We start from the raw sequence: 205851 nt of genomic DNA on the forward strand, positions 1-205851 counted from the left end.
ACACCCGGTTACATTCCGAACCCGGAAGTTAAGCTTCTCAGCGCCGATGGTACTGCACTCGGGAGGGTGTGGGAGAGTAGGTCACCGCCGCACAATATTTCATGGAGAAGGGGTCCGACCACTGGTCGGACCCCTTTTTCGCGTTCCCCAGACTTCGCGTCGACCAGGCAGTCGCGGTCGTCTTGGCGTTGACCGGCCCGTTGGTCGGCCTCCCCGGCTGTTTTGTCATCGAGGGCTGTTCCACCCCGGCTGGTTTGTTATTGAGGGCTCTTCCACGTTGTTGGGATGGCCCTTTCTTGCGTTAAGGAGTTGCTGCTGTGTTGAGGAGGGGCTCTATGCGGAACGGGATCTGGGTGGAGAGGGCGATGGTGGAGTCGGTGCGCTGAACGGCGGGGGAGGCCAGGACTGTGGCGATGATCTCCTGAAGGTGCTCAGTGCTTTTCGCCACCACGCGGCACAACAGGTCGTGCTGGCCGCTGGTGCCGTGGACCTCCAGGATCTCCGGGATCGTGTGTAGGGCCTCCACGGACTCGGTCAGCCGGCCCTGGGCTATCTGGAGCCAGACGAACGCCAGGATCGGGTAGCCGACCCTGGCGGGTTCGACCGTGGGGCCGAAGTCCGTGATCACGCCGCGGGTCGTCAGTTTTTCCACGCGGGCCTGGACGGTTCCTCTGGCGACCCCCAGGAGGCGGGCCAGTTCGGTCAGGCCTATGCGGGGGTGTGCCCGCATGGTCGTCAGCAGGCGGGCGTCCAGTTCGTCCATGCGTCTACCCCTGTGCGATTCGACCAGGGATCGAGGCTGTCCCTGTATGAAGCGGAGCCTATCGGGGATTGGGCTATGCGGTTCGCCTACTGACGGCCCATCCTCATCGCTGTGCGGATTGACTAGCTTTTGGGGGTATCGGCGGGCGATGTGGGGCGGATCGTGCAGTCCAACTGCTCGCTCTTGCCAGCGAATCAGGAAATTGCTGTCATGTGCACATGTTCGAGGAAGCACAGTACTTCGCCCCGGTCGAGACGCAGGGGGATGGCTCGGTCGTGGTCGAGCTTTCGCAGTCGCATCCGGGGTTCGCCGATCCGGTCTACCGGACGCGGCGTAACGCTATCGCGGGGTTGGCCGTGAACTACCAGCGTGGGATGCCGATTCCGGCCGCTGAGTACACCGAGGAAGAGCACGGGATCTGGGCGCTGGTGGCGGGGGAGCTGGCTGTTAAGCACAAGCGCTACGCCACTGAGGAGTATCTGGAGGGAGCTGCTCGGCTCGGCCTGCCGTACGAGCGGATTCCGCAGTTGGAGGAAGTGAGTGAGCTGCTGGAGCCGCTCACCGGGTTTCGGTATCTTCCGGCCGCGGGGCTGGTGCCCTTGCGGGAGTTCTATGGGGTGCTGGCCGATGGGCTGTTCCACTCCACTCAGTACATTCGCCATCATTCCGTGCCGTTCTACACGCCTGAGCCTGATGTCATCCATGAGGTGATCGGGCATGCCAACGCGCTGGCGCACGATCGGTTCGCGGCGCTCTACCGGCTGGCGGGGGATGCCGCGCGGCGGGTCGAGGGGGCTGAGGCGCTGGAGTTCGTGTCGAAGGTCTTCTGGTTCACGATGGAGTTCGGCGTGATGGCGGAGCGGGACGAACTGCGCGCCTACGGGGCGGGGATTCTGTCGTCCTATGGGGAGATCGAGGAGTTCCGCGGGATGCAGATCCGGCCGCTCGATCTGCGGGACATGGGACAGACGGAGTACGACATCACGAAGTACCAGGATGTCCTGTTCCGGGCGGAGTCCATGCGGCATCTGGAGGACGTGGTCGGGGAGTTCTGGGCCACCTGCGACGACGACTCGATCGCGAAACTTACCCACGTCTAGCAGTCCCCGTGATTTATCACGATAATGCGTGACAAATCACGGGGGAGGGCAGGGCACGTGTGGTGGAGGGTGTTCGCGGCCTCCACACTCGTCCTGCCCACCAGCCTGTACGGCCTGCCGCCCGTCCACCAAGAGTCACCCGCTCCACACCCACACCCGGCCCAAGCAGCCCCACTGATCGGCCCCACCCGCCCAACCACCCAAGACGACCCCGGCACACCTCCACCAGGCGGAACCCACCGGGCCCAGGCCATGCCTCCCCCTGACGGAAGCCGAGCGGCCCAGGCCGTGCCTCCACCAGACGGAACGCACCCGGCCCAGAGCACGCCTCCGCCGGCCCAGGCCATGCCGCTGCCGAGTGGAAGCCGAGCGGCCCCAGCCTCGCCGTCACCTGGCGGAAGCCGAGCGGCCCAGACGACGCCGCCGGGCGGAACCCGCCAGGCCCAGGCCATGCCGCTGTCGGGTGGAACGCGCCCGGCTCAAGCGCCGTCTTCGCCGGGCGGAACCCGGGCAATACAGGCCACGCCGCCGCCCAAGGAAGGCACGGACGCGCAGGAGCCCAAGCCGCCCGCGTTCAACCCCAAGGCGATCACCAAGCGGCTGAACCGCTACCTGGCCGGCCGTCCGGGCCCGGTCACCGCCACCGTCAAGGACCTGGCCACCGGCCGCGTCTACCGCTACCACAAGGGCGAGCGCCTCATCACCGCCAGCACCGCCAAGGCGCTCATCCTGATGGCCCTGCTCCGCAAGACCCCGTGGCGCAAGCTGGACAAAGCCACCCGCCACGACGCCGAGATCATGATCCGCCACAGCGACAACCACGCGGCCGACCGGCTCTGGACACGTATCGGCGGCGCCGCGGGCTTCACCAAGGCGGCGAGGAAGTTCGGGCTGCGGCACACGAGCGGCGTCGCCGGCGACTGCCTCGACCTGTATTGCTGGGGCATCACCAGGACCTCGGCCGACGACCAGGTCAAGCTCATGAACGCGCTGGTGTCGAAGAAGAGCCCACTCCCGGAGAAGGAGCGCGAGCGAGTGCTCAAGCTGATGGGCTCGGTGGCCGACGGCCAGAACTGGGGCGTGAGCGCGGGCGCGTGCAAGGGCCGGCGGACAGCGCTGAAGAACGGCTGGCTCAAGCGGGTCTCCACCGAGCGCTGGGCCGTGGTCAGCGTTGGCCTGATCGACAGAAGGTACGCGGTGGCGGTCCTGACCGAGGGCAGCCCGCAGGTGGGCGACGGCATCGCCATGGTCGAAGGCGTCGTCACCCGGATCCTGCGATCCTTCCGCACGTGCTAAGAAGCACAGGAAGCACAGGAAGGATGTGCGCTAAGGCGTCACCAGGCGATAGCCCACACCCCTGACCGTCTGGATGAGCTGGTCGTCCTCGTCGCCGAGCCGCGCGCGCAGCCGTTTGACGTGGACGGCGATGGTGTTGGTGGACGTGGCGTCGGTGGCGTTCCACACGTGCCGCATGATCTGCTCGCGGGTGACCGTGCGGTCGGCGTTGCGCATCAGGTAGTGCAGCAGCTCGAACTCACGCAGCGGCAGGTGTACGGCTCGCCCGCCCACCCGCACCTGGTAGGCGCGTACGTCGAGCTCCACTTCACCCACGCGCAGCAGCGTGCGTGACTCCGGAGAGGCGGCCTGCACGAACGGGAGCAACTCCAGCACCCGGTACGGCCGGGCCACACAGGCCGCCGCTCCCGCCGCCAGAGCTTGCACCGCTTGCTCGGCATGCCCGTCGCCGACGCCGAGCAGTACGGGAACGGCTCGCGTCAGCCGTACTGCTCGCACGAACTCCACGGCGCTGATGACCGGCAGGGTCGCCGAGACCAGCACAACATCGGGCCTGAGAGCTCCGGCTTGGAGCAACGCCTGCGCTCCGTCGCTGACTCCGGCGACGGTCACGCCCTCGCGTTCGAGCGCGGTGGCCAGCTCCTGGACGATGCTCTCGTCGGGATCGGCCACCAGCAGCACGGGCGCCGTACGAGTGTCCCCGTGCACCTCGGATGCCGTCTGCTGGTGGGCCATCAGCCGAATCGTCCGGTGATGTAGTCCTCGGTGCGCTTGTCGGAGGGGTTGGTGAAGATTCGACTGGTCTCGTCAAATTCCACCAGGCGGCCGTGCCGTACGCTCTGCTCGTCCACTTCGGCGGTGAAGAACGCCGTGCGGTCGGACACGCGTGCGGCCTGCTGCATGTTGTGCGTCACGATCACGATCGTGTAGTCGCGCGACAGCTCCTGCATCAAGTCCTCGATCTTGGTGGTGGCGATCGGGTCGAGGGCGGAGCAGGGCTCGTCCATGAGGATGACCTCGGGCCTGACCGCGATCGCGCGGGCGATGCACAGTCGCTGCTGCTGGCCACCGGACAGGGACAGGGCGTTCTGCTTGAGCTTGTCCTTGACCTCGTCCCAGAGGGCGGCCTGGGTGAGCGCCTGCTCGACCAGGTCGTCCATCTTGCCCTTCATGCCGTTGACGCGGGGGCCGTAGGCGATGTTGTCGTAGATCGACTTGGGGAAGGGGTTCGGCTTCTGGAAGACCATGCCGATCCGGCGGCGTACCTCGATGGGGTCGACGTGGTCGCCGTAGAGGTCCTCGCCGTGGTACATGATCGAACCGGCGGCGCGGGCGCCCGGGATGAGGTCGTTCATCCGGTTGAAGCAGCGCAGCACCGTGGACTTGCCGCAGCCGGACGGGCCGATCATGGCGGTGATCTCGCGGTTGCCGATGGTCAGGTCGACGCCGCGGACGGCCTCGTAGTCGCCGTAGAAGACGCTGAGATTCGAAACGGTGAACACCGGGTCCAGGGCCTCGATGTTCCGGGGGGCCTCCGGCCCGCGAACAGTGATGTTCGGCATGATCTCGGTCATTTCTTCCTTACCACCGCTTCTGGTAGCGGTTACGGAGCCAGATGGCCACTGAGTTCATCAGCAGCAGGATCGCGAGCAGGACCACGATGGCCGCCGCTCCGACGACCTGGACCTCGGGACGAGAGTTGGTGATCAGGTTGTAGATCTGCACCGGCAGGACGGAGAAGCTGCTGTCCAGCCCATCGGGGTTGAAGCGAACCAGAGTCGCCGCCCCGAGCAGCAGGAACGGCGCCGCCTCGCCGATCGCGCGAGACAGCGCCAGGATGGAACCGGTCGCGATGCCGGGCACCGAAGCCGGCAGCACCTGCCGCCAGATCGTCTGCCACTGCGTGGCGCCGAGGGCCAGCGAGCCCTCGCGGATGGACGGCGGCACCGACTTGATCGCCTCGCGGGCGGCGATGATCACAATGGGGAGCACCAGGAGCGACAGCGTGATCGCACCGGTGATCACACTCGGGCCGAGGCCGAAGCCGCGGGAGATGACGCCGAGACCGAGGATGCCGTAGACGATCGAGGGGACCGCCGCCAGGTTGGCGATGTTCAGCTCGATCAGCCGGTTGTACCACTTGGTCTTGTCGGCGTACTCCTCCAGGTAGACCGCGGCGAGCACACCCGTGGGCAGAGCCATGAGCGCGGTCAGCGCGACCACCCAGAGCGTGCCCATGATGCCCGAGAGCACACCGGCCGTCGCGGCGTTGACCGCGCGCAGCGACGGGAAGTTCTGGATGAGGTTCAGGTCGAGGCGGCTCCAGCCCTGTGTCACCACGTAGACGAGCAGGACCACCAGGAAGATCATGGCGATGGCCAGGCTGGCGAGCAGCGCGATCCGGAACAGGTGTTCCTTGAGCGGCCTGCCCTGGCTGGCCAGCCGTACGGTCGAGGCAGGTGTGGACAGGATTGCCATCAGTCGTACACCTCGCGGTACTTCTGCACCATCCGGGCGCTGAACCAGTTCATCACGAAGGTGATGATGAACAGCAGCGAACCCACGGCGAAGATCGTCTTGTAGGGGATCGAGCCGGTGGAGAGGTCGCCGGCGCCGGCCTGGGCGATGAAGGCGGCCATGGTGGCCATCTCGTTCGTCGGGTCGAAGGTGAAGATCGACTTGAACCCGCCCGCGACCGCCACGATCATCGTCTCGCCCGCTGCCCGGGAGACCGCGAGGATGATCGCGGCCACGATGCCGGAGAACGCGGCGGGCACCACGACGCGGATCGAGGTCAGCATCTTCGAGGCGCCCAGCGCGAAGGAGCCTTCACGCAGGCCGTTCGGCACCGCCGCCATAGAGTCCTCGGAGAGGGAGGCGACGATCGGGATGATCATGATGCCGACGAGGAGGCCGGCGGAGAGCGCGTTCTTCGCTTCCAGGTTCAGGAAGGGGAAGATGTCCTTCAGCAGCGGAGTGAGGAAGGACAGCGCGAAGTAGCCGAAGACGACGGTCGGCACGCCGGCCAGGATCTCGAGCACCGGCTTGAAGAACTTGCGCACGCCGGGCTTGGCGTACTCCGACAGGTAGATCGCCGCGGCCAGGCCCAGCGGCACCGCCACGATGATGGCGATGAGCGTGATCTCCAGCGTCGCCACGACGATCGGCCAGACGCCGAACGTGGCGGGCTTGATCAGCGGACCCCAGTTGGTCGAGCCGAAGAACTGGCCGATGCTGACCGCCTGGAAGAACTCGATCGTGGGCTCGACCAGCGAGTAGATGATGCCGACCGTGGTCGCGATGGAGACCAGCGCCGCCGCCAGAAGCAGCGCCTTGATGATCGCCTCTCCGTAACGCGGGCGCGACCGCGCCAGGGACCTTCCGGTCCCCGGTGCGGTCGCCGGGTGCTGAGCAGCCATCAGCCCGCCTTCAGCGCCGTGATGTCGCTCTTGAGCTTGGCCTCCTGCTCGGCGTTGAGCGGGATGAACTTCGCCTCCTTGGCCAGCGAGCCGATGTTGGCGCTCAGGTAGTCGAGGAAGGCGGCGACCTCAGGCCGCTTCACGGCCGTGGTCGACGGGTAGACGAACAGGGAGCGAGCCAGCGGGGTGTACTTGCCACCCTGGGCCGCCTCCACGCTCGGGGCGACGCAGCCGCTGCCGGAGTCGACCTCGACGGCGGTCAGCTTGTCCATGTTCTCTTCGTAGTAGGTGAACCCGAAGTAGCCCAGGCCACCCTTGGCGCCGGCGACGCCGTTGACGATGTCGTTGTCGTTCTCGGAGGGGCTGTAGTCCTTGCGGCTCGCGCCCTCCTCACCGTTGATCTCGTCGGTGAAGTAGTCGAACGTGCCGGAGTCGGCGCCGGGGCCGTAGAGCTTCAGCGGCTCAGCGGGGAACTTGGCGTCGACGTCCTTCCAGGTCTTGACCTTGCCCTCGGCGGCGGGCTCCCACATCTTCTTGAGCTGCGCCGTGGTCAGGCACTTGGCCCAGGTGTTCTCCTTGGGCACCACGACGGTCAGGGCGTCGGTGGCCACCGTCAGTTCGGTGAACTTGATGCCCTTGCCCTCGCAGAGGGTCTTCTCCTCGTCCTTGATCGGGCGGGAGGCGTTGGAGATGTCGGTCTCGCCGGCGCAGAACTTCTCGAAGCCACCACCGGTGCCCGAGGTGCCGACCGGAACCTTGACCTGCGGCTGCTCCTCGCCGAACGCCTCGCTCGCAACCGAGATGAGCGGGGCGACGGTGCTGGAACCGTCGATCTTGATCTCGCCGCTCAGACCCGCGGCGGGCTCGGAGGCGCCGGCCGAAGAGGGGGCGGAGGCCTCGGGGCTGGTGGCCGCACTGTTACCGCCGCCGCCACAGGCCGCCGCGAGGGAAACGACGAAGGCGGCCGTCGCCACCGCGCTGAGGCGGCGCTGTCCACTGGTCACGGTTTGTGTCCTTCTCGTATGGAGATCCTTGCTTGCTACGTGACTGATAAAACTGGGGGAAAGTGAACGGAAATGAAACGAGTCGTGACCGGCGACGGAAGTCGTGCCTCGCCTCGTGTGAATAGCTCTTCAAGCGGCATGCTTGACCCCATGACCTATCGCGTATGCCTGGTGTGCATGGGAAACATCTGTCGCTCGCCTATGGCCGAGGTGGTCCTGCGGGCCACGCTGGCCGAGCACGGACTGGACGAGGTGCAGGTGGACAGCGCCGGCACCGGCGACTGGCACGTCGGCGGGCCCATGGACCAGCGGGCCGCGCAGACGCTGGCCGAGCACGGCTACGACGGCTCTGCCCATCGGGCCAGGCAGTTCACCGGGGATTGGTTCGCCCGTTATGACCTGGTGCTGGCCATGGACACGGCCAACCTGCGGACGCTCAGGCGGCTCGCGCCGGCCGGGCAGGAGGTCAGGTTGTTCCGCTCGTTCGACCCGTCCGCGCCGGCGGAGGCGGAGGTGCCCGACCCCTACTACGGCGGTCAGGATGGCTTCGACGAGGTGTTGCGGCAGGTCAAGGCGGCTTCGGAGGGTCTTGCCAAGCACTTGGCCGACGAGCTCCGGTGAAGGTGGTCGAGCGGCTCGGCTCCTCGCACGGATGGCGGCTGGAGCGGGGTTTTCTGGCTGACGGGCGCGAGGTCTTCGCCAAGTCCGGAGTTGTTTCCCCTTTGTTCACTTCCGAGGCGGCCGGACTGCGGTGGCTGGGCGAGGTGATGGACGTGCCCGAGGTCGTCGAGGCGGGCGCGGACCGGCTGGTGCTGTCGTGGGTGCCGACCGAGCCGCCCACTCCGGTCGCGGCCGAGCGTTTCGGGCGGAAGCTGGCGCGGATGCACCGCGCCGGGGCCGACGCTTTCGGCGCGCCGTGGCCGGGGTTCATCGCCGAGCTCCCGATGGACAACTCGCCCGCGCCCGACTGGCCCGCCTTCTACGCCTCGCGGCGCGTTCTTCCCTTTGTACGGCAGGCCGCCGCGTTGACCGCCGGGGATCGGGACCGGGTGGAGCAGGCCGCGGCTATTTTTCCGGAAATTTCCGGGCCTGAGGAGCCGCCGGCGCGGATCCACGGCGACCTGTGGAGCGGGAACGTGCTGTGGTCCGGCGGGACCGGGGTGCTCATCGACCCGGCGGCGCATGGTGGGCATCGGGAGAGCGATCTGGCCATGCTGGGGTTGTTCGGCGTGCCGTACCTGGACCGGATTCTTGGGGCTTATCAGGAGGAGCACCCGCTCGCGGACGGATGGCGCGAACGGGTACCCCTGCACCAGTTGCATCCGCTGCTGGTGCATGTCGTGCTTTTTGGCGAGAGCTACCGGGGGCAGCTCATGCGCGCGGTGGACCGGGTTCTGGGCCTCAGGCGTTGAGGTGGTTCAGGACCGTGTCGTGGAGCGCGCCATTCGTGCACACGAGGCTGCCGCCTTCGAGGCTGGGCGCGCCGGCGACGTCGCTCCACCGCCCGCCGGCCTCCTCGACGATCACCGTGAGCGCCGCCATGTCCCACGGCGACAGCTCCGGCTCGGCCGACAGGTCGACGGCGCCCTCGGCGACCATCATGTGTGACCAGAAGTCGCCATACGCCCTGGTGCGCCAGCAGGCGCGGTTCAGGTCCAGGAAGTTGTTGAGCTTGCCCTGCTTCTCCCAGCCGCCGAAGCTGGAGTAGGAGAACGAGGCGTCGCCCAGATCGGTCACCGCCGACACCCGCATGCGGCTGGCCTTGGTGAGGCTCTTGCCGGTCCAGGCGCCGCCGTCCTTGGCCGCCCACCAGCGCCGGCCGAGCGCGGGCGCCGAGACGAGCCCGACGACCACCTCGCCGTGGTCCATGAGCGCGATGAGCGTGGCCCAGACGGGCACGCCGCGCACGTAGTTCTTGGTCCCGTCGATCGGGTCGATGATCCACGACCGGGCGCCCCAGCCGGTCCGCCCGAACTCCTCGCCCACCACGGCGTCGCGCGGACGCGCCCGCCGCAGCGTGCCGCGGATCGCCTCCTCGACCGCCCGGTCGGCGTCGCTGACCGGCGTGAGGTCCGGCTTGGTGTCGACCTTGAGATCGACCGCCTTGAACCGCCGCAGGGTCATGTCATCGGCGGCGTCCGCCATGACGTGCGCGAGGCGTAGATCGTCGTTGTAACCCGTCACGATGAGCCACGCTACCGTGCCGGGCACACGCCGCATCAGAGGCCGATTCCCCCTTTCTTACTGACATTCCCCACCATTTGCCGCAACTCTGGACGTGGCTTTGGGTGTTACTGGTGAGTAGCATTGCGGCATGTCTTTTGATGTGGGCGCTTTCATGCTCCAGACCGTGCCGTTCGCGAACACCCTCGGGGTCGTCTTCGACAAGGTGAGCGACGGGTACGCCCTGTGTCGCCTGCCGGACCGCGCCGACCTGCACAACCATGTGGCGGGACCGCATGCCGGAGCCCTGTTCACGCTGGCCGAGTCGGCGTCCGGGGCGGCCATGCTGTCGGCGCTGGGTGACCAGTTGTCGCGTGCGGTGCCGTTGGCCACCGGGGCGACCGTTCGCTATCGGAAGCTGGCCATGGGCGAGGTGACTGCCGAGGCGCGTCTTCAGGTCGAACGGGCCGAGGTGGTGGGGCGGTTGGACGCGGGGGAGCGGCCGGAGTTCGAGGTGGCGGTGGAGCTCAAGAACGCTGAGGGCGTCCTGGTCAGCGAGATGACCGTCTCCTGGACCCTCCGCCCCAACCGCTGACCCCTTGTGAGCCCCACTCGCCAGCCACGGCTGTGAGGCACAGCCCCGACACTCCTTGAGCCCCCACCCGCGACATTCCTTCGGCCCCACACGCTTCTAGGCCCATCCGGCACCCCCACTCCGTCGGCACCATTGACCCCTACTCGCCGACACGCGTTCAGATGGCACAACTGTCCTCGCCCCTTGAGCCCACGGACCCCGCTGCATGCAGCTGGTCGCTGGGCCCCGAGGCGCCAGCCAGGCGAGCTGACACCCGGGGCACTATCCAGGCGACGGCGAACTGCGGGTGCTTGGACAGGCGTGGTTGGTCGGGGCGTTTACGGGAGGGTGAGGATGGCCTTGCCGCGGACTTCGCGCGACAGCAGGGCGTTCGCCGCGACGGTGGCCTGGTCCCAGGGGCCGCGCCAGCCGATCTCGACCTCCAGCTCGCCCCGCTCCAGGAGCGTGAGGAGGTGGGCGAGGTCGGGGCCGAAGGGCGTGCTCACGTTGAAGTTCTCGATCCGGCCGCGTGCCGAGGCCGAGCCCGCGCGCTCGAAGTCGATCAGCGTCTGCTGTTTCGCGGCCCGGCCGATGGCCTGGACGACGCCGTCGTCCTCCAGCCGGTAGAACGCCTCGGCCAACTGCTGTCCGCCTACGGTGTCCAGCACGCCGTACACGCGGTCGGTCAGGTCTGTTGGGCCGCTGACGATCTCGGCGGCGCCCAGCGCGCGCAGGCCCTCCGCACGGGCCGGGCTGCTCGCCGACGCGATCACCCGCGCACCCTCACGAGCGGCAAGTTGTACGGCGAAGCGCCCCACCCCACCCGAAGCCCCGGTAACCAGCACCCGCCGCCCAGCGATCGGCCCAAACCGCCGCACGGCCTGCAACGCCGTCACCCCCGCCACCGGCAACGCCGCAGCCACCCCCAAATCCACAGATTCGGGAACCACCGCGAGCTCAGCGGTGTCCACGGCCCGCAACTCCGCCCAGGCCCCCGACCACCCAAAGCTCACTACCCGAGTGCCGACCGACGGCCCCGACCCATCAGCGGCCGCCTGCACAACCACACCCGCGGCATCCCACCCCGGCACCCGCCTCGACTGAGGATCGTGATAGGCCACCTCCCCGAAGTTGAGCGACACCGCCGAAACCCGAACAAGCACCTGAGAAGCGGTGGGAACAGGCTCGGAGACGGTGGCGATGGACAGTTCCGGATCGAAAATCAGTGCTTTCATCATGCCGAGAACCCTGCCACCCACCCCTCACGACCCACGCACACCCCACGCACGACCCGCCCAACCACCCACCCAGCCAACGACCCACCCACGTGCGACCCACCCACGCGCGCGACCCGTCCACCTACCCCGCCTGCACGACCCGCCCAACCGACCAACCAACCACCCACGTGCGACCCACCCACCCGCACGACCCGCCGCCCCGTCCAACCATCCACCCCACGCGCGATCGCCCTAGCTCTAGCCCACAGGTGACCGCCCGAGCCCTGGCCCACACCTTGGGCGGCCCGTGCACCATGGGCCGACCGTGTCCACATCGTCGGCCGACTGACGCCCCCACGCCCTCGGCCGCCGCCCCATTGCCGCTCCGCCCTCGGTCCGGGATGGGGGAGTTACTCGGTGGACGGTTCGGGGTCGCGGGTGGCGAGGAGGCGGCGGAGGCTGTCGAGGCGGGCCGGGTCGGCGTGGCCGTCGGCGACCCAGGCGTCGAGCGCGCAGTCGGGGCCGCGGTGGGTGCAGCCCTTGGGGCAGTTGACGGTGCCCTCGATCAGGTCAGGGAACCCGGCCAGTACGGTCTCCACCGAAATGTGGGCCAGGCCGAAGCTGCGTACGCCGGGCGTGTCGATGATCCAGCCGCCCTCGGGCAGTTCCAGTGCCACGGCGGAGGTGGAGGTGTGGCGGCCGCGGCCGGTCACCGCGTTCACATGGGAGACGGCCCGGTTGGCGTCCGGTACCAGAGCGTTGACCAGGGTGGACTTGCCCACACCTGAATGGCCCACCAGCACGCTGATCCGGCCGGTCAGGTGATCGCGGAGTCCCTCCAGCGAGCCGCCCTTGTGGACGACGACGTGGGGGACGCCCAGCGGTTCGTACAGGGAGAGCAACTCGTCCGGCGGCGCCAGGTCGGACTTGGTCAGGCACAGCAGCGTCTCGATGTCGGCGTCGAAGGCCGCCACCAGCATGCGATCGATCATGCGCGGCCGTGGTGGCGGCTCGGCCAGGGCGGTCACGATGACCAGCTGGTCGGCGTTGGCCACGACCGGGCGCTCGATGCCGTCGGTGTCATCGGTGTCGTCGGCGGAACGGCGCAGCATCGAGGTACGGGGTTCGACGCGGACGATACGGGCAAGGGTGTCGGGTTCGCCGGAGACATCACCGACGATCGCCACCCGGTCGCCCACGACGATGCCCTTGCGCCCGAGCTCGCGCGCCTTCATCGCCACCACCAGGCGGCGAACGGGCTTGGCCTTCTTACGGCTTCGACCCCCGGACGGGGTGGCTACCGCCTCTACCAGCGTCGTGTAGCGGCCCCGGTCGACGGCGACCACGAAGCCCTCGACCGCGTCCTCATGGGCAGGACGAATCCGGGTCCTCGGCCGCGAACCCTTGCCCGGCCTGACCCTGACGTCGTCCTCGTCGTATTCCCGCCGCTTCAGCGGTCTTCTCCCCCTAGCATCTCCCCCCACATGCGGGTGAACTCCGGAAGGGTCTTACCCGTTGTCGCGATGTTCTCCACTTCGACGCCGGGCACCGCCAGCCCGATGACCGCTCCGGCGGTGGCCATGCGGTGGTCGGCGTAGCTGTGGAAGACACCGCCGTGGAGGGCACGCGGGCGTACGATCAGGCCGTCGTCGGTCTCCTCCGCGTCGCCGCCCAGGCGGTTGATCTCGGTGACGAGCGCCTCGATGCGGTCGGTCTCGTGGCCCCGGATGTGGGCGATACCGCGCAGCCTGCTCGGCGTGGTGGCCAGGGCGGCCAGCGCGGCGATGGTGGGCGTCAGCTCGGACACGTCCCGCAGATCAGCGTCAATGCCCACGATCTCCCCGCCACCAGCCCCCGCGCTGGTCCCGGTGCCAGGCCCGATCCCCGCGCTGGTGTCTGTGCCGCCCCGGATGCTTGCGCCGGTGCCGATGTCTGCGCCAGTCCCGGTGCCGAGGTCAGTGTCTGTACCAGTGGGGGTGCCTGCCGCAGCGCCTGTGCGGGGGCTGGTGAGGGTGAGGTTGGCCGTGCCGTCGCCGGTTGGCGTCAGTTCGATGGTGGCGCCCATCCGGGTGAGCAGGTCGCGCAGGACGTCGCCCGGCTGGGTGGTGTTCAGGGGCCATTCGGGGATGGTGACCGAGCCGCCCGCGACCATGGCGGCGGCCAGGAACGGTGCCGCGTTGGACAGGTCGGGCTCGACCGTCGTCTCCCGTGCGGCGATCGGGCCTGGGGCGACTCGCCACACGTCCGGTTCTGTGTCGTCGACGCTCACTCCCGCTGCCCTGAGCATCTGGACCGTCATGAGGATGTGGGGCTGTGAGGGGACCGGCGGGCCCGCGTGCCTGATCGTGACGCCCTTTTCGAAGCGGGCGGCCGCCAGCAGCAGTCCTGAGACGAACTGGGATGAACCCGACGCGTCTATCGTCACCTCGCCGCCGCTCAGCGGGCCTCGGATGGTGAACGGCAGCGCGTCGTTGTCGATCGTCGCCCCCAGGGCGCGCAGCGCGTCCAGGATCGGGCCCATCGGGCGCTTGCGGGCGTGGGCGTCGCCGTCGAAGCGCACCTCGCCGTCTGCCAGCGCAGCCATCGGGGGCACGAACCGCATCACCGTGCCGGCCAGGCCGACGTCGATGCTCGCGCCGCCGGTGATGGGGCCGGGGGTTACGCGCCAGTCGATGCCCGCGGGGGTTTCGGCTATCGCCTCGAAGCCCGCTCCCAGCGCGCGCAGGGCCGCCACCATGAGGTCTGCGTCGCGGCTGCGCAGTGCCTGGCGGACCACGCCTGGACCATCGGCCAGCGCGGCCAGCAGGAGCGCGCGGTTGGTCACCGACTTGGAACCGGGCAGGGCGACGATGGCCGTGACGGGAGCGGTCGCGACCGGGGCTGGCCAGTGCTGAGCGGGCATGGTCAAAGACTACTGGCAGCCGGTACGGCAGGCCGCAGCCTGTGGATGGAGGCACGGACGCCGGGAGGGTCTGTGGACAACCCCGCCAGACAGCTTTGGTGCCCCCCGCCAGACAGCGCTGGTGCCCGGAGCCCCCCGGACCCAGGACACACGAACCTGAACACGCGTGCAGGGACACGGGACCCTCTGGGACACGTGGAGGTGGGGGCAGGGGCGGGTTGGTGTGGGGGTGCGGGGGAGGTGGGACAGCCAGGGCGCAGAGGCCGGGAGGAAGGCGAGACGGGAGGAAGGCGTCGCGGGAGGCGGGACTGCGGCAGGGGAGGAGGGATGGCGGAGGTGGGGAGGCAGGGCTGAGGAGGCAGGCAGGGGAGGTGGGGCATCCGCAGGCAGGGGGTGAGGCCGTGGGGGTGCGGTGGTGGGGATGCGGCGGTGGGGGTGGGGGGTCGGGAGACAAGGGGTGAGGAGGCAGGCAGCGGAGATAGGGAGGCGGGGCACCAGGAGGCGGAGATGAGGGGGCAGGGGGTGGGGAGGCGGGACAGCGACAGGGGAACCCCTAGGACGCGCGGAGGTGGCGGAGACAGGGGGCGGGTTGGTGTGGGAGCGGGGAGGTGGGACAGCAAGGGTGCGGAGATGGGGAGGCGGGCGAGGCCGGAGGAAGGCGTGGGGAATGGCGGGACAGCGGTAGGGGAGGAGGGATCGCGGAGGTGAGGAGGCAGGCAGGGGAGGCGGGGGTGGGGGTTCTGGAAAAAGTGGGATGAGGGCGGCAGGTAGGTAAGGCTGGACGTGGCAGGGTGGGGTTATGTGCGGTAGATATGCCTCGGCGCGGAAGAAGCACGAGCTGCTGGAGGAGTTCCAGGTCGAGCTCGACGCCGAGCCCGACAAGGAGCTGAGCCCCGACTACAACGTGGCCCCCACCAAGCAGGTCTACGCGGTCCTGAGCCGCGTGCCCGAGGAGGCCGAGCGCGCCGTCAGGCAGTTGCGGGTGGTCAAGTGGGGTCTGGTGCCCGTGTGGGCGAAGGACCCGTCCGTGGGTTCCCGGATGATCAACGCGCGGGCCGAGACGCTGGCGGAGAAGCTGGCCTACAAGCAGGCGTTCGCCAAGCGGCGCTGCCTGATCCCGGCTGACGGGTACTTCGAGTGGATGCCGGTAGAGGGCGACAAAAAGAAGAAGCAGCCCTACTTCATCCATCCCGAGGACGGCGGGGTGCTGGCGATGGCCGGGCTGTACGAGTTCTGGAAGGACAAGACCCGCGCGGACGACGACCCGCTGAAGTGGCTGGTCACCTGCACGGTCATCACGACGGACGCCGAGGACGACCTCGGTCATATCCATGACCGGATGCCGATGATGATCGAGCGGGAGCGGTGGGCGGAGTGGCTCGACCCCAAGCTCACCGACACCTCGACAGCCCAGGGGTTGTTGATCCCGGCGCAGTCGGGCCGGCTGGTTGCGTACCCGGTGTCCACAGATGTGAACAATGTCCGGAACAACGGGCCCGACCTCATCAAACCCCTGCCTGACCCGGAAGAAAGCGGACTTTTCTAGAAGGTGTAAGAACCGCGCCAAGTGGGCATCCGGTGGAAAAGCGATGCGACCGTTCACTCGGTGTCACCGCCGATTTCACCCCCTATTTGCGCAGGGCGGGACCACCGGGGAGTCTCGCCAGGCTCCCCTCACCTGCCCGGAGGTGCGGATTCGTGGACCACACGACCGCTCGTGAACGCCTGGACAGCATGCTCGCCGAGCTCGACCGCTCCATCAGGGTTCTGACCGGCGAGCCCGTCGCCGTGCGTGAGCGTTCGGCGGCCGACGCCGGGTCCGACCTCACCGAGGCCGATCGCGCCCAGGCCATGCTCGACGTGGCCGTCGCGCAGCGCCGCGCCGTCGTGAACGCGCTCAGGCGCATCGACGACGGCGTCTACGGCGAATGCGTCGACTGCGGCAAACCGGTCCCGGAGGGCCGCCTGGAGGCCCGCCCAGAGGCCGCCCGCTGCGTGCAGTGCCAGTCGAAGCAGGAGCGGCGCCGCTAGGACTTGCGGGCGCTGGCGACCAGGTGGATGCCGACGGTGTCGTCGTCGTCGGGGTGCGCTTCCAGTTCGGTACGCACCAGCCAGGCCAGCGACCGGGAGTCGGAGCCGAGCACGTGGTCGACGGTCGAGGGGGAAAGGACGGTGCGCGGCCGTACCCACTCGACCTCCAGGCCCGCGCCCATCAGCAGCTCGCGCAGCTGACCGCTGCTGAAGCAGCGGGTGATGCCGCCGTCGGGCCAGGGCACGAGCATGACCCCCTCGCCCGTCTGGCGCAGGTGCTGCCACTGGCCCTGCTCGGCCAGGATGGCCATGCCCAGCACCAGCGAGTCGACGCACAGCAGCGCGCGCCCGCCGGGACGCAGCACGCGGGCCACGTCCGACATCGCCGACTCGGCCATGAGCTCCACCGACATGGCGCGCTCCTCGGCGAGCACCGCGTCCACGCTCTCGTCGGGCAGGAACGACAGGTCGTCCGAGCGCACCTGGCGGACTCTGATGTCGCGCAGCCTGGCCTGGTCGGCGGTTCTGCGGAAGTCGACGACCTCGATGACCTTGTGGCCGGCCCGCGCGGCCTGGCCGGACCAGCGTCCGCGCCCGCCGGACAGGTCGAGGATCACCGAGGGCTGGGCGGGAAGCCACCTGCTCAGCTGTTCTGCTACGACCGCTCGATAGAACGTCCAGTACGGCCCGAGGGTCCCCGAGCCGTTCAGTTCCTCGGCCGGAATGGGCAGCACACGCGACTCCTGGGTTCCGGGACAATGGCTACCAACCGGTACGTATTCATTTTCCCCGCACCGGGTTGTTCGTCACCTTCTATCTTGCGGGAACAGACGCGGGCGCGGGCGTGTTGCGACGAGCATGCTCGCAGTTGCCGATGGGATCGACCGCTCCGCCGGTCGACTTCAGATACCGCCTCCAGCCCCCGGTGACCGGCGGCTTGGTGGCAAGCAGGTATTCTCCCCTGAGTACGGTGTACCGCCACAGCCGGCCACCGGTGATCTTAGGGGGGTGGGTCCGGTGCCCGCGACAGGCGCGGAGACTCTGGAGCAGCGCAGTGAGCGGTTCGAGCGCGACGTCATGCCGTATCTCGAGCAGCTCTACTCCGCCGCGCTCCGGATGACCCGGAACCCGGCGGATGCGGAGGACCTGCTTCAGGAGACCTTCGCCAAGGCGTTCGCCTCGTTCCATCAGTTCCAGGAGGGCACGAACCTCAAGGCGTGGCTCTACCGGATCCTGACCAACACCTTCATCAACAGCTACCGCAAGAAGCAGCGGGAGCCGAAGCAGTCGGGCACCGAGGAGATCGAGGACTGGCAGCTCGCGCGCGCCGAGTCCCACACCTCGTCCGGCCTGAAGTCCGCCGAGGTGGAGGCGCTTGAGCACCTTCCCGACGGCGACATCAAGCAGGCGCTCGCGGCCCTGCCCGAGGAGTTCAGGATCGCGGTCTACCTCGCCGACGTCGAGGGGTTCCCCTACAAGGAGATCGCCGACATCATGGGCACCCCGATCGGCACCGTGATGTCCCGGCTGCACCGCGGCCGCAGGCAGTTGCGGAACCTGCTCGAGGACTATGCTCGCGAGCGTGGCCTTGTCCCTGCGGAGGGGTCGAAATGAGCTGTGGCAACCCGCATGACACCGACTGTCGTGAAGTACTGGACAAGGTCTACGCCTACATCGACGGAGAGCTCGGAGAGGGCGACTGTGTCGACATCCGGGTGCACCTCGACGAGTGCGACCCGTGCCTCAAGGAATACGACCTCGACAAGGTCGTGAAGCAGCTCGTGGCCAAGCACTGCGGTTGCGATCCGGTGCCCGCCGATCTCAGGTCCAAGGTGCTCGGCCGTATCGAGCAGGTCCGGGCGGAGCTGTCCGACTAAGATCTTCCCCATGCGCGTGGTGGTCACCGGAGGAGCCGGTTTCATCGGGTCGAATCTCGTCGACCGCCTGCTGGGCGACGGCCATGACGTGGTCGCCGTGGACGACTTCTCCTCCGGCAGCCGTGCCAACCTGGCCGGCGCCCTGGCTCATGAGCGTTTCCGGCTGGTCGAGCTGGACATCCGCGACCCCGCGATGATCGCGCTGGGCGCGGAGTGGAAGCCCGAGGTGATCTGTCACCTGGCCGCGCAGATCAGCGTCCGCAGGAGCGTGGCCGATCCGGTGCACGACGCGCGGGTCAACGTCGAGGGCACCGCGTCGGTGCTGGCCGCCGCGCGCGAGGGTGGCAGCCGCAAGGTGGTGTTCGCCTCCTCCGTCGCGGTGTACGGCAGGCCGCCCGCGATCCCGGTTCCCGCCGACGCCCCGGCCGACCCCCGCTCGCCGTACGCGGCATCGAAGCTCAGCGCCGAGACGTATCTGTCGACCTTCCATGCTCTTTACGGCCTGGAATACACCACGCTCGTCCTCTCCAACGTCTACGGCCCGCGCCAGTCCCCCGACGGCGAGGCCGGCGTGGTCGCGATCTTCACCGACGCCCTGCTCAACGGCGTGCCCACGGTCCTCTACGGCGACGGCACGCAGACCCGCGACTACGTCTTCGTGGACGACGTGGTCGACGGCTTCGTGCGCGCGTGCGGCGCCGACGGCAACGCGTGCCGCTTCAACCTGGGCACCGGCATCCAGACCACCGACCGCCGCCTGCACTCGCTCATCGCCGACGCGGTGGGCGCCCAGGACAAGCCGGGTTTCGCGCAGCCCAGGCCGGGTGACCTGCCCGCGATGGCCGTGGACCCGGTGCCCGCCTACGACGGGCTGTCCTGGCAGCCGGCGAGTGACCTGGCCAGTGGCCTGCGCGCCACAGTCGAGTGGAGGCGGAGTTGCCGCAGGTAGTGGCTTGATTACGCTTTGCTTGCGATTCTCGACTCCACCCGTTTCAGCACGTCAACTTCTGTAGCGTGAATCACAGAATTCGACGTGGAGGAAGTGGATGTTGAAGGTTTCGACCGCCCGGCTGATCACGGCGCTCGTGCTGATCACACCGGTCGTTCTCCTTTTGGCGACCGGCGGGGGCGGTGGCGCCCTCCCGCCCGGAGTCTCCTGGACCTGAGCTCCAAAGGGGAGCCGCAATGCGTGATCTGTCGTGGCCTGCGAAGGTCTATCTGTTCGCCGTGATCGGCGCGGCCACCGCGTTGTTCGCCCACAGCCTGATCACCAAGGGGCAGCTGGTCGCCTCGGAGAGTCTGGGCATCCTGCTCGTGCTCGCGCTGCTGTTCCTGGTGTGCGAGTCGATGCCGACGCTGCTCAACGTGGAGCAGTTCGCCGTCTCGGTGAGCTTCTCGGCCGCGCTGGCCGCGGTGGTGCTCATCGGAATGGAGGGCGCCGCGCTGGTCGGCCTCACGGCGGTCCTGAGCGTACGGCCCGGCCTGCCGCTGATCAAGCGGCTGTTCAACGGCGCCCAGTTCGCCCTGTGTGGCTATGCGGCCGGCTGGGTCTACCAGCAGTTAGGCGGAGTCTCCGGGGTCCCGCAGGTCAACGCCTTCGACGACCTGATCGGCCCCTACGCGGCGGCCACGGCCGTCTTCGTGCCGCTCAACATCGTGCTGACGCTCACCATGATCTCGCTGGCCACGCAGGTGAGCGCGGGCGAGGTGCCGATGCGGGGCATGGTGCAGTTCCTGCTGACCTATCTCGGCTACGGCACGTTCGGCCTGCTGGTGGCGGGGTTGTGGGCCACGATCCAGTCGATCTCCGCGGTGCTGGTGCTGCTGCCGCTGTTCGTGGCCAGGTGGGCCTTCGGCCAATATCACGCGCAGCAGCGTTCCTACGACGCCACGATGGCCGCGCTGTGCCAGGCCGTGGAGACGAAGGACTACTACACCCGCGGCCACTGCACCCGCGTCTCGCTCGCCTCCACCATGATCGCGCAGGAGATCGGCATGGGCATGGACCGGCTGCGGGCCATCCGCTACGCCGGCATGCTCCACGACGTCGGCAAGCTGGGCGTGCCCACGAAGGTGCTGCAGAAGGAGGGCCCGCTGACCGAGGAGGAGTTCGCCGCGATCCAGCTGCACCCGATGCGGGGCCTGGAGATCGTGCGCGGCATCGACTTCCTCGACGAGGCCTTCGCCGGGATCATGCACCACCACGAGCGCCACGACGGCAAGGGCTACCCGATGGGGCTGGCCGGGCCCGAGATCCCGGAGTTCGCCCGGGTCATCGCGGTTGCCGACGCGTTCGACTCGATGACCTCCGACCGCTCCTACCGCGGCGCCCGCCCGGTCGAGGTGGCGGTGGACGAGCTGGAGCGGGGCGCGGGCACCCAGTTCGATCCGGTCATGGTGGCGGCGTTCATCAAGGCGCTGGAACGCAACCCGTGGCAGCCGCAGCGCCGGGTGGAGCCGCCGCCCGAGGACGCCGCCACGATCAAGGACCACGACGACCCGACCATGCCGATCCAAGTAGTGACGGGCCAATGAACCGCGAGCGAACCCGACGCAGTGAGCGGAGTGGAGGGCCGACGAAGGAGGCACTCCGCGAAGCGAATGAGGAGTGGTGAGCGACCCCATGAAACGCGCTTTTCAGGGCCTGGATTCCGGGCAACTGCTGCTGATCTGCGCGGCCGGTTTGGTGGCCGTGGCGGGGGTGGCGCACACCGCGGCGGTCGGGCTCGACCGTCCTGAGGTGGCCATCGGCTTCGGCGCGCTGATCGCGGTCGGCGAACTGGCCCGGCTGACCATGCCGGGCAACAGGGAGGTGGCCCCGATCGGCGCGGCCGCCGCGCTCGGCTACACGCTCCTGCTCGACCTGGCCACCAACCCGCTGCGCCACTCGGCGCTGCAGGTGGTGGCGGTGATCGCGGTCGGCATGATGGCCGGCGCGCTGCCGCATCTGGCGGTGGGCCGCCCGCCGCGCCTGGACGCGATGGCCAGGCGGCTGCTGACCGGCGCGTTGCTGGCCTTCGCCTTCCGCCCGCTGGCCGGCACCCTGCACGAGCTGACGCTGGGCGATCGCGGCACCTGGTGGCCGGCGCTGACGGTGATGGTGACGCTGATCGCGCTCACGCTGGGCATCGACGTGCTGATCGCCGCGATGCTCCGCGCCGAGCAGGTGCGCACCGCGTTCAAGGTGGCGGTCAGCGACGAGGTCCGCACCGCCTTTCCGCTGGGCGCGGCGGTCGCCGCCTCGGGCGTGCTGCTGGCGCTGGCCTCCCACAGCATGGACCTGGTGGCGCTGGTCGTCTTCGCCGCGCCGCTGCTGGTCACGCAGGTCGCCTTCCGCAAGTACGCCGGCATCCGCGCCACCTACCTGCAGACGGTACGCGCGCTGTCGCGGGTGACCGAGGTGGGCGGCTACGTCGAGCCCGGCCACTCCCGCAGGGTGAGCCGCCTGTCGGTGGCGATCGGCCGCGAACTGGGCATGTCCGAGCCGGAACTCCTGGAGCTGGAGTACGCGGCGCTGATGCACGACATCGGCCAGCTGTCGCTGCGCGACCCGATCCCGGGCGGCGCGACCGTGCTGACCGACCCCGAGCAGGCCAGGCGGATCGCCGAGCTGGGCGCCGAGGTCATCAGGCAGACCGGCGTGCTGGACCGGGTGGCCGACGTGGTGCGCCGCCAGTGCGACCCGATCGACGAGGATCCGCCGCTGTCGAGCCGCATCATCAAGGTGGCCAACGCTTACGACGACCTGGTCGGCGGCTCCACGGACCGTGACCGCGCCGGTGCCGCACTCGAACGGCTGCGCCTGGCGGGCGGCTCTGAGTACGACGCGGCCTGCATCGGCGGGCTGGCCCGCGTGGTCGACCGGGCGCCTGCCCACCGGATTTAGGGGTGTCGGGGCGGAGATCAGGAGGGTTTCCGGCCTCGTACAAAGAGGTGGGCCGTTCGGGGGGAGATAGCGGGCCTCTTGCCCCTCGACTTTGTGTGGTTCCTACAGAACACCCTGCCGGGATCGGTGGTTTTGCGGGGAAGGGGTGGCTGAGGGCGCGGCCGTAGGGTGGGCGCGTGCTTACAGCGACCCTGGGGACCCTGGGACCCGTTCTGATCGCCAACAGAGGCGAGATCGCGCGGCGGATCATCCGCACGGTCCGGCGGCTGGGGCTGCGCGCCGTCGCGGTCTACTCCGAGGCCGACGCCGATCTGCCGTTCGTCACCGAGGCCGACGAGGCGGTGCCGCTCGGGCTGGCCAATCCCGCGCAGTCCTATCTCGACGTGGACAAGGTGCTCGCGGCGGCCCGGCAGACGGGGGCGCGTGCCGTACATCCGGGATATGGCTTTCTCGCGGAGAACGCGGCGTTCGCCCGTGCGGTGACCGAGGCCGGGCTGGTGTGGATCGGACCGTCGCCCGAGGCGATCGAGCGGATGGGCGACAAGATCAACGCGCGCAACCTGATGGAGGCCGCGGGCGTGCCGGTGGCGGCGGGCACGCGTGAGCCGGCCACCGATCTTCAGCGGGCCGTGGCCGCGGCTGCCGAGATCGGCTATCCGGTCATGGTGAAGACGGCCGGCGGCGGTGGCGGCATCGGGATGAGCGTCGCGCACGACGAGAAGGGGCTGGAAAAGGCGTTCGAGCAGGCGTCCAGGGCGGCGGCGCGGTTCGCCGGGGCGGCCACGGCCGGTGGCGAGGGCGACGTGCTGGCCGGTCCGGCGATCCTGCTGGAGCGCTACATCGAGCGGGCCCGCCACGTCGAGGTGCAGATCCTCGGCCTGCCCGACGGCCGCGTCGTGGCGCTGGGCGAGCGCGACTGCTCGGTGCAGCGCCGCCACCAGAAGGTCGTGGAGGAGTCCCCGTCGCCAGGGGTCACGCCCGAGCTGCGCGAGCGCATGTTGGCCGCCGCCGTGCGGGCCGGCGAGGCAGTGGGATATCTGGGCGCGGGCACCGTGGAGTGCCTGGTCGACGCCGACAAGCAGGACTTCGTCTTCCTGGAGATGAACACCAGGCTCCAGGTGGAGCACCCGGTCACCGAGCTCGTCACCGGCCTCGACCTGGTGGAGCTCCAGCTGCGGGTGGCCGCGGGCGAGAACCCCGAGGTGTGCCACGAGCCGCGCGGCCACGCGATCGAGTTCCGCGTCTATGCCGAGGATCCCAAGCGCTTTTTCCCCGGACCTGGAAAGATCACGGTCTGGCGGGAGCCGGCCGACGCCCGGGTCGACTCCGGCTATGTGGAAGGCAACACGGTCACCCCGTTCTACGATCCCCTCATGGCCAAGCTCTGCGTGTACGGCGACAGCCGCGCGCAGGCCATCGAGCGGGCCAGGGACGCGGTCGCCGGGTTCGCCGTCGAGGGTCCCAAGAACAACCTGCCGTTCTGCGCGGAGCTGCTGGACAACGCGGAGTTCGTCAGCGGGGACTACGACACGGGTCTGGTCGGGCGTATGCGCGCATAGCGCACGTGACATGGTTGGATCGTCAGGAAGAGGGGAGCACCCGTGGCCGAGGTACACGCGGAGATGGTGGCGAACGTCTGGAAGGTCGTCGTCAAGGAGGGCGACACCGTCGAGGACGGCGACACGCTGGTCATTCTCGAGTCGATGAAGATGGAGATCCCCGTCCTCGCCGAGGACTCCGGCGTGGTGGCGCAGCTCAAGGTCGCCGAGGGTGACGTGATCCAGGAAGGCGACCTGATCGCCGTCATCGAGTAGCGCGCTCCATAAACCGTTCGCGGTCGACGACGATCCGCTCGATGGTGCCCTGTCCGACCACCGTGGTGCGGTCGCGGGCGACGAAGCTGAAGACCAGTCGCCGGCCGTCGACCTCGGTGAGCTCGGTGCTGATCTCGACGTGGGCGCCGACCGGGCTGGCCGCCAGGTGTTCGAGCTGGACGCGGGTCCCGACTGACGTCTCGCCCGCGCCCAGATGCGGGCGTACGGCCTGCACCGTGGCCATCTCGGCCAGCGCGAGCAGTCGCGGCGTGGCCAGCACCGGCACGTCCCCGCTGCCGATCTTGGTGGCGGTGTCCTCGCGCTCGACCATGACGAGCAGCTGGGACCGGAGACCGGGAACGAGCGTCATGGCCCCAGCCTACTGGTGGTGCGGATGACACCTGTGGGGCCCTGATCTCCGGGAAACGCGGACAAGGTCCATCACAAGGCCGCAGGATAGGGTTTGTACGGCTTGTGGCATATGAGTGGCGTGTGGGACGCCAGGGTCATACACTCTCGAAGTTCCGTGACCTCTGTGTTACCCCGCTGCGACACAAGTTCGCTTTGTTGGTGTCCGGGGTTGGAGAGGCAGGGGGTACCGGGGGAGACATGGTCGCGCAAGGGACGACGCTGGCGGGGAGGTATCGCCTCGACACCCGCATCGGCGCCGGTGGCATGGGCGAGGTCTGGCGTGGGGAGGACATCGTCCTCGCGCGGACCGTCGCCGTCAAAGTGCTGCTCCCAGGTCGGATGGACGACCCCGGCTTCGTGGCCCGCTTCCAGGGCGAGGCACGAGCCATGGCCACGATCAACCACCCGGGCGTCGTCGACGTCTACGACTACGGAGTCAGCGGCGACACCGTCTACCTGGTGATGAAGTTCGTCGACGGCGAACCGCTCGACCGCCTGCTGATCCGCCTCGGCCGCATCGCGCCCGAACCGGCGATGGAGCTCATCGCGCAGGCGGCCTCCGCGCTGCAGGCCGTACACGACCAGGGGATCGTGCACCGGGACGTGAAGCCGGGCAACCTGATGGTCCAGCGCGACGGCACGCTCGTGCTCACCGACTTCGGCATCGCCCGCGCCGACCTGGCCAACCGGCTCACCGACGCCGGCATGGTGCTCGGCACCGCCGCCTACTGCGCGCCCGAGCAGGCCGAAGGCGCCCCCGTGACCCCCGCGGTCGACATCTACGCACTCGGCGTCGTCGCCTACGAATGTCTCGTCGGCCAGCGTCCCTTCGACGGCGACAGCGCGGTCACGATCGCGCTCAAGCACATCAGGGAGGCTCCGCCACCGCTGCCCGCCGAGATCCCGCCGGCCGTGCGCGCGCTGGTGGAGAAGGCGCTGTCCAAGGACCCGGCCAGGCGTTTCGCCAGCGCCGCCGAGATGAGCCGCGCCTCCCGCCAGGTCGCCGCCGGCGAGGTGCCCGACGTGGTCACCGGCGCCACGATGGCGCCGCCGGTCGAGGCGTACCAGACGGGAGCGGTCCAGGGGCCGCCCGTGGCGCCCTCCGACGACAACACCACCGTCGCCCAGCCGCGCCGCGGCAACCGGCGCGCGTCCAAGGCCCGCCGCAGGGGCGGCCTGGTCGCCGCGATCGCCGTCGCCCTGGTGCTCGGCGTGGGCGCGGGCGCGATCGCGATCACCGGCATGACCACGGACGGCGACCCGGAGACGCCCGCCACCCAGGTCGGCTCCGAGGTGACCACCACCAAGCCCGCGCCGCCCAAGAACACCAGGACCCGGCATCGGCCGACGCCCACGGACGACGAGCCGACGCGCCAGCCGACCAGGCAGCAGCCCACCGAGGAGCCGGAGCCCACCAAGACCCCGGAGCCGACGAAGACGCCCACGGCCACCCCGTCGACCACGAAGGGCACCAAGACGCCGTCGGCCACTCCGGCGATCAAGAAGCCGGTGCCGGGAGTCGTCAACATGAAGTACCCGGACGCCCGCAGGATCATCACGGCCGCCGGGTTCACCGTCCGCGTGGACGACCAGGAACGCGGCCAGTTCCCCGAGCGCTGCCTCACCGTCGTCGAGCAGAATCCGGGCGCCGGCGCCAAGCTGGAGCTCAAGAAGCCCGTCCTGCTCACGCTGGTCAACACCGAACTCTGCTCCCCGACGCCGACGCCATCCACGACGCCGACGCCGAGCCTCAAGCAGTAGCCGCGCTCAGACCCCCGTGGTGTTGCGGGGGTAGGCGATCTGCGGGTCCGTCGCGATGTTCACCATGTACGGCACGCCGGAGTCGAAGGCCCGCCGCAGCGCCGGACCGATCTCCGACGGCCTGGTCACCAGCTCGCCGCCGCCGCCCAGCGCCGCCACCACCTGGTCGTAGCGGGTCTGCGGCCGCAGCTCGGCGGCCACGTCGTAGCCGTAGAGCATCTGCATCGGGTGCTTCTCCAGGCCCCAGATGCCGTTGTTGCCGCAGATTATGACGACGGGCAGGCCGTGCCGTACCAGGGAGTCGACGTCCATGAGGGAGAAGCCCGCGGCGCCGTCGCCGAGCAGCAGCACGACCTGCGAGGACGGGCGGGCCAGGCGGGCGGCGATCGAGTAGCCGAGGCCGGTGCCCAGGCAGCCGTAGGGGCCGGGGTCGAGCCAGTTGCCGGGCTGCTTCGGCTCCACGTACTTGCCCGCGTAGGAGACGAAGTCGCCGCCGTCGCCGATCACCACGGCGTCGTCGGCCAGCACCTTGGCCAGTTCGCCGTAGACGCGCATGGGGTGGATCGGGTCGGAGTCGGCGGCCAGGAGGTCGGCGTCGGCGGCGACGGCCGCGGCGGCGGTGTCGGCCAGCCTGGCGGTCCAGGGGGCGTAGCGGGCCGGCTTGATGTCGGCTTCGCCGCATGCCGTACCCAGGCTCCAGAAGACCACCGACAGGTCGCCCGCGGCCGACGCGGCCGGTTGCATGTGGGTGGCGAGCTGCGACGGCGCGTCCACGATGTGCACCACGCGCGCCAGCGAGGCGCCGTTCTTGCCGCCGAACCAGCCGTAGCCCAGGCGGAAGTCCAGTGGGGTGCCGACCACGATGACCAGGTCCGCCTCGCCGAACGCCTGTCCGCGGGCGCGCGTGACCAGCAGTTCGTGGCCGGAGGGCAGGATGCCGCGGCCCTGGCCGTTGAGGACCACCGGCAGCTTCCACGCCTCGGCGAAGTCGCGGGCCGCCTCCTCGGCGCGGTCCATCCACACGTCGGAGCCGAGTACCAGCACCGGCCGCTCCGCCTCGCCGATCAGCCGGGCGATCGCCGCGACGTCGTCCGGGTCCGGCTCCAGCGGCGACGGGGTCTGGGTGTCGGCGGCGTGCGCGGGGGAGGGGGAGAACAGGTGGTCCATGGCGAAGTCGATGAACACCGGGCCGCGGTGCGGCGCGATCGCCGTGCGGAAGGCCATCTCGACGTCCTGGCCGATCGAGTCGGGGCCGGTGGCGGTAAAGGCCAGCTTGGTGATCGGTTCGAGCAGGGGAGGATGGTCGAGCTCCTGGAGCGCGCCGCTGCCCCAGCGTGACTGCGGCGCCCGGCCGCCCATCACGACCAGGGGCGAGCCGTTGAAATGCGCCGTGGCGACGCCGCTGACACCGTTGGTGATGCCGGGGCCGGCCGTCAGCACCGCCAGGCCGGGCTTGCGGGTGAGCCTCGCCGTGGCCTCGGCGGCGAAGACGGCGCTCTGCTCGTGGCGTACGTCGAGGATCCGCATGTCCTCGTGCACCGCGCCGTCGTACAACGGGAAGACGTGGCCTCCCGAGAGGGTGAACATGGTCTCGATGCCATAGGCCTTGGACACGGCGACGGCTGCGTCACCGGCATGCTTCGCGGACTCCATGCCGGGAACCTACCAACGAGTCACTGCCTCAAACAGAGGGTTGTTCTCCTCTCCTGGTCATCCGCAGCAGATGTCGACCCGTCCGTACTGGGCGCGGGCGTCGATCTTGCGGACCGAGGAAGGGTCGTGGACCACGTCGACGTCCGGGGTCTCCGCCTGGACGGTGACGTCGTAGGCGCCGTCCTCCACGATGATCGAGATGTCGCCCTGCGTGCGGACCAGCGCCTTCACGTTCATGGGCCGCTCACGGAAGCTGAGCTCGACCTGTCCCTCGCCGGTCTCGGTGTCGGCCTCCTCGCCGCGCACGTCGAAGGCGCGGATGTTGCCGGAGCCGCTGCGGGCCCACAGCTTGCCCACGGTCTGGGTGACGCCGATGTCCCCGGAGACCGTGGTCATGCGGACGTCGCCGTACAGGCTGTTGACCGAGAGGTTGCCGGCCTCCACCGTCGCGTCCAGGTTGGTCTCGGAGGGCACGAAGACCGTGTAGTCGGTGTCGCACGTGAGGCCGCGGTCCTCGTTGATGTTGGGGCAGTGCGCGGCCAGCCGCAGGGTGGTGCCGTTCCAGTCCTCGGAGACGTTCGGCCGCGTGTCCGACCAGCGCAGCCGCTGGTCGAGCTGGATCTCGCCGGCGGCGCCCGGCACGATCGACACGTTCACGTCGCCGCGCGCCTCGATCTGAAGCTTCTTGCCGATGAAGGGGATGGTGCGCGTGCTCTGGTGCGTCGGCGGGCGGGCGCGGGCGAAGCCCGACCACATCCCCCCGGTGGCGAAGAGCAGCGCGAACACCGTCAGCACGGCGCCGAACGTCAGCCAGACGCCTCTCACAACACGCTCCTGATCTTGAGGAAGTGGAGGACGGCCAGGACCCTGCGGTGGTCGCCTTCGGCGGGCGAGAGGTCGAGCTTGGTGAAGATGTTGCCGATGTGCTTGCCGACCGCCCCTTCACTGAGCACCAGCTCCTGCCCGATGCCGGCGTTCGAGCGGCCCTCGGCCATCAGCTTCAGCACCTCCTGCTCGCGCGGGGTGAGCCGGTCGAGCGGATCGCTGTGCCCGCGCAGGAGAAGCTGGGAGACCACCTCGGGGTCCAGGACCGTGCCGCCCGCCGCCACCCGGCGCAGCGCGTCGATGAACTCGGTCACGTCGGCCACCCGGTCCTTCAACAGGTAGCCGACGCTGCCGGTCGCCGAGGAGAGCAACTGGGCGGCATAGCGTTCCTCGACATATTGCGAGAGCACCAGCACGGCCAGCTCCGGCTGCTGGCGGCGCAGCACCAGCGCGGCGCGCAGGCCCTCGTCGGTGTGCGTGGGCGGCATCCGGACGTCGGTCACCACGAGGTCGGGCCGGTGCTCGTCGGCGGCCCGTAGCAGCCCCTCGGCGTCGCCCGACGTCGCCACCACCCGCATCCCGGAGGCTTCGAGCAGCCGGATGAGCCCCTCCCTGAGCAGGACGGAGTCCTCGGCCAGCACTACTCGCACGGTAGCTCCACTTCGATCATCGTCGGCCCGCCGAGCGGGCTTGCCAGGTGCAGCGATCCATCCACCGAGCGGACACGCTGCGCCAGCCCGCGCAGCCCGGTGCCGCCCTCCATGCTGGCCCCGCCCCGCCCGTCGTCCACGATCGTCAGCGTCAGCCACTGGTCGCGGCGGCGCACCGAGATCTCGGCGGCCCGCGCCTGGGCGTGTTTGGCGATGTTGGCCAGCGCCTCGGAGACGACGAAGAACGCGACCGCCTCGATGGTGGGCGAGACCCGCTGGGCGATGTCGACGCGCAGCCGTACCGGCACCGGGGAGCGGGCGGCGACGCCGGACAGGGCCGCGTCCAGGCCCTGGTCGTTGAGCACGGCGGGGTGCAGGCCGCGCACGAAGTCGCGTAGCTCGCGCAGGGCCTGCTTGGCCTCCTCGTGCGCCTGCTCGATGGCCTCCTTGGCGGGCGCGGGCAGGTCGGTGAGGGTGGCGCGGGCCAGGCCCAGGTTCATGGCCAGCGACACCAGCCGCTGCTGGGCGCCGTCGTGCAGGTCCCGCTCGATGCGGCGGCGCTCGGCGTCGGCGGCGTCGATCACACCCGCCCGGCTCTCCTGAAGGTTCTCGATGCGCTCGCCGAGCTCCGCGTGGCTCGGGCCCAGCAGCGCCCGCGCGATCGAGATCTCCAGTACGGCCATCGCCCGCGCCGCGATCGGCGCCAGCATCAGCATGGCCAGCCCCACAGCCGTGTACAACGACGCCACGAGCGGATTGCGCAGATCGAACCTGAACACCCCGGGTGGCGGCTGCAGCACCGGCTGCAGGAACGCGGTCAGCCCCACCACCCCGCCGCCCCACAACCCGCAGACCAGCACCACCGCGAACGCGCTGAGCACCGGCGCCATCAGATGAAAGCCGATCTGCCGCCACAGCCGCCGGTCGCGCCAGGCCGTGCTGCGCGGCACCGGCGGCAGCACGAACCCCAGGAAGGCGGCCAGCCGCGAACGCTGCACCGCGGTCAGCCCGCGCACGCTGCGCCGCAGCACCGGCGGCAGAACGGCCAGCACGACCGTCAGCGCGGCGAGCACCACGGCGATCGGCAGACCGGTCACGACATGCGCCGTGTCCAGCCAGGTACGCGCCGACCAGGGGCGGGGGACTTTCATGCTCTCCAACCTATGGACCGGCGGCCGATCCTCGACAGGGGCCTGCTGGGCGAAGTGAGGGTGGTGCTAGCCCCACCCTGCCTTACGTCCGAACCAGTGGGCCACGATCCGCATCTCACGAAGGGGGATCGGGACAGGGGAGGAACGATGATGAAGACAGGGATCGCGCTCGCGGCGGCGACCGCGACGCTGGCGTGGGGCGTGCCCGCGCAGGCCGCCTCTTCGGCGCTGCCGAAGGGCTTCCTGCTGACGGAGGCCGCCGCGCGCGGGCCGCACAAGGACGTCGAGCGATGGAAGATCAGCGACGCGCGTACGGCGGGCCTGCTGCTCGACCCGTGCGAGCACCGCTACTGGTCCGGCAAGAAGGCGACCGACCGGGGCCGGATCGCCTCCAGGACGATCGTCAAGACGGTCGAGGTCGAGTCGTGGGGCGAGCAGGTGGCCCTCTACCGCGACGTCAAGGCGGCCAGGACGGTCATGAAGGGTGTGCGCGCCGACCTGAAGCGCTGCGCCGTCGGCGGCGACGACTTCCTGAAGTCCACCTACACCAGCCGTCCGCTCAAGGTCGGCGACGAGGGCATCAGGGCGGTCCACCGGGACTTCGAGGGGTCCATCCGCTTCGTCGCGGTCCGAAGGGGCGCTGCCGTGCTCATTTACATGGAGGTCGGCGACTCGGGGCGCGGGCTGCCGGTCAAGGACTTCAGGACGCAGGTGAAGCAGGCCGGGACGATGGCGACCCGGGTATGCGGCCTGCCGGAGGCCCGCTGCGAGAAGGCTTGATGTTGGTCACCGCGCGGGTCTGAACGTCTGGCGGAACCTCGCGGGGTCGAACGTGCCGCCCAGCGCGGGACCGAGGGCGGCGTGGGCCAGGGCGGTGAAGTCGGGGTGGTCGGCGGCGTTCACGGGAAGCGCCCCGGCCAGCGGACGGGCGGACAGCATCTCCAGGTCGGCCACGTTCAGGCGGTCGGCCAGGTCCGGCTCGTCCGGCCACGCCCCGATCACCAGCCCGGCCAGGTCGAGGCCCCGGTGCGCGAGCGCCTCCAGCGTCAGCGCGGTGTGGTTGAGCGTGCCGAGCCCAGGGCCGGCCACGACCAGCACCTGCGCGGTCAGCAGCCGGGCCAGGTCGGCCAGCGTGGTGCCGTCCTCGTCGAAGCGCACCAGCAGGCCGCCCACGCCCTCGACCAGGACAAGCTGGTTGGACTCCGCCAGCTCCCGCACCCGCACCGCCACCTCGGGCAGCGACACCGGCGGCAGCCCGCTCGCCCTGGCCGCGGCGGCGGGCGAGAGCGGGTCCGGGTAGCGGGCGAACTCGAACGTGGTGGTGACCCCGGAGAGCCTGATCACCTCGTCCAGATCGGCGGGTTCGCCGGGCTTCACGCCGGTCTGGGCGGGTTTGACCACCGCCACGTCCGCGCCCCGCCGCCTGGCAAGGGCGGCGACCGCGGCGGTGACGACCGTCATGCCCACTCCGGTGTCGGTCCCCGTGACTACCACGACACTCATGTGGCCCACGATAGCGACCACCCGGCCGGCCCAGGGCGCGGCCGTCACGGCGAGGTGACGGGCGCGCCCGAGGAGCGTGGAAGTGACGGGGGCGCGCGGGCGGCGGCGGGGGGTGGGGGGTGCGGCTTGCCGTAACGTGGGATGGGCGTGTCAGGAGCTACGGCCGCGAGCGCGGAGGATCACGGCCGTGAAAGCGGGACTATGGGCGGCGTAGCCGGGTGACGAATTTGTAGCGGTCGCCTCGGTAGAGGGATTGCGCCCATTCGACCGGGTTGCCGTCGGCGTCGAAGGCGTGGCGGGTCAGGAGGAGCATCGGGAGGCCGACGTCCACGCCGAGGGCCTTCGCGTCGTACGGCGTGGCCAGGACCGTCTCGATGATCTCCTCGGCGTCCGTGAGGCGCACGTTGTAGGCGTTGTGCAGCGTCTCATAGAGCGAGGAGTGCACTTCCAGCTCGCGGCGCAGCCTCGGGAAGCGGCGGGCCGACAGGTGGGTGGTGTCGATGGAGACGGGTTCGCCGTTGGCCAGGCGCAGGCGGTGGATGCGCAGCACGCGTCCGCCCGGGTTGATGGCCAGGCGGCGGGCGAGCGGCTCGTCGGCGGTGATGTAGCCGATCTCGAGGATCTTGGTGTCCGGTTCGAGCCCGGCGGTGCGCAGGTCGCCGATGTAGGAGGTCAGCTGCAGCACCTGCGCCACCTTGGGCTGGGCGACGAACGTGCCCTTGCCCTGGATGCGCAGCAGCCTGCCCTCCACCACGAGCTCGGTGAGCGCCTGACGCACCGTCGTGCGCGACGTCTCGAAGCGAACGGCCAGCGTCCGCTCCGGCGGCAGTGCGGTGCCCGGCGGCAGGCTCTTGGTCAGTTCGAGCAGGCTGCGTTTGACGTCGTAGTACTTAGGTACGCGAGGGGGGTCCTCAGTCACGCTCTCACCTTCACTTCTGCCACGGCGGTGAGGGCGTGTCTGATCACCGCGAGATCATCGGAACTCAGATTGGCCCGAGCGGTCAACCACAGGCAAGAGTGTCGTGTGGGCACTGGCGTCGGTCGGAGGCATCCGACGCGTACGCCGTGCTCCGCACAGGTGGCGACGGCCGCCGGTGCGGTCTCCGGCGCCCCTCGGACGACCGGCACGACAGCTCCTGCCGGGACGCCGGTCTCCAGGCCGGACTCGCGGGCCACGGCGGCCAGCTCGCCCGCCTGGACACGCGCGCGTACTGGCAGCTCAGGCTGACTGAGAAGGATATCCACCACGGGGTGTGCGGCGCTCACGCGGGCCTGGGCTGGGGCCGTGTCCAAGGTGAACTCCCTCGCTGAGCCGATCAACGTGCTGGTCACCTCCGGGGGCGCTTGCACAGTTCCGGCTGGGGAACTGAGCGATTGGGACAGTGTGACGGTTCTCACAATGTGAGATTCCCGAAAAAACCCATTTGAGTGCACAATCCCCCACCCTTCCCACCCCCAGTCGCCCCCCACCCCACCGCCCTCCCCACCGGCCCGCCCCTCCGCCCGCCACCTCCGCCCTCCCAGGCCGGCCCACGCCTCCGGCCATCCACCACACCTCCGCCCTCTCCGGCCGCCTCACACCTCGGCCTCCCGCCCCGCACCTCCGGCCTCCCGCCCCGCACCTCCGGCCTCCCGCCCCGCACCTCCGGCCTCCCGCCGTGCGCCTCTCTGGCCTTCCGCCCACGACGCCTCGTCCCTTCGCCTGCCCACCGCACCTCCGGCCTTCCGCCCACGGCACCTCTGGCTCCCCGTGGACCGCGACTCCGCCCGCCACCTCGCGCCTCCGCCGCCCATCGGGTCTCCGGCCCCGCGCCTCGTGTCTCCGGGTGCCGGTGCCCACGTGCTGGCGTCGCCCGTGTCCTTGGTCTCTCCTGTGTCCGGGTTTCCGGCGTCTCGCATCCCGCCCCGCCCCTCGTGTCCCGGCCCCATGTCTCCCCACCATGCCCGTCCTGCCCCGCCCCGCTTGGGCTTTCCCACCCCCATGGGCAACCGGGTAGTTGTGCCCGGGGGTCGGCTAGTACGACGCGAGCCGGTCCAGGCAGAGGGGCGCGCGGTGGGTGGTCGGTTTGGTTGTTGCGGTGTTAAGCACGCATGATGCACTCGTGCCGACTCTCAGCGACCTCGTCGTCCGCCACACCGCCCTTGACGAGGCTGATCTCGACTGGCTGCACTCGCTGGTCTCCGACTGGCAGCTGCTGGCCGACCTCTCGTTCGCCGACCTCATCCTGTGGACGCCCCTGCTGGAGGAGCGTGGATGGATCGCGATCGCGCAGATGCGCCCCACCACCGGCCCCACCGTCTACCACGACGACATCGTCGGCAGCGTCGTAGGCCGCGGCGAGCGGCACCTGATCGACACCGCCTGGAACGAGCGCCGCATCTGCCGCGAGGGCGACCCCGACTGGTCGACGGGTGTTCCGGTCCGCGAGGAGACGATTCCGGTACGCCGCACGCTGCCCGACGGCTCCGGCCGCTTCATAGGCGTCATCCAGCGTTCCACGAACCTGTCGTCGGCCCGCACCCCCTCCCGCCTCGAACTCACCTACCTCCAGAGCGCCTCCGACCTGGCCCAGATGGTGGCGGAGGGAAGGTTCCCGTTCTCGGGGGAGGAGCCGATCCTGGTGCGTTCGCCGAGGGTGGGCGACGGACTGCTCAGGCTGGACCGTGCCGGACGCGTCACCTACGCCTCCCCGAACGCCCTGTCCGCCTACCGCCGTCTTGGCCTGCACGCCGACCTCGTGGGCGCCGAGCTGGGCCGCGTCACCGCGCAGCTCTGCTACTCCGACGAGCCCATCAACGAGGACCTGATGATCGTGGCCAGCGGGCGCGCGGCCAAGGAGACGGAGGTGGAGTCGGGCGGCACGATCGTTCAGCTCCGGGCGATCCCGTTGATCGTGGGCGGCGGCCGTATCGGAGCGCTGGTCCTCATCCGCGACGTCACCGAGCTGCGCCGCCGCGAACGCGAGCTGATGACCAAGGACGCCACCATCCGGGAGATCCACCACCGCGTCAAGAACAACCTCCAGACCGTGGCCGCCCTCCTCCGCCTCCAGGCCAGACGCCTACGCGTCCCGGAAGGCAGGGAGGCGCTGGAGGAGGCCGTGCGCCGCGTGGGTTCGATCGCGATCGTGCACGAGACGCTCTCGCACGCCCCCGAGGAGTTCGTGGACTTCGACGACATCGCCGACCGCGTGATAGCCATGGCCGGGGAGGTATCGGCCCCCGAAGCCGCAGTGACTCCCCGCCGAGTGGGCGCGTTCGGCATCCTCCCGTCCCTGATCGCCACCCCCCTGGCGATGGCCCTGACCGAACTCCTCCAGAACGCCCTCCAGCACGGCCGCCCCAAGCGCCTCCAGGTAGTGGTGAAGGCCGAGCCCGAGCGCCTGAACATCCTCGTCTGGGACGACGGCCTGGGCCTGCCCGAGGACTTCGACCTGGAAAACTCCACCAGCCTCGGCCTGCAGATCGTCCGCACCCTGGTGGTCGGCGAGCTATCAGGCAAACTAGCCCTGGCCCCCCGCGAAGGCGGCGGCACCGAGGCCTCCCTCAGCATCCCCCTCCCCACCGCCCCACCCGACACACCCCCAAGGCGCACACCCTAGAAGACCCTTTTGCGGGTACGGCTGGCGCCATCTTCCGGGGTACGGCGGGCGCAATCCTGGGGATGCGCGGGGTGTGAGCCCGGGGGCCGGAGGCAGACCTGACGGCACGAACCCGGTTGGCTGCATGAGCACGGTTAGGTGCGCGAGCACGGTTGGGTGTGTGAGCACGGCTGGGTGTGTGAGCCCGGTCAGGTGCGCAAGCCCGGTTGGCTGCATGAGCACGGTTAGGTGCGCGAGCACGGTTGGGTGTGTGAGCACGGTTGGGTGTGTGAGCACGGCTGGGTGTGTGAGCCCGGTTGGGTGCGTGAGCCCGGTTGGATGTGCGAGCTTCTGGGATGACGCGGCGTTAGCTAGCGGCCGCGAGACATGCGGCGACGGCCCGGCTTTCAGCGCTGGGACACGCGGCGTTGGTCTGTGGTTCTGGCGTTCAGGCGCGAGGTGTGGGGCCGTGTTCCCGATGCCGAGACGGTGGGATGTCGCGGAGGTGGCATGGGAAAGCCGCCACGGCGCGCTCTTGGTCGTCCAAGGGGTCGGACCACTTGGGCGGCCAAGGATGCGCCGTGACGGCGGGTACCACGTCCGACGTGAGAAGCGATCCCCACGATCGGCGCCCGCCAAGGTCGGCGGGTGGTGTCAGGTCGGCTGTGCCGTACCTTATAATGATCTTCAAAGACCTTATGGTGGTCAGAGGGCGGCGGCGCGAGTGCGGGCGCGGCGGCGCTTGAGGGCGCGGCGCTCGTCTTCGCTCAGGCCACCCCACACGCCGGCGTCCTGACCGGACTCCAGCGCCCACTTCAGGCACTTCTCGACGGCCGAGCAGGAACGACAGACCTGCTTGGCCTCCTCGATCTGCATGAGTGCGGGGCCGGTGTTGCCGATCGGGAAGAACAGCTCGGGGTCCACGTCACGGCAGGCAGCTCGGTGGCGCCAGTCCATGCGTCACTCCTTAGTGGATGGAGCCGGTGGTTGACTCCGTGCGGCTAGTACTTTGTGAAGAGATTCACTAACTCGCGCGAACCTTTCCCGAATCCTGTGGACCCGGGGATGCCCGCTGAACATCGGCGGACCTCTAAGGGGCTGATTAAAGGTCCTACGTTCCGATGTCATTCACGAGCTTTTCAGCCACGCTGAGTGCACGCAAGAGGGTTGGTGGGAAGTTTTGGCGGAGATGGATGTCGGATGCGTCACACAATGACCGAATGTAACCATCTAGACCAGAACTTGTAACGCGTTCGGTGTAGCCCGGAATGTGATGGATTCGCGCTCGCCGAGGTAGTCGCCGTCGAGCTGGAAGGCGACGGGGCGTTCGGCGGTCAGCGTGAACTCGGCCTCGTCGTGCAGCTGAACCAGGTGGCGTCCGGACGGAAGGCGATCACTCTCCGTGAGGATCTTCCGGATCAGCGGCAACATGGTCGGGAGCCCCAGACGTTGGAGCCCCAGCAGGTCCAGCCCGGTGTCGAAACTCGCCCACGGCGTCGGGGTGACCGGATGCGTGCCCACGTAGGTCCAGGGCGAGGTGTTCGAGATGATCGCCATGAAGATCCCGTGCGCGGTCGGAATGCCGGGGCCGGTCAGCGTCATGGCCGGGTGGCGCTTGTCGGTGGCGACGTAGTGGCGTAGCGCGGTGTTCACATAGCGCGCCGGAGTGGCCTTTCTGCCGCTCCCGCGCAGCCCCTCGACGGCCCTGATCACCTCGGCGTCATAGCCCATGCCCGAACAGAAGGTGAAGTACCTGCCCTCATCGTCCCACTGGGCATGTCCCAAACTCACGACCCGCCGCCGGTCCTCCCGTAGCGCCTCCAGCACCGCCCCCGTGGCCTCGACCGGGTCGTTGGGCAGGCCGAGCGCACGGGCGAAGACGTTCGCGCTGCCGCCGGGGATGACGATGAGCGCCGGCCGCTCGGTCGCATTGGTGGCGGGCGTGTTGAGCAGCCCGTTCACCGTCTCGTTGACGGTCCCGTCCCCACCGAGTACGGCTACCGCGTCGAACCCCTTCGCCGTCGCCTTCCCCGCCAGAGCCGCCGCGTGCCCGCGGTAGCCGGTCTCCTCGACGGTCAGATCAACGGCGGCGCCCAGGGCGCGGATGAGGACGTCACGGGTCCGCGAGTTCGTGGTGGTCGCCTTGGGGTTGACCAGCAACATCGCACGCATGCCTCCACCGTAACCGCTACCCGATCGCCCCACTCCTCCCACACCCACCCAAATCCCCACCCCCACCAAACCCCCATACCAGCACAACCCAGACACCCCAGCTCCGGCGTTTCCCAAGGCGTTTCCCGGGGCGTTTCCTAGGGCGCCGAGCGGGGGCCGGGCCCGGGACTACAGCGGGGTGCGCGTGCCCCAGAGCTGGCGGCGCGAGGAAGGGGGCAAGTTCGGGTGGCGGTGTGGACCTAGGGCGGAGCTTGGGTGGTGGCGCGGACCAGGGGCAGAGGCTTGGTGGCGGCGCGAGGAAGAGGGCAAGCTCGGGCGGCAGTGTGGACCAGGGGCGAAGCTTGGGTGGTGGCGCAGATCAGGGGCGGAGGCTTGGGTGGTGGTGTGGACCAGGGGCGGAGGCTTGGGTGGTGGCGCGAGCTTGGAGCGCGGCATGAGTCGGGGGCGAGGTCCGAGGGGGCGAGGTCCGAGGGGGCGAGGTCGGGGTTGGCGCGGCGTTAACCGGCGCTTTTCCGGGCGCCGAGACGGCGGGAGGTTGGGCGGTGAGGCTCGGCGCTTTTGGCAGGTGGCCGGCCTGGCGCATGGTGGCTGGTCAACGTGGGCCGTGACGGCGGGAACCACGTCCGACGTGAGAAGCGACCCCCACGATCGGCGGAAACCCACGACGGTGGGTGGGGGCAGGCTGGCTCGCCGTAACGGATCATGAAGCTTCAGACAGAAAGCAAGACGAGCAAAGCCCATTAGGGTAGGGGGGTGAGGCGTCCTGGGACTTTGTTGGTGGCGGCGGTGTTGGTGGCTCTTGAGGGGCTGGTGGCGCTGGGCCTGGGGGTTTACGTCGCCGTCGAGGCCATCGTGGGCAGGCCGGAGAGCATGACCAGTGCCGTCGCGGAGGCCGGGTTCGGGCTGCTGGTCGGCGCCGGGCTGTTGTGGGTCGCCTGGGGCGGGTTGTTCAAGGTGGAGCGGTGGGGGAGGGCGCCGAGCGTGCTCACCCAGATCTTCATGATCCCGGTGGCTGTCACGCTGATCCAGGCGGACCGGCCGGTCCTGGGGTTCCCGCTGATGGCGGTCGCCCTGGTCGGCCTCGGCGTGCTGCTGGCGCCCCCCACCACGAAGGCGCTCTACGGGGAGGACGGCTAGTCCTCGGCGGTCAGTCCCTCGCGTAGCTGCGCGAGCGTGCGGGCCAGCAGGCGCGATACGTGCATCTGCGAGATCCCGAGCTCGGTGGCGATCTGCGACTGCGTCATGTTCCCGAAGAACCGCAGCAGCAGGATGCGCTTCTCGCGCGGCGGCAGCCGTTCGAGCAGCGGTTTGAGCGATTCGCGGTACTCGACGCCTTCGAGCGACTCGTCCACGATGCCGAGCGAGTCGGACACGGCGGGTGCGTCGTCGTCGCCGGAGTCGGGCGCGTCGAGCGAGACGGTCGAGTAGGCGTTGGCCGACTCCAGGCCCTCCAGGACCTCTTCCTCGGTCATCTTGAGGAAGGTGGCCAGTTCGGCCACGGTCGGCGCGCGGCCCTCGCGCTGCGACAGTTCGCTTATCGCCTTCGTCAGCGACAGCTTCAGCTCCTGCAGGCGGCGTGGTACGCGGACCGCCCAGCCCTTGTCGCGGAAGTGACGCTTGATCTCGCCGACGATCGTCGGCGTGGCGTAGGTGGAGAACTCCACGCCGCGGGCGAGGTCGAAGCGGTCGATGGACTTGATCAGGCCGATGGTGGCGACCTGGGTGAGGTCGTCCAGCCATTCGCCGCGGTTGCGGAAGCGGCGGGCCAGGTATTCGACAAGGGGAAGGTGAAGCTCGACCAGCTCGTCCCGGATGCGCTGACGGCGCGGCTCGTCGGGACCTAGCTCGGCCAGCTCGGCGAAGAGCATGCGGGCACGCACCCTGTCGGGGACGGCGTGTTCGCTGGTGGCCATGGCTCCAGTCCTTTCCGTCACGCCGGCCTCGCCGCGCCTCGGCGCTTACGCAGGACGATCGCCATGCGGTCGGGGGAGTCGGTCACGGCGTCCACGTCGTCCGCCAGGGCGGTCAGCACCATCCACGCGAAGTCATCGCGTTTGGGCGCGGAATTGCCGACGGTCGCGACCTCCACACTGACCTGCATCTCCTGCCCGGTCAGCTCGAACTCGGCCGTCAGGTCGGTGCCCGGCACCGCCTCGGTCAGCAGCATGGCGCACGCCTCGTCGACGGCGATCCGCAGATCTTCGATCTCGTCCAGCGTGAAGTCAAGCCGCGCGGCCAGCCCGGCGGTTGCCGTACGCAGCACGGACAGGTAGGCGCTCGCTGCGGGGAGCCTGATGCTCACCACGTCGCGGATGCCCGCCACGCCCTCAGCGCGCGTCTCGGTTTCCTCGGTCACGTTCCTCCCTCGGGTCAGCGACCCCGTACGGTTTCGACGCTGACTGCAACTTACCGCCCCGGAGAGGTGCTTGGCGGATTCAGACTCGCCAACGAACGAAAAGGCTCTGCGTGGCTGGTACCACACAGAGCCTTTTCTCCCGATTTATGCGGCCTTAGTCGCCCAGAAGATCTTGGAGATTTCGTCGATCTTGCCGAGAAGGTCGTCGGCCTTGGCCACGTCTACCGTGCCCTTGCCGCCCGCCGCGCCGGCCAGCTTCGTGGCCTCCCAGAAGAGCTGGTGGAGCTGCGGGTACTGCTCCAGGTGCGGAGGCTTGAAGTAGTCGGTCCACAGCACCCACAGGTGGTGCTTGACGAGCTCGCTGCGCTCCTCCTTGATGGTGAGGGCGCGCGAGCGGAAGACCGGGTCCTCGTTGCCGGCGTACTTCTCCATGATCGCCTTGACCGACTCCGCCTCGATCCGGGCCTGAGCGGGGTCGTAGACGCCGCAGGGCAGGTCGCAGTGAGCGGAAGCGACATGCTTGGGTCGTAGCAGTCGTGCGAGCATCAGAAAGTCCTTCCTTGATGCTGAGTCAGCTTGGTCCAGTTACCGACCTTACTCGGCTGCAAACGCCCACGGATGAGGGGGTCGCAGCACATGAGAGTGCGTGTCGAAGGGGACTCCATGCGGCCCGCGCTGCGTCCGGGCGACTGGCTGCTGGTACGGCGGGGCGCCACGGTCCACCCCGGCGACCTCGTCGTCGCCCGCCTGCCAGGCGAACCCGCGCGCCTCATCGTCAAGCGCGCCCAGTGGCGCGGCGAGGAAGGATGGTGGCTGGAGAGCGACAACCAGCGCGCCCCGGGCAGACGCGACAGCTGGGACTTCGGCCCGGTCGACGACATCGTGGGGCGTGTCGTGCTGCGCTACTGGCCGTTGCTCAGGTTGCCCAGCCATCTGTCGCGCAACCGCTCGTAGGTTCCGTCTTTCCTGGCACGTTCCAGGACCGTGTTCACCGTGCGGAGCAGCTCGGTGTTTCCCTTGCGTACGGCGATGCCGTACTCCTCACCGGTCTCCAGGCTCTCCAGCAGCTTCAGCTCCTTGCCGAGCTTGAGCTTGGTGAGCCAGAGCGCGATCACCGGCCGGTCCTGGATCAGCGCGTCCACGTGCCCGGCCTGCAGCCCGATCAGCTGCTGCAGCGAGTCGTCGTACTCGACGACGGTCAGGCCTTTCTCCCGCGCGTAGTCGGCGCCGGTGGTGCCGGTCTGGACGCCGACCTTGATCTTGGCGCCGGTCAGCTTCTTCAGCTTGCTGTCCCGGCGCACCAGGACGGCCTGGGAGGCCTCGAAGTAGGGCGTGGAGAAGTCGAGGTTCTTCTCGCGTTCCGCGGTGATCGTGATGCCGGCGGCGGCCAGTTCGCAGGTGCCGTCGTCGAGCGCGCTGCCGTTCTGGATGGCGTCGAAGTCGACGCTGACGACGTTGAGCGGCCGGCGCAGCTCCTGGGCCACCAGGGTGACCAGGTCCACGTCGAAGCCGACGATGACGCCCTCCTGCTCGAACTCGAACGGCTCGTAGGGCGTGTTGGTGCACATGGTGAGGGCGCCCGAGGGGTCGCCGTGCCGTACACGCTCGGTTCCGCAGGCGGCGAGGGCGAGCAGCGCGAGCCCGGCCGAGATCAGCGCGCGACGTCTCACGCGGGCGGGGGAGCCCGCGTGAGACGTCGTGTCGCGTGCGGTGCTCATCAGCCCTCGGGGTGCAGGACGCGCCGCAGGAACGCCCTGGTCCGCTCGTGCTGCGGGTCGCCGATGACCTGGGCGGGGGTGCCCTCCTCGACGATCACGCCGCCGTCCATGAACACGACCCGGTCGGCCACCTCGCGGGCGAAGCCCATCTCGTGGGTGACCACCATCATCGTCATGCCCTCCTCGGCCAGCTTGCGCATGACCATGAGCACGTCGCCGACGAGTTCGGGGTCGAGGGCGCTGGTGGGCTCGTCGAACAGCATCAGGTCGGGGTTCATCGCCAGCGCCCTGGCGATGGCCACGCGCTGCTGCTGGCCGCCGGAGAGCTCGGCCGGGCGGGCGGCGCACTTGGCGCCCACGCCGACCTTGTCCAGGTTCTCCCTGGCGATGATCTCCGCTTCCTTCTTGCTGCGCTTGAGCACCCGCTGCTGGGAGATCATGACGTTCTGCAGGGCCGTCATGTGCGGGAACAGGTTGAACTGCTGGAAGACCATGCCGATGCGGCGGCGTACGGCGTCGATGTCCACGTCGGGGTCGGTCAGCTCGACGCCCTCGACGAACACCTTGCCCTCGGTCGGCCGCTCCAGCATGTTCACGCAGCGGAGCAGCGTGGACTTGCCCGAGCCCGACGGCCCGATGACGCAGACGACCTGACCGGGATCGATGGTGAAGTCGATGCCCTTGAGCACGTGGTTGTCGCCGAAGCTCTTGTGCAGGTTCCTGACGTCGATGGCGTGTGGCGTCGTCATCGCTTCTCCAGCCTGCGCGCTAGGTAGCCGAGCGGGATCGTGACCAGGAGGTACGTGATGCCCGCCGCCATGATCGGGGTGGCGTTGGAGTGCTCGGAGGCCAGGTCGTTGCCGAACTTGGCCAGCTCCACGTACTGGCTCGACACCCCGAGGAACAACACCAGCGAGGAGTCCTTGAGCAGCATCACGAACTGGTTGGTCGTCGGCGGGATGACGATCCTGACGGCCTGCGGGACGACCACCGTGAACAACGCCCTGCTCGCCGACATGCCGAGCGACCGGGCGGCCTCCGTCTGGCCCTTGGGCACGGCCTGGAGTCCGGCGCGGAAGACCTCGGCCTGGTAGGCCGCGCCGATCACGCCGAGGCCGAGGAAGACCGAGCCGTAGATGCCGAAGGGCAACACGAAGCCGGGCAGGGCCACCGGAAGGAAGGTGATCATGATGAAGATCAGGACCGCGGGCAGGCCGCGGAAGATCTCGATGTAGATCGTCGCGATCCACCGGTAGACGGCCACCTGGGACATGCGCATGAGCGCGAAGAGCAGCCCGAAGAAGAAGGCGAGGATGAACCCGCCCAGCGTGTAGACGACCGTGTTCTTCAACGCGATCGTAAACAGCTCGGGCAGCGTTTCCCGGGCGACCTCGACTTTGGCGAAGTTCTGGGCCAGGTTGGGCCAGTCCACGTAGAAGACCAGCCCGATGGCGGCGATCGCCAGCACGACGTACTGGACGATCCGCGTGACCCGCTGCTTCTGGCGAGGGCTGAGCCGGGCCCGGCCCGGCTCAGCCACCGTAGACGGCTTCATCAGCCCAGCTCACCAGGCTTCTTGTCGAACCACTTCACGAAGATCTGCTCGTAGGTGCCGTCCTTCTTGGCGGTCTCGATCGATTCGTTGATCGTCTTGAGCAGGACCGGGTCGGCGTTCTTCTTGAGGCCGATGCCGTACTGCTCACCGGTGTCGAGGCTGGCGATCACCTCGAACTTGGCGGCGACGTCCGGCTTCTTCAGCCAGGTGAGGACGACGGGCAGGTCCTGGACGATGACGTCGGCCTGGCCGGCCTGCAGGGCGAGCAGTTCCTTGGCCGAGTCGGCGTACTCGACCGGGTCGAAGCCCTTGCCCTTCACGAACTCCAGGCCGGTGGTGCTGGCCTGGGCGCCGAGCTTGAGGCCCTTGGCCTTCACGTCGTCCAGGGACGTGGCGCCGGTGCCCTTCTTGGCCAGCAGGGCCTGCGTGGCGTCGAAGTACGGCACGGAGAAGTCGATGTTCTTCTGGCGCTCCGGAGTGATCGTCATGCCCGCGGCGGCGACGTCGCACTTGCCGGAGGCCATGGCCGCGCCGCTCTTGATCTGGGCGAAGTCGATGTCGACGATCTCCTGGGTCACGCCGAGCTTCTTGGCGGCCAGGTCGACGATGTCGACGTCGAACCCCACCACCTTGTCACCCTCCTTGAACTGGAAAGGTTCATAAGGGATGTTCGTGCATGTCGTGAGCTTGCCGGGGTTCACCAGCTTGGCGCCACCCGCCCCGGCGTCGGCGGACGGCTTGGCGGTGTCGGTGCCCGCCGACTGGCCGCCACAGGCGGACAGCGCAAGGGCGGCGGTGATAGCGAGCGTGCCTACGGCGTAGCCGCGGCGTCGCGAGGACCAGAGGGCCATGTTCGGCCTCCCTCATGAGGTATGCCACGAAAGTAAGGTTTTGTGAAGTTTAGATGGCGGTTAGTAGCAGTCCGTGCGTTCTGATTTAACGATGCGTCAACAGAACGGCGTCAGCTCCGACACCTGATCTATCTCACCATGTGGCACAATCATGAAACGGGTGACCCCCGTACCCCTCACGAGACGACCCATCGACGAGGGGAACCTGGCAGCTACCGAAGCCAGGCCTCCTTGTGGCGTCTGTCCTTCCGTCCGATGAACCTACAGGGGTCTCTGTGGCTGTCACGCCCGCTTCCACCTCGCTCGATTCCTTCGACCTGGATCCCGCTTTCGCGCTGCACCGCGGCGGCAAGCTGGAGGTCCGCTCGACCATCCCCGTCCGTAACAAGGACGACCTCTCCCTCGCCTACACCCCCGGAGTGGCCCGCGTCTGCTCGGCCATCGCCGACTCCCCGGAGCTGGTCAACGATTACACCTGGGTCTCGAATGTGGTCGCCGTCGTCTCCGACGGCACCGCTGTGCTAGGGCTCGGCGACATCGGCCCGGCCGCCGCGATGCCCGTCATGGAGGGCAAGGCTCTCCTGTTCAAGGAGTTCGGGGGCGTCGACGCGGTCCCCATCTGCCTCGCCTGCACCGACGTCGACGCGCTCGTCGAGACGGTGGTACGGCTCGCGCCCTCCTTCGGCGGCATCAACCTGGAGGACATCAGCGCCCCCCGGTGCTTCGAGGTCGAGGACCGGCTGCGCGACCTGCTCGACATCCCCGTCTTCCACGACGACCAGCACGGCACCGCCATCGTGGCCCTGGCCGCGCTCAAGAACGCCGCACGGGTCACCGGACGCTCCCTGTCCGACCTGCGCGCCGTGGTGGCCGGAGCGGGCGCCTCCGGCGTCGCGGTGAGCCGCATCCTGCTGGAGGCGGGCATCGGCGACATCGCCGTGGCCGACTCCAAGGGCCTGCTCCACCTGGGACGCACCGACCTCAACCCGGTCAAGGCCGCGCTGGCCCGCGACACCAACAAGGGCGGCCACACCGGCTCGACCGAGTCGGCGCTGGCCGGAGCCGACGTCTTCATCGGGCTGTCGGGCTCGACCGTCGCCGAGGAGGCCATCGCCTCCATGGCGCCCGACGCGATCGTGTTCGCCCTGTCGAACCCGACCCCCGAGATCGACCCGGCCGTCGCCCGCCGCCACGCGAGCGTCGTGGCCACGGGCCGCTCCGACTACCCCAACCAGATCAACAACGTGCTGGCCTTCCCCGGCGTCTTCCGCGGCGCCCTCGACGTGCGGGCCCGCACGATCACCGAGAACATGAAGGTGGCCGCCGCCGACGCCCTGGCCGACGTGGTCGCCGACGACCTGACCCCCGACTACATCATCCCGAGCCCGTTCGACGCCCGGGTGGCGCCCGCGGTGACGGCGGCCGTCGCCGCCCAGGCCCAGATCGACGGGGTCAGCCGCTGCTAGACCGCACGATCGCAGCGCCCGGCCGGAGCGATCCGGCCGGGCGTTTTTTCTGCAAGCCGTTCTTAAGCGACGTTTGAGAGGCTCACGGAAACGTCGATCTTGGAGGACAGATGAAAGCGGTTCTGGTCAGCGCGGCGGCCGCCGCGACGCTGCTCGTCGCGACCACCCCGGCCTCCGCCACGGGTCTCAAGACCGTGTACGGCTGGGCGAAGATCTCCGGCGATTCCCACCTGATCCTGACCCCGCACAAGGCGTCGCTGGGCGAGATCGGGGAGAGCGGCCTGCTCGGCTGGTCCCTGGACAAGAAGACCGGCAAGCCGATCCGGATCGCGTACACGGAGGGGCTGGACTACCGACAGGTCAACAAGAAGTGCGGCAACCGGGCCGCCGGATACCCCCACGACAGCGCCACCAAGAAGGCCTACGGCAAGACCAAGTGCGACCCGATCCACCTCTGGCAGCGGCTCAAGAAGGGCCGCATGGCGGTGCGCGTGGTCTTCGACGACACCAAGCGGCCGATGGCCGTACGCGTCTGGGAGCTGAACCTGCCCTAGCCCGTCCCGTCTTTAGGAACGGCAGAAAACCTCTTTACTCTTCGTGCTATAAAGGGAGCGCTCTGTAAGGATGGCGGGCGCCGGCTCCTGGGCGAGGAGAGCTATGGAACGCGAGCCCAACCGACTGCTCCAGCGAGTCATCGCGGAGGCGGGCTTCTCACACAAGGGCCTTGCCCGGCGGCTGAACGATCTGGGAGCAGCGCGCGGCACCCCCGGCCTCAAGTACGACCACAGCTCCGTTCTGCGCTGGATCGGTGGTCAGCGGCCGAGGGAACCGGTTCCGTGCCTTCTCGCGGAGATCTTCGCGCTCCGGCTCGGCAGGCTCGTGACCGCGGAAGAGCTCGGCATGCCGGCCATGACCACACCCCTCGATCTCGGGCAGGAGTTCACGCACACCTGGCAGGAGGGGGTCGCTACCGTGACAGCACTGTGGCGCGCGGATGTGGAGAGGCGGAGGTTTCTGCTCGACTCGACGTTCGCGATCGGGGCGGGCTCGGTGGGGGCCCTGCGCTGGCTGGCGGCGCCCGCGGAGGGGCGGCCGACCGGCGGCGGAGGGCGCAGGGTCGGCAACGCGGACATCGCCGCGATCCACGAGGTGACCCGTTCGTTCGGGGAACTGGACAACCGTTTCGGCAGCGGCCGCGTGCGCTCCTCGGTCGTGAAATATCTGGACACCGCCGTCTCACCGCTCCTCAAGGACGGCTCGTACGGCGAAGCCACCGGCCGCCAGCTCGCCTCGGCCGCCGCCGAACTCACCCGCCTGGCCGGCTGGATGGCCTACGACCTCGAACAGCACGGCCTCGCCCAGCGTTACCTGATCCAGGCGCTGCGTCTGGCCCGCGGCGCCGCCGACCACGCCCTGGGCGGCGAGATCCTGGCCGGAATGGCCCACCAGGCCATCTACATGGGCCAGCACAGCCACGCACTCGACCTGGCCCGTGCCGCGCAGCTGTCGGCCGGGCGGGCGGGCGTACGCACGCTCCTGGCCTCCGCCCACGTCCTGGAGGCCCACGCCCACGCCGGACTCGGCGACGCCCGTGCCTGCGGCGTCTCACTCAACGAATCCGAGCAGGCCTTCGTCTCACGCCGGGCCGAGGACGAGCCGGCGTGGCTCGGGTACTTCGACGAGGCTTATCTGTCGGCCAAGTTCGCCCACTGCTTCCGCGACCTCGGCGACGGCGAGCGCGCCGTCCGCCACGCCCGCCGCTCCCTGCAGATGGACGGCCGCTTCGTGCGCGGCCGCATGTTCAACCTCTCCCTGCTGTCAGCCGGGCTCCTGCAGCACGGCGAACTCGAGGAAGCCTGCGCCGCCGCGACCGACGCGCTGGTCCTGGGCTCCGAACTCCAGTCGGCCCGCTCCCGCTCCTACGCCGCCGACCTACGCCGCCGCCTCGAACCTCACAAGCAGGAGCGGGCCGTACAGGAACTCTCCGAACGCACCCGCGACCTGGCCTCCGTCTGACGTCGGGCGCCCCCTGAACGCGAGAAAGCCCGCGGCGGGACCGCGGGCTTTCGTCGTGCCGGTTCCTTAGTGCAGGATCTCGCCGTTCGGGCCCACGACGGACTTCGTCTCCGCGTAGGTCGCCTTGTTGTAGACGTCGGCGGTCTCGCTGTCGAAGTAGGCGGAGCTGATGAAGTCGATCCGCTGGTTGCCGTCCTGGTCGTGGAAGATGCTGGTCACGCCGTTCAGGTAGCCGGTGCGCTTGGCGTTGTTGTACCTGATCAGCCAGGGCCCGCCGTCTGCGCCGCCGGTCAGCGAGCACTTGAGCACCTGGTGCTCCTCCACCTTGAAGGTGTTGACCTGGTAGGTCTTGGTGCCCGTCTTGCCGTAGCAGAACTTGGGGGTGACGCCGGAGTACGGCTTGTCGCCGTCGGGGTGCGGGTCACCGGGGTAGCCGAAGGCGTAGACCGGCTGGCCCTTGGGCTGGTTCCACGCGAACCCCTGCCCACCGACGACATCCCCGAGCTTCCCGGTGTCCTTGGCGAGCCCGATGACGTAGTGGTCGCGGAAGTACTTGATCTGCTTGCCGGTCTTGACCCACTGCTTGAGGTAGAAGCGGGTCTCGTACCAAGCGATCTCGTTGCCGTTCTTGTCCTTGTCTGTGGTCAGCAGCGCGAGGACCTTGCCGTCGGCCTTCTCCGCGAGCAGCTTCTTGTACGCCTCCTGGCTGATGGGGGCGGGGCCATCCTGAACGTACTGCTCGCCGTTCTGGTTCGCCGCGGTGGCCTTCGGGGCGGCCTTGTAGGTCGCCTCGGTGACCTCCACCCTGGTCAGGGTCTTCTCGCCCTTGTAGTCGCTGCCGACCTTCTCGGGTGTGAGGTCGAAGTCCTTGGACCAGTACGGCCCGCCGGCACCGTACGTGGAGAAGCCGGCGTCGTACTCCTCCTTCTTGATCTCCTCAGACTTGATCCACTTGTCGCCCTTCCAGGCGTCGTACGCGCTCTTGGTGACTTCCTTCTCCTCAGTGAGGGTGAAGCCGTTGTGCACGGCCACGAAGGCGTAGTCGCCGTCGTAGTCGTCGTACACGTCGAGGTCATACGTGGTGAAGGCGTACGCGCCCGCGTAGACGCCCCAGGGGGCCTTGCCCTGGTAGTAGCCGGGTACGAAGACCCACTTGCGGTAGACGTCCTTGCCGTCCTCGTACACGCAGTGGCCGGCGGTCGCGACCAGGTTGCGGTGGCGCGACTGGATCGAGGTGGCCGAGCACCAGCGGTAGTTGCCCTTGCGGTCGAGGAAGAACACCTTGCCGAGGCTGCGGGGCAGGTTGACGTTCTTGACCTTGGCGCCGGGCTTGGCCGAGGTGATCGGGGCCGTCATGCCGGGCTTGCCGTCGAACGTCTTGGCCTGGGTGGTCACCAGTTTCGGGACATCCTTGGCGTCCCAGTGGTACTGGGTGGCCTTCTTCAGGGCGGCGGCGTTGCCGTCCAGCCAGAAGAACGCGTTGCTATAGGCATCGGCCGGCTTCGGAGCGAGCGGGTCCTGGACCCAGCTGGGCTCGGCGGCGGCGGGAAAGGCGAGGGCGGCAGCGCTCAGACTGGCGGCGGTCAGGGGGACGAGCAGGCGCTTCACGGAGGGCTCCACAGGAGTAACAAGAGGGATGTCAGGACCCTATCGACCCATGCGTCCCTCTGATAAGGGATCTTCTAAGGAAATTTCCTGAAGAAAGACCGAAGGGCCTGGCTTGCGCCAGGCCCTTCGGGTGATGCCGGGGTGAGCCGAGGTTTGGACGCTCAGCTCAGCCGATCACCGAACTACTTGGGGAGGCCCCAGGTGATCGCGCCGGACCACACGTTCGCAGCGGCCGAGTACACGGCGTGCGTCTCCTCGTCGAAGTACGGCGAGGACATGTAGTCCCAACGGTCGTTGCCGTCCGTGTCGTACAGAACGCTGGTCACGCCGTTGACGTAGCCCATGCGCTTGGCGTTGCTGTACTTGAGCAGCCACGGGGCGCCGTTGTAGCCGCCGGTGACGGCGCACTTCAGCGACACGTGCTCCTCGATCTTCAGGCTCGCGACCTTCGTGGCCTTCGGGCCGGTCTTGCCGTAGCACCACTTCGGCGTAACGCCGGAGTAGGGCTTCGAGCCGTCGGGGTGCTTCGCGTAGGGGTAGCCGAAGGTACGAACGACCTTGCCGGTGCCCTGGTTCCAGGAGAAGCCCTGGCCGCCGACGTTGTCGCCCAGACGACCGGTGTCCTTCACCGCGTGACCCACGATGTAGAACTCGCCCACCCAGTAAACTTCCTTGGTGGTGGACTTGACCCACTTCTTGATGAAGTACTGCTTCTTGCCCCAGTTGACCTGCTTGGCCGGGTCCGAGGTCTCCTTGCCTTCCTTGTCAAGGCCGAAGACCTTGCCCAGGAACTTGCCGTCAGCCTTCTCGGCCAGGAGCTTCTTGTACTCCTCCTGGCTGATGTACTGAGCGCTGGCCTCGGTCGGGCCGATGAACTTGGAGTTGTTGTCGAACCCGCCAGGAGCGTTGTTGTACTGCAGCTCCGTCACCTCGACGGAGGTCAGCTTGACGCCGTCCTTGCCGGTCGCGGTGAGGTAAGGCTTGGCCGAGTTGTAGTCGACAACGCTGGCCGGCTTGCCAACAGTCTCCGGCGAGGAGGTCACGGACTCCTTCTGGAAGGGGCCGTTCTCGCCGTACTTGGAGACACCCGCGTCGTACTCAGCCGCGGTGATCTCGGTCTTCTTGACGAACTTCTCGCCCTTGTACGCGTCGTACTCGGACTTCGAAACCTGCTTGCCACCGTTGAAGACGCCGCCAACACCGTTGTAAACGGTGACGAAGGCGTAGTCACGGTCGAAGTCCTCGTAGACCGAGAGGTCGTAGTGGGTGAAGGCCTGCTTACCCACGTAGATGCCCCAGGGAGCCTTGCCCTGGTAGTAACCGGGGACGAAGACCCACTTGGAGACGACCTCGTCGTTGGCCTTGATGTCGTAGACGCAGTGACCGGCCGTGGCGACCAGGTTGCGGTACTTCGACTGGATCGACGTGCCGGAGCACCAGTAGAGGTTGCCGTCGCGACCCTCGAAGAAGACCTTACCGATGGACTTCGGCAGGTTCACGTTGTGGGACTTGACGGTGACCTTCTTCTCGGCACCGATCGGGGGGAGCTCGCCCGGCTTGGTGTTGCCGACGTAGCCGCCCTTTTCGACGATCTTCTTGACGTCCTTGTTGTCCCAGTAGTAGGCCGTGGCCTGCTTCAGGGCAGCGTAGTTGGACTTGGACCAGAAGTCGATGATCTCAGACGCCTTGGCGTCCGAGGTGAGCTGCTCAGCGTCGTAGGTCGGCTCAGCCTGCGCGGCACCGGCGAGGCCGGCAGCAAGCAGACCAGTGGCCAGGATGGCGCCACCGGCCGGGAGGAGGATGCGCTTCAAGGTAACTCCTTGCGCTGTCGTGGAACGCCTCTTGCGTCCCATGCGTCAGTAAAGGGATAGCCAGGAACATACAGCGCCGATCTTGAAAACAGGAACCCGCTTCGGGTGGAAAAGATGGGACAAGTCGGCCGTGATCGCTTCGTGATGTTTATGCAGCCGATGTGGCTGACCGGGCGAGAGGCCAGACCTGTGATGTTTTCGCAGATCAACAGATGCGTGTTACTGGTGTGACGTGTGGGGTTGGGGTGTTGCCCTGATGGGTGCTCCGATCCCGATGTGACGCAGATCACATCGGATTGATGGCACCGTCTGCGGACCCCATGCGTCCAAACGGCTTCAACTTTCGGCGGAACAGCCGTAGGGCCCGGCGGTTGCCGGGCCCTACGGGGTTATTCACGATCTACGAACAGCTAGTGCCGATCGCTTTGCGTCACTTAGAACGCTTTGCCAGACCACACCTTGGCGGCAGCCTGGTAGACCGACGCGGTCTCACCGTCGAAGTACGGCGAGGTGATGGTGTCGACGCGGTCGTTGCCGTTCTGGTCGGCGAACGTGCTCGTCACACCGTTCACGTAACCGATGCGCTTGGCGTTGCTGTACTTGAGGAGCCAGGGGCCGCCGTCGGCGCCCTCGGTCATCGCGCACTTGAGCGCGACGTGCTCCTCGATCTTCTTGGCGGCCGAGACGGCCAGCTTCGAAGAGGTCTTGCCGTAGCACCACTTCGGCGTGATGCCGGTGTAGTTCTTGTTGCCGTCGGGGTGCGGCGCGGCCGGGTAGCCGAACACGCGGACGTTCTTGCCCGTGGGCTGGTTCCAGGCGAAGCCCTGGCCACCGACGTTGTCACCGAGGCGACCGGCGTCCTTGATGGAACCGGAGACCACGTAGTAGGTCTCGTGCCAGTAGACCTCCTTGACGGAGCTCTTGACCCACTTCTTGATGAAGAACTGCTGCTTGTACCAGGCGGTCTCGTTGCCGTTCTTGTCCTTGTCGGCCCAGAGCTTGCCCAGGAACTTGCCGTCGGCCTTCTCGGCCTGCAGCTTCTTGTAGGCCTCCTGCGTGATGGCGGCCTTGCTCGAGTTGGTCGGGCCAACGAACTTCGCGTTGTTGTCCAGACCAGCCGGAGCCTTGGTGTAGTCGTGCTCGGTGACCTCGACGCCGGTCAGCTTGATGCCGTCCTTGCCCGTCGCGGTGAGGTACGGCTTCACGTCCGCGGCCGTCTTCACGTCGGCGGGCTTGCCCACAGTTTCGGGAGTCGAGGTGACCGACTCCTTCTTGTAGGGGCCGTTCTCGCCGTACTTGGAGACGCCTGCGTCGTACTCGGCAGCCGTGATCTCCTTCTTGGTCGCGAACTTCTCGCCCGTGTAGGCGTCGAACTCGCTCTTGGAGACCTCCTTCTTGCTGCCGCCGCCGAGCTGGACGCCGTTGTAGACCGTGACGAACGCGTAGTCGCGGTCGTAGTCCTCGTACGTGGAGAAGTCGTAGTGGGTGAAGGCCTGCTTACCCACGTAGATGCCCCACGGGGACTTGCCCTGGTAGTAGCCCGGGACGAAGACCCACTTGGACATGACGTCCTGGTTGTTCTTGACGTCGTACACACAGTGGCCGGCCGTGGCGACCAGGTTGCGGTACTGCGACTGGATCGAGGTGGCCGAGCACCACTTCTTCTCGCCCTTGCCGTTCACGAAGAACACCTTGCCGATGGTCTTCGGCAGGTTCACGTTCTGAACCTTGGCGGTGGTCTTCTTCTCGGCGCCGATCGGGGGCGTGGTGCCGGGCCGGCTGTCCGCGGAGTAGCCGCCCTTCTGCTTCAGCTTCTCGACGTCTTTGCCGTCCCAGACGTTGGACTCCTTGGCGGCCTTGAGGGCGGCGCCGTTGTTGTCCGCCCAGAAGGCGGCGATGGCCTTAGCGGTGGCCGCGCTCTTCGCCATCGGGTCGGTGTCGACGTCGTTGGCGGCCGAGGCGGTGCCGGCGAGGCCGGCAGCCAGCAGGCCGGTTGCCAGAACGGCTCCACCGGCGGGGATGAGGATGCGCTTCAAGGGAACTGCTCCTTGGTCTGTCGTGGGTCGCAACATGCGTCCCATGCGTCAGTAAAGGGATAGCAAGGAACATACCCGTGTGATCTTTGCAGGTGGAAGCCGTTTCGCCCGGTCTGGTAGTCACCCTTACCGTCGTGACCGTGCTGTTATCTGTCAGATACTTTTGCCAGTGGTGATCGTTTTTGGATGTTTTCACTGGCCAGTCGGGGGCACGTGGCGAATGGTGCAAATGAGCGGTAAGTGCCCCGGCACTCCCTGTGAACCGGTGAATGTGATGTAGATCACAGGAACCAGATTGGGCCCTCGTCCCGTCTAAGTCGCTCCGATCATGAGCGGGCACGGGTGCGCGGCGGTCCGGTTGGGGCAGCAGACGACCGCCAGGGACGTGAATCGGCCGCCGGATAGCCAGAAGCCCCAGTGGACGTCGACTCCGCCCGTGAGGGATTCGGTCGCGTTGGCCAGCCGTACGGCACGCCCGATGCGCTCTTCGTCGGCGGGCAGGAGCAGCTTGCGGCACGCGAGCGTGTACTCCCGGCCCAGCCAGGCCACCGCGTCAGCGGTGGACTCGAAGGTGGCGGCGACCTGGCGGCGGGGGCGGGCGAGCCAGTCGGCGGTGCGTATCGGAGGCAGCGGCGAGCTGGGGAACTCGGGGGTGCCGGTCCGGCGCTCCTCTTCCAGGCGTAGTTCCTCGCCGATCCCGGTCCACAGGTAGGCGTGAAGGTGGCCGGCCATGTGTGGAGATATGCCCAGAAATGCGGAAGGGGCCCGGCATGGCGCCGGGCCCCTTCACACGGTGGTCTTACTTGTAGAGCTCGCCGTTCGGGCCGACGACCTTGCCGGACCACACGTTCTTCGCGGCGTTGTAGACGTCAGCCGTCTCGCCGTCGAAGTACGGGGAGGTGATCCAGTCGATGCGGTCGTTGCCGTCCTGGTCGGCGAAGGTGCTGGTGACACCGTTCACGTAACCGAGGCGCTTGGCGTTGCTGTAGTTCTTCAGCCAGGGGCCGCCGTCGTAACCGGGGGTCACGGCGCACTTGAGGCCCACGTGCTCCTCGATCTTCAGCCAGGAGGCGCCGACCTTCTTGCCGGTGGTCGGGCCGTAGCAGGTCTTCGGGGTGACGCCCGAGTAGACCTTGTTGCCGTCCGGGTGCGGCGCGTACGGGTATCCGAAGGCGCGCACCGGCTTGCCGCTCGGCTGGTTCCAGGAGATGCCCTGGCCGCCGACGTTGTCACCGAGGCGGCCGGCGTCCACGAACTTCCTGCGGTCGTGGCCGATGCCGTTGTAGACGGTGACGAACGCGTAGTCGCGGTCGTAGTCCTCGTAGGTGGTGAAGTCGTAGTGGGTGAACGCCTGCTTGCCCACGTAGATGCCGAACGGCGCCTTGCCCTGGTAGTAGCCGGGGACGAAGACCCAGCGGTCCATGACGTCGCGGTTGCCGTCGGTGTCGTAGACGCAGTGCGCGGCGGTGGCGACCAGGTTGCGGTAGTTCGACTGGATCGAGGTGGCCGAGCACCAGCGGTACTTGCCGGACGCGTCCACGAAGAAGACCTTGCCGATGGTCTTCGGCAGGTTCACGTTCTGGGACTTGCCGGAGCCGGCGGACTGCGGCGCGGTCTGGCCAGGACGGCCGTCGGGGCTGTAGCCGCCCTTCTGGACGACCTTCTTCACGTCGGCGGCGTCCCAGGTGTAGGCCGTCGCGTTGCGCAGGGCTGCGTAGTTGGACCGCATCCAGAACGCGGCGACGGAGTAGGCCGCCTTGGTGTTGGTGGCCATCGGGTCCTTGGCGATGTCGTCGGCGGCCTGGGCGGTGCCAGACAGGCCGGCAGCCACGAGACCGGTCGCCAGCAGAGCGCCACCGGCCGGGAGAAGGATTCGCTTCAAGGTAACTCCAGGTTGCGCTGGTATGGGCGCTCCGTGCGCGCCGAACTCAGCAAAAATGGACAGCCCGGAACTTACAGCGCTGACTCGTGTCATGTGAATTTTCGGTAGATCATGTCAACCGCTCCAACACGCGGTGTGATCGTTCCGAGACAGAAGGAGTGCTGATCACAGAGTTGGCCTATGGGGCCAATGTGACTTGCCTCACTTTTCGCTGCTGCCCTGCGCGTCGGCCTGCCGGTAGACGTCGGCGGTGGTGGCGATGAAGGGCGGCGCGGACACCGCGTCGTACGCCCCGCGGGCGTCGCGGTTCCAGGTCAGGCTGTTGACCCCGTTGAGGTAGCCGAGCTTGGTCGAGCTCTGGAACTTCCACAGCCAGGGGCCGCCGCTCGCGCCCGCGGTGAGGTTGCAGGGCTGGAGCAGCACGCCGTACTGCAGTTCCCGGCTCGGCGCGGTGGTCTTGCTGGTGCCGCCGGCGCAGGTCTCGAGCGTCTTGCCGTTGAAGGGGCGGGTGCCGTCGGGCTGGGCGCCCGCCGGGTAACCGAAGGCGTTGACGCGGTTGCCGTACCCCTTGGAGATCGCCAGGCCCTGGCCGCCGACGTTGTCCTGCAGCTTGCCGACGTCCTTCATGGTGTAGGTGCCGTCCTTCTGCTTCTCCCAGACGAAGCCGCGGTGGACGGTGACGAAGGCGTAGTCGAAGTCGTAGTCGCCCTTGACCCAGTCCTCGTGCAGGCTGAGCGAGGCGCCGACGTAGATGCCGTCAGGCGTGGTGCCGTCGGCCTGCGGGTTGGGGACGAAGATCCAGTTGTGCGCCTCGCCGGGCTGGCGCGGGTCGTAGGCGCAGTGTCCGGCGGTGGCGACGACGCTCTTGCTCTTGGACGCGACCGCGCTGGCCGAGCACCAGAACTCCTTGTTGCCGAACCGGAAGAAGACCTTGCCCATGGTCTTGGCCGCCGAGCCGCTCTTGGGCAGCGCGGGCGCGACGTCGCGGGGGCCCGTCTTCGCCTGCTTCGCGGTGGAGGAAGCGGCGTGTACGGCGGCGCCGATCGATGAGCCGGCGGCGGTCGAGGAGGGGGCCGGGGCGTTGCCCGCGGGCGTGGCCGGCGAGTAGCTGTCGGCCTTCTTGAGCCGGTCGGGCTGCCAGTACTCGGCGACCTTCTTCATGTCCGCGTCGGTCTTGGCCAGCGGGACCGTCATGACCTTGCTTGGCGCGGCGTTCGCGACCCCTGTCAGGGCAGGCACCATCAGCAGCACGCCGAGGGCGGCGGCCGCGAGGGACCTGACCGGGGGGATCATGAAATGCCTTTCTTGGGGTCGTAAGGGAGGATTTTTCCAGATCGACTCACTCTATGGCAGCTCGGATGGAGATTCGTTATCTGATCAAGGTTGACGTGTGTCCCATAAAGCCCATGTGAGGCATGCGTCCCGCGCGTCGGTCGTTGGTCGCCGATGATCTGCGAGCGAGGCTGCCAGTATGCGACTCATGTGTCTCGCCGTCCTTTCATGTACGGCTATCGCCGCTGGTCCAGCCGCAAATCCCGCGGAACCACCGAAGAACGGATACGTGCTCACCCACGGCGCCCGCCACGTCCTTCTCGTCTGCGACGGCAACCCCAGTGTGCACCCGCGCGCAACCGAGGCCTGCGCCGCGCTGACGGCCGCCGCGGGCAACCCGGCGCGCATGCCGGTGGCGCAGGTGCTGTGCACGGAGGAGTACAGCCCGGTGAAGGTCACGGCCACCGGCGTCTGGGGGGAGCGCCTGATCAACTACACCGCGGTCTACGGCAACCGCTGCAGGATGGGCGCGGCCACGGGCCCGCTGTTCGCGTTCTGAAGGAAGCCTTCTGAAGGCCTCGGGAAAGGGGAAAGTCCCCGGGGAGGGCCCGGGGACTTTCAGCTTTCGTCAGACCGCTACAGGGGGAAGTTGCCTGTCCACCGGTTGGCGGCGGCCTTGTAGACCTTGTAGGTGTCGGCGTTGAAGTACGGCGACGAGATGTGGTCGTACCTGTCGTTGCCGTCGGTGTCCCACGCCACGCTGTTGACGCCGACCAGGTAGCCGGTGCGCGAGGCGCTCTTGTAGTTGTAGATGAACGGCCCGCCGCTGGCGCCGGCGGTGAAGGAGCACTTGAAGCCGATGTGCTCCTGCAGGTTGTACTTCGGCGCGGACGGCATCGGCTTGGTCTTGCCGTAGCACCACTTCATGGTGCGGCCGGTGAACGGCTTGTCGCCGTCGGGGTGCTCGCCGGCCGGGTAGCCGAAGGAGAAGACGTTCACCTTCGTGCTGCGGTTCCAGGCGAAGCCCTGGCCACCGACGTTGTCACCGAGACGGCCGACGTTCTTGACCGTCCACTGCCACTTGTTGTTGACCTTCTCCCACTTGACCTTGATGCCGTTGTAGACGTTGACGAACGCGTAGTCGAAGTCGTAGTCCTCCTTCACCACGAAGTCGTCGTGCGCGTTGAACGTCCTGGCGGCGTAGATCCCGTAGGGCGCCTTGCCCTCCCACGCGTTGTTGCCGTCCCAGTACGACGGGATGAAGATCCAGTTGTCGTAGAAGACGTCCTTCTTGGTGTCGTAGACGCAGTGCGCCGAGGTCGCCACCAGGTTGCGGAACTTGCCCTGGACAGAGCTGGCCGAGCAGAAACGCCAGCTCTTCGGGTCGTTCGGGTTGGCGCCGGGCAGCGTGAAGAAGACGCGGCCGACCGTGTTGGGCAGGTTGACGTGCTTGCTCTTCGCGGTCTTCGTCTTCTCCTCGCCGATCGGCGGGACCGATCCGGGCGGACCGTCAGGGCTCTGGGTGCCGCCCTTGACACCCTTGGATGAGATGTCCAGGGAGTCCTTCATGTCCGTGGCCAACCGGATGCGGTCGGGCGTCCAGAACTGGACCGCCTGAGTCGCGGGCGTCGTCGCGTTCCTGGAGACGACGTCCTTGGGTGCTTGGGTCGCTGACGCGGTGCCGCTCATCATGCCGGCGGCCAGTCCGATGGCCACGAGGCCGGCGAGCGGAATCGCCATGCGCCTTGCTCGGGAAATCATGGAGCTCCTTCCAGTTCTCGGCGGCCCAGAGCGGGGTACGGCGCCCCGGTGGGCCAGGAAAACGCTGGGAACGCTAATGAATGGCGCAGGGCGAGTTCCAGGAAACGACGCGAAAAAGTCTGGGCCGGTTCCGTTCCGTTATAGAAATAGCAATTGGGCATGTATTCTCAACCGGTATTCACGCAGGTCTCGGCCGCGTTATGAATTCATTTTCCCCACCGATAACAGCGGTCACTTTCATCCGTGCGCCGCCTGCGCTCACTCCGGTCAGAAACGTCACACGCGAGCCAAACCGAATCTTGTTCTGGTTAGATGGGGTCATGGATCCGCGCACCCCCTGCCTCGTTGGCGCCGCCCAGCTGACCGTCCGGTCGCAGCCCGGACCGGAACCCCTCGACCTCTGGGAGCACGTGGCCAGGCAGGCCGCGCGCGACGCCGGTCTCGCGCCGTCGCGGCTCGACTCGATCGGGCTGGTCTACACCGATTCCTGGCAGTACGACGCGCCGCCGTACCGGCTGGCGGAACGGCTCGGCGCGACGCCGCGCCACAGCGTCTACTCCAACGTCAGCGGTACGGCCCCGCAGATGCTCATCGGCGCGGCGGCCGGGCGGATCGCGGCGGGGGAGCTGGACAGCGCTCTGGTGGCGGGGGCGGAGGCGCTGGCCACGCGCAGGCACGTGCGCAAGCTGGGCGAGCATGTGGCGTGGAGTCATCCGGCCGATCCGAAGCCGCCGTACGGGTGGGACCGGCCGCCGCATCCGGCGGAATTGGCGCACGAGTTGTTCCTTCCTGTCCACACTTATCCGATCCTGGAGACGGCGCACCGCTTTTCCCGAAATATGGCGATAAGTCGGGAAATGTCGGAGCGGGCGCGGTTCATGTCGCTCATGTCGGAAGTGGCGGCGGCCAATCCCCATGCCTGGCGGCGCGCGGCGTTTTCTCCGGAGGAGCTGGAGACCGGGCGGTTCGTCGGCTGGCCGTACACCAGCAACACGGTCGCGACGCTGGAGGTCGACCAGGCCGCCGCCGTCATCCTGGTCAGCACGGAGCTGGCCGACCGGCTGTCGATCCCGCTGGAGCAGCGCGTCTACCTGCGCGGCTGGGCCTACGCCGAGGACACCTGGGAGGTCGCCGCCCGCCCCTCGCTCGCGTCCTCGCCGGCGATCGCCAAGGCGGCCGAGGCCGCGTTCACGCGCGCCGGACTGGGCCTGGACGACATGGCCGCGCTCGACCTCTACAGCTGCTTCGCCATCGCCCTTCGGCAGGCCTGCGACGCGCTCAAGCTCGACCTCCTCGACCCGCGCGGCCTCACGGTCACCGGCGGCCTGCCGTACGCCGGCGGCCCCGCCAGCAACTACGTCCTGCACTCCACCGCCACCATGGCCGGGCTCCTGCGCTCCCAGCGCGGCCACGGGCTGGTCACCGGCGTGGGCATGCACCTGACCAAACACACCTACGCCGTCTGGTCCACCGACCCCGGCGGCACGCTCGGCGACGCCACCTCCGTCCACACCGCCACCCCCGTCCCCATCCAGGACCTCTACGAGGGCCCCGCGACGGTGGCCGGCTACACGGTCGTCCACGGCCGCGACGGCGCCCCCGAGCGCGCCATCCTCGTCGTCGACGTCCCGGGCGGTCCTTCCAGGGCTCACGCCGTCGTACGGCGGGCCGACCTGCTGGCCGACGCCGAATCCCGCGAACTGGTGGGCCGCCAGGTGCGCCTGCGCCCCGATGGACAGGCGAACGTAGCCGATTGGTGACACCCGATCCCCCACACGTCCGTAGCCAAACGGCTACCCTTCGTGTGTTGACATTTTTATGTCACAGGCGAACGCTGGAGTCATGCGGAGGACCACGGTGCGCATCGACGAGACGCTCCTCAACGAGGCGAAGGCGTACGCGGCACGAAACGGACGCAGTCTCACCTCGGTCATGGAGGACGCCTTGCGGCAACTACTCAACCGCTCCACAGAAGCGGCCCAACGGCCCCATGTGGAGCTCCCGGTCTCCGGTTCTCGGCTCAGGCACGGGATCGAGCTCACCCCCGAGTTCATCAAGGACCTGCTCGACCGAGAGGGCGTCGAGCGCCACCTCAAGGCGGTGAACGATGCTGCTGAGTGACGTCAACGTCCTCATCAACGCCTTCCGGCTGGAGGCGAAGGAGCACCGGTCCTGCCGTGCGGTCATCGAAGAACTGGTCAACGGCGATTCGGCGTACGCGGTCTCGGATCAGGTGATCAACGGCTTCATCCGGATCCTCGCGAATCGGCCGCTCTATGAGAACCCGGCGACGATGGATGAGATCCTCGCCTTCGCGGAGCTGGTCCGTAACCAGGCCCATGCGATCGTGGTCAGCCCGGGTGAGCGGCACTGGGAGATCTTCACCGGTTTGTGCGAGCAGATAGGCACAAACCACAAGCTCGTGCCCGACGCGTATCTGGCTGCGCTGGCGATTGAGCACGGTTGTGAATTTGTGACCTGTGACAAGGACTTTGCCCGGTTCGAGGGGTTGCGCTGGAGGTCGCCGCTCAACTGAACTGGGGCCGAGGGCGTAAGCCGCACTACTCCGCGAGGATCGCTGGTGGCGGATCAGTTCGACGTCATCGAGGCCGGTGAGAAGGGGCGCCGGCGGTGGATCGGCATCGTGGTGCTGGTCGCGGTACTCGCGGTGCCCGTCGTCGGCCTGCTGGCCAGCCGGGCGCCGGAGGCGGAGCCGCCCGCGCGGCCCACGGCCCATCCGATTCCGACGTTGACGACGCTCACCTCGGCGCCCAACGTGCTGCACGCCAAGGCGCACGCCAAGGGGGCCGACGAGGTCATTCAGGTGGTCTTTCCGCATGGGCTGCGGGCTGATGTGCGGTATCCGGCGGAGTTGGGGCTCGATGACCTTGGGTCGCGGCCGTTCGTGGGGCTGTGGATCGCGGGCGGGGAGTTCTCGCAGTACCGGCAGCTGACGGCGCCCTACGGGGGTGACATCGAGGTGACGCGGGGGGAGAAGCCGCTGCGGTCGTTCACCGGCAACGTCACGCTCTGGCCTCGGCCGCCGGGGGCTGGGCTGGTGGGGCAGGTGATGCTGTTCGCGTTCGGGCCGTGGCGGATGGCGATGTACGACCGGCCGGCCGGGATGCGCTTCGAACAGCGGATGGAGCTGGCCACGAGCCTCAAGGGCACGGTGACCAAGGACGGCTACCTGGTGCTGAAGTCGTCGGGGCAGATCCGGCTGGCCGCGCCGGGTGACGGGCGGCGTAGTGATCCGGTGGGGCCGCAACTGCTGTTCGGCGGCGGCTCCAGCGACATGCTCGCCCTCGTGCCCACACCGGGTTGCAGGCTGCCGGAGGTGCCCAACGCGATGGGCATGCGCGGGCGGCACACCGAGTCCGTCTGCATGGGCGACTTCATGGTGGCCGCCTCGGGGTCCCGGGAGTTCGTGCGGACGGCGGTCAGCAAGATCCGGATCACCGTGAAGTAACCGGCCAGGGTCCGTGGGAGTGCTCCGAGACGACAGCCGCAAGCCGCGACGGCGCCGGTCGGGGTGATCGCCGCAATGCGGCTGGCGGGGGTGGGTTAGTGGGGGGCGGTGGTTAGGTGGCGGGCTGGGTGGGTGCGGGCGGTGCGGCGGGCTTGGTAGGCGAGGGGCATGTAGCGCAACCGCTCAGGCAGTCGCGGCGTCACCAGGGCCACCAGCCGCCCGATCCGGCCTAGCCGCCGCTCGTCGCGGGCCGTCCATGTCAGGCCGAGGGTCGCGCGTACGGCAGGCGGCAACGTCCCCACGGTCACGAACGCGTTGAACCCCCCGGAGGCCACCCCCACCGGCATCCACAGCCGCCGCACCGCCGCGGGCAGCCGGGGCGGGGCGGGTGTGCCGCGCATCACCGCGAGCACGTCGAGCGCCGTGGGGTGCGCCTCCAGCCGGTTGGCGACCATGTCATCGAAATAGGCCCAGAAAGCCGGCATGTCCGGCGGCATCTCCCGTTCGGGCACCCGCAGGATCCGGGCGAGCTGCCGTGATTCGGCCAGCATGCGTTCCTCGTCCGCCGCCGAGTAAGGAGTGCCGAACACCCGGTTCAACGTCAGGAACCGCTCGAACAACGACCAGTGCACCCACGCCCACGCCTCGCCGTTGAGCGCGTGGTAGGCCCGGCCGCGCTCGTCCACGCCGCTGATCGGCTCGTGGAGCTCGCGTAGCCGCCGGCCCTCGGCCAGGCCGGACGGCCCGCCGTACACCCAGGTCTGGACGGAGGTGAGTGTGCGGTCGAGGCGTCCCCACGGGTCTTGTTTGAAGGTGGAGTGCTCGGCGACGGCGGCGCCCACGGCGGGGTGCATGGTCTGCAGGATCAGCGCGCTGCCGGCGACCAGCAGGTTGCGGTATTCGCCCGCGGTGTCCCAGTGCATCGATCCCGGGCCGAAGGGCTCAACGTCCATGACGGCGCCTCCTGGGTGATACATCTTCTCTCTCTTTGTATCACCCAGAAGTCACCCGAGTAACCCGGCACTTATCTCAGAGGGTGAAGACGATCTTCCCGAAGATCTCGCCCTCGTGCATCGCGGCGAACCCGGCCGCCGCCTCGGCCAGCGGAAGCGTCCTGTCGATGACCGGGCGCACCCCGGTCTGCTCCAGGAAGACGGCCAGGCGCTGGAGCTGGTCCCTGGTGCCCATCGTGCTGCCGACCACGGAAAGCTGCAGGAAGAAGACCCGGTTCAGGTCGGCGGGCGGGACCGCGCCGCTGGTCGCGCCGGAAACCACGATGCGGCCGCCCGGCTTGAGGGACTTCAGCGAGTGGTCCCAGGTGGCCTCGCCGACGGTCTCCATGACCGCGTCCACGCGCTCGGGCAGCCGCGCGCCGGGCTCGAAGACCCGGTCGGCGCCCAGTTCGAGGGCTCGCTCCCGCTTGGCGGCCGAGCGGCTGGTGGCCCAGACGCGGTAGCCGCCGGCCCGGCCGAGCGCGATCAGCGCCGTGGCCACGCCGCCGCCGGCGCCCTGCACCAGCACGGTCGCGCCCGGCTGCAGCCCGGCCTTGTCGAACAACATCCGGTAGGCGGTCAGCCACGCCGTGGGCAGGCAGGCCGCCTGCTCGAAGCTGAGCGCCGCCGGCTTGGGCACCAGGTTCCGCTTCGGGACGGCCACGCGTTCGGCGAAGGTGCCGTCGTAGGTCTCCGACAGCAGCGAGCGCTTGGGGTCGAGCGTCTCGTCGGCGCCCGAGCCGATCACCGAGTGGACGATGACCTCGTTGCCGTCCTCGTCCAGGCCGGCGGCGTCGCAGCCGAGCACGATCGGCAGCCGGTCCTGGCGGATGCCGACGCCCTTCAGCGTCCACAGGTCGTGGTGGTTGAGCGCGGTGGCCTTGACCGTGACGGTCGTCCACCCGTCGGGCGTCTCGGGTTCGGCGTGCTCGCCGAGCCTCAGGCCGGCGAGCGGGTTGTCGGGGTCGGTCTGTGCGGCGGTTGCGGCGAACATGGCCGCACCCTACTTCAGCCGGTCAGCCGAGCGAGTCCCGGATCTGCCGTGAAGCCGTGTCGAGCGTCTTGCGGACCTCCTCCAGGCGTTCGCGGGTGAGCTGGCTCTCCGAGGCCTCCTCGCGCACCTTCCCCACGAAGTCGGCCAGCATGCCGCCGAGCTCGTTGTCCAGTTCGACCCGGTTGGGGGAGACGCCGCCGATCGTGGTCCAGATGTCGCCCCAGATGCGCCGCCACTCGTGCTTGAGGCGCTCACTCTCGCCCTGCCACGAGCTCACGTTCTGGGTCCACTGCCGCTTCTGCTCCTCCTTGAGGCGCTGAATGTCGGCCTTCTGCCCGGTACGCACGTCCTTGGCCATCTTCGTCAGCTCCTCGCGGAGCGACTTGACGGTGTCGCGGACGTCCTCCTTGACCTCGCGGGCGATGTCGCGTACCGACGCGGAGATCTCCTGCTCCAGGTCGGCCAGCTCGTCGAGGCGCTCGTCGAGCTCCTCGCGGCCCTTGTCGGTGATGGAGAAGACCTTCTTGCCGTCGACCACCTCGTGGGTGACCAGGCCCTCCTCCTCCAGCCGGGCCAGGCGCGGGTAGATGGTGCCGGGGGAGGGCGAGTAGACGCCGAGGAAGCGGTCCTGCAGGAGGCGGATCACCTCGTAGCCGTGACGGGGGCTCTCCTCCAGCAGCTTGAGCAGGTACAGCCGCAGGCGGCCGTGGCCGAAGACGGGGCTCATTCCTTCTCTCCCTTGAGCAGCGCGACCTCGCCGGAGACCGTGGTCACCGTGAGCGAGGCCATGCCGCCGCCGAGCCGTCCCGACATCGACTGCGAGCCGGGCTTGCTTTGGTTGACGAGCCGGTCGAACGTGCTGACGACCCGGCCGGAGGTCGAGCGGACGGCGACGTCGGCCTCGACGTTCTCCGGCAGCCTGACCAGGATGCCGCCCGAGACGCTGTTGAGCGTCACGTGGCCGGTGGGCCGCAGCGCCAGGTCGGCGGTGATGCGGCCGGACACGGTGTTGGCTTTGAGCCGGCGTGGTATCCCGTCGGCGACGGTGAGGTCGCCGGAGACGCTCTTGAAGGCCAGGTCGCCGGCCATCGCGCGGCTCTCGACGTCGCCGGAGACGGTGGTGGCGCTCACGTCGCCGCTCACGCCGTCCAGCACGATCTCGCCGGAGACGCTCCTGACCTGCGTCTGCCGCTCGAACCCGGCGACCACCGCGGGCGCTGTGACGACTCCCGCGTTGACCGTGCAGGTCTTCGGCACGGTGAGCGTCAGCACCGAGCGCCGCTTGTCGCGCCGCAGCCAGCCGAGCAGGCCGTCCCAGGTGAGGTCCTTGTAGGTGACGCTGAGCTCCCCGGCCTCCTCGTCATAGGTGACGATCAGCGGCGAGGCCGACTCGACCTCGGACACCTCCAGCCCCGGCGGTCCGTCGCTGGCCAGCACGTTGAGCTTGCCCGCGACGATGCGCACGTCCAGCGCCGTCACCGGGCCGAACGTGAGCTGCTCGGGCCCGTCGATAGTCCACTGAGCCATGACCCCTCCGCGTTAGGTGTTCCTCCATACACGATATGTCGCGTCAAGCCGAAACTCAAGATGTATCGCGTTTGCCGGTCCGGCCGCGCCTACTCGTCGTCGTCATCCAGCCGGGCCAGCCACGTGGCCAGCCGCTCGACGGGCGTCTCGAACTCCGGGTTGAGATCGACGAACTCCTTCAGCCGCTCCCCGAGCCAGAGGATGCTGACCTCCTCCTCGCCGCGGCGCTCGACGAGCTCCTCGATCCCCCGATCGGTGAAGTACATGGTGCTCCGTTCTAACAGAAAGCCCCCGCCGGAGCGGGGGCTTCCAGATGGAAACGATCAGCCGAACAGCTCGTGCACGATCTCCTCGAGCTCCTTGTCGTGAGCGGCGTGGGAGCCGGTCGCGGGGGAGCTGTTGGGGGTGCGCGAGACCCGGCGCAGCGCACGGCCGCCGAGCAGTTGCGGGTCCTCCGCCAGCTTCAGCGTGAGGTACGGCCACGGCCCCATGTTGACCGGCTCGTCCTGGGCCCAGAGCAGCTCGGCCTGCGCGCCGTACCGGGAGAGCTCGGCGGTGAGCTCCTCGGCCGGGAACGGGTAGAGGCGCTCCAGACGGACGATCGCGACATCCTCCCGGCCCGCCGCGTCACGACCCGCTGCCAGGTCGTAGTACAGCTTGCCGGAGGTCAGCACGACCTTGGTGACCTTCGACGGGTCGACGGTGGTGTCGCCGATGACCGGCTGGAAGGTGCCCGAGGTGAAGTCGGCCGCCCTCGAGGTCGCCTTCTTGTGCCGCAGCAGCGACTTGGGCGTGAAGACCACCATCGGCTTGTGCCGCCCGGACTCCACCTGCCACCTGAGGAGGTGGAAGTAGTTGGCCGGGGTGGTGGGCTGCACGACCGTCATGTTGTCCAGGGCGCAGACCTGCAGGAAGCGCTCGATCCGGGCGCTGGAGTGGTCGGGACCCTGACCCTCGTAACCGTGCGGCAGCAGCAGGACGACACCCGACTTCTGGCCCCACTTCTGCTCACCGGACGAGATGAACTCGTCGATGATCGTCTGGGCGCCGTTGACGAAGTCGCCGAACTGGGCCTCCCACGCCACCAGGGCGTCGGGGCGGATCACGCTGTAGCCGTACTCGAAGCCCAGCGCCGCGAACTCGCTGAGCAGCGAGTCGTAGACGTAGAACTTCGTGGTGCCGTGGTTGAAGGCCTTCAGCGGCGTGTGGTCCTCGCCGGTCATCCTGTCGACCAGCACCGCGTGGCGCTGGGTGAAGGTGCCGCGGCGGGTGTCCTGGCCGACGAAGCGGACCGGGTGGCCGTCGATCAGCAGGGAGCCGATCGCCAGCGCCTCACCCATGGACCAGTCGATCGCGTCCTGCTCGACCATCTGGCCACGCCGCTGCAGCACCGGCGACAGGCGCGGGTGCACGGTGAAGCCCTCGGGCAGGTTGAGCTGGGTGTCGACGATGCGCTTGAGCGTCTCGTCGGTGATCGCCGTGGGCGTGTCGGTGTGCGACCACTTGATCACCTCGGTGGGCGGCACGCGCAGCTCGCCGGAGTCCTGACGCGGCTGCTTGGCCGCCTCGCGGACCTCGGTGAACGCCTGCTCCAGCTTGGCCTGGTAGTCGCGCAGCGCCGACTCGGCCTCTTCGACCGTGATGTCGCCGCGGCCGATCAGGGCCTCGGTGTAGAGCTTGCGCGTGGAGCGCTTGGCGTCGATCAGGTCGTACATCAGCGGCTGGGTGAAGGCGGGGTTGTCGCCCTCGTTGTGGCCGCGGCGGCGGTAGCAGATCAGGTCGATGACCACGTCCTTGCGGAACGCCTGACGGTACTCGTAGGCCAGCTGGCCCACGCGGACCACGGCCTCCGGGTCGTCGCCGTTGACGTGGAAGATCGGGGCCTGGATCATCCTGGCCACGTCGGTGGCGTACACGCTGCTTCGGGAGGAAGCAGGCGAGGTCGTGAAGCCGACCTGGTTGTTGACCACGATGTGGATCGAGCCGCCGGTGCGGTAGCCGCGCAGCTGCGACAGGTTGAGCGTCTCGGCCACGACGCCCTGGCCGGCGAAGGCCGCGTCGCCGTGGATGAGGACGGGCAGGACCGTGAAGCCCTCCTCGCCACGCTCCAGGAGGTCCTGCTTGGCGCGTACGACGCCTTCGAGCACCGGGTCGACCGCCTCCAGGTGGGAGGGGTTGGCCACGACCGAGGCGGTGATGGTCTTGCCGCCGGGTGCGGTGAAGGTGCCGGAGGCGCCCAGGTGGTACTTCACGTCGCCGGAGCCGTGGGCGGTCCGCGGGTCGATGTTGCCCTCGAACTCGGTGAAGATCTGCCCGTAGGACTTGCCGACGATGTTGGCGAGCACGTTGAGCCGGCCGCGGTGGGCCATGCCGATGACGACCTCGTCGAGGTCCTGGTCGGCGGCGTCGCTGATCACCGAGTCGAGCAGCGGGATCAGGGACTCGCCGCCCTCCAGCGAGAAGCGCTTCTGGCCGACGAACTTCGTCTGCAGGAACGTCTCGAACGCCTCGGCGGTGTTGAGCCGGCCGAGGATGTTGAGCTGCTCCTCGCGGTCGGGCGAGGCGTGCGCCATCTCCACCCGCGCCTGGATCCAGGACCGTTCCTCGGGGCTCTGGATGTGCATGTACTCGATGCCGACCGTGCGGCAGTAGGAGTCACGCAGCACGCCCAGGATCTCGCGCAGCTTCATCAGCGGGCGGCCGCCGAAACCGCCGGTCGCGAACTCGCGCTCCAGGTCCCACAGCGTCAGGCCGTGCGACTGGATGTCGAGGTCGGGGTGCTTGCGCTGCTTGTACTCCAGCGGGTCGGTCTCGGCCATGAGGTGGCCGCGTACCCGGTAGGCGTGGATCAGCTCGATCACCCGCGCCGACTTCGAGACGTCGTCGTCGTGGGAGGCGGAGATGTCCTGGACCCAGCGGACCGGCTCGTAGGGGATCCGCAGCGCCTCGAAGATCTCGTCGTAGAAGCCGTTCTCGCCCAGCAGCAACCGGTGGATCTGCCGCAGGAAGTCGCCCGACTGGGCGCCCTGGATGATCCGGTGGTCGTAAGTGCTGGTCAGCGTCATGACCTTGGAGACCGCCAGCCTCGACAGGGTGTCGGGGGCGGCGCCTTGGTATTCGGCCGGATACTCCATGGCGCCCACGCCGATGATCGTGCCCTGGCCGGGCATCAGGCGTGGCACGGAGTGGACGGTGCCGATGGTGCCGGGGTTGGTCAGCGAGATCGTGGTGCCGGCGAAGTCGTCGACGCCCAGCTTGTTGCCGCGGGCCTTGCGGACGATGTCCTCGTAGGCCATCCAGAACTGGCGGAAGTCCATGTCGTCGGCCGCCTTGATGGACGGCACGAGGAGCTGGCGCTCACCGTTGCTCTTCTGGACGTCGATGGCCAGACCGAAGTTCACGTGCTCCGGCTTGACCAGCGTCGGCTTGCCCTCGACCTCGGTGTAGGAGAAGTTCATCTCCGGCATGGCCTTCAGCGCCTTGACGATCGCGAATCCGATCAGGTGCGTGAAGGAGACCTTGCCGCCGCGTCCCCGCTTGAGGTGATTGTTGATCACGATGCGGTTGTCGATGAGCAACTTGGCCGGGATGGCCCGGACGCTCGTCGCTGTCGGTACCGACAGCGACAGGTCCATGTTGGCCGCCGTACGGGCCGCGGCGCCGCGCAACTTGACCTCTTCGGCGCCCTTGGGCACCGCAGTGGCAGGCTGCTTCGGCTTCTCGGCCACGGGCGCCGGGGTGGCCGGCGCCTTGGCGGGTGCTGGTGCGGGGGCGGGCGCGGTCGTAGTGCCGTTCGCCGCCTCCCTGGCCGGGGTTCGGCCCGGTCCGTAGTCAGGGTTGTAGTCAGCGAAGAAGTTCCACCAGGCCTTGTCCACAGACTCGGGATCCTGGAGGTACTTCTGGTACAGCTCGTCGACAAGCCACTCGTTTTGTCCAAAGCTTGCCAGCGGGTTTGACCGCGACGACTCAGACGACACGGCGGAAATCGCCCTCTTCCGCAGATCGGCGTTGATGTTAGAGAACCGGTCCAAGGCTACTCGCACAGACCGGCAGAGCGCGCCGGAGAGACCACCGCGCCCCGCCTGATCCTCTCAGGAGAGTCCAAAGAGGTCACGCCCCCCTAGTCAATCCAGGTGGTGCAGCCAATATTACTGTTTGGTATCAACAGGCTGGCGGGAGGTTTAGTTCCCGGCGGAGATGACTCTGCTGGTGATCCGCACGCCGGGGGAGAGCTCGGTCAGGAGCTCCGCCAGCTCCTCGCCGGCGACCTTGAGCTCCTCCATCGTCATCGGCTCCAGGCGCTCCAGCAGGAACAGGCCGTTGTCCGTCTCCTCGGTCAGCCGGGTGCGCGCCCCCTGGCGCCAGTTCCACCGGCGGCAGGTGACGCCGAGGTCGTCGCGCCAGATCACCTCGCCGGGCTCGGGCGTGCCGAGCGCCTCCTCCTCCGCCGCCTCGTCGCCGATGGCCCTGATCAGCCGGGCGGGTCCCGAGTATTGGTCGAGGTCCTCGCCGCCGATCGGCAGCGCGTGGGTGACGCTCACGGAGTTGTAGGCGTCGACGATCCGGTTGATCTCCGGCAGCGGCAGTCTGCGGGTCAGCGCGTCGACGCTCGGGCGCGTGCGCTGGGGCTTGGCGCCGAACGCGCGGTAGGCGTCCTTCCAGGCGTCGATCTTCTCGGTCTGAACGGCATGCGCCGAAGCCTCGGCCAGCCAGCCGCGCGCCCGCTCGTCGGTGGGCCCGTTCTTCATGCCGTGGGCCGTCATGACCAGGACCGCGAAGTCGGGACGGAGCTCGAAGATCGCCTCGTCCACCCGGATGTGCTCAATCATGCCTGGCAGCTTAGGCGGCCAATTCGCAAAAATCACTTTGCAAAATTGTCTTTGCGGTCTACCGTCAAAGTATGGAAGAGGGCTACCGGATCACCGATCCCGAGGTGCTCAAGGCGGTCGCGCACCCGCTGCGGGTGCGCATGCTCGGCATGCTGCGCGCCGACGGCCCCGCCACCGCCAGCCAGCTCGCCCGGCGGGTCGGCGAGAGCTCGGGCTCGACCAGCTACCACCTGCGCGAGCTGGCCAAGTACGGCTTCATCGAGGAGGACCACTCGACGGACGGCAGAGAACGCCGCTGGCGCGCCCGCCACCACTACACGAGCTGGGACAACGTCCAGATGGGCGCCACGCCCCAGGGCCGCGAAGCCCTGAAGATCATGAAGATGCGCCAGGTGGAGGCGCTCGTCCGCGCCATTGAGCGCTTCGACGAGAGCGACTGGTCCATCGCGTGGGTCGAGGCGAGCGGCATGACCGACATCCTCACCAAGCTGCCGCCCGCCGGGCTGCGCGAGTTCTTCGAACGCGCCGACGCCCTGCTCACCGAGCTGGAAGAGCGCTACGCCGACGACCCCGAGACCGTGAAGGCGCACGTGTTCCTCGCCGGATACCCCAGAAGGGACATGGACGCGTGAATCCCTTAAGCGCGCGCCGCCGCTACGCCCTCGTCAGCTTCCTCACCTGGCTGCCGCCGGGACTGATGATGGCCCCGATGGTGCTGCTGATGACCGAGCGCGGGCTCAGCCTGCCGCAGGTCGGCCTGACCGTGACCGTCTTCTCCGTGGTGACGATCGCGCTGGAGCTGCCGACCGGCGGCCTGTCGGACGTGATCGGCCGGCGCATGGTCCTGGCCGCCTCGGCCGCCGTCAGCGTGCTCGCGATGGCGACGCTGGCCTTCGCCACCACGCTGGGCGTGTTCCTGGCCGCCGCCGTGCTCAAGGGCGTGGCCAGAGCGCTCTCCAGCGGCCCGGCGGAGGCCTGGTACGTCGACACCCTCCACGCCGCCCAGGGCCCCGGCGCCGATCTGCGTCCGGGACTGGGCAGGGGCAACGCGATGGGTTCCGTGGCCCTGTGCGCGGGTATGCTGACCGGCGGCGTCCTGCCACTGGCCGTGCCGCCCGGCGCTCCCATCGTTCCGCTCGCCGCCCCGGCGCTGGCCAGCGCGCTGGCGGCCGCCGTACTCCTTGTCGTGGTCCTGCTCGCCCTGCCGGAACCGCCGCACGCGCGCCGCTCGATCGGCGGCGTGCTGCGCGAGGTGCCGCTCACCGTGGCAGCCGGGCTGCGGCTGGCCACCGGCGGGCCGCAACTGCGCCGCCTCATGCTCTACGCGGTCGCCAACGGCGTCGCCCTCACCGCCGTCGAGCTGCTGACCCCGGGACGCCTGGCCGACCTCGCGGGTACGGCGGAGCGCGGCACCACCGCCTATGCCCTGGTGGCCGCCGTCGGCTTCGCCGGCAGCGCGGCGGGCTCGTCACTCGGACCGGCGCTGGCCAGGATCGCGGGCGGCAACGCCAGGGGCGCGAGCATCGGCGTCGTGCTCGCGGCGCTGTCACTCGGCGCGCTGGCCGCCACAGCCGGCCTGAACGGACCGGCGGGCCTGGTGAGCGCCGGGATCGCCTACGTGCTGATGTTCGCGGGGCTCAGCGCCACCGGCCTGCTCGCCCAGACCATGACGCACAACGCGGTCACCGCCGCCGAACGCACCACCGTCACCTCGATCGGCTCCCTGTCGCTGCAGGCCGGCGGCGCGCTGTCCAACCTGGGGCTCGGCCTGCTCGCCGCGGGCTCGGGAGTGGCCGCCGCCTGGGGCCTGGTGGCCGTCGTGCTGCTGTCGTCGAGCCTGCTGCTCGTCCGGCTGCCTGAGCGGGTGCGTGAGGCCGTATGAACGCGACGTCTGCCGACCGCCGTTACGCGCTGGTCAGCTTCCTGACCTGGCTGCCCGCCGGGCTGATGATCGCCCCGCTGGTCCTGCTCATGCTCGGCCGGGGCCTGACGATCGTGCAGGTGGGCGTGGTCATGACCGTGTACTCGCTGGTCATCGCCGTGCTCGAGCTGCCGACCGGCGGGCTCGCCGACGTGGTGGGGCGGCGGGCGGTGCTCGCGCTCGCCGCCGCCTGCACCGCCCTGTCGCTGGGGCTGCTGGTGCTGGCCACGTCGTTCTGGGCGTTCGTGCTGGCCTGCGGGGTGCTCGGGGTGTCCAGGGCGCTGTCCAGCGGGCCCGCGGAGGCCTGGTACGTCGACACTCTGCACGCGGTCGAGGGGCCCGAGGCGGATCTGCGTCCCGGGCTGGCGCGCGGGCACGTGATGGAGGACGTCGCGCTGGGCGTCGGCGTGCTGGCCGGCGGCTTCGTGCCACTCCTGGACCTGCCGCTGGACCTGCCGCTGGGACTGCCCACCCTGCCCGCGCTGGCCGTGCCGCCGCTGGCCGGGGCGGTGGCGGCGCTGGTGTGGCTGGGCGTCGTGCTGGTGGCGCTGCCGGAGCCGCCCCATCCCCGGGTGCGGCTGGGCGAGGTGCTGCGCGGGGTGCCGCTCACGGTGGCATCGGGGGTGCGCGTGGCGGTGGGCGACGGGGTGCTGCGGCGGCTCGTGCTGCTGTCGGCGGTCGTGGGGATGGCGTTGACCTGCGTCGAACTGCTGGTGCCCGGTCATCTGGCCGCGCTCACCGGCTCGGCCGAGCTCGGGGCCACCGCCTACGCGGTCGTGGCCGCCGTGGGGTTCGCGGGCGGCGCGCTCGGCAGCGGCCTCGCTCCCGCGCTGGCGAGGAGACTGGCCGGGCGGGAGGCCCCCGGTGCCAAGGGTTCTGTGCGCGGGGCGGTCGCCGGGCTGGTGCTCTGCGGGGTCTCTCTGGCGGGGCTGGCCCTGTCCGCGCTGCTCGGAGGTGGGTCCGGGGTGGGCTCTGTGGTGCTGGCCGGGCTGCCGTACGCGGTGCTCTTCGTCGGGCTCGGCGCGTACGGCGTGCTGAGGGCCGAGCTCAGCCACCACCGGGTCACCGCCGCGGAGCGGGCCACGATGGCATCGGCCGCGTCGCTGGCCGGTTCCGGCGGCGCCGCGCTGGCCAACCTGACGCTGGCGCCGCTGGCCATGGGCCTGGGGACGGCGGCCGCCTGGTGGCTGGTCGCGGCGGTGGTGCTGCTGTCGAGCCTGCTGTTCTTCCGCCTGCCGATCAAGGAGCGGACGGCCTTGTGAGCCGGCTAGAGCCATCCGTGCCGCTTGGCCAGTTGGTAGGCCTCGGCGCGGGTGGCGGTGCCGAGCTTGGCGACGGCGGCGGCCAGGTAGTTGCGGACGGTGCCGTTGGACAGGTGCGTACGGCGGGCGATCACCGCGACCGGCGTGTCCAGCTCGGCCAGGCGCAGCACGTCCAGTTCGCGCGGGGTGAGCGGGCACTCCGGGGCGGTCAGGGCGTCGGCCGCCAGTTCGGGGTCCACGTAGCGGGCGCCGCCGTGTACGCGCCTGATGACGTCGGCGAGCGCGCCGCCGGGTGCGCCTTTGGGGAGGAAGCCGCTGGCTCCGGCGTCGAGGGCGCGCTTGAGGAGGGGCGGCCTGCCGTACCCGGTGAGGATGACCACGCGGCAGGAGGGCAGAACGGCGGCCAGTTCGGCGCTGACCTCCAGCCCGCCGACCGCGGGCATCTCCAGGTCGATCACGGCCACGTCGGGGCGGTGGGAGAGCGCGGCCTGGACCGCGGCGCGGCCGTCGGCGGCCTGCGCGACCACCTCCAGGTCGGGCTCCAGCCCCAGCAGCGCGGCCAGCGCCGTGCGGATGAGCTCCTCGTCGTCGGCGAGCAGGACCTTGATCACCTGAGGGTCGCCTCCAGGGTGAACACGCCGCCGTCGAGGCGGGTGCAGAGTGTGCCGCCGGACTCGGCCAGCCGCTCGGCCAGGCCCCGCAGACCGGACGAATGGGGGTCGGCCGGGCGTTCGGCGGCGCCGTCGTTGGCCACGATGACGCCGTCGGGGCCGACCTCGATGGTGCACCAGGTGGCCTTGCTGTGGCGCAGCACGTTCGTGCCAGCCTCGCGCACGACGGGCGCGAGGCGGGCCGCGACGTCCTGCGGGAGGTCCCGCGCGGGCAGGGTCGCGGTGCAGCGCACGCCCGAGGAGCGGAGCACCTGCTCGATCGCGGCGACCTGCGCGCGCAGATCGACCTCCCGATACCCGTGTACGGCCCGCCGCAGGTCACTCAGCGCGGCGGCGGCCAACCTGCGCAGGTCGGCGGCCTCGGCGGCGGCGCGGCCGGGATCGCGCTCGGCCAGTTCCGCCTTGAGCGCGATGACCGACAGGTCGTGCCCGAGCAGGTCGTGCACGTCGCGGGCGAAGCGCAGGCGTTCCTCGGCGGCGGCCAGCTTGACCTGGGCCTTCCTGCCCTCGTCGGCCTCGACGAGCAGCGTCCACAGCCACAGGTGCAGGCCGCCGGCCGCCACGAGGCAGAGCCCGACCGCGACGGTGATCGTGAAGTAGCCGACGTCGCCGTGCCACCAGGCCAGCAGCGCGGCGGCGGCGAGCGTCGCGGCGACGGTGGCGACGACGACGGACCTGCGGCCGAGCACCGGCGCGGTGGCCAGGATCGAGGCGCCGATCCAGGCCCACGACTCCCACCGGCCCGCTTCGGGCGTGGCGGCGAGGGGGCCGACCAGTGGGATGGAGGCGAGCGCGGTCACGCAGAAGGCCTGGGCGATCCGGTGCTGGACGTTCCTGGAGATGTCGGGCGTGACGGTGGTGTACAGCAGAGCGGCCTGCGCGGCGGCGAAGAGCAGCGTGCCCGTGGCGCCGAGCACCGCGCGGACCGGGTCGGGCTCTCTGAACACCCCGATGCCCGGCAGCGCCAGGCTGGACAGCACCGCCATGCTGAGCGTCGCCAGGGTGGCGAGCCGCGCGCGGCGCAGGCGTACGTGCACGGGCGTGATTCTAGGCGCGGTCGGCATGCTTCAACGGTCGGGCCGGGCGTGCGCAAAGGGCAGATGCGGAGCGCACGATGCCGCCATTAGAATATGATTCTGTAACAATGGGTGAATGGCTAAGTTTGTGGTGACCCCCGCCAACGAGGAACAACGTGCCGCCTGGCAGAGCAGAGTGGCGATGCCGGAGGTCGAGCGGGTCCGGCCGGGACTGTGGTCGATCCCGGTGCCGATCCCGATCAACCCCTTGCGGTACGTGCTGGTCTACGCGTTGGAGCTGCCCGGCGGGGTGGTGATCGTGGACGCGGGCTGGAACACCGACGAGGCCTACCAGGCGCTCTGCGACGGGCTTTCGGTGGCGGGTTACTCGATCACCGACGTCAAGGGCGTGCTGGTCACCCACATCCACCCCGACCACTACGGCCTGGCCGGCCGCGTGCGCGAGAGCAGCGGCGCCTGGATCGCCCTGCACCCGGCCGACGCGAACCTCCTGCACGACCGCTACGACGACGGCGCCATCGACGCGCTGGTGGAGAAGGAGCGCCGCATCCTCGTCCGCTCCGGCGTGCCCCAGCTGACGCTCGACGAGCTGGCCGGAGCCTCGATGATGATCAGGCACATGGTCTCCATGGCCAAGCCCGACCGCCTGGTCGAGGACGGCGAGGCGCTCGGCCTGCCCGGCTGGGACCTGCGGGCGATCTGGACGCCCGGACACTCGCCCGGCCACCTGTGCTTCGTCTCGCCCGAGCGGCGGATCCTGTTCTCCGGCGACCACGTGCTGGCCAAGATCACCCCGATCGTCGCCGTGCACCCGCAGTCGGGGCCGAACCCGCTGGCCGACTACCTCGACTCGCTGGCCGCCGTGCGCAAGTGGGACGTGGACGAGGTGCTGCCCGCCCACGAGTACCGCTTCCTCGAACTGGCCGAGCGCGTGGACCACGTGATGCTCCACCACGAGGAGCGGCTGGCCGAGATCGAGGCCGTGGCCGCCGAGGTGGCCTCGGGGATCTCCTGCTGGGACATCGCCACCCGGCTCACCTGGTCGCGCCCATGGGAGACGATCCCGCCGTTCATGCGCCGCTCGGCCAACAACGAGACGCTGGCGCACCTGGTGTGGCTGGAGTCGCGCGGACGGCTGCGCCGTGTCGCGGGTGACGTGGATCTCTGGGTGCCCGCCTGATATTTCATGTATATCAAGTAGGGAATGTTGACTACGTGAGATCTCCCGCGTAGCGTCGTAGACATGAGCCCGGATTTGACCCGGCGCGCGCATGTCGACTTCTGCCGCGTCGTCAGCGCCCAGTGTCAGTGATCACGATCTTTCGCTCCCTGACCCTCGATCGCCTCGGGAGGGCGCTCGATGAAGATCCAGATCAACCATGTGACCAAACACTTCGGCTCGCTCACCGTCCTGTCGGACATCACCTTTGACGTACGGCAGGGCGAGTTCCTGACCATCGCCGGCCCCGGCGGATGCGGCAAGTCCACCCTTCTCGACCTGATCAGCGGCCTGCTCAAGCCGAGCGGCGGCGAGATCCTCCTCGACGGCGCGCCGGTGAGCGGAGCCGGGTTCGCCCACGGCGTCGTGCTCCAGCAGCACGCGCTGTTCCCCTGGCGCACCGCGCTGGGCAACGTGGAGTTCGCGCTGGAGGCCACCTCCGTGCCGCGCGGCGAGCGGGCCGGCCTGGCACGTCACTACCTCGGCCTGGTCGGGCTCGGCGCACTCGACGACCGCTACCCGCACGAACTGACCGCCGGCACCCGCCAGCGCGTGGCCATCGCCAGAAGCCTCGCCTACGACCCCGGGGTGCTGCTCATGGACGAGCCGTTCGCGGCGCTCGACACCCGGACCCGTTCCTCGCTGCGCGAGGACCTGCTGTCGGTCTGGGAGAAGACCGGCAAGACCATCGTTCTCGCCACCCGGTCCCTGGACGAGGCCGCCTACCTGGGCCGGCGGGTCGCCATCCTGACCTCCTCGCCGGGCCGCGTCCTGTCCCTTCACGACACACTTCGCGACACAGTGTCCCTCCGCGAGGCGGCGGTCTCCCTTGCCTAGGCCGTCGCCGGTCGCCCCCGGCCTCGCCACCTCTTCTCTCGACGACGACGGCCCCATCGCGCCCGGCGTCCCCCCTTCCGCCGCGCTCGGGGCGGCGGAAGCGGCGAACACCGGCGCGAGCACCACGTGGAGGACCCCTTGAGCATGCATCTGAACGCCTTTCTCATGGGCGTCGGCCATCACGAGGCCGCCTGGCGGCACCCGCTGACCGACCCCGGCCGCATCACCGACATCCGCCACTACGAGGAACTGGCCAGGATCGCCGAACGCGGCAAGCTCGACTCGCTGTTCCTGGCCGACGGGCTGGCGTTGTGGGGCGACGTGCGGCACAACGCGCTCGGCGGGCTGGAGCCGCTGACCCTGCTGTCGGCGCTGGCCACGGTGACCGAGCACATCGGGCTGATCGCGACCGTGTCCACGACGTACAACGAGCCGTTCCACGTGGCGCGCAAGTTCGCCTCGCTGGACCACATCAGCGGCGGCCGGGCCGGTTGGAACATCGTGACCTCCGCTGGGGAGGCCGAGGCCAGGAACTTCGGCATCGAGCGGCCCGCGCACAGCGTGCGCTACCACCGGGCGGAGGAGTTCCTGGAGGTGGCCGACGCCCTGTGGAGCAGCTGGGCCGAGGGCGCCGTGATCAATGACCGGGTGAACGGGATTTACGCCGATAAATCAAGCATTGGGCCGATTAATCACGACGGAACGCACTTCAAGGTCCAGGGGCCGCTGAACGTCCAGCGCTCACCCCAAGGGCGGCCGCTGCTGGTGCAGGCGGGCTCGTCGGAGGACGGCAAGGAGTTCGCCGCCAGGTTCGCCGAAGCGGTCTTCACCGCCCAGCAGACCCTGGAGGACGCCCAGGAGTTCTACGCCGATCTGAAGGGGCGGCTGCCCGCCTATGGGCGCACGCCGTACCAGCTGAAGATCCTTCCCGGCATCTCGCCCATCATCGGCTCGACCGAGCGCGAGGCGCTGCAGCGGGCCGAGGAGCTCGAAGAGCTCATCACTCCCGCGTACGGCCTGCGCCAGCTCTCCAACATCTTCGGCGCCGACCTGACCGCCTACCCCCTCGACGGACCGCTGCCGGAACTGCCGCCCAACCCCGACGGCCAGCAGAGCCGCATCAAACTCGTGCGCGACCTGGCCGACCGCGAGGGACTCACCCTGCGCGGCATCATCAGCCGCCTCGCCGGAGGACGCGGTCACCGGGTGGTCGTCGGCACCCCGGAGCAGATCGCCGACCAGCTCCAGGAGTGGTACCAGAACGGCGCCGCCGACGGCTTCAACATCATGCCCCCGTACCTGCCCGCCGGGCTGGCCGACTTCGTCGACCTGGTCGTGCCGGAGCTGCAGGTGCGCGGGTTGTTCCGTACCGAATACGACGGGCGCACGCTGCGCGAGCGCTACGGCCTGTCCCTGGCGGAGGTCTCATGAGCATCGTGACGGTCGTCGGCAACCCAAGGACCGGTTCCAGGACGTACGGCGCCGCCGTGGCGGTCGCCGATGCCATCGCGGACCGGCTGGGCGGACACCTGGGCTTCACCGGCGACGGGGCCCACGCTTTGGGGCTCGGCGGCGCGGCGGTCGAGCATCAGGCCGAGGTCGTGGACCTGTCGGCGCTGGCGCCCGTGATCCTGGACCCGGGGCCGCACGCGGCGCTGGAGGTCGCACTCGAACTCGTGGCCTCCGCCTCCGTCGTCGTCTTCGCCAGCCCCACCTACAAGGCGACCTACACCGGCCTGCTCAAGGCGTTCGTCGACCGGTTCCCGCCGGACGCGCTGGCCGGCAAGACCGCGCTGCCCGTCCTCGTCATGGGCGACCCGCGGCACGCGCTGGCGGTCGAGACCCACTTCCGGCCGCTCCTGGTCGAACTGGGCGCGCACGTGCCCACCCCCGGACTCGCCCTCCTGGAGTCCGAACTGCCCGGCGAGGACGCCATCGCCCGCTGGGCCGACCGGGTGGGCCCGCAGATCGTGACCAGAGAGGAGGCGCTCAGATGACGGCCCACGCCTACGAGCCAGGCTACGGCGTGGACGCCGACGGGTTCCGCACCGCGCTGGCCCAGCACGCGGCGGGCGTCGTGATCGTCACCGCCCGTCCTGAGGGCGTCCCGGTCGGCCTGACCGCCACGTCGTTCTCCTCCGTCAGCCTCGAACCGCCGCTGGTCTCCTTCTACGTCGACCGTTCCTCCACCACCTGGCCCTGGCTACGGCTGGCCGACTACTTCGCCGTCAACGTCCTGGCCGGCAACCAGCACGACCTGGCCACCCGCTTCGCCCGCCGCGGCATCGACCGCTTCGCCGGGCCGACCCGCTGGCACCCGGGGCCCTTCGAGACGCCGCTGCTGGACGACGTGGCCGCCCATCTGATCTGTGTGCCGCACACGACCGTGGACATCGGCGACCACACGCTGGTGGTGGGGTTGGTGGTGGAGTGCGCGGCCGGGGTGAACCGGCCCCTCCTGTACCACCGCGGCCGCTACGGCCGTTTCCTCCCGCACTAATGGACTCCGCCCGAGGGCCGGGCGGGCTGAGGGGGCCGGACGAAGGCTGGCGGCCGGTCCCCTCGGCACCACACCACCCGGGGCTTCCGGACTTTGATCGGCCCTTCGGACCCGGCCGGTCAAGACCCCGGACAGCCCCGGGCCAGGGGGAGCCCCGGCTCTTCATGCCCCGAGCCTGGGGGGCCGGGGCATGGGGGCGGGCACAGCACCGGCCCAGGGCAACCCCAAGTTCCAAGGTTCCGGGACGCGGAGCAGGGATGGCACAGACCTGGGCTTTGGGGAGGCAACCGGGTCTGGGTGGGCCGCGCGGACCGGGCAACCTCGGCACCGGGTGGGGCCGGGGCCCGGGTGGGTGGGGTCAGGCGAGGCGGGCTTGGCCTCGGGCGGTGGGGAGGGGGAGGTCGAGGAGGGTGCGGATGCCGGGCTGGGCGGACACCACGGCGGGGATGGAGTTGACGGCGTGGGAGGCGGCGGCGGCCAGGCCGTGGGAGACCTCCTCCACCGACACCGTCATCTGCGGCACCCCCTCGATGTGGATCGAGAACCCGGGATCGGGCCAGCGGCGCACCTTGGCGGCGTCGGCCTTGTAGACCACTTCGATGGTCATGAAGGGCCGCCCGCGTACCAGACCGCTGAAGACCCAGCGCGAGGCGCAGACGGTGCCCTCGCTCACCAGTCCGGCCGCGATCTCGAACTCCTCCGTCGCCAGCTCGAACTCGTCGCTCTCCTCCACCTCGTCCAGCTCCACGCCGAGCGCGTCGGCCACGAGCTGGGCGCTCTCGGCGAACAGCGAGCGCTGGAAGGCCCGGTACGGCCGGACCGCGGCGATGTAGTCCTTGGCCGATCGGGTGAACCCGACCAGGTCGACGACGATGTGCCGGGACGGGTGACCACGGAAGTCGGAGGACTCGCGCACGTAGATGTGGTCGACCCTGGACGAGAGGCCGCTCAACGCGAGGGGCAGGAAGTCGCTCATGAAGCCCGGGTTGACGCCGGTGCCGTGGAGCGAGGTGCCGCCTTCGGCGCAGGCGGTCTCGATGCGCTGGACGACGCCGGGGCCGTAGGACTTGGGGTAGACGAAGCCGGTCGTGGTGATGACGTTCTTGCCCGAGGCGAGCAGGGCGCAGATCGTCTCCAGGTCGGCGGTCTGGTCGGTGCCGAAGTACGAGGCGGGCAGCGGCATGTGCAGGACGCAGTCGGCGTCGGTGGCCAGGATGCGTTCGGCGTCGTCGGTGCAGGTGACGCCGGTGCGGGGGAGCGCGACCAGGTCTCCGGCGTCCTTGCCCGTCTTGTCGGGGTCGTAGACGAGCACACCCGCCAGCTCTAACTCTGGTCTGCTGAGGACGCTTCGCAGCGCGTAGCGGCCAACAGCGCCGGTGGCCCATTGGACCACGCGGATTGCGGGCATGGAGAGCCTCCAAGCCGGTTTGGAGGGCGGGCGCAGAGCCCAGAACTCTAGCAGAAAAAGACCTGTCTGATCACTATCCGCGACGATCAACCCGTCGTGCTCGCCAAACCCTCCGCGACGCCTTCTCCGGGGGAAGGGGGCGGGTACTAGAATGTTGTTCTCTTTAACCGGGGTCGACGAGGTGGAGGTTCGATGCTTCGGTTCGATGACAGGGTCGCGATCATCACAGGGGCCGGACACGGCCTGGGCAGGTCACACGCGCTGCTGCTGGCGGAGCGGGGCGCGAAGGTGGTGGTCAACGACCTCGGCGGAGCACTGGATGGCACCGGGGCCTCGACCGGGCCCGCCGCGGACGTGGTCGAGCTCATCCAGAAGAACGGCGGGCAGGCGGTCGCCAGCACCGACAACGTGGCCACGCCGGAGGGCGCCCAGGCCATCGTGCGCACGGCCGTGGAGGCGTTCGGCGGCGTGGACGTCGTCATCAACAACGCGGGCATCCTGCGCGACAAGTCGTTCGGGAAGATGACGGTGGAGGAGTTCGACGGCGTGCTGGCCGTGCACGTACGCGGCTCCTACCTGGTCAGCCAGGCGGCGTACCCGTACATGAAGGAGGCCGGATACGGCCGGATCGTCAACACCTCATCGCCCGCCGGACTGTTCGGCAACTTCGGCCAGGCCAACTACTCCACCGCGAAGATGGGCCTGGTCGGCCTGACCAAGACGCTCGGGATCGAGGGCGCGCGCAACGGCATCAAGGCCAACGCCATCGCCCCGATCGCCTGGACGCGGATGACCGAGGCGCTGCTGCCGGCCGAGTTCGAGGCGAAGTTCACGCCGGAGCGGGTGAGCGCGCTGGTCGCCTATCTGGCGCACGACTCGTGTGAGGCGTCGGGCGAGGTGTTCAGCGTGGGCGGCGGCCGGGTGGCGCGGGTGTTCGTGGCCGAGGGGCCCGGCTGGAAGTCCGACGACCTCTCGCCCGAGTCGATCGCCGACAACTGGGCGGCGGTGATGACGGAGCAGCCGTACGTGCTGACGGCGGGCGACTCCATGAAGGCCATGCTCTGAGAAGCGAAGATCCCCAGCGGGCCTCCTAGGAGGGGGCCCGCTTTTCGTGTCCCGAGGCGGAATGATGTTCCGTTAGAACCCGGTGATTCGAGGAAGAAATAATCGCGGCAGTTACGGTCACGGTTCGCCTGCTCGCGAAGGGTACCCATGGAGCCTCCCTCCCGGCTGCGCTCGTTAGGGATCGCCGCCTTGCCGCCGCTGGTGCTGTGCGGGTTCGCGCTGGCGCCGGGGATCGTGGGGATGGTCGTCGTCGGGGTGCTCCGGGTGCTGCCGTCGGGCTCCGACCTGCTCGCGGTGTGGCTGGGCTGCCTGGTCGCCGTGGTCGGGCTGCACGCCTGGGCGGTGCTGGCGACGTTGCGCCTGCGCAGGACGCCCTGGCTGCCGCTGGCCGGGCAGGTGGCGCTGACGGTGGCGCCGCTCATGTACTGGACGGGGTGGGCGCCGGTCACCGTGCTGCTGACCGGGACGCTGCTGGTGGTGGCCGAGCGGAAACGGTCCTGGACGCTGGTGGTCGTGGCGCTGGGGTGCGGGCCGCTGATGTTGTGCGTGGTCGACCAGCCGTGGCTGCTGGCGGCGCCGGTGGTGGGGTTCTCCGAGTACGCGGTGGTCAGCCTGACCGTGCGGGCGCACTCGCTGCGGGCCGTACTCACCGACCAGGTGTGCCGCGCGGTCGAGGACGAGCGGCACCGGCTCACCCGCGACCTGCACGACCTCGTGGGGCACCGGCTGACGCTGCTGATCCTGCGGATCGAGCTGGCGCAGCGGCAGCTGGAGAAGAACAGCGAGCGCGGGCGTGAGGAGCTGGACGAGGCGCTGGACCTCGTGCGCGGGGTGACCGAGGACGTGCGCTCGGTGGCGCACCTGGGCCGCAGCTATTCGCTGGAGACCGAGCTGAGCTCGGCCCGATCGGTGCTGGAGTCGGCGGGGCTGAGCTGTCATGTCCACGTCGCCTGCGGCGGGCTGCCGCAGTCGGCCATTCAGGTGCTGACGTATGTCCTGCGCGAGGGCGTGACCAACATCCTGCGGCACACGACCGCCCGTGAGTGCTCGATCCAGGTGTTGGAGGAGGGCGGCATGGTGTTGCTGTCGATACTCAACGACGGCGCCAAGAAGCCGCGTCACGCGCCGGGTCAGGGGCTGCGGAACCTGCGGGAGCGGGTCGTCGAGTACGGCGGCTGGTTCGAGGCCAGGGCCATGCACCATGGCCGATTCAGAATGTCAGTATATATTCCTGGAAATCCCAACTAATCATCCGTGGGATCCCCATCAATCGTCTGTGAAAACATCACAAATGGCTGTGTAGTCTTCCTACTTGCTGATGATTCGTGTAACTAGACGAATAGCCCCGCCAGCTCGCATTCTTTGGAGGTGTTCCCAGCAGGGAGGCGGGCTTGATGGAGCAGTACGAGATGTATTGTCTGGCGGATCCGGTCTTTTATGACGTGCTGGACGAGCGGAAGTCGCCGGATGCTCTTTTCCCCGTCGCCCGCCGTCCGGTGCCCGACGGTTGGACCCATCACCCCACCGACACCTGGATGTACTACGCGCCGGTCAACGAGGAACCGTTGCCGGCACAGGGATGGAAGATCCACGTCTCCGCCCGGGTGGACGACGCCGAGAAGGCGCTCTCCGCCGTCTGGGACTACTGCGTGCCCCGCGGCGTGGCGTTCAAGTTCTTGCGCGGCCTGCCGGTGCTGGTGATGCTCGGCTCCAAGGCCGCATCCCGCGCCTCCAGCGGCAAGCTCGTCACCATCTACCCGCGTGACGAGGCGCAGCTCGAACTCGTGCTCAAGGAGCTCAACGAGTTGCTGCGCGGGGTGAAGGGCCCCTACATCCTGAGCGACCTGCGCTACGGAGACGGCCCGCTGTTCGTCCGGTACGGCGGCTTCGCCGAGCGGCACTGCCTGTCCGAGAGCGGCGAGCGGGTGCTGGCCGTCGAGGACGGCGACGGGAACCTGGTGCCTGATGTGCGGAACGCGGTGTTCTCCGTGCCGCCCTGGACGAGCCTGCCCGACTTCCTCCAGCCGCACCTGGACGTCAGGAACGCGGTCAAGCTGGACGGCCTGCCGTACAAGGTGGAGAGTGTCCTGCACTTCTCCAACGGCGGCGGCGTCTACCTCGCCGCGGACCTGCGGACCGGCGCGCGGGTCGTGCTCAAGGAGGCCAGGCCGCACGCCGGGCTCGACGCGGCAGGGCGGGACGCGGTGGCGCGGCTCGGGCACGAGCGCGACATGCTGGCGCGGCTGGCCGGCCTGGACGCCTGCCCGGCGCTCATCGACCACTTCGAGCTGGGCGAGCACCACTTCCTCGTGCAGGAGTTCGTGGAGGCCACCACGCTGCAGCGCAGGCTGGTCCACAAGTATCCGCTGACCTCGGCAACCTGTACGGCCGCCGACCTGGAGGAATACACCGCCTGGGCGCTGGAGACCCTCGACCAGGTGGACGTGGCGGTGCGCTCGCTGCACGAGCGCGGGGTCGTCTTCGGCGACCTGCACCCGGACAACATCCTGCTCACCGACGACGGCCGGATCGTGCTGATCGACTACGAGGTCGCCACGCTCGTCGAGAACGGCGACCGCGCCGCCCTGGCCCACCCCGCCTTCGTCGCCCCGCAGGAACGGCAGGGCGTCGACGTCGACGAATACGCGCTGGCCTGCCTGCGGATGGCGTTGTTCGCGCCCCAGTGCACGATCATGCAGCCGCTCCACCACGGCAAGGTGCGTCACCTGGGCGCGATCGTGACGGAGACGTTCGGCGCCGACCTCGGCGAAGCGGTCGACACGATCGCCGGCGACGCGACCTGGACGCCCCCGCCGCTCCCCGCCGACGACCCCTGGCCGCAGGTACGCGACGCGCTGGCCAAGGCCATCACCGCGAGCGCGACACCCGAGCGCGACGACCGGCTCTTCCCCGGCGACCCGGCGCAGTTCAAGCCGGGCGGCGGTCTCGGGCTGGCCCACGGCGCGGCCGGCGTGCTCTACGCGCTGGTCGAAGCCGGTTGCGAGCCGGTGCACGAGGACTGGCTGCGCCAGCGGGCGACCAAGCCGGCGCCGGGCTCCGGCCTCGGGTTGTACGACGGGCTGCACGGCATCGCGCACGTGCTCGACCTGCTGGGCCACCGGCAGGACGCGCTCGACGTGGCCGACATCGTGCTGCGCGAGAAGTGGGAAGGCCTGGAGGCGTCCCTCTTCTCCGGACTGTCGGGCATCGGGCTGAACCTCTTCCACCTCGGCCTGGACGAACCGGCCAACCGCGCCGTGGAGCTCTGCGCCGGCCGCCTCGACGTCGAGGTGCCCGAGATCAGCGGCGGCACGAACCCGCACGCCGGGCTCATGAACGGCTTCGCCGGCCCCGCGCTGCTCTTCGTCCACGCCTACGAACGCTCCGGCGACTCCGGCCTGCTCGACCTGGCCGAGACCGCGCTCAAGCTGGACCTGCGGCGCTGCCGTACCGCGGAGGACGGCTCGCTCCAGGTCAACCAGGGCTGGCGGCTGCTGCCGTACCTCGACGAGGGGTCGGCCGGCATCGCGATGGTCCTCGAACGTTACCTGCGCCACCGGCCGTCCTCCGAGCTCGCTCCCGAGCTGGAGAAGCTGCGGCTGGTCGCGCGATCAGGCTTCTTCGTGCAGTCGGGCCTTTTCACCGGCCGCGCCGGCGTCCTCGCCGCCTTCGGGGAGGGCCCGCGCGATCTGCGCTGGCACGCCCTCCCGTACGGCGGGGGCCTGGCCTTCCCCGGTGATCAGCTGCTGCGGCTGTCCATGGATCTGGCTACAGGAAGTGCGGGTGTGTTACTCGCTCTGGCAACGGCGGTGCCGGAGACGCGGGCTCATCTCCCCTTCCTGGAGTCACCTGCCCGACACGAGCACAGGAAGGAGGTGTAGACAACATGACTCTCCTCGACCTTCAGGGCCTGGAGGCACCGGCAAGCAGCGACGTCGCCAGCGGCGGCAGCACGCTTACTGTCCTTACGTGCCACTCCGGCAAGCCGAGCAACCTCAGCGTCGCTCTGTGCCACTAAGAAAGTGATCGGGGTCCCGGGGCGTCTGCGAAGGACGCCCCGGGATTCCGGAGTTGGACCGAAAGGAACACCGTGCGGTCTGGTGATCGGCTCGTCTTGGACGCGGTACGGCGCAGCGGCCCCTGGCCCCTCGTGCTGGCGTTCACGGGGATCGCCGGGGCCGCGGCCGAGCTGGCCCTGCCGTACCTGATCGGGCGGACCATCGACGGCCAGGACCGCACCACCTGGCTCACCGCCGCCGTCGGCGCGGTAGCCGTGATCATGATCTGTGAGTGCCTGACCGTCTGGACCCGTGGCGTGAGCGGAGCCGCCGCTGCGGCCCGGATGCGCGGGGCGCTCATGCGGCGGGTGCTGGGCGTGGGACCCGGGATGACCCGCCGTTTCGGCCAGGGCGACCTGGTCACCAGAGCTGGACTGAACGCCGAGGAGCTCGGCGGCGCGCCGGACGCGGCCGTCAGCGTGATCACGCTGCTGGTGCCGACCGTCGGCGGCCTCGTGGCCCTCACCCTCATCGACCCCCGGCTCACGCTCACCCTGGCGGCCGGTCTCGTCGCCATCATGTTCGTGCTGCGCGCCTTCATGCGGGCCAGCGGCGAGATCGCCGCCGCCTACCAGGAGACGCAGGGCGAGATCGCCACCCGCCTGGTCGACGCACTCGCCGGAGCCAGGACCATCGCCGCGGCCCGGACCGAGGAGCGCGAGGTGCGCCGGGTCCTGACGCCGCTGCCCACGCTGCGCACGCACGGTCTGGCCCTCTGGCGGGCCACGGCGGGCGCCGGGGTCAGAGCCGGGATCATGGTGCCGGTGCTGGAGGTGGCGGTGCTCGCCGTGGGCGGATACCTGCTGGCCACCCGGCAGATCACCGTCGGCGACCTCTACGCCGCCGCCCGATACGCCGTGCTGGGCGCCGCGCTGAGCGGCGCGCTCGGCTTCGTGGCCAGGCTGGCCAGGGCCCGCTCGGCGGCCGACCGGGTGGCCGAGGTTCTGGACGAGAGGGAGCCGGAGACGGGCGCGGCGACGCTGCCCGCCGGTGACGGGACCGTGGAGTTCCGCGCCGTGAGCGCGGGCGGCCTGGAGATCGGCGACCTGGTGCTGCCCGGCGGGTCGGTGACGGCCGTGGTCGGGCGTTCGGGAGCGGGCAAGTCATCGCTGGCCGCGCTGGCCGGGCGGCTGACCGACCCGGACCACGGCACGGTGTCGCTGGACGGGGTGGACCTGCGCGAGCTGTCGCCCTCGGCCCTGCGCCAGGCCGTCGCGTACGCCTTCGAACGCCCGGTGCTGCTGGGGGAGTCCGTGGAAGAGGCCATCGAGTTCGGCCGGGCCTCGGCCGGCGCCGCGGAAGGGGCGGCACGGGCCGCACGGGCCGACGGCTTCCTGTCCCGGCTGCCCCAGGGCTTCCTGACGCCGCTGGAGCGCGCGCCCATGTCCGGCGGCGAACGCCAGCGGGTCGGCCTGGCCCGCGCCTTCGCCCAGGGCGGCCGCTTCCTCGTGCTGGACGACGCCACCTCCGGCCTCGACACGCTGACGGAGCAGCAGGTGGGCGAGGCGCTGACCGGTGAGCTCGGCGGGCGTACCCGGCTGGTCGTCACCCACCGCGCCGCCACCGCGGCCCGCGCCGACCGGGTGATCTGGCTGGAAGGTGGCCGGGTACGCGGCCACGCCCCCCACGCGAGCCTGTGGAAGGACCCCGGATACCGGGCCGTCTTCGAGCACGCCGGGGTCCCGTCGTGAAGGCCGGCCGGGTGGTGTGGACGGCGTTGCGGGCCAGGCCCAAGGCGCTGGCCAGGATCGCCGCCTGGTCGGTGGTGGAGGTGGCGCCGGCCTTCCTCATCGGGCTGGCGATCGCCCGCGCCATCGACGACGGGTTCGCCGCCGGGCGGGTGGACGTCGGGCTGGCCTGGCTGGCGGCGCTCGGGACTGCGTGGTTGCTGGCGGCGTTCGCGGCCCGGCAGGTGATCCTGGCGGTGGCCGCGGTGGCCGAGCCGTTCCGCGACGACCTGCTGACGCTGGCCGTGCGCGGGGCGCTGTGCGAGGGGCCGCAGGACGCGCCGGCGAGCGCGGTCGCCCGGATCAACCTTCAGGTCGAGCTGGCCAGGGACGCCTTCGCCGCGGTGGTCACCGTCGTGCGCGGGTTCGCGTTCACGGCGGCGGGCGCGGTGCTCGGGCTGGTCGCGCTGCATCCGGCGCTGGCCGTGCTGGTGCTGCCGCCGTTCGTGCTGGGTGCGGTGCTGTTCACGATCTCCCTGCCCGTTCTGTACCACCGTCAGCGTGCTTACCTCGAAGCCGACGAGCGCACCGCCCAGACGCTCGTCTCGGTGACCGGCGGCCTGCGCGACGTCACCGCCTGCGGCGCGGAGGAACGCGTGCAGGCCATGGTCGGCCGCCGCATAGCCGCCCAGGCCCGCTCGGCCGGGCGCCTGGCCGGGATGACCGCGCTGCGCACCGCCGCCCTGGGCGTCGGCGCGTGGGCTCCGGTCGTCCTGATCCTGGTCGGCGGGCCGTGGGTGGCGGGCGGCACGCTCGGCGCGGGTGTGATCGTGGGCGCGCTCGCCTACGTCACCCAGTCGCTCGCCCCGGCGCTCGGCGGCCTGGTGGAAGGCGTCGGCGTCAGCGGCGTACGCCTGTTCGCCTCCCTCGACCGCATCCTCCACACGACCTCCCCGTCCTCCGAACACCCCGCCTCCCTCGAAGGCCCCGCCGCTCTCGAAGGCCCCGCCGGCGAGGCCCGGCCCGCTGCGGACGACTCGGTCGCGCTCGCCTTCACGGGCGTGAGTTTCTCGTACGGCGAGCACGCCGACCCCGTCGTCCAGGACCTCGACCTGGAGGTCCGGGACGGCGAGCACCTGGCGATCGTCGGCCCGAGCGGCGCGGGCAAGTCCACGCTGGCCGCCCTGGCCGCGGGCCTGCTGCGCCCCGGCGCCGGCACGGTCACCGTGGCCGGAGTACCCGCCCACCTGGCCGACCCGGCCACCAGAGTCCTCATCCCCCAGGAGGCCTACGCCTTCCGCGGCTCGCTGCACGAGAACCTGGCCTACCTGTCCGACGCCCCGCCGGAGCGCATCCTGGCCGCCGCCCGCGAGGTGGGCGCCGACGAGCTGATCGAGCGCCTGGGCGGCCTGGACGCCGACCTGGACCCGGGCGGCCTGTCAGCGGGGGAGCGGCAGCTCATCGCCCTGGTCAGAGCCCATCTGGCCGAGGCCGGCCTGGTGATACTCGACGAGGCCACCTGCCACCTCGACCCGGCCGCGGAGGCGCGGGCCGAGCAGGCGTTCGTACGGCGGGGCGGCACACTGATCGTCGTGGCCCACCGGCTCACCTCGGCCCGCAGGGCGGCGCGGGTACTCCTGCTCGACGGCTCCCGGGCGAGCATGGGCACTCACGAGGAGCTCGTCGCGGCGGCACCGCTTTATGCCGATCTGGTCGGTCACTGGGAGAGCACCCGCGAGGAGGCCCAGCTTTCATGAAATATCCGGACGCATCCCGGCTGCCGCTGGTCGATGAGCTCCACGGACACCGGATCCCCGACCCCTACCGGTGGCTCGAAGACCCGGCCGACCCCGGCACCATCGCCTGGCTCGACGCCCAGGACGCCCTCTGGCGCGAGCACGCCGCCGCCCTCCCGTGGCGCGAACGCATGCTGACCCGGCTGGGCGAGCTGAGCCGTACCGGCATCGCGACCCCGCCCGTCTGGCGCGGCGAGCACCGCTTCGTGATGCGCCGCGCGGCCGACCAGGAGCACCCCGTCCTCTACCGCGACGACGAGATCCTGCTCGACCCGATGCGCCTGGACCCCACCGGCCTAACCACCCTGGACGAATGGCAGCCGGGACCGGACGGCACCCTGCTGGCGTACCAGCTGTCGCGGCGCGGCGAGGAACGGGCCGAGCTGCACGTCATGGATGTCAGGACCGGCGCGGACGTGGACGGCCCGATCGGCGACTGCCGCTACTCGCCGGTCGCCTGGCTGCCCGACGGCGCCGCGTTCTACTACGTCCGCGCCCGCACCGGCGTCTACCTGCACCGGATCGGCTCGCGGGAGCCCGACGAAGAGGTCTTCACCGCCGACGGCGCCGGCTCCTACGGGCTGACGTTGAGCGCGGACGGCCGCTGGCTCACGCTGTCGGCGGCCCCCGGCCCGAGCACCCCGAACGAGCTGTGGCTGGCCGACCTAAAGAGCGGCGAGAAGCGGCTGATCCAGCCCGCCGGATCGGCCAGGAGCGTGGCGGCGGCCGGCGCGGACGGGCGGCTCTACATCCTGACCGACCGCGACGCGCCCCGCCGGCGGTTGTGCGTGGCCGACCCGGAGCGTCCCGACGCGTGGAAGGACCTGGTGGCCGAGGACCCGGAGTCGGTGCTGGCCGCTTTCACGATCCTGGAGGGCAACCGGCTGCTGGTCTCCCGCGTACGGCACGCGGTCGCCGAGGTCGTCGTGCACGAGCTGGACACGGGGCGGCCGGCCGTACCGGTGAAGCTGCCCGGCGCGGGGACGGTCGGCCCGCTCACCGCGCGGCCCGAGGGCGGGCACGAGGCGTGGTTCCTCTACACCGACGCCGTCACGCCCGCGGGCGTGTGGCGCTACGACGCGAAGGACGGCTCGCTCACCGCGTGGGAGGCGAGCCTGCCGGTGCCGGGCGTGGTGAGCAGGCAGGTGACGTTCACCTCGCGCGACGGCACCGAGGTGCGGATGACCGTGGTCGCCAAGCCGGGTGACGGCCGCCCGCGCCCGGCGATCCTGACCGGTTACGGCGGTTTCGGCATGTCGCTGACGCCCGGCTACGCCGCCGACTCGGTGGCCTGGATCGAGGCGGGCGGCGTGCTGGCGGTCGCCGGCATCAGGGGCGGTGGCGAGGAGGGCGAGGCCTGGCACCGCGCGGGCATGCGCGAGCACAAGCAGAACGTCTTCGACGACTTCGCCGCCGCGGCCGAGAAGCTCGTCACCGACGGCTGGACCACCCCCGCCCAGCTGGGGATCTGGGGCGAGTCGAACGGCGGGCTGCTCATCGGCGGCATGCTGACGCAGTACCCCGAGCTGTTCACCGCCGCGGTCTGCTCGGCGCCGATCCTCGACATGACGCGTTATGAGCGCTCGGGCCTCGGCGCGTCCTGGAAGCAGGAGTACGGCACCGCCGACCGCCCGGAGGAGCTGGCCTGGCTGCTGGCCTACTCCCCGTACCACCGGGTGGCCGAGGGCACGGCCTACCCGGCCACGCTGTTCACGGTCTTCGGCGAGGACACTCGCGTCGATCCCGCGCACGCGCGCAAGATGTGCGCCGCGATGCAGCGGGCGGACGCGGGGGGCCGGCCGCTGCTGCTGCGCCACGAGGGCGACGTCGGCCACGGCGCGAGGGCCGTCAGCCGCTCGGTGGCGCTGGCGGCGGACGCGCTGGCCTTCCTCGCCGAGCACACCGGTCTTCCGCTGCCGTCAGATCCAGCCTGACTCTCGGGCGATGCGGATGGCGTCGATGCTGCTGCGCGCGCTCAGCTTGGAGCGCGTGCGACTGAGGTAGTTGCGCACGGTGCCCTCCGCGAGGAAGAGCGAACCGGCGATCTCCGAGACGGACGAGCCGTCGGCGGCCGCGGTCAGCACGTCGAGCTCACGGGAGGTCAGCGGCGTGTCGGGGGTGGTCATCGCGGCGATGGCCAGCGAGGAGTCCACCACGCTCCCGCCGGCCGCCACCTTCCTGATGGCGTCGGCCAGTTGCGCGGGCGGCGCGTCCTTGGCCAGGAATCCGCGCACCCGCGCGTCTAAGGCCCGTTTCAGCATGGCGGGCGTGCCGACCGCGGTGAGGATCAGCACCCCGCAGCCGGGCAGGGCCTCGTGCAGCTCGCGCGCCGCCTCCAGCCCGTCGGCTCCCGGCATCACCAGGTCGATCACGGCCACATCGGGGTGGGTGGCCCGTGCGGCTTCGAGGATGTGGTCACCTCGGTCCACCTCGGCGACGACCTCGATGTCCTCCTCGTAGGCGAGGAGTGCCACGATCGCCCCGCGGACGAGTTCCATATCCTCAGCGAGCAAAGTACGGATCACCGGCATCCTCTCGGAACACAGCGTGATGTACGACTACATCCTGACTAATGGCTTAGGGACTGAAAAGCCAGAACGTTGCAGAGGTATAGCTTAACTATTAGGTGTTTGTTTGTTTTTTCGGCTTACTGACGCTTTAAAGGGTGCATTTGGGTGTGGTCAGAACCCGCCTGATGAACCGACGGTCCTTACGGGTGCATCGCCATTTACTATGCGTGCTCTCCGCATCTGTGAAACCAGATTCTCATTCTCTTTTGCGCCTTTGGGCCCCTGAACCGGACTTTGTTCGATGATCGACGGAAGTCCCCCAGGTTTGTTGGATCAGGGTCTTGCTTCTGACCGACGAGTGCTCCTATGGTCGGCGCATGAGCTCACCCCCCGGCTCTCCCGGCGACGTGCTGACCCTGATCAGCGCCGGGTCGGCCACGACCCGCTCCGACCTCGCGCGGGTCACCGGCCTGGCCAGATCCACCATTTCCCAGCGGGTCGACGCGCTCATCGAGCGTGGCCTGGTCGAGGAGAGCGACAGCGGCGAGTCCACCGGCGGCCGCCCGCCGCGCCAGCTGCGCCTGCACACCGACGAGCACAGCGTCGCCGGCGTCGACCTGGGCGCCACCCACTGCCGGGTCGCGCTCATGGACCTCACCGGCGCCGTGCTGGCCGAGTCCGAGGAGCCGCTGCACATCGCCGAGGGTCCCGAAGCCGTGCTGCCGCAGGTCGACCGGCTGGTCGACCAGCTGCTCGCCGAGGTGGGCCGGCCGCGCGCCGGCCTCAGGTCGCTGGGCATCGGAGTGCCGGGACCGGTCGAGTTCGCCACCGGCCGGCCGAACAACCCGCCGATCATGCCCGGCTGGAACGACTACCCCATCCCCGACTACTTCCGCGGCCCCACGGTCCTGGTCGACAACGACGTCAACGTGATGGCGCTGGGCGAGCACCGCAACGCCTTCGCCGGTACCGGCCACCTGCTTTTCGTGAAGGTCGGCACCGGCATCGGCTGCGGCATCGTGACCGAAGGCGCCCTGCACCGCGGGGCCAGCGGCTCGGCCGGCGACATCGGCCACATCAGGGTCAGCGGCCACGAGGAGGCCGGCTGCCGCTGCGGCAACAGCGCCTGCCTGGAGGCGGTCGCCGGCGGCGCCGCGCTGGCCCGCAGGCTCACCGAACTCGGCTTCCCCGCCGAGTCCGGCGCCGACGTGGTGCGGCTCGTGCAGAGCGGCAACACCCAGGCGCTGCGGCTGGTCAGAGAGGCCGGGCGGCTCATCGGCGAGGTCCTGGCCGGCCTGGTCAACTTCTTCAACCCCGAGGTCATCGTCATCGGCGGCGCCCTGTCACGGGTGCACGAGCACCTGCTGGCCGGGATCCGCGAGACCGTCTACCGCCGGTCGCTGCCGCTGGCCACCCACCATCTGACGATCGTGCCGAGCCGTACGGGGGTGAACGCGGCCGCGCTGGGCGCGGGCATCCTCGCGATCGAGCACTACCTCTCACCCGAGAACATCAACCGGATCATCAACGCCTGAGAGGGCCCATGCTGGTCATCAGGGGAGTCGTCAAGCAGTTCCCCGGCGTTCGCGCGCTCGACGGAGTCGATCTCGACGTGCGGGCGGGCGAGGTGCACTGCCTGCTCGGCCAGAACGGCGCCGGCAAGTCCACGCTGATCAAAGTGCTGGCCGGGGTGCACCAGCCCGACCAGGGCACGATCGAGTTCGGCGGCAGGCAGGTACGCCCGAGCAGCCCCATCGACGCCATCAGGCTCGGCATCGCCACCATCTACCAGGAGCTCGACCTCGTCGACGGGCTCAGCGTGGCCGAGAACATCCTGCTCGGCCACGAGAAGTCGTCCCTGGGCTTCGTCCACCGCTCCGCCACCAACAAGGCGGCCACCGCGGTGCTCGCCCGGCTCGGCCACCCGGAGATCCGCCCGTCCACCGAGGTCGGGCGCCTGTCCCCGGCGGCCAAGCAGGTCGTCTCCATGGCCAGGGCGCTCTCCCACGACGCGCGCCTGATCATCATGGACGAGCCGTCGGCCGCCCTCGCCCACGACGAGGTCGCCAACCTCTTCCGCATCATCCGCGAACTGACCGCCCAGGGCGTCGCCGTCGTCTACATCTCCCACCGCCTGGAGGAGATCCGCGAGATCGGCGACCGCGTCACCGTCCTGAAGGACGGCCGCACCGTCGCCGTCGGCCTGCCCGCCCACGAGACACCCACCTCGCAGATCGTCTCCCTGATGACCGGCCGCAACGTCGAATACGTCTTCCCGCCGCGCGGCTCCGGCCGAGGCCGCGAGGTGCTGCGCGTGGAGGACCTCAGCTCGCCGGGCGCGTTCGCCGGCGTCTCCTTCTCCGTGCACGCGGGCGAGATCGTCGGCCTGGCCGGCCTCGTCGGCTCCGGCCGCTCAGAGATCCTTGAGGCCGTGTACGGCTCCCGCCCCAGCTCAGGCCGGGTCCTGCTGGAAGGAAAGCAGATCAGGAGCGCGGTCGCGGCCGTCAGGCAGGGCATGGGCCTGGCCCCGGAAGAGCGCAAGGCCCAGGCGCTCCTGCTCGACCAGAGCGTCACCGCCAACATCACCCTCGGCACGCTGCCCGGCTTCTCCAGATTCGGCTGGCTCGACCGCGCCCGCGAACGAGCCGAGGCCAAACGCCTGGTGGACACCCTCGACATCCGTCCCCACGACCCGGAACGCCCGATCAAGACGCTGTCCGGCGGCAACCAGCAGAAGGCCGTGCTGGCCCGCTGGCTGCTCGACGAGCGCAAGCTGCTCCTGCTCGACGAGCCCACCCGCGGCGTCGACGTCGGCGCCCGCGCCGAGCTGTACGCGGTCATCCGCAAGCTGGCCGAGCAGGGCATCGGCGTGCTGCTGGTCTCCAGCGAGGTGCCCGAGGTGCTCGGCCTGGCCGACCGGGTGCTGGTGCTGCGCGAGGGCCGGGTCATCCACGAGAGCGCGGCCGAGGGGCTCGACGAGCACCGGGTACTCGACATGATCATGGAAGGGAGTGCGGCGTGAAGGTGGACACCCGTGGCGTCGCCGTACGCGAGGCCTGGTGGGGAAAGGTCGGCGAGGCCCGCCACCTCGGGCTGGTGGCGGCGCTGGTGCTGCTCGCGATCGTCGGCGTGGTCACCAAACCCGACAACTTCGCCACCGCCTCGAACCTGGTCAGCATCCTGTCGCTGGCCGCCACCATCGGCGTCATCACGGTCGGCATGACGTTCGTGATCATCGGCGGTGGCATCGACCTGTCCGTGGGCGCGATCATGGCGCTCGCCTCGGTGTGGGCGACCACGCTGGCCACGCAGTCGTACGGGCCGTTCGTCATGGTGGTCTGCGCGGTCCTGGTCGGCACCGGGGCCGGGCTGGTCAACGGGTTGCTGATCTCCTATGGGCGGCTGGTGCCGTTCATCGCCACGCTGGCCATGCTGGTGGCCGCGCGCGGCCTGGCCCAGCGCATGTCCGACCGCAAGACCCAGCTCATCCAGAGCGGCAACACCGCCATCGTGGAGCTGTCGACCACCCGGCTGCTCGGCATCCCGCTGCTGGTCTACATCTTCGCGCTGGTCGTGGTGCTCGGCTGGGTCCTGCTCAACCGCACCACTTTCGGCCGCCGCACATACGCGGTCGGCGGCAACCCCGAGGCGGCCAGGCTCGCCGGCATCAACGTACGCAGGCACACGATGCTGCTGTACGCGCTGTCCGGCCTGTGCTGCGGCATCGCGGCGATCCTGATCATGGCCCGCACCACCACCGGGTCGTCCACCCACGGCGACCTGTACGAGCTCGACGCCATCGCCGCCGTGATCATCGGCGGCACCCTGCTCACCGGCGGCCGGGGCACCATCATCGGTTCGATCCTCGGCCTGCTCATCTTCACGCTCATCACGAACCTGTTCATCCTCAACGGCCTCAACACCAGCGACCAACTGATCGCCAAGGGCCTGATCATCGTCGTCGCCGTCCTTCTCCAGCGGCGCAACCTCAAGGAGAGAGCACCATGACCGAAAACGTCGCGCGCCGGGGATTCCTCATCGGCGGCCTGGGCGGTGCCGCATTACTGGCCACGGGCTGCACCTCGAACGAGCCGGCGGCGGCGCCCTCCAGCGCGGCCCCCGCACCCGCCCCCGCCGCGAGCGGCAACGACCAGCCGGGGCAGAAGGTCGTCATCGGCTTCTCCGCGCCGGCCGCCGACCACGGCTGGATCGCGGCCATCGCCAAGAACGCCGAGGCGACCGCGAAGCAGTACACCGACATCGAGTTCAAGCCGGTCGAGCCGACCAACGACATCAACGCGCAGATCTCCGCGGTCGAGTCGCTGATCGCGGCCAAGGTCGCCGCGCTGGTGATCCTGCCCAACGACGGCCAGCAGCTCAACCAGGTCGCCCTGCAGGCCACCGCGGCGGGCATCCCGGTCATCAACCTCGACCGCGTCTTCCCGGACAAGCTCGCCTACCGCACCTGGGTCGGCGGCGACAATTACGGCATGGGCGTGGCGGCCGGCCACCACGTCGGCAAGAAGCTCAAGGACAAGGGCGTTGCCAACCCGGTGATCGTGGAGATCCAGGGCATCGCGACGCTCCCGCTCACGCAGGACCGCAGCAAGGGCTTCGCCGACGCCCTCAAGACGTACGGCTTCAGCGTCACCGCCAAGCAGGACGCCAAGTTCACCGTGGAGACCGGCAACCAGGTCGCCACCAGCCTCCTGCAGGCGCACAAGAAGATCGACGCGCTGTGGAACCACGACGACGACCAGGGCGTCGGCGTGCTCGCCGCGATCAAGGAGGCGGGCCGCAGCGAGTTCATCATGGTCGGCGGCGCCGGTTCGCTCAACGCCATGAAGGAGATCCAGTCGGGCACGTCGGTGCTGGAGGCCACGGTCACCTACAGCCCCACGATGGCCTCATCGGCCATCAAGCTCGCGCGACTGATCGCCCAGGGTAAGGGCATGAGCGATCTCGTGGAGAACCAAGTGCCCCAGTCGATCACCCTCGCGTCGGAGACCATCACCAAGGAGAACGTCGACAAGTACCTGGCATTGGGGTTCGAATCTTGATTAACGGCGTAGGCATGATCGGTTATGCCTTCATGGGACGCGTCCACTCCCAGGCATGGCGGAACGTCGCCGCCTTCTTCGAGCTGCCCGCGAAACCCGAGATGCGGGTGATCTGCGGGCGCTCGAAGGAGGCGACCGAGGCGGCGGCCGCCCGGATGGGCTGGGCGGAGGCGGTGACCGACTGGCGTGAGGTGGTGGCCCGCGACGACGTCGACATCATCGACATCTGCACGCCCGGCGACTCGCACGCCGAGATCGCCATCGCCGCGCTGGCCGCGGGCAAGCACGTCATCTGTGAGAAGCCGCTGGCCAACACGGTGGAGGAGGCCATCCGGATGGCCGAGGCCGCCGCGCGCGGGCCGGGCAAGAGCATGGTCGCCTTCAACTACCGGCGGGTGCCCGCCGTCGCCCTGGCCAGGCAACTGGTCGCCGAGGGCCGGCTGGGCGAGATCAGGCACGTACGGGCGCAGTACCTGCAGGACTGGATCGTGGATCCGGACTTCCCGCTGGTGTGGCGGCTGCGGAAGGACAAGGCGGGTTCTGGCGCGCTCGGCGACATCGGCGCGCACATCATCGACACCGCCGAGTTCGTCACCGGCCAGCGCGTCGTCGGCGTCACCGGGCTGACCGAGACCTTCGTCAAGGAACGGCCGCTCGAGGGCGGCAGCCGTACGGACAGGGGCACGGTCACCGTGGACGACGCGGCGTTGTTCGTCGGCCGGATGTCGGGCGGCGCGCTGGCCTCGTTCGAGGCCACGCGCTTCGCCACCGGACGCAAGAACGCGCTGCGCATTGAGCTGAACGGCGCGCTGGGCAGCCTGTACTTCGACTTCGAGGCGATGAACGAGCTGTGGGTCAGCGACGGCGGCGCGGGCTTCACCCGGACCCTCGTCACCGAGCCCGAGCACCCCTACGCCGGGGCGTGGTGGCCGCCGGGGCACGGGCTCGGCTACGAGCACACGTTCACCCACGAGATCAAGGACTTCCTGGAGGCGATCGCCGCCGGCGCCGACCCCTCGCCCTCGTTCGCGGACGGGCTGCGGGTGCAGCGGGTGCTGGAGGCGGTCGAGCAGAGCAACGGCGCTTACAAGGAGATCCCATGACCAGACCGGTCACGCTCTTCACCGGACAGTGGGCCGACCTGCCCTTCGAGGAGGTGTGCGGGCTGGCGGCGGAGTGGGGCTACGACGGGCTGGAGATCGCCTGCTCCGGCGACCACTTCGACGTGGCCGCCGCCCTGGAGGACTCCGGGTACGTCACCCGCAAGCTCGAACAGCTCGACAAGCACGGCCTGAAGGTGTGGACGATCTCCAACCACCTCGTCGGCCAGGCCATCTGCGACCATCCCATCGACGAGCGGCACCAGGCCATCCTGCCCGCGCGCGTCTGGGGCAACGGCGACCCGGAGTCGGTGCGCCAGGCCGCGGCCGAGGACATGAAGAACACCGCCAGGGCCGCCGCCGCGCTCGGCGTGGACACCGTGGTGGGGTTCACCGGCTCGTCGATCTGGCACACGGTGGCGATGTTCCCGCCGGTGCCGGCCTCGATGGTGGAGGCCGGATACCGGGACTTCGCCGACCGCTGGAACCCGATCCTGGACGTCTTCGACGAGGTGGGCGTCCGCTTCGCGCACGAGGTGCACCCCTCGGAGATCGCCTACGACTACGTGACGACCCAGAAGACGCTGGAGGCGATCGGCCACCGCCCCGCCTTCGGCCTGAACTGGGACCCCTCGCACATGGTCTGGCAGGACATCGACCCGGTGAACTTCATCCTCGACTTCTCCGACCGCATCTACCACGTGGACTGCAAGGACACCCGGATGCGCGTCGGCGACGGTCGCCGCGGCCGGCTGTCCTCGCACCTGCCGTGGGCCGACCTGCGGCGCGGCTGGGACTTCGTCTCGACCGGGCGCGGCGACGTGCCGTGGGAGGACTGCTTCAGGGCGCTGAACTCCATCGGCTACACGGGCCCGATCTCGATCGAGTGGGAGGACGCGGGCATGGACCGCCTCGACGGCGCCCGCGAGGCCCTGGGCTTCATCCGCACGCTCAACTCCATCACCCCGCCCGCGACCTCCTTCGACGCCGCCTTCTCCACCACGTGAACCCACCGGCCGGCCTTCCTCGCGGAGGGCCGGTCGCTCAGCTGAGCTCCTGCGCCGGGCCGAGCACGCGGGTGACGGTCTCGCGGATCGAGGCGCGGACCACGGCCGGGTCGTCGAGGTCGAAGCCCACGGCCACCCCGTCGCGCACGATCATGAGGATGTCGGCGGTCTCCTCCGGGGTGGGGTGCCGGGCGTCCTTGAGCAGGCTGAGCATCAGGTCGCGGAACCACTCCCGGAAGGCGGCCACGGCCTTGCGTACCGGGTGGGATCGGTCGGGATATTCGGCCGCCGCGTTGATGAACGGGCAGCCCCGGTAGCCGGGCAGGCTCCCGAACTCGCCCATCCGCTCGAACAGCGTCAGCAGCCGCTCACGGCCCGGCCCTTCCGGCAGTTCGTCGGCCAACGCCCGCTGCCGCTGCCCCTGGTCCTCCACGTACGCGGTGACCAGCTCGTCCTTGGCCGGGAAGTGATGGTAGAAGGTCGCCTTCGCCACGCCCGCCTCGGCGATGATCCGGTCGATGCCCACCGCGCGTACGCCTTCGGTATAGAACAACCGCGTCGCGGTATCCAGGATGCGCTGGCGGGCAGGACTCGTCATGCCTTGACATTACCAGACAGGTCTGTCTAGTGTCAGCTATATATAGACAGACCTGTCTGTCTTCAACCGTGAGGAGCACTCTGATGAGCAAGGCCCTGTACACCGCCGTCGGCACCGCCTCCGGCCGCGACGGCCGCGGCATCACCACGGACGGCAAGCTGGACGTCAAGCTGTCCCCGCCCACGGAGCTCGGCGGCGCCGGCGCGGGCACCAACCCCGAGCAGCTGTTCGCGGTCGGCTATGCCGCGTGCTTCGCCAGCGCCATGCAGCTCGTCGCCAAGAAGCAGAACCTCGACGTCACCGACGTGGCCGTGACCGCCGAGGTGGGCCTGGTGTCCAACGGCGCCGGCGGCTTCGGCCTCGAAGTCACGCTGCGCGTGGAACTGCCCGACGAGATCTCCGCCGAGGCCGGCCACGCCCTGCTGGAGGCCACCCACCAGGTCTGCCCCTACTCCAACGCCACCCGCGGCAACATCCCCGTCAACCTCGTGGTCGAATAGCCCTCACTTCGGGCCGCAGACGCCCAGCGCCTTCCCGATCAGCCCCGCGTCCTCGGCCGTGTCGAGCAGCGCCATCGCGTAATCGGCGCGCGAGAGCTGCATCGCGCCGCCCGTCGCGTTGGCCGCGAAGTCGACGTGCACCCGCCCGGCCGCCGGCTTGTCATTGAGCATGGTCCCGCGCACCACGCTCCAGTCGAGGTCGCTGGCCTGCAGCATGCCCTCCGCGCGGGCCAGGTCCACGTAGGCGGTGCGGAGGAACAACCAGGCCAGGGCCACCGGCAGCCGCGGCCTGGTCGCCGGGACCGACCGGCTGCTGGTCATGACCAGCCGGCGCGGGCCGCTCTCGCGCATCGCGGTGATCAGGGTGAGCGCGATCTCGCTCCCGCCGACCGCGGCGATCACCGCGTCCTGCCCCTGGACCGCCGTGCGGACCGCGTCCAGGTCGCGGGCGTCGCCCTGGTGCACGGCGCTCAGTCCTTGGTGCTCTTTCAGCTTCTCGGGGCTGCGGGCGAAGGCGGTGATCTCGTGGCCCCGCCGTACACCTTGGGTGAGCACATGCTTTCCGGTACGGCCGGCCGCGCCGACAACCAAGATTCTCATGATATGGCTACCTCCTATATGGCAATTTGCACTATAGGAGAGCGCACGTCAAGACACGCCGAAGGGCCGGGGTTGTCGCCCCGGCCCTTCGTTCGTCGCTCGCTAGTCCATCACCACGATCTGGCGTAGCACCTCGCCGCTCTTCAGCGCGGCCACGGCGTCGTTGAGGTCGGCCAGCTTGATCCTGGCGCTGATCATCGACTCCAGGTCGAGCTGGCCGGCCTTGTACAGGGCGGCGAAGTAGGGGAAGTCATGCCGCACGTCGGCCTCGCCGTACATGCTGGACAGCAGGTTCTTGCCCTCGAACAGCAGGCTGAACGCGGAGATCTGCACCATGTCGTCCATGGCGCCGGCGCCCACGACGATCACGTCGCCGCCCGCGCGGGTCGTCTGCCACGCGCTGGTGATGGTCGCGGACTTGCCGACGACCTCGAAGCCGTAGTCGAAACCGTTGCCGCCGGTCAGCTCGGCCACGGCGCCGGGCAGGTCGTCGGGGGTGACCGCGTGGGTGGCGCCGACCTTCTTGGCCAGTTCGTGCTTGGACTCCAGCGGGTCGACGGCCAGGATCACGCGGGCGCCGGAGACCCGCGCGCCCTGGATCACCGACAGGCCCACGCCGCCGCAGCCGATCACCGCGACCGTGGAGCCCGGACGCACCTTGGCGGTGTTGAGCGCCGCGCCGACGCCCGTGGTGATGCCGCACCCGATCAGCGCGGCCGCCTCCCACGGCACCTCCGGGTCGATCTTGATCGCGCCCTGCCACGGCACCACGCACTCCTCGGCCCAGGTGCCGCAGCCCGCCATGCCGAAGACGGTGGAGTCGCCGCCGATGCGGAAGTTGCCCTTGGAGAAGGACTCGATCACATACTTCATGCACAGGTACGGCTGGCCGCCCAGGCACAGGGCACATTCCTGGCACGACGGGCGCCAGTTGATGATCACGTGGTCGCCCGGCTGGAGCGAGGTGACGTGCTCGCCCACCTCGACCACCTCGCCGGCGCCCTCGTGGCCCGGGATGAGCGGAACCGGCTGGGGCAGCACGCCGGACATGGCCGACAGGTCGGAATGGCAGACACCGGTCGCCCGGATCCGGACGCGTACGTCCGTCGGCCCGACCGGGGCCAGCGTGACGTCATCGCGGAGGTCGAGCTTGTCGTCGCCTACAGCGTGCAGAATGGCGGCGCGCATGGGGGGTTCCTCCTGTTACTCCTCTAGGGAGAGGGCGGCTTTCGGGCAGGAACGTACGGCGTGCCGTACCCGGTCCTGCATGTCGGCTGGCGGCTCGGGGAGAAGGACGTGCAGGTTGTCCTCCTCGTCCACGTCGAACACTTCAGGGGCGAGCCCCATGCATACGGCGTTCGCCTCGCATACCAGGTAGTCGACCTTGATCTTCATGTGAGCCTCCTGTGATCCCATGAGACCACTTTGGTGCGCTCGACCACGTATGCGATGCGTTTTCTTCCGGTCAGTTCCACGTACGGGCGCAGGTCCGCGTCGGGCACGCCGGGCGTCATCCGGCGGGCGATCTCCAAGCCGATCTCCAGCACGCGTTCGTGCTCGCCGACCTGTTTGGCCACGCCGTACAGGAGGACCCCGCGCAGTTCCGCGTAGTCGTCACCGGTCTCGATCAGGCAGCTGACCCTGGGGTCGCGGGCGAGGTTGACGGCCTTCTGGGCTTTGCCGTAGGTCCAGAAGGCGATCCGGCCCTCGTCGAGGCCGTAGTACATGGTCACCAGGTGCGGGGTGCCATCGGGGTTGATGGTCGCCAGCTGGAGCTTGCGCGAGCCCTCGATGAGGGCTGTGACGTCCGCTTCCGGCATCGCGATGCGCGCGCGCTGATTCACGTTGCCCAGTAGAACAGGTTCCAGAATCGCCGACAAGAGGGCAGTGGAATGTTGTTCGGTTCCACTAGGGTGCATCTCCATGACGATGCCGCCTGACTTGCGCTACGCAGCCGAGCATGCCAAGGGATTCATGCCGTCCGGCGAAGGGCTCGCCCTCTTCCACGCCGCCCTGAAGTACGGAGGGCAGGGCCCCATCTGCGAGATCGGCACCTACTGCGGCAAGTCCGCGATCTACCTCGGCGCGGCGGCCCGCCAGACCGGCAGCGTCGTGATCACCGTCGACCATCACCGGGGGTCGGAGGAGATCCAGCCCGGCTGGGCCCACCACGACCCGACGCTGGTCGACCCGCGCTTCGGCAAGATGGACTCGCTGCCCGCCTTCCGTACCGCCATCGCCGCCGCCGGGCTGGAGGACGAGGTGATCGCCGTGGTGGGGCAGTCGGGGAGGGTGGCCGGGTTGTGGAACACGCCGCTGGCCCTGCTGTTCATCGACGGCGGGCACTCGGAGGAGCCGGTGACCGCTGACTATGAGGGGTGGGCGCCGCATGTGATGGAGGGTGGGGCGCTGGTGTTCCACGACATCTACCCCGACCCTTCCGGCGGTGGGCAGGCACCGTATCGAGTGTATCTGCGGGCGCTCTCGTCCGGGGCGTTCAAGGAGGTGGGGGGCGAGGGGTCGCTGCGCGTCCTGGAACGGGTCGGCCCCGGCATCTAGGCCACCTACGGGACATCTACGGCCGTCTGCGGCCTCTATGCGGCCATGGGGCTTAAGGCTTTTAGGCGGCCATGGGGACGCCTTGGTCGGCGGCGCTGGCGAACGCGTCGTCGATGATCACGACCTCACGGCCCGCCCTCGCCAGGAGGGACGCGGCCGCGGCGGCACGGTAGCCGCTGCCGCAGTGCACCCAGACCTCGCCCGCCGGGATCTCGGCCAGCCTTGAGGTGAGCTGGGGGAGCGGGATGTTCAGCGAACCCGCCACATGCCCATCCCGCCATTCCCCCGCCAACCGCACATCCACCACAACGAGCCTCCCGTCCGCCGCGTCGCCCCCTGCTCCTCGTGGGTCGTGCGCTGTCCCGTCCAGGCCGCCCGTGCCGCTCGCTTCGCCCACTGACGTGCCCGCTGTGCCTGGGGTGTGGGTGTTGGTGGTCAGGGCTGTGGCCAGGTCGGTGAAGGTGGCTCGGCGTATTGAGCCCACGCGGGTGGTTGAGGTGGCCAGGGTTTCCGGGGTGCCTATGGCTATGGCGGCTGGGTGGTCGATGCCGATGCGGACCAGTTCGCGCCGGGCTTCGGCGACCGCGTCGCGGGTGGCGCCGATCAAGGTGATGGGGGCGCCGCGGGCGGTCAGCCAGCCGAGCCAGGTGGCCATGCTGCCGTCCAGGCCCAGGCTGACGGTGCCGATCAGGTGCGAGGCGGCGTAGGCGGTGCGGGAGCGCAGGTCCACGACCCACTCGCCGGCGTCGATACGCCGGGCCAGGTCCTTGGGGGTGGCGGGTTCCGGCAGGCGCAGGTCCACCGGGTCGGGGCTGGCGGCGTTGATGGCGCCCATGTGGGCGTAGTAGGCGGGGTAGGCGTCCAGGCCGGACAGGACCTCGGTGACGAAGGCGTCCTCGGCGAGGCGCAGGGCCGGGTTGGCCAGTTTCTGCTGGCCGAGGGTTGAGGCGTCGCCGCCGGCCGTACCGACCGCGCAGAAGCTGCCGAACCCGTGCGTCGGCCAGATGCGCGCGCCGTCGGGCAGGGCGTCGGCGAGTCTGCGCGCGGAGGCGTGCTGGTGGCGGGCGAGGGTCTCGGCGTGCTCGTGGCCGAGCAGGTCGGGGCGGCCGGTGGTGCCGAACAGCAGCGAGCCGCCGGTGAAGACGCCCTCGGGGGTGCCGTCGTGGTCGAGGATGTACGACAGGTGGCGGAAGGTGTGGCCTGGGGTGTGCAATGCCCGCAGGCGCAGTGTGGGGGAGATGTCCAGGGTGTCGCCGTCGCTGAGCGCCCGGTGCGGGAAGTCGGCCGCGTCGGCCAGCGCGTAGACCGCGCCGGTCAGGCGGGACAGTTCCAGGCCGCCGGAGACGTAGTCGTTGTGGAGGTGGGTCTCGGCGACGGTGGTGATCTGGACGCCCAATTCGCCGGCCAGGGCCAGGATCCGGTCCACGTCCCGCTGGGGATCCACCACCGCGGCCGATTCTCCGTCGGTGACCAGGTAACTGCGGTCGCCGAGGGTGGACGTCTCGATCACGTGTACGTCGAACATCTGCTCAACCTCCTCACCTGACCCAACGACTACCCTCGGGGGGTATATTCCGTGAGGGTCAGTCGGTGCGGTGGCGGCGGGCCCACGCGCGGCGGGTCTGGGCGCGCCAGGTCAGGAAGTCGTCGTGCGTGTGCGGGTCGTGGCCGAGCGAGGCGAGGGCGGCGTCGGTCCAGGCGGCCGCCTCCTCGGCCGGGGCGCCGGTCAGGATCGGGGCGGCCTCGGCGGCGTGGCCGGGGAGGCTGCCGGCGGTGAGCCAGGCGGCGCAGGCGAAGGCGGCGCCCTGCGCCACGTGCTGGCGGAAGCCGTCGGCGCCGGCGTAGACGGCTAGGTGGTCGAGTTCGTCGGGGTCGGCGCCGCCGGTGTACACGGCGGCGAAGGCCACGCCGCTCCACAGGTCCGCCCGGCGGGATGCCGGGTACGCGTGGATGTGCGCGGTGAGGTCGTCGGGCGCGGCGCAGTCGTGGTACCAAAGGAGCCGCCCCAGGCCCTGGTCGAAGATCGCACAGTGCGCGCGTACGGCCAGCTCCGGCATGGCCCGCTCGCCCACCATGAGGTCGGCCTTGGACATGCTGCGCTGGAATCCGTAGCCGTCGATGGCCAGCCAGCGCAGCAGCGGATGGGCCCGCCGCATGCCCCACGTGGGCGGCAGGCGCAGCAACGCGTGTGCGCGGCCCGCGCCCAGGTGGGCGGCATGCGGGTGAAGCTGGGCGGGGCCGGCAAGTAGCTCGTTCAGGCGCCGGCCCCGAGTCATGGTGATCAGGTCGAGCATGGTCGCGGCCGCCGCCGCGCCCTCCCAGGCGAACGGCTGCCGCTCCAGTGGTACCCGCCCGACCTTGTGGATCTCCCGGGCGATGACCGCGTTGTAGCCGTACACATAGGTTTCCTCGGCCGCCCTGAGCACCCCCGGGGCCGCGCCCGCCCTGAGCCGGAACCGTCGCCGCCCCAAGTCAGACTCGACCGGATCTTTCTCCAGGAACCTCCACAGGCCACGCGCTGGGGCCAGTGTCTGTTCAATCGTGACCTGATCCAAGAACGATGTTGTGCCCGTGTCGCCCACGCTTCCCCCGAAGACGCCTCGTACGGCCACTCACGAAGCTAGTGAGCCCATTGCGGCATTCCCCGCTGCCGCTCCGCCTCGGGGGGCAAAGAACCGGCAAAACCGATTGCGCTCATCGCCGGTGGGGGTGGCGGCTTCGCCGTACGGGAGAAAGGTGGTCTAACCCGAGGAAAGCGTGCAGTCACAGGTGTGTGAGGCGGGGGCGTGAATGTCGCGGAAGATGCCGGCGCCGCCGCTGAGGCCGGACAGGGCGTCGGCGGCGAGGATGGTGGCGGCGGCGGTGTAGCCGCTGCGCTCGTGCGGGAAGTGCTTGCGGTTGACGAACTGCCAGCCGGTCCAGTAGGAGCCGTCGTCGTGGCGTAGGTGCTGCATGTCGGTGAAGAGGCGGACGGCGCGCTCGCGCTCGCCCAGGGCGTCGAGGGCGAGCACCAGTTCGCAGGTTTCCGCGCCCGTCACCCACGGCTGGTCGGAGACGCAGCGGATGCCGAGGCCCGGCACCACGAACGTGGACCACTCGCGGTCGATCAGCTCGAAGGCCGGGCGGCCGCGGACGGCGCCGCCGAGGACCGGGTAGTACCAGTCCATGGAGAAGCGGCTTTTGTCGGTGAACGCCTCCGGGTGGAAGGCGAGCACGTGGGCGAGGCGGTCGGCGGCCAGCTCCCAGTGGGGTTGCGGGTCGCCGAGGTGGTCGGCGAGCAGGACGCCGCAGCGCAGCCCCTGGTGGATCGAGGAGCAGCCGGTCAGCAGCGCGTAGGTGGAGGCGCGGCCCTGGGCGTCACGCTCCCAGACGATCTCGCCGCGCGCGGTCTGCAGGCCCACCACGTAGTCGAGGGCGCGCTTGACCATCGGCCAGAGAGGGCTGGGGTCCTTGCCGGTGACCAGGTAGTTGTGCCAGGCGCCGACGGCCGCGTACGCCGCGTGGTTGGACTCGCCGCCGCGCTCGACCGCCACGCCGTCCTGGATCTTCATCGCCCAGGAGCCGTCGGGTCGCTGGTGGCGCATCAGCCAGTCGTATCCGCGGTTCACGGGCTCCGACAGGCCGGCGACGGCCATCGCCATCAGGCATTCGACGTGGTTCCACGCGTCGACGTGTCCTTCTGGCCAGGGCACGCCGCCGTCGTCCTGCTGGATGGCGGCGATGCTCCGGGCGGTCTGGACGGTCTGCTCCCAGCTGATCACGCTCAGGGCTTCCGCACGTAGAGGACGACGCTCTTGCCGATCAGCGGGTTGAGCAGGGCCTCGGCGACGCGGGTGGCGGCTGGGCGCTTCATGATGTCCCAGACGAGCAGTTCGTGGTAGGCCTTCGCGAGGGGGTGGTCGTCGTTGTTGACGCCGACGGCGCACTTGATCCACCAGTACGGCGCGTGCAGCCCGTGGGCATGGTGATGGGGCCCGATCTCGAACCCGGTGGACTTCAGCTTGGCGCTCAACTCGGCCAGGGTGTAGATCCGGACATGTCCGCCGGGGGCCGTGTGGTAGTCCTCGTCCAGCGCCCAGCAGATCCGCTCGGGCAGGAAGCTCGGCACCGTGATGGCCGCCGTGCCGCCCGGCTTGAGCACCCGGAAGATCTCCGCCATCGCGCTCATGTCGTCCGGGATGTGCTCCAGCACCTCGGCCGCGATCACCCGGTCGAAGCTGCCCTCCTCGAACGGCATGTCCAGCGCGGTGCCCCGCACGGTCTCGCCGCCGGCGCCGACCGGCACCTCGCCGGCCTTGTCCATCGCCACGAACATGGCGGCCACGTTGTCCAGCTCGGCCTGGTCCATGTCGAAGGCGACCACGTCGGCGCCCCTGCGCAGCACCTCGAAGGCGTGCCGGCCGCCGCCGCAACCGAGATCGAGAACCCGCACTCCGGGGCCGACGGGCAGCTTGGCGAAGTCGACGGTCAGCAAGTCAGCGTGCTCCTCTGTTCTGGATGGCCTCTCGGTAGGCCTCGACGGTCCGCTTGGCGACGACGTGCCACGTGTAGCGCTCCATGACGCGGTCGTAACCGCGTTTGCCCACCGCCTCGCGCTCCTCGGGGGAGTCGTGCAGGCGGCGCAGCACCGAGGCCAGCTCCTCCGGGTCACCGGGCGCCACCTGGATGGCCGCGTCGCCCACGACCTCGGGCAATGCTCCGGTACGGCTGGCCACCAGCGGCGTAGCGCAGGCCATGTGCTCCACGGCGGGCAGCGAGAAGCCCTCGTACAGCGAGGGGACGACCGAGATCTCCGAGGTGGCGATCAGCTCGCCCAGCTCGTCGTCGGAGATGCCGTGCACGAACGTGACGCGGTCTTGGAGGCTGAGCTCCTGCACGAGCTGCTCGGTGGGGCCGCCGGGCGTGGGCTTGCTGACGACGGTCAGGTTGACGTCGCGTTCGGTCGCCAGCTTGGCCACGGCTCGGAGCAGGGTGGACACGCCCTTCATGGGCGAGTCGGCGCTGGCTACGGCGACGATCGAACCCTTTCTCCGGGGTTTTTCGGGCCTCGGGTGGAAATATCGGGTGTCGACGCCGAGGGGGATCAGGCGCATGTTGGCCTGCGGGACGTTGAAGTCGCGGTGGATGTCGGCCAGGCTCGACTCGCTCACCGTCAGGATCGGGCTCAGCCGCGGTGCGACCTTGGCCTGCATCTTCACGAACGCGTACCAGCGGCGCATGCTCAGCTTCTTGCCGCCCTTGGCCGCCTCCAGCTCGATGCGGCGATCCACGCTGATCGGGTGGTGGATGGTGCCGACGACCGGGAAGAGTTTCTGGATGCCGAGCAGGCCGTACCCGAGCGTCTGGTTGTCCTGGACGACGTCGAAATCGCCGACGCGCTTCTTCAGCTCGCGGTGGGCGCGCAACGTGAAGGTCAGCGGCTCGGGGAAGCCCGCGGTCCACATGGTCCCGACTTCGAGCCAGTCGATCCAGTCGCGGTACTCGTGCAGTTTGGGGGTCCGGAACGGGTCTTCGTCGCGGTAGAGGTCGAGGCTCGGGACCTTGTTGAGGATCACACCCTCGTCGAGCTCTGGGTACGGCTGGCCGGAGAAGACCTCGACATGGTGTCCGAGGGCGACGAGTTCGCGGCTCAGGTGCCGAAGGTAGACACCTTGACCGCCGCAGGTCGGCTTGCTGCGGTAGGACAACAGCGCGATCCGCAGCGTGTCATTCACGGACACCCCTTTCTCCGCCGGTAGACACCTGAGACGGGCGTGTACCGTGAAAGATGACCTTAGTTGGAAAAGGCTACCATTCGGTAGGTCATCTGGAATTGTTCCTACCCCGGCTCGCAGCCCTCGCGAACTGCGACGTTGGCGTGACCGAACGTAGTTCGGTGGAACATGTTCTAGCTGGCTTGGTGCTGTTCGAGACGCATAGCTGTACATTCCCGTCCCAACGGACGTGGTTGCGATAGTTGGAGGACCCGTTGGCCAGGCGCGCTCTGATCACTGGCATCACCGGCCAGGACGGTTCCTATTTGGCGGAGCACCTGCTCGCCCAGGGGTACGAGGTCTGGGGTCTGGCCAGAGGGCAGGCCAACCCGCGGGTGTCGCGCATGCGTAAGCTCCTCGCGGACGTTCAGGTGGTGCGGGGCGATCTGCTCGACCAGGGATCGCTGATCTCGGCGGTGGAACGCGTTCAGCCGGACGAGGTCTACAACCTGGGCGCCATCTCGTTCGTGCCCATGTCCTGGGAGCAGGCTGAGCTGACCGCCGAGGTCACCGGTATGGGCGTGCTGCGCATGCTGGAGGCCATCCGAGTGTGTTCAGGTGTTTCAAGGGGTTCCAATACCCGATCCGGGCAGATGCGCTTTTATCAGGCTTCGTCCTCCGAAATGTTCGGCCAGGTCGCCGAGACGCCCCAGACCGAGCGCACCGGCTTCCACCCCCGCTCGCCGTACGGCGTGGCCAAGGCCTACGGGCACTTCCTCACCCAGAACTACCGCGAGTCCTACGGCATGTACGCCGTCTCCGGCATCCTGTTCAACCACGAGTCCCCGCGCCGGGGCGCCGAGTTCGTCACCAGAAAGGTCACCCTGGGGGTGGCCCGCATCAAGCTGGGTTTGGCATCCGAGCTGAGGCTGGGAAACTTGGAGGCCCGCCGCGACTGGGGCTTCGCAGGAGACTACGTCCGAGCGATGCACCTGATGCTCCAGGCGGCCGCCCCAGAGGACTACGTGATCGGCACAGGCCGCATGAAGTCGGTAAGAGAACTGGTCGAAGCCGCCTTCACCGCCGCCGGCCTGGACTGGGAGCAGTACGTCATCCGCGACCAAACCCTCCACCGCCCCGCCGAGGTGGACCTGCTGTGCGCAGACCCGAAGAAGGCCCGGGTACAGCTGGGCTGGGAACCCACGGTCTCCTTCGACGACCTGGTCGCCATGATGGTCGAATCCGACATCCGCCTCCTCTCCAACGGCGGCGACCCCGACCAAGACTCCTCCTGGCCATAAGCACGGTCTTTCACACTGGCGCGCTTCGCGCGTCTGGGTTCCAGGCGATTCTCCAGTCGAGCTGAAGCTCGACCCCTGAAGGTCCTCCCTTCGGTCGGTCGTCTTGTCGTGGCCCGCCCGTTGCCCGGCTAAGTGGTTAGGCAGTTGGAGCCCGCCCTGGTTATTGGTGCTCCGCTTCGCTCCGCGCGTGCTTCCAGTCGGGCTGGCGCCCTCGGTCCTCGCTGCGCTCGGGCTGTTTCATCGTGCGCCTCCGGCGCGGTGGCTGGCGCGCTCGTAAGGGTGCTTGCCGGGTGAGTAAGCACGGTGGCGGAGAGTGCGGAATCACGGCGGGAAGGCAGGGTGGTTGGTGCCGTGGCACGCGGGAAGGCGGTTCTGGGGCTGTGGCGTCACGGTTTGCGGCGGGGGCGGGGGCCGTTGGGGTGGCGGCGGGCGGTGCGGATGTGGGACAGGATGCGGGTGGTCTCGTCTGGGTGGGGGCGCCAGCCTCGTTCGATGAGGGAGTTGGCCACCTGCTCCAGTAGGTCGCCCATGCGGACGGGGACCACGTCGCGGCGGACGGGGATGATGTGCCAGCCCAGGGACTCCAAGCTTGCTCGGCGGGTTGCGTCTCTGGTGCGGTCCTTGGGGGATGAATGGTGGTCGCGGCCGTCGTACTCGACTGCCAGGTGGTAGTCGGGCCAGCCGAGGTCCAGGTACGCGTGGCGGGAGTCGGGGAGGATCACGTGTATCTGGGTGGTGGGGCGGGGGAGGCCGGCCTCTATGAAGGCCACTCTTAGGCGGCTTTCCCTTGGGGAGGCGGCGCCGCTGTCGGCCATGCTCAGGGTTTGCAGGAGGTGGAGGAAGGGGGTCGCCTGGGTGCGGAGGCCGGCGATGTTCACGCCTCGCCTCAGGAACTGGTCGACGATGGTGATGCCGTCGATTCTGGGGAGGGTCCGGGCGCAGTCCAGTGCGGTGCGTTCGGGGGTGGTCAGGCGGATTCCCTTGATCGTGGTGGTGTCGGTTGGCGGGAGCTGTAGCTCGTACGACTGACAGCCGGGGATGTCCACGTGGATCGGGACGGCCAGTTCTACCGGCCAGTCCTCTTCACGTGTGCCGTCGGGCATGGCTTGCAGGCCCCAGACGTGCGCGGCCGTGCGGCGGCAGGCCACGGCGCTCGGGACCAGTTGGGTGAGCAGGCGGGTGCGGTTGAGGAGGGAACCCGTGGTGAGGGTGTCGGTCACGGGTTCAGGGTGGCTTGTGGGGGCTCGATGTGGTGGGGGCGAACGGGGTTCTGGGGATTGCGCATATTGGCCTGTGGACAAGGGGCTGACCTGGGGTTTTACGCCGGGATGGGCACGGCGTTGAAACGTTGGCCCGTGGATGGCCCGTGACCAGCGTTTTGGCTGGTCAGCGGCTTAGCTTCCTCCACGTTCAGCAGCACTTGGATCATGGCGTTTGCCTGATCTTCGCCAGTGTCGATCCAGTGCGCGTAGGTCGTCATCAGAGTGTAGATCGGGTGGCCGAGGCGACGCGCGACTTGTCCCACGTCTACGCCCGCCATGATGAGCGTGGAGGCGTTGAAATGGCGCAGGTCATAGGGACGCCCGGCAACCTGCGAGACCTGCTCGGCCTCGCTCAGAGCCGCCGTACGGGCACGCCGCCACACGGCCCGGTACACATGTGACTGTATGGGCCGCTCACTGGGGCCGTCGTAGACGATCCGGCCGTCACTGGCAGGGGCATGGTTGCTCAGTTGCCACCGCAGAACGGCCACGAGCATGGGCGGAATCGGGACGAGGCGGACCGCCTTCTTGCTCCGGTGCTTTAGCCCCCGCCGCTCGCGGCGTTCGCCGTCGTCGGTCCACTCGGCCCCGACAACGGGCATGGCACCGATGGGGGTCACCTTGCCCCAGCTCGCCCATGGGAGGTAGCAGCCATCTACGGTCAGGGCTTGCACTCCGAAGGGCGCAGCCCGGCATACATGATCCCCGAGAAGAACGCCCAGAGCATCGCGGTCCGGTCTCCGTGCGCGTGCTGGAACCGCAGACCCTTGATCTTTTCAATGATCCGTTGTCCCTGGACCAGGGTCGGGACGACGACCGGTGAGACAGCGTCGTCCTTGTGCTCGTGCTTGGTCCGGGTGCCCACCAGCAGGTTGATCTTGAGAGGCTTTCGTTGCACGGGCAGGTCAAGGGCGGCGCTTCGCGCCGCGCCGCCCGCGCGGCGCTCCCAGGCCGCACCCGCCGCGCACCAGCATGCGACCTGGCGGCCGGTCACCGGCGCGTGGGCGGCCAGCACCGCACGAATGTCGCATACGACCCCGCCCAGTCCATTGCCGAACAACTGCCAAGATCAACAGGCGTCCTACCACAGGGCGGCGCCTACACGAACCCGCCGTCACCCTTGCCGAACAGCCATCAAGATCTTCAGGCGCCATTCCGCGGGACGCATTTCCGCAGGTGACCAAGGCTGCGTGCGCGCCGGCCACCCTAGCTCCGCATGCGCTCCACTGCCCCTACGGGGTTGCCTACGGCAAGACTGGCAGGCCCCCACACTCCCAGCGACCATGAGCCGCATCACGCGTAGCCGTACTCCGGGGACGTTAACCGTGCTCAATCTCTGTCATGAGCATCCGCAGCGTCAGACTGTGCTTTTCGGGTGGAAGAGCATCGAGAGCCGCCCGCGCGTATCCGACCCCGCCCACACGATCACCCGATCTAGCCATCATCAGGCCCCGATGCATCTCCAGATGTGTTGCGAACCGTGGCAGTGATGGAGGCAGAGCCTTCTCCGCCTCATCCTGCGCGGCGAGCGCGATCCGTTCCTCTCCAAGACGGGCAGCGAGCAAGCTCACGAATACGTTCATCCGCCACAGGGGTACGGCGTAGTCGGATTCCTGTTCGTCTGACCCGGCGATGTCGAACACTCGCCGCGACTCTTCGAGGAGTGCACGCGCTCCACGCCCATCGCCCCTTAGAGCACCCACGTGGGCCTTGCCAACCAGAGCGTTCAACCTGCCCAGCGTTGGTTTTTCGGAGATTGCAAGTGCCTGGTTGGCGAACGACTCTGCGACCGACAGCGACGCTCCCTCGTAGCCGAGCGCGATTGCTGCTCTACCTCGAACCCAGACCCGCACCGCATCGTCGCCTGACCTATCAGCGGCCTGGCTCGCCATCATGTACCAGTTAACGGCCTTGGAACCGTCAGCACCAGGAAAGGTCTTTCCGTAGAGGGTCATGAGCTTCGCTGCCACATCCCACAACCCCGGCGTCTCCAACTGTTGCTGCAAGATCACGAGATCTCCAGCCAGGCGACGTTGAATCTCGGCAGCACCCAGTGACATGTAGTCGCTTCCGTACCCCACTAGCTTGTGCTGCCACTGCTCCACGCCCGGCCGCCTACCTAGCGCAGCAGCGAAGCCTTGCTCAATGATGTCCGAGGCCGCAATCGGTGCTATCGCAACAGCGGCGATGTCTGTGAGGAATGTCCGGCGTTTCACAGGATCAGACTCCAGTGCCGAAATGGGTACTTCGAGCACTGTAGCGAGATGTCTCAACCAAAACTTCCCTGGCTTGCGACGACCACATTCCCAACGCGAGATCAACTCACGTGTAACGGTGGCATGAGCTGCGACTTCACAAAGCTTGCTTGCAAGGTCGCTCTGTGACCAGCCATTCGCTTCACGAAGCTCTCTGATCAGCTCGCCGCAAGTCATGGCCCAAGTATGCGTCCAACAGCCTATTCATATGCGGGTTGAGCGTCCGCCACCACCCGTCTGGCTCCCCCTTGGCTCCCCCTGGCTCCTTGGCGATCCACGATTGGCTTCTTCCACGCCAACGAGTGGGCACTCCGGCTCCGCTGTCGACCGCGATTGACTGAGATCCTCACGTAGAGTCAACTCACATTCGGAGAATGACCATGACCTCCGCCATAGAGTCCTCCGACCTTCCGCCCAGCCATCATGTTCTCCCCTATTTCGCTGCTCGGCGTCTTGTCGTGGAACTGCTGGCCCGTGGTGTCAGATGTGAGCTGCTGGCCAGTAGTCGTACGTGTGCTTGGGTGGCGGTCTGGGGAGGGCTCACCACCACGTGCAACGGCAACGGGTTCACGTGGATCAACGGCAACCGGGGCAGTCAGCCCGTGTACGCGAGTGTTCCGGCTGATGATCCTGTTACCGCCGCTACCCGCATCGCTGCCCGGCATGACGTGCTGGCCGCTCAGCACCCCACACATCGCCTTGCCGAAGCCGTGTACGGAGCCGAAGCGGTGAAGCCCCAATGACCATCCAGCTGGCGCTGCCCAGCGAACCCGGTACGTCCAGCATCGGCTACGACTTCCGCGAGGCCACTGACGACTATCCGTTCTACGTGCATCGATGCCGCACCGGGCATCGGTGCGACCATCCCTCCTGCATGCGGCGTTGTGCCGAGGGCCTTTGCCTGATCTGCTACCCCCCGCGTAGCCAGCCACCTGACCCCGCCTCAACTTGCCGGAAATCGGGCCGGTCGGGGAGATAGATCCCCCAAGAGAGGCGGGCATGACGGGGGCGCGTGTCCTGGTGGTACTCAGCAAGGCACGCGCCCCTCAAACCCCCCGGTGACCCACCACCCCCGCAACGGGTGGCAGCGCGAGGGAAGCCGGGCACCGCGTACTCCCCAGCGAGGTCAACGGAGTACGCACCCACCCCGCTCCGGCGACCCCTGCCGTCACGCAGGAGCGGGGCCATTACGCGGCTAGCTCTACCCCACGGGCTGGCCGTAAGCCCTGGCCAGGTACCGCCAGGGAGCACCCCGCAGGGGGCCTCCGGACAGATCTCCCGTCCGCACCGGAGGCCCCCTGTCCCGTACCTCCATTCCTTCACGCCGCCAAGGAGACAGACAGCATGCCCATTCGCGACGTCATCCCCGCCGGCGAACTCCCCGACCCAGCCGCCAACTTCCCCGACCTCTGGCACAGCGACGCTTGGCAAGCCCTCCTGAGACACCTTCAGGACCAGCGCTGGACACGCGGTCAGATCAACGGCTGTCTACTCCTCAACAGCCTGCCGATGATCCCCTACCACGCGTTTCCGGAGCCGACCAAAGCCGTCTACTTCATGTCTCCGATGTCCCTCCGGGAGTTCTACATGGACTGGGACTCCACCGAATGGCAAGCCGTCCTCCGGAGATACCACGAACGCGGCGTCACGGCCGGCGACACGCGATGGGAACTGCACCACCACGGCATACCGATCCTCAACCCAGAGCTATGGCAGCTCGCATGGAAGCGAGCCGTCACCGACTGAGACCACACCCCAGCCGCTGCACGTGGCCGGGCACCTGCCTCACCCACGCGCCACCCCAACCCACCGGTCACTCTCGCAGGGACCCCTTCAACCAGCCGCCCTACTGGCCCGTTCCAACCCCGGCTTACCCCCTCTGACCTGTAATAATGGCCGCGGAATCTGGCCCGTGTACGGCCAGTGACCACCCAGATTCAGCGGAACTCAGTGGGACCAACCGAGACGCGGCGATCCCCGGAATCCACGTATCCGCAGGTCAGGAACGCGTCAGCCCTCCGACCACGGCCAACGCGCCCTAGATCGCCACGCTCATCGGCGCGTAGGTTCTTCTGTGGATGTGCAGCGGCTTTCCACAGCCCACAGCCCCACGCCTCAAGCCCCATGCCCCACACCCCACCGCTCTGGAGAATCGGTGTCACCGTGTCCCAGAAGTCGTGGGCGCGGTCTCTGTGACGGGTTGGGGGTGAGGCGTCTCGTGGAGGTGAAGGAGCGCTAGTTGAGTCTTACGGGTAGTTCTTTGATGCCGTTGATGAAGTTGGAGCGCAATCGCCGCACCTCCCCCGTCTGCCGCAATCGCGGAAACCGCACCGCCAGCTGCTCAAACAGCACCCGCAGCTCCAGCTTCGCCAGATGGTTCCCCAGGCAGAAGTGCGCCCCGCCGCCCCCGAATCCGATGTGCGGGTTGGGGTCACGTCCGATGTCGAAGGTGTGGGGCTGCGCGAACGCCGAAGAGTCCCGGTTGGCCGATGAGTAGAACACGACGACCTTGTCGTTCTCGCGGATCTGCTGCCCGGACAACATCAGGTCGGCGGTGGCGGTGCGGCGGAAGAGGTTCACGGGCGAGACCCAGCGGACGATCTCGTCGGCCGCGGTGCGGGACAGGGCGGGGTCGGCGACCAGGCGGGACCACTGGTCGGGGTGGTCGAAGAGGGTGAGCATGCCGCCGGACGCGGCGTTGCGGGTGGTTTCGTTCCCGGCCACCACCAGCAGCAGCACGAACAGGTCGAACTCGTTCTCGTCGAGCGTCTCGCCGTTCTCGTCGGGCTGGATGAGCTTGGTGACGATGTCGTTGCGGGGCGCGCCGCGGCGTTGGGCGGCGAGCTGGTTGGCGTAGGCGTAGACCTCCATGGCCGCGGCGCCGCCCTCGTCGGGGGAGGCGGCGTAGTCGGGGTCCTGGGCGCCGATCATCTTGTTGGACCAGGTGAACACCTTGTCCCGGTCGGCCACCGGCGCGCCGAGCAGCTCGCAGATCACGTACAGAGGCAGGGGCGCGGCGATCTCGGTGACGAAGTCCACCTCGCCTGAGCACTTGTCGAGGAGGTCGTCGCAGATGTCGCGGATGTGGGGTTCTAGGGCGTTCATGGTGCGCGGGGTGAACCCTCGGTTGACGAGTGAACGGCGCCGCGTGTGCTCGGGCGGGTCCTGGTTGAGCATCATCAGGCGCTGCATGGCCCGCTGCTCTTCCGGCATCTCGTTGAACAGCGCCAGCCGCCGCGAGGAGGAGAACAGCTCGGAGTGCCGCGAGACGTGCACGACGTCGTCGTACCGGGTGACGGCCCAGAAGCCGGGTTCGCCGGGATGCCAGTGAACGGGATCATGTTCACGCAGCCATCGAAGCTGTTCGTGTGGCGGTCCAGAATCGGCGTACCGGTCCTGGTCAACGAGGTCAACGAGCACCCGCTCCACCCCTTTGATCTAGCGCTTGGTCAGTCACCGCACTGCAACGTGTTCTATTACGCGCGGCCCGCCGAGTCAACCCACCCTCATGGAGTACGGCCCGCCGAAACGCCGGGCAAGGTAGGAGGTCTGGCTTCCACTCAAGGAATGGGCCACCTCCGATGTTTCCGGGTGTCTCAGTGGCGGTTGTGACATGAGTGACGCATCGTGCACGGGAGTGCAACCGGTTGCACCCGAACACGAGAAATCCCGAGGTCACGGATCGGATGTATCAAGGGCTCCCGACTTGACAGGTCCCCACCCTGGTATGAGCATCAGAGGTCGAGACATCCGATGTATAGCCTAGGGATGCGGTGTGAAGCTGCTGCGAGTTGGACCTGTCGGCCAGGAGCGCCCGGTGGTGATGGACGCCGCCGGTGACCTGCGCGACATAGGAGAGCCCGAGATCGACGGGGCTTTCTTCGCTTCCGGGGGAGTGGCGCGCGTCCGCGACGCGCTGGACGGCGGCCGGCTGCCGTTGTTCGAGGGGAAGGGCCTGCGGATCGGGGCGCCCGTCGCCCGGCCCGGGAAGGTCGTCTGCATCGGGCTCAACTACCGTGACCACGCCGCCGAGTCCGGGGCCGCGGAGCCGGAGGAGCCGGTCGTCTTCATGAAGGCGGCCAACACCGTGGTCGGCCCCGACGACGAGGTGCTGGTGCCGCGCGGGTCCGTCAAGACCGACTGGGAGGTCGAGCTCGCCGTCGTCATCGGCGGGACGGCGCGCTACCTGGACAGCCGCGAGGCCGCGCTCGACGTGATCGCCGGCTATGCGATCTCCAACGACGTGTCGGAGCGGGAGTTCCAGCTGGAGCGCGGCGGTCAGTGGGACAAGGGCAAGTCGTGCGAGACGTTCAACCCGCTCGGCCCCTGGCTGGTCACCGCCGACGAGGTGGGCGACCCGCAGGACCTGGCCATGCGCCTGTGGATCAACGGCGAGCGGCGTCAGGACGGCAACACCAAGAACATGATCTTCGACGTGGCGGAGGTCGTCCGGTATCTGAGCCAGTTCATGGTGCTGGAGGCGGGTGACGTGGTCAACACGGGTACTCCGGCCGGGGTGGCGCTGGGGCTGCCCGGCCAGCCGTATCTGCGCGCCGGTGACGTCATGGAGCTGGAGATCGCCGGTCTCGGCCGCCAGCGCCAGAGGGTGGGCCAGGCATGACGGCGGCGCCGTACCGGATCGTGGAGATGGAGACCCACGACATCCGCTTTCCGACCTCGCGGGAGCTGGATGGCTCTGACGCGATGAATCCGGACCCGGACTACTCCGCCGCCTATGTGGTGATCAAGACGGATGACGGGTTCGAGGGGCACGGGTTCGCGTTCACGATCGGGCGCGGCAACGACGTGCAGACGGCGGCCATCGGCGCGCTGAAGCCGTATGTGATCGGCAGGGACGCCGAAGACCTCGGGGCGTTGTACAAGGAGCTGGTCAACGACTCGCAGCTGCGGTGGCTGGGGCCCGAGAAGGGCGTCATGCACATGGCGATCTCCGCCGTCGTCAACGCGCTGTGGGACCTCAAGGCCAAGAGGTACGGCAAGCCGCTCTGGCGGCTGTTGTCCGAGATGTCCCCCGAGGAGATCGTGGACCTGGTCGACTTCCGCTACCTGAGCGACGCCCTCACCCCGGACGAGGCCCTCCAGATCCTGAAGAAGGCGGAGCCGACCCGTTCCGCGCATGTCGCCAAGTTGCGGGCCGACGGCTATCCCGCCTACACCACCTCGCCCGGCTGGCTCGGCTACGACGACGAGAAGCTCCGCCGCCTCTGCAAGGAGGCGCTCGACCAGGGCTTCAAGCAGATCAAGCTCAAGGTCGGCGCCGACCTCGAAGACGACATCCGCCGGTTCCGCACCGCGCGCGAGGTCTGCGGCCCCGACTTCCCGATCGCCATCGACGCCAACCAGCGCTGGGACGTCGACTCGGCCATCGCGTGGGTGAGCGCGCTGCGCGAGTTCACTCCCCACTGGGTCGAGGAGCCCACCAGCCCCGACGACGTGCTCGGCCACGCGGCCATCGCCCGGGGCATCAGCCCGATCCCGGTCGCCACCGGCGAGCACGTGCAGAACCGCATCGTCTTCAAGCAGCTCCTGCAGGCCGGAGCCATCTCCTACCTGCAGCTCGACTCGGCCAGGGTCGGCGGGGTGAACGAGAACATCGCGATCCTGCTGCTCGCGGCCAAGTTCGGGGTGCCGGTCTGCCCGCACGCGGGCGGCGTGGGGCTGTGTGAGCTGGTGCAGCACCTGGCGATGTTCGACTATGTCGCGGTGAGCGGCTCGCTGGAGGGAAGGGTCATCGAGTACGTGGACCACCTTCACGAGCACTTCGCCGACCCCGTCGTGATCGAGAACGGCAACTACGTGGCGCCGTCCATGCCGGGTTTCAGCGCGGAGATGCACCCCGAGTCGATCGCCGCCCACGTCTATCCGGGCGGCGAAGTATGGAGGGACCAGTGAGCCTCAAGGCCATCGTCACCGGCGGCGGCTCCGGCATCGGCCTGGCCGCGGCGACCGCGCTGGCCGCGAAGGGGATGACCGTCGCCTGCCTGGACGTCAATCCGCCCGGCGAGCCTTTTATCGGGATAAAGGCTGATGTGACGGATGACGCCCAGGTACGCGCGGCCATCGCCGAAGCGGCCGACCGGCTCGGCGGCATCGACGTCCTGATCAACAACGCCGGAATCGGGGCCCAGGGCACCATCGAGGACAATCCTGACGAGGAGTGGCGCAAGGTCTTCGACGTCAACGTCTTCGGCATGGTCAGGGTGGCCAGGGCGGCGCTGCCGTACCTCAGGAGGAGCGAGCACGCCGCGATCGTCAACACGTGCTCGATCGCGGCCACCGCGGGCCTGCCGAACCGCGCGCTCTACAGCGCCACCAAGGGCGCGGTCATGTCGCTGACGCTGGCGATGGCCGCCGACCACGTCCGTGAGGGCATCCGCGTCAACTGCGTCAACCCGGGCACCGCGGACACCCCCTGGGTGGCCAGGCTGCTCGACGCCGCCGACGACCCCGAGGCCGAGCGCCGGGCGCTCAACGCCAGGCAGCCGATGGGCCGCCTGGTCAGCGCCGAGGAGGTAGCCGCGGCCATCGCCTACCTGGCCGGGCCGGAGGCCGCCGCGACCACGGGCACGGTGCTCGCGGTCGACGGCGGCATGCACGGATTGAGGTTGCGCCCGGCGACCTAGCCAAGGAAACACCCCCCAACGAACAGGATCTCTGGCACATGAAGATCGGATCCTTGGTCGCCTCGGCGGCCCTTCTCACGATCGTCACGGCATGCGGCACGACCGGCGGCGGCGCCCCGGCCGCGGGCGCCGCCGGCAAGGTCGGCATCGACCACCCCAGGGCCGACTCCGACTTCTGGAACTCCTACATGAAGTACGTCGACCAGATGGCCACCGAGCTCAAGGTCGACAAGCTGAACCCGACCAACTCCCAGAACGACGTCTCCAAGCTGGTCAGCAACGTCCAGGCGCTGACCGGCCAGGGCGCCAAGGCGATCGTGATGGCCCCGCAGGACACCGGCGCCATCGCCACCACGCTCCAGCAACTGGAGAACAAGAAGATCCCGGTCGTCTCCGTGGACACCCGCCCGGACAAGGGCAAGGTCTTCATGGTGGTACGCGCCGACAACCGCGCGTACGGCACCAAGGCCTGCGAGTTCCTGGGCGAGAAGCTGGGCGGCAAGGGCAAGGTCGTCCAGCTCCAGGGCGCCCTCGGCTCGATCAACGGCCGCGACCGCTCCGAGGCGTTCGCGGAGTGCATGAAGAGCAAGTTCCCCGGCATCACGGTCTTCAGCGAGCCGACGGAGTGGGAGGGCAGCAAGGCCGCGTCCATGCTGCAGACCCGGCTGGAGCAGAACCCCGACATCAAGGGCATCTACCTGCACGCGGGCGGCGTCCACCTGGCGCCGACGCTGCAGGTGCTGAAGACCAAGGGCCTGCTTGTGCCGCCGGACGACCCCAAGCACGTCTTCGTCGTCTCCAACGACGGCATCCCGCAGGAGTTCGAGGCGATCCGCAAGGGCGACATCGACGCGACGGTCTCGCAGCCCGCCGACCTCTACGCCAAGTACGCGCTGTTCTACGCCAAGGCGGCGACCGAGGGCAAGACGTTCAAGGCAGGCCCGACCGACCACGACAGCACGATCATCGAGCTGCCGAACGGCCTGGAGGACCAGCTTCCGGCCCCGCTTGTCACCAAGGAGAACGTGGATGACCAGAAGCTTTGGGGTAACCAGGTCAAGTAATGAGATTTCACGTTGAAGCCCGAAATATCACGAAGCGTTTCGGACCCACGACCGCGCTGAACAACGCGGGCATCGAGATCGCCCCCGGCCAGACCCACGCGCTCGTCGGCAGGAACGGCGCGGGCAAGTCCACGCTCGTGTCGATCCTGACCGGGCTCCAGCGTCCCGACGAGGGCGAGGTGCTGTTCGCCGGTGAGGCGGCCCCCGGGCCGGCCGACCGGGACGCCTGGCGGCGGCGGGTGGCGTGCGTCTACCAGAAGTCCACGATCATCCCCGCCCTGACGGTCGCGGAGAACCTCTTCCTCAACCGCCAGGGCCGCTACGTCAAGTGGCGCGAGCTGCGCTCCAAGGCCCGCGACCTGCTGGCCACCTACGAGGTGGACGTCGACGCCGAGGCGCTGGCCGGCGACCTCGGCGTCGAGCAGCGCCAGCTCGTCGAGATCGCCCGCGCGCTGTCGTTCGGCGCCACGTTCATCATCCTCGACGAGCCCACCGCCCGCCTGGACGGCCCGGCCATCGAGCGGCTGTTCACCCGCATGCGGGCGCTGCGCGAGCAGGGCGTGACGATGATGTACATCTCCCACCACCTCGACGAGGTCTACGAGATCTGCCAGAGCGTCACCGTCTTCCGCGACGCCCGGCACGTCATGACCAGACCGGTCGCCGAGCTCCCGCACGACGAACTGGTCTCGGCCATGACCGGCGAGGCCACGGCCGTCGCCCACCAGACCAGGCGGCGCGCGCCCGGCGACCTGGTGGTCCTGGAGGCAACGGGCCTGTCCCTGCGCGGGCGTTACGAAGGCGTCGGCCTGAGCGTGCGCGCGGGCGAGGTGGTCGGCCTGGCCGGCTCGGCGAGCAGCGGCAAGATCGGCCTGGCCGAGACGCTGGCCGGGCTGCGCAAGGCCGACAGCGGCCGGATCACGGTCAACGGCAGGCGGCCCAAGCCGGGCGACGTGCCCGCGTTCCTGGCCGCCGGGCTCGGATTCGTGCCGGAGGACCGCCACCACGAAGGGTTCGTGCCCCTGCTGTCGGTGGCCGAGAACAGCACCATGCCGGTCATGCGCAGGCTGGGCAGTTTCGGCCTCGTCTCGCCGGGGCGGCGCCGTACCCGGGCGAAGCAGATGATCAGAGAGCTCGACATCAAGACCGGCGGGCCCGATCAGCCCGTCGCCGAGCTGTCGGGCGGGAACGCGCAGAAGGTCGTCTTCGCCCGCGCGCTCGTGGACGACCCCACCGCGCTGGTCGTCATGAACCCCACCGCTGGGGTCGACGTGAAGTCCAAGCAGGCGCTGCTGGGCGCGGTCGAGGACGCGGTCGAGCGGGGCGCGGGGGCGGTGCTGGTCTCCGACGAGCTCGACGACCTGCGGATCTGCGACCGGGTGCTGGTGATGTTCCACGGCAGGATCGTCAAGGACGTGCCGCGCGGCTGGACCGACCACGAGCTCGTGGCCGTCATGGAAGGCATCGAACAGTGAGCGTCAAACCGTTCTACAAGCCGGACGTGACACCGGGCGTCCACGGGCCGAAGCCGCGGCTGGCCCGTTTCCGCGACCTGACCCTCGTGCCGGTGATCGTGCTCCTGCTCGTCGTGGGCGCGTTCACCGACCCGGTCTTCCTGACCGGCGGCAACATCAGCAACATCCTGCAGCAGCAGGCGTCGATCTCGCTGCTGGTGCTGGCCGAGGCGATGATCCTGATCGCCGGGAAGTTCGACCTGTCGCTGGAGTCGACGGTCGGCACCGCGCCGGCGATCGCGGTGATGCTGGTCATCCCCGCGGCGGCGGGCGGATTCGGGCTCGGGCTGCCGGGCGCGCTGGTGATCCCGCTGGCGTTGCTCGTGGGCGCGGCCATCGGGGCGTTCAACGGGTTCCTGATCATCAGGTTCCAGCTGTCGGCGTTCATCGTCACGCTGGCCATGCTGATCATCGTGCACGGCCTGCTGCTCGGCCCGACCGAGGGCAAGACGCTCTTCCAGCTGCCCGACTCCATCCTCTACCTGGGCAGCGTCACGTGGCTGGGGCTCCCGGCGGCGATCTGGATCGCCGGGGTGCTGTTCGCCGTGGGCATCTTCGTCCTGGGCTACACCCGCGCCGGCCGTTCGCTCTACGCGATCGGCGGCAACGCCGACGCCGCCCGCGCCGCGGGCATCCGGGTGCACCGGGTCCTGTTCGGCGTCTTCGTCATCGGCGGCATGCTGGCGGCGCTGGCGGGCATCCTGGAGACGGGCCGCCTGGGCGCCATCGGCAGCAACATGGGCGTCGGCTGGATCTTCATGGTCTTCGCCGCCGCCGTCATCGGCGGCGTCAGCATGGACGGCGGCAAGGGCACGATCCTCGGCGCGCTCACCGGCGTGCTGGTGATCGGCCTGGTGCAGAACATCCTCACGCTCAAGGGCGTCTCCGGCTTCTGGCAGCCGGTCGTCTACGGCGCGATCATCCTCATCGCTCTCATGATCAGCCGCATCGCCGGCGGAAAGGCTCAGGACTGATGGAACGGCTCGCGCTGCGCTCCCGGCTCAAACCCGGCGCCGAGCAGCTTTACGACCGCGAGCACGCGGCCATCCCGGCCGAGCTGGAGGCGGCGATGCGCGAGCACGGCGTGCGGTCCTGGCGCATCTGGCGGGAGGGGCTGGACCTGTTCCACCTGGTCGAGGTCGAGGACTACGCCGCGTTCCAGGCGGCGATGAAGGACCATCCGGCCGACCGGGCCTGGCAGGAGAAGATGAACAGGCTGCTCGACGGCGACTTCGACAAGGACTCGGGCGGCCTGCGCCTGGTCTGGGAGATGACATGAAATTTCCAGACTTTGGGCTCGGCGGCGCGCCGCTCGGCAACCTGTTCACCGCCGTCACCGACGAGCAGGCCCGCGCCACGGTCGACGCCGCGTGGGAGGCGGGCGTGCGGCTGTTCGACACCGCGCCCCACTACGGCCTGGGCCTGTCCGAGCGCCGCCTCGGCGCCGCCCTGGCAGGGCGCGACGGCTACGTGCTGTCGACCAAGGTCGGCCGCCGCCTGGTGCCCGCAGAGCCGGCCAAGGACGACGGGGGCTTCGACGTCGTCGCCGCCGAGCGCCGCGTGTGGGACTTCTCGCGCGACGGCGTGCGCCGTTCCCTCGAGGAGTCCCTGGTACGCCTCGGCCTCGACCACGTGGACGTCGCCCTGATCCACGACCCCGACGCCCACGAAGGCCAGGCGCTGGCCGAGGCGTACCCGGCGCTGGAGGACCTGCGCGCCCAGGGCGTGGTCAAGGCCATCGGCCTCGGCATGAACCAGTGGCAGGCGCCCGCCAGGTTCGTCCGCGACACCGACGTCGACGTGGTCATGCTGGCCGGCCGCTACACCCTGCTCGACCGCTCCGGCCTGCCGCTGCTGGAGGCCTGCGCGGCCAAGGGCGTCAAGGTGCTGGCCGCGGGCGTCTTCAACAGCGGCATGCTGGCCACCGACGAGCCCGGCGGCACCTTCGACTACCAGCCCGCCGCCGCGCCGCTCCTGGAACGGGCCCGGCGGCTGGCCGAGGTCTGCCGGCGGCACGGCGTCACGCTGCCCCAGGCCGCGATGGCCTTCCCGGCGCGGCACCCGGCCGTCGCGACCGTCGTGCTCGGCGCCCGCTCGGCCGACGAGGTACGCCGCAACGCCGCCCTGTGGGCCGAGCCGGTGCCGGAGGAACTGTGGGCGGAGCTAGAGCTCGTATGAGGTGATCCACAGGCCCGGGATGACCTCGGCGTCACCGGTGTTCGTGAACCCGAGGCGCTCGTACAGGGTGCGCGCGGGCGTGTTGTCCCGGCCGGTGGAGACGATCACCTTACGGCCGCCTGCCCTGGCCAGCACCTCCTTGACCAGCGTGCGGCCGATGCCCTGCCGCAGCGCGCCGGGGTCCACGACGAGCCGGTTGATGTCGACCAGGTGGGCGGTCTCCTCCCAGGCGACTGCTCCGGTCAGCGTTCCCTCGTCGTCGAAGGCGCCCAGCCAGGAGAGCGGCGCATTCCGCAGAGCCGTCAGGTCCTCGTGGAGCGGGGGGATGCGGTCGTCGCCGATGATCCCGGCTTCGATGGCGTAGGCGGCGTGCTGGAGGTCGAGAAGTCGCTGGTCGGGCGTGATGCTGGTGAGGTGCACGTGCCGATTATGTCTGTCATGTGGGGATGAACGCCCACCATTTTGACGGGCCTGGTTCGTAGGGGGAGTCGAGGCGCTTGCCGACGATTCCCGGCAGGCCCTGCTCGCGGGCGGCCTGCCGTATGGGCTGGGCCTGGGCGGGCCAGGACGGGGCGGTCTGCCAGCGCGCGCCCGAGATGTCCAGCGCGTCGAGGGCCGCGCGGCGCTCGGTGAACGGCCTGGCCACCAGCGCGTGGCCGTCGTCGTAGAGCAGATCGGTGCAGACCAGGATCTCCGCGCCGCCCAGCTCGACGATCTCGCCGTCGAGCACCGCGCTCCTGCTGCCGAACGCCTCGGCCATCGGACGCAGCCACGGGAACTCGCGGGCCAGGTCGGTACGCCCGCCGTCCACGTGGACCAGCACGCGGCGGCCGCCCCAGGCGAACTCGAAGGCGTAGGCCTCCTGGTCGCGGGGGAGTTTGGCGCGTTTGACCGGCAGCATCGGCTCCAGCGGCGGCAGCGGGTCCACGGCGGGCGGGTCCATGCGGTGGATCATCCAGTTCTTGCCGTCGGTCCTGAACAGCACGTACCGGCCCTGGGCGCGCTCGCCGTGCAGCACCACCTTGACCTCGCGCTCCGACCATTTCTCGGTGTCGTAGGTGCCGGTGTCCCAGATCGTCATGCTGCCCGCGCCGTACTCGCCGGAGGGGATCTCGCCGTGGAAATCGAGGTACTCCATCGGGTGGTCCTCGGTGTGCACGGCCAGGTGGTTGACCTTCGGATCGGCCGGCAGCCCCTTCGGGACCGCCCAGGAGACGAGCACGCCGTCGCGCTCCAGGCGAAGGTCCCAGTGCAGCGACCGCGCGTGGTGCTCCTGGATCACGAACGCGCGGTCGTCCCCCTGCTCCGGGTGTTGCTGGGGGACGGGCTCGGGGGTACGGCTGGCGTCCCGCTTACTCCGATATTTCGCGAGTTTGTCGGCCACGCATCCGTACCTACCCGGGGCTCGTCCCCCCGATCCTTCAGTCGAGCGCCTTGCGCAGCCACGCCTCGACCCCGGCCACGTGGACCGTGGCCCAGGAACGTGCCACATCGGGCTGGCGGGCGGCGATGGCGTCGTAGATGGCGGTGTGCTGCTCCATCGTCTTCTCCAGCGCGCCTTCCTGGGTGAGGCCGCGCCAGATGCGCGCGCGGTGGGTCGGGCCGGCCAGGCTCTCGATGAACGAGCACAGCACGTTGTTGCCCGAACCACGCGCGATGCGCTGGTGGAAGGTCAGGTCGTTGTCGACCAGCTCCTCGATCGTGGGGTCCTTGGGCAGCGAGCGGAGGATTTCGCCCAGTTCCTCGATGTCGGCGTCGCTCATCTGGACCGCCGCCATGGCTGTGGCGGCCGGTTCCAGGATGCGGCGTACCTCGAAGAACTGGATGACGGTGTCGTCGCGGTGCAGGTCGAGCACGAACGACATGGTGTCCAGCAGGAGCCGGGGCTCCAGGCTGGTGACGTAGGTGCCGTCGCCCTGCCGTACGTCCAGGACGTTGATGAGCGCCAGCGCGCGTACGGCCTCGCGCAGCGAGTTGCGGGACAGGCCCAGCCGTTCGGCGAGATCGGCCTCTTTGGGGAGCCGGTCGCCGGGGGCTAGCTCGCCCGAGAGGATCATCTGCTTGATCTTGTCGATCGCAGCGTCGGTGACCGCCACGCTTCTCTCCCTAGACATCGGATGTCTACGAGTCTAGAGCCTGGAAGCGTACGGGATCGACCCCGGACACGCGGCGGATCTCGCCGCGTGCCTCCAGTGTGCGAAGGTGGGCGGCGGCTTCTCCGGCCGCCAGTCCTCGGAGCATAGGGGACAGATCATCCCATGCTCGGTTCCACGTCATCATCGCGGCGATCTCCCAGATGGTCAGCGGCTCGCCGCTGCTGGTCAGCAGCGTGGCGAGCGTGTGGAGTCTCTCCTCGTGATGGTGGCGGATCTGGAGGGCGCGTGCCCCCACATCCGGAAATATCCACTCATGGGCGGGCAGGGCGGTCAGGGGTCCCTGCTCGGCCACCTTCTCCAGAGATTTCAGGAAATCGCCAAGCGGGTCTACGTCGGTGCGGTCGTACGGATAAATGCCGACATGCGGGGTGATGTCCGGCAACACATGATCACCCGTGAACAGCCGATCCTCCAGCCGCAAGCACAGATGTCCAGGCGTATGCCCCGGGGTATGAATCGCCCGCAACCCCCGCCCCGGCACATCCACGATGTCCCCATCCCGCAAGGTCCGGTCCGGCTGCGCGGGCGGCACCGGCCGCTCGGCCACCGCCACACTCACGTCCAGCCCCTCGGCCCCGGCCCGCCTCAGCATCTCGGCCTGAAAATCCCGGTGCTCGTCGTCGGCCAGCCCCCGCATCAGCGTGACGATGGCCGCGTCCGCCTCGTGCATCGCGATCCACGCACCGGACACCTCCCGCACCTGCCCCGCCAGGCCCGCGTGATCAGGATGAAAATGCGTCACCACGACGCCGTAGACGTCGGCCACGTCGATCCCCAGCGCCGCGAACCCGTCGCTCAACGCCTCCCAGGCATCCGGATGATTCCACCCCGCGTCGATGAGCACCGGGCCACGCGGCGACTCGATCGCGTAGACCAGGGTGTAGCCGAGCGGATTGCCGGGAATCGGCACCGGCACACTCCACACCCCACCACCCAGATCCTGCGGCTTCTGGCTACTGTACGGCTGCCGCCGCGTCTTCCCACGCGCCTGTGCCTTCCCGCCCGCCTGCCCACCCCGTCTCGTGTTTCCGCCCCACTGGCCATCGCGTTGCGCTGTGACACCGGGCGGCTCGTCACGTTGCCCCGCTACCTGAGGCTGGCCGTCGCGCTGCGTCTGCCCGCTCGGCTGGGCGTCATGGGGTGCGGCTACCGGAGGGTGGCCGTCGCGTTGTGTCTTCTCGCTCCGCTGGTCATCGCGTTGGGTCGTGGCATCACGCTGCGTCGCTACCGGAGGTTGCTCCTCGCGTCGCGTGTTCCCGCTCGGCTGGTCGTCATGGTGTGTGGCCACCGGAGGGTGGCCGTCGCGTTGCGTCTTCCCGCTCGGCTGGTCGTCGGGATGTGTCTTCTTGTGGGGCTGGTCGTCGGGTTGGGTGGTCACGCGAGGCGCTCGAGGACGGTGGCCGTGGCCAGGGCGCCTCCGGCGCACATGCTGACCAGGGCGGTGGCCGAGTCGGAGCGTTCGAGTTCGTGCAGGGCGGTCGTGATCAGCCGGGCGCCGGTCGCCCCGACCGGGTGGCCCAGGGCGATGGCGCCGCCGTTCACGTTGACCCGGTCGAAGTCCGGCTCATGCACGCTCGCCCACGACAGGACGACCGCGGCGAACGCCTCGTTCACCTCGAACCTCTCGATGTCGTTCATCGCCATCCCGGTCCTGGTCAGTACCTTCGCCGTGGCGTCCACCGGCCCGTCCAGGTGATAGTACGGCTCCGCCCCGATCAGTGTCTGGGCCAGGATTCTGGCGCGGGGACGCATGCCGTACCTCTGAGCGGCCTTTTCGCTCATCAGCAGGACGGCGGCGGCGCCGTCGGAGATCTGGGACGACGTGCCCGCGGTGTGCAGGGCGCCGGGCACGACCGGCTTCAGCTTGGCCAGGCCGTCGGCGGTGGTCTCGCGTAAGCCCTGGTCCTTGGTGACGCCGTGCACGGGCACGATCTCCCTGTCGAACCGGCCGTCGGCCCACGCCTTGGCCGCGAGTTGCTGCGAACGGGCGCCGAACCAGTCGAGCCGTTCTCGGGTCAGGCTCCGCCGGGCGGCGATCCGCTCCGCCGCGGTGAACTGATCCGGCAGATCGATCGACCAGTCGTCAGCACGCGGCTTCGCGGGTTGGACGTTGCTGCCCAGTGGCGCCCGGCTCATCACCTCCACCCCGCACGCCACGCCCACCTCGATGACGCCCGCCTGGATCAACGCCGCCACCAGGTGAACCGCCTGCTGCGAAGACCCGCACTGCGCGTCGATCGTGGTCACGCCGGTCTGGTGCGGCAGCCCCGCGTAGAGCCAGGAGTAGCGGCCTACATGCCCGCCCTGCTCGCCCGCCTGGGTGACGCAACCGGCGAAGACCTGCTCGACGGTGATCGGGTCGATGCCCGACCGTTCGATGAGGCCGGTCAGCGCTGCGGCTAGAACCTGTTGCGGCTTCAGCTCGGCTAGCCAGCCGTTGCGCTTGCCGATGGGAGTCCTTACGGCTTCTACGATCACTGGTGTGCCCACAGCGCCTCCAGAACGATGCTCTAGAGGCGAATGTAACGCGTTCTAGTTTCTCCCCGCAACGCACCCAGCCCAGCGATCAACCCGTCGTCGCCCCTCCTCCCGGCCCCAACACCCTTCACCGACCAGCCTCCTGCCAACTGTGGCCCGTTGGTGGCCGGGTCAGGCGGGCAGGGTGGTGGAGAGGCCGAAGGTGTCGAAGAGCTTGAGGTCGAAGAACTGGCACACGTGCGTGACCCCGGCCGGAGACAGCGTGAGCACCGGGAGACCGAAGGCGTGGTAGAGCCCGTCCTCGCCCAGGAGATACATGCCGAACGCCGGCTGCCCGTTGGCGCGGCAGGGCACCAGCCTGAGGTCGCCGGGGCGCTTGGCCGGGCAGTGGGTGGCGATGAGCCGCCCGATGTTCTCCGCGCCCTGATACCACCCGGGGAACGGCGGCATCTCGAAGACCGCGTCCTCGGTGAACAGCTTGACGATCGCGTCCACGTCATAGCTCTCGAAGGCCTGCATGTAGCGGTCGAGGAGTTCGCGTTGCTCCCGCTCGTCGGGCTCGCCCATCTGGTCCTCGGCCGGTGAGACCTCGGCCAGCTGCGCCCGCGCGCGCTGCAGGCTGCTGTTGACGGCGGCGGTGGACGTGTCGAGCAGGTCGGCCACCTCGGCCGCCCGCCACTGGAGCACGTCGCGCAGGATGAGCACCGCCCGCTGCCGGGCAGGCAGGTATTGCAGAGCCGCCACCAGGGCCAGCCGGATGCTCTCCCGCGAGGTGACCACGGTCGCCGGATCCCGCCCGTCCGCCCCGACCGCCTCGTCGGGGACGGGTTCGAGCCACTCCAGCTCCATCGTCTCGCCCAGCGGCCCCTCACCCCTGGCGCTCGGCGCCCCCAGCCCGGTCGGCATCGGCCGCCTGCCCTGCTTGTCGAGCGCGGTCAGGCAGCGCGTAGTGGCGATCTTGTAGAGCCAGGTGCGTACGGAGGAGCGGCCCTCGAACTTGTCATAGGCCCGCCAGGCCCGAACATAGGTCTCCTGGACGGTGTCCTCGGCGTCGTGAACCGAGCCGAGCATGCGATAGCAGTGCGCGAGCAGCTCCCGCCGCAACGGGTCGGCCAGCTGAGCGAAGTCATCGCTGACTGTCATGTTCTCTGTCTAGCGGATGCGTGTGACAAAAACCTGTCCGCGCAGCGATGAGCGGTGAACGTGACCGGGGTCTACACCTGTGGCCGCACCGGTTTGAGAACTTTCAAGGTTTTCTGCTGGGGGCCTCTGGACGGGGCGGGCCAGGGCTCGGGCTCGCCCTTCTGGCGCGTGCAGCGGCAGGAACGAGGGGCCCTGCCCTGCACGCGCCCTCCCTGCGAGGATCAGGGGGTGAGGATGATTTTGCCGGTGGTGTGGCCGGTTTCGCCGAGTTCGTGGGCCTTGGCGGCCTCCTCCAGCGGGAACACAGCGGCGATCTTGGCGCTCAGGCGGCCCGCCGCGGCCAGGGCGGCGATGGCCTTCATGGCGGCGTGGTCTGGTTCGACCAGCATCGCGGCGGTTCGGATGCCGCGTGCCGACGCCTCTTCGGCGAGGGCGGGGTCGAGCTTGGACAGGACCAAGGAGACGATCGTGCCGCCGTCGCGCAGGGTGCGCAGGGAGCGGGAGCCGTAGTCGCCGCCCATGGTGTCGAGGACCATGTCCACGTTCCTGACCACGTTGGCGAAGTCGGTGCTCCGGTAGTCGACGAGCTCGTCGGCTCCCAGGCCGCGGAGGAGGTCGTGCTTGGCGGCGCTGGCCGTACCGATGACATAGGCGCCGCGCGCCTTGGCGATCTGCACGGCGAGGTGTCCCACCCCGCCCGCCGCGGCGTGCACGAGCACCCGCTGCCCGCCCCGGACGCCCGCGGTGTCCACCAGCGCCTGCCACGCCGTGAGCGCCGCGAGTGGCAGCGCGCCCGCCTGCACGTGGTCGATCTCAGAGGGCTTTCGGGCAAATGTACGGGCTGGCGCGGTCACATACTCGGCATAAGCGCCATGAGCCTGCGGATACCGGAGCATCCCGAACACTTCATCGCCCGGCTGATACAACGTCGTCCCCAGCCCGACCGCCTCGACCACACCCGAGACATCCCAGCCCAGTGTGAACGGCGGTGCGCCGATCAGCCCGCCGTTGGCACGATGCTTCCAGTCGGTGGGGTTAACCCCGGCCGCCCGCACCCGCACCAGCACCTCGGTCGGCCCCGGCTCCGGCCTGGCGACCTCGGCCACCCGCAGCACATCCGGACCACCGAGCACATCCTGCGTGACCGCCCGCATCATCATCCCGCCAGTCTCGCAGGTACGGAATTCCCGCTTTCGACCAGACCGTCAGCTGCCAGGCGGCGAGCGCTCTGTCGGGGGGTTAGTCGCCGTCGGCCAGGAGGAGTTGGGCGCCGCGGAGGAGTTCGGAGCGGAGTTCGTCGTCGGGGATCGGCATGGACAGGACCAGCGGGTCGGCGACGGCGGCCAGGGCCTGGGCCGCGCGGATGGTGCGGCGGCGGGTCGGGGTCGGGCCCGCCAGCAGGGCGTTGGCTCGGTCCATCCAGGTGACGACGCGGGTCGCCAGGTGCTCTTCCTCGGCGTAGACGGTGGTGTCGCGCAGGAGCAGCGTGAGCACGCGGCGGTGGCCGACCATCGTGTCCACGCAACGCTCCAGGAACGTCTCGGGGTGTTCGAGGGCGGCGTCGAGGTTGTCGAGGAAGGGATCCAGGAGCTGCTGGATGATCTCCGACTTGGAGCGGAAATAGTGGTAGAGGGTGGGCTTTGTCAGCCCAACCTGTTCGGCGACCTCGCGCATGGAGGTGGTCCGGTAGCCGCGCGCGGTGAACAGCTCCAGGGCTGCCGCCAGGATCCGTCCCTTGGTGTCACTCTGGATCACCAACCCACCCTACCGCCCGGTCGGTAGCCTCCTGCCCCCGAGTACACACCCCTTGGTTTGCTGAGCCTCGTGTTAAGGCGGGGGTGTGAACCCAGGGGTGTTAACCCCGGCCGTGTTAGCGGGGGCCGTTGCGGTGGGGACCACGTCCGACGTGAGAAGCGACCCCCACGATCTGGGCCAGCCCACGGCGGCGGGTGGCGGTGGGGCGGCTTGCCGTAACGGAAAGGCGGCCGCCAACGACCGAGCGGCGAGAACGCCATCACAACGCGGGGAGCAGTGACGCGGAGGGTGCGGCGGGAGATGGCTAGAGGTCGGAGACGAGCCGGGCGGCGGCTATTTCGATGCGGCGTTGGATTTGGTCGTAGGTGCGGCGGCCGCGGAGCATTTCGAGGAGTTCGTGGACCCACACGCTCGACAGCGACCCCGCCAGCGCCAGCTGCTCCTCGCTCGCCTCGTCGCGGGTCAGTCCGCCCGCCGACACCCTCAGCAGCAGTCCGGTCATGCGGTCGCCGAACGGCGTCTCCACCTCGGCCATGATCAGCGACCGGATCAGCGCGTCGGCCAGTTCGGGCTCGCGCATGAGGCCGCGGGTGGCGCGCATCAGGACGTCTACCGCGCGGCCCGCGGGGGTGCCGGCGCCGGGTGGGCGGCGTTCGATGCTGTTTTCCAGCAAATCGATCTCTTCGCCCACTACTGCCACTACGAGGTCCATTTTGGAGGGGAAGTAGCGGTACAGGGTGCCCAGGGCCACGCCGGCGCGTTCGGCGACCGTGCGCATCTGCATGGCTTCCACGCCGCCTCGGGAGGCCAGGGCGGCGGCGGCCTGGACGATGCGCTTGCGGCGCTGGTGCTGGCTGCGGGTGCGCACGCCGGACCCACCGGTGCTCGGCTGGCTCTCCATGGGGGCCTCGGGGTCGGGAGGTGGCGCGGCGACTGTCGCCGGCGGAGTGCGCATAAGAACACGTTATCTGATTTCTCCGTAACTCGGCTTGTTACTCGCGAGTCACAAAGAAGGGGCATAGCCGCATGTCCATCCGGTTATGAGGAAAAGTCGTGTTAGCTGGGCAGGAGCGGCTGCTGGACAGATATTAGAATCTGTTCTAGTTTTGCGGGCAGTTGGTGACCGAGCGCTTGGTGGAGGCCGGATGACCGCGGACACGTTCGCCGCCCTGCTCGCGGCCCGCGCCGACGACGACAGGCCGTCGCTCCACTACGCCGACCGGGTCTGGTCGTGGCGGGAGCAGGTCGCGCTCTGCCGTACCTACGCGGGGTGGTTGCGCGGGGTCGGTCATGTGGGCGTCTTGCTGGACAACGTGCCGGAAATGGTCTTCCTGCTGGGCGCGGCGGCGCTGGGCGGGCCGGTGGTGGTCGCGCTCAACCCGACGCGGTCGGCGGTCGAACTGGTTCGCGACGCGCGGGCCGCCGACGTCGAGCTGATCGTGTACGACGGCGTCCACGCCGAAGCGGCACGGGCGATCTCCGAGGACCTGGGCATCCGGCGGATCTCCCTGGACGAGCTCCAACCGACCCCCGATCAGGAGCCCGCGCCGCCCGGTGACCTGGTCATGCTCGTCTTCACCTCCGGCACCTCGTCGGGCCGTCCCAGAGCGGTGCGCGTCACCCAGCGCAAACTCGCCGTCCCCGGCCTCTCGCTGGCCCGCATGCTCACGCAGGACGACGTCGTCTACTGCTCGATGCCCCTCTTCCACTCCGGCGCGATCATGGCGGCGTATGCCCCGGCCGTGGCCTCGGGGGCCGCGCTGGTGCTCAGGAAACGCTTCTCGGCCTCCGGCGTCTTACCCGATGTCCGGAAATATGGCTGCACGTATCTGCACTACGTCGGCAAGGCGCTCTCCTACGTCCTGGCCACCGCGGAACGCCCCGACGACGCCGACAATCCGCTCAAACTCGCCTTCGGGAACGAGGGCAGCGCGACCGCGACCCGCCGGTTCGGGGAGCGGTTCGGGTGCTTCGTCATCGACGCGTTCGGGTCCACCGAGACCGCGGTTTCGATCACGCCGGATCCGTCGGGGCCGCCCGGGTGCCTGGGCAGACTCCCCGACGGCGTCGAGATCCGCGATCCGGCCACCGGTGAGCGCTGCCCGCCCGCGATCGTCGAGGGCGGCCGTCTCCTGAACGCCGAGGAGGCGGTCGGGGAACTGGTCAACGTCCAGGGGCTCGGGCTGTTCGACGGCTATTACAACGACCCGGAGGCCGATGCCGAGCGGATCAGGGAAGGCGCCTTCTGGTCGGGTGACCTGGCGTATGCCGACAAGGAGGGGTACGTCTTCTTCGCCGGCCGGGGCACCGAACGCCTGCGCGTGGACGGGGAGAACCTCACCGTCGCCCCCATCGAGGCGGTGGTCCGCGAGGCGCCGGGGATCGTGGAGGCGGCGGTCTACCCGGTTCCCGACGCGGCCGCCGGTGACCAGGTGATGCTGGCCCTGGTGCCGGACGAGCGGTTCGAGGTGGCGGGCTTCGCGGAGTTCCTGGGCGCGCGTGCCGACCTCGGGGCGAAGGCCGTACCGCGATATATCCGGATTTGCCGGGAACTACCGCAGACCCCATCCCACAAGGTACTCAAGCGTGTCCTCGCCCGGCAGGCCTGGCACGGCGCCACCGACCCCGTGTACCTCCGGACCGCGACCGGCTACCGGCCGCTGACCGGCGACGACGTCGTGGAGATCGAGACCGAGTTCGCCCGTCACGGGCGGCAGCACTTATTGGAGAGCTAGTGGATTTCGCATTGGACGAAACGCAGCAGGAGCTGCGGAAACTTGCCGCGGACCTGCTCGCCAAGCAGGCCGGTGAGGATCAGCTCAGGGAGGCCGGCCTGCTCGCCGTCTGCCTGCCCGAGGAGGTGGGCGGCGCGGGCCTCGGCGGCGTCGAGATGGCCGTCGTGCTGCGCGAGGTGGGCGCGCGCGAGCTGCCGGCCCTGCCCGTCCTGGTCAGCTCACTGGCCATCAGCCGGTACGGCACGCGCGAACAGCAAGCACGACTCGGCCAGGCCAGGGTGAGCACGGTCGCGCTGAAGGAGGCGGGCAGGGCACTGGCCGACCCGCCGCAGACGCGGGCCCACTACTCCGGCGGCTGGACGCTGACCGGCCAAAAGTGCGCGGTGCCGTATGGGGCGGTGGCTGACGTGGCGCTGGTCTCGGCGGCGGAGGGGCTGTTCCTGGCCCGTCCGGGCCAGGTGGTGCCGGAGTTCGCCTCGACCGGCGAGCCGCTGGCCACGATGGTCTTCGACCGGACCCCGGCGGAGAAGGTCGCCGACGACGCCGACGGCGTCCGCCTGATCTACATGGCCGCGGTCGCCGCGCAGGCCAGCGGCGTCCTGGCGGGCGCGCTGGAGCTGACCACCGAGTACATCAAGACCAGGAAGCAGTTCGGCCGCGCGCTGGCGGAGTTCCAGGCGGTGACGATGCAGATCGCCGACGTCTACGTGGCCTCGCGGGCGCTGGACGTGGCGATGTGGTCGGCCGTCTGGGGCTTGGACGCCAGGGACGTCGCGGTGGCCGCGTACCACGTGAGCGAGGCCTTCCGCGAGCTGTTCACCTGCCAGCACCTGCACGGCGGCCTCGGGCTGGACGTGACCTACCCCCTGCACAAGAGCTTCGCGCACGCCAAGCACCTGTCCCACCTGCTCGGCGGCGCCGACGCCCAGCTCGACCTGATCGGAGCGCTCGCCTGATGCTGATCGACCTCACCACCGAGCAGAAGCGGCTGCGGGAGGAGCTGCGCGAGTACTTCCGCGCCTGCCTCACCGGCGACGACCGCAAGAAGATCGCCGAGGACCCGTTCGGCGACGCGTACATGGAACACTGCCGCCGCCTCGGGCGCGACGGCAAGCTGGGGCTCGGCTGGCCCAAGGAGTACGGCGGCGCCGGCTACGGCCCACTCGAGCAGCAGATCTTCGCCAACGAGATCGCGCGGGCCGGCGTGCCGTACCCGATCATCACGGTGCAGACGGTCGGACCGACGCTGATGCAGTACGGCACGCCCGCGCAGAAGGAGTTCTTCCTGCCGCGCATCCTGGCGGGGGAGTGCCACTTCGCGATCGGCTACAGCGAGCCGGAGGCGGGCACGGACCTTGCCTCGCTGCGGACGACCGCGGTGCTCGACGGCGACCACTATGTCGTGAACGGGCAGAAGGTCTTCACCTCCGGCGCCCACTACGCGCAGTACATCTGGCTGGCGGCGCGGACGAACCCCGAGGCCAAAAAGCACAAGGGCATCACCATGATGATCGCCGGGACGGACGACCCCGGCTTCTCCTGGACGCCGATCGTCACCATGGACGGCCGCCACCACACGAACGCCACCTACTACCAGGACGTACGCGTGCCGGCGGACATGGTCGTCGGCGAAGTGGACAAAGGCTGGGACCTCATCGTCAACCAGCTCAACCACGAACGGGTCACGCTCGGCCCGGCGGGCAACCTCGCCCAGACATATGACAGGTTCCTGTCTTGGGCCCGCAGGACGGGCAACGACGCGCATCCCGACGTACGCCGCGCGCTGGGCCGCGTCTACGCCTACTTCCGCACCAACGAACTGCTGAACTGGCAGGTCGCGGCCAACATGGACCTCGGCTGGCTGGGCGCGCCCGACGCGTCGGCCACCAAGATCTACGGCTCGGAGCGCATGCAGGAGATCGGCCGGATCGTGGGCGACATCCTGGCGCGGTTCGGGGACCCGGCCGACCCGGAGACGGCCGAGCTGCTCGACCGGCTTGACCACGGCGTGAAGGGGGCCGTGGTGCTGACGTTCGGCGGCGGGGTGAACGAGGTGCAGCGCGAGCTGATCGCCATGCTGGGCCTGAGCCTGCCGAGGCCGCCCCGATGACCGATCTGCACGAGATGGCACGCAGGCAGATGGCGATGGGCGAGCTGCGCGGCCTGCCCGCAGCCGATCCGGTCAACGAACCGATGATCAGGCACTGGCTCGACGCCATGGGCGACCAGAACCCGCTTTATCTCGACAAAGGGGTGGCGCCTCCGGCCATGGCGCAGGTGTGGACGATGGGCGGGGTGCGGCGCGATGTCAGGGACCGCTCGCCGGTCGACGACATGCTGGCCGAGCTGAACGCCCAGGGGTACACGGGGGTGGTGGCGACCAACTGCGAGCAGACCTATCACCGGTACGCCCGGCTGGGCGACGTGCTGACTCCGGCCACGCGTTTCTCCGGACTTACCGGACCGAAGACGACCGCCCTCGGAGAGGGATATTTCGCCACCTGGAATGTCATCTGGTACGACCAGTTCGACGAGCCGGTGGCGGAGATGCTCTTCCGGGTCCTGAAATTTCGCCCGCGGGTTAAGGAAAGGCGCGTGCCGTACCCGCTGAAACCTGCCGTGAACCGCGACACCCAGTTCTTCTGGGACGGCGTGAAACTCGGCGAACTACGCATCCAAAGCTGCGCCGACTGCGGCGAACTACGCCATCCACCAGGCCCGATCTGCCCCGCCTGCCGCTCGGCGAACCGCGGCCACATCGTCGCGCGCGGCGAAGGAACCGTTTACAGCTACGTCGTTCATCACAACCCGCCCGTTCCCGGACGCGAGACCCCGTTTGTGGTGGCGGTGGTGGAACTTCCGGAAGGCGTGAGGATTGTGGGGAACATAGTGGACTGCCCGGTGGACGCGGTGGGTATCGGTATGACGGTGCGGGCAACGTTTCGCGCAATGGATGACGAACTGATCCTTCCGATGTGGACGCCACAGGAGTCATGATGCGGACGTTGACCGGAGAGCAGATCGAAATTGGCATGGTTCTGCCAGAACTGTCCATCAGCATCACGCCCACCCTCGTGGTCTCGACCGCGATCGCCACCATGGACTTCACCCCGGTTCACCACGACGTCGAGATCGCCCGCGCGCAGGGTTCGCAGGACATCTTCCTGAACATCCTGACCACGATGGGGCTGGTCGAGCGGTATGTCACCGACTGGGCGGGCCCCGAGGCGGTGATCCGCCGCATCAACGTGAAGCTCGGGGTGCCGGCTTATGCGGGTGACCTGCTGGCGTTCACGGGGGCGGTGATCGCGCGCGACGGCGACGAGTTCACGGTCGAGGTCCGCGGCAAGGTCTCCCTCGGCGCCCACGCGAGCGGTTCGGTGGTGCTCTCTTTCCCGTCGTGATCTGTTACGCCGTGATCCGTTGATGTCACTCCTCCTCGGGATCTCAAGATCACGGTCCTTCAGACTTCTAAAATCACGGTCCTTCGGACCTTCAAGGTCACGGGCCTTTGGAGTTACGGCACAGCCACCCCCACGCCACCCGCCGACGTGGGCGGGCCCAGGTCGGGGGGATCGCTTCTCACGTCGGACGTGGTCCCCACCGCAACGGCCCCCCTTGCCCCCCGCCATGGTCCCTTGACCGGCGACCACACCCCCTAACCAACTGACCGGCGATCGCACCCTTAACCAACTGACCGGCGATCGCACCCCCAACCAACTGACCGGCGACCACCCCCCTGACCAACCGCCTGCCTGCCGGGTCACCGGCAAGGCCCTCTGACCGCCTCCCCGCTGGGCCATCTCCTCGCATGGCCTCCTCCACGGTCCCTGACCAGATCTGTCTCTCCTCTGTTGGCTCGATGGCCGGATGTCGCTCGTGTTGGGCGGGCCGGGATGTTGTTAGTACGTGAAGGGTTTCCGATGAAAGCTGCTATTGCCGGGATTGGTGCCACCGAGTTCAGCAAGGACTCTGGGCGCTCGGAGTTGCAACTGGCCGCTGAGGCCGTTTTCGCCGCGCTGGACGACGCCGGCCTCTCGCCCGGGGACGTCGACGGGCTGGTGACCTACACCCAGGACACCAACCAGGAGATCGCCGTCGCGCGTGAGGTCGGGATCGGGGACCTGACGTTCTTCTCGCGTGTGCACTATGGCGGTGGCGCCGCCTGTGGCACGGTGATGCACGCGGCCATGGCCGTGCGGACCGGGATGGCCCGTACCGTCGTCTGCTACCGGGCCTTCAACGAGCGCTCCGGCCGCCGCTTCGGACAGCCCGACGCCCGGCTCGGCGGGGAGCCTTCCTCGCAGGGGCTGGAGATGAGCTGGCACGTGCCGTACGGGCTGATGACGCCCGCGGCCTGGGTGGCCATGTTCGCCCGGCGGTACATGCACGTCTACGGCGCGACCTCGGAGGACTTCGGCCGGGTCGCCGTCGCGATGCGGCGGCACGCGGCCACGAACCCGGCGGCCTGGTTCCACGGGCGGCCGATCACGCTGGCCGATCATCAGGCCTCGAAGTGGATCGTGGAGCCGTTGCACCTGCTCGACTGCTGCCAGGAGAGCGACGGGGCGGTGGCGCTGGTCGTCACCTCGGAGGACCGGGCCAGGGACCTGCGGCGTTCGCCCGCGGTGATCACGGCCGCCGCGCAGGGGGCTGGTGCCGGGCAGATGATGATGACCAGCTACTACCGCGACGACATGACCGGCCTTCCCGAGATGTCCGTCGTCGGCCGCAAACTCTGGGAAATTTCCGGCATGGGGCCCGCTGACATGCAGACGGCGATCCTCTACGACCACTTCACGCCGTTCGTGCTGACGCAGCTTGAGGAGCTGGGGTTCTGCGGTCGTGGCGAAGCGGCCGGGTACGTCGCGGACGGCGGCATCGAACTGGACGGCCGACTGCCGGTGAACCCGCACGGAGGGCAGCTGGGCGAGGCCTACATCCACGGCATGAACGGCATCGCCGAAGCCGTCCGCCAGGTAAGGGGCACCTCGGTCAACCAGGTCAAGGACGTGTCGAACGTCCTGGTCACCGCCGGAACCGGCGTCCCCACCAGCGGCCTCATCCTCTCCTCGCCCTGACCCCACCCCCACCCCCACCCGGGGTCATGGCCGGAGGAGCCGATCGCCGGGACTGCTCAGGGGAGCCGACTGCCGGGACTGCTCAGGGGAGCCGACTGCCGGGACTGCTCAGGGGAGCCGACTGCTGGGACTGTTCAGGGGGAGCCGATTACCGGGACCGCGAAGAACACCAGCATCGCGATCAGCACGCAGATCAGGAAACCGGCCACCTCCCACGCCCAGTCGCGGTGCTTACGCTGCTTGCGCTTCCTCGCCTGCTTCTTGGCCGCCGGGCCGGTGGTGCGCGACGGCTTGCGCGGGCCGGTGGTCTGCTTGCCGCCCATGTTCTGCCGGGACGCCGCGAGCCTGGGCCTGCCCTGTACGCGGCCGTCGCCTCCCGGCGCTTTGCGGCCGTCCAGCGGGTGGTCGCCTCGCGCGGGGCGGTCGCCTCGTCCCCAGGAGAACTCAGCTGCCGTTTCGGGGGAGGCCGTGCCTTCTTGGGCCCACGGGTGGGTCGCGGTCAGGGCTTCCCAGGCGTTCCAGGCATCCTGGTCGGTCTGGTCGGCTTGGGCGGCGTCCTGAGGGTCCTCGTCGGCCTGGTCCAGGTGAGCGGGGTCGCTGGCGGCCAGGATGTCGGAGGGCATCGGGAGCCGGTAGACGGGCTCGTTGGCCGGGCGGTTTGTCCGGGGGGATGGCCGGAATGCGGAGAACGCGTCCGCCGGACCCTGGTTGGCCTCGGGGAGGCCGGTTGGGGTGTCTGTCCGGGAGCTGTGGACCAGTACGTCTCCGGGGGAGGGCAGGTCCAGTGGCGGCATGATGTCGGTGGGCGGGTCGTCGAGTACGTCCGCCGGCACCGGAGCCGACAGCAAGAACCCGGTCCTCGGCGGCAGCCCGTCCCGGACCCTGGGCCTGGGCGGCAGGCCCGCACGCCAGCCCGGCTCGTCCGCATCGGCATTCGACGGCTCTTCGTGGGCGGGGGCGCCGGTGAAGGGGGCGAAGGGGTCCCGCGCGGAGGTGAACGCGTCGGTTGGAGGCGCCCCTGCTGACGGATCGCGGGTCGGCGCGGCGGTGAACGGGCCGCGCACGGGCGCTTCGCCCTGCGGGTCCTGCCTGGGGCTCCCGGCCAGCGGGTCGCGCGCACGGTTCCCGGCCAGCGGGTCGTCCGCGCGGTTCCCGGTCAGTGGGTCATGCGTGCGGTTCCCGGTCAGTGGGTCGCGTGTACGGTTCCCTGCCAGCGGTGTCCCCGCCAGCGGGTCGCTGACCGGGTACGCGGTGAAGGGCCGGGCGGGCGATCCGGCCTGCGGGTTCCGGGTGGGCGAGCCGCCCGGCACGTCACGAGCGGGAGACACGCCCGGCTGATCGCGGGTAGAAGATCCGCCCAGGACATCGCGAGTGGAAGATCCGCCCAGCACATCGCCGACGGAGAAAGCGACGGGGAAAGCGGTGGGGGAAGTGCTCGGCCGGTCTCGGGTGGGGTAGCCGCCCAGCAACGGTGGGGGGCCGGTGAGGGGGTCGCGGAGGCGGGGCATGGGGGCCGTTGTCGCCTCGTGGTCGGCGCGGCCCGTCGGGGGAGTGAGGAGTTCCGTGGGGAATATGCCCGTCGCCGTCCTCGGGTCTGATTCGGCGAGCGGCTGTGGCCAGCGGGGTGGCGCGGGCCACAAGGGCTTGACGAACAGGGGGGCGGCGGTCGCCGTACGGGATCCTGCTACGTGCACGCGCAGTACGGCGGGCGGGGCGGGCCACGGCAGGCGGCAGAGGATGTCGCGCAGCGGGGCGACCGACAGGGCGCCGTAGACGTCGGCGACGGAGGTGGGGACGCGGGCGCCGGTGGAGGCCAGGGCGGTGGAGAGTGTCTGGCGGAAGCGGTGCGCGGCGCTGATGGCCAGCTCTTCGGCGGTGTCGGGGGCGACGTCGAGCACCCACGCGAGTTCGGTCCTGGTCAGGCCGCAGACCTCGCACAGGAGGAGGACCTCGCGCTGGTGCTGGCGGAGTTCGCGCAGGGTGCGTTCGACGAGGGCGGAGGCGGGGTCGACGAGCGGGTCGACGGCCGGGGGCGCGTAGACGATGTCGCGCCGGTGGATCTCGCGGCGGGCGAGCGCGTAGAGGGCGGCGCGCGGCGGCGCTTGGGCGGGCACGCTGGAGAGCACGGCGACCAGCGCGTACCCGGCGGAGGCTGGGTCGCCGAGCTGGTCCGCGCAGTACGCGAACAGCCCGGTGGCGTGACGGTCGTAGAGCTCGGCGATCAGGTCGTTGCGGGAGCGCTGATCGGTGAGCGGTTGAGTCACTGGGCCGGATCCTCTGGTGGAAAACGGACGCTGGGGGGTGAGGGGTGCGGCGTCGGAGTTTGTGCTGGCAATCATGCCAACTCCTACCGGTGTTGCGCACTATGAGAACGGCATTTGATATGAATCCTCCCAGGTCGGTGAAGCGTTTAAGCACGGGCCGATGGGACAGAAGCCCCCTCATCGCCGTAGTCTGAGGTCCGCAAGAGATCATGCGGCGGACGTGGCAGGGGGGCTACGGTCCCGCCACGAACGGAAGGTCACGCGTGATCACGTTCGACTCTGTCACCAAACGCTATCCAGACGGCACCGTCGCCGTGGACAACCTCAGCCTTGAGGCTCCCACGGGCCAGATCACCGTGTTCGTCGGGCCGTCGGGGTGCGGCAAGACCACCTCACTGCGGATGATCAACCGCATGATCGACGCCTCGGACGGGCAGATCCTGCTGGACGGCACCGCCGTGCAGACGATCGACCCGCCGACGCTTCGCCGGGGGATCGGCTACGTCATCCAGCAGGCCGGGCTCTTCCCGCACCGGAAGATCGTCGACAACGTCGCCACGGTGCCGTTCCTGCTCGGCTGGGACAAGAAGAAGGCCCGCGACCGGGCCATGGAGTTGCTGGAGGTCGTCGGGCTCGACCCGGCGATGGCCCAGCGCTATCCGTTCCAGCTGTCGGGAGGTCAGCAGCAGCGTGTCGGGGTGGCCAGGGCGCTGGCCGCCGACCCGCCGGTGCTGCTCATGGACGAGCCGTTCAGCGCGGTCGACCCGATCGTGCGGACGAGCCTGCAGGACGAGCTGCTCAAGCTGCAGTCCGAGCTGAACAAGACCATCGTCTTCGTCACCCACGACATCGACGAGGCCATCAAGCTCGGCGACCGCGTGGCCGTGCTGCGCGTGGGCGGGCGGCTGGCGCAACTGGCCGATCCCAAGACGCTGCTGTCGGAGCCGGCCGACGAGTTCGTGCGCGAGTTCCTGGGGCACGACCGGGGGATCCGGCGCCTGCAGTTCATCTCGGCCGCCGGGCTACGGCTGCGCACCGACCTGACCGTCGCCGAGGACGCGTTCCCCGCGGACTCCGATGAGCCCTGGCTGCTCATCGTCACCCCGGACCGGCGGCCCGTGGCCTGGGTCACGCCCCGGCGGCCGGAGGAGCGGGAGCCGTACGGGACATTCCTGCACGGCAAGGACAACATGCGTTCGGCGCTCGACGCGGCGCTGCTGTCGCCTTCGGGCTGCGCGGTGGCCGTGGACGAGGACGGGAAGGTGGTCGGCGTGGCCACCCGTGAGGCCCTCGACGAGGCGCTCGCGGAGGCCGCCGATGTCTGACGGTCCGCCAACACTCTGGGAGTGGTTCGCCCGCAACTGGGACACCGGGCGGGTCGGCAGCATCAGCAACCTGCTCAGCGACCACCTGGTGATGTCGCTGGTGCCGATCGTGGCGGCGCTCGTGCTGTCGCTGCCGCTCGGGCTGGCCTGCGTGCGCTTCCGCTGGCTGTATCAGCCCACGTCCGGGCTGATGAACATCCTGTACGCGCTGCCGTCGCTGCCGATCTTCATGTTGCTGATCTCGGTGACCGGGTTGTCGCAGACCACGGTGATCATCCCGCTGACGTTCTACGCCATGGCCGTGCTGATCCCGTCGGTGGTCGACGGGCTGGGCGCGGTGCCCGACCACGTCCGCCAGTCGGCCGTGGCCATGGGCTTCACGCCGGTGCGTCGGCTCGTCCAGGTCGAGCTGCCGATCGCCACCCCGGTGGTGCTGGCGGGCCTGCGGGTCGTCGCGGTCTCCAGCATCTCGCTGGTGAGCGTCGGCGCGCTGATCGGCCAGGGCGGGCTCGGGATGTTGTTCACCCGGGCCTACCAGAACCCGTTCCTGCCGCCGGTCATCGTGGGCATCGTCGGCATCGTGCTGCTGGCGCTGGTCGCCGACGGGCTGCTGGTGCTGGCGCAGCGGTTGCTGACGCCGTGGGTGCGGGCGAGGAGGGCGTCGTGAACTGGCTGACGGACTTCTTCGGCAACCCCGAGAACTGGACGGGACCCGGCGGCATCCCGATGCGGCTGCTGGAGCACCTGGAGTACTCGGTGCTGGCCCTCGTGCTCGCGGTGCTGATCGCGATCCCGCTGGGCCTGCTGATCGGGCACACGGGCAAGGGCGGGGTGATCGTGGTGATCTCCGCGAACCTGGCCAGGGCGCTGCCGACGCTGGGCATGCTCGTGCTGTTCGTGCTGCTGCTGGGCACCGCCTCGATCCTGCCGGTGATCATCCCGCTGGTGCTGCTGTCGATCCCGCCGATCCTGGTCAACACGTTCGAGGGCATCCGGGGTGTGGATCCCGAGTTGCGCGACGCCGCGTACGGGATGGGTCTGCGCGGCGGGCAGGTGCTCGGACGGGTGCTGGTCCCGGTGGCGCTGCCGCTGATCCTGCTGGGCCTGCGGCTGTCGGCCATCCAGGTGGTGGCCACCACGACCGTCGCCGCGTACGTGGGCCTGGGCGGGCTCGGGCGCTTCGTCATCGACGGGTTCGCCACCAAGGAGTACGCGAGCGTGGTCGGTGGTTCTGTACTGATTGTGCTGTTCGCTCTGGTGGTGCAGCTGGCGTTCACTCTCGTCCAGCGGGTGAGCGTCTCTCCGGGGGTTAGTCAGAGAATTCGCTAGTCTCCTACTCAACCCCCCGCTAAGAAGGGAAATATTGATGAAACGCATGTTCAGCACCGCTGCGGTGCTGCTGTCGGCCGGACTCGCCCTGGCCGCTTGCGGATCCTCCGGCTCGGGAGGCAACCCGCTCGACACCACGAGCGCCCAGCCCAGCGGCGCCGCCAGCAGCGCGCCCGCCGGTGGCGGCAAGGCCATCATCGGCTCGTTCGACTTCGACGAGAGCGTCCTGCTCGGCTCCATCTACGCGCAGGCGCTTGAGGCCAAGGGCGTCCAGGTCGAGGAGAAGCCGCGCATCGGCAGCCGCGAGGTCGTCTACGACCAGGTCAAGGCCGGCGGCCTGACCATCGTGCCCGAGTACAACGGCAACCTGCTGGCCTTCATCGACCCCAAGACCACGGCCGGCACCACCGCCGACGTGGACACGGCGCTGAAGGAGAAGCTGCCCGACACGCTGGAGATCCTCACCTCCTCGCCCGCCGAGGACAAGGACAGCCTGTCGGTCTCCGAGGCGTCGGCGACGAAGGACTCGCTGAAGTCGATCGAGGACCTGGCCAAGGTGTCGAAGAACATGGTCGTCGGCGGCCCGCCGGAGTTCAAGAAGCGCTGGGAGGCCCGCTTCAAGGAGGTCTACGGCCTGGAGTTCAAGGAGTGGAAGCCCACCGGCCCCACCACCGCGGACGCCATCAAGGACGGCACGATCCAGGCCGGCAACGTCTTCACCACCGACCCCAAGATCATCGCCAACAAGCTGGTCCCGCTCGAGGACCCGAAGAACATCTTCCCCGCCCAGAACGTCACCCCGCTGGTCTTCAAGGCGGGCACGACCGACACGATCAAGACCACGCTCGACGCGGTCTCGGCCAAGCTCACCACGCAGTCGCTGGTCGAGATGATGACGAAGATCTCCGTCAACAAGGACGAGCCGGCCACCGTGGCCAAGGAGTGGCTGTCGGCCAACGGGCTCGGCTGAGCTTGAGCGAGTTCACCGAGGCGATGGCCCAACTGGCCGCCGGCGTCGCGGTCGTCACCGTTCGTGACGACCGCGACGACCTCGGGGTCACGGTGTCCGCCCTCATGTCGGTCTCCGCCGACCCGCCGCTGGTGCTGGTCTCCCTGACCAGCCGCGGCTACCTGGCCGAGGTACTGCTGCGCCAGGACCTCTGGGCCGCCTCCCTGCTGTCGTCGGGGCAGGCGGCCGTCGCCAGCCGGTTCGCCACCGCCGGGCGCCCGTCGGCGCGGCATCTGGTGGCCGGTGTGCCGCACCACCGCGGGCCGCGTACCTCCGCGCTGATCGTCGGGGGCGGGGTGGCCGCGCTGGAACTGGAGACCGTCCGGGTGATTCCGGCGGGCGACCACACGTTGTTCGTGGCGGCGGTGCTCGCCGTCGACTACGTGACCCCCACATTCGACCCTCTGGTACGGCTGCGCGGCCGCTACCGCCCGGTCTGACCCTTCTTCCCGATCCCCGGCTGGGAGGCCGCATGCCGTTCACCGAAAGGTTTTTTGTTCTTGACAACTTTGTTTGTCGGTAGAACACTGGAGGCAAGCGACCCCCAGACAGGGAGAACACCATGAGCACCGTGCGTTCCCAGGACGGCACCACCCTCGCCTACGACCGGACCGGTGAGGGGCCCGCGCTGGTCATCATCGGCGGCGGCGGCGCCACCGACCGCTCCGTCAACGCGCCGCTGGCCGGCCTGCTGGCCGACTCGTTCACGGTATACAACTACGACCGGCGCGGCTCCGGCGAGAGCGGCGACACCGAGCCGTTCACCGTCGAGCGCGTCTACCAGGACCTCGACGCCGTCATCCGGGAGGCCGGCGGTCAGGCGTACGTGTTCGGCTCCTCCGGCGGCGGCATCATCGGGCTGGAGGCGGTGCTGAACGGCCTTCCCATCACCAAGCTGGCCGTCTGGGAGGCCCCGTACATCGTCGACGACTCCCGCCCGCCGGTGCCCGCCGACTACCTCGACCGGCTCGTCGCGCTGCGCGAGCAGGGGCGCAGGGGCGACATGGTGGAGCTGTTCCTGACCGCCGCTGTCGGGCTGCCGGCCGAGTTCGTCACCCCGATGCGCGGCATGCCGATGTGGCCCGGCATGGAGAAGGCCGCCCACACCCTGATCTACGACGCCATGGTCGTCGGCGACTTCTCCCTGTCCGCCGAGCGTATGGCCGGGGTGGCGATCCCGACCCTGGTCCTCGACGGCGGCACGATGCCGTGGGCCACGAACTCCGCCGAGGCCCTCGCCGCAGCCCTTCCCGCCGCGCGCCGCGAGACGCTGGCCGGGCAGCCGCACAACGTCGACGCCGCCGCCCTCGCTCCGGCGCTGCGCGCCTTCTTCGCGTCCTGACTTCGAGTCTTTACCTGATGTCGGATCTGGCGGGCAGGCCGAAGGATCGGCGCGAATGGGACCTTCCTGACCTGGGCAAATACTGATATATCCGGAAGCTTTACTCGCCAGTAGGCGTTACCTCAAAACGCACAAAGGGGGGTAACGCGTGAGCCTTCGCGCGCGCAGCTGCGTCATCGCCGGGCTGGTGTCCACAGTCCTCGGCCTGGTGTTGTGTACCGGTCTGGCAGTCCAGGGATATCGCTCGGAGATCGACGGCGTGACCGACCAACTGGCGACCGCGGCCCGGCGGCTGGCCATCATGGCGAGCGAGAACGCGCTGCCGAACCCGATCCCGTCGGTCAGCGGCCAGAGCGTCCAGGTGGTCGCCGAGGGCGGGAAAGTGCTCGGCAGCACCCCCGACCTGGCCGGGCAGCCGCCACTGACCACGCAACTCCCGCCCAAGGACGACTTCCGCTGGGACGGCGTCGTCCAGCGCGACGGCCGCGAGCTCATCACGGTCGGCTTCACCATCACCCCGGAGGGAGCCGCCTCCGACCTGTCCGTCTACGTCGCCACCCCCAAACCCGGCTACCTCTACGACTGGCCCGCCCTGCTCGGCCTGCTCGTCGCCGCCGCACTCGGCACCGCCGGGGTGATGGTGCTGACGTGGATACTGGTCGCCCGCGCGCTCAAGCCCGTCGAGGCGATCACCGCCGAGCTGGAGGAGATCACCGGCAGCCACCCCCACCGCCGCGTGCCCGAAACCGGCCGCCACGACGAGATCGCCGCCCTCGCCATCACCGTGAACCAGACCCTCGACCGGCTCGACGGCGCCCTCAGCCAGCAGCGCAGCTTCGTCGCCGACGCCTCCCACGAACTGCGCAGCCCCATCACCGGCCTGCGCGCCGAGGTGGACCTGGCGCTCATGGAGACCCGCGGCGGCGGTCCCGAACACGCCGCGCTCGAAGCCGTGGACCGAGCCGCCGGCCGGCTGCAGCTCCTCGTCGAGGACCTGCTCGCCGTCGCCAGGCTGGACGCCGGGATGGAGCCCCGGCCCGAGCCGGTGGACCTGGCCGAACTGGCCCGCGACGAGCTGGCCAGGCGGCACCCGGCCAAGAAGCTGGTGACCGACCTGGAGAACGGCGTCGTCGTCGAGGGCGACCGGCTGCAGCTCACCCGCGTGCTGGTCAACCTGCTGGACAACGCGATCCGGCACGCCGACAGCACCGTCCGGCTCGTGGTGCGCGGCGACACCGGTGCCGAGCAGGCCGTGCTGGAGGTCAGCGACGACGGCGCCGGGCTCGCGCCCGACGATCGCGAACGGGTGTTCCAGCGCTTCACCCGGCTCGCCGAAGGGCGGACCAGGGACCCGGGCGGCAGCGGGCTCGGGCTGCCGATCGCGCGGGAGATCGCCACCCGGCACTGCGGGACGCTCCGGGTCGAGGATCGTTCCCGGTTCGTCCTGCGGTTGCCGCTTATGACCCGCGCGGCGGTCTCCGTGGGCCGTCACGGCGAGCAACCCCGTCAGACTGCCTGACGACACCTCCCGACCCGCCCGCCGACGTCGGCGGGGGGTGGGAGGGCGGCTTGCCGTAACTCAGAAAGACCTTGCCGTAACGCGGAAGATCTCGCCGTGACTCAGAAGATCAGCGGATCCCGCACTCAGACGATCAGCGGATCTCGTACCAGGCGGGCAGGGCGAGCGGGCCCTGTGGCGGGAGGCCGAGTTCGGCGGAGAGCCGGGCGAGCGGACCCCAGGCCTCCAGGCGCATCCGCGTCAGTGCCGCGGCGCGGTCCTCGCTGGAGTCGGGCCCGCGCAGGCGCTCCAGCGGGTTCAGGCGGGGGTACGTGCGCACGGGCGCGTCGTCGGCCAGACCGGCGCGCTTGCGGGCCAGCACCAGGGCGTCCTCCAGCCCGCCGAGCTCGTCGACCAGGCCGCCGTCGAGCGCGTCGGCGCCGGTCCAGACACGGCCGCGGGCCAGTTCGTGGGCACGTTCGCGGGTGAGCTTGCGCCCCGTCGCCACCTTGCCCACGAAGTCATCGTAGATACGGTCCAGCCAGGCGTTGACCCGATCCCACTGCTCCGGGGAGAACGCCCGGGACGTCGAGAACATCCCGGCGTTGGCCCCCTGGGAGATCAGCTCGGAGTTGACCCCGATCTTCTCCAGCAGTTCCGACAGGACCGGCTTGCCGCCGAACACCCCGATCGACCCGGTCAGCGTGCCCGGCTGCGCGACGATGACGTCGGCCGCCATCGCGACGAAGTACCCGCCCGACGCCGCCACGTCACCCATCGACACGATCACCGGCTTGGTCTTGCGGGTCAGCACGACCTCCCGCCAGACCGTGTCAGAGGCGACATACGACCCGCCGGGGCTGTCGACCCGGAACACCACGGCCTTGACGTGCTCGTCCCTGCGCGCCGCCCGCAGCGCCGCGGCGATCGTGTCCGACCCCATCGCGCCACCGCCGCCGCCGAGCGGGCTGCGCCCGCTGCGGCCCATCCTGATCGGCCCGCTGCCGTGCACGAGCGCGACCGTGTCCGCCCCGGGATGAGGCAGCTTCCGTACGGCCGGCGCCTTCGCGTACCGCGACACGAACAGCAGCATCGAGTCGGCGCCCGCGGCCTTCTTGACCTCGTCGTAGACCTCGTCCCGGTAGGCCAGCCGGTCGACCAGCCCGGCCTCGACCGCCTCGTTCCCGATGAACGGCCCCCGGTCGACCAGCTCCCGGACCTTCTCGGGATCCAGCCGCCGCCCGTCCGCGATCCCGGCCACGACCTGCTCGGTCACCGATTCGGCGATCCGGGCCAGCGACTCGCGGTGCGGCTCGGTCAGGTGGTCCTGGGTGAACATGTTGGCCGCGGTCTTGTACTCGTGCCGCTGCGCGCCTTCGTAGGCGATGCCCAGCTTGCCCAGGGCGTTCTTGATGAAGCGCTGCTCCAGCGCGACGCCGGTGAGTCCCACGTCGCCGCTGGGCTGGAGGTAGACCCGCTCGAAGGCGGAGGCGAGGTAGTAGGGGACGGTGCCGTTCCCGAACTCGCCGAACGTCTCGGAGAAGGCGACGGTCAGCTTGCCCGAGGCGCGGAAGTGGACGACCGCCTGCCGCAGCTCCTGGACCATGGCCAGGCCCAGCGGCTGCCCGCCGATCTTCACGATCAGCGCCTTGACCCGCGAGTCGTGCCTGGCCCGCTTGAGCCCGCCGAGTACGTCGGCCAGGCGGGGCTTGCGCATGGACAGCAGCGCGGAGAGCGGATCCGCCGGGGGCCCTTCGGTGAGCCCCTCGGTGAGATCGAGCTCCAGCACCAGCGGGGCGGTGCGCCGCTGGCGAAGCCTGTCGACGGTTTCGAAGATCGCCTTGCCTGGGTCCATATTTCACACCCTAAGCGACATGTCCCTCTCCGGGGCGGCACCCCGGAGAGGGACGGCGATCAGTCGTCCTTACTTGTTGACGTGCCGGTAAAGGAAGACGGCCGACTTCTTCAGCTGTGCCGTCGTCGCCTTGCCGGTCCGGTGCTTCTCGGCGATCGTGATCGCCTGCTTCAGCGTGGTCGCGCCGTGCACCTTGGCCGAGGAGTTGTACACGCCGTGCGCGTAGTTCAGCCACGCGGCCAGCAGCTCCCGGTCGAGCAGCGCCTTGGCCGCCTTCGACTTCGTGTTCAGCACCTTGTACGCACGGGCCAGGGTGTCGGCCTTGGTCGCCTCGGGGAAGACCTTGCTGCCGTTCTGCGCGATGGACAGGTAGCAGATCAGCGTCTTGTCCGACAGCGAGCCCTTGTTCTTCAGCGTCTCCGTGGCCCACGCCTTGGAGTTGAGCGGCTTGGTGCCCTTGCCGCGCTCGCAGGTGTCGGGGACCGGCTCCGGGTTCGGGTCGATCGCGATCGGGTCCGGGTCCGGCTGCGAGGTCGGTGTCTTGGTCGGCGTGGGGGTGGGCGTCGGCGTGGCAGTGGCCGTGGGGGTCGGCGTCGGCGTCACGGTCGGCGTCACCGTGGGCGTGGGCGTCGGGGTCGGCGACTGGGTCGGCTTCGGCGGGGTGGCCTTGGCCAGGTCGATCCGCGGCGTGGTGACCTGGGGGCCGCCTTCTGCCGAGTAGGTGATCGGCTTGCCGGTGGTGTGGAGCTTGGCCAGGATCTGCGCCGGGCTGTAGGCCGGGTAGGCCTGCTTCACCACGGCGAAGGCGCCCGCGACGTGCGGGGCGGCCATCGAGGTGCCGTTCTTGTTGCCGTAGGTGTTGTTCGGCACCGAGGAGTTGATGCCGACGCCCGGCGCGAACAGGTCCAGCAGCGCGCCGCGGTTGCTGAACGGCGCGACGGCGTCGCCGTCGTCGGTGGCGCCCACGGTGACGGCGGTGGAGATGCAGGCCGGGCTGCTGACGCCGTCCTGGAAGTAGGAGTTGCCTGAGGCGATGACCGTGGCCACACCGAGGGCCGCGAGCGCGTCGATGTTCGGCTTGATGGTGGCGGCGTCGCCCGTGTCACAGTGGGCGGTGAACTTCTTGTTGCCCCCCAGGCTCATGTTGACCGCGACGACGTTGTTCGCGGTGGCGACCTTCGCCAGGTACTCCAGCGCCAGCTTCTGGTCGGAGTCGAAGCTGAGGTAGCAGGGCGCCGGGATGCCGAAGCCCCGGCAGACGCTCTCGGTGACGATGCGGCTGAAGACCTGGATCGGCATGATCTTGGCCTCGGGGGCCACGCCGTTGGCCGGGGCGCCGGTGGTCTTCTTGCCGGCCGCGATGCCGGCCACGTGGGAGCCGTGGGAGCACTGGTTGACGCCGCCGGCGATGCACCGCTGGGTCTCGGCGTTGGCCGCGCCCGGCCCGATCTGCTTGTTCTGCCTGTTCGGGCAGAGCGACTCGGACTTGTAGGCGCTGTTCTGGAACTTCGTGGAGAAGCACGCGTCGCCGACCAGCCGCCCCGCGAGGAAGGGGTGGTCGCTGTCGACGCCGGTGTCCAGGACGGCGACGGTGTAGCCCTTGCCGGTCCAGCCGGCCTCGTTCGCCTTGTCCGAGCCGATCAGCTTGGTGCTGGCGTCGAGCGTGGCCGCGCTGAGCTCGTCCTTCTGGATGGACTTGATGCGGCTGTCGTCCTTCAGCGCCGTGAGCGTCGCCGCGTCCACCTCCGCGACGAAGAACTTCGCCGAGGCGTCCTTCTCGATCACGTCGGCCTTGGCTGACGCCTTCTCGGCGTCGGCCGCGACGGCCTGGACGCTGGCGCCGGGCGCCAGCTCGATGATCGCGCGGACGGCCTCCGTCTTCGCTTCCTGCTTTAACTCCGCGCTGACGACCGGGTCAGCGGCGGCCGCCTGGGCGGCCGGGGCCACCACGAGGGCGGCCGAGGTCGCCGCCAGCGCGACCGCGCCGGCGAGCAGAGACCGTAGTCTCACTGTTCCTCCGAGGGTAGGCGCCCGCCCGGACACACGGGCGGGCATGAGGCAGTGGGACGCCGTCTGCGGCGTGGCGCGCCGAAGCAGAGCTCTGATATTGGAAAGCCCCCCAAATAGCTCATGCGCCGATTTGGCTGATGACAGCCGGAAAAATCCCCACATGTGATGGTCGTGGGGCCTGAGCTTACTGAGGGACCTGCGTGGTTTGGGGGGTTTGAGATGGCTCCGTTATGCGGATATCAGCAGTTCCGGATGGTTAGCTGGCCTTAAGGGTTTTTGTGGATTTTGTAAGCTGAGCTGTCGAGGACTTGGCGCTCAGGCGGACCTTCTCCGCCGCCTGGAGGGCCTGGAGGGTGCCGGTGCCGTTCGACCAGTTCAGCCAGCCCCGCAGCAACGCCGCGTCCAGCTTCGCCCGTGCGCCTGACGTGCCCTTCAGCACCCGGTACGCCGTGCCGAGCGACGAGGCCTTGGTCACCTCGGGGAACACCTTGCTGGACTTGCCGGCCATCCGCAGGTAGCAGGTGAGCGTGGCGTCCGGGATCGTGCCGCTGCTGCGGTGGATCTCGACGGCCCACTGCTTGGCGGTCAGCTTCTTGCTCGCCGTACCCCTCTTGCAGATGGCGGCGGACGGGGTGGCCTTCACGGTCACGGTCACCGTCACGGTGGGCAGCGGGACGGGGCTGGGCTGGGCGTTGTCCGGCTGGGGCTCGGGGGAGGGGCCGCTGGGGCCCGGGTCGGGGTTTCCCGGGTCCGGGTTCTCCGGGTCGGGGTCTTCCGGGTTTCCGGGCGTGGGGGTCTGTTCGATCGGCGGGCCGGGGGTGGCGCCGGTCAGGGCGGCCAGCAGGTCCAGGCGCGGCGTGGTGACACCGCCGTAGGTGTAGGGGCGGCCGGTCGTCCTCAGCTTCTCGATCAGCTCCGGCATCGGCGCCTGCGGGTTCTGCGCCTTCAATACGGCCAGCGCCCCCGCCACATGCGGCGCGGCCATCGAGGTCCCGCTGTAGGAGGTCATCTGGTCGTCGGGCACCGAAGAGTCGATGTCCACGCCCGGCGCGAACAGGTCCAGCAAGGCCCCGCTGTTGGAGAAGTCGGCGATCTTGTCGCCGTCGTCGTTGGCGCCGACGGCCACGGTCGAGGAGACGCAGGCCGGGAAGGAGGCGCCGGTGAAGGACTCGTTGCCCGCGGCGACCACTGTGGCCACGCCCTTCGCCAGCAGGTCGTCGACCTTGGGCTTGAACGCGGCGCCCTCTTCGCTGGTGTCGCAGGAGGCCGGCGTCGGCCAGCCGCCCAGGCTGAGGTTGACCGCTGCGATCGGGCGGGCGGCGGCCAGCGTGGCGACGTGGTCCATGGCCAGGCGCAGCGAGGACTCGTACGCCGCCAGGCACGACGGCGCGCCGCAGGCCTCCGCGTCGTTGATCCGGCTGAACACCTGGACGGCGATGATCCCGGCCCCGGGCGCCACGCCGCCGCTGCCCGCGGCGATGCCGGCCACGTGGGTGCCGTGGTCGCAGATGTTCACGCCGCCGAGCATGCACTTGTCGATCTCGACGTCGGCCGCGCCGGGGCCGAGCTGCGTCGTCGAGCCGTTCGGGCACAGCGACTCCACGCCCTGGTCGACGGCGGAGAAGCAGGCCTCGTCGACGATGCGGTTCTGGAAGAACGGGTGGTCGCGGTCGATGCCGGTGTCCAGGATCGCGACCGTCTGGCCGGTGCCGGTGAAGCCCTGCGCGTGCGCCTGGTCGGCGCCGATCTGCTTGAGGCTGGAGGAGAGCGTGGGCGGGTAGGCGCGGTCGCGGCGGACGGCGGTGACCCTGGGGTCCTCGGCTAACTTCGCGAGCTCTTCGGCGGTGCCGTTCACGACCACGAACGGCTGCGTCGCCGGCTGCAGAACGACCTGCACGTCGCTCTGCGCGGCGGCGCTGGCGATCGGGGCGTTCTGGGCCGGGTCGGTCAGCTCGACGATGGCGCGTACCGGGCCGGTGCCGACGGCGATGCCCTCTTCGAGCTTGTCGGAGACCGGGGGCGGGTCGTCGGCGAAAGCGGGGGTGGCCGGGAGTACGGCGAGCAGGGCCGCTGCCGCGATCAGGCGTCGAAGTCGCACTCGTCCTCCGATGGGGGATGATCTCGGAGTTTAGGGGGAATTGCCCCGCAAGCCCAGAGGTAGCCCTGAGGTGGTGCGCGCAATCTGAGGCCCCCTCGCCTGGCAGGGGGCTGAGGGGGCCTCAGATTGCTGGGGGGAAGCGTAAGGATGACCGGCTTGTCGGGGCAATGGGTGAAGATCCCTTTTAAGCCTCGCTTGAGCTTCCGTTAAGGTGCGTTCTTCTCCTCGGGTTCCGCGGCGGGCCGGCCTTCGCTGTGGAGCCACACCGCGCCCAGCGGCGGCACCCGCAGCACGGTCGAGTACGGCAGGCCGTGCCGCGACTCCTCGACCGCCTCCACCCCGCCGAGGTTGCCCACGCCGCTGCCCGCGTACTCGAAGGCGTCGGTGTTGACGACCTCTTCCCACCGCCCGCCGTACGGCAGGCCGAGCCGATAGTCCTCGTGCGGCGAGCCGCTGAAGTTGACCACGCACGCCACCGCGGCCCCGTCGGCCGCATAGCGGACGAAGGAGAAGGTGTTGCCGGAGGCGTCGTCGGCGTCGATCCACCGGAACCCCTCCGGCGAGCAGTCCTGCTCCCACAGCGGCGGCGTCCGCCGGTAGACCTCGTTGAGGTCGCGCACCAGCTTCTGCACGCCCTTGTGCCCGTCGAACTCCAGCACCCACCAGTCGAGCCCGCGCTCCTCCGACCACTCCGAGCCCTGGCCGAACTCGCCGCCCATGAACAGCAGCTGCTTGCCCGGATGCGCCCACATGAACGCCAGCAGCGCCCGCAACTGCGCGAAGCGCTGCCACTCGTCGCCGGGCATCTTGCCGAGCAGCGAACCCTTGCCGTGCACGACCTCGTCGTGGGAGAGCGGGAGCACGAAGTTCTCGCTGTAGGCGTACATGAGCGAGAACGTCATCTGATGGTGGTGGTACTGGCGGAAGATCGGCTCGTGCCGGAGGTAGGCGAGCGTGTCGTGCATCCAGCCCATGTTCCACTTGAAGCCGAAGCCGAGTCCGCCCAGGTGAACCGGCCGGGAGACGCCCGGCCAGGCGGTCGATTCCTCGGCCACGGTCGAGATGCCCGGCGCCTCCCGGTAGGCGACGGCGTTCATCTCCTTCAGGAACTCCACCGCGTCGAGGTTCTCCCGCCCGCCGAACATGTTGGGCGTCCACTCGCCCTCGCGGCGCGAGTAGTCGAGGTAGAGCATCGAGGCCACCGCGTCCACGCGCAGCCCGTCGATGTGGAACTCCCTGAGCCAGTAGACCGCGTTGGCCACCAGGAAGTTGCGGACCTCGGTGCGGCCGAAGTCGAAGACGTAGGTGCCCCAGTCGGGGTGTTCGCCGCGGGCGGGGTCGGCGTGCTCGTACAGCGGGGTGCCGTCGAAGCGGGCCAGCGCCCACTCGTCCATGGGGAAGTGCGCGGGCACCCAGTCGAGCAGGACGCCGATCCCGGCCTGGTGCAGCCGGTCGACGAGGTATCGGAACTCGTCCGGCGTCCCGAAGCGCGCGGTCGGCGCGTAATAGGAGGTGACCTGATAGCCCCAGGAGCCGCCGAAGGGATGCTCGGCCACCGGCATGAACTCGACGTGCGTGAAGCCCATCTCGCTGACATAGTCCGTCAGCTGTTCGGCCAGCTCGCGATAGCCGAGTCCGGGCTTCCACGAGCCCAGATGCACCTCGTACACGCTCATCGGCCGCTGCTGCGCCGGTTCGGCGGCGCGCTCGTCCATCCATCGCGCGTCGTCCCAGGTGTAGTGCGACTGCTCGACCACCGAGGCGGTCTGCGGCGGCGTCTCGGTCCGCCGGGCCATCGGGTCGGCCTTGTCACGCCACACCCCGTCAGCCCCGAGGATCTGGAACTTGTAGTGCTCCCCGGCCCCCACACCCGGCACGAACAGCTCCCACACGCCCGTCCGCCCCAGCGAGCGCATCGGGTGCCCAACCCCGTCCCAGTGGTTGAAATCGCCCACCACCCTGATGCCGCGCGCGTTGGGCGCCCACACGGAGAAGGCGGTGCCCTCCGCCTCCTCGTGGGTCATCACCCGCGCGCCCAGCGCCTCCCAGAGCCGCTCGTGGCGGCCCTCGCCGATCAGGTGCAGGTCGATCTCGCCCAGCGTGGGCCAGTAACGGTAGGGGTCCTTCGTCTCGTACGGCTCGCCGCCCCCATAGCGGATCCGCAATGTGTATCCGGGCACCTTGTCCAGGCCGGGCACCATGACCTCGAACACCCCGTGCGCCACGTGCTCCATGACATGCGAACCGCCGTCGTCGAGCACCACCTCCACCCGCTCGGCCAGCGGGCGCAGCGTACGGAAGGTGACCCCGCCGCCGCCGGGGTGGGCGCCGAGGATGGAATGCGGATCATGATGTGCCCCGCCCGCGAGGCGGTCGAGCTCTGTCCTCATCGGCATGCTCCCCACAGTGCCCTACAACGGCCGTCTGCCTCAGCCCCTGCCCGCTTTCACGATGGGAATCCCCGAAAGTGCGAAATCACGGCATCGAAATACAGATGACCTGGTGCCCAGGTACTCGACATACTGACGCAACCCCCACCGGAACGCACGAGGACCCGCCATGCACCCCCTCAACCCCATGCGCCGCGTGCGACCCGTCCGTGGCGCGGCCACGCTCGCCGTCGCCCTGCTCGTCGCCGACTCCGTGGTCGGCCTGGCCGCGGCCGGCATCGACCTGTGGGTCGCCGGGCTCATGGACCAGGTCGCCGCCGACCCCTTCTCCGTCACTGAGGCCGAGCTGACCTGGACGGACGTGATCTGGGCCGGGTCGGGTCTGGTCGAGATGGCCGCCCGCCTGGCCGCCATCGCCGCGTTCCTGTTCTGGCTCTTTCGCGCCCGCGACAACGCCGAGGCGCTCAGCCCCGAGCACCACCAGCACTCGCGCACGTGGCTCGTGCTCGGCTGGCTCGTGCCCGTCGTCAACCTCTGGTTCCCCAAGCAGATCGTGGACGACATCTGGATCGTCTCCACGCCCGGCAGGGTCCAGGGCGTCGGCCTCATCCACGCCCGCCGCCCCGGCCTGGTGTGGGCCTGGTGGCTGGCGTGGCTCTGCGGCTGGCTGGGCTCGAACGTGGCCGGGCGGCTGCTGTTCGCCGGGGAAGACCCGGAGGACCTCGCCCGCGCCGCCCGGTTCGACGTGGTCGGCATCGCGCTCTACTGGATCGCCGCCGCGCTGGCCATCGCGGTCATTCTGAGGATCACGGCCATGCAGGAGGCCGGCCGTACTGCGGTTAATGCGGGTTATTCGCCGTCACATCCCGTGGCGTGATGCGGAAACCCTGCCAGTGGACCGGCATCGGGTCGGCGTCCTCGTCCCTGGCGACGTGGTGGTAGCCGACGTTCACCCAGATCACCGGGTCCTTGACGCGCTCGCGGCCGGCGTACTGGTCGACGGACTTGCCGCATCTGGGAGCCACGTTGTAGGTGGCCAGGCGCTCACAGGAGCGGTACTGGGTCACGTAGAGGTCGGCGCGGGTGAACGCCTCGTCCGACGGGCCGCGGTACTGCGCGCTGTCGGAGTTGTTGATCTCCCAGCTGACCGGGTGCCGATCGGTGTTGCGCACCTTCGGATCGACCACGCGCCACCAGCGCATCCGCTGGTTGACCGCCTTGGTCTCGCGGCGTAGCACGGTCCGCTTCAGCGCCCGCTTCTTCGTCTTGTTTCCCGCGAAGTCGTACTGCTCCACGACGTCGCGGGAGGCGCCCTGGATGTCGAAGTCCATCCGCCAGAACACGTTGTGGCTGTGGGACTCCTCGAAATGCCTGCTGCCCACCCCGATCGGCCAGCCGTGCTTGGGCGCCGTCGTCGTGCCCGCCAGCGAGCCGGTCGCGCCCACGCGCGGCGTGATCGAGCCGTCGTCGCCGAACACGAACTCGGCGATGTACGTATACCAGCCCACCTGGTAGGCCGACAGCACGACGAGCTCGCGTCCCTGCTTCGACCTGCGCAGATCCGGGTCGCCGAAGCCGTCCTTGAGGTAGGCGTGGCCGCGCGGCCTGGTCGTCACGCACACCACCTGCTTGCGCCGTTCGCCGCCAGGACAGTCGGCGTCGGTGAGCGGGATCGCCGCCGAGCCCAGCGAGCCGATGTCGTGGTAGCGGGGCTCGCCCGAGTCGTACGGCACGTGGATCTGCGCCAGCGCCGCGCTCCGCAGCACGCTCACGGCCGGCGAGCCCTTGGGCACGTACGTGACCCGGTTGAGCGTCAGCCCCTCGATCGTGCGCATCTCCCAGCACAGCTGCCAGCGCGCCCCGCTGGGAAGCTCCTGGTCGACCAGGTACGGCGAGCCGCACGGACGCTCCGCGGAAGCAGCGCCGGAGGCGAGGGGTGTGACGGAACCGGCGGCGGCCACGAAGACCGCCAGAGCGAGTTGCAGGAACAAGTCACCACTCCAGGGTGTGAACCTTCTTGGCGGACAGGTCGATGACGATGCGGCTGGTGTCGAGGTGCTTGCCGTCGGGCAGCCGGACGAACAGCCGCACGCACCGGTGGGTGGCGCACGGCCCGCCGGGCTGGGAGTAGATGAGCCCGCGCAGCCCCAGGTCGGCGGCCGAGCGCAGCTCGCGACCCGCGGCATTGGCGTAGGCGCGCCGCACGCCCCTGCCGAGCTTGGGGTGGGCCAGCAGCAGCTCGGCGGCGGTGGTCTCCTCGCGGCGCGAGGGCGGCGGCTGCACGCCCTTGCCCCGGGTCTCCCTGACGATCTTGTTGTCGCCGAGGTCGACCGTGCGCACGATGAGCGAGTCGTCGGCGTAGTCGTAGAGGTAGGCCTCCGCCCTGCGGTCGTCCTCGGCCTTGTCGTCGTCGCGCTCGACGTAGAGCAGTTCGACGCGGCCGGCCTTCATGTGCTCCTGGGAGGGCCCGGTCGCGATCGTGCCCGCGCGGCTGATCTCGCCGGGGGTCAGCGGATCGCCCGGCGAGGGCGCCGTCCGCGCGGTCCGCGCGGCTTCCGGGGCGTCTTCACCGGTGAGCAGTACGGCCGCGCCGGCGAACAGCGAGACTCCGGTGGCCGCGGCCGCCACCACAACAACGCGCCGCATGCCGCCTCCTTTACCCTTCGTTAGACAATGCCTACGAAGAGTAGTGGTTTGTGGTGTAGTCCCGGCCGGCAATCGCCGATATCAGGTTGACCTCAAGTCGAGTCGAGCTTTTATCGTCCCTTTGCATGAACACGAAACGTGCTGGTCGTCGTGAGTGGACCGGTCTTGCGGTCCTCATCCTGCCGACCCTGCTGATCTCCATTGACGTCTCCGTCCTGCACCTGGCCGTCCCGGCGCTGACCGAGGACCTGCGGCCCAGCGCCGCCCAGCTTTTGTGGATCAACGACATCTACGGCTTCCTCATCGCCGGCTTTCTGATCACGATGGGCAACATCGGCGACCGGATCGGCCGCCGCAAACTGCTGCTGATCGGCGGGGCCGCCTTCGCCGCGGCCTCCGTGGTGGCCGCCTACGCGCCCAGCGCCGAGTTGCTCATCGCCGCGCGCGCCCTGCTCGGCGTCGCCGGCGCCACGCTGATGCCCTCGACGTTGTCGCTGATCAGGAACATGTTCCATGACCCGGCGCAGCGGACCACCGCGATCAGCTTGTGGATGACCGGCTTCACCGCGGGCATGGTGCTCGGGCCCGTCGTCGGCGGGGCGTTGCTGGAGAACTTCTGGTGGGGTTCGGCGTTCCTGCTGGGCGTGCCGGTCATGGTGATCCTGCTGGTCGCCGGGCCGTTGCTGCTGCCCGAATACCGCGCGCCGAGCAGTGGCCGCGTCGACCTGGCCAGCGTGGTGCTCTCCGTCGCCGCCGTGCTCCTGGCCATCTACGGGGTCAAGGAGATCGCCACGCACGGCCCCACCTGGCCGGCCGCCGTCACCCTCGTCGCGGGACTGGCCCTGGTCTTCGTGTTCATCCGCAGGCAGCGCGGGCTCGCCGACCCGCTGCTGGACATGAAGCTGTTCGCCGAGCGCCGGTTCAGCGCCGCGCTCGGGACGCTGATGCTCGTCATCCTGATCGGCCCGCCGCTGGGCCTGCTGGCCGGGCAGTACCTGCAGCTCGTCGAGGGCCTTTCCCCGCTGCAGGCGGGGCTCTGGGCGCTGCCGCCGAGCGTCGCCGTGATCATCGGCTTCATGGTCGCGCCGGTGCTGACCAGGAGGATCCGTCCCGGGTACGTGGCCGGTGGCGGGCTGGTCGTCGGCGCCGTCGGAGTCGCCCTGCTCACCCAGGTGGAGGCGGGCGGCGGTGTGACGCTCCTGGTCGGCGGCCAGGTGCTGTTCTTCCTGGGCGCCTCGCCGCTGCTGGTCGTCGGCACCGACCTGGTCGTGGGGGCCGCGCCGCCGGAGCAGTCCGGCTCGGCCGCCGCGCTGTCGGAGACCGGCCAGGAGTTCGGCGGCGCGCTGGGGCTGGCCATCTTCGGCAGCCTGGCCGCCGCCGTCTACCAGGGCAGCCTGGAACTGCCCGACGGCGTGTCCCGGCAGGCCGCGCTCGACACGCTGGGCGGGGCCCTGTCGGCCGCGCAGGACCTCCCCGCTGCCGCCGGGAGCGCGCTGGCGAACGCCGCCCGCGAGGCGTTCACCACCAGCGTCAACGTCGCCGCCGGTGCCGGGGTCGTGCTCCTGCTGGCCGCCGCTCTGTTGTCGGCCGTGGCCCTGCGCATGGTCCCGCCGACGGGCACTCGGCCGGAGCCCGCCCCGGACGAGCACCCCGTTTCGGACGATCAGCCCGCCCCGGACGATCAGCCCGCCCCGGACAAGCAGCCCGTTTCGGACAAGCAGCCCGTTTCGGATCAGGTGGCCCGGTAGGCCAGGTCGAGGGCGTCGGACAGAGGCAGGGCGGCCCCCCGGGCACGGGCCGACATATAGGGCTGCTCGCCCAGCCCCGCCAGCGCGTGGGCGGCGATCCGGTCCACGTCGCCCCGCTCGCCCGGCGGCAACGGCGCCCCGGACCCCTCCCGCAGCGCGGTCGCCTGTCCGAGCAGCGCCGCCGCCTCCTCATGCCGTCCCTGGAGCGCCCTGGCCCCGGCCACGCCCTCCAGGGACAGCGCGATCGCCCGGGGATCACCCACGGCCCGTGCCGCCGCCAGCCCGTCGAGATGCGAGGCCACCGCGACGTCCGCATGCACCAGCGCGGCAGCAGGCCGATCAACCCCGAAACCCGAGCTGTCCTGGCCTGTTGTGGCGGTCAGGATGGCGTGGCCGCGTAGTTCGGCGATGAAGCCGAGCTCGGCCAGGATCAGCGCCGCCCCCGGCTCGCCGGCCACCTCGCGCACCCAGCCCAGCCAGCGCCGCAGGTGCCGCTCGGCGTCGTCCAGCCGCCCCTGCCGCCGGGCCGACAGCGCCAGCCCGACCTCCGCGTCCTCCTCCGCCGGCCGGTTGGCCTGCTCGACCGCGCGCCTGCGGGAACGTTCGTGGTAGTCGTCGGCCAGCGCGTAGTCGCCCTCCAGCAGCGCGATCCGCCCGAGCTTGGACAGGATCGAGGTGACGTCGCTCCACAACCCGAGCTCCTCGGCCACCCGCAGCCCCTCGCGCCGCAGTTCGGCCGCCCGCGCGTAGTCGCCGACGATCTCGGCCAGCGAGCTGAGCACCTCGGCGGCCCGGGTCTGCCCCCACCGGTCACCGGCGAGCTTGAACAGCTCCAGGCTCCGCTCGGCGTCGGCCCGCAGCTCGGCCAGTTCGCCGCGCATCATCGCCCGTTTGGCCCGCACGCTGAGCGCCGCCGCCTCGCCCCACGCGTCGCCGATCTCCACGAACGTCGCCAGCGCCGGGCCGATCAGCGAGTCGCTGCACTCCGGGCTCTCGAACCCGAACAGCGCCATCCCCAGGAACCACCCCAGCCTGGCCCGTCGCCCGGGATCGTCGATCTTGCCCAGCTCGGCCGGATCGAGGTCGACGGGATCGCCCATCGACAGCGCCACCCCGGCCCACCACATCCGCGTCTCCGGCTCCTCGGCCAGCGACAGCGCCGTCTCCAGCGACCGGCGCGCCTCGCCCAGCCGGCCGCGCAGCACCCAATACCAGGCCAGCGCCCGCACCAGCCGGTGCGCCTGCTCAGCCAGCCCCGTCGCGGCCGCGGTGTCGAGCGCCGCGCGCAGGTTGGCGGCCTCGGTGTCGAGCGTGTCGAGCCAGCGCTGCTGGTCATGCCCGCGCAGGTGAGGTTCGGCCCGCTCGGCCAGTGCGACGTGGTGGTCGAGATGGCGCCGGCGTACCCGGTCGGACTCGCCCGCCTCCGCCAGCCGTTCGGCCGAGTAGGCGGCGACGGACTCCAGCAGCCGGAACCGCGCCCCGCCCACCACGAGCGAGCGGTCGACCAGCCTGGCCAGCAGGTCGAGCACGTCGTGGCCGGGCTCGGCGCACACCTGCTCCGCCGCCTCCAGCGTGCACCCGTCAGCGTGTACGGCCAGCCTGCGCAACACCAGCCGCTCCGGCTCCGTCAGCAGGTCCCAGCTCCAGTCGATCATCGCCCGGAGCGTCCGCTGCCGCTCGGGCGCGTCCCGCATGCCGTTGCTGAGCAGCCGGAACCGGTCGTCCAGCCGGTCGGCGAGCCGGCGCGGTGACAGAGCGCGCGCCCGCGCGGCGGCCAGCTCGACCGCCAGCGGGATCCCGTCGAGGCGGGCGCAGATCTCGGCCACCGCGGCGTCGCCAGCCAGCCCGCCGCCCGCGCGCACGCTGAACAGCTCGATCGCCGCCTCCGGCGCGAGCGGCGGCACGCTCCAGGCGCTCTCGCCGCTGACCCGCAGCGTCTCCTGGCTGGTGGCCAGCACGCGCAGCTCCGGCGCGGCCTGCAACAGGCGGCGGGTCAGCGGCGCGACCTGCTCGACCACGTGCTCGCAGTTGTCCAGGACGAGCAGGGCGCGCTTGCCGGCCAGGGCGGCGGCGACCCGGTGGGCGACGGACTCGTGCCCGTGGTCGGGCAGCCCGAGCACCTCGCCCACGATCGCCGCAACGCACCGGTCGTCGCGCAGCGGGCGCACGGGCGCGAGCTCCACCAGCCAGGTGCCGTCGGGGAAGGACTGGGCCGAGGCGGCGGCAGCGGCCAGGGCCAGCCGGGTCTTGCCGACGCCGCCGGGACCGGTGAGCGTGACCAGGCGGTTGTCGGCCAGCAGCGCTCGCACCTCGGCCACCGCGCCGTCGCGGCCGATGAGGTCGGTGAGCGGCGCGGGCAGGTTGCTCTGGGCGCGCGCGGGCGCCTGCAGGGCCGGGTCCTGGCGCAGGATCCGGGCGTGCAGGTCGGCGAGCTCGGGTGACGGGTCGAGGCCCAGCTCTTCGGCCAGGCGTTCGCGCAGGTCGGCGTAGGCGGCCAGGGCCTCGCTCTGGCGGCCCTGCCGGTAGAGGGCGCGGATGTGCGCGGCGCGCAGCCGTTCGCGCAGGGGGTGTTCGGCGACCAGGTCGGCGACCTCGACCGGCTCGCCCAGGGTCAGCCGCAGCTCGGCCAGCTCTTCCAGCGCGGACAGGCGCTGCTCCTCCAGCTTGGCCGCCGCCGGGCGCACCACGTCGTGGTCGGACTGACCGGCGAAGGCGGGCCCGCGCCAGAGGCCGAGCGCCTGGACCAGCGTGTCGGCACGGGCCCTGGCGTCGGGGGTGGGCGCGGCGAGCAGCGCCTGGAAACGTTCGGCGTCGACGGCGGCGGCGGGCACGTCGAGCACGTATCCGGCGGCGCGGAACTTGATCGCGTCGCGGTCGGCCAGCGCCCCGCGCAGCTGGGAGACCTTCACCCGCAGCGCGGCGAGGGCGTCACGCGGCGGCCGCCCGCCCCACAGCTCCTCGACCAGCCGGTCGGCGGAGACCGGCCGCCCGCGATGCACCAGCAGCCCCGCCAGCAGCAGCCGGACCTTCGCCTCCCGCACCGTGAGCGGCTCCCCGGCGGCCCCCCACACCTCCAGGGGCCCCAGCACCCCGAACCGCATAATCCCCCCATAACTCGCTCAGAAGCCGACCATAACCCCACGCCAGCACGCTGGAGCCATGACTGAGATTTCGATCGTCGGCCTGGGCCTCATGGGCACCGCGCTGGCCGGGACCCTGCTCAAGGCCGGGCATGAGGTCACCGTATGGAACCGCACCGACAGTAAGACGGAACCCCTGGTCGCGATGGGTGCCAGGCGCGCCGCGAACCTCGCGGAGGCGGTCCGGCCGGGATCGCTGGTGATCGTGTGCGTCCTCGACTACGACACCGTCCACGGGCTGCTCGGGCAGACGGAGCTGCGGGGCGTGACGCTGGTCAACCTGACCAGCGGGCGGCCCGAGGAGGCCCGCCGTACCGCGGAGTGGGCGGAGGCGCGCGGGGCCGGCTACCTCGACGGCGGCGTGATGGCGGTTCCCCAGATGATCGGCGCGCCCGGCGCGCTGATCCTTTACAGCGGGTCCAGGGAGGTGTTCGACCGCTTCGCCGAGCCACTGGGTCAGCTGGCCGAAGCGCGGTTCGTGGACACGGACCCGGGGCTCGCGCCGTTGCTGGACATGGCCATGCTGACCGGTATGTACGGGCAGATCGCGGGCATCACGCAAGGGTTCGCGCTGGTGCGCTCGGCCGGTCTGCCGCTGCGGGACTTCGCCTCGACGCTGCTGGTGCCGTGGTTGCGCGCGATGGGTGAACTGGCGCACCGCTGGGCGGAGGAGGTCGACGCCGGGCAGTGGGGCACGGACGTGGCCAACCTGGGCGTGAACAAGGTCGCCCTCGACAGCATCGCGCTGGCCATGCGGGAGCAGGGCATCGAGGGCAACCTGCTGGCGCCGTTCAAGCATCTGGTGGACAAGCGGGTCGCCGACGGGCACCAGGACCAGGGCCTGCAGAGCCTCGTCGAGGAGCTCCACCCGGGCCGTTAGCCGAAGGCGGCCAGCGGGATGGAGATCCAGGAGGGGCGGTTGCGCGCCTCGTAGACCACCTCGTAGACGGCCTTGCCCAGCTCGAAGGCGCGCAGCAGCGGCTCCTGAGTGGCGTCCAGGTTGCCGCCGCCGCTCTTGTACCCGGTCAGGAACGCCTCCCGGTTGTGCGCCGACCAGTCGGCGGCCCGGGGCTCCAGGCGGTCCGCCTCGGGGTGGCCGGCCAGCAGGTGGCGGGCGGCGTAGTCGAAGGAGCGCAGCATCCCGGCCACGTCGCGCAGCGGCGAGGACAGGGCCTTGCGCTCGCCCAGCGGCTGGCCGGGCTCGCCCTCGAAGTCCAGGATGATCCACTCGGTGGTCGTGCGCATGACCTGGCCGAGGTGGTAGTCGCCGTGCACGCGCTGGATGGGCACCTCGACGGCCACCTCGTCCAGGTCCTGGAAGGCGGCCTCGATCGGCCCGGCGTGCTCGCGCAGCACCGGCACCTCGGCGACGGCCCGGCCCAGGCGGCGGCGGAAGTCCTCGGCCATGCGCTTGATCTCGTGCGGCTCCACGGTCGAGGTCGGGAAGGCGGCGGCCAGCTCCACGTGGATGCGCGCGGTTGCGGCGCCCAGCCGTTCCGCCTCGGCGGCGAAGTCGCCGCCCGCCTCGGCCGCGAGCACGCGCTCGCCGGACTCGGCCACGGGCTCGGGCATGGCGTACAGGTCGCGGACGCTGGCGAGGGCCAGGTCCCAGCCGTCGTTGGCGGTCGCGAGGAACTCCTGCATGATCGCGAACGTGGTCGCGGTCCCGTCGAGCTCACCCTCGATCCACCCGTACGGCTGCGCGATGTGCGGCGCGTTCCTGGCGGCCAGGGCCCGGACGATCTCCAGCTCCGGGTTCACGCCGGGGATGAGCCGCCGGAAGAGCTTGCAGATGTACGCGTCGCCGTACACCAGAGAGGTGTTGGACTGTTCGGCGCCCAGCACGAGGCTGCGCGGGGAGGTGTCGAGGGTGACGCCGGGGACGTGGCGCAGGCGCAGGCCGCCGGTGGAGGCGTCGCGGGCCATGCCGTCGAGCAGCCAGCCGGTGCGGTCGAAGTCGTGTGCCGCGTCGTAGTGGTATCTGCCGTCGATGACGCCTATCAGGGCATGCGACAGCCTTTCCGGGAGTTCGTCACGGATGCCGAGCAGGAGCTGGTAGCGCTCGCGGGAGCCGTCCTGCCAGACCGCGAAGATCACGTGCTGGAGTCCCGGCTCCAGCACGACGTCGGAGTCGACCGACACCGAGTCGATCGGGCGCCCCTTGCCGCCGAACCAGCGCTGCTGTGGTAGCCATGCGGCAAGGAGCTGCTCCAGCACGTCTTACTCCTCCTGGGCTCTGGCCGGTGGGAGAGTGAACCAGTAGAACCCATGCCCAGGAAGCGTCAAAAGATACGGAAGTTCGCCAATCGGTGGGAAAGGTACCCCGCCCATGGTCTCGACCGGTGAGACGCCGGTGAATCTGCGCAGGTCCAGCTCGACCGGCTGGGGGAAGCGCGAGAGGTTGTTGACGCACAACATGCGGTCGTCGCCCAGCTCGCGCACGAAGGCCAGCACGCTCGGGTTGGAGGAGTTCAGCTCGATGAACTCGCCCAGGCCGAAGACCGGATGCCGCTTGCGGATCTCGATCATGCGCTTGGTCCAGTGGAGCAGCGAGCCGCCGTTCTTCTGCTGGGCCTCGACGTTGATGGCCTGGTAGCCGTAGATCGGGTCCATGATGACCGGCAGGTAGAGCCGCCCCGGGTCGCAGTCGGAGAAGCCCGCGTTGCGGTCGGGGTCCCACTGCATCGGGGTGCGGACGCCGTCGCGGTCGCCGAGCCAGATGTTGTCCCCCATGCCGATCTCGTCGCCGTAGTACAACACGGGCGAGCCGGGCAGTGACAGCAGCAACGCCGTGAACAGCTCGATCTGGTTGCGGTCGTTCTCCAGCAGCGGTGCCAGCCGCCGCCGGATGCCGACGTTGGCGCGCATGCGCGGGTCCTTGGCGTACTCGGAGTACATGTAGTCGCGTTCCTCGTCCGTGACCATCTCGAGCGTCAGCTCGTCGTGGTTGCGGAGGAAGATGCCCCACTGGCAGTTCTCCGGGATCTTCGGCGTCTGGGCCAGGATCTCGGAGATCGGGTAGCGCGACTCCCGTCGTACCGCCATGAAGATGCGCGGCATCAGCGGGAAGTGGAAGGCCATGTGGCACTCGTCGCCGCCGCCCACCGGGTCGCCGAAGTACTCCACCACGTCCGATGGCCACTGGTTGGCCTCGGCCAGCAGGACGCGGTCGGGGTAGAGGCGGTCGACCTCGGCCCGCACCCGCTTGAGGTAGGCATGGGTCTTCGGCAGGTTCTCGCAGTTGGTGCCATCCTCCTCGAACAGGTAGGGGATGGCGTCCATGCGGAAACCGTCGATGCCGAGGTCGAGCCAGAAGCGCAGGACCTCCAGCATCGCCTCCTGCACGGCCGGGTTCTCGTAGTTGAGGTCCGGCTGGTGGTGGAAGAAGCGGTGCCAGTAGTACTGGCCGCGCACGGGGTCGTAGGTCCAGTTGGACGTCTCGGTGTCGATGAAGATGATCCGGGCGTCCTGGTACTTCTCATCGGAGTCGTTCCAGACGTAGAAGTCGCCGAACGGTCCCTCGGGGTCGTGCCGGGAGGCCTGGAACCAGGGGTGGGCGTCGCTGGTGTGGTTCATCACCAGGTCGGCGACGACCCGCATGCCGCGCTTGTGTGCCTCGTCGACCAGCTTCACGAAGTCCCCGAGGTCCCCGAACTCCGGGAGGATCTTCATGAAGTCGGCGATGTCGTAGCCGCCGTCGCGCAGCGGCGACTCGTACAAGGGCAACAGCCACAGACAGTCGACACCCAGCCACTGAAGGTAGTCGAGCCGCTGGATGAGGCCCTTGATGTCGCCTGTCCCGTCTCCGTTGGAGTCGGCGAAACCCCGGATGAGCACCTCGTAGAAGACCGCGCGTTTGTACCAGTGGGGGTCGCGGGGCTTTTCCTCGTCGAAGGTGTTGGGGATGGCAGCGGAGTTCACGGTGTCTGACAAGTTGGACTCCCCGAAAGGCTTCGTTACCTGTGAGCCGCTCGCACGGTGAAGATGTGCGCCGGGTGGATATGGGGGTCGAGGCGCACGTAGTTCTGCTGCCGCCACCGGTACGACTCACCCGTGAGCTCGTCGTCCACGACGAACTCGGCGTTCCAGTCGAGTCCGAGGGCGGGCAGGTCGAGTTCGACCGTCGCCTCATGGGTATTGTGCGGATCAAGGTTGATGACCGCCAGAACGACGTCGCCCAAGCTCTGCCATCGTGTGGCCATGTCGCGAAGGCTCGTGTCGTAGGCTCCGGGGAGCCGCTTGGAGAAGCAGACCATGTCCGGGTGGTCAACCCTGTGGAACTGTAGGTTACGCAATTCCTGAAGTGCTGGGTGAGCTCTTCGGAACAAATTCAGATGGGTGATGAAGGGGGCGAGACTGCGGCCTTCTCGCTCTGCTGCCACCCAATCGCGTGGTCTGTACTGATATTTCTCGCTATCTAGGTATTCCTCGCTGCCCGGCCGTACCGGGACGTTCTCCGCGAGCTCGTACCCCGAGTAGACGCCCCACGTGGGCGAACAGAGCGCGGCGAGGACGGCGCGGATCTTGAACGCGGGCACGCCCCCGTGCTGCAGGTACTCGTGCAGGATGTCCGGAGTGTTCACGAACAGGTTCGGCCGCAGGTAGTGCGAGGTCTCGGTGGACAGCTCCGACAGGTAGCTCTCCACGTCCTGCTTGGAGTTCTTCCAGGTGAAGTACGTGTACGACTGGTGATACCCGATCTTCGCCAGCATCTGGAGCATGGGCGGCCTGGTGAACGCCTCGGCCAGGAAGATCACGTCGGGGTCGGTCGTGTGGATGTCGGCCAGCAGCCGCTCCCAGAACGCCACCGGCTTGGTGTGCGGGTTGTCCACCCGGAAGATCCGCACCCCGTGGTCCATCCAGTGCCGCAGCACCCGCTTGACCTCGGTGTAGATGCCCTGGGGATCCTTGTCGAAGTTGAGCGGGAAGATGTCCTGGTATTTCTTGGGCGGGTTCTCCGCGTACGCGATCGTGCCGTCGGCCCGGATCGTGAACCACTCCGGGTGCTCCTTGACCCACGGGTGGTCGGGGGCGCACTGCAACGCGAAGTCGAGCGCCACCTCCATCCCCAGCTCCCGGGTGCGGCCGACGAACTCGTCGAAGTCCTCGATGGTGCCGAGGTCGGGGTGGATCGCGTCGTGGCCGCCGTCCTCTGAGCCGATGGCCCAGGGGGAGCCCGGGTCGTCGGGCTCGGGGGTCAGCGTGTTGTTGCGGCCCTTGCGGAAGGTGTGGCCGATCGGGTGGATCGGGGGCAGGTAGACGACGTCGAAGCCCATGCGGGCGACGGCGGGCAGGCGCTTGGCAGCGGTCTGGAAATTTCCGGACTTGCTGATGCCGGCGGCGTCCACGATCGCGCCCTCGGACCGGGGGAAGAACTCGTACCACGAGCCATACAGGGCCCGGCGCCGTTCCACCCTGATCCGCTGCAGCTTGGACCGGGTCACCAGGTCGCGCAGCGGGTGGGCGGCCAGGAGCGCGGCGGTCTCCGGCAACTGGGCGATCGACAGCCGCGCCCGGGGGTCGAGGTCCTCGTCGCGCAGGGTCGCCGAGACCGACAGCAACGCCACCCGGTGTCCGCACGGGCTCTCGCCGGGCGCGCCCGCCGCCGGCGTGTCGTCGGCCGCGGCCAAGGCGGTGGCTGAGGCGGGGGCTGAGGCGGTGGCCGTGGCCGAGGTGGTGCGGGCGGGGCGCAGCGGGTGGGGGCAGTCGGCCGGCCGTACGGCGCGGGCGGCGCGCTCGAACAGGCGCGCGCCCTCCTCGCACATCAGGTCGCTGTCCATCCCGCGCGGGATCTTGATCCCCGCGTCGTGCAGCCACGTCGCGATCGGATCGCTCCACGCCTCCACGCGGAACTGCCAGTCGCCCTCGTCGGCCAAGGTGACCGGCACCGCCCAGCGATCGGTCCCCTTGCCCTGTTCGAGCATGGGTCTCAGCCGCCCGCGCAGGCCGTCGGGCGAGGTGAGCACGACCCCGGCCGCCACGGCGTCGTGTCCCTCCCGGAACACGGTGGCGGAGATCTCGAAGGTCTCACCAGCGACCGACTTCGCGGGCCACTGCCCGCATCCGACGACAGGCTGGATGTCCGTGATGGGAATTCGTCCGATCATCGCTTCCGTTCTCATGGCTCGGTCCGCGTAGAGCTGGTACGTGGCAGGAACGATCCTTGCATCTCGATGCGGGAGGCGGCGGAAGCCACCCGAGTGTGTCCCCGGGACAGCCATATGGGGGAGTTGCCCCAATAGTCCCGCTTCATGCTTCTGGTCGGAAGGGGGTTTGAAGGGGTATGCGCCTGGTGAAGGACTCAGAGGTCCCGATCACCTCGTGCTCGCCCCTTCGACGCCCTAGGGTTCCCAACGTGAGAGCTATCCGCAGGTTCACCGTCCGCACCGTCCTGCCCGCGGAGCTGGCCGCACTCGGCGAGCTCGTCCACAATCTCCGCTGGTCATGGCACCCGGAGACGACGGACCTGTTCGCCGAGGTCGACCCTCAGCTGTGGCGTCAGGTCGGGCACGATCCCGTCGCCCTGCTGGGCGCCGTCGACCCCGCCAGGCTGCGCGAGCTGGCCGCCGACCGCCGTTTCCTGCGCCGTCTGGCCGACGCCGCCGATGATCTGCGCGAGTACATGACCGCGCCGAGGTGGTACCAGACACTCTCCGACGCGCCACGCGCCGTCGCCTACTTTTCTCCCGAGTACGGCATAGCCGCGGCCCTGCCCCAATACTCCGGCGGCCTCGGCATCCTGGCGGGCGACCACCTGAAGGCCGCCAGCGACCTGGGCGTGCCCATCCTGGCCGTCGGCCTGCTCTACCGCCACGGCTACTTCACCCAGTCGCTGTCCGCCGAGGGCTGGCAGCTGGAGCACTACCCATCGCTCGACCCGGGCGGCCTGCCGCTGACCCTGCTCAAGGACGTCCACGTCCGCGTCGGCCTGCCCGGCGAGCGTACCCTCCACGCCCAGGTCTGGGCCGCCCAGGTGGGCCGGGTGCCGCTGCTGCTGCTGGACTCCGACGTGGCCGAGAACGACGCCGCCGCCCGCGACGTCACCGACCGCCTCTACGGCGGCGGCACCGACCACCGCCTCATGCAGGAACTCCTGCTCGGCATCGGCGGCGTACGCGCCATCCGGGCCTACTGCGAGAGCACCGGCCACCCCGAGCCCGAGGTCTTCCACACGAACGAGGGCCACGCCGGCTTCCTCGGCCTGGAGCGCATCCGCGAGCTGACCGAGGCCAGGCTGAGCTTCGACGAGGCCCTGGAGGCGGTACGCGCCGGCACCGTCTTCACCACCCACACCCCGGTCCCCGCGGGCATCGACCGCTTCCCCGTCGAGATGATCGAGCGGCAGTTCGGCGGCGACAACTCCTGGCCGACGGTTCCCGTCGACCGCATCCTGGCGCTCGGCGAGGAGGCCGAGCCCGACCGCTTCAACATGGCGATCATGGGCATGCGGCTGGCCCAGCGCGTCAACGGCGTCTCCGAGCTCCACGGCGAGGTCAGCAGGGAGATGTTCCACACCCTGTGGCCGGGCTTCGACCTCGACGAGATCCCGATCGGCTCGATCACCAACGGCGTGCACGCGCCGACCTGGGTGGGCCGCGAGCTCATGGAACTCGCAGGCCGCGAGCTGCCGACGCTGATCGAGCGGGCCCAGGGCTGGGAGGGCGTTCAGAAGATCCCGGACTCGGAGATCTGGTCGATCCGCGGCATCCTGCGCCGCCGCCTGGTCGAGGGCGCCCGCGAACGGCTGCGCGCCTCCTGGCGGGCCCGCGGCTCCTCAGACGCCGAGCTCGGCTGGATCGACGAGGCGCTCGACCCCGACGTGCTGACCATCGGCTTCGCCCGCCGGGTGCCGTCCTACAAGCGGCTGACGCTCATGCTCTCCGACGTCGAGCGGTTGAAGACCCTGCTGCTCGACCCGGACAAGCCCGTGCAGATCCTGATCGCGGGCAAGGCGCACCCTGCCGACGAGGGCGGCAAGAAGCTCATCCAGCAGATCGTGACCTTCGCCGACGCCGAGGACGTGCGCCATCGCATCGTCTTCCTGCCCGACTACGACATGGCACTCGGCCAGCTGCTCGTCCAGGGCTGTGACGTCTGGCTGAACAACCCGCTGCGCCCGCTGGAGGCCAGCGGCACCTCGGGCATGAAGTCGGCGCTGAACGGCGGGCTCAACCTGTCGATCCGCGACGGCTGGTGGGACGAGTGGTACGACGGCACCAACGGCTGGGCCATCCCCACCGCAGACGGCGTCACCGACCCCGACCGTCGCGACGAACTGGAGGCGGCCGGCCTCTACGACCTCATCGAGCACCAGGTCGCCGACCGCTTCTACGACCGCTCGCCCGAGGGCCTGCCCAGGCGCTGGCTGGAGATGGTCAAGCACACGCTCGCCTCGCTGGGCCCGAAGGTGCTGGCCGGCCGCATGCTGCGCGACTACGTCGTCGGCCTGTACGCGCCCGCCGCCGCCTCGGCCCGCGCCCTGTCGGCCGACGGATACGCGCCGGCCAAGTCGTTCGCCGCCTGGCGGCTGCGGGTGACACGGGCCTGGCCGGGGGTCAGGGTCGAGCACGTGGAGGCGTCCGGAGTCGGCGACACGCCCGAGGTGGGCGCCGCGCTGGAACTGCGCGCCACGATCGCGCTGGGCGACCTCGACCCCTCCGACGTCCTGGTGGAGGCGGCCTACGGCAGGGTCGGCCCGCACGACGAGCTGATCCACCCCGGCTACCTGGAGCTCACGCTCGACGGGCACCCGGGCGACGACGGCCGCGCCCACTACACGGGCACGATCCCGCTCGACAACACCGGCGCCTTCGGCTACACGGTCCGCGTGGTGCCCTCGCATCCGCTGGCGGTGGCGCGGGCCGAACTCGGGCTCATCGCCGTACCCGAGGAACCTGCGGGTATGACGAACGGCACACTGCGCTGACATTGGCCCCATAATCGTTTTTGTGGACGACAGTCGCGACGGCATGCGTGCCGACACCCTGGTGGCCACGGTCCGAGGTGTGCTGCCGTCGCTGACGCCCGCCGCCCAGACCGTGGCAAGGCTGATCCTGGAGGATCCCGCGACCGTGGCGCGCAGCACGATCACCGAGCTGTCGGCCGCTTCCGGCACCAGCGAGGCCACGATCGTGCGGACCGCCCGGCTGCTCGGATTCGCCGGATACCCGCAGCTGCGGCTGGCGCTGGCCGCCGCCGCAGCCCAGCCGGACCGGCTGGTGCCCGGCGACCTGGCCCCCGACGATCCGCTGTCGGAGGTCATCCACAAGGTCGCCAGGGCCGAGTCCGAGGCGATCAACGACACCGTGGCTCAGCTGACCTCCGAGCGGCTGGGCCTGGTCGTCGACGCGATCGTCGGCGCCCGCCGGGTGGACGCCTACGGGGTCGGCGCCTCCGGCCTCGTGGCCATGGACATGGCGCAGAAGCTGCTGCGCATCGGCATGTCCAGCCACGCCTTCCAGGACGCCCACCTCGCGCTGACCAGCGCCGTCCTGCTCAAGCCCGGCGACGTCGCGATCGGCATCAGCACCTCGGGGGAGACGCCCGACGTGCTGGAGCCGCTGGGCCGGGCGGGCGAGGCCGGGGCCACCACGGTCGCGATCACCAACAACCCGCGCTCGTCCATCGCGGAGCTGGCCGAGCACGTGCTGATCTCCGCCGGGCGGGAGACCGAGTTCCGTCCCGCCGCGATGGCCAGCCGCATCAGCCAGCTTGTCATGGTCGACTGCGTGTTCGTGGGCGTGGCCCAGCGCACGTTCGACTCCTCGCAGGAGGCGCTGCAGAGCACCCGGCAGGCGGTCGCGGAGTTCGTCAAGAAGCGTTAACCGGCGCTGCTGAGGTCGAGGCGGGCCAGCTCGCGGCGGTTGCCCACTCCCAGCTTCGGATAGGCCTTGTACAGGTGGTGCTCCACCGTGCGCTTGCTCAGGAACAGCTGGGCGGCGATCTCCCGGCTGCTGTGACCCTCGGCGGCCAGCCTCACCACCTGGAGTTCCTGGGCGGTCAGGCGGTCGCGCGGGTTGGCCGCGGTCGCCTCGGCCGCCGGGACGTTGTCGCCGGTCGCCCGGAGCTCGGCGCGGGCCCGCTCGGCCCAGGGGGTGGCGCGGAGCCGTTCGAAGATCTCCAGCGCGGAGCGGAGCGGTGCGCGGGCCTCACTGCGCCGCCTGGCCCGCCGCAGCCACTCGCCGTAGAGCAACTCGGTCCGCGCCCGCTCGAACGGCCTTCCCGCCCCTTCCCGATGCAGCTGTACGGCCCGCAAAAACAACCCCTCAACCCCGGCACCATCCCCAGCCCCGGCAGCCTCCCCACCCTCAGACCCGGCCCCGGCACCGCTCCCGGCCTCGGCTCCGCCCTCGACACCCTTCGCGGCTCCGGCTCCGGCTCCGGTCCCGGTCCCGGTCCCGGCCCTGAGCCCGGCACCCGTGTCGGTCCCGGCTTCGGAGTCGGTCATCCCCGATCCGGTCATCCCCGATCCCGTCATCCCGGATCGGGTTGCCCCCGATCGGGTTGCGCCTGAGGTGGTTACAGCGGAGGTGGTCAGCCCTGTGGGGGTTGTCGGGTCTGAGGGGGTTGTCGCGGAGGTGGTCAGGGTGGGGTCGGTGGTTAGGGCTTGGCTTCTGGCGGCGACTGCCAGGGCCCAGGGCTGGCCGGTGGCCTCGGCCCAGGCGGTGAAGCGGCGCAACGGGGCCTGGGCGCGGTCGGGGCGGCCGAGCCGTGCCGCGGCCTCGACCTGGTCGGCGGCGGCGGTGATGAGGTCGAGGCCGTTCGCGCCCGGCCCGCGCCAGGCGGTCTCCACCCGGGACAGGGCCGACTCGTAGTCGCCGAGGCCCAGGTCGAGGAGGCTGAGGGTGATGGCGGTGCCGGCGTGTTCGTCGTCGGGCGCCTGGGCGGCGAGGTCGCGGCAGGTGTCGGCGTCGCCCTCGATGGCGGCGATCCGGGCGGGCACCGCCTTCAGCCAGGGCAGGTCCTGGGGCAGCCCGGTGTCCCTGATGATCTCCGCCGCCTCGGCCACGGCCATCTCGGCCTCGCGGTGCAGCCCGGCGCGTACCTGTGTCTCGGCGAGCACCCGCAGCGCCTCGGGGAGGGCGCCGACGAGGCCGCGCTCGCGGCAGCGGGCCACCTCGGCGGCGGCTAGCGCGAGCGTGGCGGCGTCGTCGCCGACGATCACGCCGGTGTACATGGCCTCGGCGGTCCTGTCGGCCGCCGGTTCGGCGAGGAACCCGGCCAGCTGGGGCAGTCCGCCGGCGTAGTCCTCGTCCATGAGCCGCGCCAGCCCGTACACCACGGGGTCGGGTCGGCCGAGCTCGCGCAGGCTCGCGGCGGCGGTGCGGACCGCGGCGGACTCGCACGAGAACCACGCGTACGTCGCGCCCGCGCGCAGCATCTCGGCCGCGCGGTCCGTCTCGGCCTGCCCGGCCCGCTCCATCAGCAGGTGTACGGCCCGCCCCCGCTCACCCAGCTCGAACAACGCGGCGGCGCGCACCTGGGCCAGCTCTGCCGGACCCGTGCCATGGGCGGTCCTGGCCAGTTCCTCGGCCTGTTCGGACAGCTCGGCCGCCTGGGCGGGGTGCCCGGCGCTGAGCGCGGCGTCGGCGGCCTGGCCGAGGTGCGCGATCTGGGCGGCGTCGCCGGGCGACAGGCGGGCGGCCTGGCGGTAGAGGCGGACGGCGGCGGAGTACGCGCCGCGCCCGAGTGCCCGTTCGGCGGCGTCGGCCACCTCGGCGGCGACGTCCTCGTCGGGCGTGGTGGTGGCGGCCGACAGGTGGTGGACCCGGCAGTCGGCGGTGACGCTCGCCTGGGCCAGCGCGCGGTGAACCTCGACCCGGCGGGCCATCGGCGTGCCCTGGTAGGCGGCGGTGGCGATCAGCGGGTGCCGGAAGGCGAGCGTGTCGTCGATCACCTGCACCAGCCCGGCGCGTTCGGCCGCCTCCAGGTCCTCAAGGCCGACGCCCAGCGCCTTACCGGCGTTCACCAGCATCGGCAGGTCGCCGCGCCCCTCGGCGGCGGCGATGAGCATCATGCGCCGCGTACGGTCGGGCAGGTTCACGATCTGGGCGCGGAAGGAGCCGAGCACCCGGTCGGCCACGCGCAGGTGGACCGACGCGGCGGGCCTGCCGCGCTGGGCGGCGGCGAACTCGATCAGCGCCAGCGGGTTGCCCTCCGACTCGTCGATCACGTGCCGGCGCATCGCGGCGGCCAGGCCGTGCTCGGTGAGCAGTTCGGCCGCGCTGGCGGTGTCGAGCCGGGACGGCCGCACCTCGGCCAGCCCGGCGGCGGCGAAGCCGTCCTCCCGGGTGGCGAACACCAGAGCAACGCCCTCGGCGGCCAGGCGCCTGGCCGCGAACAGCAGCGCCTCGGCGCTGGCCTGGTCGAGCCACTGGGCGTCGTCCACCAGGCACAGCAGCGGCTCGTCCTCGGCCAGGTCGGCGAGCAGGCTCAGGGTCGCCAGCCCGGTCAGGAACCGGTCGGCGGTCGGCGCGGCGACGCCGTTCAGCACGGCCTTCAGCACGTCCGCCTGTGGGGCGGGCAGCCGGTCGAGGCGGTCGCGTACCGGCCACATCAGGCGGGCCAGCGCGGCCAGTGGGATGTCGGCTTCCTGCTCGATCCCGGTCACGCGCAGCACGCGGATCCCGGCCGCCTCGCGTTCCGCCCAGGCCAGGAGCGCGGTCTTGCCGATGCCGGGCTCGCCGCGGATCACCAGCGCGCCGCTGCGTCCGTCGCGTGCCCGCGCGATCAGTTCCGCGAGCCCGGTCTGCTCGGTGGTCCTGCCGTAGAGCACGCGTCCTCCTAAGTACACGGACCAGTAAACCGTACGGATTCGTCGGTGATTCCGCCGCTCGTACTGTCGTGGCCGGCACTGTTGACGCAGGAAGAGGTTGTGATGAACGAGTTGTTCGAGCCGGTGACCGTGGGAAGGCTGGAGCTGCCCAACCGGCTGTTCATGTCCCCGATGACCCGCAGCCGGGCCGCTGAGGGCGCGGTGCCCACCGAGCTGGCCGTCGAGTATTACGCGCAGCGCGCCGCCGCCGGTTTGATCATCTCGGAGGGCACGCAGCCCTCGGTGATCGGCCAGGGCTACATCGACACCCCGGGGTTGCACTCCGAGGAGCAGATCGCGGGCTGGCGCAAGGTCACCGACGCCGTGCACGCCCGCGGCGGCCGGATGTTCGCCCAGCTGATGCACTCGGGCCGGGTCGGGCACCCGTGGCTCTACCCCGACGGCGCGCTGCCGCACGGCCCGTCGGCGATCCCGTCGGGTGAGCGGCTCTACACCCCCGAGGGCATGCTGGAGCACCCGGCGCCCAAGGAGATGACGCTCGCCGACATCGCCGCCACCGTGGACGACTTCGTCGCCGCCGCCCGCAACGCCCTCGCCGCCGGGTTCGACGGGGTCGAGCTGCACGGGGCGAACGGCTACCTCATCCACCAGTTCCTGTGCGGCAGCGCCAACGCCCGCACCGACGCGTACGGCGGCAGCGTGGACAACCGCATCCGCCTGGCCACCGAGGTCGCCCAGGCGGTCGGTGACGCCGTCGGGCCGGAGCGGGTCGGCTTCCGCGTCTCCCCGCGCAACCCCAGCAACGGCATCAGCGAGCGGGACCCCGACGAGCTCTACCCGGCGCTGGCGCGCGCCCTTTCCCGGTACGGCCTGGCCTACCTGCACATCATGGAGTGGGACAGGGAGCTGACCAGGGTCATCAGGGCCGCGTGGCCGGGGACGCTGATCCTGAACCCGAAGGCCGAGCCCGGCGCCCCGTCCGGCACTCCTGAGCAGGCGGCGGCGGTGCTGCGCGAAGGGCTGGCCGACGCGGTCACGCTCGGGTCGTACTGGCTGGCCAACCCCGATCTGCCGGCCCGGATCAGGGCGGGCGGGCCGTACAACGTGGCCGACCCGGCCACGTTCTACGGCGGCGACCACCGCGGCTACACCGACTATCCCGCGCTGGTCGGGTGAGGGTGAGAGGCGGGGCGGCCCGGCCGCCCCGCCCCGGTGATCAGGCCCAGGACAGCGTGACGTCGCCGGCCTTGACGAACATCACGCGGTGCCCGAACTGGATCTGGTAGTAGAGCGTCTTGCCGCGTACCACCTTGTGGGTGGAGGGGTCGATGGTGACCGCGCGGTAGTACTCGCCGAACTGGGCGCCGCCGAACGAGTACTTCTCACCGGCGGAGAACGTGTACATCAGCGGCGTGATCGGCTGGTACGGGATGTCGGCCGGGTAGGCCTCCTGCTCCGGGTAGGCCCTGCCGTACACGGGGACGGTCGCGAGGCCCTTCTTGGGTGTGACGACGAACCCCATGGACGGGATCGCGGTCGGGCTGGAGGCCGGGTTGTGGAACCAGGCCTTCTGCCCGAGGTACCAGATGGCGGTCCACTCGCCCTGGCGGTCGGCCACGGCGTAGCGCTGGCCGGTGACGGCGCGGGCGCTGTGGTCGTAGACGCTGAAGATGGACCGTCCCGCGCCGCGCTTGCCGATGTCGTCCACGAGCGGCCCGTCGGCGCGCGGCTCCTTGCGCAGCCAGACGGTGGCGGCGCTGGTGGGCGGGCAGTCGAGTTCGGGCTGCTTGCGGTCGCAGCCGTAGAAGTACGGCTTGTTGGTGGCGAAGTCCGGCTTGATCATGACCGTGCCGGCGTTCGGGCCGCCGAAGGGGTGGAACGGCGCGCCGATCAGCTTGAAGTAGCGGTCCCAGTCCCAGAAGGGCCCGGGGTCCTCGTGCATGCCGCGCACGGTCGTCGGCAGGGTGCCGGGCACGTTGTCGTGGCCGAGGATGTGCGCGCGGTCGAGCGGGACGCCGTGCCTGAGGGCGAGGTACCGGACCAGCTTGGCGGAGGTGCGGTACATGGCCTCGGTGTACCAGGAGCCGCGCTCGGCGAGGAAGCCCTCGTGCTCCAGGCCGATGGACTTGGCGTTGACGTACCAGTTTCCGGCCTGCCAGCCGACGTCCTTGGTCTTGATGTGCTGGGCGATGTGCCCGTCGTTGGAGCGCAGCGAGTAGTGCCAGCTGGCCGCGCGGGCCGGGTTCAGCAGCAGGTCGATGGAGGGCCGCCAGTACCCCTCCATGTCGTGGATGATGATGTAGTCGACCTTCTGGTTGAAGGGCCGGTTCGAGGTGTCGAAGTTGCCGTAGTTGCCGTTGGGCAGTTCGGCCTGCTTGGCCGGGATCCACTCGCAGGAGATCGTGGACGGGCACTCGACGCCGTCGCGGCGCGGGGGCTTGAGGCCGAGCTTGTCGAGCCACTCCTTGATCGCCCCGAGTCCGGGCACACCGGGCAGCCTGACCTGCTGGCCGTCGTCGGTGGTGCGCTCGGCGCCCTGCTTGATCGTGGTGTAGACCTCGTCGGCGAAGAACTGGGCGGCTTCCTTCTCGGCCGCGCCCGAGTATCTGGCGACGGCGCCGTACCACTGGGCCGGGTCGTCGCTGAGCGGGGCCCCGAGCGCCTTCTGGTAGGAGGCGAGCAGCGCCGCGCCGCCGCGGATGTTGGCGGCCGGGTCGGTGCGCAGCTTCTCGTGGGTCTCGCCGGTCAGCTCGGCGGCCTTCTCCATGGTCCGCAGCGACTCGGGGATCTCGGCCGGGGCGGGCGGCGCCTCCTCGCGCGGGGGAAGGGGCCTGCTGTCGTCGCCGCGCGGGTCCTCCTCGCCCTCCTCATGGTGGTTGGAGCCGGTGTAGGCGGCGGCGTCCGTCAGGTGCATAGGGCCGAATCCGGCGTCGCTGCTGGGCCGGCCGGTGTTGGCGTCCCAGCGCGACTCCAGGTACGAGACGCCGAGCAGCACGCTCGCCGGCACCTGGAACTCCTCGGCCGCCGCGGCGAAAGCCTGCTGCCGGTCGGCGGGTTCGTCGGCGTGGGCCGCCGGAATGTTGAGTAACGGGAGCAAGGCGACGATCGCCAAGGCTCTGCGCATTCACTGCTCCTTGGACTGGGGGGCTTCAGGTGGAGTCAGCGTCTCAACATTTTCCTTCTCGGGCGAGAGCTTTGCGAAGGAATTTTTCACTAGTTAACGTCTCATAGGCTGATCCGCTGCGACGAGTGCGGATCTGGTGATCCGCGGAGCGGGCCCGGCGGGGCTGGCCGCCGGCACCCCTGTCACCCGCGTCTCCGAGCCCGCCAACCACCGCGTCAGCGCCGCCGATCCGGCCGATCGCAGCGTGCTGTGCTTCGAGATCCCCTGCCAGGTGGGCGACGAGATCTGGACCGGCGGCTGGGACGGCGCCGCCTGGTCGGCGGCGCGCGCCCGATGCGCCCGGCACGTCGTGGAGGACTGATCAGCCCTCGACCGCCGCCTCCAGGCCCTTCACGTCGATCTTCCGCATCTTGAACATGGCCTGCATCGCCCGCTCCGCCCTGGCCGGGTCGGGGTCGCTGAGCAGGCGCGGCAGCGCGTTCGGGATGATCTGCCAGGACACCCCGAACTTGTCCTTGAGCCAGCCGCACTGGCCCTCGGCGCCGCCGTCCTCCAGCAGCCTGCCCCAGAGCTCGTCGACCTCTTCCTGGGTCTCGCAGTCGACGTAGAGCGAGATCGCCTCGTTGAACGTGAACTGCGGGCCGCCGTTGAGCGCGAGGAAGCGCTGGCCTTCGAGCTCGAAGGTCACGATCATCGGCGTGACGTCGACGATCCGGGAGTTCTTGAAGATCGAGACGTAGTGGTTCGCGGCCTCTTCTGCCTGGTTGTTGAACCAGAAGTAAGGGGTGATCTTCTGCATGACGTGCTCCTCTCGTGTGTCTGTATAGTCGCCAATCGGAAGTAGCTCCAGGTAGTGCCGCATTCACCGATCCCGTGTGAAGGGTTCACAGTGATCCGTGTGCTGATCGCAGAGGACGTCCGCATCCTCAGGGAGACGCTCACCGCCGTCCTCGCGCTGGAGGACGACCTCGAGGTGGTGGTCGCCGTGGAGCGCGGCGACCAGATCGTCCCCGCGGCCATGACCCACAGCCCCGACGTCGCGGTCATCGACATCGACCTGCCCGAGCTGGACGGCCTCACGGCCGCCGCCGAACTGCGCGAGAAACTGCCGTCCTGCGCCGCGCTGGTCCTGACCGGGCTGGCCAAGCCCGGTTACCTGCGCCGCGCGATGGCCTCGGGCGTCAGCGGCTTCCTGCTCAAGCACTCGCCCACCGGCGACCTCATCGACGCCATCCGCAAGGTGCGGGCGGGCGAGCAGGTGGTCGACCCGCAGCTCGCGCTCGCCGCGCTGCGCAAGGTCGAAAACCCCCTGGCCGCGCGGGAGGTCGACGTGCTGCGTCAGGCCGCCACCGGCGCCGAGCCCGACGAGATCGCGGTACGGCTGTCGCTCAGCCGAGGCACGGTGCGCAACTACCTGTCGTCAGCCGTCATGAAGCTCAACGCGCGTAACCGGGTGGACGCGATCAGAATCGCCGCCGACGAGGGCTGGATCTAGCGGCAGCGCCGCCGCCAGCGCGAACGTGTCCGGCCCGGTCTCGACCGACAGCTGCCCGCCCAGGATTTCGACCCGTTCGCGCAGGTTGCCGAGTCCCGATCCCGGCTCGTGGGCCGGTGCGCGTACCCCGTCGTTGGCCAGGCGCAGCCCGACCGTGTCCGCGTCGACCGCGAGCACGAGCGTGCCGTGGCGGGCGTCGCTGTGCCGCAGCACGTTCGTCACCGCCTCGCGCAGCACGGTCGCCAGCACGGCGTCGTGCGTGTCCGGCAGGCGCTCGGCGGAGACGTCCGCGATCAGCTCGACGCCCGCGGCGGCCAGCACCGAGCGGGCGGAGGCGATCTCGTCGGCCAGCGCGATCGTGCCGTAGCCGGAGGCGACCGAGTCGATGTCGGACAGCACCTGGCGGGCGGCGTCGAGACCGTCGGACAGCTCCCGCCTGGCCGCCACGGGGTCGCGGCCCAGCAGCCGCACGGCCAGTTCGGCCTTCAGCACCACCACGGACAGGCCGTAGCCGAGCAGGTCGTGCAGGTCGCGGGCGAAGCGCAGCCGCTCGCGCGCCACCTCCACCCTGGCCAGTTCCATCCGGGCCTCGTGGATCTGGGCGGCCAGCCGCGCCATGCGCCACACCGCGTAGACGATCAGCGCCCGCTCGGCGATGTAGACCAGGCCATAGGCGGTGTCGAGCGCGTTGTCGGCCCAGCCGGTGATCGCCGAGTGGAAGTAGAGGTCGCCGAGCATCGCCGCCCCCGCGACCGCCCACCGGAGGCGTCCCGGCACCAGCGCCAGCGCCGCGCCCGGCAGGTACGCCGCCACGTACCAGAGCTTCGGCCCCAGAGCCAGGCTCGGCAGATAGGTGACCAGCACCAGCCCCGCCAGCACCCACGGCCAGTACCGGTCGGTACGCAGGCACGCCCGCAGATGCAGCCCGACCAGCAACACCAGTGACGCCCCGAACAACGCCAGCAGGCCCGGCGGCGGTGTAGCCAGCGCCACCTGCCGCAGCTCCCGCGGCACGATCATGAGCAGGATCGTCGCCACCACCAGCACCGACGCCACCCGGATGGTCAGGTCGGCGGCCACCGGACGGCTGCGCGCCGCCTCGCGGGTGGTGTGCGAGACCGACCTGACCTCGGTCAGGGCCAGCCTGGCCGTGCTCAGCCCCGTGTCGAGCTCGTGCCGGGCGCGCTCCTGGTCCTCGGCGGCCAGTACGGCCTCGCCATGCCTGACCACCTGCTCCAGCCCGGCGCCGACCCGTTCGTTGAGCTCCTCGGCGAAGGCCAGCCGTTCCCTGGCCACGACGGCCGCGGCCAGTCCCGCCTGGGTGCCGCGCAGGTCGGCGATCAGGTCGGTCAGCCGGACCACGCCGTACAGGGCGATGCCCACGAACGCGGTCTGGCCGATCGCCACGTACAGGCCCTCGCTCACCGCCGGGCGCACGGTCAGCGTGGAGGCGAACTGGGCCGCCAGCACCAGCGCGAACCCGCCCCACTTCGGCCACGGCCGCCGGAACAGCAACAGCATGGCGGCGGCCAGGAAACCGGTGTTGCCGTACCAGGTGGCGGGGAACAGCAGCAGGCCGGCGCCGGTCAGCACCACCTGGACGGCCAGCGTCCACGGCCAGCCGGCGGGTCTGCGGCCGTCGGCGCGCCGTACGCAGTTGCGCAGGTGCAGCGCGAACAGGACGGCGAGCAGGGCATAGGCCAGCGCCTTCATCGGCGCCGGGTCCTTGGAGTACACGATGCCGATGACCCCGCCGAAGGCGAAGCCCGCGCTGACCCCGACCGCGACGAGCCGGGCCAGGCGTAACGCCGGTGCGTTCATGGGGCCGCAGGGTAGAGGCCTCAGGTCACGTATTGAGCTCGCGATGCACGGCGGGGATCACGACACGTGGACCGCCGCCCAGGCCTGGCCGCCGGGCGACCCGGGCAGCACGCGGATCCAGGACCACGAGCGCAGGGCGAAGGCGGCGCGGCCGGGTGGAACGGGTGGAGTTCTCCGGCCACGACGCCGCCGTCACCGTGATGCTGCCGGGTGACCCGGGCGCGGGCGAGGGGAGAGGCGGTCTACCGCGTCGGCGACAGCGTGGAAGGGGCGGTTCTCTTCTTCGCAGAGTGATTCCGGTAGCGTGCCTGGCATGGGTGAGTTCGTGCGTGTCGAGGTGGCCGACCGGATCGCGACGATCAGACTCGATCGTCCAAAGATGAACGCCCTCAACGGGCAGGTACAACAGGAGATCGGCGAGGCGGCCCGCCTGGTCGACGCCGACCCCGTGGTGCAGGCCGTGATCCTTTACGGCGGCGAGCGCGTCTTCGCCGCCGGAGCCGACATCAAAGAAATGGCCGACATGTCCTACGCCGACATGTCCGCCCACTCCCGTACCCTCCAGGACTGCTTCACCGCAGTGGCCCGAATCGGCAAGCCGGTGATCGCCGCGATCACCGGATACGCCCTGGGCGGCGGATGCGAGCTGGCTCTGTGCGCGGACTTCAGAGTCGCCGGAGAAAGCGCCAAACTGGGCCAGCCCGAAATCTTGCTCGGCATCATCCCCGGCGCGGGCGGCACCCAGCGCCTGCCGAGACTGGTGGGCCCGTCCAAGGCCAAGGACCTGATCTTCAGCGGCCGCCACGTGACCGCCGAGGAGGCGCTGTCGATCGGCCTGGTGGACAAGGTGGTCGCCGACGACCAGGTGTACACGGCGGCACTGGAATGGGCCTCAACCTTCGCGGCCGGCCCCACAATCGCGCTGCGAGCCGCGAAGCAGGCCGTGGACCAGGGCCTGGAGGTAGACCTCGACACCGGCCTGGAGATCGAGCGCCTGCAGTTCTCCGGCCTGTTCGCGACCGAGGACGCCAAGGTCGGCATGCGCGCCTTCGCCGAAAAGACCAAACCCAAGTTCACCGGCAACTGACCACATGCTCCTACGCCGACTCGCTCAGGAGCGCGCTGTTCTGACGTCACGTCAAAGGAGGCGAAGAGATCTCGGTGGGGCGGCGGCAGTGGTAGACGAAGGCCGGGGGCAGGTTGGCCCAGATGGTCCGGCCCACCACCACTTCTTCGAAGGACGCCTCCAGGGATCGGCGTAGCCTGCGTGCCGGGGCGGCCCAGCGCAGGTGTGCGTACGCGAACGTGGTGAAAGCGCCCTCCCGGGAGAGTGAGCCGACCACGGCGGCCAGGACGTCGCGCTGCTTGGCCGGGGGGAACGCGGCCCACGGCAGCCCGCTGACGATCACGTCGGCGGGCAGGTGACCGCGCCGGGCCAGCACGTCGGGCAGGTGCTGGGCGCTGACGGCCACGACGTCCACGCCGGGGAAGCGGGCGGCCAGCCGGCGGGCGAACTGTTCGTTGCTCTCCACCGCGATGTGGTGGCCGCGGCCGTCGAGCAGCCGCTGGATCACTCGGGTGAACGCGCCGGTTCCCGCGCCGAGTTCGACGACGATCGGGTCGCCGGTGTGCGGGATCGGGGTGGTGATGGCGTGGGCCAGGGCGGCGCTGCTCGGTGTCACGGCGCCGACCGTCATCGGGTGCCGGGCGAACTCCAGCAGAAACGAGATGCGGCTGTGGCCTGCGGGTCCGCTGTTCACCCGTCCACTGTGCCAGAAAGCGGCGATGGCCTGGGAAGACATGATTTCCCCAGAGGAGCGTGTCCTTGCTGGAGCGCTCGGCGGGGGTGACGATGGCTCCTCAATCCGACAAAACGGAATATGGGGAGTATTCCCCAGTAACTCGGGAATTCTGACGTGGGGAGAATTGGCGCACGACGCCAAAGGTGCCATGGCCTTTCCCCGGGGGAGCCGGGGGTTGGAAAATGGACGAAGCGATCGAGCTGCGGGTCAACGGTGTCCGGCACGAGTTGTCGGTCGATACGCGCGTCACGCTGCTGGACGCCCTCCGGGAACATCTCGATCTCGCGGGCACCAAAAGGGCTGTGACCAGGGGCAGTGCGGCGCCTTCGACTGCGGCCGGGTGCTCAACCCGACCACCGCCCGCAGCCAGATGATCGGCGGCATGATCATGGCCACCGGCGCCGCCCTGCTGGAGGCTGGCGTCGTGGACGCCCGCCTGGGCCGCCTGGCCAACCCGAACCTGGCCGAGTACATGCTGCCGGTGAACGCCGACATCCCCGACATCGACGTTCTGTTCGTCAACGAACCCGACCCGTACTCCAACCCGCTCGGCTCCCGAGGCATCGGCGAGATGAGCATGACCGGCACCATCGCGGCCATCGCCAACGCCGTCCACCACGCCACCGGCGAACGTGTGCGCGACCTGCCGATCCTGATACGGGTTCAGCGCACCGACCTGATCGGAAGGACGGCGATGGCGCCGAGCGCGGCGATGGCGGCGACCGCCAGGTAGAGGGCGCCGTAGCCGCCGAACGCGGTGACGATGGTCCCGGCGGCCACGGGGGCGATGGTGGTGGGCAGGGTGGCGGCGATGTTGATGACGCCGAGGTCCTTGGCGTAGTCGTCCTTGCGGGGGAGCACCTCGGAGACCAGCGCCATGTCGACGGAGATGAACGTGCCGAACCCGATCGTCAGGACGACCGCGGAGACGATCAGCCCGGTCACGGTGGGCCAGAGCACGGGGAAGAGCGCGGAGGCGGCGATGATGAGCCCTCCGGCCAGCACGAGCGGTTTGCGTCTGCCGAGCCTGTCGGACAGCGGCCCGGACAACCCGATGGCCAGCAGGAACCCGGGCAGCCCGGCCAGGCCGATGAGGGGAACCAGGCGCGCGGCTTCGTCGAGGGTGAGCCCGATGTGGTCCTGGGCGATGTACAGCTGGAAGGTGTTGGTCATGGCGAAGCCGCCGAAGATGAGGATGCGGCCGAGGAAGGCCCAGAAGAAGTCGGGGTGGCGTACCGGGTTGACCCAGAAGGCCCGGACGAGGGCGCGGGCGGGCAGCGGTGGCCTGGGGGTGTGCCGGTTGTCGCGGTCCGGGTTGAGCGCGAGGAAGATCACGATGGTCAGCAGGACGAGGCCCGTGACGCTGAGGTAGCCGACGGGGATGCGGCCGGCGAAGGCGGAGGCGAGGACGGGGCCGAGGAGCGCGGCCAGGACGGTGCCGAGCCCGATCAGCGTGGAGAAACGGCCGCGCTGGGCCGTGGGGACGCGGTCGGGCAGGATCGAGGACAGCGGACCCTGGAAGGCGTTGAAGCCGAACTGCAGGATCATCATGGCCACGACGAGGTGGGCGATCGTGCTGGACAACCCCGCGACGGCCATGCCCACGGCGCCGATGGCCGCGCCGATCAGCATCCAGGGGGTACGCGCGCCGTACCGGGTACGCGTGCGGTCGGACAGGATGCCGACCACGGGCTGGGCGAGCATGGCGGCGACCGCGCTGAGCGTCTGGACGAGGCTCAGGTTCTCGATCTTGGCGTCGGCGTCGATGGCCTGGACCTGCAGGGGCAGGTAGTAGGCGGCGACCGCGTAGGCGAGGGGCGCGGCGGCGCTGGCGAACGGAATGGACAGGAACAACCGGCGCATCGGTCAGGTCCAGTCGATTTCGGTGGATCGCAGGAAGGTCAGGCCGCGTTCCTCCCAGAGGCGTCCGTCGGCCGCCAGGTGGCGTCGTTGTTCGCTCCAGGGGACGGGCCGTCCGGTCCATGCGGTACGCGCGATGGTGGCCAGGCGGGGCAGCAGCATGGTGGTCAGGTCGTCGAAGCCGCGCAGGGTCTCGCTCCACAGGGCGGCCTCCACTCCGGCCACGTTCTCGTCGGCGAGGCCGTACGCGCCGGGGTCCCAGCCGGCGATGTCCCGGACGGTGCGGGGCTTGTAGATGAATCCGAGGCCGGCGGCGCGTTCTCGCTGTGCTTCCGGGACGATCGCCGGGGCGTAGGGCCGGTCGAGGTAGAGGTGCGACTGCGGCGACAGCAGCACGCGTCCACCGGCCGCGACGATGCGTGCCAGGTCGTCGGCGGCGGGCGCGAAGAAATCCGTGATGGTGGCGATGAGGTCGCCGGTCAGGCCGAGGGCCGTGAGTTCGGTGGACGGGTCGGTCATCTCGGGGTCGACCCACCACTGCGCGACGTCGCCGGGGTCGAGTCCGGCGCGTGCGGACTCCTGCCAGCCGAGTGGCTCCTTGCCGGCGGCGCGGATGACGGCGCGGGCCAGTGTGACGGCCTGGTCGTAGAGGGTGTGGTCCATGCCGAACGCCTCGTCGGCGCCGAAGTGGACGTAGGGGCCGTCGGTCAGGCGGCACAGCTCGGTCAGGACGTGGGAGACGAAGTCGCGGGTGCCGGGGTCGCGGGGGTCGAGGGCTACGGGGATGGGCAGCTGATCGTTCCAGCCGGTGGGGGCGGGCAGGACGGCCAGGTCGGGGTGGGCGCGCAGGGCGGCGGCGCTGTGACCGGGCAGGTCGATCTCGGGGACGATCACCACGTGCCGCTGTGCCGCGTAGCGTTGCAGCTCGGTGTAGTCGGCGGTGCTGTAGTGCGGGGTGCCGGCGGTGAGGCGGGGCAGGCCGGGGATCTGGATCCGCCAGCCCTCGTTGTCGGTGAGGTGCAGGTGCAGGACGTTGAGCCGGTGGATGGCCGCCAGGTCGATGATCCGGCGCAGTTCGGGAACGGTCCAGAAGTGGCGGGCGGTGTCCAGCATGAGGCCGCGCCAGGCGTAGCGGGGGCCGTCTTCGACGGTCTCGGTTTTCGGCGGGCCGTACAGGCTGGTGTGCAGGGCGGCGCGGAACAGGCCCTGGTGGGTGCGGGCCTGGCAGACGGTGGCCGTGGGGGTGGTGGTGATGCGGAAGCACTCGTCGCCGCCGCTGATGGGCACGCCCGCGGCCATCGGTGCGCGGGTGACGTCGCCGAGGGTCAGGTGCAGGCCGGTGGTGAGGGGCGGGTGGGGGTGCGCGAGTGCGGCGACGACGTCGGCGACGGGCTGGAGCGACGGGTCGGCGACGGTGACGCGTGCTGCCTTCATGGCTGGTACGGCAGGGCGCGGGTGCGGCCGATCGCGCCGAGCCAGGCGGCTGACGGTTTGGGGGTGCGGGCGAACGTTTCACGGTCGACGTGGATGAGGCCGAACGTGGGCGCGTAGGTGCCCCACTCGTAGTTGTCCAGGGCGCTCCAGTGGAAGTAGCCGCGCACGTCGACGCCGTCGGCCATCGCCTCGGCCATGCCGGCGAGGGCGGCTCCGGTGTATGCGACGCGGCGGGTGTCGTCGGCGGTGGCGATGCCGTTCTCGGTGACGATCAGCGGGACGCCGGGGACGACGGCGGCGGTGTGGCGCAGGGCGTGACCGAGCGCGGCCGGGTAGTACTCCCAGCCGGTCAGGGTGCGTTCGGCGTCCGGGGGCACGGGGAGTGGGCCGTCGGGGCCGATGCGGGTACGGGTGTAGGACTGCACGCCGAGCCAGTCGTCGTCCGCCGCGGCCTGGAGGAAGAGGTCCTCGCGGGGATGGGAGTAGGCGGCGGCGACGTGTTCGGCGCCGGGCAGCGGCTGGTAGACCTGGTTGGCGACGGTCCAGCCGGTGCGCACGTGGGGTGCGTGGGCCTTGACCGCCTCGACCGCGCGGCGATGGGCGTCGATGAGGGTCTGGGAGACGGCCGGGTCGGGCTCGGGCAGGCCCGCCTCGGGCATGGCTGCGCCCGTAGTCAGGAGCTGGATCAACCCGGCCATGGTGGCGATCATGTTGGGTTCGTTGATGGTGCACACGTGCTCGACGCCGTCGGCGTACACGGGGGCGGCCGCCGCGACATAACGGGCGAACAGCTCGGCGGACTCGGCCGCGCCCCAGCTGAACCAGGCCGGAGTGCTGAAGTGGTGCAGGGTGAGCATGGGCCGCAGCCCGCGTTCGCGGGCGCCGTCGACCATGCGGCGGTAGTGGTCGAGCGCCGCTCGGGAGAACTCGCCGGGCGCCGGTTCGATGCGCGCCCACTCGATGCTGAAGCGGTAGTCGGTGAAGCCGAGCCCGGCCAGCAGGTCCATGTCCTCGCGCCAGCGGTGGTAGCTGTCGCAGGCGTCGCCGCTGGGCTCCTTGATGTGGCCGGTGCCGGTGGAGCCGTGCTCCATGACCCACCAGTCGCTGTTGGTGTTGCCGCCTTCGGTCTGGTGGGCGGAGGTGGAGGCTCCCCAGAGGAAACCATCAGGAAGAGGCACGAATTGGGTCCTTCCAGGTGGGGGGTGGATGGCGCCTCAGCGTAGCCACGAAAACCTTGAACCTCAATAGTTTCGTGTCGCTAGAATCCTCCGCGTGAGCGCACCACGGGGCCCCTACGCCAAGACCTCGGCCAAACGAGAGCAGATCCTCCGCGCCGCCCTGGAGATCTACGCCGAGGCCGGAAGCCGCAAGGTGTCGGTGCGCGACATCGCCAAGCGGGTCGGCATGACCGACACCGGAGTCCTGCACCACTTCGGCAGCCGCGAGGCCCTGCTGACCGCCGTCCTGGAGGCCAGAGACAAAATCAGCGCCGAGATGTACGGCAGCGCCCTCACCGACCCCCCGGCCGGGGCGAAAATGCTGGCCGACAACGTCTCCACGCCGGGCCTGGTCAAGCTCTTCCTCGACGTGGCCGCGGCCGCCGCCGAGCCCGAACACCCGGCGCACGACTTCTTCACCGAGCGCTACGCCCGTTTCCGCCGGGAGGGCGCGGCCGTACTGGCCGACCCCGGCCTCACTCCCGACCCGGGCACCGACGCCGGCCAGATCGACAGCGAGTGGGCCGCCCGGATCCTCATCGCCGCCCTCGACGGACTGCAGATCCAATGGCTGCTGGAACCGGACATCGACATGGCGGCAGACCTCGCGGCCCTGCACCGCACCCTCCTGGCAGCCCTGAGGCGCTAAAGGTGGAAGGGGGCGGTCTCTACCTTCACGCGCATCCAGAAGGTGCCGTCGAGTTCGATCTTGCAGTTGATTTTGTAGGTGTTCTCGTTTCCGCCGCTGATCGTCGAGGCGCCGGTGTCCACGCGTTTCGTGACGTTCGGGCCCTGGCGGATCTCGTAGCCGGTGTGAGAATGCCAGGTCGCCGAGATGCCGTTCCAATGGCGGTGAACGGGGAAACACCAGATGCGCATCTTGCGGGTCTTGGCGCAGGATCCGAAGCCTCGGTAGGTGTATCGGTTCGCGTTCGTGTTCCAGCTGACCACGGCCTTCACCGTGCAGCCGAAGGCGCTCGCCTCGCGTGAACTGCCCCCGACGGGGCCGGTGGCATTGGCGGGAGCCGCGTACAGGCTCAGTCCGGAAAGGAGAACGACCGCTCCTGCTGCCAGTGCGTTTAATCGCCCATGACGCATCGAAGATCACCTCGACCGCTTGTCCAGCGTCCTTTTCTCAGGCTTACCAGACCGGTGAAATCGCGTCGAGGCACACCGCGAAAGGAACGAAGACCCCTTGACCCACGAGCCGGCAGCCCAGACGTACTGGAACACCAATATCGCCCGCCATCCCGGCATTCTGCGTGAGGTGCCGCAAGGGTGCGCTGAGGCGCTGGACGTCGGCTGCGGGGACGGCCTGCTCGTGGCGAAGTTGGCCGAGAGGGCCGAGCGGGTCACCGGCGTCGACACCTCGCCGGAGATGATCGCCCGCGCCCGGGAGCGGACCGGCCGGGACGTCGTTCTCCTGGAGGCCGACTTCCTCGCCGCCGACCTGCCGCTGGAGGGGTTCGACTTCATCTGCTCGGTGTCCACGATCCACCACATGGACTTCGAGGCAGCCCTGGTCAGGATGCGCGAGCTGCTGCGTCCCGGCGGCACGCTGGTGGTGGTCGGGCTGGCCCGCGACGTCACCTTCGCGGACTGGCTGGTCAGGATCCCGGGGCTGCCCGCCGTATGGGTGATCAAGAAGCTGCGACGGGCCCGCGGGCCGAGGGGGATGCCCGCCGCCGACGTCCAGATGGGATATCGGCAAGTACGGCAAAAGGCCCGGCGGTTGCTGCCCGGATCGCGGTACAGACGGCACCTGCTGCGCCGGTACTCGGTGATCTGGCAGAAGCCTGGTAGAACCGCCGAATATGAGGGCTGATGCCGGTATGGTGACCGTTCATGATGCGCGTCCTGGTTCCTGTACGGCTGCGTAGGGCGGTACGTGGCTGGTTCGACTCCCGATACATCTCGGTCGCGGATCATCGCCAGGACATCAAGGACGCCCTCTGGGAGGTCCAGACGCTCCGGCGCGAGGTCGTCACCCTCCAGCAGGAGGTCAGGCAGCTCACCTCCAGGACCGGTGACGCGCAGCGGCTGTCCAAGGAGACGGCGGACGCGCTCGACCACGTCCTGCAGAACGAGGTGCTGGTCTGGCAGGCGATCGACGGGCTCAAGGAGCGCTCGTGAAGGTCGCCTGGGACGGCGCCGAGCTGGCCTTCCGCCTCGACCCCGAGGACGAGATCACCGGCAGGGCGGCCGACGAGCACCCGGTCAAGCTCAGGACCAGCACGTGCGCGTTCGGCGGCGTGCCGGACGACGCGCACCCCGACCTGTTCGCGGTGGCCGCCTGGTCGGTCGTCGCGCCCTGGACGCGCAGGCGCATCACCTTCGACCGGCCCGTCTCCGCCGAGGTGGCCCAGGCGTTGCACGACGGCTGGGGGATCGAGGCGGGCCCGGTCGGCGGGCCGCCCAGGACCCAGGGCCGGACGCTGGCGATCTCCTACAGCGGCGGCGCCGACTCGGTCGCGGCCGCGGCGATCTTCCCCGAGGCGCCGTTCGTGCACTTCAGGCGGGTGCCGCACCCGAGGGTGCCCAACCGGTGGACCCACTACCGCTCCGACGTGCTGGCCGACCTGGCGAAGAAGACCGGCCGCGAGCTGACCACGGTCACCTCCGACCTGGAGTTCACGCTCGCCGAGCCGCGCCCCGGCTACCCGGAGCACCACGCCGTCGCGGCGGGCGCGCTGCTGCTGGCCGACCGGATGGACCTCGGCGGGCTGGCGTTCGGCTACGAGCTCGGCTCCCGGTGGCTGGGCGGTGACAGGTATCTGCTGCGGTTCACGCCGGACAACCCGATGTGGGCGCCGCACGGGGCGTGGGGCCGGTTGTTCGCCGCCGCCGGGGTGCCCATCGTGCTGCCGGTCGGCGGGGTCAGCGAGGCCGTGACGATGCGGCTGGCGCTCGGCTCCCCGCTCAGGGCCCAGGTCCGCTGGTGCCTCCAGGGCGCCGACGGGCCCTGCCGTACCTGCGGGAAATGCTTCTACAAGGAGATCATCCAGGCCGCCGTGGAGCGGCGGCCCCTCGACACGCCGCTCACCGCCGACCGCGCCGTGGTGCGCAAGTGGCTGCGCAAGCCGCCTTACGGCGGCATGGAGATGATCGAGTACGGCCTGGCCCGCATCCCCGGTGTGGAAAGCTCCATACTTGCCGGAGCCCTCGACTACTTCGACGCCACGGAGGAGTCCACGAGCTGGCTGGAGCACTGCTACCCGCCCGCCCTGGCCGAGATCCCCGAGCCGTGGCGTGAGCCGGCGAGTGCGTTCATGGCGGAGAACGCCGGGCTGATGACCCCCGGCGAGGCACGGCGCGTGGAGGAATGGGGATCGTGAAGGTCTACCTGTCGGTCGACATGGAGGGCGTGACCGGGTTGACCGACCCGGAGGAGATGCACGCGGGCAAGCGCGGTTACGAACGCGGCTGCGAGCTCATGACCGCCGACGCCAACGCGGCCATCGAGGGAGCATTCGCGGCCGGGGCGACGAACGTGCTGGTCAACGACGCGCACGGGTCCACGAAGAACCTGCGCATCGACCTGCTCGACCCGCGCGCCACGCTCATCAGGGGGCCGGGCAAGTCGCAGCGGATGGCCCAGGGACTCGACGCCTCCTTCCAGGCCGCCTGCTTCGTCGGCTACCACGCCATGGCCGGAGTGCCGCACGGCGTGCTCAACCACACCTGGATGGGCAAGGAGATCCAGAACGTCTACCTCAACGGCGAGGTCTGCGGCGAGACCAGGATCGTTGCCGCGTGCGCCGGGTTCCACGGGGTGCCGGTGGTGCTGGTCGCCGGGGACGAGGCGGTCGGCGAGGAGGCGCGCGAACTGCTCGGCGACGTCGAGACGGTCGCGGTCAAGAAGGGCATCGACAAGTTCTCCGCCGAACTGCTGCCGCCGAGCGTGGCCCAGGCCAGGATCCGCGAGGCCACGGAGCGGGCGCTGAGCCGGGTCGCGGACTTCACGCCCTATGCGGTGGCGGCGCCGTACACGCTGGGAGTGGAGTGGAACTCCACCGCCATCGCGGCGGCCGTCGCGCTGATCCCCGGCGTGAAGGCGGCGGGGACGCGCCACATCGAGTTCACGACCGACGACTTCACCCAGATCATGGCGCTGTTCGGGCTGTTCGCGACCATCGGCGGCCAGGTCGCCTGCGGCAGCGGTCCCTACGGTTGACTTCCTCTCCACGGCCGAAGCCGGGGGATTCCCACCCTCGCGGGTTGGGGTTCCTGCTTCACCACCAGCCGCCCGCCGAGCTTGCGCCCCTGAGGTCCTACGCCGGCTCCACAGGCGTTTCAGCTCTCCGCCGGCCCGGCGGCGAGGATGTTCCTGGCCGCGTTCACATCGCGGTCGTGGACGGCGCCGCAGGCGCATTCCCATTCCCGGACGTTCAGCGGCATCGTGTGGCGCAGGGTCCCGCAAGCCGAGCACAGCTTCGAGGAGGGGAACCAGCGGTCCACCGCCACGAGCGTCCGGCCATACCACCGCGCCTTGTACTCCAGCATGGCCCGCAACTCCCGCCAGGACGCGTCAGAGATGGCGCGGGCCAGGCTGTGGTTCTTGACCATGTCACGGACGGTCAGGCCTTCCACGGCGATCACTTGGTTCTCGCGAACAAGCCGTGTCGTGACTTTGTGCAGGTGATCCCGCCTGCGGTCGGCGATCCGGGCGTACACCCTGGCCACCCGCAGACGGATTCTGGCCCGGTTGGCCGAGCCCTTCTGTTTGCGAGCCAGCGACCGCTGGGCCTTGGCGAGCTTGCGACGGTCGGCCCGTTCACGGCGCGGGTTGACGATCTTCTCTCCGGTGGAGAGCGTGGCCAGGGCAGTGATGCCCGCATCGACGCCGACCGTCTCCGCCACCGGCGGCAGTGGTTCGATCTTCTCCTCGACCAGCATCGAGACGAACCCGCGTCCCGCTGGGTCCTTCGACACCGTCACCGTGGACGGCTCCGCGCCCTCCGGCAGCGCTCGCGACCACACGATCGCGAGCGGGGCGTCCATCTTGGCCAGCGTCAGCGTGCCGTCGCGCCAGCGGAACGCGCTGCGCGTGTACTCCGCCGACGCGCGGGACTTCTTGCGCGACTTGAACGCCGGGTACCTGGCCCGTTTGGCGAAGAAGTTCGCGAACGCCGTCTGCAGATGGCGAAGAGCCTGCTGAAGCGGGACGGACGACACCTCGAGCAGGAAGTCAAACTCGCCGCTACGCTTCCACTCCGTCAGGCGGGCCGAGGACTCCACGTAGGAGACGCGACGCCCTTCGATGGTGTAGGCGCGGGTCCGCTCAGCGAGGGCCTTGTTGTAGATGAGGCGAACGCGGCCGAACGTCCGGGCAAGCTCTCCGGCCTGTTCGGGGGTTGGGTAGAAGCGATATTTGTCGGCTCGCTTCACGATCTGCGCCACCGCCCACAATCTATCGCACGAACATCCAAGAATCATACTTGTGTTCGATTCGTGGCGCCGTGTCGCGTGTCCTCCTCCCGCCTGAAGTCGGGGGACTCCACGCTTAGGAGATTCAGATGAACACCGTCACCCGGCGTGGGCTCCTGGTCGGGATCGGCGCGGCCGGGGGAGCGGGGGCGATGTACGCGGCGATGGGGGCGCTGGGGCTCGCGCCTGATGAGCAGGAGAAGGCGTTCACGCCGCCGTCGCCCAGTGACTTCACGCTGCGGGGCAGGGCTTCGGCCAAAGTGGTGATCATCGGGGCGGGGGTCGCCGGGCTGACGGCCGCGTACGAGCTGGGCAAGGCCGGGTACGACTGCACGTTGCTGGAGGCCCGGGGGCAGGCGGGTGGGCGGAATCTGACGTTGCGCGGCGGGGACCGGGTGACTGAGACGAGCGGGCCCGCGCAGGATGTGCGGTTCGGGGAGGGCGTGTACTTCAACGCCGGGCCCGGGCGGATCGCGCCGTGGATGGTCACCATGGACTACTGCCGTGAGCTGGGCATCCCGATCGAGGCGTTCATCAACAACAACGCCAACGCGTTCGTGCACACCAACGGGAGGACGGTCCGGGCGAAGGCCGCCCGCGCCGACATGTACGGATATATCGCCGAACTCCTCGCCAAAGCCACAAATGTCGGCCAGCTCAACCGCAAGCTCACCAAGGACGACAAGGAACGGCTGCTGGAGTTCCTGCGCCGCTTCGGCGACCTCGGCCCGGCCTACGACTACAACGGCTCGGCCCGCCGCGGATTCGTGAAATATCCGGCCACCCAGAACGGTATCCAGCTCGACCCGCCCGGCTCCCTCCACCAGGTGCTCGCCGCCGCCACCGGCCGCGCCATCACCAACGACTTCGGCTACGAACAGGCCACCCCCATGTTCCAGCCGGTCGGCGGCATGGACGCCATCGTCAAGGCGCTGACCGCCGCCGTCGGCCCCGAACGCATCAGGACCGGCGTCCAGGTCACCGCCATCACCACCCGCGAGAAGGACGTCCAGGTCACCTGGAACGGCGGCGCCCTCACCGCCGACTACTGCCTGGCCACCCTCCCGCCGCACATCCTCGCCAAGATGACGCACAACCTCGGCGCCGACGTCACCGCCGCCCTGAAGCGCCCCGTCCCGGTCGCGGCGGGCAAGATCGGCCTGGAGTACGGCCGGCGCTGGTGGGAGATCGACGACCGGATCTACGGCGGCATCACCGAGACCGACCTCGACATCACCCACATCTGGTACCCCTCCCACGGCTACCACTCCCCGCGCGGCCTCGTCGTCGGCTACTACACCAGCGACGAGCAGGCCGAGCTGTACGGCGCCCTGACCCCCGAGGACCGCCGCCGCCGGGCCATCACCCAGGGCAAGAAGATCCACGGCGAGAAGTACCGGGCCGAGCTGCTGTCCGACGTCTCCGTAGCCTGGGAACGCCAGCCGCACATCCAGGGCGGATGGGCCCGCTGGCCCGCCTTTGATTCGTCCTTCACTCTTCTGCAACGCCCCAGCGGAAGGGTTTACTTCGCGGGTGACTGGCTCACCCACCTGATCGCCTGGCAGGCGGGGGCCATGGAGTCCGCGCGCAACGCCGTCACCCAGCTGCATCAACGAGTGCTGCAGTCACCCTAGTGACGGCGGGCGTAAGGTCCTGAGGATGGAAGAGACTTTGCACTGGCAGCCCGCGGCGACACACACCGAGCTCCTCGCCGGCCCGGTGGCCGAGGCGGTCCGCGCGCTCGCTGACGACGACGTCCACGTGGCCGCGATCGACCCCGGCCTGGCCGACACCGCCGCGTTCTGTGAGAAGTACGGCGTGGCACTCGACGAGTCGGCCAACTGCGTGATCGTGGCGGGAAAGCGGGGCGGTGAGGTGCGGTACGCGGCGTGCATGGTGCTGGCGACCATGCGGGCCGACGTCAACGGCGTCATCCGCAAGCGTCTCGACGTCCGCAAGTCCAGCTTCGCGCCGATGGCCGAGGCGGTCGAGCTGACCGGCATGGAGTACGGCGGCATCACCCCGCTCGGACTGCCGGCGGACTGGCCTATCCTGGTTGATTCGAACGTGGCATCGCATAACAGGGTCGTCATCGGAAGCGGCGTGCGCAGGTCCAAGCTCGCCGTCTCCGGGGCGCTGCTGGCCGGGCTCAAGGGCGCTGAGGTGCTCGACCTGGCCACTGGAGCGTAGGAGCTCTGACCGTAGAGAGCGAGGAACGATGCCAACGAAGGTCAGAGCGGACGCGACCATTAGACACTGAGCGTAGGAGCTCTGACCGTAGAGAGCGAGGAACGATGCCAACGAAGGTCAGAGCGGACGCGACCATTAGACACTGAGCGTAGGAGCTCTGACCGTAGAGAGCGAGGAACGATGCCAACGAAGGTCAGAGCGGACGCGACCATTAGACACTGAGACGTATTCGAGACCGTTGGATGGGAAACCGATGGGGCTGATCCGGACGTTGTACGAGTGGGAATGTGGCCCCATGGTTCATCTCGTGGGCGGGGATTAAGCCGGTATGGTGCTTCATGCCATGAACGATGACCGACTTGGCCCTTACCGGCTGCTCAGGCGGCTCGGTGAAGGCGGAATGGGCGTTGTCCACCTCGCTGTCGATCAGCATGGTCGGCAGGTGGCGGTCAAGGTCCTGCGTGCCGAGGTCGCCGGCGACGAGGTCGCCAGGCGGCGGCTCTCGCGCGAGGTCGAGACCATGCGGCGGGTGCGCAGCAAGTACATCGCCGAGGTGCTCGACGCCGACGTCACGGGTCATCGGCCTTACATCGTCACCAGGTACGTCGCCGGGCGCGCCCTCGACGAGATCGTCAGGGACGACGGCCCGCTGGAGCTGCCCGCGCTGCTCGCGGTCGCGCACGGCGTGGCCTCCGCGCTGTCCGCCGTCCACTCCGTGGGCGTGATCCACCGCGACCTCAAGCCGGGCAACGTGCTCATCCTCGACGGCCAGCCGGTGCTGATCGACTTCGGCATCGCCCAGGCGGTCGACGCCACCCGGCTGACCCAGACCGGCATGTTCATCGGCACGCCCGGCTACCTCGCGCCCGAGATCATCGAGGGCCAGGAGGCGGGGCCTGAGGTCGACGTGCACGCCTGGGCGGGCACGCTGCTCTTCGCGGGCACCGGCCTGCCGCCCTTCGGCAAGGGCACGCTGGAGATGATCTTCTACAACATCACCGCGGGCAAGGCCGACGTGAGCGCGGCGCCGGCGGTGCTGCAGCCGCTGCTGAAGGCGGCCTTCCAGCGCAACCCCGCCAAGCGGCCCAAGGCGGCCGAGCTGGCGGAGCAGACCGCGCGCCTGCTGCCCAAGTCGTCCAGGTCCATCCCGGACGAGATCTCGACCGTTCCCCGCACGGACCGCTCCGGCGAATCCCAGGCCCCGGGCCAGCCGCCTCAGCAGTACGTCTCCCTGCTCCCCAACGGCCCCCAGAACGGCGGCCAGACCCCACCCGCAGCCTCCGGCCAGTCGGGCCCGCAACACGGCCAGGCCCCGCCGGCCGCCTCGGGTCCGCAGCACGGTCAAGCGCCGCCCGGCGCCTCGGGCCCGCGCCAGGGACAGGCGCCGCACGTCACCACGCCTCCCCAGCACGGCCAGCCGACCCCGCACGCCGCGTCCGGAGCGCAGGGGCCGCCGCAGCACGGCGCGCCCCCGCCCGGCTACCAGCAGACTCCCGCCCAGGGCGACCCGTGGCCCACCCGCAGGGTCACTCCGGAAGAGCTGCGCCAGATGCAGGACGGCGGCGGCGCCCCCAGCGTGCCGTGGCCGGGTCAGCAGGGCTGGCACAACAGCTACCCGCCCCCTCCGCGCGAGGGCGACGTGCCGACGACTCGGGTGCGCTCCGAGCCGCCGCCCTACGTCCCGGTGCAGGCGCCGCCGCATCAGCAATATCCGCAGGACCCGGCCACGCGCCGCGAGCCGTACATCCCGGGCGTGCGTCCTGGACAGCTCCTGCAGCGGTCCCGCGCCTATGGCGTGGCCGGCGCGATGCTCCTGATCATCATGATCGTCCTGGCAGCGCTCGCCCCGGTCCTGGTGGCCCTGGTGGCGCTCCCGGCCGCCCTGCTCCTGCGCGCCGCCGACCTGGCCCAGCCCGAGCTGAGCGCGCGCCGCTCCACCGGCGCCGCCGCGCTCGACGTGCTGCGCGTCTTCAGCCACCCGAAGGCGCTGGTCAAGTCGGCGGGGATCACGCTGGCACTGGGCCTGTACGCCGCCATCCTCGGTCTGCCGGTCACCCTTCTGCTCACGGTGCTGGGCAGGAGCACCGCGGGGAACGCGCTGGCCTGGGGCGCCGCTGTCGCCATCTGGACCATTTGCGCCGGTCCCGGCGTCGAGGGACCTGGCCGTCAGATGCGCAGGACCCTCTCATCCCTCGTACCCTCAAGGACAGCGGCCATGGTGATGGCCGGGGTGCTCGCGGCGGGCGCCGCGCTTTCACTGGTGCTCGCCATCGCTACTTTCGGCACGTCGCCGAATTTGCGCGCAGTATGGACACCAGTGAACGTCTCGCAGCTGGAAGATCAGCTCGGGAAACTGTCGAAGTCGGGGGGATGATGCAGGGAGCCAGGCGATGAATACGCAGGTTCCAGAGCGGCTCGGGCCGTACCGGCTGGTCAGGAAGATCGGCGAGGGCGGCATGGGCGTGGTCCACCTGGGCATGGACGCCGACGGCGGCCAGGTGGCCATCAAAGTCCTGCACCCGCACGTCGCCGCCGACCTCAAGGCGCGCGACCGGCTCACCCGCGAGGTCGAGACCATGCGGCGCGTGCGCAGTTCGCACGTGGCCGAGGTGCTCGACGCCGAGCTCGTGGGCGGACAGCCGTACGTCGTGACCCGGTTCGCGCCGGGCCGCACCCTGGAGGACACCGTCCTCGCCGACGGGGCGCTGCGTGACTACGAGCTGGTACGGCTCGCGCGCGGCCTCTGCCAGGCGCTCGTGGCCATCCACGCGGCCGACGTGATCCACCGTGACTTCAAGCCCTCCAACGTCATGCTCGTGGGCGGGGAGCCGCTGGTCATCGACTTCGGCATCGCGCACCTGGTCAACGCCACGCGGCTGACCCAGACCGGGATGTTCGTCGGCACGCCGGGCTATCTGGCGCCCGAGATCATCCGCGACTCGGAGATCACCCAGGCGGCCGACGTGCACGCGCTGGCCTCCACCGTCTTCTTCGCCGCCACGGGCGCGCCGCCGTTCGGCACGGGCACGTTCGAGGCGGTCTGCTTCAACATCATGGAAGGCCGGGCCCAGCTCGACAAGGCGCCGATGTGGCTGCGCGGCTGGCTGAGCCGTGCGCTGCAGGTCGACGCCCGCTCGCGGCCCGGCGCCCAGGAGCTGCTGCGGATGGCCAGGCAGCTCGACCCGACCAGGACCGCCTTCCACGAGGTGCCCACCGCGCCGCCGCCCTCGTCGGGCACGCGCGTGCTGCCGGCCGGTGACAACTACTCCGACCTGCTGCCGCCGGTCGAATACTCCAAGCCACCGAGGGTGGAGAAGCAGCGGGTGGCCAAGCCTCCGCCCGCGCCGCGGACCCCCACGCCGCCGCCTTACGTGCCGGCGCCGCTGCCGCGCACCGACCAGCGGGTCGCCGGATATCCGGCGCCGCCCCAGGTGCGTCCCTACACGCCTCCGCCCGCGCCGCAGACGCAGGCCAGGCCGTACACGCCGCCGGGGGAGCGCAAGCGCTTCGTCGTCGGCAGCCAGCTCGTCGGGTTCCTGCTGCTCGTGGGGCTGACCGCGATGACGGTCATGGTCCCGGTCACCGTCGGCGCGGTCGCCATCGCGCTCGCGGTGGTGCTGCGCGTCGGCGAGTATCTCTTCGGCGAGATGGTCAACCGGCGCCGGGCGCGCGGCGGCGGCAGCTCGGCCGACGCGTTGCTGGCGATCGTCGGCACCCCGTGGGCGCTGGTGAAGGCCGCGCTGATGACGCTCGTGCACGTGCCGCTGGCCCTGGCCTTCGGCGCGATCGTCTGGGGCATCCTGCGCTGGGGCGGCGGCATGAGCATCAACGCGTCCGCCGCCTACGCCGCCGGAGCCTTCACGCTCGGCCTGTTCGTCCTGCCGGGCGGCGGCGCGCCGCGCAAGGCCGTGACCCGCAGCCTGACGAGCGTGCTGCGCACGCCGGGCGCCGCCCTGGTCGCCACGGTGGCCGTCGGCACCCTGACCCTGCTGGCGGTGTTGTTCGCCTTCAGTCAGAAGACCGTCTGGACCCCCTGGGAGCCTCCCTCCGAAGTCATCGACCGCCTGACCGCCCAAGCTCAAGACGGCGCCGTCAGCCTCCTCACCGGCCTGGCCGACGATCTGCTCAAGAAGTCCGGCCTGGGATTCTTGTCACCCTGGTCCTGAGTGTCCCGTCCACGCCACCGGGGGAAAGGATGGGTATGAGCGAGCAGCTGGGGCCGTACCGCTTGCTGTCCCGGCTCGGAGCGGGCGGGTTCGGCGAGGTGCATCTCGCGCTCGACACCGAGGGCCGGACGGTGGCGGTCAAGATCCTGCATCCGCACGTGGCCGCCGACGACGCCGCGCTGACCAGGCTGGCGCGTGAGGTCGAGACGATGCGGCGGGTGCGCGGGCCGCGGGTGGCCGAGGTGCTGGACGCCTCCTTAGACGGCGAACGGCCCTATCTGGTGACCAGATACGTGCAGGGCAAGCCGCTGTCCGCCGTCACGGTGCCGGTCGCCGATCTGCGGCTGCTGGCTTCCGGGCTGGCCGAGGCGCTGTCGGCCATGCACGAGGCGGGCGTGACCCATCGTGACCTCAAACCGGCCAACGTGATGATGGCCGACGGCGAGCCTGTCGTGATCGACTTCGGGATCGCGCTCGCGCTCGACTCCCTCTCGGTGACCGCCTCCGGCGCGGTGATCGGGACGCCCGGCTATCTCGCACCGGAGCTGCTTGAGGGGCGCGAGGCCGGGATCGAGGCCGACGTGTTCTCCTTCGGCGCCACCCTGGCCTATGCCGCGACGGGGCGGGAGCCGTACGGGAAAGGTCCTGCCTCCGCGGTCGCCTACCGGGTGGTCCATCACGAGCCCGACCTCGACGGCGTGCCGGAGTGGCTGGCCCCGCTCCTGCGCGAGTGTCTCGCGCGCGACCCCGCCGCGCGGCCGACGGCCGCGCGCATCTGCGCCGTGCTGGGCGCCACCCCGGCCCCGCGCGGCAGTCACCCCCGCAACCCGTCATCCGGTACGGCACGGCCGCCCGTCCTGGTGGCCGATCCGCACGCCGAGCCCACCCGCGAATGGCAGCCAGGCGGCCGGCGGAACGTGGACCTGGAGCGCGCGCTGCACCGGGAGAAGGTGCGCAGGCGGTGGGTGATCGGGTCGGGGCTGTTCGTGTCGCTGCTGGCAGCGGCGGCGCGTGAGCCGCTGCCCGAGGTGTCGCTGTTCCTGCTGTCGGCCTTCGCGCTGGCGATCGTGGCCGACGTGGGGGTGGCGCTGGTCTCGCGGCGGCCGTTCAAGAACCGCAGGATGGTGGCCGACCTGGCGACGATCGCGGGGACGGGGGCGTTGTGGTTCGGGCTGAGCACGTTCTTCAGCCCGATGACTCTGGCCATCTTCGCCGGCACCGCGCTGGTGGCCGGTGTGGTCTTCCTCATGTCGGCCTGATCACATTTCCCGATCCACCCCATAGCCGGACTCTGGAACAAAGTTCGGTAAGCTGGGGCCACCTGCGAGTTTGCCCTCAAGCTACTCATGGGTAACATAGCAACTCAGAAGCGAGGGGTGACCCGCCGACGCGGTCCACCCCTGGCGCCTGGCACTCTGGACACCGCACGAGCTTTCTACCGAGCTATCCGGCGAATACGGGAGGTCGGCCACCGGCCATGAACATCGTCGTCTGCGTGAAGCAGGTTCCCGACACGGCGACCGAGCGCAAGCTGCGGTCCGATGACAAGACGCTCGACCGTGACGCCGTCGACGGCGTGGTGAACGAGCTTGACGAGTATGCGGTCGAGGAGGCGCTGAAACTCAAGGAGGCCCATGGCGGTGAGGTCACCGTCCTCACCATGGGCCCCGGCAAGGCCACCGAGACCATCCGCAAGGCCCTGGCCATGGGCGCCGACAAGGCGGTCCACCTGACCGACGACGCCCTGCGTGGCTCGGACGCGCTCTCGACCTCCTACGCGATGGCGCAGGCGCTGAAGAAGATCGGGTTCGACCTGGTCATCCTCGGCTCCGAGTCCACCGACGCGCGTACCGGCGTGCTGCCCGCGATGCTGGCGGAGCGCCTCGGCGCGCCGCAGCTCACGCTGGCCAACAAGGTCGACGTCGAGGGCTCCTCGATCACGATCCAGCGCCTGACCGACTACGGCTACGACAAGGTCGAGGCCACGCTGCCGGCCGTCGTCTCCGTGGTCGAGAAGATCAACGAGCCGCGCTATCCGTCCTTCAAGGGCATCATGGCGGCCAAGAAGAAGCCGGTCGAGACGCTCGGCGTGGCCGACATCTCCGCCGACGCGGGTCAGGTCGGCCTCGGCGCCGCCTGGTCGGAGGTCGTGGACTTCGCCGCGGCCCCGCCCCGCGCGGCCGGCACGATCGTCAAGGACGAGGGCGACGGTGGCGCGAAGGCCGCCGACTTCCTCGCGTCCAAGAAGTTCATCTGAGAACGGGGGTTTTGCTGATATGTCGGAAATTCTCGTTCTGGTCGAACACGTCGACGGCGAGGTCAAGAAGGTCACGCTCGAGCTGCTGACCCTGGCCAAGTCCCTCGGCTCCCCGTCGGCCGTCTGGGCAGGTCCCGGCCTGAGCGACGCCGCCACGGCCAAGCTCACCGAGTACGGCGCCGACAAGGTCTACAACGCCTCCGCCCGGGAGATCGTGGACTACGTCGTGGCCCCGAAGGCCGAACTGCTCGCGCAGCTGGTCTCCTCGGCCGCGCCCGCCGCCGTCCTGGTCGCCGCGACGGCCGAGGGCAAGGAGATCGCCGGCCGCCTCGCCGTCAAGACCGACTCCGGCGTCATCACCGACGCCGTCGGCCTCGGCGACGGCTTCGTGGCCGACCAGTCGATCTTCGGCGGTGGCGTCAACGTCAAGTCGAAGGTGGCCAAGGGCACCCCGATCGTCGCCGTTCGCCCCAACTCCACGGCCCCCGTGGCCGCGGCGGGCGCCGGCGCCGTCGAGGAGGTCGCGGTCGCGCTGTCCGACGCCGCCCGCGCGGCCAAGGTCGTCGACCGGGTCAAGCAGGAGAAGGGCGCGCGCCCCGAGCTGACCGAGGCCGCCATCGTGGTCTCCGGCGGCCGCGGCGTGGGCTCGGCCGAGAACTTCTCGGTCATCGAGGGCCTGGCCGACGCGCTCGGCGCCGCCGTGGGCGCCTCCCGCGCCGCGACGGACGCCGGGTGGTACCCGCACCAGTTCCAGGTGGGTCAGACCGGCAAGACCGTCTCGCCGCAGCTGTACGTGGCGGCGGGCATCTCCGGCGCCATCCAGCACCGGGCCGGCATGCAGACCGCGAAGACCATCGTCGCGATCAACAAGGACCCCGAGGCGCCGATCTTCGAGCTCGCGGACTACGGCGTGGTGGGCGACCTCCACCAGGTCGTGCCGCAGCTGACCGAAGAGGTCAACAAGCGCAAGTAACCACGACCGGCGGCGGCGGGCCCCCCCCCCGGGGGCCGGGCCCCCCCCCATTGACCCCACAGCCCCCCTCAGGCCCGGGGGCCCGGGCGCCCCCCCCGCCGGGCAACCCCCCCACCCCCCCCGGCA

General features: G+C 69.7%; 185 protein-coding genes, 1 rRNA gene and 1 pseudogene. 97 read left to right on the forward strand and 90 right to left on the reverse strand.

Annotated features, from left to right (window positions below; all coding sequences use genetic code 11):
* Nucleotides 1–93 (forward strand): 5S ribosomal RNA (gene rrf, locus HNR40_RS43775); the annotation flags it as partial.
* Between the two features lie 208 nt (nucleotides 94–301).
* Here the strand turns inward: rrf and HNR40_RS43780 are convergent.
* Nucleotides 302–763, reverse strand: a complete 462-nt coding sequence (locus HNR40_RS43780) for an Lrp/AsnC family transcriptional regulator (RefSeq protein WP_184972416.1) — start codon at nucleotides 761–763, stop codon at nucleotides 302–304.
* Between the two features lie 218 nt (nucleotides 764–981).
* Between HNR40_RS43780 and HNR40_RS43785 the strand changes: the two genes are divergently transcribed.
* Nucleotides 982–1863: a phenylalanine 4-monooxygenase gene (locus tag HNR40_RS43785; RefSeq protein WP_184972418.1), complete on the forward strand. Its 882-nt coding sequence runs from the start codon at nucleotides 982–984 to the stop codon at nucleotides 1861–1863.
* 450 nt (nucleotides 1864–2313) lie between these two features.
* A complete protein-coding gene (locus HNR40_RS43790; protein WP_184972420.1) occupies nucleotides 2314–3159 on the forward strand; it encodes a serine hydrolase in 846 nt (281 codons plus the stop codon).
* Between the two features lie 30 nt (nucleotides 3160–3189).
* Here the strand turns inward: HNR40_RS43790 and HNR40_RS43795 are convergent, their stop codons facing one another.
* From HNR40_RS43795 to HNR40_RS43815, 5 genes are read right to left on the reverse strand one after another with little or no spacing between them, the layout of a single operon-like run.
* Nucleotides 3190–3894, reverse strand: a complete 705-nt coding sequence (locus HNR40_RS43795) for a response regulator transcription factor (RefSeq protein ID WP_184972422.1) — start codon at nucleotides 3892–3894, stop codon at nucleotides 3190–3192.
* Complete coding sequence (gene pstB, locus HNR40_RS43800) at nucleotides 3894–4721, reverse strand: phosphate ABC transporter ATP-binding protein PstB (protein WP_221341587.1); 828 nt, start codon at nucleotides 4719–4721, stop codon at nucleotides 3894–3896. Before pstB ends, HNR40_RS43795 begins: the two co-directional genes overlap by 1 nt.
* 19 nt (nucleotides 4722–4740) lie before the next feature.
* Nucleotides 4741–5637, reverse strand: a complete 897-nt coding sequence (gene pstA / locus HNR40_RS43805) for a phosphate ABC transporter permease PstA (protein ID WP_184972425.1) — start codon at nucleotides 5635–5637, stop codon at nucleotides 4741–4743.
* Nucleotides 5637–6578 carry a phosphate ABC transporter permease subunit PstC gene (gene pstC / locus HNR40_RS43810; RefSeq protein WP_184972427.1) on the reverse strand — a complete coding sequence of 314 codons (942 nt, stop codon included), beginning with the start codon at nucleotides 6576–6578 and terminating at the stop codon, nucleotides 5637–5639. Before pstC ends, pstA begins: the two co-directional genes overlap by 1 nt.
* Nucleotides 6578–7582: a PstS family phosphate ABC transporter substrate-binding protein gene (locus HNR40_RS43815; protein ID WP_221341569.1), complete on the reverse strand. Its 1005-nt coding sequence runs from the start codon at nucleotides 7580–7582 to the stop codon at nucleotides 6578–6580. The genes pstC and HNR40_RS43815 overlap by 1 nt, the downstream gene beginning before the upstream one ends.
* Before the next feature lie 150 nt (nucleotides 7583–7732).
* On the opposite strand from HNR40_RS43815, the gene HNR40_RS43820 reads away from it, so the two are divergent.
* The gene (locus tag HNR40_RS43820; RefSeq protein WP_184972429.1) at nucleotides 7733–8203 is read left to right on the forward strand and encodes a low molecular weight protein-tyrosine-phosphatase; all 471 of its coding nucleotides are present in this window, start codon (nucleotides 7733–7735) and stop codon (nucleotides 8201–8203) included.
* Nucleotides 8200–8994, forward strand: a complete 795-nt coding sequence (locus HNR40_RS43825) for a fructosamine kinase family protein (RefSeq protein ID WP_184972431.1) — start codon at nucleotides 8200–8202, stop codon at nucleotides 8992–8994. Before HNR40_RS43820 ends, HNR40_RS43825 begins: the two co-directional genes overlap by 4 nt.
* On the opposite strand, the gene hisN is transcribed toward HNR40_RS43825, so the two are convergent.
* On the reverse strand, nucleotides 8984–9802 hold the full coding sequence (gene hisN, locus HNR40_RS43830; protein ID WP_221341570.1) for a histidinol-phosphatase: 819 nt from the start codon (nucleotides 9800–9802) through the stop codon (nucleotides 8984–8986). The genes HNR40_RS43825 and hisN overlap by 11 nt on opposite strands.
* A 94-nt stretch (nucleotides 9803–9896) precedes the next feature.
* Here hisN and HNR40_RS43835 point away from each other — a divergent pair, with 94 nt between their 5' ends.
* A complete protein-coding gene (locus tag HNR40_RS43835) occupies nucleotides 9897–10340 on the forward strand; it encodes a DUF4442 domain-containing protein (protein WP_184972435.1) in 444 nt (147 codons plus the stop codon).
* A 317-nt stretch (nucleotides 10341–10657) separates the two neighbouring features.
* On the opposite strand, the gene HNR40_RS43840 is transcribed toward HNR40_RS43835, so the two are convergent.
* From HNR40_RS43840 to HNR40_RS43850, 3 genes are all read right to left on the reverse strand, one after another.
* Nucleotides 10658–11557 (reverse strand): zinc-binding dehydrogenase, encoded by a 900-nt coding sequence (locus tag HNR40_RS43840; protein ID WP_246510393.1) that lies wholly within the window; start codon nucleotides 11555–11557, stop codon nucleotides 10658–10660.
* Between the two features lie 389 nt (nucleotides 11558–11946).
* Nucleotides 11947–12990: a ribosome small subunit-dependent GTPase A gene (gene rsgA, locus HNR40_RS43845; protein ID WP_184972748.1), complete on the reverse strand. Its 1044-nt coding sequence runs from the start codon at nucleotides 12988–12990 to the stop codon at nucleotides 11947–11949.
* Nucleotides 12987–14438, reverse strand: a complete 1452-nt coding sequence (locus HNR40_RS43850; protein WP_184972437.1) for a 3-phosphoshikimate 1-carboxyvinyltransferase — start codon at nucleotides 14436–14438, stop codon at nucleotides 12987–12989. Before HNR40_RS43850 ends, rsgA begins: the two co-directional genes overlap by 4 nt.
* 799 nt (nucleotides 14439–15237) lie before the next feature.
* On the opposite strand from HNR40_RS43850, the gene HNR40_RS43855 reads away from it, so the two are divergent.
* Nucleotides 15238–15984, forward strand: a complete 747-nt coding sequence (locus tag HNR40_RS43855; protein WP_184972439.1) for an SOS response-associated peptidase — start codon at nucleotides 15238–15240, stop codon at nucleotides 15982–15984.
* 152 nt (nucleotides 15985–16136) lie between these two features.
* Nucleotides 16137–16469 (forward strand): TraR/DksA family transcriptional regulator, encoded by a 333-nt coding sequence (locus tag HNR40_RS43860; RefSeq protein WP_184972441.1) that lies wholly within the window; start codon nucleotides 16137–16139, stop codon nucleotides 16467–16469.
* Here HNR40_RS43860 and HNR40_RS43865 read toward each other — a convergent pair.
* Complete coding sequence (locus tag HNR40_RS43865; RefSeq protein ID WP_184972443.1) at nucleotides 16466–17203, reverse strand: class I SAM-dependent methyltransferase; 738 nt, start codon at nucleotides 17201–17203, stop codon at nucleotides 16466–16468. The two genes, HNR40_RS43860 and HNR40_RS43865, sit on opposite strands and share 4 nt — an antisense overlap.
* A gap of 274 nt (nucleotides 17204–17477) precedes the next feature.
* Between HNR40_RS43865 and HNR40_RS43870 the strand changes: the two genes are divergently transcribed.
* The 7 genes from HNR40_RS43870 (at nucleotide 17478) to HNR40_RS43900 (ending at nucleotide 24046) form a co-directional block, all read left to right on the forward strand.
* On the forward strand, nucleotides 17478–18083 hold the full coding sequence (locus HNR40_RS43870; protein ID WP_184972445.1) for a sigma-70 family RNA polymerase sigma factor: 606 nt from the start codon (nucleotides 17478–17480) through the stop codon (nucleotides 18081–18083).
* Nucleotides 18080–18346, forward strand: a complete 267-nt coding sequence (gene rsrA, locus HNR40_RS43875; protein WP_184972447.1) for a mycothiol system anti-sigma-R factor — start codon at nucleotides 18080–18082, stop codon at nucleotides 18344–18346. The genes HNR40_RS43870 and rsrA overlap by 4 nt, the downstream gene beginning before the upstream one ends.
* 10 nt (nucleotides 18347–18356) lie before the next feature.
* The gene (locus HNR40_RS43880) at nucleotides 18357–19295 is read left to right on the forward strand and encodes an NAD-dependent epimerase/dehydratase family protein (protein WP_184972449.1); all 939 of its coding nucleotides are present in this window, start codon (nucleotides 18357–18359) and stop codon (nucleotides 19293–19295) included.
* Nucleotides 19296–19531: 236 nt separating this feature from the next.
* Nucleotides 19532–20881, forward strand: coding sequence for an HD-GYP domain-containing protein (locus HNR40_RS43885; protein WP_184972451.1), 1350 nt, complete (start codon nucleotides 19532–19534; stop codon nucleotides 20879–20881).
* Between the two features lie 88 nt (nucleotides 20882–20969).
* Nucleotides 20970–22232, forward strand: coding sequence for an HD-GYP domain-containing protein (locus tag HNR40_RS43890; RefSeq protein WP_184972453.1), 1263 nt, complete (start codon nucleotides 20970–20972; stop codon nucleotides 22230–22232).
* A gap of 176 nt (nucleotides 22233–22408) precedes the next feature.
* A complete protein-coding gene (locus HNR40_RS43895) occupies nucleotides 22409–23791 on the forward strand; it encodes an acetyl-CoA carboxylase biotin carboxylase subunit (RefSeq protein ID WP_312896756.1) in 1383 nt (460 codons plus the stop codon).
* Nucleotides 23792–23833: 42 nt separating this feature from the next.
* Nucleotides 23834–24046, forward strand: coding sequence for a biotin/lipoyl-binding carrier protein (locus HNR40_RS43900; protein ID WP_184972455.1), 213 nt, complete (start codon nucleotides 23834–23836; stop codon nucleotides 24044–24046).
* On the opposite strand, the gene HNR40_RS43905 is transcribed toward HNR40_RS43900, so the two are convergent.
* On the reverse strand, nucleotides 24036–24416 hold the full coding sequence (locus HNR40_RS43905; RefSeq protein WP_184972456.1) for a thioesterase family protein: 381 nt from the start codon (nucleotides 24414–24416) through the stop codon (nucleotides 24036–24038). The genes HNR40_RS43900 and HNR40_RS43905 overlap by 11 nt on opposite strands.
* A gap of 239 nt (nucleotides 24417–24655) precedes the next feature.
* Here HNR40_RS43905 and HNR40_RS43910 point away from each other — a divergent pair, with 239 nt between their 5' ends.
* On the forward strand, nucleotides 24656–26218 hold the full coding sequence (locus tag HNR40_RS43910; RefSeq protein ID WP_184972458.1) for a protein kinase domain-containing protein: 1563 nt from the start codon (nucleotides 24656–24658) through the stop codon (nucleotides 26216–26218).
* 6 nt (nucleotides 26219–26224) lie between these two features.
* On the opposite strand, the gene HNR40_RS43915 is transcribed toward HNR40_RS43910, so the two are convergent.
* Genes HNR40_RS43915 through HNR40_RS43930 form a run of 4 tightly spaced genes read right to left on the reverse strand, consistent with a single transcriptional unit; the run spans nucleotide 26225 to nucleotide 30497 of the window.
* The gene (locus HNR40_RS43915; protein ID WP_184972461.1) at nucleotides 26225–27871 is read right to left on the reverse strand and encodes an acetolactate synthase; all 1647 of its coding nucleotides are present in this window, start codon (nucleotides 27869–27871) and stop codon (nucleotides 26225–26227) included.
* 57 nt (nucleotides 27872–27928) lie between these two features.
* Nucleotides 27929–28696 (reverse strand): DUF4097 family beta strand repeat-containing protein, encoded by a 768-nt coding sequence (locus HNR40_RS43920; protein WP_184972463.1) that lies wholly within the window; start codon nucleotides 28694–28696, stop codon nucleotides 27929–27931.
* On the reverse strand, nucleotides 28693–29346 hold the full coding sequence (locus HNR40_RS43925) for a response regulator transcription factor (protein WP_184972465.1): 654 nt from the start codon (nucleotides 29344–29346) through the stop codon (nucleotides 28693–28695). The genes HNR40_RS43920 and HNR40_RS43925 overlap by 4 nt, the downstream gene beginning before the upstream one ends.
* Nucleotides 29337–30497 (reverse strand): sensor histidine kinase, encoded by a 1161-nt coding sequence (locus tag HNR40_RS43930; protein WP_184972467.1) that lies wholly within the window; start codon nucleotides 30495–30497, stop codon nucleotides 29337–29339. The genes HNR40_RS43925 and HNR40_RS43930 overlap by 10 nt, the downstream gene beginning before the upstream one ends.
* Before the next feature lie 147 nt (nucleotides 30498–30644).
* Between HNR40_RS43930 and HNR40_RS43935 the strand changes: the two genes are divergently transcribed.
* On the forward strand, nucleotides 30645–31277 hold the full coding sequence (locus HNR40_RS43935) for a hypothetical protein (protein ID WP_184972469.1): 633 nt from the start codon (nucleotides 30645–30647) through the stop codon (nucleotides 31275–31277).
* A gap of 6 nt (nucleotides 31278–31283) precedes the next feature.
* Here the strand turns inward: HNR40_RS43935 and bioD are convergent, their stop codons facing one another.
* Both bioD and HNR40_RS43945 read right to left on the reverse strand, forming a co-directional pair.
* Complete coding sequence (gene bioD / locus HNR40_RS43940; RefSeq protein WP_184972470.1) at nucleotides 31284–32000, reverse strand: dethiobiotin synthase; 717 nt, start codon at nucleotides 31998–32000, stop codon at nucleotides 31284–31286.
* Between the two features lie 199 nt (nucleotides 32001–32199).
* Nucleotides 32200–32919, reverse strand: coding sequence for a GntR family transcriptional regulator (locus tag HNR40_RS43945; RefSeq protein WP_184972473.1), 720 nt, complete (start codon nucleotides 32917–32919; stop codon nucleotides 32200–32202).
* Between the two features lie 1183 nt (nucleotides 32920–34102).
* On the opposite strand from HNR40_RS43945, the gene HNR40_RS43950 reads away from it, so the two are divergent.
* On the forward strand, nucleotides 34103–35602 hold the full coding sequence (locus tag HNR40_RS43950; protein WP_184972475.1) for a PAS domain-containing sensor histidine kinase: 1500 nt from the start codon (nucleotides 34103–34105) through the stop codon (nucleotides 35600–35602).
* A 684-nt stretch (nucleotides 35603–36286) separates the two neighbouring features.
* Here HNR40_RS43950 and HNR40_RS43955 read toward each other — a convergent pair.
* Together HNR40_RS43955 and HNR40_RS43960 are read right to left on the reverse strand one after the other, a co-directional pair.
* Nucleotides 36287–36538 carry a WhiB family transcriptional regulator gene (locus HNR40_RS43955; protein WP_184972476.1) on the reverse strand — a complete coding sequence of 84 codons (252 nt, stop codon included), beginning with the start codon at nucleotides 36536–36538 and terminating at the stop codon, nucleotides 36287–36289.
* Nucleotides 36539–36811: 273 nt separating this feature from the next.
* Nucleotides 36812–37753 carry a diacylglycerol/lipid kinase family protein gene (locus HNR40_RS43960; RefSeq protein WP_184972478.1) on the reverse strand — a complete coding sequence of 314 codons (942 nt, stop codon included), beginning with the start codon at nucleotides 37751–37753 and terminating at the stop codon, nucleotides 36812–36814.
* Nucleotides 37754–38539: 786 nt separating this feature from the next.
* Between HNR40_RS43960 and HNR40_RS43965 the strand changes: the two genes are divergently transcribed.
* Nucleotides 38540–38890, forward strand: coding sequence for a hypothetical protein (locus tag HNR40_RS43965; protein ID WP_312896757.1), 351 nt, complete (start codon nucleotides 38540–38542; stop codon nucleotides 38888–38890).
* On the opposite strand, the gene HNR40_RS43970 is transcribed toward HNR40_RS43965, so the two are convergent.
* The 3 genes from HNR40_RS43970 to sodN form a co-directional block, all read right to left on the reverse strand.
* On the reverse strand, nucleotides 38887–39666 hold the full coding sequence (locus tag HNR40_RS43970; protein WP_184972482.1) for an RNA polymerase sigma factor SigF: 780 nt from the start codon (nucleotides 39664–39666) through the stop codon (nucleotides 38887–38889). The genes HNR40_RS43965 and HNR40_RS43970 overlap by 4 nt on opposite strands.
* A 17-nt stretch (nucleotides 39667–39683) precedes the next feature.
* The gene (locus tag HNR40_RS43975) at nucleotides 39684–40109 is read right to left on the reverse strand and encodes an ATP-binding protein (protein ID WP_184972484.1); all 426 of its coding nucleotides are present in this window, start codon (nucleotides 40107–40109) and stop codon (nucleotides 39684–39686) included.
* Nucleotides 40110–40253: 144 nt separating this feature from the next.
* On the reverse strand, nucleotides 40254–40655 hold the full coding sequence (gene sodN, locus HNR40_RS43980) for a superoxide dismutase, Ni (protein WP_221341572.1): 402 nt from the start codon (nucleotides 40653–40655) through the stop codon (nucleotides 40254–40256).
* Nucleotides 40656–40727: 72 nt separating this feature from the next.
* Between sodN and HNR40_RS43985 the strand changes: the two genes are divergently transcribed.
* The gene (locus HNR40_RS43985; RefSeq protein WP_281395818.1) at nucleotides 40728–41063 is read left to right on the forward strand and encodes a S24 family peptidase; all 336 of its coding nucleotides are present in this window, start codon (nucleotides 40728–40730) and stop codon (nucleotides 41061–41063) included.
* On the opposite strand, the gene HNR40_RS43990 is transcribed toward HNR40_RS43985, so the two are convergent.
* The 4 genes from HNR40_RS43990 to HNR40_RS44005 are packed head-to-tail and all read right to left on the reverse strand — an operon-like array spanning nucleotide 41012 to nucleotide 44233.
* Nucleotides 41012–41779 (reverse strand): ABC transporter substrate-binding protein, encoded by a 768-nt coding sequence (locus HNR40_RS43990; protein ID WP_312896758.1) that lies wholly within the window; start codon nucleotides 41777–41779, stop codon nucleotides 41012–41014. The two genes, HNR40_RS43985 and HNR40_RS43990, sit on opposite strands and share 52 nt — an antisense overlap.
* A 47-nt stretch (nucleotides 41780–41826) precedes the next feature.
* A complete protein-coding gene (locus HNR40_RS43995; protein WP_184972491.1) occupies nucleotides 41827–42576 on the reverse strand; it encodes an amino acid ABC transporter ATP-binding protein in 750 nt (249 codons plus the stop codon).
* Nucleotides 42573–43382, reverse strand: a complete 810-nt coding sequence (locus HNR40_RS44000; RefSeq protein ID WP_184972493.1) for an amino acid ABC transporter permease — start codon at nucleotides 43380–43382, stop codon at nucleotides 42573–42575. Before HNR40_RS44000 ends, HNR40_RS43995 begins: the two co-directional genes overlap by 4 nt.
* The gene (locus HNR40_RS44005; protein WP_184972495.1) at nucleotides 43382–44233 is read right to left on the reverse strand and encodes an ABC transporter substrate-binding protein; all 852 of its coding nucleotides are present in this window, start codon (nucleotides 44231–44233) and stop codon (nucleotides 43382–43384) included. The genes HNR40_RS44000 and HNR40_RS44005 overlap by 1 nt, the downstream gene beginning before the upstream one ends.
* Before the next feature lie 275 nt (nucleotides 44234–44508).
* Between HNR40_RS44005 and HNR40_RS44010 the strand changes: the two genes are divergently transcribed.
* The 3 genes from HNR40_RS44010 to HNR40_RS44020 all read left to right on the forward strand — a co-directional run bounded on the left by HNR40_RS44010 (nucleotide 44509) and on the right by HNR40_RS44020 (nucleotide 47715).
* A complete protein-coding gene (locus tag HNR40_RS44010) occupies nucleotides 44509–45699 on the forward strand; it encodes an NAD(P)-dependent malic enzyme (protein ID WP_184972497.1) in 1191 nt (396 codons plus the stop codon).
* Between the two features lie 110 nt (nucleotides 45700–45809).
* Nucleotides 45810–46253 carry a hypothetical protein gene (locus HNR40_RS44015; protein ID WP_184972499.1) on the forward strand — a complete coding sequence of 148 codons (444 nt, stop codon included), beginning with the start codon at nucleotides 45810–45812 and terminating at the stop codon, nucleotides 46251–46253.
* A gap of 103 nt (nucleotides 46254–46356) precedes the next feature.
* Nucleotides 46357–47715 (forward strand): NsdA family TPR-like regulatory protein, encoded by a 1359-nt coding sequence (locus HNR40_RS44020; protein ID WP_184972501.1) that lies wholly within the window; start codon nucleotides 46357–46359, stop codon nucleotides 47713–47715.
* Between the two features lie 66 nt (nucleotides 47716–47781).
* Here the strand turns inward: HNR40_RS44020 and HNR40_RS44025 are convergent, their stop codons facing one another.
* From HNR40_RS44025 to HNR40_RS44050, 6 genes are all read right to left on the reverse strand, one after another.
* Nucleotides 47782–49323, reverse strand: coding sequence for a trypsin-like serine peptidase (locus tag HNR40_RS44025; protein ID WP_184972503.1), 1542 nt, complete (start codon nucleotides 49321–49323; stop codon nucleotides 47782–47784).
* A gap of 182 nt (nucleotides 49324–49505) precedes the next feature.
* Nucleotides 49506–51134 (reverse strand): trypsin-like serine peptidase, encoded by a 1629-nt coding sequence (locus HNR40_RS44030; RefSeq protein WP_184972506.1) that lies wholly within the window; start codon nucleotides 51132–51134, stop codon nucleotides 49506–49508.
* 434 nt (nucleotides 51135–51568) lie between these two features.
* Entirely contained in the window at nucleotides 51569–53170 is a 1602-nt protein-coding gene (locus tag HNR40_RS44035) for a trypsin-like serine peptidase (protein ID WP_184972508.1), read from the reverse strand.
* A 312-nt stretch (nucleotides 53171–53482) separates the two neighbouring features.
* Nucleotides 53483–53902, reverse strand: a complete 420-nt coding sequence (locus HNR40_RS44040) for a hypothetical protein (RefSeq protein ID WP_184972510.1) — start codon at nucleotides 53900–53902, stop codon at nucleotides 53483–53485.
* Between the two features lie 67 nt (nucleotides 53903–53969).
* On the reverse strand, nucleotides 53970–55052 hold the full coding sequence (locus HNR40_RS44045) for a trypsin-like serine peptidase (RefSeq protein ID WP_184972512.1): 1083 nt from the start codon (nucleotides 55050–55052) through the stop codon (nucleotides 53970–53972).
* 201 nt (nucleotides 55053–55253) lie between these two features.
* Nucleotides 55254–56345, reverse strand: coding sequence for a trypsin-like serine peptidase (locus HNR40_RS44050; protein WP_184972513.1), 1092 nt, complete (start codon nucleotides 56343–56345; stop codon nucleotides 55254–55256).
* A gap of 268 nt (nucleotides 56346–56613) precedes the next feature.
* Between HNR40_RS44050 and HNR40_RS44055 the strand changes: the two genes are divergently transcribed.
* Nucleotides 56614–56883, forward strand: a complete 270-nt coding sequence (locus HNR40_RS44055) for an SSI family serine proteinase inhibitor (protein WP_184972515.1) — start codon at nucleotides 56614–56616, stop codon at nucleotides 56881–56883.
* Between the two features lie 77 nt (nucleotides 56884–56960).
* On the opposite strand, the gene HNR40_RS44060 is transcribed toward HNR40_RS44055, so the two are convergent.
* On the reverse strand, nucleotides 56961–58064 hold the full coding sequence (locus HNR40_RS44060) for a trypsin-like serine peptidase (RefSeq protein WP_246510396.1): 1104 nt from the start codon (nucleotides 58062–58064) through the stop codon (nucleotides 56961–56963).
* A 341-nt stretch (nucleotides 58065–58405) separates the two neighbouring features.
* On the opposite strand from HNR40_RS44060, the gene HNR40_RS44065 reads away from it, so the two are divergent.
* The 4 genes from HNR40_RS44065 to HNR40_RS44080 all read left to right on the forward strand — a co-directional run bounded on the left by HNR40_RS44065 (nucleotide 58406) and on the right by HNR40_RS44080 (nucleotide 61554).
* The gene (locus HNR40_RS44065) at nucleotides 58406–59845 is read left to right on the forward strand and encodes a TLP1 C-terminal extension domain-containing protein (protein WP_184972519.1); all 1440 of its coding nucleotides are present in this window, start codon (nucleotides 58406–58408) and stop codon (nucleotides 59843–59845) included.
* Nucleotides 59846–59927: 82 nt separating this feature from the next.
* On the forward strand, nucleotides 59928–60206 hold the full coding sequence (locus HNR40_RS44070; protein WP_184972521.1) for a DUF6364 family protein: 279 nt from the start codon (nucleotides 59928–59930) through the stop codon (nucleotides 60204–60206).
* Entirely contained in the window at nucleotides 60193–60621 is a 429-nt protein-coding gene (locus HNR40_RS44075; RefSeq protein WP_184972523.1) for a type II toxin-antitoxin system VapC family toxin, read from the forward strand. The genes HNR40_RS44070 and HNR40_RS44075 overlap by 14 nt, the downstream gene beginning before the upstream one ends.
* Nucleotides 60622–60666: 45 nt before the next feature.
* Nucleotides 60667–61554, forward strand: coding sequence for a hypothetical protein (locus tag HNR40_RS44080; protein ID WP_184972525.1), 888 nt, complete (start codon nucleotides 60667–60669; stop codon nucleotides 61552–61554).
* Between the two features lie 95 nt (nucleotides 61555–61649).
* Here HNR40_RS44080 and HNR40_RS44085 read toward each other — a convergent pair whose 3' ends face one another.
* The 7 genes from HNR40_RS44085 to HNR40_RS44115 form a co-directional block, all read right to left on the reverse strand.
* Nucleotides 61650–62507 carry an oxygenase MpaB family protein gene (locus HNR40_RS44085; RefSeq protein WP_184972527.1) on the reverse strand — a complete coding sequence of 286 codons (858 nt, stop codon included), beginning with the start codon at nucleotides 62505–62507 and terminating at the stop codon, nucleotides 61650–61652.
* Between the two features lie 76 nt (nucleotides 62508–62583).
* Nucleotides 62584–63540, reverse strand: coding sequence for a zinc-binding dehydrogenase (locus tag HNR40_RS44090; protein WP_184972529.1), 957 nt, complete (start codon nucleotides 63538–63540; stop codon nucleotides 62584–62586).
* Nucleotides 63541–63562: 22 nt separating this feature from the next.
* A complete protein-coding gene (locus tag HNR40_RS44095) occupies nucleotides 63563–64267 on the reverse strand; it encodes a PadR family transcriptional regulator (RefSeq protein ID WP_184972531.1) in 705 nt (234 codons plus the stop codon).
* Nucleotides 64264–65067: a DUF4097 family beta strand repeat-containing protein gene (locus HNR40_RS44100; RefSeq protein WP_184972533.1), complete on the reverse strand. Its 804-nt coding sequence runs from the start codon at nucleotides 65065–65067 to the stop codon at nucleotides 64264–64266. Before HNR40_RS44100 ends, HNR40_RS44095 begins: the two co-directional genes overlap by 4 nt.
* An 89-nt stretch (nucleotides 65068–65156) precedes the next feature.
* Nucleotides 65157–65333 carry a DUF6104 family protein gene (locus tag HNR40_RS44105; protein ID WP_184972535.1) on the reverse strand — a complete coding sequence of 59 codons (177 nt, stop codon included), beginning with the start codon at nucleotides 65331–65333 and terminating at the stop codon, nucleotides 65157–65159.
* Between the two features lie 57 nt (nucleotides 65334–65390).
* Complete coding sequence (locus tag HNR40_RS44110; RefSeq protein WP_184972537.1) at nucleotides 65391–69044, reverse strand: multifunctional oxoglutarate decarboxylase/oxoglutarate dehydrogenase thiamine pyrophosphate-binding subunit/dihydrolipoyllysine-residue succinyltransferase subunit; 3654 nt, start codon at nucleotides 69042–69044, stop codon at nucleotides 65391–65393.
* A 204-nt stretch (nucleotides 69045–69248) separates the two neighbouring features.
* Nucleotides 69249–69896 carry a B3/B4 domain-containing protein gene (locus HNR40_RS44115; protein WP_184972539.1) on the reverse strand — a complete coding sequence of 216 codons (648 nt, stop codon included), beginning with the start codon at nucleotides 69894–69896 and terminating at the stop codon, nucleotides 69249–69251.
* Nucleotides 69897–69967: 71 nt separating this feature from the next.
* Here HNR40_RS44115 and HNR40_RS44120 point away from each other — a divergent pair, with 71 nt between their 5' ends.
* From HNR40_RS44120 to HNR40_RS44130, 3 genes are read left to right on the forward strand one after another with little or no spacing between them, the layout of a single operon-like run.
* Nucleotides 69968–70528, forward strand: coding sequence for a helix-turn-helix domain-containing protein (locus HNR40_RS44120; protein ID WP_184972541.1), 561 nt, complete (start codon nucleotides 69968–69970; stop codon nucleotides 70526–70528).
* A complete protein-coding gene (locus HNR40_RS44125; protein ID WP_184972543.1) occupies nucleotides 70525–71778 on the forward strand; it encodes an MFS transporter in 1254 nt (417 codons plus the stop codon). Before HNR40_RS44120 ends, HNR40_RS44125 begins: the two co-directional genes overlap by 4 nt.
* A complete protein-coding gene (locus HNR40_RS44130; RefSeq protein WP_184972547.1) occupies nucleotides 71775–73079 on the forward strand; it encodes an MFS transporter in 1305 nt (434 codons plus the stop codon). Before HNR40_RS44125 ends, HNR40_RS44130 begins: the two co-directional genes overlap by 4 nt.
* 5 nt (nucleotides 73080–73084) lie before the next feature.
* Here the strand turns inward: HNR40_RS44130 and HNR40_RS44135 are convergent, their stop codons facing one another.
* Nucleotides 73085–73690: a response regulator transcription factor gene (locus tag HNR40_RS44135; RefSeq protein WP_184972549.1), complete on the reverse strand. Its 606-nt coding sequence runs from the start codon at nucleotides 73688–73690 to the stop codon at nucleotides 73085–73087.
* Complete coding sequence (locus HNR40_RS44140; protein ID WP_221341574.1) at nucleotides 73687–74787, reverse strand: sensor histidine kinase; 1101 nt, start codon at nucleotides 74785–74787, stop codon at nucleotides 73687–73689. The genes HNR40_RS44135 and HNR40_RS44140 overlap by 4 nt, the downstream gene beginning before the upstream one ends.
* A 115-nt stretch (nucleotides 74788–74902) precedes the next feature.
* On the opposite strand from HNR40_RS44140, the gene HNR40_RS44145 reads away from it, so the two are divergent.
* The 5 genes from HNR40_RS44145 to HNR40_RS44165 all read left to right on the forward strand — a co-directional run bounded on the left by HNR40_RS44145 (nucleotide 74903) and on the right by HNR40_RS44165 (nucleotide 79343).
* The gene (locus tag HNR40_RS44145) at nucleotides 74903–75967 is read left to right on the forward strand and encodes an MBL fold metallo-hydrolase (RefSeq protein ID WP_184972553.1); all 1065 of its coding nucleotides are present in this window, start codon (nucleotides 74903–74905) and stop codon (nucleotides 75965–75967) included.
* Nucleotides 75968–76147: 180 nt separating this feature from the next.
* Nucleotides 76148–76843, forward strand: coding sequence for an ABC transporter ATP-binding protein (locus HNR40_RS44150; protein ID WP_184972555.1), 696 nt, complete (start codon nucleotides 76148–76150; stop codon nucleotides 76841–76843).
* Between the two features lie 144 nt (nucleotides 76844–76987).
* Nucleotides 76988–78274, forward strand: coding sequence for an LLM class flavin-dependent oxidoreductase (locus HNR40_RS44155; protein WP_184972754.1), 1287 nt, complete (start codon nucleotides 76988–76990; stop codon nucleotides 78272–78274).
* Nucleotides 78271–78840: an NADPH-dependent FMN reductase gene (locus HNR40_RS44160; RefSeq protein WP_184972557.1), complete on the forward strand. Its 570-nt coding sequence runs from the start codon at nucleotides 78271–78273 to the stop codon at nucleotides 78838–78840. Before HNR40_RS44155 ends, HNR40_RS44160 begins: the two co-directional genes overlap by 4 nt.
* Nucleotides 78837–79343 (forward strand): flavin reductase family protein, encoded by a 507-nt coding sequence (locus HNR40_RS44165; protein ID WP_184972559.1) that lies wholly within the window; start codon nucleotides 78837–78839, stop codon nucleotides 79341–79343. The genes HNR40_RS44160 and HNR40_RS44165 overlap by 4 nt, the downstream gene beginning before the upstream one ends.
* Before the next feature lie 358 nt (nucleotides 79344–79701).
* On the opposite strand, the gene HNR40_RS44170 is transcribed toward HNR40_RS44165, so the two are convergent.
* On the reverse strand, nucleotides 79702–80751 hold the full coding sequence (locus HNR40_RS44170; RefSeq protein WP_184972561.1) for an NAD(P)H-dependent amine dehydrogenase family protein: 1050 nt from the start codon (nucleotides 80749–80751) through the stop codon (nucleotides 79702–79704).
* Between the two features lie 192 nt (nucleotides 80752–80943).
* Between HNR40_RS44170 and HNR40_RS44175 the strand changes: the two genes are divergently transcribed.
* The 7 genes from HNR40_RS44175 to HNR40_RS44205 all read left to right on the forward strand — a co-directional run bounded on the left by HNR40_RS44175 (nucleotide 80944) and on the right by HNR40_RS44205 (nucleotide 91271).
* Nucleotides 80944–81816, forward strand: coding sequence for an SDR family oxidoreductase (locus HNR40_RS44175; protein ID WP_184972563.1), 873 nt, complete (start codon nucleotides 80944–80946; stop codon nucleotides 81814–81816).
* Between the two features lie 147 nt (nucleotides 81817–81963).
* Nucleotides 81964–83064 (forward strand): sensor histidine kinase, encoded by a 1101-nt coding sequence (locus HNR40_RS44180; RefSeq protein ID WP_184972565.1) that lies wholly within the window; start codon nucleotides 81964–81966, stop codon nucleotides 83062–83064.
* 146 nt (nucleotides 83065–83210) lie between these two features.
* Nucleotides 83211–85697 carry a class III lanthionine synthetase LanKC gene (gene lanKC / locus HNR40_RS44185; protein ID WP_184972756.1) on the forward strand — a complete coding sequence of 829 codons (2487 nt, stop codon included), beginning with the start codon at nucleotides 83211–83213 and terminating at the stop codon, nucleotides 85695–85697.
* Nucleotides 85698–85702: 5 nt separating this feature from the next.
* Nucleotides 85703–85834, forward strand: a complete 132-nt coding sequence (locus HNR40_RS44190; RefSeq protein ID WP_184972567.1) for a SapB/AmfS family lanthipeptide — start codon at nucleotides 85703–85705, stop codon at nucleotides 85832–85834.
* Nucleotides 85835–85906: 72 nt separating this feature from the next.
* Nucleotides 85907–87565: an ABC transporter transmembrane domain-containing protein gene (locus tag HNR40_RS44195; protein WP_184972569.1), complete on the forward strand. Its 1659-nt coding sequence runs from the start codon at nucleotides 85907–85909 to the stop codon at nucleotides 87563–87565.
* Nucleotides 87562–89298 carry an ATP-binding cassette domain-containing protein gene (locus tag HNR40_RS44200; protein WP_184972571.1) on the forward strand — a complete coding sequence of 579 codons (1737 nt, stop codon included), beginning with the start codon at nucleotides 87562–87564 and terminating at the stop codon, nucleotides 89296–89298. Before HNR40_RS44195 ends, HNR40_RS44200 begins: the two co-directional genes overlap by 4 nt.
* Entirely contained in the window at nucleotides 89295–91271 is a 1977-nt protein-coding gene (locus tag HNR40_RS44205) for a prolyl oligopeptidase family serine peptidase (protein ID WP_184972573.1), read from the forward strand. Before HNR40_RS44200 ends, HNR40_RS44205 begins: the two co-directional genes overlap by 4 nt.
* On the opposite strand, the gene HNR40_RS44210 is transcribed toward HNR40_RS44205, so the two are convergent.
* Nucleotides 91257–91862: a response regulator transcription factor gene (locus tag HNR40_RS44210; protein ID WP_184972575.1), complete on the reverse strand. Its 606-nt coding sequence runs from the start codon at nucleotides 91860–91862 to the stop codon at nucleotides 91257–91259. The genes HNR40_RS44205 and HNR40_RS44210 overlap by 15 nt on opposite strands.
* Before the next feature lie 362 nt (nucleotides 91863–92224).
* On the opposite strand from HNR40_RS44210, the gene HNR40_RS44215 reads away from it, so the two are divergent.
* Genes HNR40_RS44215 through HNR40_RS44240 form a run of 6 tightly spaced genes read left to right on the forward strand, consistent with a single transcriptional unit; the run spans nucleotide 92225 to nucleotide 99014 of the window.
* Nucleotides 92225–93382, forward strand: a complete 1158-nt coding sequence (locus HNR40_RS44215) for an ROK family transcriptional regulator (RefSeq protein ID WP_184972577.1) — start codon at nucleotides 92225–92227, stop codon at nucleotides 93380–93382.
* A gap of 8 nt (nucleotides 93383–93390) precedes the next feature.
* Nucleotides 93391–94869, forward strand: coding sequence for a sugar ABC transporter ATP-binding protein (locus tag HNR40_RS44220; RefSeq protein WP_184972579.1), 1479 nt, complete (start codon nucleotides 93391–93393; stop codon nucleotides 94867–94869).
* The gene (locus HNR40_RS44225; RefSeq protein ID WP_184972581.1) at nucleotides 94866–95855 is read left to right on the forward strand and encodes an ABC transporter permease; all 990 of its coding nucleotides are present in this window, start codon (nucleotides 94866–94868) and stop codon (nucleotides 95853–95855) included. Before HNR40_RS44220 ends, HNR40_RS44225 begins: the two co-directional genes overlap by 4 nt.
* Nucleotides 95852–96907, forward strand: a complete 1056-nt coding sequence (locus HNR40_RS44230) for a substrate-binding domain-containing protein (RefSeq protein WP_184972583.1) — start codon at nucleotides 95852–95854, stop codon at nucleotides 96905–96907. Before HNR40_RS44225 ends, HNR40_RS44230 begins: the two co-directional genes overlap by 4 nt.
* A 14-nt stretch (nucleotides 96908–96921) precedes the next feature.
* Entirely contained in the window at nucleotides 96922–98010 is a 1089-nt protein-coding gene (locus HNR40_RS44235; RefSeq protein ID WP_184972585.1) for a Gfo/Idh/MocA family protein, read from the forward strand.
* On the forward strand, nucleotides 98007–99014 hold the full coding sequence (locus tag HNR40_RS44240; RefSeq protein ID WP_184972587.1) for a sugar phosphate isomerase/epimerase family protein: 1008 nt from the start codon (nucleotides 98007–98009) through the stop codon (nucleotides 99012–99014). Before HNR40_RS44235 ends, HNR40_RS44240 begins: the two co-directional genes overlap by 4 nt.
* A 37-nt stretch (nucleotides 99015–99051) precedes the next feature.
* Here the strand turns inward: HNR40_RS44240 and HNR40_RS44245 are convergent, their stop codons facing one another.
* The gene (locus HNR40_RS44245) at nucleotides 99052–99612 is read right to left on the reverse strand and encodes a TetR/AcrR family transcriptional regulator (protein ID WP_184972589.1); all 561 of its coding nucleotides are present in this window, start codon (nucleotides 99610–99612) and stop codon (nucleotides 99052–99054) included.
* Between the two features lie 83 nt (nucleotides 99613–99695).
* Between HNR40_RS44245 and HNR40_RS44250 the strand changes: the two genes are divergently transcribed.
* On the forward strand, nucleotides 99696–100112 hold the full coding sequence (locus HNR40_RS44250) for an organic hydroperoxide resistance protein (protein ID WP_184972591.1): 417 nt from the start codon (nucleotides 99696–99698) through the stop codon (nucleotides 100110–100112).
* Between the two features lie 3 nt (nucleotides 100113–100115).
* On the opposite strand, the gene HNR40_RS44255 is transcribed toward HNR40_RS44250, so the two are convergent.
* The 4 genes from HNR40_RS44255 to HNR40_RS44270 form a co-directional block, all read right to left on the reverse strand.
* Nucleotides 100116–100712, reverse strand: coding sequence for an NAD(P)-dependent oxidoreductase (locus tag HNR40_RS44255; protein WP_184972593.1), 597 nt, complete (start codon nucleotides 100710–100712; stop codon nucleotides 100116–100118).
* 102 nt (nucleotides 100713–100814) lie between these two features.
* Entirely contained in the window at nucleotides 100815–101900 is a 1086-nt protein-coding gene (locus tag HNR40_RS44260) for a Zn-dependent alcohol dehydrogenase (protein ID WP_184972595.1), read from the reverse strand.
* Between the two features lie 15 nt (nucleotides 101901–101915).
* Nucleotides 101916–102107, reverse strand: coding sequence for a ferredoxin (locus HNR40_RS44265; protein ID WP_184972597.1), 192 nt, complete (start codon nucleotides 102105–102107; stop codon nucleotides 101916–101918).
* Nucleotides 102104–102556, reverse strand: a complete 453-nt coding sequence (locus tag HNR40_RS44270; protein WP_184972599.1) for a pyridoxamine 5'-phosphate oxidase family protein — start codon at nucleotides 102554–102556, stop codon at nucleotides 102104–102106. The genes HNR40_RS44265 and HNR40_RS44270 overlap by 4 nt, the downstream gene beginning before the upstream one ends.
* A gap of 85 nt (nucleotides 102557–102641) precedes the next feature.
* Between HNR40_RS44270 and HNR40_RS44275 the strand changes: the two genes are divergently transcribed.
* Nucleotides 102642–103271 carry a class I SAM-dependent methyltransferase gene (locus HNR40_RS44275; protein ID WP_184972758.1) on the forward strand — a complete coding sequence of 210 codons (630 nt, stop codon included), beginning with the start codon at nucleotides 102642–102644 and terminating at the stop codon, nucleotides 103269–103271.
* Nucleotides 103272–103332: 61 nt separating this feature from the next.
* Here the strand turns inward: HNR40_RS44275 and HNR40_RS44280 are convergent, their stop codons facing one another.
* The 5 genes from HNR40_RS44280 to HNR40_RS44300 all read right to left on the reverse strand — a co-directional run bounded on the left by HNR40_RS44280 (nucleotide 103333) and on the right by HNR40_RS44300 (nucleotide 108991).
* Nucleotides 103333–104796, reverse strand: a complete 1464-nt coding sequence (locus tag HNR40_RS44280; protein ID WP_184972601.1) for an MBL fold metallo-hydrolase — start codon at nucleotides 104794–104796, stop codon at nucleotides 103333–103335.
* A gap of 58 nt (nucleotides 104797–104854) precedes the next feature.
* Entirely contained in the window at nucleotides 104855–105883 is a 1029-nt protein-coding gene (locus tag HNR40_RS44285; protein ID WP_312896759.1) for a DUF1702 family protein, read from the reverse strand.
* Between the two features lie 129 nt (nucleotides 105884–106012).
* Nucleotides 106013–107032, reverse strand: a complete 1020-nt coding sequence (locus HNR40_RS44290; RefSeq protein WP_312896760.1) for a prenyltransferase — start codon at nucleotides 107030–107032, stop codon at nucleotides 106013–106015.
* A 2-nt stretch (nucleotides 107033–107034) separates the two neighbouring features.
* Nucleotides 107035–107745: a class I SAM-dependent methyltransferase gene (locus HNR40_RS44295; protein WP_184972605.1), complete on the reverse strand. Its 711-nt coding sequence runs from the start codon at nucleotides 107743–107745 to the stop codon at nucleotides 107035–107037.
* A gap of 1 nt (nucleotide 107746) precedes the next feature.
* Nucleotides 107747–108991, reverse strand: coding sequence for a glycosyltransferase family 4 protein (locus HNR40_RS44300; protein ID WP_184972607.1), 1245 nt, complete (start codon nucleotides 108989–108991; stop codon nucleotides 107747–107749).
* A 248-nt stretch (nucleotides 108992–109239) separates the two neighbouring features.
* On the opposite strand from HNR40_RS44300, the gene HNR40_RS44305 reads away from it, so the two are divergent.
* Nucleotides 109240–110265: a GDP-mannose 4,6-dehydratase gene (locus HNR40_RS44305; protein ID WP_184972609.1), complete on the forward strand. Its 1026-nt coding sequence runs from the start codon at nucleotides 109240–109242 to the stop codon at nucleotides 110263–110265.
* Nucleotides 110266–110651: 386 nt separating this feature from the next.
* On the opposite strand, the gene HNR40_RS57630 is transcribed toward HNR40_RS44305, so the two are convergent.
* The 4 genes from HNR40_RS57630 to HNR40_RS44325 form a co-directional block, all read right to left on the reverse strand.
* Entirely contained in the window at nucleotides 110652–111485 is an 834-nt protein-coding gene (locus HNR40_RS57630; RefSeq protein WP_184972611.1) for a type IV toxin-antitoxin system AbiEi family antitoxin, read from the reverse strand.
* 98 nt (nucleotides 111486–111583) lie between these two features.
* Nucleotides 111584–112147, reverse strand: coding sequence for a tyrosine-type recombinase/integrase (locus HNR40_RS44315; RefSeq protein WP_184972613.1), 564 nt, complete (start codon nucleotides 112145–112147; stop codon nucleotides 111584–111586).
* A 41-nt stretch (nucleotides 112148–112188) separates the two neighbouring features.
* Nucleotides 112189–112587, reverse strand: coding sequence for a hypothetical protein (locus HNR40_RS44320; RefSeq protein WP_184972615.1), 399 nt, complete (start codon nucleotides 112585–112587; stop codon nucleotides 112189–112191).
* A gap of 259 nt (nucleotides 112588–112846) precedes the next feature.
* Nucleotides 112847–113959, reverse strand: coding sequence for a helix-turn-helix domain-containing protein (locus HNR40_RS44325; RefSeq protein WP_184972616.1), 1113 nt, complete (start codon nucleotides 113957–113959; stop codon nucleotides 112847–112849).
* Between the two features lie 197 nt (nucleotides 113960–114156).
* On the opposite strand from HNR40_RS44325, the gene HNR40_RS44330 reads away from it, so the two are divergent.
* On the forward strand, nucleotides 114157–114525 hold the full coding sequence (locus HNR40_RS44330) for a hypothetical protein (RefSeq protein ID WP_184972618.1): 369 nt from the start codon (nucleotides 114157–114159) through the stop codon (nucleotides 114523–114525).
* Between the two features lie 601 nt (nucleotides 114526–115126).
* On the forward strand, nucleotides 115127–115528 hold the full coding sequence (locus HNR40_RS44335; RefSeq protein WP_184972620.1) for a hypothetical protein: 402 nt from the start codon (nucleotides 115127–115129) through the stop codon (nucleotides 115526–115528).
* A gap of 489 nt (nucleotides 115529–116017) precedes the next feature.
* Here the strand turns inward: HNR40_RS44335 and HNR40_RS57635 are convergent, their stop codons facing one another.
* Entirely contained in the window at nucleotides 116018–117202 is a 1185-nt protein-coding gene (locus HNR40_RS57635) for a cytochrome P450 (protein ID WP_184972622.1), read from the reverse strand.
* Nucleotides 117203–117557: 355 nt separating this feature from the next.
* On the opposite strand from HNR40_RS57635, the gene HNR40_RS44345 reads away from it, so the two are divergent.
* From HNR40_RS44345 to HNR40_RS44380, 8 genes are read left to right on the forward strand one after another with little or no spacing between them, the layout of a single operon-like run.
* On the forward strand, nucleotides 117558–118403 hold the full coding sequence (locus tag HNR40_RS44345) for a fumarylacetoacetate hydrolase family protein (protein ID WP_184972623.1): 846 nt from the start codon (nucleotides 117558–117560) through the stop codon (nucleotides 118401–118403).
* Nucleotides 118400–119695 carry an L-fuconate dehydratase gene (locus HNR40_RS44350; protein ID WP_184972625.1) on the forward strand — a complete coding sequence of 432 codons (1296 nt, stop codon included), beginning with the start codon at nucleotides 118400–118402 and terminating at the stop codon, nucleotides 119693–119695. The genes HNR40_RS44345 and HNR40_RS44350 overlap by 4 nt, the downstream gene beginning before the upstream one ends.
* On the forward strand, nucleotides 119692–120426 hold the full coding sequence (locus HNR40_RS44355; protein WP_312896761.1) for an SDR family NAD(P)-dependent oxidoreductase: 735 nt from the start codon (nucleotides 119692–119694) through the stop codon (nucleotides 120424–120426). Before HNR40_RS44350 ends, HNR40_RS44355 begins: the two co-directional genes overlap by 4 nt.
* 38 nt (nucleotides 120427–120464) lie before the next feature.
* Complete coding sequence (locus HNR40_RS44360) at nucleotides 120465–121490, forward strand: sugar ABC transporter substrate-binding protein (protein WP_184972629.1); 1026 nt, start codon at nucleotides 120465–120467, stop codon at nucleotides 121488–121490.
* Nucleotides 121490–122965: a sugar ABC transporter ATP-binding protein gene (locus HNR40_RS44365; protein ID WP_184972631.1), complete on the forward strand. Its 1476-nt coding sequence runs from the start codon at nucleotides 121490–121492 to the stop codon at nucleotides 122963–122965. Before HNR40_RS44360 ends, HNR40_RS44365 begins: the two co-directional genes overlap by 1 nt.
* The gene (locus tag HNR40_RS44370) at nucleotides 122962–123978 is read left to right on the forward strand and encodes an ABC transporter permease (protein WP_312896762.1); all 1017 of its coding nucleotides are present in this window, start codon (nucleotides 122962–122964) and stop codon (nucleotides 123976–123978) included. The genes HNR40_RS44365 and HNR40_RS44370 overlap by 4 nt, the downstream gene beginning before the upstream one ends.
* Complete coding sequence (locus tag HNR40_RS44375) at nucleotides 123978–124283, forward strand: L-rhamnose mutarotase (RefSeq protein WP_184972633.1); 306 nt, start codon at nucleotides 123978–123980, stop codon at nucleotides 124281–124283. The genes HNR40_RS44370 and HNR40_RS44375 overlap by 1 nt, the downstream gene beginning before the upstream one ends.
* Nucleotides 124280–125182 carry an aldo/keto reductase gene (locus tag HNR40_RS44380; protein WP_184972635.1) on the forward strand — a complete coding sequence of 301 codons (903 nt, stop codon included), beginning with the start codon at nucleotides 124280–124282 and terminating at the stop codon, nucleotides 125180–125182. Before HNR40_RS44375 ends, HNR40_RS44380 begins: the two co-directional genes overlap by 4 nt.
* On the opposite strand, the gene HNR40_RS55590 is transcribed toward HNR40_RS44380, so the two are convergent.
* The 9 genes from HNR40_RS55590 to HNR40_RS44425 form a co-directional block, all read right to left on the reverse strand.
* Entirely contained in the window at nucleotides 125168–125602 is a 435-nt protein-coding gene (locus HNR40_RS55590) for a GNAT family N-acetyltransferase (RefSeq protein WP_184972637.1), read from the reverse strand. The two genes, HNR40_RS44380 and HNR40_RS55590, sit on opposite strands and share 15 nt — an antisense overlap.
* 16 nt (nucleotides 125603–125618) lie before the next feature.
* The gene (locus tag HNR40_RS44390) at nucleotides 125619–126566 is read right to left on the reverse strand and encodes a DNA polymerase ligase N-terminal domain-containing protein (protein ID WP_184972639.1); all 948 of its coding nucleotides are present in this window, start codon (nucleotides 126564–126566) and stop codon (nucleotides 125619–125621) included.
* A 37-nt stretch (nucleotides 126567–126603) separates the two neighbouring features.
* Entirely contained in the window at nucleotides 126604–127278 is a 675-nt protein-coding gene (locus HNR40_RS44395; RefSeq protein WP_184972641.1) for a FadR/GntR family transcriptional regulator, read from the reverse strand.
* A gap of 25 nt (nucleotides 127279–127303) precedes the next feature.
* Entirely contained in the window at nucleotides 127304–128263 is a 960-nt protein-coding gene (locus HNR40_RS44400) for an MBL fold metallo-hydrolase (protein WP_512699320.1), read from the reverse strand.
* A 449-nt stretch (nucleotides 128264–128712) separates the two neighbouring features.
* Complete coding sequence (locus HNR40_RS44405) at nucleotides 128713–129828, reverse strand: steroid 3-ketoacyl-CoA thiolase (protein WP_184972644.1); 1116 nt, start codon at nucleotides 129826–129828, stop codon at nucleotides 128713–128715.
* 159 nt (nucleotides 129829–129987) lie between these two features.
* Nucleotides 129988–130959: a sigma-70 family RNA polymerase sigma factor gene (locus tag HNR40_RS44410; RefSeq protein WP_184972646.1), complete on the reverse strand. Its 972-nt coding sequence runs from the start codon at nucleotides 130957–130959 to the stop codon at nucleotides 129988–129990.
* A gap of 221 nt (nucleotides 130960–131180) precedes the next feature.
* The gene (locus HNR40_RS44415) at nucleotides 131181–132113 is read right to left on the reverse strand and encodes an NADP-dependent oxidoreductase (RefSeq protein WP_184972766.1); all 933 of its coding nucleotides are present in this window, start codon (nucleotides 132111–132113) and stop codon (nucleotides 131181–131183) included.
* Nucleotides 132114–132198: 85 nt separating this feature from the next.
* Complete coding sequence (locus HNR40_RS44420; RefSeq protein WP_184972648.1) at nucleotides 132199–132714, reverse strand: TetR/AcrR family transcriptional regulator; 516 nt, start codon at nucleotides 132712–132714, stop codon at nucleotides 132199–132201.
* A gap of 304 nt (nucleotides 132715–133018) precedes the next feature.
* Nucleotides 133019–133669 carry a TetR family transcriptional regulator gene (locus HNR40_RS44425; RefSeq protein ID WP_184972650.1) on the reverse strand — a complete coding sequence of 217 codons (651 nt, stop codon included), beginning with the start codon at nucleotides 133667–133669 and terminating at the stop codon, nucleotides 133019–133021.
* A gap of 190 nt (nucleotides 133670–133859) precedes the next feature.
* Here HNR40_RS44425 and HNR40_RS44430 point away from each other — a divergent pair, with 190 nt between their 5' ends.
* The 6 genes from HNR40_RS44430 (at nucleotide 133860) to HNR40_RS44455 (ending at nucleotide 140530) form a co-directional block, all read left to right on the forward strand.
* Complete coding sequence (locus HNR40_RS44430) at nucleotides 133860–135449, forward strand: AMP-binding protein (protein WP_184972652.1); 1590 nt, start codon at nucleotides 133860–133862, stop codon at nucleotides 135447–135449.
* On the forward strand, nucleotides 135449–136405 hold the full coding sequence (locus HNR40_RS44435; RefSeq protein WP_184972654.1) for an acyl-CoA dehydrogenase family protein: 957 nt from the start codon (nucleotides 135449–135451) through the stop codon (nucleotides 136403–136405). The genes HNR40_RS44430 and HNR40_RS44435 overlap by 1 nt, the downstream gene beginning before the upstream one ends.
* Nucleotides 136405–137559, forward strand: coding sequence for an acyl-CoA dehydrogenase family protein (locus HNR40_RS44440; RefSeq protein WP_184972656.1), 1155 nt, complete (start codon nucleotides 136405–136407; stop codon nucleotides 137557–137559). Before HNR40_RS44435 ends, HNR40_RS44440 begins: the two co-directional genes overlap by 1 nt.
* The gene (locus tag HNR40_RS44445; RefSeq protein ID WP_184972658.1) at nucleotides 137556–138446 is read left to right on the forward strand and encodes a bifunctional MaoC family dehydratase N-terminal/OB-fold nucleic acid binding domain-containing protein; all 891 of its coding nucleotides are present in this window, start codon (nucleotides 137556–137558) and stop codon (nucleotides 138444–138446) included. Before HNR40_RS44440 ends, HNR40_RS44445 begins: the two co-directional genes overlap by 4 nt.
* Nucleotides 138443–138853 (forward strand): MaoC/PaaZ C-terminal domain-containing protein, encoded by a 411-nt coding sequence (locus HNR40_RS44450; protein ID WP_246510400.1) that lies wholly within the window; start codon nucleotides 138443–138445, stop codon nucleotides 138851–138853. Before HNR40_RS44445 ends, HNR40_RS44450 begins: the two co-directional genes overlap by 4 nt.
* A gap of 519 nt (nucleotides 138854–139372) precedes the next feature.
* A complete protein-coding gene (locus HNR40_RS44455) occupies nucleotides 139373–140530 on the forward strand; it encodes a lipid-transfer protein (RefSeq protein WP_184972660.1) in 1158 nt (385 codons plus the stop codon).
* Nucleotides 140531–140664: 134 nt separating this feature from the next.
* Here the strand turns inward: HNR40_RS44455 and HNR40_RS44460 are convergent, their stop codons facing one another.
* The gene (locus HNR40_RS44460; protein WP_184972662.1) at nucleotides 140665–142794 is read right to left on the reverse strand and encodes an RNA polymerase sigma factor; all 2130 of its coding nucleotides are present in this window, start codon (nucleotides 142792–142794) and stop codon (nucleotides 140665–140667) included.
* A 263-nt stretch (nucleotides 142795–143057) separates the two neighbouring features.
* Between HNR40_RS44460 and HNR40_RS44465 the strand changes: the two genes are divergently transcribed.
* The 7 genes from HNR40_RS44465 (at nucleotide 143058) to HNR40_RS57640 (ending at nucleotide 149318) form a co-directional block, all read left to right on the forward strand.
* Nucleotides 143058–144119 carry an ABC transporter ATP-binding protein gene (locus HNR40_RS44465; RefSeq protein WP_184972665.1) on the forward strand — a complete coding sequence of 354 codons (1062 nt, stop codon included), beginning with the start codon at nucleotides 143058–143060 and terminating at the stop codon, nucleotides 144117–144119.
* A complete protein-coding gene (locus HNR40_RS44470; protein ID WP_184972667.1) occupies nucleotides 144112–144786 on the forward strand; it encodes an ABC transporter permease in 675 nt (224 codons plus the stop codon). The genes HNR40_RS44465 and HNR40_RS44470 overlap by 8 nt, the downstream gene beginning before the upstream one ends.
* Nucleotides 144783–145448: an ABC transporter permease gene (locus tag HNR40_RS44475; protein ID WP_184972669.1), complete on the forward strand. Its 666-nt coding sequence runs from the start codon at nucleotides 144783–144785 to the stop codon at nucleotides 145446–145448. Before HNR40_RS44470 ends, HNR40_RS44475 begins: the two co-directional genes overlap by 4 nt.
* 37 nt (nucleotides 145449–145485) lie before the next feature.
* Nucleotides 145486–146418 carry an ABC transporter substrate-binding protein gene (locus tag HNR40_RS44480; RefSeq protein WP_184972671.1) on the forward strand — a complete coding sequence of 311 codons (933 nt, stop codon included), beginning with the start codon at nucleotides 145486–145488 and terminating at the stop codon, nucleotides 146416–146418.
* Nucleotides 146419–146420: 2 nt separating this feature from the next.
* Nucleotides 146421–146897 (forward strand): flavin reductase family protein, encoded by a 477-nt coding sequence (locus HNR40_RS44485; RefSeq protein ID WP_246510402.1) that lies wholly within the window; start codon nucleotides 146421–146423, stop codon nucleotides 146895–146897.
* Nucleotides 146898–147019: 122 nt separating this feature from the next.
* On the forward strand, nucleotides 147020–147799 hold the full coding sequence (locus HNR40_RS44490; RefSeq protein ID WP_184972673.1) for an alpha/beta fold hydrolase: 780 nt from the start codon (nucleotides 147020–147022) through the stop codon (nucleotides 147797–147799).
* 148 nt (nucleotides 147800–147947) lie between these two features.
* Complete coding sequence (locus HNR40_RS57640; protein ID WP_184972675.1) at nucleotides 147948–149318, forward strand: sensor histidine kinase; 1371 nt, start codon at nucleotides 147948–147950, stop codon at nucleotides 149316–149318.
* 133 nt (nucleotides 149319–149451) lie between these two features.
* On the opposite strand, the gene sppA is transcribed toward HNR40_RS57640, so the two are convergent.
* The 4 genes from sppA to glgB all read right to left on the reverse strand — a co-directional run bounded on the left by sppA (nucleotide 149452) and on the right by glgB (nucleotide 157650).
* Nucleotides 149452–151152, reverse strand: coding sequence for a signal peptide peptidase SppA (gene sppA / locus HNR40_RS44500; RefSeq protein ID WP_184972677.1), 1701 nt, complete (start codon nucleotides 151150–151152; stop codon nucleotides 149452–149454).
* A gap of 69 nt (nucleotides 151153–151221) precedes the next feature.
* Nucleotides 151222–153162 carry a S8 family peptidase gene (locus tag HNR40_RS44505; RefSeq protein WP_184972679.1) on the reverse strand — a complete coding sequence of 647 codons (1941 nt, stop codon included), beginning with the start codon at nucleotides 153160–153162 and terminating at the stop codon, nucleotides 151222–151224.
* A 256-nt stretch (nucleotides 153163–153418) separates the two neighbouring features.
* Entirely contained in the window at nucleotides 153419–155260 is a 1842-nt protein-coding gene (locus HNR40_RS44510; RefSeq protein WP_184972682.1) for a S8 family peptidase, read from the reverse strand.
* A 206-nt stretch (nucleotides 155261–155466) separates the two neighbouring features.
* The gene (gene glgB, locus HNR40_RS44515; protein WP_184972684.1) at nucleotides 155467–157650 is read right to left on the reverse strand and encodes a 1,4-alpha-glucan branching protein GlgB; all 2184 of its coding nucleotides are present in this window, start codon (nucleotides 157648–157650) and stop codon (nucleotides 155467–155469) included.
* Nucleotides 157651–157819: 169 nt separating this feature from the next.
* On the opposite strand from glgB, the gene HNR40_RS44520 reads away from it, so the two are divergent.
* Nucleotides 157820–158527, forward strand: a complete 708-nt coding sequence (locus HNR40_RS44520; RefSeq protein WP_221341580.1) for a DUF4328 domain-containing protein — start codon at nucleotides 157820–157822, stop codon at nucleotides 158525–158527.
* Here HNR40_RS44520 and HNR40_RS44525 read toward each other — a convergent pair.
* The gene (locus HNR40_RS44525) at nucleotides 158490–159641 is read right to left on the reverse strand and encodes a copper amine oxidase (RefSeq protein WP_246510411.1); all 1152 of its coding nucleotides are present in this window, start codon (nucleotides 159639–159641) and stop codon (nucleotides 158490–158492) included. The two genes, HNR40_RS44520 and HNR40_RS44525, sit on opposite strands and share 38 nt — an antisense overlap.
* A 1-nt stretch (nucleotide 159642) precedes the next feature.
* Nucleotides 159643–160296, reverse strand: coding sequence for a hypothetical protein (locus HNR40_RS55600; protein ID WP_246510413.1), 654 nt, complete (start codon nucleotides 160294–160296; stop codon nucleotides 159643–159645).
* Between the two features lie 125 nt (nucleotides 160297–160421).
* Here HNR40_RS55600 and HNR40_RS44530 point away from each other — a divergent pair, with 125 nt between their 5' ends.
* Nucleotides 160422–162044, forward strand: coding sequence for an MFS transporter (locus HNR40_RS44530; protein WP_184972690.1), 1623 nt, complete (start codon nucleotides 160422–160424; stop codon nucleotides 162042–162044).
* Here HNR40_RS44530 and HNR40_RS44535 read toward each other — a convergent pair.
* Nucleotides 162029–165145, reverse strand: a complete 3117-nt coding sequence (locus HNR40_RS44535; RefSeq protein WP_184972691.1) for an AfsR/SARP family transcriptional regulator — start codon at nucleotides 165143–165145, stop codon at nucleotides 162029–162031. The genes HNR40_RS44530 and HNR40_RS44535 overlap by 16 nt on opposite strands.
* Before the next feature lie 58 nt (nucleotides 165146–165203).
* Here HNR40_RS44535 and HNR40_RS44540 point away from each other — a divergent pair, with 58 nt between their 5' ends.
* The gene (locus HNR40_RS44540) at nucleotides 165204–166064 is read left to right on the forward strand and encodes an NAD(P)-dependent oxidoreductase (RefSeq protein WP_221341581.1); all 861 of its coding nucleotides are present in this window, start codon (nucleotides 165204–165206) and stop codon (nucleotides 166062–166064) included.
* Here the strand turns inward: HNR40_RS44540 and HNR40_RS44545 are convergent.
* Genes HNR40_RS44545 through HNR40_RS44555 form a run of 3 tightly spaced genes read right to left on the reverse strand, consistent with a single transcriptional unit; the run spans nucleotide 166061 to nucleotide 171291 of the window.
* Nucleotides 166061–167401 carry a maltokinase N-terminal cap-like domain-containing protein gene (locus HNR40_RS44545; RefSeq protein WP_184972693.1) on the reverse strand — a complete coding sequence of 447 codons (1341 nt, stop codon included), beginning with the start codon at nucleotides 167399–167401 and terminating at the stop codon, nucleotides 166061–166063. The genes HNR40_RS44540 and HNR40_RS44545 overlap by 4 nt on opposite strands.
* Nucleotides 167402–167404: 3 nt before the next feature.
* Nucleotides 167405–169117 carry a maltose alpha-D-glucosyltransferase gene (treS, locus tag HNR40_RS44550; protein WP_221341582.1) on the reverse strand — a complete coding sequence of 571 codons (1713 nt, stop codon included), beginning with the start codon at nucleotides 169115–169117 and terminating at the stop codon, nucleotides 167405–167407.
* 23 nt (nucleotides 169118–169140) lie between these two features.
* On the reverse strand, nucleotides 169141–171291 hold the full coding sequence (locus HNR40_RS44555) for an alpha-1,4-glucan--maltose-1-phosphate maltosyltransferase (RefSeq protein ID WP_184972695.1): 2151 nt from the start codon (nucleotides 171289–171291) through the stop codon (nucleotides 169141–169143).
* 248 nt (nucleotides 171292–171539) lie between these two features.
* Here HNR40_RS44555 and glgP point away from each other — a divergent pair, with 248 nt between their 5' ends.
* Together glgP and HNR40_RS44565 are read left to right on the forward strand one after the other, a co-directional pair.
* Nucleotides 171540–174110: an alpha-glucan family phosphorylase gene (gene glgP, locus HNR40_RS44560; RefSeq protein WP_184972698.1), complete on the forward strand. Its 2571-nt coding sequence runs from the start codon at nucleotides 171540–171542 to the stop codon at nucleotides 174108–174110.
* A 22-nt stretch (nucleotides 174111–174132) separates the two neighbouring features.
* The gene (locus HNR40_RS44565; protein ID WP_312896764.1) at nucleotides 174133–175008 is read left to right on the forward strand and encodes a MurR/RpiR family transcriptional regulator; all 876 of its coding nucleotides are present in this window, start codon (nucleotides 174133–174135) and stop codon (nucleotides 175006–175008) included.
* Here the strand turns inward: HNR40_RS44565 and HNR40_RS44575 are convergent.
* Nucleotides 175005–177959 carry a helix-turn-helix transcriptional regulator gene (locus HNR40_RS44575; RefSeq protein WP_312896765.1) on the reverse strand — a complete coding sequence of 985 codons (2955 nt, stop codon included), beginning with the start codon at nucleotides 177957–177959 and terminating at the stop codon, nucleotides 175005–175007. The genes HNR40_RS44565 and HNR40_RS44575 overlap by 4 nt on opposite strands.
* Nucleotides 177960–178061: 102 nt before the next feature.
* Here HNR40_RS44575 and HNR40_RS44580 point away from each other — a divergent pair, with 102 nt between their 5' ends.
* Nucleotides 178062–179135, forward strand: a complete 1074-nt coding sequence (locus tag HNR40_RS44580; protein ID WP_184972700.1) for an alkene reductase — start codon at nucleotides 178062–178064, stop codon at nucleotides 179133–179135.
* A gap of 40 nt (nucleotides 179136–179175) precedes the next feature.
* On the opposite strand, the gene HNR40_RS44585 is transcribed toward HNR40_RS44580, so the two are convergent.
* Nucleotides 179176–181083 carry an N-acetylmuramoyl-L-alanine amidase gene (locus HNR40_RS44585; RefSeq protein ID WP_184972702.1) on the reverse strand — a complete coding sequence of 636 codons (1908 nt, stop codon included), beginning with the start codon at nucleotides 181081–181083 and terminating at the stop codon, nucleotides 179176–179178.
* Between the two features lie 136 nt (nucleotides 181084–181219).
* Between HNR40_RS44585 and HNR40_RS44590 the strand changes: the two genes are divergently transcribed.
* Nucleotides 181220–181444, forward strand: coding sequence for a hypothetical protein (locus HNR40_RS44590; protein ID WP_184972786.1), 225 nt, complete (start codon nucleotides 181220–181222; stop codon nucleotides 181442–181444).
* On the opposite strand, the gene HNR40_RS44595 is transcribed toward HNR40_RS44590, so the two are convergent.
* Nucleotides 181445–181882, reverse strand: coding sequence for a VOC family protein (locus HNR40_RS44595; protein ID WP_184972704.1), 438 nt, complete (start codon nucleotides 181880–181882; stop codon nucleotides 181445–181447).
* A 90-nt stretch (nucleotides 181883–181972) separates the two neighbouring features.
* Here HNR40_RS44595 and HNR40_RS44600 point away from each other — a divergent pair, with 90 nt between their 5' ends.
* Nucleotides 181973–182578 carry a response regulator transcription factor gene (locus tag HNR40_RS44600; protein WP_184972705.1) on the forward strand — a complete coding sequence of 202 codons (606 nt, stop codon included), beginning with the start codon at nucleotides 181973–181975 and terminating at the stop codon, nucleotides 182576–182578.
* Here HNR40_RS44600 and HNR40_RS44605 read toward each other — a convergent pair.
* Entirely contained in the window at nucleotides 182504–184399 is a 1896-nt protein-coding gene (locus HNR40_RS44605; protein ID WP_184972707.1) for a histidine kinase, read from the reverse strand. The genes HNR40_RS44600 and HNR40_RS44605 overlap by 75 nt on opposite strands.
* Nucleotides 184400–184712: 313 nt before the next feature.
* Here HNR40_RS44605 and HNR40_RS44610 point away from each other — a divergent pair, with 313 nt between their 5' ends.
* Complete coding sequence (locus HNR40_RS44610) at nucleotides 184713–185486, forward strand: enoyl-CoA hydratase/isomerase family protein (protein ID WP_184972709.1); 774 nt, start codon at nucleotides 184713–184715, stop codon at nucleotides 185484–185486.
* A gap of 46 nt (nucleotides 185487–185532) precedes the next feature.
* Here HNR40_RS44610 and HNR40_RS44615 read toward each other — a convergent pair whose 3' ends face one another.
* Nucleotides 185533–186159, reverse strand: a complete 627-nt coding sequence (locus HNR40_RS44615) for a class I SAM-dependent methyltransferase (RefSeq protein WP_312896766.1) — start codon at nucleotides 186157–186159, stop codon at nucleotides 185533–185535.
* Between the two features lie 382 nt (nucleotides 186160–186541).
* On the opposite strand from HNR40_RS44615, the gene HNR40_RS53975 reads away from it, so the two are divergent.
* Nucleotides 186542–186934 (forward strand): molybdopterin cofactor-binding domain-containing protein, encoded by a 393-nt coding sequence (locus HNR40_RS53975; protein ID WP_221341584.1) that lies wholly within the window; start codon nucleotides 186542–186544, stop codon nucleotides 186932–186934.
* On the opposite strand, the gene HNR40_RS44625 is transcribed toward HNR40_RS53975, so the two are convergent.
* Genes HNR40_RS44625 through HNR40_RS57645 form a run of 3 tightly spaced genes read right to left on the reverse strand, consistent with a single transcriptional unit; the run spans nucleotide 186865 to nucleotide 190673 of the window.
* Nucleotides 186865–188064 (reverse strand): MFS transporter, encoded by a 1200-nt coding sequence (locus HNR40_RS44625; RefSeq protein WP_184972715.1) that lies wholly within the window; start codon nucleotides 188062–188064, stop codon nucleotides 186865–186867. The two genes, HNR40_RS53975 and HNR40_RS44625, sit on opposite strands and share 70 nt — an antisense overlap.
* Before the next feature lie 3 nt (nucleotides 188065–188067).
* Nucleotides 188068–189495 (reverse strand): family 20 glycosylhydrolase, encoded by a 1428-nt coding sequence (locus HNR40_RS44630; protein WP_184972717.1) that lies wholly within the window; start codon nucleotides 189493–189495, stop codon nucleotides 188068–188070.
* Complete coding sequence (locus HNR40_RS57645) at nucleotides 189492–190673, reverse strand: glycoside hydrolase family 1 protein (protein ID WP_312896767.1); 1182 nt, start codon at nucleotides 190671–190673, stop codon at nucleotides 189492–189494. Before HNR40_RS57645 ends, HNR40_RS44630 begins: the two co-directional genes overlap by 4 nt.
* Nucleotides 190674–190767: 94 nt before the next feature.
* Here HNR40_RS57645 and HNR40_RS44640 point away from each other — a divergent pair, with 94 nt between their 5' ends.
* Entirely contained in the window at nucleotides 190768–191361 is a 594-nt protein-coding gene (locus tag HNR40_RS44640) for a TetR/AcrR family transcriptional regulator (RefSeq protein WP_312896768.1), read from the forward strand.
* Here the strand turns inward: HNR40_RS44640 and HNR40_RS44645 are convergent.
* The gene (locus HNR40_RS44645; protein WP_184972719.1) at nucleotides 191358–191810 is read right to left on the reverse strand and encodes a hypothetical protein; all 453 of its coding nucleotides are present in this window, start codon (nucleotides 191808–191810) and stop codon (nucleotides 191358–191360) included. The two genes, HNR40_RS44640 and HNR40_RS44645, sit on opposite strands and share 4 nt — an antisense overlap.
* Before the next feature lie 97 nt (nucleotides 191811–191907).
* On the opposite strand from HNR40_RS44645, the gene HNR40_RS44650 reads away from it, so the two are divergent.
* The 4 genes from HNR40_RS44650 to HNR40_RS44665 are packed head-to-tail and all read left to right on the forward strand — an operon-like array spanning nucleotide 191908 to nucleotide 194886.
* Nucleotides 191908–192537, forward strand: coding sequence for a class I SAM-dependent methyltransferase (locus HNR40_RS44650; protein WP_184972721.1), 630 nt, complete (start codon nucleotides 191908–191910; stop codon nucleotides 192535–192537).
* Nucleotides 192538–192557: 20 nt separating this feature from the next.
* Complete coding sequence (locus HNR40_RS44655) at nucleotides 192558–192845, forward strand: hypothetical protein (RefSeq protein WP_184972723.1); 288 nt, start codon at nucleotides 192558–192560, stop codon at nucleotides 192843–192845.
* On the forward strand, nucleotides 192842–194047 hold the full coding sequence (locus HNR40_RS44660) for a DUF6395 domain-containing protein (RefSeq protein ID WP_184972725.1): 1206 nt from the start codon (nucleotides 192842–192844) through the stop codon (nucleotides 194045–194047). The genes HNR40_RS44655 and HNR40_RS44660 overlap by 4 nt, the downstream gene beginning before the upstream one ends.
* Nucleotides 194035–194886: a M55 family metallopeptidase gene (locus HNR40_RS44665; protein WP_221341585.1), complete on the forward strand. Its 852-nt coding sequence runs from the start codon at nucleotides 194035–194037 to the stop codon at nucleotides 194884–194886. The genes HNR40_RS44660 and HNR40_RS44665 overlap by 13 nt, the downstream gene beginning before the upstream one ends.
* Here HNR40_RS44665 and HNR40_RS44670 read toward each other — a convergent pair.
* Nucleotides 194877–196112 (reverse strand): annotated as a pseudogene (locus HNR40_RS44670) (RNA-guided endonuclease InsQ/TnpB family protein). The gene HNR40_RS44665 and the pseudogene HNR40_RS44670 overlap by 10 nt on opposite strands.
* A 116-nt stretch (nucleotides 196113–196228) precedes the next feature.
* Between HNR40_RS44670 and HNR40_RS44675 the strand changes: the two are divergent.
* From HNR40_RS44675 to HNR40_RS44705, 7 genes are all read left to right on the forward strand, one after another.
* Nucleotides 196229–197773: a flavin monoamine oxidase family protein gene (locus HNR40_RS44675; protein ID WP_184972729.1), complete on the forward strand. Its 1545-nt coding sequence runs from the start codon at nucleotides 196229–196231 to the stop codon at nucleotides 197771–197773.
* 25 nt (nucleotides 197774–197798) lie between these two features.
* On the forward strand, nucleotides 197799–198329 hold the full coding sequence (locus HNR40_RS44680; RefSeq protein ID WP_184972731.1) for a YbaK/EbsC family protein: 531 nt from the start codon (nucleotides 197799–197801) through the stop codon (nucleotides 198327–198329).
* 343 nt (nucleotides 198330–198672) lie between these two features.
* Nucleotides 198673–200703 carry a serine/threonine-protein kinase gene (locus tag HNR40_RS44685; protein WP_184972733.1) on the forward strand — a complete coding sequence of 677 codons (2031 nt, stop codon included), beginning with the start codon at nucleotides 198673–198675 and terminating at the stop codon, nucleotides 200701–200703.
* Between the two features lie 16 nt (nucleotides 200704–200719).
* Nucleotides 200720–202495 (forward strand): serine/threonine-protein kinase, encoded by a 1776-nt coding sequence (locus HNR40_RS44690; RefSeq protein ID WP_184972736.1) that lies wholly within the window; start codon nucleotides 200720–200722, stop codon nucleotides 202493–202495.
* 35 nt (nucleotides 202496–202530) lie between these two features.
* Nucleotides 202531–203754: a serine/threonine-protein kinase gene (locus tag HNR40_RS44695; RefSeq protein WP_246510416.1), complete on the forward strand. Its 1224-nt coding sequence runs from the start codon at nucleotides 202531–202533 to the stop codon at nucleotides 203752–203754.
* A gap of 218 nt (nucleotides 203755–203972) precedes the next feature.
* Nucleotides 203973–204752 (forward strand): electron transfer flavoprotein subunit beta/FixA family protein, encoded by a 780-nt coding sequence (locus HNR40_RS44700; RefSeq protein ID WP_184972740.1) that lies wholly within the window; start codon nucleotides 203973–203975, stop codon nucleotides 204750–204752.
* A 19-nt stretch (nucleotides 204753–204771) separates the two neighbouring features.
* Entirely contained in the window at nucleotides 204772–205725 is a 954-nt protein-coding gene (locus HNR40_RS44705; RefSeq protein ID WP_184972742.1) for an electron transfer flavoprotein subunit alpha/FixB family protein, read from the forward strand.
* The last annotated feature ends 126 nt before the right edge of the window (nucleotides 205726–205851 follow it).

Source organism: Nonomuraea endophytica, assembly GCF_014203235.1.
Lineage (GTDB): Bacteria > Actinomycetota > Actinomycetes > Streptosporangiales > Streptosporangiaceae > Nonomuraea > Nonomuraea endophytica.

Excerpts from the sequence above, each read along its gene's own strand:
- HNR40_RS44700 (WP_184972740.1), top strand. The coding sequence starts at position 203,973 with ATGAACATCGTCGTCTGCGTGAAGCAGGTTCCCGACACGGCGACCGAG.
- HNR40_RS44360 (WP_184972629.1), top strand. The coding sequence starts at position 120,465 with ATGAAGATCGGATCCTTGGTCGCCTCGGCGGCCCTTCTCACGATCGTC.
- sppA (WP_184972677.1), bottom strand. The coding sequence starts at position 151,152 with ATGGACCCAGGCAAGGCGATCTTCGAAACCGTCGACAGGCTTCGCCAG.
- HNR40_RS44105 (WP_184972535.1), bottom strand. The coding sequence starts at position 65,333 with ATGTACTTCACCGATCGGGGGATCGAGGAGCTCGTCGAGCGCCGCGGC.
- HNR40_RS44130 (WP_184972547.1), top strand. The coding sequence starts at position 71,775 with ATGAACGCGACGTCTGCCGACCGCCGTTACGCGCTGGTCAGCTTCCTG.
- HNR40_RS44425 (WP_184972650.1), bottom strand. The coding sequence starts at position 133,669 with ATGCGCACTCCGCCGGCGACAGTCGCCGCGCCACCTCCCGACCCCGAG.
- HNR40_RS44260 (WP_184972595.1), bottom strand. The coding sequence starts at position 101,900 with ATGCGCGCCGCCATTCTGCACGCTGTAGGCGACGACAAGCTCGACCTC.
- pstA (WP_184972425.1), bottom strand. The coding sequence starts at position 5,637 with ATGGCAATCCTGTCCACACCTGCCTCGACCGTACGGCTGGCCAGCCAG.
- HNR40_RS43840 (WP_246510393.1), bottom strand. The coding sequence starts at position 11,557 with ATGATGAAAGCACTGATTTTCGATCCGGAACTGTCCATCGCCACCGTC.
- glgB (WP_184972684.1), bottom strand. The coding sequence starts at position 157,650 with ATGAGGACAGAGCTCGACCGCCTCGCGGGCGGGGCACATCATGATCCG.
- HNR40_RS44580 (WP_184972700.1), top strand. The coding sequence starts at position 178,062 with ATGAACGAGTTGTTCGAGCCGGTGACCGTGGGAAGGCTGGAGCTGCCC.
- HNR40_RS44005 (WP_184972495.1), bottom strand. The coding sequence starts at position 44,233 with ATGGCCCTCTGGTCCTCGCGACGCCGCGGCTACGCCGTAGGCACGCTC.
- HNR40_RS44330 (WP_184972618.1), top strand. The coding sequence starts at position 114,157 with ATGACCATGACCTCCGCCATAGAGTCCTCCGACCTTCCGCCCAGCCAT.
- HNR40_RS44015 (WP_184972499.1), top strand. The coding sequence starts at position 45,810 with ATGAAAGCGGTTCTGGTCAGCGCGGCGGCCGCCGCGACGCTGCTCGTC.
- HNR40_RS44375 (WP_184972633.1), top strand. The coding sequence starts at position 123,978 with ATGGAACGGCTCGCGCTGCGCTCCCGGCTCAAACCCGGCGCCGAGCAG.
- HNR40_RS44455 (WP_184972660.1), top strand. The coding sequence starts at position 139,373 with ATGAAAGCTGCTATTGCCGGGATTGGTGCCACCGAGTTCAGCAAGGAC.
- HNR40_RS44180 (WP_184972565.1), top strand. The coding sequence starts at position 81,964 with ATGGAGCCTCCCTCCCGGCTGCGCTCGTTAGGGATCGCCGCCTTGCCG.
- HNR40_RS43955 (WP_184972476.1), bottom strand. The coding sequence starts at position 36,538 with ATGGACTGGCGCCACCGAGCTGCCTGCCGTGACGTGGACCCCGAGCTG.
- HNR40_RS44325 (WP_184972616.1), bottom strand. The coding sequence starts at position 113,959 with ATGACTTGCGGCGAGCTGATCAGAGAGCTTCGTGAAGCGAATGGCTGG.
- HNR40_RS44020 (WP_184972501.1), top strand. The coding sequence starts at position 46,357 with ATGGAACGCGAGCCCAACCGACTGCTCCAGCGAGTCATCGCGGAGGCG.
- HNR40_RS44440 (WP_184972656.1), top strand. The coding sequence starts at position 136,405 with ATGCTGATCGACCTCACCACCGAGCAGAAGCGGCTGCGGGAGGAGCTG.
- HNR40_RS44555 (WP_184972695.1), bottom strand. The coding sequence starts at position 171,291 with ATGATCGGACGAATTCCCATCACGGACATCCAGCCTGTCGTCGGATGC.
- rsrA (WP_184972447.1), top strand. The coding sequence starts at position 18,080 with ATGAGCTGTGGCAACCCGCATGACACCGACTGTCGTGAAGTACTGGAC.
- HNR40_RS44160 (WP_184972557.1), top strand. The coding sequence starts at position 78,271 with ATGAGCATCGTGACGGTCGTCGGCAACCCAAGGACCGGTTCCAGGACG.
- HNR40_RS44085 (WP_184972527.1), bottom strand. The coding sequence starts at position 62,507 with ATGGACGTTGAGCCCTTCGGCCCGGGATCGATGCACTGGGACACCGCG.
- HNR40_RS44000 (WP_184972493.1), bottom strand. The coding sequence starts at position 43,382 with ATGAAGCCGTCTACGGTGGCTGAGCCGGGCCGGGCCCGGCTCAGCCCT.
- pstB (WP_221341587.1), bottom strand. The coding sequence starts at position 4,721 with ATGCCGAACATCACTGTTCGCGGGCCGGAGGCCCCCCGGAACATCGAG.
- HNR40_RS44065 (WP_184972519.1), top strand. The coding sequence starts at position 58,406 with ATGGATCCGCGCACCCCCTGCCTCGTTGGCGCCGCCCAGCTGACCGTC.
- HNR40_RS44175 (WP_184972563.1), top strand. The coding sequence starts at position 80,944 with ATGCTTCGGTTCGATGACAGGGTCGCGATCATCACAGGGGCCGGACAC.
- HNR40_RS43995 (WP_184972491.1), bottom strand. The coding sequence starts at position 42,576 with ATGACGACGCCACACGCCATCGACGTCAGGAACCTGCACAAGAGCTTC.
- HNR40_RS44100 (WP_184972533.1), bottom strand. The coding sequence starts at position 65,067 with ATGGCTCAGTGGACTATCGACGGGCCCGAGCAGCTCACGTTCGGCCCG.
- HNR40_RS44090 (WP_184972529.1), bottom strand. The coding sequence starts at position 63,540 with ATGTTCGCCGCAACCGCCGCACAGACCGACCCCGACAACCCGCTCGCC.
- HNR40_RS44695 (WP_246510416.1), top strand. The coding sequence starts at position 202,531 with ATGAGCGAGCAGCTGGGGCCGTACCGCTTGCTGTCCCGGCTCGGAGCG.
- hisN (WP_221341570.1), bottom strand. The coding sequence starts at position 9,802 with ATGCGGCGTGTGCCCGGCACGGTAGCGTGGCTCATCGTGACGGGTTAC.
- lanKC (WP_184972756.1), top strand. The coding sequence starts at position 83,211 with ATGGAGCAGTACGAGATGTATTGTCTGGCGGATCCGGTCTTTTATGAC.
- HNR40_RS44665 (WP_221341585.1), top strand. The coding sequence starts at position 194,035 with ATGGGGATCGTGAAGGTCTACCTGTCGGTCGACATGGAGGGCGTGACC.
- HNR40_RS43935 (WP_184972469.1), top strand. The coding sequence starts at position 30,645 with ATGATGAAGACAGGGATCGCGCTCGCGGCGGCGACCGCGACGCTGGCG.
- HNR40_RS43915 (WP_184972461.1), bottom strand. The coding sequence starts at position 27,871 with ATGGAGTCCGCGAAGCATGCCGGTGACGCAGCCGTCGCCGTGTCCAAG.
- HNR40_RS43795 (WP_184972422.1), bottom strand. The coding sequence starts at position 3,894 with ATGGCCCACCAGCAGACGGCATCCGAGGTGCACGGGGACACTCGTACG.
- HNR40_RS44705 (WP_184972742.1), top strand. The coding sequence starts at position 204,772 with ATGTCGGAAATTCTCGTTCTGGTCGAACACGTCGACGGCGAGGTCAAG.
- HNR40_RS43910 (WP_184972458.1), top strand. The coding sequence starts at position 24,656 with ATGGTCGCGCAAGGGACGACGCTGGCGGGGAGGTATCGCCTCGACACC.
- HNR40_RS44365 (WP_184972631.1), top strand. The coding sequence starts at position 121,490 with ATGAGATTTCACGTTGAAGCCCGAAATATCACGAAGCGTTTCGGACCC.
- HNR40_RS44170 (WP_184972561.1), bottom strand. The coding sequence starts at position 80,751 with ATGCCCGCAATCCGCGTGGTCCAATGGGCCACCGGCGCTGTTGGCCGC.
- HNR40_RS43890 (WP_184972453.1), top strand. The coding sequence starts at position 20,970 with ATGAAACGCGCTTTTCAGGGCCTGGATTCCGGGCAACTGCTGCTGATC.
- HNR40_RS44655 (WP_184972723.1), top strand. The coding sequence starts at position 192,558 with ATGATGCGCGTCCTGGTTCCTGTACGGCTGCGTAGGGCGGTACGTGGC.
- HNR40_RS44060 (WP_246510396.1), bottom strand. The coding sequence starts at position 58,064 with ATGGCGATTCCGCTCGCCGGCCTCGTGGCCATCGGACTGGCCGCCGGC.
- HNR40_RS44255 (WP_184972593.1), bottom strand. The coding sequence starts at position 100,712 with ATGAGAATCTTGGTTGTCGGCGCGGCCGGCCGTACCGGAAAGCATGTG.
- HNR40_RS44075 (WP_184972523.1), top strand. The coding sequence starts at position 60,193 with ATGCTGCTGAGTGACGTCAACGTCCTCATCAACGCCTTCCGGCTGGAG.
- HNR40_RS44115 (WP_184972539.1), bottom strand. The coding sequence starts at position 69,896 with ATGATTGAGCACATCCGGGTGGACGAGGCGATCTTCGAGCTCCGTCCC.
- HNR40_RS44240 (WP_184972587.1), top strand. The coding sequence starts at position 98,007 with ATGACCAGACCGGTCACGCTCTTCACCGGACAGTGGGCCGACCTGCCC.
- HNR40_RS44280 (WP_184972601.1), bottom strand. The coding sequence starts at position 104,796 with ATGTTCGACGTACACGTGATCGAGACGTCCACCCTCGGCGACCGCAGT.
- HNR40_RS44675 (WP_184972729.1), top strand. The coding sequence starts at position 196,229 with ATGAACACCGTCACCCGGCGTGGGCTCCTGGTCGGGATCGGCGCGGCC.
- HNR40_RS44445 (WP_184972658.1), top strand. The coding sequence starts at position 137,556 with ATGACCGATCTGCACGAGATGGCACGCAGGCAGATGGCGATGGGCGAG.
- HNR40_RS44190 (WP_184972567.1), top strand. The coding sequence starts at position 85,703 with ATGACTCTCCTCGACCTTCAGGGCCTGGAGGCACCGGCAAGCAGCGAC.
- HNR40_RS44235 (WP_184972585.1), top strand. The coding sequence starts at position 96,922 with ATGATCGGTTATGCCTTCATGGGACGCGTCCACTCCCAGGCATGGCGG.
- HNR40_RS44480 (WP_184972671.1), top strand. The coding sequence starts at position 145,486 with ATGAAACGCATGTTCAGCACCGCTGCGGTGCTGCTGTCGGCCGGACTC.
- HNR40_RS43970 (WP_184972482.1), bottom strand. The coding sequence starts at position 39,666 with ATGGCCACCAGCGAACACGCCGTCCCCGACAGGGTGCGTGCCCGCATG.
- HNR40_RS44215 (WP_184972577.1), top strand. The coding sequence starts at position 92,225 with ATGAGCTCACCCCCCGGCTCTCCCGGCGACGTGCTGACCCTGATCAGC.
- HNR40_RS44540 (WP_221341581.1), top strand. The coding sequence starts at position 165,204 with ATGACTGAGATTTCGATCGTCGGCCTGGGCCTCATGGGCACCGCGCTG.
- HNR40_RS44490 (WP_184972673.1), top strand. The coding sequence starts at position 147,020 with ATGAGCACCGTGCGTTCCCAGGACGGCACCACCCTCGCCTACGACCGG.
- HNR40_RS44155 (WP_184972754.1), top strand. The coding sequence starts at position 76,988 with ATGCATCTGAACGCCTTTCTCATGGGCGTCGGCCATCACGAGGCCGCC.
- HNR40_RS43820 (WP_184972429.1), top strand. The coding sequence starts at position 7,733 with ATGACCTATCGCGTATGCCTGGTGTGCATGGGAAACATCTGTCGCTCG.
- pstC (WP_184972427.1), bottom strand. The coding sequence starts at position 6,578 with ATGGCTGCTCAGCACCCGGCGACCGCACCGGGGACCGGAAGGTCCCTG.
- HNR40_RS44625 (WP_184972715.1), bottom strand. The coding sequence starts at position 188,064 with ATGCGCCGGTTGTTCCTGTCCATTCCGTTCGCCAGCGCCGCCGCGCCC.
- HNR40_RS43780 (WP_184972416.1), bottom strand. The coding sequence starts at position 763 with ATGGACGAACTGGACGCCCGCCTGCTGACGACCATGCGGGCACACCCC.
- HNR40_RS44610 (WP_184972709.1), top strand. The coding sequence starts at position 184,713 with ATGGGTGAGTTCGTGCGTGTCGAGGTGGCCGACCGGATCGCGACGATC.
- HNR40_RS44145 (WP_184972553.1), top strand. The coding sequence starts at position 74,903 with ATGGCTAAGTTTGTGGTGACCCCCGCCAACGAGGAACAACGTGCCGCC.
- HNR40_RS43880 (WP_184972449.1), top strand. The coding sequence starts at position 18,357 with ATGCGCGTGGTGGTCACCGGAGGAGCCGGTTTCATCGGGTCGAATCTC.
- HNR40_RS44685 (WP_184972733.1), top strand. The coding sequence starts at position 198,673 with ATGAACGATGACCGACTTGGCCCTTACCGGCTGCTCAGGCGGCTCGGT.
- HNR40_RS44645 (WP_184972719.1), bottom strand. The coding sequence starts at position 191,810 with ATGCGTCATGGGCGATTAAACGCACTGGCAGCAGGAGCGGTCGTTCTC.
- HNR40_RS44535 (WP_184972691.1), bottom strand. The coding sequence starts at position 165,145 with ATGCGGTTCGGGGTGCTGGGGCCCCTGGAGGTGTGGGGGGCCGCCGGG.
- HNR40_RS44630 (WP_184972717.1), bottom strand. The coding sequence starts at position 189,495 with ATGAAGGCAGCACGCGTCACCGTCGCCGACCCGTCGCTCCAGCCCGTC.
- HNR40_RS43790 (WP_184972420.1), top strand. The coding sequence starts at position 2,314 with ATGCCGCTGTCGGGTGGAACGCGCCCGGCTCAAGCGCCGTCTTCGCCG.
- HNR40_RS55600 (WP_246510413.1), bottom strand. The coding sequence starts at position 160,296 with ATGCGGCGCGTTGTTGTGGTGGCGGCCGCGGCCACCGGAGTCTCGCTG.
- HNR40_RS44380 (WP_184972635.1), top strand. The coding sequence starts at position 124,280 with ATGAAATTTCCAGACTTTGGGCTCGGCGGCGCGCCGCTCGGCAACCTG.
- HNR40_RS43855 (WP_184972439.1), top strand. The coding sequence starts at position 15,238 with ATGTGCGGTAGATATGCCTCGGCGCGGAAGAAGCACGAGCTGCTGGAG.
- HNR40_RS44205 (WP_184972573.1), top strand. The coding sequence starts at position 89,295 with ATGAAATATCCGGACGCATCCCGGCTGCCGCTGGTCGATGAGCTCCAC.
- HNR40_RS44585 (WP_184972702.1), bottom strand. The coding sequence starts at position 181,083 with ATGCGCAGAGCCTTGGCGATCGTCGCCTTGCTCCCGTTACTCAACATT.
- HNR40_RS44450 (WP_246510400.1), top strand. The coding sequence starts at position 138,443 with ATGATGCGGACGTTGACCGGAGAGCAGATCGAAATTGGCATGGTTCTG.
- HNR40_RS44120 (WP_184972541.1), top strand. The coding sequence starts at position 69,968 with ATGGAAGAGGGCTACCGGATCACCGATCCCGAGGTGCTCAAGGCGGTC.
- HNR40_RS44410 (WP_184972646.1), bottom strand. The coding sequence starts at position 130,959 with ATGACAGTCAGCGATGACTTCGCTCAGCTGGCCGACCCGTTGCGGCGG.
- HNR40_RS43930 (WP_184972467.1), bottom strand. The coding sequence starts at position 30,497 with ATGAAAGTCCCCCGCCCCTGGTCGGCGCGTACCTGGCTGGACACGGCG.
- HNR40_RS44415 (WP_184972766.1), bottom strand. The coding sequence starts at position 132,113 with ATGCGGGCGGTCACGCAGGATGTGCTCGGTGGTCCGGATGTGCTGCGG.
- HNR40_RS44605 (WP_184972707.1), bottom strand. The coding sequence starts at position 184,399 with ATGAACGCACCGGCGTTACGCCTGGCCCGGCTCGTCGCGGTCGGGGTC.
- sodN (WP_221341572.1), bottom strand. The coding sequence starts at position 40,655 with ATGCTCGCACGACTGCTACGACCCAAGCATGTCGCTTCCGCTCACTGC.
- HNR40_RS44150 (WP_184972555.1), top strand. The coding sequence starts at position 76,148 with ATGAAGATCCAGATCAACCATGTGACCAAACACTTCGGCTCGCTCACC.
- HNR40_RS43835 (WP_184972435.1), top strand. The coding sequence starts at position 9,897 with ATGTCTTTTGATGTGGGCGCTTTCATGCTCCAGACCGTGCCGTTCGCG.
- HNR40_RS44690 (WP_184972736.1), top strand. The coding sequence starts at position 200,720 with ATGAATACGCAGGTTCCAGAGCGGCTCGGGCCGTACCGGCTGGTCAGG.
- HNR40_RS44040 (WP_184972510.1), bottom strand. The coding sequence starts at position 53,902 with ATGGCCGGCCACCTTCACGCCTACCTGTGGACCGGGATCGGCGAGGAA.
- HNR40_RS43905 (WP_184972456.1), bottom strand. The coding sequence starts at position 24,416 with ATGACGCTCGTTCCCGGTCTCCGGTCCCAGCTGCTCGTCATGGTCGAG.
- HNR40_RS43885 (WP_184972451.1), top strand. The coding sequence starts at position 19,532 with ATGCGTGATCTGTCGTGGCCTGCGAAGGTCTATCTGTTCGCCGTGATC.
- HNR40_RS44245 (WP_184972589.1), bottom strand. The coding sequence starts at position 99,612 with ATGACGAGTCCTGCCCGCCAGCGCATCCTGGATACCGCGACGCGGTTG.
- HNR40_RS43850 (WP_184972437.1), bottom strand. The coding sequence starts at position 14,438 with ATGCCCGCTCAGCACTGGCCAGCCCCGGTCGCGACCGCTCCCGTCACG.
- HNR40_RS44520 (WP_221341580.1), top strand. The coding sequence starts at position 157,820 with ATGCACCCCCTCAACCCCATGCGCCGCGTGCGACCCGTCCGTGGCGCG.
- HNR40_RS43785 (WP_184972418.1), top strand. The coding sequence starts at position 982 with ATGTTCGAGGAAGCACAGTACTTCGCCCCGGTCGAGACGCAGGGGGAT.
- HNR40_RS44250 (WP_184972591.1), top strand. The coding sequence starts at position 99,696 with ATGAGCAAGGCCCTGTACACCGCCGTCGGCACCGCCTCCGGCCGCGAC.
- HNR40_RS44680 (WP_184972731.1), top strand. The coding sequence starts at position 197,799 with ATGGAAGAGACTTTGCACTGGCAGCCCGCGGCGACACACACCGAGCTC.
- HNR40_RS44070 (WP_184972521.1), top strand. The coding sequence starts at position 59,928 with ATGCGGAGGACCACGGTGCGCATCGACGAGACGCTCCTCAACGAGGCG.
- HNR40_RS44335 (WP_184972620.1), top strand. The coding sequence starts at position 115,127 with ATGCCCATTCGCGACGTCATCCCCGCCGGCGAACTCCCCGACCCAGCC.
- HNR40_RS44350 (WP_184972625.1), top strand. The coding sequence starts at position 118,400 with ATGACGGCGGCGCCGTACCGGATCGTGGAGATGGAGACCCACGACATC.
- HNR40_RS44050 (WP_184972513.1), bottom strand. The coding sequence starts at position 56,345 with ATGATCCCCCCGGTCAGGTCCCTCGCGGCCGCCGCCCTCGGCGTGCTG.
- HNR40_RS43960 (WP_184972478.1), bottom strand. The coding sequence starts at position 37,753 with ATGCGTGCGATGTTGCTGGTCAACCCCAAGGCGACCACCACGAACTCG.
- HNR40_RS44165 (WP_184972559.1), top strand. The coding sequence starts at position 78,837 with ATGACGGCCCACGCCTACGAGCCAGGCTACGGCGTGGACGCCGACGGG.
- HNR40_RS44220 (WP_184972579.1), top strand. The coding sequence starts at position 93,391 with ATGCTGGTCATCAGGGGAGTCGTCAAGCAGTTCCCCGGCGTTCGCGCG.
- HNR40_RS44275 (WP_184972758.1), top strand. The coding sequence starts at position 102,642 with ATGCCGCCTGACTTGCGCTACGCAGCCGAGCATGCCAAGGGATTCATG.
- HNR40_RS44265 (WP_184972597.1), bottom strand. The coding sequence starts at position 102,107 with ATGAAGATCAAGGTCGACTACCTGGTATGCGAGGCGAACGCCGTATGC.
- HNR40_RS44430 (WP_184972652.1), top strand. The coding sequence starts at position 133,860 with ATGACCGCGGACACGTTCGCCGCCCTGCTCGCGGCCCGCGCCGACGAC.
- HNR40_RS44595 (WP_184972704.1), bottom strand. The coding sequence starts at position 181,882 with ATGCAGAAGATCACCCCTTACTTCTGGTTCAACAACCAGGCAGAAGAG.
- HNR40_RS43985 (WP_281395818.1), top strand. The coding sequence starts at position 40,728 with ATGAGGGGGTCGCAGCACATGAGAGTGCGTGTCGAAGGGGACTCCATG.
- HNR40_RS44095 (WP_184972531.1), bottom strand. The coding sequence starts at position 64,267 with ATGAGCCCCGTCTTCGGCCACGGCCGCCTGCGGCTGTACCTGCTCAAG.
- HNR40_RS44230 (WP_184972583.1), top strand. The coding sequence starts at position 95,852 with ATGACCGAAAACGTCGCGCGCCGGGGATTCCTCATCGGCGGCCTGGGC.
- bioD (WP_184972470.1), bottom strand. The coding sequence starts at position 32,000 with ATGAGTGTCGTGGTAGTCACGGGGACCGACACCGGAGTGGGCATGACG.
- HNR40_RS44470 (WP_184972667.1), top strand. The coding sequence starts at position 144,112 with ATGTCTGACGGTCCGCCAACACTCTGGGAGTGGTTCGCCCGCAACTGG.
- HNR40_RS44530 (WP_184972690.1), top strand. The coding sequence starts at position 160,422 with ATGAACACGAAACGTGCTGGTCGTCGTGAGTGGACCGGTCTTGCGGTC.